This window comes from Neorhizobium huautlense (genome assembly GCF_030811685.1).
Taxonomy (GTDB): Bacteria; Pseudomonadota; Alphaproteobacteria; order Rhizobiales; family Rhizobiaceae; genus Neorhizobium; species Neorhizobium huautlense_A.
The window spans coordinates 1-227,697 of sequence record NZ_JAUSRF010000004.1 but is presented as its reverse complement, the minus strand read 5'-3'; the positions used below and the strand labels follow the sequence as shown (position 1 = coordinate 227,697).

The window sequence follows — 227,697 nt, the reverse complement described above, 5'->3', positions numbered from 1 at the left end:
ATCGGCGGCACAATCGTGCTCTTGAATGAAAACCCGCTGGATACGGCATGGTCGGATCGCCCGGTCGAGCCGATGGGCGCCGTCGCGGTTCAGCAGGAAGCCCATGCCGGCAAGCCGGCGGCGGAGAAAATTGCCGAAATCGCGGCCAGCCTGAAGGCGAAGGGCCTTGCCGCGGCCCTGATTGCCGATCCGTCTTCTGTCGCCTGGATTTTCAATATCCGTGGCGCCGACGTGCCGCACACGCCGCATCCGCTGTCGCGTGCGCTGATTTCCGCCGATGGCAAGACGGAACTGTTCATCGATGACCGCAAGCTCGGCACGGAAGCGCGCGCCCATCTGCAGCCGCTGGCCGCCATTCATGCGCCTGCGTCCCTGAGCGAACGCATCGGTGCTTATGCCAAGGATGGTGGCCGCGTTCTCGTCGATCCCGAGCTGACGGCGCTGGCGTTGATCATCGCCATCGAGGTTGCCGGCGGCACCGTGGTGGACGGCACCGATCCGGCCCGCCTGCCGCGTGCGATCAAGAACGAGGTCGAACTGAAGGGCTCGGCCGATGCGCATTTGCAGGATGGCGTCGCCATGGTCGAGTTCCTGTATTGGCTCGATCAGTCGAAACCCGGCTCGCTTACCGAAATTCAGGCGGTGAAGGCGCTGGAAGCAGCGCGTGCCCGTGTCGGTCAGTCGATGCAGAACCCGCTGCGCGATGTCTCCTTCGACAGCATTGCCGGTGCCGGAGAGCATGCGGCCATCATGCATTACCGCGTCACCAGCGAAAGCGACCGCGCGATCAAGGCCGGTGAACTGTTCCTGATCGATTCAGGCGCGCAGTATATCAACGGCACGACGGACATCACCCGCACGGTGGCGATCGGCGAAGTGCCGGAGGATCGCAAGCGTTTCTTCACGCTGGTGCTGAAGGGCATGATCGCCATCAGCACGGCGCGGTTCCCGAAAGGCACGCGCGGCTGCGATCTCGATCCTCTGGCCCGTATCGCCTTGTGGAAGGCCGGCGGCGATTTCGCCCATGGCACGGGACATGGCGTCGGTTCGTACCTGTCGGTGCATGAGGGCCCGCAGCGCATCTCGCGACTTGCCACGCAGGAGCTGCTGCCCGGCATGATCCTGTCCAACGAGCCGGGTTATTACCGCCCCGGCCATTACGGCATCCGTATCGAGAACCTGATCTTTGTGCGCGACGCGGAAGAGGTGGCCGGTGGCGACATGGCGATGCGCTCCTTCGAAACGCTGACATGGTGCCCGATCGACCTGCGTCTGGTCGTCGCCTCGCTGTTGACGGCGGAGGAGCTTGAATGGCTGAACGCCTACCACGCCACCGTGCGTGAAAAGCTGTCGCCTCTGATCACCGATCCGGCCATCAAGGCATGGCTGGATACCGCAACGGCACCGGTCGGCGCCTGATCAGGGGCCGATGCCGAAACCGTAACGGGCGGCCATAACGGCCGCCCAGCCGACGGCGAGAATGGTGAGGCCTGGAAAACGCAAGCCCACGACCAGCGCCACCACCATGGCGATCTTGATATCCCATCCACCATAGATGAAGGGCGGCGCCACCAGTGTCGTCAGGACGGCGGCCGGCACGGCATTGAGCGCCGATTCCACCCGAGGCGGAATGCGCTTCATGCTGCTCATCAGCACATAACCGCCGATGCGGGTGAAATAGGTGGCAATCGCTGCCACCACGATCAGCAGCGCGGTATTGGCATCGATGGAAAGGGCGCTCATCTGGTTTTCCATGTCACATGGCCTCCTTTTCCATCTCTGAAACGTCAGGTTCCTCATGCGCCTTTGGCGGCGGCAAGATCGTCGCGACAAGAATGCCGAGAACAGCACCGACGCTGATATGCCAGGGCGAACCGATGAAGTGGAAAGCGATGACCGAGCCGATGCCACCGGCCAGCATGACGGGGAAAAAGTTGTGGCGGCTGCGGAAGCCCATGGTCAGGCCGAGGAAATAGACCGGCAGCAACACGTCGATGCCATAGGCTTTCGGATCGCCGATCATGCGGCCGAAATAGGCGCCGACAATGGTGGTGAGCACCCATGAGACCCAGACGACCGCGCCCATCGCAAAATACCAGCGAAACGTCGCCGTCTTGCCGGCCTCTTCGCGTTTCACCGTTTCGGCAAATTGCGGGTCGACCAGCAGGAAAAAGGCGAGCCAGCGTTCGACATGCGGATAACGGCCGATGACGGTCGCCAAGGCTGCCGAATACAGAACATGGCGGAAGTTGACGGCGAGAATGGAGAGCACGATGATCCATGCCGCGACGTGATGGCCGAACAGCTCGATGCCCACCAGCTGGCTGGCGCCGCCGTAGACGAGCCCGCTCATCAATGCGGCTTCGGTGATGCTGAAACCGTTATCGACGGCGATGGCGCCGAACAGCACGCCGAAAGGTGCGGATGAAAGCGCCACCACGGCCCCTTTTTTGAGGCCGTTCGTCAATTGCTCATGTCTGTTCATGGATCATTCCCCGCGCCACGTGTCGGGCGTGTTTCTTGAAGGATAGCGTGTAGAAGCAGGTGCGCGCGCTGGCAATCGAATTGCGCTTATTCAAACGATCGATTTCAGTGATCTGTGGTCCGGTCGGGCAGGGCGGTTCCCCTTGCGTCATGCCGCCGGGGGAGGCTTGCTCAGTCTGCCAGAATCTCGTCGCTGGTGACGATGCCGACGCCGCGTGCCTTCATTTCCGAAATCGCATCCTTGACGCCCTGCGGATCGATGCCACGGCTGGCATCGGAAACGAACCGTACCTTGATATCCGGCAGCATGTCGCGCGCGTCGAGTGCGGAAAATTTCACGCAATAATCCGTCGCCAGTCCGCACACATCCAGTTCGTTGACCAATTGCGCCTTCAGGTAACCGGCAAGGCCGGTCAGTGCCGCATGGTCGTTGTCACGGAAAGCCGAATAGCTGTCGACACCTGCATTCTCGCCCTTCTGCTGGATGTAATCGACCTCATCCATCTCCAGATCGGGATGAAACTCCGCATCGGAAGTGCCCTGCACGCAGTGATCCGGCCAGAGAACCTGAGGCTGACCGGAAAGCTCGCCCATGTCGAAGGCTTTCGCGCCCAGATGCTGCGAGGCAAAGCTGCCATGATCGGCCGGATGCCAGTCCTGCGAGGCGACGATGACATCATAACCGCCTTCGCGGATCAGACGATTGGCCACCGGCACGACCGCATCCCCGTCCGGAACCGCCAGATTGCCGCCGGGGCAAAAACCGTTCTGGATATCGATCAGCAGCAGCGCCTTCATGGCATATCTCCCCATGCGAATCGGCCAGCTTGGATAAATGCTTGTGGTGTTCGAAGCGGCCTTCGGGCGAAGTCTAGCACAATCGGTATCAAGGGAAACCATATCGGATCAGCCGCTGGATTTGATCATTGGCAAGCCTATCCATTCTCTGCCGGGCGGCTGGAGTGAAATTTCTCTATCGTGAAAATGTGGAAGCGCGGCAGATGAATCTGCTCTTTGGCGTGTCAGGCGAAAAGCGTACCTCGCACGCACCTGCGGGCGCCCTTATAACCGGGGCAACTTCAGGAGTTTTAAATGTCCCTATCCGTTTCTTCCGCCGAACAGCGCACCGGCCTGCCGCCGCTGGGTGCGCCTGGCATCGGCGCTCTCCTCGTTCTCGTCGCCGGGACGCTGGCACTCGGGGCGTTTTACAGCCCGACCCAGGGCGCGCTTTTCCTCGTCGGCGGTGCGCTCGGTATTTCGCTTTATCACGCCGCCTTCGGTTTCACTTCCGCCTGGCGTGTCTTCATCGCCGAGGGCAGGGGGCGCGGCCTGCGCGTGCAGATGATCCTGCTGGCGCTTGCCGTCATCCTGTTTTTCCCGTTTCTCGCCAGCGGCACGCTGTTCGGCAATGAAGTGCGCGGCAACATTTCCCCGGCCGGCATCGGCGTCATCGCCGGCGCCTTCATGTTCGGCATCGGCATGCAGCTCGGCGGCGGCTGCGCGTCCGGCACACTGTTCACCGCCGGCGGCGGCAATGCCCGTATGCTGGTCACTCTGTTCTTCTTTATTGTCGGTTCGCTGATCGGCACCATGCATACCGGCTGGTGGGCATCGCTGCCGTCGCTGCCGCCGACGGCCCTGTTCCAGACCTTTGGTGCTGCGGGCGGTATCGCTTTGTCGCTTGCCATTTTTGGTGCCATTGCCGCAATCACGGTGATCGTCGAAAAGAAGCGCAATGGTGCACTGGAACAGGCGCCACCGTCGCCGCGTCATGGTTTTGCCCGTTATCTGCGTGGTCCCTGGCCGCTCGTGTTCGGTGCGATTGCACTCGTCATCCTTAATTTTGCGACGCTGGCGCTGGCCGGTCGTCCGTGGGGTGTCACCTCGGCCTTCGCGCTTTGGGGCGCCAAGGGTGCGCAACTGATCGGTGTCGACGTCGCTTCCTGGCCGCACTGGCAGCAGCCCGGCAATGCCAAGGCGCTGGCTGAGAGCGTGTTTGCCGATATCACCTCGGTCATGGATTTCGGCATTATCGCCGGCGCCATGCTGGCGGCTGCTCTGGCCGGAAAATTCGCGCCGAGCCTGGATATTCCGCTGCGCTCGATTTTTGCTGCCGTCGTCGGTGGTCTGCTGCTCGGTTACGGTGCGCGCATCGCATATGGCTGCAATATCGGCGCCTATTTTTCGGGCATTGCGTCCGGCAGCCTTCACGGTTACCTTTGGGCCGTGGCAGCCTTTGCGGGTAATGTCATCGGCGTACGTCTGCGCCCATGGTTCTTCATGGAGCGTATGAGCGTTCGGCGGATGGACGGTTGATGAGCCTGGGGAGCGGCTCGTTAATCATAATCTGCCGCTCCATCGCCGCATTTTGGCTAAATTTCCGTCTGGAATGGTGTGTATTAGCGGCGCCAAATACTGGTCGGGGATCGAAATCAGGGGCGGCATAAACATTTTGGTTACCATAATTCGGCATTCTCTTCGTCAACCGGTGATCGACGGTGCGGGGCATATAAGCCTTGCATCTGGTCCATCGCCTGATTTCGGTGGCGCGGCGTTCGGTAGCGCCCCCGGTTTGCGTAGAATGTTCGGGTAACCAGTATGGCGCTGACGATAGACAATTTCGAAAATCCTCATGAGCGCAATGCCGGCAAGGGAGCGCGCGCCAGGGCCAAAGCCGCCGGACGCAAGTCCAGGGCTGCTTTTTTGGGTACCGTCATTCTCGGCGCAACGCTGCTCGGTGGCGTCTGGTTCGGGGCGGCCGTCCTGTCCGTCGGCAAGATGGCCGGGGCGACCAGCATGACGCCGCAGCCGAAATTCCAGACCGTCCTGTCGATGCGTGTTGCACCGCCGGTTCCTGTCGAACAGAACCATCTGCTGACGGCGGAAGCCGATCCGCAGCACCTGATCAATGTTTCGAAGTTTTCCCGTATTCCGACCTCGGTTGATCCGAAGGCAGGCCGCCTCGAAGGTGCGGAAGCGTCTGTAATGGCGGCTCTGCGTCCCGCCGATGATGCCGTGCGCAGCGGTCTCGATCTTGCCTTGGGCAAGGCGGCCGCAAAGGCAAAGGCCGTCGAAGAGGAACGTCAGTTCGCCGCCCTGATGGCTGCCCGTCCGAATGCGGATGCGATCCGCAACGCGCTGATGCCGGCGATGGAAAATGTCGTGGCCGTCGCGCCGCGCGGCGAAATGCCGGATATTCTGCAGGATGTTGCACCGGCCACTGCGGTTGCCCAGTTGAAGGAAATCGAACCGGTCGAGGTCGACGGTTCCGTTGACATTGCTTCGGCTGAAGATGGCGCGCCGGCGCAGCAGACAGAAGTCGCTCTTGCAGACGTCTTGCCGAAGAATGGCCCAATGCCGTTCGGTCGCCCGCAAGCCGAAAAGGTTGTGGCGTCCGCCAAACCTGCCAAGCCGCAGGCCGAAGAAGACACGCCGCGCAGCGGTCTCGATGCCATCGCTCGCGTTTCGCCGCAAAAGCCGGCTCGAGGCGAAAAGCCGGATACGGCGCTCGCCTTCGCCAAGCCCGACAATCCGATGCGCCAGACGGCACCATCCGCGCCATCGCGTTCGGCCCCCAACTGGCCGGGTATCGGCACCAAGGTGGCGATCTACGATATCACCAATGCCACCGTGCACATGCCTGACGGCACCAAGCTGGAAGCCCATTCCGGCATCGGCAAGATGCGCGACAACCCGAAATACACCCATGTGAAGATGAAGGGCCCGACGCCGGCAGGCACCTACAAGCTGTCCATGCGTGAATCGCTCTTCCATGGCGTTGCGGCGATCCGCCTGACCTCGACCGATGGTAAACACCCGCTCAACCGCACCGGCCTTCTGGCGCACAGCTACCTGCTGCGTGTGCGTGGCGATAGCCACGGTTGCGTTGCCTTTGCCCAATACGACAAGTTTCTGGCGGCCTTCCGTCGTGGTGAAGTTACCCACATGGTCATCGTAGACGAATGGGACGGCAAGCGCCCCGGACGCGGCTCGTCCTCCGGCAAAACGCTGGTGGACCTGTTCAAACGCGGCAACGACGCCTGAACCCTGGTTTACATGATCCGTTGAAGACGACGCCGCCTCGCAAGGGCGGCGTTTTTGCGCGTTGCGGCAATCCGCCGGTTGGCAAAGGAAAAGCTCACACCTCCACCACAAAAGCCGGATCGAAATTCTCGAACGTGTCCTGCCCGGGATAACCGCGCGGATTGGCCAGCACCCGCGTCTTGTCGATCATGTAGTCGCTGTGGTGGTGAATATGGCCGTGAATCCACAGATCCGGTTTGCCGGCCTCTATCAAGCCGGTGAGGTTTGATGCATAGGCGGCGGCGATGAGCGTGCCGCGTTCTGCTGTCGGCAGCGAGCGCTCGCTTGGCGCATGATGTGTGACGATGACAAATGGGCCGATCCGTTCTTCCGCCAATGCGGCCTCGATGGCGTTACGGTCGTGGCGGTGTTTGTGAACGCTCTGGAAAGGCAGGAATTTTCGGAACGGCTTTTTTGAAAACTTGATTTTTTTATAGTCGTTCATGCGGCTTTGGGCTTCGATCATGGCGCTTTCCTGCCAGCCATTCAGATCAAAATCCGTCCAGAGACTGCCGCCGGCAAACCGCACGCCGTCGATCTCCACCACCTCGCCATCGAGATAATGCAGATTGTCGATACCGGCCGCCAATGCCTTGCCGGCCAGAATGCTGTCACCGAAGGCGGCGTCGTAAAATTCGTGATTTCCGGCCACGAACACGACCGGCATATGCGGAGCGATGTTTGCCGCGAGCCACTCAAGGCTCGGCACCACGCCCTTTGTCAGCACGTCGCCGGCCACCACGCAGATATCCGCATCCGGTATCGTCAACGGCAAGGGCAGGGGCTGAAATTCGAGATGCAGGTCGGACATTACCCAGAGACGCATGCCCGACCTCGCTGTTCACGTCAGGTTTTAACCCGCTCGACAAACCCGTCGAGCACGCGTTTCTCACCGGCACGGTCGAATTCGATGGTCAGCTTGTTGCCTTCCACGGCGGTGACATTGCCATTGCCGAACTTGATATGGAAAACCCGGTCGCCGACGAAATATTTCGAGGGCGTCGCGGAGACCGATTTCGCCACCAGTTCGCCATCGATCGTGCGGCCGCGCGGGCCCGATTCGCCGTAACCGATACGTTCCACCGCGTGGCCGGAGCGCGAACCCCAGTTGTCGCGGGTGGCGTCCGTCTTGTTGGCCTGCGCGCGTTTCCAGCCGGGTGTGGAATAGGAATTGGCAAAGGGTTCGGCCTTGTCGAAACGCGACTGGCCGTAACCGCCGCGTCCGCCATAACCGCCATAGCTCGAATCAGACGGTTCGGCGACATCCACATGCGCCGGCGGCAATTCGTCGAGGAAACGCGACGGCATTGTCGATTGCCACAGGCCATGGATACGCCGGTTGGAGACGAACCAAAGATGGCAGCGATGTTTGGCGCGCGTCAGGCCGACATAGGCGAGGCGGCGCTCTTCCTCCAGACCCGAGCGACCACCTTCGTCCAGCGCGCGCTGGTGCGGAAACAGGCCTTCTTCCCAGCCGGGCAAGAAGACGGTGTCGAATTCCAGTCCCTTGGCAGAGTGGAGCGTCATGATCGACACGGCATCGAGGTTTTCGTTGGTCTCGGCATCCATGACCAGCGAGACATGCTCGAGGAAACCGCGCATGCTTTCGAACTGCTCCATCGAACGGATCAGTTCCTTGAGGTTTTCCAGACGCCCCGGCGCTTCCGCCGATTTGTCGTTCTTCCACATATCGGTATAGCCGGATTCTTCGAGAATCTGCTCGGCGAGTTCCGTATGCGGGATGTTCTCCAGCCGCTCCTGCCAGTTCTTGAACATCTGGACGACGTCGAACAGCGCCTTGCGCGCCTTCGGCTTCAACTCGTCCGTCTCGATCATGTCGGAAGCCGCCGCCAGCATCGGGATGTCGCGGGCGCGGGCGTAATCGTGCAGGGCGCGCACTGTCGTGTCGCCGAGACCGCGTTTCGGCGTGTTGACGATCCGCTCGAAGGCCAGATCGTCGGCCGGCTGGCAGACGAGGCGGAAATAGGCCATCGCATCGCGCACTTCGAGACGTTCGTAGAAGCGAGGGCCGCCGATGACGCGGTAATTCAGGCCGAGCGTAACAAAACGGTCTTCGAACTCGCGCATCTGGAAGGAGGCGCGCACGAGGATTGCCATGTCGTTCAGCGCATGTTTTTTGCCATCGGTGCTGTCGCCGCGCTGCAAACGCTCGATTTCCTCGCCGACGGCACGGGCCTCTTCTTCCGAATCCCATGCCGCGTGCACCTGCACCTTCTGGTCATCGGGATCGCTGCGGTCGGTGAACAGTGTTTTGCCCAGCCGCCCCTCGTTATGGGCGATCAGATGACCAGCAGCGCCGAGAATGTGCTCGGTGGAGCGATAATTGCGCTCCAGCTTGATCACCTTGGCGCCGAGAAAATCCTTTTCGAAGCGGAGGATGTTGTCCACCTCGGCACCACGCCAGCCATAGATCGACTGGTCATCATCACCGACGCAGCAGACATTCTGCGGCACGCCCTTGGGGCGCTGTGCCAGCAGCCGCAGCCACATATATTGGGCGGTGTTGGTGTCCTGATACTCGTCCACGAGGATATAGCGGAACCGCTCGTGATATTCCTTGAGCAGGTCTGGCGCCTTGCGGAACAGCGCGATCGGATGCAGCAGAAGATCACCAAAATCGCAGGCGTTGAGCGTGCGCAGGCGCGCCTGATAGGCGGCATAAAGCTCGCGGCCCTTGCCGTTGGCGAAAGCGCGGGCGTCGCCTTCCGGGATGTCCGGCGGAAGCAGGCCCTTGTTCTTCCAGCCATCGATCATGCCGGCAAACTGTTTTGCCGGCCAGCGTTTGTCGTCCAGACCTTCCGCCTGGATCAGCTGCTTGATCAGCCGCACCACGTCGTCGGTGTCCAGAATGGTGAAATCGGAGCGCAGGCCCACCAGTTCGGCATGACGGCGCAGCAGTTTCACGCCGATCGAGTGGAATGTGCCGAGCCACGGCATGCCTTCGACAGCGCCGCCGACCAGAACGCCGATGCGTTCCTTCATCTCCCGTGCCGCCTTGTTGGTGAAGGTGACGGCGAGGATCTGGCTCGGCCATGCCTTGCCGGTCGCGAGAATATGAGCGATGCGGGTGGTCAGCACGCGGGTCTTGCCGGTGCCGGCACCGGCAAGAACGAGAACCGGACCATCCGTCGTTTCCACCGCCTCGCGTTGTTCCGGGTTGAGGCCGGACAGGTAGTCGATGGACGTGCGGTTCTGGTCACGCGCCGCCATGGCGCGGGCGGCAATACCGAGGCCGCCGGTCGCGGGGGCGCCCGCCTGTGCCGGCGCGGCAGCACCGCGGCTCTGGGGGCGGCGGGGTTCCGGCTCTTCGTCGAAGAACGGGATATCGTCGAAACTGTTACTCATGGGGCCAATGTAGTGATTCGGAACCGAAAGGCCAGAAAAGATGTTCTGGTTTCATTCCATTTGCACATGTCGCCTGTGGACTTTTTCGTCTGTCGTCACAGTAAAGGTGGAAACAGGCGGCGTGATGGCAGGCAATATGCACAGCAAATGATCGCGACTGACCAACGCTTCAGCATCTGACATATGCGTGAAATTCCCATTGGTTACAAATCGGTAAGGTACTCCGCCAAGCATTGCGCAAAAAGGCTGAAACGGAGATACTTCACCCAATCAAGTTGAATGCCGGAGAAATGCATGCGGATCGGAAACCAGCTCCTGACCTCGGTGGCAGTGTTGCTTGCGGGCCTCTGTTTATGGGTCTGGCTGTCGGCTGATGCCGGCCGCACGCTGGTTTCCATGGGTGTGCCCGAATCTGTCGTTGCGGCCATCAATTCGGATGTGACCAATCCGGTCGCCGCCAAGCCTGCTTCCGGTGGTGGTGCGGGTGCCGCGACACCGCAGGCCGGTGGTGGCCAGCAGGCCGTTCTCGTCGCCACCCGCCCGGTCGGTCACGGCATCGTCAACGACCAGCTGTCGGCCATCGGCAGCGGTGAGGCCATCCAGTCGGTCATCGTCATGCCGCAGGCATCGGGCACGATCAACGAGATCAACGTCAAATCCGGCGACATGGTCACGAAGGGGCAGGTGCTTGCCCAGCTCGATGACGATGAGCAGATCATCCTGCGCGATCAGGCAAAGGTCCTGCTGCGCAGCGCCACCGAAAAGGCCGAGAGCTATTCGGCCGTGAAAAGCTTCTCACGTCTCGATGTTCTCGATGCGCAGATTGCCAAGGAAACCGCCCAGCTGGCGCTGACCAATGCCGAACTGGCGCTGAAGCGCCGTTCGGTCGTTGCGCCGATCGATGGCATTGTCGGTATCGTCGCCGTCAATATCGGCGATAACGTCACCACATCCAGCAATGTCGTGCAGGTGGACAATCGCAACCAGCTGCTGGTGGATTTCTGGGCGCCGGAACGGTTTGCCGTGCAGGTCAAGGTCGGCATGCCTGTCGAGGCGACATCGGCCTCGCGCCCGGGCCGCGTCTTCGAAGGATCGGTCGAGGCCGTCGATAACCGCGTCGATCCGGCCAGCCGCACCATCCGTATTCGTGCCAAGGTCGAAAATGCGGAAGACCTTTTGCGCGCCGGCATGTCCTTTGGCGTCACCATGCGTTTCCCGGGTGAAACCTATGCCACGGTCGATCCGCTCGCCGTTCAGTGGGACAGCAAGGGTTCGTTCGTCTGGCAGATCGTCGACAAGAAATCGGTGAAAGCCCGCGTGCGTATCATCCAGCGTAATCCCGATGCCATTCTCGTCGCGGGTGACATCAAGGAAGGCGATGTCGTCGCCACCGAAGGCCTGCAGCGCGTGCGTGAAAATGGCACCGTCCGCATTGCCGGTGAAAAGCCGCCGGAGGTCGCCAGCCGATGAGCGTGAGTGACGAAACGGAAAACAGGTCCGGCCAGGACAAAAGCGCCGATGCCCAAAAAACCTTTACCGCATTGTTCGTGCGTCGCCCGGTTCTGGCCGCCGTCCTGAACACGCTGCTGGTCGTTGCCGGTCTTGCGGCACTCGTTGGTATCGAAGTGCGCGAACTGCCGGATGTGGACCAGCCGGTGATCAGCGTGCGCACCACCTATGACGGCGCTTCCGCCCAGACGATGGATCAGGAAGTCACCGACGTCATCGAAGGCGCGGTTGCCCGTGTCAGCGGCCTCAAATCCATTTCGTCGGTTTCCGATTTCGGCCAGAGCCGTGTCACGCTGGAATTCAGCGATACGGCCGACCTTGCCGTTGCCGCCAATGACGTGCGCGATGCACTCGGCCGCGTCACCAACCAGCTGCCGGAGGATGCCGACGAACCGCGCATCATCAAGGCCGACAGTGATAGCCAGCCGATCATGCGTCTTGCCGTCACCTCCACGACGCTGTCGATGGAAGACCTGACGCTCTTGGTCGAAAACGAGATTTCCGACCGGCTGGCCGCCGTCGATGGCGTTGCCGATGTCGAGCTTTACGGCGATCAGGAAAAAGTTTTTCGCGTTGATGTGGATCAGGAGGCGCTTGCCGGCCGTGGTCTGACGATTGCCGATCTTTCCAACGCGCTTTCCACCGCCGCCATGGACGTGCCGGCCGGTTCGCTCGAATCGTCTACGCAGGACATCATCGTCCGCGCCACCGCCAACCTCACCAAACCGGAGGATTTCGAAAACATCCTGATCGGCGAAAATGTGCGCCTGCGGGATGTCGCGACTGTCATGCTCGGCCCGGATGACGGCACCACGGCGCTGCGCTCCAACAGCGTGCCCGGTGTCGGTCTCGGCGTGCTGCGTCAGGCGCAGTCGAACACGCTCAGCATTTCCGAAGGCGTAAAGGCCGCCGTAGCTGCGCTGCAGCCCAACCTGCCGGAAGGCACGCGCATCGCCATTACCAGCGATGATGCCGTCTTCATTCAGGGCGCTCTGCACGAAGTGGAGATCGCGCTCGGCCTCTCCAGCCTTATCGTCGTCGTGGTCATCTACCTCTTCCTGCGTGACTGGAAGGCCACACTCATTCCTGCCCTGACCATTCCCGTGGCGCTGATCGGCACGCTGGTGGCGATCTGGATGGTTGGTTTCTCCATCAACATCCTGACGCTACTGGCCATCGTTCTGGCCACTGGTCTGGTGGTGGATGACGCGATCGTGGTTCTTGAAAACATCGTGCGACGACGTGCAGAAGGCATGGGGCCGCGCGCCGCTGCGGTGATTGGTACGCAGGAAGTCTTCTTCGCGGTTCTGGCGACGACGGCAACCCTCGCCGCCGTGTTCATTCCGCTCTCCTTCCTGCCGGGCCAGATGGGCGGCCTGTTCCGCGAGTTCGGTTTCGTGCTGGCCTTCGCGGTCGGTCTGTCATCAATCACCGCGCTGACCCTCTGCCCGATGATGGCTTCGCGCATGCTCACCAAGCCGATGCGCGAGGATCACGGCATGCTCGGCCGTTTCGGCGGTTTCCTCGGTGGGCTTTATAAGCGCAGCCTCAGCGCCTGCCTCAATGCGCCGCTTGCGGTGATCATTGTCGGCCTGCTGATTGCCGGTGTCGCCTACACGATGTTCGGACGGGTTCACAGCGAACTGACGCCGCAGGAAGATCGGGCCATGGTCATGCTGCGCGCGACCGCGCCCGAAGGCGTCAGCCTCGAATACACGCGCGACAAGCTGCAACTGATCGAGGAAAAGCTCCAGCCGCTTCGGGATTCCGGCGAGATCCAGAACATCTTTTCCATCTCGGGGCAGGGCGGCGCATCCAATAGCGGCTTCATGGTGCTGACGCTGGCGCCGTGGAGCGAACGTGACCGGACACAGGCGCAGATCGTCAAGGATATCAACGCCGCTGTTGCCACCGTGCCGGCGCTGCGCGGCAATGCCCTCCAGCAGAACAGTCTCAGAATTCGCGGGGCCGGCAACGGCCTGCAGATGGCGATGGTCGGCACCAATCACGAGCAGTTGACGGAAGCGTCGATCAAGCTCGTTGAGGCGCTGCGCCAGACCAATCTGTTCGATACGCCGCGTCTCAACGACGAGCCGAACCAGGCGCAAATCTTTGTCACCGTCAATCGCGAGCGTGCTTCCGATCTCGGCATCGATATCAAGGCGCTCGGCACGTCCATCCAGTCACTGCTCGAAGGTCGCTCCGTCGTCGATGTTTTCGTCGATGGCGAGGCGATCCCGGTGAAACTGAAATCGACCACACGGCCGATCGACGATCCGACCGATCTCGAAAACATCTTTCTGAAAACCAAGGACGGCCGCATGGTGCCGATGTCCACGGTTGCCACGCTGGAAGAACGCGCCGTGTCGCCATCGCTGCGCCGTGAACAGCAGCTGGCCGCCGTGTCCTTCTCCGCCGGTCTCAAGGATGGCGTGTCGCTCGGTCAGGCGGTGCAGGTGGCAACCCGGCTTGCCGAGCCGCTGCTGCCGGCGGGTTCGCGCATGATTCCGCTGGCGGAAGCCGCGACGCTTCAGGAAAATTCCTCCGGCATGGCGCTCACCTTCGGTTTTGCCATCGCCATCATTTTTCTGGTTCTGGCCGCGCAGTTCGAAAGCGTGCTGTCGTCGATCATCATCATGTCGACCGTGCCGCTGGGGCTGGCCTGCGCCGTTTTCGCGCTGGTGCTGACCGGATCGAGCCTCAACGTCTACAGCCAGATCGGCCTCGTGCTGCTGATCGGCGTGATGGCCAAGAATGGCATTCTCATCGTCGAATTCGCCAACCATCTGCGTGATGCCGGTGCATCCTGCCGCGAGGCGATCGAACAGGCTTGCAGCATTCGTCTGCGCCCGGTGATGATGACGATGATCGCGGCCGTTCTCGGTGGCGTGCCGCTGGTTCTGGCGCAAGGTGCCGGCGCCGAAGCCCGCATCGCGCTCGGCTGGGTCATCGTCGGCGGTCTCGGCATGGCAACGCTGGTGACGCTCTACATCACCCCGGTCGCCTATCTGCTGCTGGCCCGCTTCGGCAAGCCGCATGCGCAGGAAGCCCAGCGTCTGCATGACGAACTGGCGCTCGCCCATGGTCGCGCTGCCAATGCACCGAAGGAACGTCCGCTGCAGGCTGCCGAGTAAAGTGGTGGGCGACCAAGGCCGTCTGTACGGTCATGTTGATATTGCTTTTTTAGCAATTTAGGCCATCTTGGCGGTGCGGGGCGTGCGTAGAGGGTTAGAGAGTACGGTGACATCTGAGCGGGACGACGATACCAGACGGCTGGAAGCGCTTGCCCTCTACGAGATCATGGATACGCCGCCGGAGCCGGAATTCGACGATATCGTCCTTCTTGCCTCCGAGCTTTGCCAGACGCCGGTGGCGATGGTCAGCCTCCTGGAAACCGAGCGGCAATGGTTCAAGGCGCGTATCGGCTTTGATCTTCCCGAGACGCCAATCAGCCAGTCGGTCTGCGCCCATGCGCTGAAAAGCACCGGCCTGCTGATCATCCCGGATCTGACCGCAGACCCGCGCACATCAGAAAACCGGCTGGTTACCGAACCGCCGCATATCCGCTTTTATGCTGGTGCGCCGCTGATTGCGCCCGATGGCGTGACGATCGGCACGCTCTGCGTCATCGATAGCCAGGTCCGGCCGGAAGGGCTCAGCCTCACCCAGAAGAAGTCGCTGCTGGCGCTTGCCCGGCAGGTGGTCGTGCTTCTGGAAATGCGGCGCAATTCCAGCCGCAAGGATGATCTTTTCCGTCGTCAGAAACGCATCAGCTCGGAAGTGCGTGCGATTGCGGCCAGCAGCATCGCCGCGCAGGAAGCCGGTGGCATCGGCACGTTCGACATCGATGTCGCGACCGGTCGCATGAAGATTTCCGCCGAGGGCTGCCGCATCTTTCGGCTGCCGGTGCAGGACGAATATCCGGCCAACATCATCTACGATTTCATCTTGGCCGAAGATCGCCATCTGCCATCCGCCGACAAGACCCGCGCTGAAGGCACCGCACTGCTGGAGGCCGAATACCGTATCAGCACGCCAAGCGAAGGTGTGCGCTGGATTGCCCGTCGCGCCTCCTTCCATCATGACAGCGACGGTCGGCCGGTGCGCATGGTCGGCACCTTGCAGGACATAACCGAACAGCGGGCTGCACAGGCCCGCATGCAGGCGATGATCGAGCTAGGCGACGTGTTGCGCGACATGGAGGATGTTCAGCAGGCCGCTTTCGATGCCGCCGAGCTGATGGCGCGCGCGCTCGGTGCCAGCCGCGCAGGCTTCGGCATGGTCGATCCGGTGGCGGAAACCGTGCTGATGCACCGCGACTGGCGTGCGCCCGGTGTCGACACGCTGGAAGGCCTGCACCATTTTCGTGATTACGGTTCCTTCATCGAGGATTTACGGCGTGGCGAGACCGTGCTGATCGGCGATGTCACCACCGATCCACGCACCCGCGATCATTGCCAGACGCTGCTCGATATCGGCATCCGCGTGCTCGTCAATGTGCCGATCTTCGACAAGGGCCAGTTCAACCTCGTCGTTTTTGTGCATTACGACGAACCGCATGACTGGAAACAGCGCGAGATCGATTTTGTCCGCAGTGTCGGGGATCGGCTGCAGGCCGGCATCGGGCGACTGCTGGCCGAACAGGATCAGGACATTCTCAACCGCGAGCTCAGCCACCGGCTGAAAAACACGCTGTCGATCGTTCAGGCCATCGCCACCCAGACATTGCGGGCGGTGCCGGATCGCGGCCCGATCGAAAGTTTCGAGAAAAGATTGCAGGCGCTCAGTTCTGCTCATGACGTGCTGATCCACCGCAACTGGACCGGTGCCGCGATCAGCGATCTCGTCACCGATACGCTCGATCGCATCGGCATGCTGGAACGCGCGCAGATTTCCGGCCCGGCAATCTTCATCGGCCCCAAGGCAACGCAGTCGGTCATGCTGCTTCTGCACGAACTTGCCACCAATGCCGTCAAATATGGCGGCCTTTCGAATGGAAGCGGCAAGGTGCGTGTGAGTTGGGATGTCGCAGGATCGGTGGATCAGGTGCAACTGACCTTCACCTGGAAGGAAAGCGGCGGACCGCCCGTCACGGAACCGACGCAGCGCGGTTTCGGTTCAAGGCTCATTCGCATGGGGCTGCTTGGAACCGGAAACGTCGACATCCGTTATGAGGCGACCGGTATCGAGGTTGTCATGCGCGCGTCATTGTCGCATTTGCAGGAAGCAGGCTGAAAAATGGGGCAGTCACAGATGTTTGCCAGGCCTGCGGTCCTCGTTGTGGAGGACGAACCACTCCTGCGCATGATGGCGGTCGATCTGGTTGAAGACGCCGGTTTCGAGGCGATCGAGGCGGCCAATGCCGACGAGGCGATAAAAATCCTCGAATGTCGCAGTGATATTCGTGTCGTGTTCACGGATATCGACATGCCGGGCAGCATGGATGGTCTGCTTCTGGCCGCTGCCGTGCGGGACCGCTGGCCGCCGATCGAGATCATCCTCACATCCGGCCATGTGCATATCTCCGAGGTCGAAGTGCCGCTCGGCGGTGTGTTCTTTTCAAAACCCTACGACCATTCGGCCCTGACCCAAACGCTGCAATCCATGGCCACGATCGAGGGGCATTGAGGAGAAACAACCGGCCGCAATAGTCCGCGACCGGCCACCTCGATCATCCTGACTTACGGAATGCGGGCGATCACCTTGATCTCGAAATCGAAACCGGACAGCCAGTTGATGCCCACGGCCGTCCATGCCGGGTAGGGTGCTTCGCTGAACATCTCGGCCTTCACTTTAAGAACGGTGTCAAACTGTCCCTTCGGATCCGTGTGGAAGGTCGTCACATCGATGACGTCATCCAGTGTGGCACCTGCCGCTTTCAAGACCGCGATCAGGTTGTTGAAGGCGAGCCGTACCTGAGCTTCGAAATCCGGTTCCGGCGAGCCGTCCGTGCGGCTGCCCACCTGACCGGATACGAACAGAAGTTCACCGGAGCGCACCGCTGCCGAATAACCGTGTTCTTCATAAAGGGCATGCCGGCCCTCGGGAAAAATTGCCTGTCGTTTTGTCATTGAATTGACCTTTCGATCTTGTTTCAGAAAACGCCGAACTTAACCACCGCCGTGCTGCCGGCACTTCACGGGAGGTTGCTGTTTTGATATACGGCGCGTATCTATAACTAGTAAGATACGTCGCGTATGTCAAATTCAAATACGTATCGTATATGAAACTCGAGGTCGATGATGGCAAGAACGCGTGCCGAAACCATGGAAGAAAACAGGGCGAAACTGATCGCTGCGGGGCGGAAGGCGTTTGCCGAAAAGGGGTTTTCCGCCGCCTCGATGGATGACCTGACGGCCGATGCCGGGCTGACGCGCGGTGCGCTCTATTCCAATTTCGGTGACAAGCGCGGGCTGCTGGCGGCCGTCGTCAATCAGATCGACGGCGAAATGGCGGCGCGTGCGGAGGCGATCGGCGCGCAGTGCGAAGACCTGTGGGAGGGGCTGCAAAAACAGGCGGCCGCCTATATCGAGATGGCGCTCGATCCCGAAGTGCAGCGCATCGTGCTGCTTGATGGTCCGGCCGTGCTCGGCGATCCGTCGCTCTGGCCAAGCCAGAACAGCTGCCTTCAGGAAACCATGCAGGCCGTGCGAAAACTGAACGACATGGGCAGGCTCAAACCCTGCGATACCGAAGCCGCCGGCCGGCTGTTGTGTGGCGCGGCCCTTAATGCGGCGCTGTGGGTGGCGGCAAGCGACGATCCGAAATCGGTGCTGCCTAAAGCGGTCGAGGCATTTCGGCTGATGGCGGAAGGTTTGCTGGCAGAGCGCAAATAGCAGCGGGAAAGCGTCACCTTCACAACAGTACGACTGCCGATTTTTATGGAAAATCATCGATTTCTGGGCTATGTCTACGGCATGGCGTGTGCTGCGTGCGCTGCGGGTTCCCCCCGAAATCGACGGAGACTGATGAAACCTTCCAGCGAGGGAGCGAACACTCGTGTCTTCGACCATTTCCAAGGGCCGCATCCGGTCCACATTGCGCAACTTTCTCGACAATGAGGCCGCCGGCGGTCTTGTGCTCATGGCCATGGCGGCACTCGCCATCATCGTCGCCAATTCGCCTTTGTCGGAACCCTATTTTCACGCCCTGCATGTCTATATCGGGCCGCTGAGCCTTCAGCACTGGATCAATGACGCGCTGATGGCGGTGTTTTTTCTGGTGGTCGGTCTCGAAATCAAGCGCGAGATGCTGGATGGCCAGTTGTCGACATGGAGCAGGCGGATTCTGCCCGGTGCCGCCGCGGCCGGCGGCATGCTGTTTCCGGCGCTGTTTTACGTTGGTTTCAACTGGAATGATCCGGCAGCCCTGCGCGGCTGGGCGGTACCTACGGCCACCGATATCGCCTTTGCGCTCGGTGTCATCTCGCTTCTGGGCCGCCGCGTGCCAGCTTCGCTGAAGATCTTTCTGGCGGCGCTTGCCATTATCGATGATCTCGGCGCGGTCATCGTCATCGCGATATTCTATACGGCTAATCTCAATCTCCCGGCGCTGGCCGGTGCGGTATTGGTGCTGGCCGTTCTGTTTGCCTGCAACCGCATGAAGGTAAGGGCGCTCTGGCCCTATCTCGCACTCGGTGTCGTGCTCTGGGTGCTGGTCTTTGCATCCGGCGTGCATGCGACGCTGGCCGGCGTACTGCTGGCGCTGACCATTCCGCTGAAACTGACGCCCGGCACGCCGGAGGCCTCGCATGACGAATCGCCGCTGCACCGACTGGAACATCTGCTGCACAAGCCCGTCGCCTTCATCGTCGTTCCGGTTTTCGGCTTTGCCAATGCCGGCGTGTCGCTTTCCGGCGTCTCGATGGAACTGTTTTCCGAACCGTTGACCATGGGTGTTGCGGCTGGCCTTCTGGCCGGCAAGCTTGTCGGCGTGCTGGGCACGGTTGCCGTTCTGGTCAAGCTCGGTGTCGCGCATCTGCCGGCCAAGGCGACCTGGGGCCAGATGGCCGGCACTGCGTTTCTGTGCGGTATCGGTTTCACCATGTCGCTGTTCATCGGCCTTTTGGCATTCGATGATCCGACCGTTCAGGACCATGTGAAGATCGGTATCCTGATGGGGTCTGTCGTTGCCGGAGCACTGGGGGCGTTGCTGCTGGTGATTTTTGGCCGACGCTTGCCGGCGAACTGACAGTCTCAGCGCTTTTAACCATCAGTAAGGTTTTCCTTCGTGATCCCGGCCTTGTGCCGGGATCTTTCGTCGCTGCGTCTGCCGCGTCGCGCTCCCTCTCGCCCATCGTCGCCTCATAGGAGGCGCAGGACGGGTTCGGCCGCATGACCCGCAGCGATAGCGGGAAACATAAATCCGGGATCGCCAAGGCCGAACTTTGCCTGCTTCAAACTGGACAAAGCCGAACCGCTCCCATACCACAATGGGGAGGGCGATGTGGCTCGCATGAAACGGGATTTTGGATCATGGCAATCAAGGACGTTCGGCAGGGCAAGCGCAACGAGGAAGGCATCGCCGCCGTTCTCGACATCCTCAGACAAGCCTTTGCCGAACGTTTCCAGACCGGCCAGTCCTTTCGTGAACAGCATGCCCACACCACCACCTATCTGCCGGCGCAATTGCCGGATGGTGTTGTTTTTGCCGAAACCAGCGAGGACGTGAAACTGGTGGTGAAGACCTGCGCCGCCCACAAGGTTCCGGTCATCGCCTTCGGCACCGGTTCGTCGCTGGAAGGCCAGGTGAATGCCACGCATGGCGGCATTTCGCTCGATTTTACCCGCATGAACAAGGTTCTGCGCGTTTCACCCGAGGATCTCGATGTTACCGTTGAACCCGGCATTACCCGTGAAGAACTGAACGTTCACCTGCGCGATACCGGCCTGTTTTTCCCGATCGATCCCGGCGCAAACGCCTCGATCGGCGGCATGACGGCAACACGCGCTTCGGGCACCAATGCGGTGCGTTACGGCACGATGAAGGACAATGTTCTGGCGCTGACCGTCGTCACCGCAGATGGCGAAGAAATCCATGTCGGCACCCGCGCCAGAAAGTCGTCGGCCGGTTATGACCTGACCCGGCTTTACGTCGGCTCGGAAGGCACGCTCGGCATCATCACCTCGGTGACCTTGCGCCTGCAGGGCATTCCGGAAAAGATCGGTGGCGGCGTCTGCGCTTTCGAGACGGTCGAAGCCGCCTGCAATGCCGTCATCATGACCATCCAGATGGGTATTCCGGTTGCCCGCATCGAACTGCTCGATGCCATGCAGATCCGCGCCTGCAATGCCTATTCGGACCTGTCTTACCCGGAAAAGCCGACGCTGTTTCTCGAATTCCACGGCACGGAAGAAACCGTGGCGCTGCAATCGGCGCAATTCGCCGAAATCGCGACTGAATTCGGCGGCGATGAATTCGTCTGGACAGCGAATGCTGAAGAGCGCGCCAAGCTCTGGAAGGCCCGCCACAATGCCTATTGGGCCGGCCGCGCGCTCGACCCGACGCTTTCCGGTTTCTCCACCGATGTCTGCGTGCCGATCTCGCGTCTGGCGGAATGTGTGGCGGAAACCCAGGCCGATATTGCGGAGGCCGGACTGCTGGCGCCGATCGTCGGCCATGCCGGTGACGGCAATTTCCACGTTCTGGTGATGTTCGACGACAAGGACCCGGCATCGGTTGCCAAGGTGGAAGCCTTCACCCATCGTCTGGGCCAGCGTGCACTCGCCATGGATGGCACCTGCACCGGCGAACATGGTGTCGGCCAGGGCAAGGTCAGCCTGCTTGCCGAAGAAATCGGCCCGGCCCTCGGTTTGATGCAGACAGTCAAAAAGAGCCTCGACCCGGATAATATCTTCAATCCCGGAAAAATCTGGCATCCGGCGGACTGACGCAAAAGGCAGCAGATAGGGGAGACGACAGGCAGTGCTCGGACGGTTGATGCTCTTCCTCGGTGGGCTTGTGGTCGTGGCTTTGTTCACGGCTCTGTTCGCGCCGTTTTTCCTCGATTGGTCGAGCTTTCGCACCGAGTTCGAAAATCAGGCGAGCCGCATTCTCGGCAAGAAGGTCACCGTCCACGGCAATGTCGATGCCCGCATTCTGCCGTTTCCGTCTGTCACCATGCATGACGTGCGCATTGGCCGCGATACCGATGGTACGCCGCAGGTTCAGGCGGCCGAATTTTCCATGGACATGGAGCTTGCGCCTTTCATGTCCGGTGAGGCGCGCATTTTCGATATGCGCATCGTGCGCCCCAAGGCACGCATTCGCGTGCTGCCGGATGGTACGCTGGACTGGACGCGTGGCAGTAGCCCCGTCATTCCGGCCCGCAATGTCGTCCTGGAAGACGTGCACATCACCGATGCCGAGATCGAATTCATAGACGAACAGACCGGTCGCACCCGCCGCCTGACGGCTTTTAACGCCGATATGGCCGCGGCCTCGCTGGCCGGCCCGTGGCGCGCCGATGGCACTGCCAATCTCGACGGTTACGATGCGCGTTTCAATTTTTCGAGCGGCGAGCCGGATGCAGCAGCCGGCACGGTGCCGCTGCGCCTGCGTCTCTGGCCCGATCTCCAGCCGATCGAACTGCAGCTTGATGGCGCGCTGGCGGTCAAGGAAGGCCGCGCGGGTTATGACGGCGCCTTCAATCTCGTGACATTGGCCGAAGAGACCGAGGAGGAGCCGGTCAGTCTGCCACCGCCCGGTCCGCGCGTGCGTGGCCGTTTCGAACTCACCAATGACCGTATCCGCATTCCGGAATACCGGCTGGAACTGGGCGCTGCCGATAATCCCTATGTGACCACCGGCGAAGCGACGCTCGATACCGGTGAAAACCCGGAATTCCTGCTCACCGGCGACGGCCAGCAGATCGATGTCAACCGTTTGACGCAGGATGAGGCCGGCGGCAAGACTGCCCGCAATCCCGCCGTCTCGGCGCAACGGCGCCTGAATGCGCTGATCCGCATGGCGGCTGCCATTCCGATCCCGCAGGTGCCGGGCAAGGTGTCATTGAGCCTACCCGCTATCGTTCTCAACGACACGACCATGCGCGATATCCATCTCGACCTGCGACCGGCAGGCCAGGGCTGGGCGGTCGACAATGTTGTGGCCACACTTCCCGGTCGCACCCGTGTAGAGGCCAGGGGCAGCCTGCAGCTTGTCGGCAAGGCCGCCTTTTCCGGGGATATGCTGCTGGCTTCCAACCAGCCTTCGGGTCTCGCCGACTGGCTGTCCGGTAAGGTCGATCCCGCCATTCGTCGGCTGAGTTCGGCCGGTTTTTCCGCAAAGGTCGATCTCACCACCGAACGCCAGCGTTTCGAAGGTCTGGAACTGGCCATCGGCAACGCGACGCTCACCGGCAATCTCGAACGCCAGTCCATTCCCGACCAGACACCGAGCCTGACAGTCGATCTTGCCGGCAATGAGATCGATATCGACGCGATGCGGGCGCTCGGCTCGCTGTTGACGGGCGACGATGCCGGCCGCGACGTGCTCGATCACAAGCTGTCCGGCACTTTACGAGCCGATCGTTTCAACGCCTTTGGCGTGGCTGCCGAAAAAGTCGATACCAGTTTTGCTTTTGCCGATGGTGCGCTGTCGCTGGAAAAGCTGGCGGTCGGCAATATTGCCGGTGCCGAAATTGCCGCCAGCGGCCGGTTCGAAGGTTCGCTTCTCGCCTATACCGGCAACGGCACTGTTTCGCTGAAATCCTCCGATCCGGAACCGTTTCTTGCAATGTTGCGCGATCGTCTGCCACGCAATCCGGCGCTGACCCGTCTGGCGGCCAGCGCCGGCTGGTATGCGCAAACCGATCTCAAGGCCGATGTTACGGTCGGCGGCAATATCAACGGTATTGCCGCCAATCTCTCCGGCAGCAGCAATGGCAGCCGCGTCACCGGCGATATCCGCCTGCCCAATCTGCTCGACCTGACGGGCAGCGATACATTCGATGTGAAAGCTACGCTGGAAAATCCGAATGCCGCGACCCTCTTCGGTCAGGCCGGCCTTGATCCGTTGCCCTTCGATGTCGAGGGCGACGGTCGCCTGACCCTGAGCGTCGCCGGCAGCGGTGACAAGCCTGCCAATATCGATCTGGCCTACGCCGCCGGTGGTACGCATATGTCCGCAAAGGGTGCGGTCAATCTTGTCGATCCCGGTTTCGGCAACGGCCAACTGAAGTTTTCTTTCGAGAGCCCGGATCTGGAACAGTATCTGCTGATGACCGGTATCGGTCTGCCGCAATTCGGCGCCGGCCTGCCGGCAAAACTGTCGGCCGATCTGGCGCTTAACGCCGAGGCCATCACGGTTTCCGGTCTGGAAGGCACGCTCGCCGGCAATACATTGAATGGCGAAATCCGGCTTGATCGCAGCACGCCGTCGCTTGCCGCAAGCGGCAGGCTTGCCATCGACACGCTCGATCTCGCCTGGCTCGGGGAGGCCATCTATGGCCCGCTCACCGATGCCGAAACCGGCGCGCTGACGACCAAGGATTTTTCACTTCTCGTCTTCGGCGGCACCGATGCAGTGCTGGATGTGGCGGCCAAAACCCTGCGCACCGATTTTACCGCACCGGTCACTGAATTTTCGGGTCGCATCACCCATCGCGGCGGCAATCTCACCGTCGAAAATCTCGCCGGCACATGGAATGGCGGCAAGCTCGGTGGACGGTTGATGATGTCGAACGGGCAGGGCGTCGGCATTTTCCAGACCCGCCTGACGTTGGAAGGTGGCAATCTCGCGCCGCTTCTCTGGCAGGCAGAAAACGGTGCACCGGTCGCGACCGGCGGCATCGGCTTCGATCTGGTTGCCGAGGCCACGGCCAAGAGCGTTGCCGATCTTATGGGCTCGGCCAGCGGTTCCGGTCAGGTCCGTCTTTCGAATGTCACGGTCAATGGCCTCAACCCCGGCCTGCTGCCGCCGCTTCTTGCACAGGCGGATGGCATCAAGGGCGAGGTGACTGCTGCCAAGGTCCGGCCTCTCGTGGCGGGCCTTGTCCATGCCGGTCAGGCCCGCATCGGTGATGTCGCCATACCCTTCACCATGAGTGATGGCGAAGCCCGCGCCCAGAATATCGCCGCTGTCGATGGCGCGACAAAACTCAACGGCGCGCTGCGGCTGAATTTCGCCGAAAGCGCGTTGGCGGGCGAAATCGCTATCGGTTTCGATGCCGGTGAGGAGTCGCTGGCGGGTGGTGATGCTGCCTTGAAGCTCGTCTATTCCGGCGATCTTTCCGCGCCGCACGAAACCATCGACGTTGCCGACATGAGCAACTTCCTCTCCATGCGCGCCTTTGAGAAGGAACGCCGCCGCGTCGAAACCCTGCAGGCAAGCGTGCTTGAAAAACAGCGCCTGCGCCGCGAGGCGGCACTTTATTCCTTCCGCGAAAACGAACGCCGAATCGCCCGCGAAAAAGCCGAGGCTGAGGAAAAGGTACGACTGGAAGAGGAAGCCCGTCTTGCGGCCGAACAGGAGCAGCGGCGTCTGGACGAGGAAAAGGCTGCCGAGGAACGCCGCCGTCGTGAGGCGGCGGAGCCTCGCCTGATACTTCCGCCAGCCGATGGTGGCAGCGGCACACCGACGCTGGATTTCAACACTCAGGATTTCCAGAGCCTGCCGGGCGTACAGCAGTAATTTCGCGCCTTAAGGTCAGGCGGATATCAGGCCGTATCGCCCTTGAGGTGCCGCAGCACATGCACACGCAGTGCCGAAGACAGATTGCTCTCGGCGTCGCGGCCATCATCGATTTCGGCGATCAACCCGGCAACGCTTTTCTGGCGCGCGACCGCGATCGTCTTGAGTTCGCTCCAGAACTCGTCTTCCAGCGTAAAACTGGTGCGGTGCCCGTGCAGGGTCGCGGAATGTTTGCGGATCATGGCATCGTACTCGCACACGAGACTGATCGTATCGGCATGTTAGAGCGGTTCATTGTTAAATGGAACCAGTTCTGCCGGAGCAGGTTTTCGTCGGGGCAGTGGCGATTGGCGAAGTGCATACCCGAAGGTACGTGCGAGCCGATCGCCGCTGATCCCGGCGGAAAGATGCCCGGCCCAAGTGGTTCGCAAGCGAACCACCGGGGTTGGCTGAAACGGGCCGTCTGATCGCATGGCCGGCTTGGCCGTATGCTTTGGCTACGACGCGCGCCGGCCATGCGACCATCCAATCCCGTTTGAGCCAACAGAACTGATTCCATTTAGCAATGAACCGCTCTAAGCAGGTGAGGTAACGTAACGTCAGTGACGCCGAAATCAGGCGCCGTCTTCGGGCTTATCCAGTTTTTTCTGGTCGAGCGTGCGCTCGGCCTTGTCGTTCAGCGCCTTGGTCAGCGTCTTTTCGTTTTTCGTCCGGCCAAAAGTCAGGCGGTTCTGCTCCGCCTGACTTTCCTTTTCCGACCGGGCCTTGGTCTTGCGGAACTGACGCAGATTGACGATGTCGGCCATATGCGTGCTCCCCGGATCGGCCTGGTGGCCGATCAACTCAGTGCTTCTTGCGGAACGAGTCCAGCGAGACGACGGAACCTTCTTTTTTCGGCTCGTCGGATTTTTCTTCCGTATCGGCTTCCACAGCCGGCTTGGAAGCGGCGTCGACCGGATAGGCGGTGATTTCCGCGCCGGTTTCGTTTTCGTCCTCGTCGGCCATCGGAACCTCGAACTCGAGCTCGAAATTCACCGACGGGTCGTAGAAACCACGGATGGCGTTGAACGGGATGACGAGACGTTCAGGCGTGTCGGAGAAGGAAAGGCCGATCTCGAACTGGGTGTCGTTGACCTTGAGGTCCCAGAACTGGTGCTGGACGACGATGGTCATCTGCTCGGCATATTTCTGCTTGAGGTGCTGCGAAATGCGCACGCCCGGCGCGCCGGTCAGGAAGGTGATGAAGAAGTGGTGCTCACCGGGAAGCCGGCCGGTCGTGGCGACTTCGGACAGAACCTTGCGGATGACGCCACGCAGTGCGTCCTGCGCCAGAATATCGTAGCGGATATGATCCTGCCCCATCGGCCTGTCTTCCATTCGTTGTCGTCTTTTCTCAATCGGTTGCGTTCGCCCGTTATAGGGCAGGGCAGGGTTGGGGAAAAGCCCCCGCCCGTTTTCGATTCCGGGCATTCTACAAAATTTCAGGGGTCAGGAGAAGCAGGTCTTCGACGGGAAAGGTTTAGGTGGAGGTTTCTGTTGCCAGGTACCTCCGAACCCCGCCTTACGGGGCTAACCGTAAGGACTTAGAGCGGAATTCCCGCACCGCCATTAGGCAGCGAGAGCGTATTCCTTAGCGTTGTTGTCGTTTGCAACTACACTTGTGACCCGATAACGGCGGTATCATGCCGAGCAAAAGTACGATCTTTACGCCCTTGTCGATCCTATTTCGCCCCCATCAAAAGCCGGTCAAATCGACCGACCGGTTTTTGGTGGAGGCGCCGGGTACCGCCCCCGGGTCCAATAGGTTTATTACACCGACCATTTATCGCCATATCCGGACCGAAGTCCGGCACGGCTGATATAGGGGTTCGCGAGCCCGTTGAAAAGAGGTCTTGTCGTCTTGCCGTGATGATCGTGGAAAAGCTGCCGTGCATCCCTTAGAATGATTGGTATGGGGCAAGCGTGCTATTATGTAGGTGAAAACTTCAGGAATCGGCGGCTATACCCATGAAACAATATCTCGACCTTCTCCGGCATGTCATGGAAACCGGCAGCGACCGTGGTGATCGCACCGGCACAGGCACGCGTTCGGTGTTCGGGTATCAGATGCGTTTCGATCTGGCGGATGGCTTTCCGGTTTTGACAACTAAGAAACTGCACCTGAAGTCGATCATCCACGAACTGCTGTGGTTCCTGCAGGGCGATACCAATATCGCCTACCTGAAGGAAAACGGGGTGCGCATCTGGGACGAGTGGGCCGATGAGAACGGCAATCTCGGCCCGGTCTACGGTTATCAGTGGCGGTCCTGGCCAAAGCCGGATGGCGGCCATGTCGACCAGATCAGGAACCTGATCGAAGGCCTGAAGACAAACCCGAATTCCCGCCGCCACATCGTGTCCGCCTGGAACCCGGCGCTGGTGGACGAGATGGCGCTGCCGCCATGCCACTGCCTGTTCCAATTCTATGTGTCGGACGGAAAACTGTCCTGCCAGCTCTATCAGCGCTCCGGCGATATTTTTTTGGGGATCCCATTCAACATCGCTTCCTACGCGCTTTTGACGCTGATGGTGGCGCAGGTCGTCGGCCTGAAGCCGGGCGAGTTCATCCACACGCTGGGTGATGCCCATATCTATTCGAACCATTTCGAGCAGGCCGAATTGCAGATGACACGCAGTCCGAAGGCGCTGCCGACCATGCGCATCAATCCCGATGTGAAGGACATTTTTGGCTTCACATTCGAGGATTTTACGCTCGAGAATTACGAGGCCGACGCGCATATCAAGGCGCAGGTGGCGGTGTGACGAAACATCCGATTTCCATCGTCGTCGCTTTTGCCAAAAACGGCGTGATCGGCCGGGACGGCGACATGCCGTGGAAATTGTCGACCGACCTCAAGCGCTTCAAGGCACTGACCCTGGGCAATCCCGTTGTCGTTGGTCGCAAGACGCTCGAATCCTTTGGTGGAAAGCCGCTGCCCGGCAGGCCGCATGTCGTGGTCACCCGCAATGCCGATTTTATCGTCGAGGGTGCCGAGACGGCGACCTCTCTCACGGATGCATTGAAACGGGCAGACGAAATCGCGTCCGCGACCAGTGCCACGGAGGTCGCCGTCATCGGTGGTGGCGAGATCTACCGGCAGGCGATCGAGCTCGCCGACATTCTCCATGTCACCCATGTCGAGGCTGAAATCGCCGATGGCGACACGTTCTTTCCGGCTATCGATCCTGATGTGTTCGAAAAGGGCGAGGAGCTTTTTGTGCCCGCCGGCGAGAAGGACAATTACCCCACCCGTTTTGTGACCTATCGCCGCAGATAGGTTGTGCTTTGTAGGGTTTCGTTTTCGAAATCGTCTCAAAGCGTTGCGAAACCTGCCCTGAACACCGGGAAGTTATTGGACGCGCGTTGAAACCGCGTGTTGCGAACCCTATAACGGGCTAGATCGGGAAATGTGCGGGGGAATTCGCGCGCCACCGGCATTGGAAGATACCAACAAAGAGGTTTTGATGCCCTGGAGCAATCAGAATGGCGGCGGCCCCTGGGGGGGCGGCGGCGGAAATAACAACGGAAATAACCAAGGCGGTCCTTGGGGGCAGGGACCGAACAAACCGCGCGGTGGCGGCGGTGGAAACGGTGGCGGCAATGGCGGCCCGCCTGATCTCGAAGACCTGATCCGGCGCAGCCAGGACCGGCTGCGTGGCGTCATGCCCGGCGGTTTCAATGGTGGCGTATTTGCCATCCTGGCGCTGGTGATCGTCGCCTTCGTGGTGTTCCAGTCCTTCTACACGGTTCAGCCGAACGAACGTGCTGTCGAATTGCGCTTTGGCGTGCCGAAGCAGGAAGTATCCGGACAGGGTCTGCACTTCCATTTCTGGCCGATCGAGACGGTTGAAATCGTTCAGATCACCGAACAGCAGCAGACGATCGGCGCGCGCTCGACGACCAATTCGAATGCCGGCTGGATGCTGACCGGCGATACGAACATCGTCAACGTGCAGTTCTCCGTTCTCTACACCGTCACCGATCCGGTGGCCTATCTCTTCAAGCTGGAAACGCCGGGTGAGACGCTTTCGCAGGTCGCTGACAGCGCCATGCGTGAAGTCGTTGGCCGTCGTCCCGCGCAGGATATTTTCCGTGACGACCGTGCCGGTATTTCCGTGCAGGTCCTCAACATCATCCAGGATACGCTGAACCGCTACGGCGCGGGCATTACGATCAATGCCGTTCCGATCGAGGATGCATCACCGCCGCGTGAAGTCGCCGATGCCTTCGAAGAAGTGCAGCGTGCCGAGCAGGACGAGGACCGCCTGGTCGAGGAAGCCAACCGTTACGCCAACCAGAAGCTTGGTGGCGCACGCGGTCAGGCCGCGCAGGTTCGCGAAGAGGCCGCTGCCTATCGTGACCGTGTCGTCAACGAGGCGACGGGTGAAGCGCAGCGCTTCGTATCGATCTATGACCAGTACAAGAACGCGCCTGATGTAACCCGTCAGCGTATCTTCCTGGAAACCATGGAGGGTGTTCTGAAGAACTCCAACAAGGTGATCATCGAGAATGGCCAGGGCGTTGTGCCTTATCTGCCGCTCAATGAACTCACGAGACAGCCGGCTGGTGCCGCGGCTGCCGCGCAGCAGGGGGCAAACTGATGGTTTCGAACAAGTTGCCCGCTTTCCTGATCGCTTTCGGCGTTCTGCTTTTCATCCTCTATTCGTCGGTTTTCGTCGTCAACGAACGCGAACAGGCGATCGTGATCCGCTTCGGTGAGATCCAGTCCGTGAAGTCGGAGCCGGGTCTTTACTTCAAGCTGCCGTTCGCCATGGCGAATGCCGACCGTGTCGTTTACGTCGAAGACCGCGCCCTGCGTTTCGACCTCGACAATATCCGCGTTCAGGTTCGCGGCGGTGCCTTCTATGATGTCGACGCTTTTGTCGTCTATCGCATCGAGGACCCGCGCCTCTTCATGCAGATGGCATCCGGTGAACGCGCCAATGCAGAGCGCCTGCTGCGCACCCGTCTCGATGCCGGCCTGCGCCGCGTCTACGGTCTGCGCAGCTTCAATGCCGCGCTTTCCGACGAACGCGTTGCGATGATGACCGACGTGCATGACGATCTGAACACCGCAGCGACCACGCTCGGCATCAAAATCCAGGACGTTCGTATTCGCCGCACCGACCTGACGCAGGACGTCTCGCGTCAGACCTTCGAGCGCATGAAGGCGGAACGTCTGGCGGAAGCCGAACTGATCCGTGCCCGAGGTAACGAAGAAGGCCAGCGCCGTCGCGCCGTCGCCGACCGTCAGGTGATCGAGCTTGTCTCGGAAGCCGGTCGCGATTCGGAAATCATCCGAGGCGAGGGCGATGCCGAGCGTAACCGTATCTTCGGCGAGGCTTTCTCGCGCGATCAGGACTTCTTCGAGTTCTATCGTTCGATGCGCGCTTATGAGGCCTCGATGAGCGGCACCGGCACGACCATGGTCCTGTCGCCCGATTCGCAGTTCTTCCGGTTCTTCTCGAACCCGAACGGCAATGCCAATCAGGGCCAGGGACCGGTTCGCACGGCGCCTGCGGCACCAGCCGCCGGTGGCCAGACGACGGCTCCCGCCAACAACTGATGGCACGGAACTGACAATTGAAGGGGCGGCTTTCGGGCCGCCCCTTTCGTTTGGGTACACTGTTCATGGGGATGGAGCGCGCTATGTCACGAAAAGGTAATTTCCCCGGTCTTCATTCCGCCTTATGCTTCTGTTCCAGATAAGTCGGGTTCCTTAGCGAGGATATAGATGGCTCGTTCCTTTCGATCGTCGTTGAAACGATCCGCAGCGGCCGGCGCCGCATTCGTCATGCTTTCGGGCGCCGTTGCCACGCCGTCGGTTGCGTGGGCGCAGGCACAGGCCGCACAGGCAAATTCTCCGCTCGCTCCGCCACCAGGTGCCGGGCCGGCTTCCGTTGCCGATCTGGCGGAAGGCCTGCTGGATGCCGTCGTGAACATTTCGACCTCGCAGAGCGTCAAGAACGAAGGCGAGGGACCGCAGAAGCCGGTTGCGCCCGATGGTTCGCCCTTCCAGGAGTTTTTCAACGACTTCTTTGACGGCGAAGGCAAGGATCAGGGCAACCGCAAGGTCAATTCGCTCGGCTCCGGTTTTGTCATCGACCCGACCGGTTTCGTGGTCACGAATAACCACGTCATCGAAGGTGCCGACGATATCGAAGTGGTCTTTCCGAACGGCGATAAGCTGAAGGCAAAGCTGATCGGCACCGATACCAAGACCGATCTTTCGGTCCTGAAAGTCGAACCGAAGAAGCCGCTGAAAGCCGTGCGTTTCGGCGATTCGCGCAAAATGCGGATCGGCGACTGGGTGATGGCCATCGGCAACCCGTTCGGCCTTGGCGGCTCGGTGACGCTCGGCATCATTTCGGCGCGGGGCCGTAACATCAACGCCGGCCCTTACGACAACTTCATCCAGACGGATGCGTCCATCAACAAGGGCAATTCCGGTGGTCCGCTGTTCAACACCAAGGGTGAGGTCATCGGTATCAACACGGCGATCATCTCGCCGAGCGGCGGCTCGATCGGTATCGGTTTTGCCGTGCCGACGGAGCTTGCGGAAAACATCGTCAAGCAGCTGATCGAGTTCGGCGAAACCCGCCGCGGCTGGCTCGGCGTGCGCATCCAGCCGGTGACGGATGATGTTTCATCCAGCCTTGGGCTAACGAGCGCACAGGGTGCTCTGGTGTCCGGCGTCATCAAGGGCGGGCCGGTCGACAATGGCACGATCAAGGCCGGCGACGTCATCCTCACGTTCGATGGCAAACCGGTCAAGGAAATGCGCGATCTGCCGCTGGCGGTGGCGGAAAGCCCGGTCGGCAAGGCGGTTGATGTCGTCATCATGCGCGATGGCAAGGAACAGACGGTCAAGGTGACGCTCGGTCAGCTGGAAGACAGCGCAGAGCCAGAGGAAAACGCCGGCCAGCCGGTCCTGCCGGAAGGCGAGGGCGAGGATATGGAGCCGGACAGTGACACGGCCGAAAATCAGGCGCCGGATGTGAAGCCGCCTGAAGACACTGACGCCGTGGCTCCCAGCAGTCTTGGTCTGGCGCTTTCGTCTCTGGGCGAAGATCAGCGCAAGAGCTTTGGTATCGGTGCCGCCGTCAACGGTGTGGTGATCACAGCCGTGGAGCCCAACACCGCCGCAGCCGAAAAAGGCCTGAAGGCTGGTGAAGTGATCGTCGAAGTCGGTCAGGATCAGGTGAAGAGCCCGGAGGACGTGACCAAGCGCGTGCAGTCGCTCAAAAGCGAGGGACGCCGTTTTGCCCATATGATGGTGTCGGGCGCCAATGGCGAGCTGCGCATTGTCGCGGTGCCGCTGGATTAGTGATCGGGCGTTCGTTCGTTTGTTCGACGCGTTAGGCAAAATCAGATTTGCACAGAAACAAAGGCTTCTGGTCTTGGCTTCCGCCTTGATCTTGATGGCTGTACCAGACTCGGCCTTGTCTCAAAAACAAGATGGGGCTGAGTTTACTGTTCGGTTTGGTGTTCTGTTTGAAAATGAAGAGCCTCTGGCAGGCAGTGTAACCTGCCGCGCGGACGAGACCTGTCTGCTGTTTCAGCACGGCATGTTGCGGGTTGAAATTCTTGCTGGTGAAAAACCGCATCGCCGCACCGTTTTCAAGGAGTTGACCGTCAGTTGCTCCGGCGGTTGCTCGTTTGCGGGCGGGCGCTCAAAACGTTCGTTTTCATCGGAACGGCAATTTGAGTTTTTTAAGGGATCTGATTCCCTGCAGATTCCTCTGGTGATGAAGCAAAGGCAGAAACTCGGCGAGATATTGCTGACCTTCCCGTGAGTGCGCCGGCCCGTCCTGTCGCCATTCAGATGGCTTGCTTCGAGCGCCACAACTCGGCCGCGGCCGCATACACCACATGATCTTGCAGATGCGGATGTGTATCCGGCACGCGCGGATGCTTGAAATCCAGCCATGGCTGGCGTTGCATGCCGATGCGTTCCATGACCGCCGTCGAGCGGCGGTTTTCGGCAACCGCGAAGGAAACCACCGCCTTCATGCCGCGCTTTACCAGCGCTTCTTCCAGCAAGGCCAGCGATGCTTCCGTCACATAGCCGTTGCCCCAGTAGCGGGTGGCGAGCCGCCAGCCGATCTCCACCATGCCGTCGGGGAAGATTTCGGGGAGATTGGTGGGCGATAGGCCGCAAAATCCCATCGGTTCACCGGTTTCCTTCAACGCCATCGCATAAAAACCGATTCCGGTGTCGGTGATCATGCCGTTGAGCTTTTCGAGGACCGCATCGGCTTCCTCATAGGTGCGGCGGAACGGAAAAAACTCCATCACTTTCGGATCGGCATTGATCTCGCGAAACAGATCGCGATCGGAGGGCCGCCAGTTGCGGAGGATGAGGCGTTCGGTCTCCAGAATGATCACGTTCGCCTCCCAGGCTCCGGTTTCCTGCTCAGCCGACCGGCGCGAAATCGGTTTTGCGATAACCCTGGATATAAAGAAGGGCCGTCAGATCGCCGTGGTCGATGCGCATTTTTGCCTGCGCTGCCACCGTGGGCTTGGCATGGAGAGCGACACCGGAGCCGGCAACGCCAAGCATGCCGAGATCGTTGGCGCCATCGCCGACGGCCATTGCCTCGTCCGGCGAGATTTTCAGTTTTTCGGCAAGGTCGAGCAATGCGTCGATCTTGGCCTGTTTGCCAAGGATCGGTTCGGCCACTTCGCCGGTTAGTACGCCGTCCTTTTCGATCAGGATGTTGGCGCGGTTTTCATCAAACCCGAGCGTGGCGGCAATGCGGCTGGTGAAGACGGTGAAACCACCGGAAACGAGGGCGCTGTAAAACCCCTTGGCCTTCATCGTGGCGATCAGCTGCGGGCCGCCGGAGGTGAGTGTGATGCGCTTGGCGATGACGTCGTCAACGACGGTGATCGGCAGGCCTTTCAAAAGCGCCACGCGTTCACGAAGAGCCGGTTCGAATTCGATTTCGCCGTTCATGGCGCGGGCTGTGATGGTCGCCACCTTGTCCTTCAGGCCCACTTCAGCTGCCAGCTCGTCGATGCATTCCTGGCCGATCATCGTCGAATCCATATCGGCGAGCAGGAGTTTCTTGCGACGCGTTTCGGCCTGCTGGACGACGAGATCGATCGGCTTGTCGGCAATCACGGCCCTGATGGCGGCTTCTGTGGCCGTGAGGTCGGCACCGTCCCTAAGGGCGAGATCACAGGCAATTCCGTCCGCCAGCCAGTAAAGGCCGGCGGCATTCGCGGCTTCTGCGGCCTGTTCGCCCAGCCCTGCGGTCAGAACGGGATTTGACGGATGGGCAATGAGCGTGGCAACGAAAGCCATGATGAACGACCTTGTGGACGATTTCGATGCGATCCTGATAACCGGGCCGACTGCCAGCGGCAAGTCGGCACTGGCGATCGCGCTTGCCAAACGACATGGCGGCGTGGTGATTAATGCCGACAGCATGCAGGTCTATGACACGCTGCGGGTGCTGACGGCGCGTCCCTCGGAAGAGGACATGGAAGGCGTGCCGCACCTGCTTTACGGGCATGTGCCGGCAATCAAGGCCTATTCGACCGGTGAATGGCTACGCGACGTCGAGCGCCTGCTGGGCGATCTGAAGTGCCAAGGAAAACTGCCGGTTCTGATCGGCGGCACCGGGCTTTATTTCAAGGCGCTGACCGGTGGTCTCTCGGACATGCCGTCGATTCCGGATGATTTGCGCGAATCGCTGCGCCAGCGTTTGGGCATCGAAGGCCCGGAAGCGCTGCATGCGGAATTGTCGAGACTTGACCCTGAAATGGCTCTCCGGCTGCAGGTGAAGGATGGGCAGCGCATCTTGCGCGCGCTGGAAACGCATCTTCATACCGGTCGTTCGATATCGTCTTTTCAGGAAACACGCGGGCCAATGATCGTCGATCCGGCGCGGGCGAAAAAGATTGTCGTTCTGCCGGAGCGACCCATCCTGCATGACCGGATCAACCGGCGTTTCGAAATCATGCTGGCGACGGGCGCCATCGAAGAGGTCCAGGCGCTGATGGCAATGCAGCCGGCGTCGGATCTGCCGGTGATGAAGGCGATCGGCGTCAACGAAATTGCCGAGATGAATGCCGGGCGCATGAGCCGCGACACGGTCATCGAGTGCGGCTCTGCGCTGACCCGTCAATATGCCAAACGCCAGATGACGTGGTTCAGAAACCAGATGGATGAGAGTTGGGAGCGTTGGCCGGGCCCGCACGGTCCAGCCGATATGACGTAAGGCCCTGACTCTGCGTCAGTCCTTGTCGTAAAGGCTGCTGAGCGGCTTTTTCAGCAGGCTTTCCCGGAACGATCCGGTGCCTTCCGGGCGCCCGAAGGCGGGGCGGGCGGGTTCGTTGCGGTTGCTCGTCCCATAATCGGGTGCGGCGTCGCGACGGAATTCGGTGAAGCGGGGCTGTCTTGCCGGTTCTGCATCACGCGGTGCGCGCGGCAGCATGTCCGGTCGATAGGGTTCGAGACCTTCGGCGGAGTGCTGGTGACCGGACTGGTGAGGCGCCAGTGGAGGCACATCGTCGGTGCGCATTTCACTATTCCAGCGCGCCAGCTCGACGTCACTGGCGCCATCATCGGCGTCATCGATGTAGCTATCCGCCTGTGACGGGGAAAAGCCCTGGCTGCTGACGTTGCGCTGGAAATTGCTGATGTCGGGGCCGGCGACCGAGCGCATGCGCGACACGACGGAACGCAGGTCGACGGTGTCGGGCGTCTCGTCATCGGAATGCTGGGCGGTGCTGACGCCGTTGGCTTTCGGCAGGTGGCTCTGGTCGACGCGGGTGAAGCGCATGCGCATCGGCACGGTGATGGCCTCGCCGAATGCGATGGCTTCGCCATTGCCGATCGACGACAGAAAACTGGTGGTCGAAACCGAAGAGTTCGGAATGGCCGAACGGATGATTTCCTGGTCCTTGTCGTTGGCAAGGCGCATGGCAAAAACCGTCGAGCACTGTGAAAGAATGGTCTGGTCGAGTTCGCCCGGACGCTGGGTGATGACGCCGAGCGAAACACCGTATTTACGGCCTTCCTTGGCGATACGGGCGATGGCCTGACGGGTCGGCACGAAGCCGAGTTCACGATCGGCCGGCACGTAACGGTGCGCCTCTTCGCAGACGACCAGCATGTGGATGGCGCCGTTGCTCCACAGCGCCAGTTCGAACGACATGCGGCAGAGGATCGAGGCGACGGAATTGACCACTTCCGACGGAATGCCGGCGAGCTGGAAGGTCGAGATCGGCCTATCTTCGCCGGGAATGCGGAAGATATGCGCGATCGTCTCCATGATCGTGTCTTGGATCGTGTTGTTGGAGAACATGAAGTGGTAGCGCGGGTCGTTGATGGCCGACGTCACGCGCATTTTCAGCGAACGCAGAACGGGCTTTTCGCTGCGGCCTTCAAGGCGGCCGATGCGTTCATCGATCAGCGCCAGCAGGTCGGCCATGCGGTATGGTACCGGCGTGTCGGCGGTGACGGAACTCTTTTCCGTCGTGCGGCGCATCAGCGAGTTTTCGCTGCCTCGAAATGCGCGTTTCGCCTCAGGGATGAGGTCGCGCAGGATATCGAGTTCCTCGGCGACGGGCGTGCGCCCACGGAAGACGACTTCGGCAAATTCTTCGAGCCGCATCAACCAGAAGGGCAGGTCGAGCGTATCTGTGTCGATGACGACCGCCTTTTCAGGGAAGGCGGCGGCGAATTCGTTGTGCGGATCGAGGATCAGGACGCGCAGTTTCGGATCGGCTTCGATGGCCTTGTTGAGCAGCAGCGAAACGGCGGTCGATTTACCGACGCCGGTGGAGCCGACGACGGCAAAGTGCTTGGACAGCATCGACGGAATATGGATGGTCGCGTCAATCGACTCGTCCTGTGTCAGCTTGCCGATGACGCAGCTTTCGCTCTGGCCGGTATCGTAGATGCGCACGAGGTCGGCCGAACGAATGCGGTGCGCGATCGCGCCGAGATAGGGGTAACGCGAAATGCCGCGCGAAAACTCTTCTCGACCGTCAGGGCTGACGCGGACTTCGCCCAGCAACTCGACCTCGATACGGAATTCGTTGTCTGCGCCGTCGATCCACTCGTTCTTGTCGGTGGACATCGAATAGGAGATGGCGACGACTCGATTGGTGCCGACGCTGATCGAAATCAGGCGGCCGATCGACCAGAGTTCGGTCAGGCCGGTTTCGCCGTTTTCAGCAACTGCCGCGATGGTGGCATGGGCGCCATTGCAGGCCACGATGCGTCCAAGCAGTCGATTGCCTGGTCTGTCGCCGTCGCGCCTTTCCTGCTCGCCGGCTGTCATCGCTTTCTGGAAGTCACTGTTACGCACTACTTGGCCCCTATTCTCTGGGTCGGGCTGAAACGAACGAGCTAATACTTGTGGGGTTAGCCCCCTTAATCTTGGGGGAGATTATCGCAAGCGGCTTAATAAGGTGTTTCAATAAGTTGTCGCATGCGAGCCGTCTGTTTCATCTTGCCGGCCCGGCTTGCCGCCGTTTTTTCGGCGGTTGCGCGTTGACGGGTGATATATTTGCCGTTAACACTCGCCACATGAAAAATTCGATCGCTCTTATTGTGGTGGGAACGCGCATGGGCAGGATGGTGTAACCATCCGGCGTTAGCCACCCATGCGCGGAAAGACAGGCTCCTGAGGGGCCTTTTTTTATGCCTTGTTTCCGGCTCCACAATTCTCAATCTCACCGGACCGGAAGCAAAAAACTCCAGCAGCAATCCCGGCCATTGCAGATATAAAAGGCCAGACACCAGGAGGACAGGACATGACGGACACGGCGGATAACGGCAACCGAATGACAGGCGCCGAAATCGTGCTTCGCGCTTTGAAGGACAACGGCGTCGAGCATATTTTCGGTTATCCCGGCGGCGCCGTGCTTCCGATCTATGACGAGATCTTTCAGCAGGAAGACATCCAGCACATTCTCGTCCGTCATGAACAGGGCGCCGGCCATGCGGCCGAAGGTTATGCCCGCTCCACCGGCAAGGTCGGTGTCATGCTGGTCACGTCGGGTCCCGGCGCCACCAATGCGGTAACGCCGCTGCAGGACGCGCTGATGGACAGCATTCCGCTCGTCTGCCTGACTGGGCAGGTTCCAACCACACTGATCGGTTCGGATGCGTTTCAGGAAGCCGATACGGTCGGCATCACGCGTCCCTGCACCAAGCATAACTGGCTGGTGAAGAATGTAGACGAGCTGGCCGGCATCATTCACGAAGCCTTCCGCATCGCCCAGAGCGGCCGTCCGGGCCCGGTTGTCGTCGACATCCCGAAGGACATCCAGTTCGCCACCGGCACCTACGTGCCGCCGTCGGAAGCAACTGCTTCCAAGAGCTACAAGCCCAAGGTCAATGGCGATCTCAAAGCCATTCAGGCGGCCGTCGAACTGATGGCGACGGCCCGTCGGCCGGTTCTTTACACCGGTGGCGGCGTCATCAATGCCGGCCCGGAAGCCTCCAAGCTGTTGCGCGAACTGGTCGAGCTGACCGATTTCCCGATCACCTCGACGCTGATGGGCCTCGGGGCCTATCCGGCCTCGGGCAAGAACTGGCTCGGCATGCTGGGCATGCATGGTTCCTACGAAGCCAATCTCGCCATGCATGATTGTGACGTCATGGTCTGCATCGGCGCGCGTTTCGATGACCGTATTACCGGCCGCCTGAATGCGTTTTCGCCGAACTCGCGCAAGATTCATATCGATATCGATCCGTCGTCGATCAACAAGAACGTGCGCGTCGATATTCCGATCATCGGTGATGTCGGCCATGTTCTGGAAGACATGGTTCGTTTGTGGCGCGCCCTGCCGAAGAAGCCTGAAAAGGCTCAGTCCGCAGACTGGTGGGCTTCGATCGAAACATGGCGGGCCAAGAAGTCGTTCTCCTACAAGAATTCGAACGACGTCATCATGCCGCAATATGCTTTGGAACGCTTGGCCGAAGCCACCAAGGGACGCGACACATACATCACCACCGAGGTCGGTCAGCACCAGATGTGGGCAGCCCAGTTTTTCGGTTTCGAAGAGCCGAACCACTGGATGACATCGGGCGGTCTCGGCACGATGGGCTACGGCCTGCCGGCAGCACTCGGCGTGCAGGTGGCGCATCCTGAGGCTCTGGTCATCGATATTGCCGGCGATGCCTCGATCCAGATGTGCATTCAGGAAATGTCCTGCGCCATCCAGCATAACCTGCCGGTCAAGATCTTCATCCTGAACAACCAGTATATGGGCATGGTGCGCCAGTGGCAGCAGCTGCTGCATGGCAACCGCCTGTCGAATTCCTACACGGAAGCGATGCCTGACTTCGTCAAGCTGGCGGAAGCTTACGGCGCGGTCGGCATGTATTGCGACGATCCGAAGGAACTGGATGGCAAGATTGCCGAGATGATCGCGGTGAATGCGCCTGTCATCTTCGATTGCCGCGTGGCCAATCTCGCCAACTGCTTCCCGATGATCCCGTCGGGCAAGGCGCATAACGAGATGCTGTTGCCGGAAGATGCAACGGATGATGCGGTTGCGACTGCCATCGATGCCAAGGGCCGCCAGCTCGTTTGATGCGGGCTGGTATTCCAGAACAACATCCTAGGAAACGGACCCAGATCATGAACGCACATCAGCAACCGACCGGCTCGGCCTATTTCATCAGCCCCGAGACCGCCAAGGTCGAGAGCCACACGCTATCGGTTCTCGTCACCAACGAACCGGGCGTGCTTGCCCGCGTCATCGGCCTTTTTTCCGGCCGTGGCTACAATATCGAAAGTCTCACCGTTTCGGAGACGGAACACGAATCGCATCTGTCGCGCATTACCATCGTCACCAACGGCACGCCGGTGGTGCTGGAGCAGATCAAGGCACAGCTGGAACGCATCGTGCCGGTTCACCGGGTCGTTGATCTGACGGTGCGCGCCGGCCAGCTTGGCCAGGAACGTCCAATCGAGCGCGAAGTGGCGCTGATCAAGGTGGCTGGCGCCGGTGAAAGCCGTGCCGAAGCGCTGCGCCTTGCCGACGCCTTTCAGGCAAAGGTGGTGGATGCGACCGTCGGTCACTTCATCTTCGAGATCACCGGAAAATCGTCGAAGATCGACCAGTTCGTGGCGGTGGTCAAACCGCTCGGCCTGATCGAGGTTTGCCGCACCGGCATTGCGGCGATGAACCGCGGTGCGCAGGGCATGTAATCCTATTGGGGCGGTCCTTGGATCGCCCCGATTTCTTTTTGGCTACAGCATTTCCAGTGGTCGTGCCTTGGTCGGCGCTGGGAAGACGGCATTCAGCTTTTGCCATTCATCATCCAGCAGCCTCAATGCCAAGGCCCTGACATTTTCCTCGACATGCGCCTTGTTCGACGCTTTCGGGATGGCGATCACGCCAAAATGCTGGAGCACGAAGGCAAGCGCCACCTGCGCCGGCGTCGCCTGATGCGCTTTGGCGATCTCGATCAGGTCGGGATGATGGGCGAGGCGGCCCTGCTCGATCGGTGAATAGGCCATGATCGGAATGCCATTACCGACGCACCATGGCATGAGATCATATTCGATGCCGCGACGGCCGATATTGTAGAGAACCTGATTGACGGCGCAGCGATCGCCATGCGGCACGGAAAACAGTTCCTTCATGTCTTCCGTATCGAAATTGGAAACACCCCAATTGCCGATCTTGCCCTGTTTGACCAGCGTCTTGAAACCTTCCACCGTTTCCGCCAGCGGATGGCTGCCGCGCCAGTGCAGAAGGTATAGATCGATGCGGTCTGTCCGCATGCGCCTCAAACTGCGCTCGCAGGCGGCGATGATGCCGTCGCGGCTGGCATTCTGCGGATAGACTTTCGAGACGAGAAAAACCTCGTGCCGACGCCCCTTGATGGCCTCGCCGACCACCTCTTCCGCACCGCCTTCGCCATACATTTCGGCCGTGTCGATCAGCGTCATGCCGAGGTCCATGGCGTGGCGCAAGGCTTCGATTTCGGTTGCCCGGTGGCGGGCGTTTTCCCCCATATTCCATGTGCCGGCGCCAAGCGTCGGAACGGCAGTGCCATCGGGAAGGGAAACGGAGGGATTGAGGATATTTTGGGCGTCGGACATTGGGGCTTCCGCTGCTGTTTCGAGAGGTAGGCAATGGCTTTTCGGCGCGTTTCCCGGTCGGGAAAGGTCAGGCCGGTGCGTGCGTGACAGTTTTGCGCCTTCAGCATAACGCCGGGACGATACAGATCAAACCGCCTGAATTTCCTTTTCGCAATTTGCTTTCGGCTGGCAAAGGGCCAGATAGCCGATAAGGTCACGCCAATCGAATCGAGGAGCGCAAGTGATGAGCCAGCCGATACGGATCGGAAACGAATATCTGACGGTCGAGGTTTCGCCGCTTGGCGCCGAGATGCAAAGTCTGAAGACGAAGGATGGCCGCGATTGGCTCTGGAACGGTGATTCAGACTATTGGACCGGCCGCTCGCCTATCCTGTTTCCGATTGTCGGCAAGGCGCCGGATGATCATGTCGAGATCGATGGGCATGTCTACCCGATGGCGCAGCACGGCTTTGCCCGCCGCACCACGTTCGATCTGACCGCTTCGACGCCGCACATGTGCCGCTTCGAGCTTAAGGCATCGGATGTGACGCATGCGGTCTATCCTTTCGATTTCCTGCTGGCGCTTGAGCATTCGGTCGAGGGCGCCAAGCTGACCGTCGCCGCCGAGGTGGAAAATCGCGGTCAGGCCGACATGCCGTTCGGGCTCGGTTTTCATCCGGCTTTCCTCTGGCCGCTGCCGGGGGCTGAGGGCAAACCGCATCAGGTCGTGCTCGACAATGGCGGCGAACCGGCTCTGTTGCGGCTGGAAGGTGGCCTCATTCCAACGACATTAAAGGATTCTCCTTTCAAGGCTGGTCGACTGACGGTGCAGCATTCGATGTTCGAGGCGGATGCGATGATCTTTCCGCAAGGTGCGGGCAGTGGCCTGACCTATGGCGTCGAGGGTGGGCCGCTGCTGCATTTCACCTTCGAGAACCTGCCGAATCTCGCGCTGTGGCAGAAGGTCGGCGCGCCTTTCCTCTGCATCGAGCCATGGCATGGCATGGCCGCCAAGGCCGGCGCGGGACTGGAATTGTCGGCGCGTCCGTCCACCACCATTCTGGCGCCGGGCGGCAAGGCTCGGTTCGCATTCACCGTCGAATTGCCGGCCTGAGCCGGGCCAAGGATCAACGCCAAAGATCAACGGGCGAGGGACCACTGTCCCCGCCCATTTGATCCTCTTTCGTTCTTTTCTGTTGCTTTGCCCGTCCGAATCCTGCCAAGTCGCGGCCATGCAGTTTGCTCCGCAACAGGACGAGGCCCTCAAGGCCGTTTCCGACTGGCTGAAGGCCGGTCGCACGCCGGTTTTCCGGCTGTTCGGTTATGCCGGTACCGGCAAAACGACGCTTGCCAAACATTTTGCCGAGCATGTCGATGGCGATGTTCTGTTCGCGGCCTTTACCGGCAAAGCGGCGCAGGTTTTGCGTTCGCGCGGCGCCAGCAATGCCAAAACCATCCATTCGCTGATCTATCGCCCGCGCGGCGAAGAGGCGGTCGAGGACGAAGATACCGGCAAGACCTCGATCGCGCCGATGTTTTCGATCAACCGCCAGAGCCCGGTCGCAAAAGCGGCACTGATCGTCATCGACGAATGCTCGATGGTGGACGAGGCGCTTGGCCGCGACCTGATGAGTTTTGGCACGCCCATTCTCGTGCTCGGCGATCCCGGACAGTTGCCGCCGGTATCCGGTGGCGGTTTTTTCACCGAACAGGAACCGGATTACCTTCTGACCGATATCCATCGTCAGGCCCGCGACAACCCGATCATCCAGCTTGCCATGCAGATTCGCGAGGGCAAGGAAATCATGCATGGCGACTACGGGACCGCCAGGGTGATTTCCCGCAACGAGGTCAATCAGGAACTGGTGCTGGAAGCCGATCAGGTTCTGGTCGGCACCAACAAGACCCGAAAACGCTACAATCAGCGTCTGCGCCAGCTCAAAGGGTTTACCGCCGATTACCCGCAATCCGGTGATAAACTGGTCTGCCTGCGCAATGATCAGGTCAAGGGCCTGCTCAATGGCTCGCTGTGGCAGGTGATGAGTTCGTCCCGCGAAACGGTGAAGCCGGGTATCAACCTGATGATCCGCCCGGAAGACGACGACATGGATCGTGGCGCGGCCAAGATTAAGCTGCTCAAGCAGTCTTTCGAGACCGAGGAAGAAATTCCGTGGGCGACGCGCAAGCGTTATGACGAGTTCGATTACGGTTATGCGCTCACCGTGCACAAGGCGCAGGGTTCGCAATGGAACAATGTCGTTCTGTTCGACGAAAGCTGGGCTTTTCGCGATACCCGTGAGCGCTGGCTTTATACGGCCGTCACCCGCGCCGCCGAAACGCTGACCATCGTTCGATAAGAGATCAGTTCGGCAGCATGCCGGACAGGATCGCCTTTGCCGCCGCCTGATAACGATTGGCGGCATCGAGCTTGGTCATGATCGCATCCTCAAGTTTCTGCAGTTCTCCGCTGCAGATGCCGAGCGCCAGCGCCAGGCTGCCGCCCTTGTACCCTTCCGTCATCAGGCCGAGGCAGCGCTTTTCGATTTCCGAAAGGCGGGCCGGAGGTTCCGTTGTCGATGTGGTCGGCATGTTTTCCTCCTCACTCGTCATGATGGTTCTGATCTGGGTAATCTTGCGGGTGATCAGCGACAGTTCGGCGACCAGTTGGCGCCGGTGCGCGGCAAGGCAGTCCCGAAACAGTTCGTCGGCTTCAGTTTGCGACCGGCTTTGGGCAAGCCTGTCCATCAGGTCCTGAATGGCGGCGAGCGGCATGCCGATCTCGCGGCAGGTGTTGATGACCATCATGCGCATGACGCAGGCGGTGTCATAGACCCGCATCGTGCCGGTGCGTTCGGGCACGAGCAGGTTCTTTTCCTCGTAGAAATGCAGCGTGCGATGCGTGACGCCGAACAGATCGGCCATCTCGGCGATCGGCAGCGGGTGAGGCGGCAGCGAATCGATGCCCGTCAGGCGTGGCAGAAAACCGGCCGTATAGGCTGGCAGATGGCTCGGCGCCGATACGGTGCCGAAAAGATCGAAATTCTCCCGCATGATACTCCTTCGTCGTGCGAGACCAGCACCGGCATATGCAACGGTGCCATTCAATCCTCCCTGCTTCCCTCCGAATCACCGGGGGCGCAGCTTTTATGTGCAGATGGTGACATTTTCACCATCCATGGTGAATTCTCACTCTGCATCCATGATAAGTTGTATTTTACACAGGCTACGCTCCGGCTTCGATCTCGCCGGATGCTGGTTTTTTGCGAAAAACATTGAGTGTGACAGCGGATGGCTTAAAGCTCGCACCCATCAAATGCCTTCAAGACCACGCTTCGAGGACGCCTGCCGATGCCGACCACGCTTTCCGTCAACGTCAATGCCATCGCCATGCTGCGCAATCGCCGCGATCTGCCATGGCCAAGCCTCGAAAACCTTGGCCGTATCGCCTTGCAGGCGGGTGCAAGCGGATTGACGGTGCATCCGCGCCCGGACCAGCGGCATATCCGCTTTTCCGACCTGCCGGTGCTGCGGGCCTTGATCGATGACGAATTTCCGCAGGCCGAGTTCAATATCGAAGGGTATCCGAGCGAGGATTTTCTGGCCTTGTGCGAACGTACCGAGCCGGAACAGGTGACGCTGGTTCCCGATGATCCATCGCAGGCCACCTCCGACCACGGTTTCGATTTTCGCGCCGATCAGGAGATGTTGAAGCGGGTTGTTGGTCGGCTAAAGAGCAAGGGCATGCGCGTGTCGCTGTTCGCCGATGGTGATGGTGATGTTGAAGCGGTGCGGCTGGCGAAATCGACCGGTGCAGACCGGATCGAGCTTTACACCGGGCCCTACGGTGGCTGTTACGACGATCCGGCGCTTGGTGCCACCATTCTGGAGAAGCTCGGCCAGACGGCAGATGCGGCCTTTGCCGAAGGATTGGACGTCAATGCCGGTCATGACCTGACGGTCGCCAACCTTCCGGCACTGGTGAAGCGCATCCCGAAACTGGCTGAAGTGTCCATCGGTCATGGCCTGACGGCCGATGCGCTGGAATATGGAATGGCGGAAACCGTGCGTCGATTCCGCCGCGCCTGCGGGCAGACAATCTGACGCAGTTTTAAAATTGACGATTATCAGTAAATAGCCATATTGCGTCGCAGCATCCCTGTGTCGATGCGTTTCTCCGGAAGGAATGGTTGTGACTGAACATCGTGTAGTCGTCGTTGGCGGTGGCTTTGCAGGCCTGCAGCTCGTGCATTCCCTCAAGGGCGCCCCGGTCAAGATCACCCTTGTCGATCGACGTAACCATCACCTGTTCCAGCCGCTGCTTTATCAGGTCGCGACAACGGTACTGGCGACCTCCGAAATCGCCTGGCCGATCCGCCGGCTGTATCGCAATCGCCCGGACGTAACGACGTTGCTGGACGAGGTTCTCGGCGTCGATCGCGCGGCAAGAACGGTACAGTTGAAATCCGGCGAAGTGCTGGAATACGACACGCTGGTCCTCGCCACTGGTGCCCGCCATGCCTATTTCGGCCGTGACGACTGGGAAAGCATGGCGCCGGGCCTGAAGACGCTGGAAGATGCCACGACCCTGCGCCGTCGCATTCTTCTGGCCTTCGAGCGAGCCGAACTGACCAACCACTCCACCGAACTCGATGCGCAGCTGACCTTTGCCATTATCGGTGCCGGCCCGACCGGTGTTGAGATGGCCGGCATGATCGCCGAACTGGCGCATCAGGTCCTGCCGCCGGAATTCCGCAAGATCGATACCAAGCGTACCCGCGTGCTTCTGGTCGAAGCCGGTCCGCGCGTGCTGCCGGCCTTTTCGGAAGATCTTTCGGCCTATGCCAAGTCCGCACTGGAAAAACTCGGCGTTGAGGTTCTGACCGGCAAACCGGTGACCGCGATCACCGAGGATGGCGTGACGATCGGCGACACGTTTGTGCCGGCCCGCACCGTCATGTGGGCGGCAGGCGTGCAGGCCTCACCGGCCGCCAAATGGCTTGAGGTCGAAGCCGACCGGGCAGGGCGCGCCGTTGTCGGCCCTGATCTGGCGATCGCCGATGATCCCAACATCTTTGTGCTCGGCGATACCGCTCTCGTCATGCAGGACGGCAAGCCGGTTCCGGGCATTGCGCCGGCTGCCAAGCAGCAGGGTGCCTATGTGGCCAAGCTCCTGCATGCGCGGCTGACCGGCAAGCCTGTGCCGGGACCATTTCATTACAAACATCAGGGCAGCCTCGCCACGATCGGCCGCCGTGCTGCGGTCATCGATTTCGGCAGGTTCAAGCTCAAGGGCGGGCTTGCCTGGTGGATCTGGGGTCTCGCGCACATCTACTTCCTGATCGGCACACGCTCGCGTCTCGCCGTCGCCTGGAGCTGGATGTGGACGCACATGTCCGGCCTGCACAGCGCCCGGCTGATCACCCAGAAGGAAACGCTGAAGGACGAATCCTGAAGCTTTTCACGCCATCACGTGAGCGAAAAATCCACGGCCGCCTGCGCATGCACGGCGGCCGAATCTATTCCGGGGAGCGGCAGTTTTTCGGGATCGAGCAGAAGGCAGATTTCCGTGCAGCCGAGTATCACGCTGTCGGCACCGGCGGCCTTTGCCTTGTCGATCATCGCAAGCGCTGTTTCGCGCGAGCTGTCCTTGATGGTTCCGGCGCAAAGCTCGTTGAAGATGATGTCGTGGATCGCGGTGCGGTCGTCCGGTTCCGGCACCATGACGTCGATGCCGAGTGACGTCATGCGCTCCGCATAAAAGCCGTGCTCCATCGTGTAGCGGGTGGCGAGCAGAAGCGGCCGGCGCAGCCCGCCTTCGGCAAGCGCTTTGGCGGTTTCATCGATGATGTGAATGAGCGGAATATCGACGGCTGCGGCCACCTGCGGGGCGACGAGATGCATGGTATTGGTGCAGATCAGCACACATTCGGCGCCGCCTGCCTGAAGCCGCTTGGCGCTTGCGGCAAGGGCATCGGCCGCCAGGTCCCAGCGGCCGCTTTTCTGCATTTCGACGATGTCTGCAAAATTCACCGAATGCATCATCAGGTCGGCGGAGGCAAAACCGCCGATGCGGTCGCGGACCTTCTCATTGATCAGCCGGTAATAGACTTCCGTGCTTTCAAAGCTCATGCCGCCGATCAGGCCGATGGTGCGCATTCATGTCTCCGCGAAAAGTGAGGTCAGACCGAAACGGGTCTAATCCCACTTCCGCATTCTGACAATTTTGGCTTAACCGGCAAGTGCCGCGCGGTTTTCCTCAAAGAAGGCCTTTAGCGATTGCGGCTCGCGGCCTGTCAGCGTCTTGAAGTCGCCGGTGACGAGATCGAAATTGCCGGCCGCGACATTGGCATCGGCGGAAGCCAGCATGCGGACGACGAAATCCGGCAGGCCAGCGGCTGCCATGCCGGCAGCGAGCTGCTCGCCATTCACCTGCACGACCTCCAGCGGCTTGCCGGCGGCCTTGGAAACGGTTTCCGCGATCTGGTCGGCATTGAGCGAGACCGTGCCGGTGAGCGTAAAAGTCTGGTTGCCGGCCGGCGGGTTGGCCAAGGCTGCTGCGGCGGCGCGGGCGCAGTCGTCACGCGAGATATTGGCAACCTTGCCTTCGCCGGTCGCGGTGAACCATTTTCCACCTTCAAGATTGTGCGGCATGCTCATCAGATAGTTGTCGTTATACCAGGCATTGCGCAGGATCGTGTAGGGTAGGCCGCTTGCCTTGATGGCGTCCTCGGTGCCGAGATGATCCGGCGCGAAGCTGACCAGCGATTTGTCCGGGTTCGGCATGGAGGTGTAAAGCACATGGCCGACGCCCGCCTTCTGGGCGGCGTTGACGGCATTGGTGTGCTGCTGCAGACGGGCGCCGGGAACGGCCAGTTCATCCGTCGAAATGATCAGCAGGCGGTCGATGCCGGCAAAGGCGGTTTCAAGTCCTGCCGGCTCGGCAAAATCGGCCTTGCGCGTCTCGATGCCGAGATCGGCCAGATCGGCAAGCTTAGATATGTCGCGGCTGGCGGCGACGATATCGGATGCCGAAACCTTCGAGGTTTCCAGAAGATGCCGGATCACGGCGCGGCCGAGTTTGCCGTTGGCGCCGGTGACGAGAAGTTTTGCCATGGGGTATTTCCTTGTCCCTGATGTCTTCCTGTATGGAAGATATGTCGCTCTCAAAAAGAGACTAGGGATAGAATAGGAATTGACGGAAAACTGTAAAGAAGGCAGTTTTCCGGGAGATCGTTACCAAAAGGGAACCACCTCATGAACACCAATGTCCGCGTTCCGCAATTTGCCGGCAAGGAATGCGACATGTCCAACTGGGATGCCGGCAATTGCCCGGTGCGTGACGTCATCAACCAGATTTCCGGCAAATGGTCGACGCTGCTTTTGCAGGCGCTGGCAGAGCGGCCTTATCGTTTTGGCGAGCTTCGGCGTCTGGTGCCCGACATTTCCCAGCGCATGTTGACCCAGACTTTGCGGGAGTTGCAACGCGACGGTTATATCGATCGGGAGGTCTTTCCAACCAAGCCGCCAAGCGTGGAGTATCGGATGACGGAACTCGGTATGTCGCTGTTCCTGCCGCTTTCGCAGGTGCTGGACTGGGCAAACGCCAACCATGCAGCGGTCAAGGCCGCCCGGGTCCGGTTTGACGCCGAGGCATAAGCCTTCAGCGCAATACTGGTCTCGACGCTCTTTGCAATCTCGTTTGCTAAATTTCTTGCGTGCATCCTCTTGACGGCGCAATAAGTCGCAAGTACGAAGAACCGTACCGTACGGTACCTATTCCGTACGTCGTCTTTGTGAGGAGCAGATCGTGCCCGCTGACACCGCCGCATCGGCAAAGTTTACGCCGCGCCAGAGCGCCGTTCTGGCCGAGGCGCTGCGTCTTCTCGTCGAAGGTGGAGACAAAGCGCTGACCACTTCCGGTCTGGCGCGGGCTGCCAACTGTTCCAAGGAAAGCCTCTATAAATGGTTCGGCGATCGCGATGGCCTGCTGGCCGCGATGATCTCGTTCCAGCAGAGCAAGGTGCGCACCGCCGACCGTAGCGGCGAGCGCCTGAGCGTTGAGGCGCTGCGTGACCATCTCGAAATTTTTGCTCGCGATCTTTTGGAAGTTCTGGCCGGCGACGTGTCGTTGGCGCTGAACCGGCTGGCGATCGGCCAGTCGAGCCGCGATGGTTCCAAGCTCGGCAAGCTGCTTCTGGAGCATGGTCGCCGTGAGATCGACCGACGGGCGAGGGGGCTGATCGAGGCCGGCAAGCGCTCGGGTTTGCTGCGTTTCAACGATGCGGACGATGCCTATCACACTTTATACGGCCTGGTTGTTTCCGACCTGCATGTTCGCATGCTGCTGGGAGAGCTGGGGCTGAAGGACAATACCGCGCAGGCGCACAAGGCAGTTGATGCCTTCCTGATCCTGCACGGAACGAACAAGGATTCCGGGGAGGCGCCGCGCGCCTCTGCGGCTCGGTAATACCCGAAACAATGCCGGATCCACAACGGGCCGGTCATATCAATCGCATAGGGAAGGAATTTTAGGATGCGCGTTTATTACGATCGTGATGCCGACATCAACCTCATCAAGTCCAAGAAGGTCGCCATCATCGGCTACGGTTCGCAGGGCCGCGCACACGCGCTGAACCTGAAGGATTCCGGCGCCCAGAACATGGCGATCGCCCTCAAGGCCGGTTCCGCCACCGCCAAGAAGGCCGAAGCCGATGGCTTCAAGGTCATGACGGTTGCCGAAGCTGCCGCCTGGGCCGACCTGATGATGATGGCAACGCCTGACGAACTGCAGGCCGACATCTACCGCGACGAAATTGCCGCCAACATCCGTGACGGCGCCACCATCGCATTCGCCCACGGCCTCAACGTTCATTTCGGCCTGATCGAGCCGAAGGCATCGATCGACGTTGTCATGATCGCGCCGAAGGGCCCGGGCCACACGGTTCGCGGCGAATACCAGAAGGGCGGCGGCGTCCCCTGCCTCGTTGCTATCCACCAGAACGCTTCGGGCAATGCTCTTGAACTCGCTCTCTCCTACGCCTGCGGCGTTGGCGGCGGCCGTTCGGGCATCATCGAAACCACGTTCAAGGAAGAGTGCGAAACCGACCTTTTCGGTGAACAGGTCGTTCTTTGCGGCGGTCTGGTCGAGCTCATCCGCGCCGGCTTCGAAACGCTGGTCGAGGGCGGTTACGCTCCGGAAATGGCCTATTTCGAGTGCCTGCACGAAGTGAAGCTGATCGTTGACCTGATCTATGAAGGCGGCATCGCCAACATGAACTACTCGATCTCGAACACGGCCGAGTGGGGCGAATACGTCACCGGCCCGCGCATCATCACTGCCGAAACGAAGGCTGAAATGAAGCGCGTTCTGACCGACATCCAGACCGGCAAGTTCACCTCGGACTGGATGCAGGAATACCGCGCCGGCGGCGCTCGCTTCAAGGGTATCCGTCGCAACAACGACAGCCACCAGATCGAAGAAGTCGGCACCAAGCTGCGCGCCATGATGCCTTGGATCGGCAAGAACAAGCTGGTCGACAAGACTGTCAACTAAGCTTTCGCCGATTACGGTTGAATGAAAATGGGCCGCGCCGGAAAATTTCCTGCGCGGCCCATTCCGTTTTAGCCCTTCGGCGGAACAACGCCCTTGGTCAGCAGGAAGCAGCCGTAAAAGCGGGTTTCACCGGTGGCGATGACGCAATAGGCCTGTTTGGCCTTTTCGTAGAAGGCAAAGCGTTCGATGCCGTACATCGGTGCCGATTGACCTTCGGCCGCATCGATTTGCGCCTGCACCTCCTGCTGGATCTCTGGGATCGTCTCGGGATCGCCCATGATTTCCATGCGGCCGACGGATGGCTGTAGCGGGGTGTCGAGCGGGAGGACCGACAGGATGGCCTGCATGGCGCGCGCCGCCGAAACATTGTCGATCCTTAGCGCCTTGCCGAGCACGGTCTGGCGGGCAATCGAATCGGATGGAAAATTGGTGTCGGCGAGAACCAGAGTGTCGCCATGCCCCATCGACCTGAGGGCGTGCAGGACGTCGGCGTTGAGCGCAGGGTCCAGGTTTTTCAGCATGATCTTCCTCCTTGATCATAAGGAGGACCGTGGTGGCATACTTGGTGCCGATAGAGAAGAGAGTGGTCAGTCGCGCGGCGCGATAAAAAGCAGAAAAATCGCGAAACTTCGATAGGTCAGCATTGCTGACCTGTTGGAATTTCTATAAAGCTAACGGCAACAAAATTGAAATAAGAGGAAACATCCCATGCTAGATTGGGAACATATCTTCGCCACGCGCTCCAGCCGCATGAAGGCGTCGGAAATTCGCGAGCTTCTGAAACTGCTGGAGCAGCCCGACATCATCTCCTTTGCCGGCGGCATTCCCGACCCGGCGCTGTTTCCGGCTGACGAATTCAAGGCCGCTTATGGCGACATCTTTTCCGGCGCGCAGGTCAACTCGGCGCTGCAATACTCGGTCAGCGAAGGCTACAAGCCGCTGCGCGACTGGATCGTCGCCGACATGGCCAAGATCGGCATCGACTGTACCGCCGATAACGTCTTCATCACCTCCGGTTCGCAGCAGGCGCTCGATTATTTCGGCAAGCTGTTCCTGTCGCCGAACGATACGGCACTGGTGACATGGCCGACCTATCTCGGCGCGCTTTCGGCCTTCAATGCCTATGAACCGCATTACGACCAGCTGTCGCTGAACGGCAATCGCACGCCGGCCGCCTATCGCGAGACCGCTTCGAAAGCCGGCGGCGCGGTAAAATTCGCCTATCTCTCGGCCGACTTCTCCAACCCGACCGGTGAAACGATCGATCTTGCCGGCCGTGAAAAGCTGCTGGCGCTGGCCGATGAGCTGGATATCGCCATCCTCGAAGATGCCGCCTATCAGAACCTGCGTTTCGACGGCGAGGCGATCCCGCCGATCCTGGCGCTGGATATCGCCCGCAACGGCAGCATCGAAAATACCCGCACGATCTACAGCGGCAGCTTTTCCAAGACTTTGGCGCCGGGCCTGCGCGTCGGTTTCGTGGTGGCCGCCATGCCGGTCATCCGCAAGCTGGTTCTGATGAAACAGGCGGCCGACCTGCATTCCTCGACGATCAACCAGATCGCCGTCGAGCGCGTTGCCTCGCGCGGTTTTGCCGATCAGGTCGCCAAGATCAAGCGTGTCTATAGCGGTCGTCGTGATGCCATGCTGGCGGCGCTCGAAAAATACATGCCGAAAAACACCTCGTGGACAAAACCGGAAGGCGGCATGTTCGTGTGGGTGACGCTGCCGGAAGGCATGGACGGCGCCGAGCTCCTGGCGAAATCGCTGGCGACGGAAAAGGTCGCCTTCGTACCGGGCAAGGCGTTTTTTGCCGATGGCAGCAATGCCAACACGTTGCGCGTGTCGTTCTCCTGCGCCAACGACCAGATGATCGACGAGGGCATCAAGCGCCTCGGCCGTCTGGTTGCCAATGCCGCGGTCACCGATCACGAAAGTCTGCCGATCATCTGATCATCCATCACGATGAAGACCTCGAAAGGGCGGATCCACAGCGGTTTCGCCCTTTTTTATTGTCTGTTTGAATACCTGTGCATTCCTGTCATATGAGTGTCGCTGAATGTGTGTTTAAGCGCGTCAGCTCAAACAGGAACTCTCCCATGAAAAAGCTCCTTTCCTCTTTCACCGCGTTTGTTGCGCTCGGTCTTGCCGGCGTTGTCGATGCTGCCGATCTGGTCGTTTACACCAGCCAGCCGAATGCCGATGCGCAGGCCACCATCGATGGCTTCAAGGCCGCCAATCCGGGTGTGGACGTCGAGTGGGTTCGTGATGGAACGCCGCAGATCATGGCGAAGCTCAACGCCGAAATCGCTGCCGGCAATCCGGTTGCCGACGTACTGCTGATCGCCGACACGGTGACCTTCGAACGCATGAAGGCCGCCGGCCAGCTGCTCGCCTACAAGTCGCCGGAAGCCAAGAACTTTGACGCCTCGCTCTATGACGCTGATGGCTACTACTACTCCACCAAGCTGATCACCACCGGCATCATGTACAACACCCAGGCCGCCATGAAGCCGACAAGCTGGGCCGATCTTGCCAAGCCGGAAGCCAAGGGCCTCGTCACCATGCCGAGCCCGGTTGCCTCGGGTGCCGCTCTCATTCACGCGCAGACACTGGCTGGCGTCGACGGTCTCGGCTGGGATTATTACAAGGACCTCAAGGCCAATGGCGCGGTTGCCGCCGGCGGTAACGGGGGCGTTCTGAAGGCTGTTGCCTCGGGCGAAAAGGCTTACGGCGTCGTCGTCGATTACATGCCGATCCGCGAAAAGGCCAAGGGCGCTCCGGTCGAGTTCGTTTTCCCGAAGGAAGGCGTTTCTGCCGTCACCGAACCGGCTGCCATCCTGTCCTCGACCAAACATCAGGACAATGCCAAGAAGTTCATCGATTATCTCCTTTCCGAAAACGGCCAGAAGATTGCAGCCGGCCTCGGTTACATCCCGGCCCGCAACGGCATCGCGCTGCCCGCCGGTTATCCGGCTCGCGAAGAGATCAAGCTTCTGCCGCTGAACGCTGCCGATGCGCTCAAAAATTCGGAAAAGGACGTCAAAACCTTCTCCGATATCTTTGGCACCAAGGGCTGATATAAAGCCTGATGTTCCGATCTCAAAATCGAGGAAACAGCCAGCCCCGCTGGCTGTTTTCCTTTGTTATCGTGGTGATCTTTTTCCTGAGCGTATTGCCGCTCGGACGGCTCGCCATGACCGGCTTTTCATCGCTTTTCGATGGCGGTGCGCGCGCGCTTCTAACCGATCCTGCCGTCTGGCAGGCGGTCTATGACACGCTGACCACATCCTTCCTCGGCATGATCGCGGCCGTCATTCTCGGCGGCGGTTTCGCGCTGTTGCTGACACTGTTTAACGTGCGGGGCAAGACGGCACTCGGTTTCCTTTTCATGCTGCCGACGATGATCCCGCCACAGGTGACGGCGCTGTCGTGGATCGGCATGACCGGCCCGTCGAGCGCGCTTCTGAAGGCAATCGGTCTGGCGCCGCCTTTGGGGTCACCGCAACCGCTTTATTCCATCGGTGGCATTGCGCTTCTGTATGGCGTGCAGAATGCACCGCTAGTCTTTTTGTCACTGCGCGCCGGTCTTCTGGCCTTGCCACGTGATGGGGTCGAGGCCGCACGGCTGTCCGGCGCCTCGTCCTGGCAGGTGTTGAAGGATATCATTCTGCCGCTGTCATTGCCCGGTTTCGTGGCCGGTGCGGCGATTGCCTTCGTCTCCTGCGTCGGCAACTTTGGCATTCCCGCCATCCTCGGAATCCCTGCATCCATCTACACGTTGCCAACCCTCATCTATTCCAAATTCGCTGCCTTTGGACCAAACACCTTTGCTGATGTCTCGCTGCTTTCCGGCCTGATCGCCATCCTCTCGGTCATCGGTCTGACGGTCGAGGATCGGGTTTTGCGCGGTCGCGACTACCGCGTCATTGGCCTGTCGGGGCAGGTGGCAATGTTCCGTCTCGGCAACTGGCGTCTGCTCGGCGAACTGGTTCTGTGGCTGGCGATTTTCATCACGCTGGTCATGCCACTGACGGCACTGATCGCAAGCTCGCTCGCACCCGCCTATGGCGTGCCGCTGACACCGGCAACGGCAACGCTGGATGCCTATCGCGAGGTCCTGTTCAAACAGACGATTACGCGCACGGCCTTTTTCAACTCCGTGACGCTGTCGTTGACGACGGCAATCGGTCTCCTCGTGGTGACGGTGCTGACCGGCTATTATCTCGTGCGCTCGAAAAGCCGAGTTGCACCGGTTGTCTCGGCCTTGGCTGAAATTCCTTATGCGCTTCCCGGCATTGTTCTCGCCGTGGCGCTGATCCTCGTTTTTGCCGCGCCGATCCCGATCATCGGCATTTCCATCTACGGCACGATCTGGATCATTCTGGTCGCCTATTTCTCCAGCTTCTTCGCGGTCAGCCTGAAGCCGGTGGTGAGCGCGTTCCGCCAGCTCGATCCGTCACTGGAGGAGGCCGCCCGGCTTTCCGGCGCAGGCTTCGGGCGCCGCCTGATCGATATCGTCGTGCCACTGGTGGCGCCGGCAGCGGGTGCGTCGGTCATTCTCGTTTTCCTCATTGCCTGCAACGAGCTCACCGTTTCGGCCATCCTGTGGTCGGCCGGCACGCAGACGCTTGGCGTGGCGATCTACAATCTCGATGATAGCGGCAGTTTCAACCTCGCGGCAGCACTCTCCGTCCTCGTGGTCATCATGGTGATCGCGATGATGCTGGTGCTGGAACTGATGGCGAAGAGACTGCCGAAAGGTGTTGTACCGTGGCGAAGCTGATCCTCAACCGCCTGTCCAAGGCATTCGAAGCCGGTGGTCGTCCGGCCGTCAACGACGTGTCGCTGGAAGTGCGCGACGGCGGCTTTCTGGCGCTGCTGGGCCCATCCGGCTGCGGCAAGACCACGGTTCTGCGCATGATCGCCGGCTTCGAACAGCCGACCGATGGTTCCATCCTGCTGGGCGACCGCGTCCTTGCCGACGCTTCGGACATGGTGGCGCCGGAACATCGCAACATGGCGATGGTGTTTCAATCCTATGCGCTCTGGCCGCATATGAGCGTCGCCGATAATGTCGGTTATCCGCTGAAAGTGCGTGGCATTTCCGGCCAGAAGCGCGAACAGAAGATCAGGGAAGCGCTCAACGCCGTGCGCCTTGAGGCTTATGCCGACCGTCGCCCGGCCGATCTTTCCGGTGGTCAGCGGCAGCGCGTGGCGCTTGCCCGTTGCCTCGTCACCGAGCCGGATGTGGTGCTGCTCGACGAACCGCTCGCCAATCTCGACCGTCATCTGCGTCAGGAGATGGAAGAGACTTTTCGCGAGTTTCACGCGCGGTCAGGTGCGACGATGATCTATGTCACCCACGATCAGGCGGAAGCCATGGCGCTGGCGACGGATGTCGCGGTCATGTCGGAAGGCAGGCTTTTGCAGGTGGCGAGCCCGCAGGAAATCTATGCACGGCCGGAAGGCCGGCTGGTTGGCGGACTAGTGGGGCAGGGCGCCATTCTCAAATGGCCGGCGGCGTTGCTTGAGAACAGGCTGCTTGACTGGGACATGCTGCAGCAATCGCTTTCACATACGGACGGTCAGGATTGCGCCGATATTCTCGTGCGGCCACAGGATGTCGAGATCGCCGGTGAAGGCATGGCGGCGACGGTCACCTCGGTTCTGTTCGAAGGCGAGCGTTACGCCCTTAAACTGGCGTTGGGGGATGAGCAGAACCTGCGCGCCTTCAGTCGCCAGCCGGTGCAGGTGGGTGACCGGGTTTCGATCGTCATCCGCTCGGCCTGGAGGCTTTGAGAGGTAGCCAGCCACAATTCGGGTGGCTAAGGTGCCGGTCGCAATAGGGAAATGATGCATGTCTCTTCGCCTCGGCACCTTCAATATCGAAAACCTCATGACCCGTTTCGATTTTACAGGCTGGCGCAATCAGTTGCGTCAGGACCGTGTCCTGCGGCTGTTCGAAGTCGGCAGCAAACAGGAATATGAGCAGCTAGAACAGGCGCGCCTGATCGCCGAAACGGATGACACGCGGCAGATGTCGGCGCTCGCCATCGCCGATGCGGATGCCGACATTCTGTGCCTGCAGGAAGTCGACAACATGCCGGCGCTGGAAGCCTTCGAATACGGCTATCTCTACCGCATGGTCGGCAACGGTTATCGCCAAAAGTTTCTGGTCGAGGGCAATGACGGGCGCGGTATCGATGTCGCGGTCCTGATGCGGGAGGAAACCCGTTCCGGAGAGAAAATCGAGGTCGTCGATGTGCGCAGCCACGCCATGCTGACCTATCAGGATCTCGGTCTGTTCAACGACGAACTGGCTCTGACCAACAAGCCCACCGACAAGATTTTCAAACGCGATTGTCTTGAGTTGGAGCTGAAGATCGGCGGCAAACCGTTCTCGCTTTATGTCGTGCATTTCAAATCCATGGGCAATGCGCGCGACAACCGGGATGGCCGGCTTGGCACGATGGCCGTGCGCGCTGCCGAGGCAAAGGCCGTTCGGCACATCATCGAAAAGCAGTTCGGTGCCGATGGCGCGCATGCCGCAAACTTCGCGATCTGTGGCGACATGAACGATTATCAGGAGCGTGTGAAAGTGATCGGCACACGCCGCAGCGGTTACACATTCGAGCCGGTGCGCGAGGAGGTGAGCGCTCTCGACGTGTTCAGCCATGACGGATTTGCACAAAACGTCGTGACCCGTCGTGACGTGATGGACCGCTGGACGCTTTATCATGCCCGCGGACCGCAGGAGCAGCATCTCTGCCAGCTGGATTATATCTGGCTGTCACGGGCACTCGCTGAGGCCAATCCGTCCGCCGTTCCGGATATCATCCGCAATGGACAACCTTTCCGCACCGTGTTTCCGCCGGGGCAGGAGGTCGCGCGTTATCCGCGCATCGGCTGGGATCGGCCAAAGGCATCCGATCATTGCCCCGTCGTCGTGGAGTTTGAATTGTAATGACGGAAAATCTCCCCGGCATCTGGCCACCGCCTGCAAACCCGGTGCGCATCACCGGCGTCGATCTGCTCATGCAGGATGGTGCGCATCCGCTTTTTCAGGAAAACGCAGTGGCCATAGAGGAAAATTGGCAGGCAGAAGCGCATGCCAATCCGCACCTTTTCAATGGCCAGATGGTTTTGCAGCGGCAACTGGCCTTCGATAACGGCATCATTCGTGGTATGGCGCATGCCATCCCGTATTCGACGCTGCTCTGGTGGCGCAAACAGCCGACCCCTGAAGGTGCATTGCATCTGTTCGGGTTTGCCGTGCTGGTATCGTCCGACAATGCCATCGTTGCCATTCGCATGAGTGCGCATACCGCCAATCCGGGAATGGTCTATTGTGCCGCCGGTTCGCTTGATCTCAACGATATCGTTGACGGCCGTCTCGACCTCAGCGGCAATATGCGGCGCGAGGTGCGCGAGGAAACCGGACTGGATCTCGATGAGGCAGACGCCGATCCGCATTTTTATGCCAGCCATGCCGATAATCGCGTCGTGGTTTTCCGGTTTCACCGCTTTTCGATGACGGCGGCGGAGATGGTTGCGCGTATCGAAATCCATATGCCGCACGATGCCGAGCAGGAGATTGACGGCGCTGTCGTCATCCGCTCCGCCGACCGCGAGGCGCATCATTACAACCCGATGATGTTTCCCATCCTGGACATGTTTTTTACACGATCGGACAATTGAATAATCGGGGTTGCGCCGCGAATGACCGTGGGGCAGTTTGGCCGCATCGACATCGACAGAGAGGTTCGCTGTGGCTCGCCGCTATGCCATCTACGACGTATTCACCGACACGAAACTTGCGGGAAATCCGCTGGCTGTGATTTTTGATGGTGATAGTCTGTCCGATGAGGCGATGCAGGCGATTGCGAGTGAGATGAACCTCTCAGAAACCGTCTTCGTGCAGCTTGCCGACAATCCCGCACATGCGGCGCGCCTGCGCATTTTTACGCCGGGCAAGGAACTGCCTTTTGCAGGCCACCCGACAGTCGGCAGCGCCGTTGCGCTGACCGAGCTTGAGCGTGGACCGGATGCCGGTGACATCGATCTTGTCTGCATGATCGAGGAGAAGATCGGCCCGGTGCGCTGTGCCGTGCGGCTGCGCAAGGGTGCCGTGGGTTTCGCTGAGTTCGACCTGCCGCGCAAGCCGAGCCGGATCGAACTGCCACTGGATATCGAAGGTCTTGCCGATGCGTTGAGCGTCAAGGTCAGCGATCTCGCCTTCGAAAATCACGTTCCTTCCATATGGAGCGCGGGCGTGCCGTTTCTGATGCTGCCGCTGCGCAATATCGCCGCCGTTCAGGCCATGGAATTCGATGTGACGTTGTGGGAAAAGGCGGCCCCCTTCGTCGAGGGTGCATTGGCCTCCGCTTATGTCTATTGTCGCGGTGGCGTGCATCATCAGGCAAAGTTTCACGCCCGCATGTTTTCGCCCGATATGGGTATTGCCGAGGATCCGGCGACAGGCGGCGCCGTCGCGGCATTGGCGGGCGCCATCCGTCATTTCGATGCGCTGCCGGATGGGCATCACCCGGTTCTGGTCGAGCAGGGGGTAGAGATCGGACGGCCTTCCTACATCAATCTGCATATTGACGTGAAGGATGGAGAGATCGGTCGTGCCCGCATCGGCGGGCAGGCCGTGAAGGTGGCCGAGGGCAGTTTGTTGATCTGATTGACCTCTTTGGTGTCCGCGATTTTGCAATAAAACACAGCCTCACTTTTTCGTGTAAGTATTTGCTAAAACGTTAGAAAAATATCCGCGTGAGGCCGGAACAAAGCTGCGCGTCCACCGTTATGAGCCGTTCGATGGAGACGTGGGACGATGATGAAGGCAATCGCAGAAACGACAGAATTCAAACGTATTGAGGTGGCGGTTCAAGACACGGCCGGCACCGTTGATGTGCCTGCATCCTGTTGTCGCCTGATGTGCGACTGATACACGTTCCTTATCGGACAGAAGTTCCCCAGCAAGGAAATCGCCGACAGGCTTGTCGGCCCGAACCAGAGCCCGAAGCGAAAGCCGCCGGGCCGGTTCATTGCCTCGAATATGCGTATGCATGACTTTAGGAGTTGAAATGATCAGGAGCGAAAAGAGGCGAAGCGAGGAGCCTCTTGATTCGAGCGACCTGTTGCGATGCCAGCAGGTGTTCGAGGAGTTGAAGCGGGATCTGGGCGATGTCGATGATGCCGAAGAGGTCAATCGGCTGGCGGCGATCACCATGGAGCTCTATCGACAGGGTGTCCGCCAAAAGGACCAGTTGCGTACCATGGTGGCAGCCGCCCGAGGGCGCTGAGCGTTAGCGACACTGCTCTCTTTCTATCGATATTTCGGGCAGCCGGCGGAGTGATCCGCCGGCTGCTTGCGGTTAAGGCACAGCGCCCTATAACGGTTGGCGGGAAAAGAATGGTCCATGCGACCGGGAGGAGAATACATGCCGCTGCCAAGAATCTTTGAAGGACTGCGCCTGCCGGCGATTGCCGCGCCGATGTTTCTGGCTTCCGGCCCGGATCTCGTCGTTGAGGTTTGCCGCTCCGGTCTGGTCGGCACTTTCCCGGCATTGAACCAGCGCACGACGGATGGATTTGTCGAGTGGCTTGGTGAAATCAACGCGCGGCTTGCGGATGTTCCGGATGCGGCACCCTACGGCGTCAATCTGATCGTTCACCGGTCCAATCCGCGACTTGAAGCGGATCTCTACAAGATCGTCGAGCATAAGGTGCCGCTGATCATCACCTCGCTTGGCGCGGTTCCGGATGTGGTGAATGCGGTGCATTCCTATGGTGGCCTCGTATTCCACGACGTCATCAACCGCCGCCATGCCGAAAAGGCGGCGGAAGCGGGTGTCGATGGCATCATTGCCGTGACGGCCGGGGCCGGTGGTCATGCCGGCATGCTCAGCCCGTTTGCGCTGATCCCCGAAATCCGCTCGTTCTTCGATGGCACGATCATCCTCTCCGGCGCCATGAGCACCGGCGAGCAGATCGCGGCTGCACGGGTGATGGGTGCCGACATGGCCTATCTCGGCACGCGTTTTCTGGCGACGAAAGAGGCGACGATCAGCGAAGAGCAGAAGCGCATGACGGTGGATGCCAAGGCCGCCGACATTTTCTACACGCCGGCAATCTCGGGCGTCGCCGCCAATTTCCTGCGGCCAAGCCTTGTTGCTGCCGGGCTCGATCCCGACAATCTCGTCAGCCATGGCGCCATGGATCTCGGCAACGAGGCCAAAGCCTGGAAAACCGTCTGGTCGGCCGGCCAAGGCGTTGCCTCGCTGAAGGACGTGCCCGGTGCTGCGGAACTCTGCGAACGGCTGATTGCCGAATATGCGCAGGCGATGGCGCGGGCAGGATCCGATCCGTTTGCCGTCAGAGCGAAATCCGCCTGAGACCCATCAGCGGATCAGGATTGCTCTGAAATCGTTGACATTGGTGCCCGTCGGGCCGGTCACGAAGAGATCGTCGATGGCAGAAAATGCGCTGTGGCTGTCATTGCCATTGAGCATTTTCAACGCATCCAGATCCGCCGCCTTGAGGCGCTGGATGGTCGTGCCGTCACAAAAGGCGCCGGCATTGTCTTCCGAGCCATCGACACCATCGGTATCGGCGGCCAGCACGTCGATGTCGTAACCATCGATGCCGAGCGCCATGGAGAGCGCGAATTCGCCATTGCGCCCGCCGCGACCTTGCCTGTTGCGAAGCGTCACCGTCGTTTCTCCGCCCGAAAGCAGAACGACCGGTTTTGCAAAGGGACGGTTGCGGTCGGCGATTTCGCGAGCGATGGCGGCGTGGGCGAGGGCGACCTCGCGCGCTTCACCCTCCATGGAATCCGAGAGGATCGCCGCCTGAATGCCCTGTGCGTGTGCCACCGAAGCGGCGGCTTCAAGCGAGACGCCCGCTGAGGCGACGATGTGGTGGCTATGATTGGCAAAGACCGGATCGTCGGCGACCGGTGCATCCGCCCGGCGGGAATTCAGATGGTCGAGCGCTGCCTGCGGAAGATGCAGCCGATATTGGCGAATGACCTCAAGTGCGTCGTAGCGCGTCGATTCATCCGGGACGGTGGGGCCGGATGCAACATGGGCGGGGTTGTCGCCCGGAATGTCGGAAACGATCAGGCTGACGACACGGGCACGCGTCGCCGCAGCAAGCCGTCCGCCCTTGATGGTGGAGAGATGTTTGCGCACGACGTTCATGGCGGCGATTGGTGCGCCCGAGGCGAGCAGCACCTCGTTGACGGCGATTTCATCCTCCAGCGTCAGGCCCGGCGGCGGAGAGGGCAGGAGAGCAGACCCGCCACCACAGATGAGCGCGATCACGAGATCATCTGCGGTAAGATCGGCAATCGTTTCGAAAAGGCGTTTCGATGCGGCAAGGCCAGCGGCATCCGGCACCGGATGCGCGGCCTCGATCACCTCGATGTTTTCCGTGTCGCAGCCATAACCGTAGCGGGTCACTACGACGCCGGTCAGTGGTTCATGCCACAGCGTTTCCAGTGCCTGTGCCATCTGCGCCGCGCCCTTGCCGGCGCCGATCACCACGGTGCGACCTTTCGGCTTCTGCGGGAGATGTGTGCGAATGCCCTCGATCGGATCGGCAGCCCGAACCGCGGCATCAAAAAGCGAGGCAAGAAAGGCGCGTGGTTCCAGCATGGAGGTCTCCGTTAAGTCGTCTTGCAGAATCTCTGTCACGAGATCCGGCACAACGACAGGGGAGATATGCCCCTTTTCGTCAAATTTATCGTGTGATTGCAACATAGTGTTCAATGACCGATGTGCAGGCGGCGGCGATATCGACCGCATGACCCGATTGTTTCAAGGCATCGCCAAAGGCGGATATCGATGCCATCACGGTCTCGAACCTTGCCTGCTGGCCGGTATGCGTGAACCGGATGAGACGCTCGGCGCCCGGGCCGACGCCTGCGGCAAGCGGCTGACCGAACTGGGCGGTGGCTGCAAGCAGACTGTCGATAGATATACCGTCCGGCACTTCGGCGGTGGTCACGAGGTTGGAACCCGTTCCGGCATTCGCCCAGCATGTTGCGCCAAGGGCGACAAGACCGGCGCGGGTGGCCGATGCCGCACGTTGGTGGCGGGCAATCACCTCTTTAAGCCCTTCGGATTCGATCCGGTCGAGTGCCGCATCCAGTGCGTGCCATTCGAGGGGGACGGCAGTGCCGGCAGGCGCACCATAACCGCCGTCGATCCATGGCTTGAGATCGGCCAGGGACAGTGTGGAGTTTGTGAGCGCCCCGGGCTTGAGAATGAGGTCCCAGGCTGAGGGGCTGATGGAAAGCGCGGAAAGACCTGCCGGACCTGCCAGCGCCTTTTGCGGGCCGATAACCGCGATATCGATGCCAAGAGCATCGACGTCGAGTTCATGTCCGCCGACCGACGCGACGGCATCAATAACCGTCAACAGGTTACTGCTGCGGGCAAGCGCCACGATATCGGACAGGGGATTGCAGATGCCGCTGGCGGACTCGGCATGCACCAGCGAGAGCACTCGCGCATCCGGATGCGCCTTGATGGCGGCGGACACCGCTTCGACCTCTATCGCGCGCGCTGCTGTTGCGGTCACGTCGATAACCTCGCCACCGGCGCGGCGCATCCAGTCTCCGAACCAGCGGCCATAAGGGCTGGTGACGATATTGATGGCCTTCATGCCGGGCCGAATGATGGAGGTCGCGGCGGCTTCGAGCGCAACGATGGCCTCGGCCTGAACCATCGCGATATCGTTTCGCGTCTGCAGGATCGCCCCAAGGCGGTTCGCGATGGATGCATATCTCTCCGCCGGAAAGGCAGGGATGTCGAGAAGCGCTGTCCAACGGTCAGATGTCATGGCGGGGTTCACTTTTCTATACGGTATTTTTGGGGCGGCCGGCGAGCGTCAATCGTGGCACGGCCGAAACCAGGGCGTGGCCGGCCGCTGATTGCGGGCTGTCGATCATATCGGTCGTGCGACCATATTCGACGATGCGGCCCGTATCCATGATAGCGAGCCGATGCGAGACGGCGCGCAACACCGCCAGATCATGGGAGATGAACAGGTAGGATATGCCCTGTTCACGCTGCAGTTCGACCAGCAGTTTGAGGATTCGGTTGCGGACCTGCACATCCAGCGCCGATACGGCCTCGTCTAGCACGATCAGCGATGGGCGGGTGGAAATGGCCCGGGCGATTGCGACGCGCTGCCGCTGGCCGCCCGAAAGCTGGTGCACCGGGCGATGCGCGTCAGCGGCGGCAAGGCCGACCCGGTCGAGGAGCCGGGCAATTTCGCCGGGGCGGTCTTTCTTGGTTGCTATGCGATGAATGCGCAGCGGATCGTCCAGCACGCTGCCGACGGTCGCCGTCGGGTGGAAGGCGCCGTGAATGTCCTGAAACACCATCTGCATGCGCGCCCGGTTGCCGCGAAGTTTTGCGCCTTGCAGCGCCAGCCAGTTCTGGCCTTCGAAGTGGATCGTGCCCGCCTCCGGTTCGGCAAGGCGCAGGATCAGTCGTGCAAGGGTCGATTTTCCGCTGCCGGACGCACCGGCGATCCCGAGCGTTTCTCCGGCCGAAAGTGAAAACGAGACGCCATCGACCGCGGCCACATCGCGGTCACCGGAGGAATAATGTTTTCTCAGGTTTTCGACGGACAGAAGCGTCATGATGTGGCGACCTCGGCAATCAGGGGCGGCGAGGTCAGATCAAAATGGCCGGCGATCAGGTCTTGCGTGTCGCTGCTCCGGGGTTTGCTAAGGACGTCGGCCACGGGTCCGATCTCGACGAGATGGCCATGCTTGAAGACGGCGATGCGATCGGCAAGGTTGGAGGCGAGCGCGATGTCATGCGTGACGAAAAGCAGCGTCATGGCGTTTTTGCTGACGAGTTCGTCGAGCAATTTCACGATATCTGCCTGCACGACAGTGTCGAGAGCACTGGTCGCTTCGTCGGCAATCAGGATGGACGGACGGCTGGCAATGGCGGCGGCAATCGCAACCCTCTGCCGTTGGCCTCCCGAAAGCTGATGCGGATAGGCGCGCATGACGGCCGGGGCGTTGGCAATGCGCACCTGCTCAAGCAGGGCCTGCGCATGATCATAGGCGGCCTGCCAGGTGAGCCCGAGATGACGCTTCGCACCTTCCGCCACCTGTTCGCCGATGCGCAGCAGCGGGTTCAGGCTGGCCGAGGCATCCTGAAACACGAAGCCGATATCGCGGCCGAGCCGTGGCGCCTGATCGCTTGCCCAGTGCACCTGACCGTCACAGATCGCACCGCGTGGAAGAAGGCCAGCTAAGGCGCGCACAAAGGTGCTTTTGCCGGAACCGCTTTCTCCGACGATCGCCAGACGTTCGCCGGCCATGAGGTTCAGGCTTACATCGGAAAGGGCGGTTCGTCCGCCATAACGGACGGTCATGTTGGAGAGGTTACAGAGAGCGGCAGTCATGACCTCTCTCCCTCTCGCGGAGTGAGCGCCGCATGCGTGCCGGAAAGCGCCTTCGCCAGCCCTTCGCTGAGCAGGTAGACGCCGATGACGGTGGTGACCAGCGCGATGCCGGGAATGATGGAGAGCCAGGGCGAGGAGCGCAGCACATTGCGCCCTTCGGCGATCATGGAGCCCCATGTGACGGTGTTGGGATCGCCAAGGCCGAGAAAGGACAAGGCCGCTTCGGTGAGAATGGCGGCGGCGACGATGGTGGCTGAGACGGCGAGAACAGGTGGCACGGCCTGTGGCAGGATTTGCCGCACCGCGATTTCGGCCGGATGCATGCCGATCACTCTTGCCGCCGCGATGTAATCGCGTTCGCGAATGGAGCGGACCTGAGCGCGGGTGAGGCGCGCCGGATCGGCCCATGCGCCAAGCGCAATCGCAATCACCACGACCGGCAATGAGGCGCCCATGACGCTGACAAAAGCGAGCGCCAGCAGAAAACCGGGCACGATCTGAAACGCATCGACGACACGCATCAAAATCTCATCGACAAGGCCGCCAGCCAGACCGGCAATGAGGCCTACACAGAGGCCGAGCGTAATGGCAGCAAGTGCCGCTGCCGTGCCGACGAAAAGCGATGTGCGAGCGCCGTGCACGATGCCAGCCAGCACATCCCGGCCGAGCCTGTCGGTTCCAAGCGGCAGGTTCATGTCGCTGAAAGGGGCCAGCAATGCCTGTCCGGCGATGCGGAGAGGATCGCCCGGAGCGATCAAGGAAGCCGATGCCGAGATGATGATAAGGATTGCTAAAATAACAAATCCGGCAATGCCTTCCGGTGTTCTGATCAGTTTGTGAATCAACTTCAACTGGAGGCCTCCGAGGCGCCGATACGCGGATCGAGAGCCGCCTGTGCGAGGTCGACCAGAAGATTGACGATGATGACGAGTACTGCGCTGACCAGGATGATGCCCATCAGCAGCGGTGCATCACGCCCGGCGACGGCTTCATGCGCCAGGCGACCGAAACCCGGTATGGCAAAGATGCTCTCGATGACCACGCTGCCGCCCAGCATCGTGGCTGCCTGCAGGCCGAGCATGGTTATGAGAGGCAAAGCGGCGTGACGGGCGACATGGCGAAGCACGATGCGACTGCGGGCCAGACCCTTGGCGCGGGCAAAGAGCACGAAGTCCAGCGTCCACGCTTCCTCCATGCCGGCGCGCATCACGCGGAGAAACAATGCGGTGTAGATCAGCGCAAGCGAGCTGACCGGTAGGACCAGATGGCGGGCGATGTCGATAAAACGGTCCAGCCCGGTTTTGCCCGAGGCGATCGTTTCTATTCCCGAGGTCGGCAGCCAGCGCAATTGAACGGCCAAAACGAGGCTGAGCACAAGCCCCAGCCAGAAACCGGGGATGGAGTAAAGGATGAGAGAAATGCTCGAAAGCGCTCTATCCTTTACGCTTTCCGGTTTTGATCCGGCAACGATGCCAAGTGCCGATCCGATCGCGAAGGACAGTGCCGTGGCGCTGCCCATCAATGCCAGCGTGTTGGGAAGCCGCTCTGCGATAAGGGCGAGGACCGGGCGTTCGAAGGCGACCGACCACCCGAGATCGAGCCGCGCCAGTGCGGTGAGATATAACCACAGGCGGGCGGTCAGCGATTGATCGAGGCCGTAGGCCCGTCGCAGGCCATCCGCCACGGCGGCGTCTCCACCGCCGATAGACAGGAGGTAAGCATCCACCGCATCGCCCGGTGCCGTTTCGAGCAGCACGAATGTCAGGGTGATAACGATGAGCAGGACAGGGATGCTGGCAAGAAGGCGTCGGCGAACAAGGCGAAGGGATCTTTTCACGGAAACGCTGGCCTCCGTCTCCTGTCCGCCGCCATGACGCTCACGGCTGCAGCGCCGTGCTTGCCCAATTGGAAACCGCCCAGCGGGGATTGTCGGCGATATCGAGCACGCGTTCGCTGGCGACGGAGATAAAGCCCCATTCCGCGACATTGATCAGCGGCAGATCCGTCGCCACGATCTTCTGGAACTCGTTATAGAGTTTTGTCCGCTCGCTACTGTCGATGGTTTCCGATGCCTTGGAGATGATCGCGTCGAGCGCCGGATTGGAATAACCGCCCTGATTGGAAAACGGCACGCCTGCAGGAATGCCGGACTGCACCAGAATGGTGGTGGAGATTGCCGGATCGCCACGGAAGACGGGTGGCGCGACGGCCAGATCGAAATCGTGATCCGTATAGACGGCCTTCTGATGCGCGGCGGAATCCGCATTCACGATCTGCGCATCGATGCCGATGGCGGCCAGCGCCTGGCGCAGGTAATCGCCGAACTGGCGGGTCTCGTTGAAATAGGGGGCGGGGCGCAGTTTCAGTTCGAACCGAGTGCCGTCGCCGCTACGCTTGTAGCCCGCCTCATCAAGCAGGGCGTTGGCCCTTTCGACATCGAATGCGTAGCTCGGCACATCCGCATCATAAAATTCCGACGCGTTTTTCGGCACCGGTCCTGTGGAGGCGGAGGCATAACCGAGGAAGATCGTGTCGATGACAAATTGTTTGTCGATCGCGTGAGCGATGGCCTGTCGAACCTTCTGATCAGCCAGTTCCTTGCGCCGGTGATTTATGTCCACGACGAGCTGATAGGTGAGCGCTTCGTAACCGCGCGAAATCACCTTGAGGCCCGGCACTTTCGAAATGCGGTCGAGATCGGCAAGCGGCACGGCCGAGAAGGCGGCAAGCTGGATCTCTTCGGCCTCCAGTGCCGCGGCGGCGGCGGCACGATCCGGCAGCACGCGGAAAATGATCTCGTCGAGATGCGGCTGGTCCTTGCCCCAGTAGTTTTCGTTGCGGGCCAGACGGTAATATTCGCCCGGCTTGTGTTCGGCAAAGGTGAAGGGCCCCGTGCCGACCAGCTTCACATTGGCGGAGTTGGTGGCGATGTCCGTGCCTTCGTAGAGATGTTTTGGAAGGACGCTGCTGACGACGGGCAGGGCATTGCGGATCAACTGGATCGGCGTCGGTTTGGAAAAGCGGAAGATCGCGGTGAGATCGTCAGGCGTATCGACGGCCGTCAGGTTGGCGAACACGATGCGGCCGAGGTTTTGCAGCGGCTTCCACACATTCAACGCGCAATAGGCGACGTCCGCCGAGGTGAATGGCTTGCCGTCATGCCAAGTGACGCCTTCGCGCAGCTTGAACGTGATGCTCAAGCCGTCACTTGCAGATTCCCAACTCGTGGCAAGCCGAGGTTCCAGCCCGTCCTTGCCGTCGAACGAGGCCTCGGCCAGCGGCTCGATGACCTTGCTGGCGATGAAGAACACGCCATTGGACGCCACGATCGCCGGATTGAGGTTTTTCGGCTCGGAATCAGCCGCAACGACAAGCCGGCCGCCCTTTGGCAGGTTTTGGGCGGCAGCGAGTGTCGGCAAGGCGGTCGAGGCGAGCAACAGGCTCGAAATCTGCAACATCTGGCGACGGGAGACATGCAAGGCGGACATGGTGTTTTCCTGAACAGCGCGTGCGGTGACGATAGCGCAATATTCCATGACCGGTATCGTTTTTCGAAGCCAAGAAAATCTTTTGATGGGTCCGTTCAGGAGAATTTATTGTTCGCCATCCGCAGGCCGCCGCGTCCGGCGTAATGGTTTACCGGAATTTGGCTTTATGGACGATATTGGTACATGCGTAATTTCTAATTGAATATGAAGATGAACGCATCTGTTGGACGATCCTGAAACAGCCTTGCTCATGGCTGTGCTGAAATGATTGGCGGGGCTCACCAGCTCTCTCGAGTAGGGGGTCCGCGAGCCCCTGACCGGCATCATGCCGGCTGCAGTGAGATAGAGAGCATGGTTGCCGATTTCTCAATATCCGTCGGCGTTATCTCCCTGTTAACCTGCTGAGCGGATTAATAATTCGTTAACGCCTGTGCCGGACTGGCGCATGCTGTCCTCAATTGACCATCCAAACATCCAGGCATCACATTTCATCTGCCAGACCTCCACCGTTTCACCGGTGGCGTCGGGCTGTCGATCGGGCTTGAGGAGGGGATGGTCAGAGGAGGGCAGGCCGAGTATGCGCGCATTCATTCCGCGTTCCTGCCAATCCAGGAGCGTTTCAATAGTCATTCATGATTCCTTTTCGGAAACCGTGACTAGTCGATTTTTGCGGTATCGCAACCCTTGAGCCGGATCATATTTGAAAGTTACCGCGCCCAATCGGGGTCAGCGCGGTTCGGCGTTCAGCGACAGGTAGGTCGGATCGAAGCCGGCGACCGATTGCAGGCGTTGCCAGTCGAGAATGGTGATCGTGTCCTTGGTCCATGTGATGAGGTTTTCGCGCCGCAGCGCCTGAATGACACGGTTCATATGGACAAGCGAGATGCCAAGCACATCTGCCATTTCCGCCTGTGAGAGCGGGAAGTGAAATGCCCAGCCCTGCGTGTGCCCAACCACTTTCAGGCGCAGATAAAGCTCGCAAATCACATGAGCGAGGTGAGACGTGCGCGAACGCCGCCCCATCGATACGATCCACTCGCGGTGAATGCCGCCGTGGATGAGCGTATCCAGCCACAGGAGGCGTGTCAGGTGTGGCCAGTCCTCGGTGATCTTCTTGAGGTCCGGGTAATCGACAAAGGCGACGGTGCAGTTCGACAGGGCGACGATGCCATGGTCCATTGTCTTCAGCAAAAACGCGTGCAGATCGACGAATTCACCGGCGATGTGAATGGCGGTAATCTGGCGAGCACCCTCCGGGGTCACCTTGTAACGTGCCGCAAAGCCATCCAGCAGCATGGTGCTGGTGTTTGGGCGCGTGCCCTCGGTGACGATGTCTTCATTCGCTGAAAACCGCTTCTCCCTCCCGGCGATCGAACGCAGCACCTCCTTCTCGGCTTCCGAGAGGTTGTCCCGCTGTTCGAGGTTGAGAAGAAGTGGTTCGATCACGGCATTCTCCCTTGCAATTGACGGGGCTTAGAACGCGTTTGCCCGGCGAATAGTTGCAAAGATTTGTCGGGAACAAATAGCGGTGCCGATGATTGAGTGGCACGACACAGAGGTTTGCATACATGCCGCGATATTTCTTCGATATTCACAATGGCGATGGGCCGAGCCGTGACGAGCACGGAATGGAACTCGCATCGGATCGAAAGATCATGCAGGAAATGAGTCGAATCGCATTGGATATCGCACGCGATGAATTGCCGGGGCAGGAGCGTGGCGAGATTTCGATTTTCGTGCGCGACGATGGGGGCAGGGAAGTGTGCTCGACGCATCTCAGTTTTCGCACGGAATGGAAGCGACACGCGGAAGTCTGAGGGAAAAGACAAACGTTTTTTTCGTTCAGTTGACCAAGTCAACTTTGAAAACGTTTTCAATGTCTTGAGAAAGTTTGGTGGGTGATGTAGGGCTCGAACCTACGACCCGCTGATTAAGAGTCAGCTGCTCTACCAACTGAGCTAATCACCCGTCCAATCCGTCCCGGCGTTTGGTGTCACCGGCGGTGTGAGGGGGCTTCTAAAGGGCTTCATTCGGCTTGTCTAGCGGCAGAATGAATTTTCTTGAATCTTTTTTGACAGCCGCAGACCGCCACTGTGGAAAAGCCCGGATTTACGGGCTTGTGCGCTGTGGATTTCCAAAACGCTGCATCAGGAATGCGGTTTCCGTCTCCGGGCCGGACAGTCTGCTCGACTTGCCGTGCGTGGTTGTGGCCGGTTGCCAGGCGATTGAAGCAAAGAGGATGACGGTCGCGGCATAGGTGGCTGCGATGAGAAATTTGCGGCTGGAAAGCGATGATGTCGACATGGCCTTTCTCCTTTGTCGCCATAACTCGGCAGCGCGAGCGAATGTTCCGATAGGTCAGCCGCGTTGTTGCCTTTACATCGCCGGCTCGAGCCTCCATCAATCGCGGACGAATGAAGGAGGCTCCATCCATGGCAATCGAAAACGACCTGTCCCTCATCCTCGAACAGGAAAGGGTCCTGCAATTCGACCGGTTTGATCTCGGCAGCGCCTGGGAACTGGGCAGCAGGTTGCGCACGATGGCTGTCTCAGCCGGACATCCGGTGGCGATCGATATCCAGATGAACGGAATGCCGGCGTTTTACGCGGCGCTTCCGGGTTCCGTGCCGGATAATGCCCAGTGGATTCGGCGCAAGCGCAATGTCGCGATGCGGTTCGGACATCCGAGTTATGCCATTGGTCTCGGTCTCTCGCTTGAAAATCGCACGCTTGCCGACAAATACGGCGTCGATCCGGCAGATTACGCGGCCCATGGCGGCAGCTTTCCGATCGTCGTGCGGGGCGTGGGCGCCATCGGCACGGTGACCGTATCCGGCCTTCCGCAGCGAGAGGATCACAGAATAGTGGTCGAGGCGATTGCCGACATGTTGAATCTGGACAAGCAGGCGCTCGATCTCGACGCCGCTCCGGTTATTGTTTGAGGAGATCGTTATGACACTTGGAAAAGACGCCGCCGAAACCGTTCTGGCATTCTGGTTCGAGGAGCTTGGCGAACAGGGCTGGTTCCAGCCGCCGGAAGGTCTCGACGACGTTATCCGCGATCGTTTTCTAGCGCTGCATCTGGAAATGGCGCGGGGCGATCTCTCCGCATTTCATTCCACGCCGAGGCACCGGCTGGCGGCGATCATCGTTCTCGACCAGTTTCCCCGCAACATGTACCGTGCGACCCCGCTGGCATTTGCCACCGACTGGCTTGCCGTACGCGAGGCACGGCGTCTGGTCGAGGCTGGCCTCGATCGCGAGCTGGATGTGCATTCGCGCTGTTTTTCCTATCTCCCTTTCGAGCATTCGGAGAGCCTGGCCGATCAGGACCATTCGGTTCAGCTGTTTTCAGATCTTGGTGATGCCAATTATCTCGATTATGCGCAGAAACATCGCGACGTGATCGCCCGGTTTGGGCGCTTCCCGCATCGCAATGCCTTTGTCGGTCGAGAATCGACGGAAGCCGAGCTGGAATATCTGTCGCAGCCCGGCTCCGGTTTCTGATATCTGGCGCGAGAGCGGCAATCTCTTCTGCGTCATCCGCCCTCGAAACAACCCGAGGGCAGATGACGCAGGCAAGAGAGTGTGTCACCGCTCATAACCCACCTGCAAAACCGGCATAATCTGTCGCAAACAAAACATTAGGTGCGGACGATATACGAATCGGATTCAACGAAATCAGTATCTTGACTCCGAGTTCATCCCCGCATTTCGAGCCTGTGCGATACTTCGCGTGTTCCATCGTGGATACACCGGGAGGCGTCCCGGCGAGTTGGAGCCGGCGCTGGTGGTGGAGAAAAGACGTAAGTCTCCATCCTCAGGGTTCGCGGAAACTGGTTCTCCTCCGGCGACACGGGGGAGGTGTTGCGGGCGTTAAAACCTCGCAATGCCTCTGAAGCCCGAAAGAAGCGCGCCGGGCGTGCCTGTGCGGCACACATGATCGCCAGTCGGTGGCAACACCGGGATGGCTTTCGCAGAGGAACCGAAGTCGCGGGCATAAACCGTCGAACGGGGCACTGAGAGGTGTCAATTACTAACTAAATTACGAGGCAGCTTTCAGTGCCCCGACCACATGACCCGCAAAAAGGCGGGCGTTTTTTGAAAATCGAAGATCACCAAGGGAAGACTCTGCCCTCATGCGAGAGCAGAGCCATATTCGGCAATGGGCGTTTCACCGTCTTATCGCCCGTCCGACGGCGATGAGGATGCAGGCGCCGATGAAGCCGGCGATGAGATAGCCGATCCAGCCGCCCAGAACGATGCCGAAGACACCGAGGATGGCATTGGCGATAATCGCGCCGACAATGCCGAGGAGGATGTTCATGAGCACGCCCATATTGCTGCGCATGAACTTTTCTGCGAGCCAGCCGGCAATGCCGCCGATGATGATGGCTGCAATCCAGCCGATACCTGCCTGTTCCATGAACTTACCCCTGTTGAAATTCTTGCACAGCTAAACGCGATGACGGAAATGTTGTTCCGGCCGGTGATGATCAAGCCACCGAACAGGCCGGATATTGCAGTCGGTATATTTCGCCTTTCCTTTCCTTCGCCGTGATCTGTGCCTATCTTCCCGGCGATTCTCCGCGAATGGCGCGGGACCAACACTGAAGAGACGAGTATTCGCGTGTCCGAGATGAAGACAAAACGCGGCATGAACAGCCGCATTCTTGCCGCCACCCTGATCGCTCTCCAGCTTGCCGTTCTGCCCCTGTTGCCAGCCATGTCGTCGCCCGCCCTCGCGCAGGAGACGCCGGCCGCGGTCCAGCAGCCGGAAGAGCCATCCGCCGGGCAGCCTGCTTCTCCGGCTCCGCGACAATCCCAGTCTTCGGCTCCGCCTTCCAGCTCGACCAGTGCCCCTGATCCGAATGAAGGGCAGGTCACGGCCGATTCGATCAACGCGAAAATGCGCGCCAACCTGGCGACCATTCGCTCGCAGCTCGACATGTTTCGTCAGCGTGTGCAGCAGGATATCGACGATGATGGCAGTCTTGCCGAGTTGCGCGTTCGCGCCGAAGAGATCGCCGGCGAAATGCAGGCGACCTCGGGCAGGCTGCAGGAGCGTGAAAAGCAGATCGGTGACCGCCTGACGGCTTTGGGCGAGGCACCGAAGGAAGGCCAGCCGGCCGAGCCGCCGCTGGTGTCGCAGGAACGTAACCGCCTGCTGAACGAACGCGCCGAACTCAATGTTGTCGTCGAAAACGCCAGCAATCTTTCTGAAAGCGCCAACCAGCTCGGCAATACGATCACCACGCTGCGCCGCAATCTGTTTGCGCAGACGTTGTTTCGCCATACCGATATGTCGGCCGATCTTTTTATGGAGGCCGGGCAGGCGACTGTCACCGAAGTCTCGAATTTTGTTCGCACCATTTCCGGCTGGTCCGGTTTTGTCTGGAGCTACAAGAAATATCAGCTGATCGGGGCGCTCGTCCTGTCACTGGGGGCCGGTCTGCTGTTCCTTCTCGGAGGCTACCGTCTGTTCGGGCGCCTGATCCACCGCAAGGTGGTCGGCGATGAAGCGCCGACCTATCTGCGCCGCCTGTCGGTGGCTTTCTGGTCTACCGTCATCGAGACCATGTCGCTCGCGGCTTTTCTGCTCTCGTCCTATTTCTTCCTCGATGGTTTCAACGTGCTGCGGCCCGATGTGTCGTCGATGATTGCTTCCTTCTTCGGCTTCGTCTGGTTCGTCTATTTCGTCTGGCATCTCAGCACATCGGTGCTGGCGCCTGCCGATCCCAACTGGCGGCTGGTGCGGGTCACAGATCGCGGCGCACGTCTGCTGACGGCAGCGGTCATCGCCATGGCCGTCGTCAATGGCCTCGATTACATGCTGGGTGCCGTCAGTGAGGCGTTGAACTCGCCACTGGTGGTGACGATCGCCAAAAGCATTATCGCAGCTTTCGTCATCGGCCTGATCCTCATCGGCGTATCCTTCGTGAAGCCGATCATCGCCAAGGACGAAACCTCGGACAGCGCTGGTCAGGCCTGGCCGCGCGCTATCCGCATCCTGTTGCGTCTCGCCGGGCTGATGCTGATCCTTGCGGTGATCGCCGGTTATGTCGGGCTTGCCCGTTTCGGAGCAACGCAGATCGTGCTCACCGGCGCCGTCGTCGTGCTGATCTATATCGGTCTTCTCTCCGGCAAGGCGGTGTCAAAGCAGGGTGCATTCAAGAACACGGCGGCGGGTGGGAAACTCGCCGAACGTTTCCGGTTCGGGGATGTCGGGCTCGATCAGACGGGTCTGCTGGCCGGCCTGAGCATCTACGCCTTCGCGCTGGTCTTCGGCATTCCGTTGATCCTCATCACCTGGGGATTCCAGCTCACCGATATCGAATCCTGGATCTACCAGTTCTTTACCCGCATCACGATCGGCAATATCTCCATCTCGCTGGTCAGCATCTTTGGCGGCATTCTGTTGTTTGCGGCGGGTTATGTGGTGACAGGCTGGATCCAGAAATGGATCGACGGCAATGTCATGGCGCGCAGTCAGGTGGATACCGGCGTGCGCAACTCGGTACGGACCGGTATCGGTTATCTCGGTGTCGGCATGGCGGCGCTGGTGGGCGTTTCTGCGGCGGGCATCGACCTGTCGAGCTTCGCGCTGGTTGCCTCCGCTCTCTCCGTCGGTATCGGTTTCGGTCTGCAGAACATCGTGTCGAACTTCGTGTCGGGCCTGATCCTGCTGGTCGAGCGTCCGTTCAAGGTTGGCGATCACGTCATCACCGGTACGACGGAAGGTATCGTCAAGCGCATTTCTGTTCGCGCGACCGAGATCGAGACGTTCAGAAAACAATCGATCATCGTGCCGAATTCCGAGCTGATCAATGCGCCGGTCGGCAACTGGACCCACCGCAACCGCATTCAGCGCAACGAAATTCCGGTCTCGGCGAGCTATGATGCCGATCCGGACAAGGTGATCGAGATCCTGCTCGGCCTGATCAAGGAAGTTCCCGAAGTGCTGCGTAATCCCGAGCCGCATGTGGAGTTCCTCCGCTTCGGCGCGTCCTCGCTCGATTTCGAACTGCGCTACCATCTGGCCGACATGGATGCTGGCCTGCGTATCCGCAACAAGCTGCGTGCCGATATCCTGAAGGCTTTCCGGGAAGCAAACATCCACATACCTTTCCCGCAGCAGGAAATCGTTCTTCATCGCGGAAAACCGAGCTGGATCGCGGACAAGGACGAGGATCCACGCGGCGGGGCATGATGTCCGACCTGCGATCTTTCGCAGTATCGAAAGCAAGAATAGGGGCGAGATCCTTGTTCTTGCTTTCGTCATCAAGATGTCGTTCTCGATTAACGCTTCCGAAAAACGTCTTTGCTAATGTGTTTCATCAGGGGACAGTATCTCACTGATAGGGGCATTATGACTTTTCTCGGCATTTCCGGAATGCATTATTCCGGGCAGGATCTGGCTGGCGCGCGTATTCTTCTGGCTGAAGACTCGAATGTCTTCACGTCCATGATCAGCAAACGGCTGAAGGAACTTTTCGGAATCGAGGTGGAAATCTGCCGCAATTTCGAGGATCTGCAGCTTGCGTACGATCGTTCGACCGATCCGATCACGCTGGCTATTTCCAACATCAACCTGCCGGGTGCCGAAAACGGCGAGGCGCTGGATTACCTGATCGACCTTAGTGTTCCGGTCATCGTCTTCACCGGCACGTTCCACGAGGATACCCGCGAAAAGCTGCTGAAGCAGGATGTCGTCGACTATATCCTCAAGGACAATGTCTTTGCCGTGGAAATGCTGGCCGAATCGGTTTGCCGTTTCCTCACCAATCATCAGCATCACGTGCTGATCGTCGATGACAGCCCGACCGCACGCGCGCTTCTGTCCAGCCGCCTCAAGCGCTACAATTTCCGCGTCAGCACGGCCGAAAACGGCGCCAAGGCGCTCGATCTTCTGAAGAAGAATGCCGATATTGGCCTGATGGTCACTGACTATAACATGCCGGACATTGACGGTTTCGAGTTGACGCGCCGCATCCGTTCGGTTCGCGGCAGCCACGAATTGCGCATTATCGGCGTGTCGTCCTCGGATAACCGCCTGCTGTCGGCGCGTTTCCTGAAGGCCGGTGGCAATGATTTCATGCTTCGCCCGTTCATCGACGAAGAGTTTTATTGCCGCGTCAACCAGAACCTCGACACGTTGATCCAGATTCGCTCGATGCATGGTCGGGTCAAACAAAATGCCGGCGCCTGAAGGCAAGCCGCCATCTTTGGAATCAGAACGCCGCCCTCACAGGCGGCGTTTTGTGTTTCTGGTTGCGTGATCCTGTCAGGCTGCAATGCCCGACCGCACGGAGGTCATTGTCAGCTTGCGTTCGGCGCGCTCCTGCTGCGGTGAGCGGTTGTAGATCTCGCGATAACATTTCGAAAAATGTGAGGCGGAGACGAAGCCGCAGGCGACCGCCACTTCCACGACCGGCATGGATGACTGGACGAGCAGGTGACGGGCGCGATCGAGTCGGATTTCAAGATAATAGCGGGCAGGGGATCGGCCCATTTCCTGGCGAAAGAGTCGTTCGATCTGCCGCCGCGACAGGCCTGCACTGTCGGCGATTTCCACCAGTGACAGCGGTTCGGCCAGATTGGCCTCCATCACCTCGATGATCGACAGGACCTTTGAGTTCTGGATGCCGAGACGGGCGCGCAGGGGCAGACGCTGGCGGTCGTGTGGATTGCGGACGCGGTCGGTCAGTTGCTGCTCGCAGATCCGATTGACGAGATTTTCGCCGAAATCCTGACCAATCAGGTTCAACATCATGTCGAGCGACGCGGTGCCGCCGGCGCAGGTGTAGATATTGCCATCAACCTCATAGAGATCGGCATAAACTTCGGCCTGCGGAAAGGCTTCGGAAAAGCCCGGCAGGTTTTCCCAATGGATGGCGCAGCGCTTGCCATTGAGGAGCCCGGCCTGCGCCAGCAGGTGGGCGCCGGTGCAGAGACTGCCGACGGCGATGCCGCGATTGTAGGTTTCTCGCAGGAAGGCGCTGACCGTCTTGTTCTGGAATTCCTCGACGTAAACGCCCGAACAGACCAGCACCATATCCGGGCGGTGTTCGCCACCCAGTGCCTTGCGTTCGTCGGCGATGGACGAGTTTACTTCAATGGCGATACCGCAGGAGGAATAGACCTTTCCCCCGTCGGTGGAACAGAGCCGCCATGTATAGGCCGTGTAGCCCAGCATGCGGTTGGCGATGCGCAGCGTCTCAACCGCGGCCGCAAACGGCAGCATGGTGAAATTGGGTACGAGGAAGAAGGCAATCGATCGCTTTTTAGTCTGCAACTTGTTCATGCCGAGGACTCCGTGACGAATGTCAATTCCTCGCGTGAAACTATGCGGCCTTAATGTTCAAAAAGCGACATAAATTCCCGTATCCGCGGCGGTTCCGGCAAAGTCCGGAATTCTATGCGTTCTTTTTGCGACACCTTCGAGGGCGGGCCAGGAAAAATGCCGGGTACTCGCCTTCAGAGAGGGTATCCGGCATATGATGTTGATCCGCAGACATTTCCTGATCCGGATTATGATCGACCATCCGTGATCAATGATGGATATCGCGCTCTTTCTCAAACAGGATGTCGCTGGTGGGCCAGCCGATATCCTTGCGCAGTTCAGGCGAAAGGCCTTCGATCATTTCCGCGGTCTTGCGGCGGCGCCACGATGCCCTGACTTCCGCTATGCCGTCGGTGACGATGCCCCAGGCGGCAGAAAGCGATGAATGCGACTTGGGCGCGTGGTGCCCAGTGTGATGTGACGTGAACATGGCCATGATGGCCTCCTCCGTTCCTGTTTGGTCAGGATGTTCGCAAGCGTGATGCGAACGCTCCTTCGTGCTCTTGTCATCAATCAGTCGAATGGCGTTGCTGCCATTCATTTGATTATGTGAAGCAGATTTCGCGCTGGCGCTTTGTTCTGCCTCAAATTCGACCATTAAGATCAAACGATAGGCACATTATGCGCAGTCTTGACGTTCAATCAAACGAAATGATATGGTTGTTAAAATCAGAAAAATTGAAGGTGTTTCCATGTCGACGCCGTTCCGTTCCCCTCTGCCGCTTCTCGATAACGATGTTTTGAGAACCTTTGTGGCCATTGCCGAGACGGGCAATTTTTCGACGGCCGCCGAGGCCGTGCTGCGGACACCATCTGCGGTGTCCATGCAGATCAAGAAGCTGGAAGAGCAACTGAAGGCGACCCTGTTCCTGCGTGATGCCCGCTCGGTGACATTGACCCAGCATGGCGAAATGCTTCTTTCCTATGCGCGGCGCATGCTGGCATTGTCGAACGAGGCGGTGTCACGCTTCGTCATGCCGGAATTGTCGGGTGTGGTGCGGCTGGGTGCTCCCGACGATATCGCCGAACGCCTGTTGCCAAAACTTCTCAAGGATTTCGGCGAGAGCTTTCCGGGTATTATGGTTGATGTTACCGTCGATCAGAGCCTGCTCTTGCGCAAGCGGATGGACGAGCAGCGTCTCGACCTCGCCTTGATCAACTGTGCCACCAAGCCGTTTCCCACGGCTGGCGAAATCATTCACACGGAAAAGCTGGTCTGGGCCGGCGCCAAATGCGGAACGGCCTATCTGCGCGATCCGCTGCCGGTCTCCGTATGGGAAGATGGCTGCGTGTGGCGGCAGGATGCGCTGGCGCAATTGGACAAACACAAGCGGCCGTATCGTATTGCCTATGCCAGTGCCCACACGATGGCGCAGCGCGCTGCGGTGGTCTCCGATTTGGCGATCGCACCGTTCCCGCGCTCCTATATCACCGGCGATATGCAGATACTGGGGCCGAAAGAGGGGCTGCCGGAACTGATCAGCTTCGATATCCGTCTCTTGACCAATCCGCAGCTTTCGGTGCCCGCCAAGGCTGTTGCCGAGGGTATTCGTGAAGCTTTCGCAACCATCGACGCGGCCGCTGCCTGAGACGGCAGTCGCGATTACCAGATGCCTTTGGTGAGGCCGTTCCAGAGCCATGTCCAGATTGGCGGCGGAAAGCGCAGGACGGAGCGACCGGACTGTTTTCGGACAGCAATGCTTCCGGCCAGTACGTCCCTGACCGCGTTTATGGCCATATCGGTCGAGGCCGCGGTCATGAGCATCGGGTATGTGGCAATGAAATCGCCTTTGCCCGGCGTGATCCGCTTTTCGTAGAGCGTGCCGCCTGTATCCGTGCCGGCGTCCACCAGATGGATCGTTGCACCAAAATTTTCCGCGTCATTTTCGACCAGAGCCCAATATCCGCCCATCTGGCCGCGATAGGTCGGGTTGATTCCGGCATGGAAGTTGATGATCTGGCAGGGGCATGCAGCAAGCGTATCCTTCGACAGAAGGCGGCATGAGATCGTAAAAAACACCTTTGGCCGCAATTTTGCGATCAGCGCGTGGCATTCGCTGCCATTCAGGCTTTCGACGTGATGGATGGGGATCGACGGATCCACAGCCGCCGATTGCCCGTATGTTGCCAGAATATTTTTCGTGCGACGTGCGGCGACATTTTTGCCGAACCGCGAGGCGATCATCGTTGCGAGTTGACCCACTGCCGTCAACCATCCCAGGCGTTTTGCCCGGCGTTGCAGGACAGCCTTTTTGCTCTCCGGCTGTTCCTCGATGATGTGGAGATCCGGCCAGTGTGTCTTGAGCGCATTGATCATCACCTGCGGATTGGCGCCGCCCGCGGTCATGACTATCACGCTTGGGAAAGGAAGGGCCTGGCTCATGCACGAATACCTCGCTGGCAAGGCTTGCAGTGTGAGCTTTGGGCCGTGAAAAAAGCGTTAGATCGATGGCATGTGAAATAAATTGTACTGGCGCCTGAACCTTTCGTGAAGTGGGGCGTTACCCGGGCGCGATATGCAACCAATTGATATCTTTCGGAGCTTCCCACCATGAAAATCGGAACCGTGACCGTACTCGGCGCTACCCTTGTTGCCATGCTCGCCCTGAGCTCCTGCGGCAACACCATTCGCGGCATGGGCCGGGACACCGCCAATGCCGTGGACGCCACGCAGTCTGCCGGCCGCGATGTGGACCGCGCCGCTAGCCGCTGATTTTTCGCCCATAAAAATGGCGGCTCGGAGGGAATGCTCCGGGCCGCCTGTTCTTTTTAAAACCGATATCTTGCCGGTGCAATCAGACCGGTGATTTCGGGTAGGCGCGCTCAAGGCCACCCGATCTGGAAAGGCCGTTGCGGAATGCGCCATAGGCCGGATGCTGGCTCGAACGCGCTGCCTCGCTGAGGCGGATCTGCAGGCGTGCGGGTGCATGTCTGCCCACCCATTCTCCGCATTGCTCGAGCTTCATCGAGTTCAGGAAGCGTGCTTCGCTCGCCCGGTCGAGGTGAAGATGCAAGCCGTCCAGAATGATGTCGTCATTGGCGGGGCTTTCCATCAGCAGCACCAGCCAGGCCTGGTTTTCGGCGGAAAAAGATTGCAGTCCGTCTGCCACCGTCTCGCGGTTTCCGATCGGAGAAATATTGCCCATGTCATGCCCCTTAGCCGCCAAGCGGATGGCATTCGCCGCCATCCGGTGATTCCCTGCGGCTTTTTTGGCGGAGGCGCTTGACCATTTCAAGTCCGTCGGGGCTTGCGGACATGGTTTGGCGGCGGTTCTCCAGTACTCGTTTCGTCGGGTGCCTATTCTGCTGCCATGCGGGCGGACTTGTGGCTGGTCGGCGTCACCATGGCGGCGATGATGCCCTGGAGATCGACAGAGCCGACAGGCTTTCCGGCCTGATCGATGACGTGAGCCGTCGTTTGATTGGCGGATGTCATTTCCTTGGCCGCGTTCTCCAGTGTCATCGTGCCTGGAAGCGGCAGGCCTTCCGGTCCCAGTCCCGGCCCAAGTGCCCGCATGATCGTTTCGAGCCGAATGACGCGACCGCGATTGACCTCCTTGACGAAGGCGCTGATGTAATCGTCAGCAGGGTTGAGGACTATGTCCTGGCCGGTGCCCTGCTGGATCATCTGGCCATCGCGCAGGATGGCGATCTTGTCGCCGAGCCTCAGAGCTTCATCGAGATCGTGCGTGATGAAGACGACCGTCTTTTTCAGTTCCGCCTGTATTTCCAGAAGCACGCTCTGCATGTCGACGCGGATGAGCGGGTCGAGTGCCGAATAGGCCTCGTCCATCAGGAGAATGTCGGCATCATTGGTGAGCGCCCGGGCAAGGCCGACGCGCTGCTGCATGCCGCCGGACAGCTGGTTCGGATACCGGTCCTCGAAGCCGGAAAGCCCGACGCGATCGATCCAGCGCTGGGCTTTTTGTGTGCTTTCGGCGCGCGCAACACCCTGAATGTCGAGGCCGTACACGGTGTTTTCGAGAACGGTTCGGTGCGGTAGAAGCGCGAATTTCTGAAACACCATCGCCGTCTTGTGGCGCCGGAAATCGCGCAGCGCCGTCTCGTTCATCTGGCAGATGTCGGCGCCATCATAAATCAGTTCGCCGGATGTCGGTTCGATCAGCCGGTTGATATGGCGGATCAGGGTGGACTTGCCCGAGCCGGACAGGCCCATGACGACGGTAATGCTGCCGGCCGGCATGGAGATGTTGATGTCTTTCAGACCAAGCACATGGCCGTGTTTTTCGATCAGTTCGCTTTTCGACATGCCCTGATGGACGGCGTCGATATAGTCTCGGCCGTTTTGGCCAAAGATCTTGTAGAGGTTTTTGATTTCAATGCCGTGGCTAGCCATGGACGACCTCCGAATGTTTCTGCAGCCGTTTGCCAAAAGCCTGGCTGGCACGGTCGAAGATGATGGCGATCACCACCAGCGCAAAACCGTTCATGAAGCCGAACGTGAAGAATTGGTTGTTGATGGCCTGCAGGGTGTTTCGCCCCAGCCCGCCGACGCCCACCATGGAGGCGACGACCACCATGGCAAGCGACATCATGATCGTCTGGTTGATGCCGGCCATGATGGTCGGCAGGGCCAGCGGCATCTGCACGTTCCAAAGCTTTTGCCGGGACGAAGAACCGAAAGCATCAGCCGCCTCCAGCACTTCCTTGTCGACGAGGCGGATGCCGAGATTGGTGAGGCGGATCATCGGCGGTACGGCATAGATGACGACTGCGATCAAGCCCGGCACCTTGCCGATGCCGAATATGACCACAACCGGGATCAGGTAAACGAAGCTCGGCAGGGTCTGCATCACGTCGAGCACGGGATTGATCATGCCCTGTATCCGCTCGGAACGCGCCATCAGGATGCCGATCGGCAGGCCGATGACGATGGCGATCAGCGTGGAGACGGTGACGATGGCAAGCGTGACCATCGTATCCTCCCACAAGCCGACGACCCCGATCAGCAACATGCCGATAGCTGTCCCGACCGTGATGCCGATCCTGCGGCTGGCAAGATAGACGATCGCCAGCATGATGATCAGCACGATGAACCAGGGGGAACTGGAAAACAGCCGCTCGAGATAGTTCAGGAACCATTGCAGCGGCTGCACGACGGCGTCGATGACATAACCGTATTCACGCACGAGGCCCTTGAAGCCGTCATCGATGACTTTTCGCGCCATGCGGATCGAGCTGTCGCCGATGGACGGAAAGCGACAGAGGACATCGGGCATGAAGCTGCAATTCGCCATGTCTTCCCCCTTGTTTTTATAGGCAGGCCGGCCACGAGCATCTGTTGCCATTGGCCCGGCATCGGGGCGGCTGCCACCCCGATGACTATTTCTTGCGGATCGCGAGAGACGACCGGCTTAGAGTGCGGCCTTGACCTTTTCAGCGACATCAGGCGCGACCCACTTGGTCCAGATGTCCTCGTTTTCCTCGAGGAAATGTTTGGCGGCGTCCTCGTTTGTGCCCTGGTTTTCGTCCTGCCAGGCGAGGATGCTGTTGACCGTGGCATTGCCCCATTTGCGGGCTTTCACATAATCCATGGCGACTCCGGCCTTGTCGGCAAAGCTTTTGGTGGCGATGGTAAATGCCTGTGAGGTTGGATAGGAATTGACCTTTGGCGCCGGGCAATCCGGCACGGAGGTGCAGGCATCCCAGTCCGCCTTGTTGTGCGGCACGCCGAAGGACAGTTTGACCATTTCGTATTTGCCCATGATCGGCGTCGGTGCCCAATAATAACCGAGCCAGCCGGTCTTCTTTTCAAAGGCGTTGGCAATCGAGCCATCGAGACCGGCGGCCGAGCCGGTATCGACGAGATCGAACCCCTTGTCCTTGGCGCCGATGGCCCGGTAGAGGTTCGACGTTGAAACCTGACAATTCCAGCCCGACGGGCAATTGTAGACAGCGCCCTTGGAAGGATCTTCGGGGGCAGGGAAGAGTTCCGGATGTTTCAGCGCATCCTCAACCGTCTTTATGTCGGGGTGTGCGTCGGCCAGGAATTTGGGGATCCACCAGCCTTCGACGGCGCCGTCCGCCAGAATTTCGGCAGCTTCGATCAGGCGGCCTTCTTTCACGGCTGCATCCAGCGGTGTGCGCACGGCATTGATCCAGAATTCCGGCGCCATGTCCGGCTGTGCTTTTTCATTCATCGAGGTGAAGGTCGGCATCGTGTCGCCGGTGACGATTTCCACCGAACAGCCATAACCCTCTTCAAGAATGATCTTGTCGACCTGAGCGGCAACGCCGGCCGAGGCCCAGTTCATCTCCGCAATCGATATGCTGCCGCAATCGGCAGCCTGCGCGGAGCCTGACATGGCATATAGGCCGATACCGACGGCGGCGGATGCGAGAAGGGTTTTCATTGTCCAAGACCTCCCAGTCTCAATCGCAGTGTTCGCGTCTGGAGGTCGCCGGTCTACTGCCTTGGCCGGGCTCCGATCAGTTCTGGCGCGATGCCGACTTGAGAGCGTAAGCCGGTTTGCTGTTTTCGCATGCGCCCTTTTGGCGGTGTCTGACCGCAGATATTCGGCAATTCATGTATCAGCGCCATGACGCTACGTCTTTTATGACGAAAATCAACTGTTTCTGCTCAAAACGGTGCCAGGGCATGTACGAGCCAGTTGTCATGTTTGTGCATGGCTTGCGTCGGTTTTGGCAAAGAATTGTGCAATTTGCAGATCCGCTGGGCGCATTCATGAGGGACGGTGCTTTGAAAGCAGACTTGTACCAAATGTCATCATCCAGCTTTGACGCCGGCTGTTCTTTCCGCGCCATCGGTCGGCCGGTGTAACGCGAAATGGAGATTGGAAAGGCCAGGAATTTTTTATCGAAAAAGTTTGATTGGAAGCAGGCGAGAAGGTCTGGAGATAACGATCCGGTAAGAATGTGACTGTATCTATGCATTCGCGACATCGTCGCCAACAGGTCCGGATTGGGTTGTGCGTACCGGACCTTTTTCTCGATCGTTTTGCCGCGTCGCGTAAAACGATCGATCTGCCGCTGTTTTGGCATTCGTTCCCAATCAGGAAAAGTTGTTTTCGGCCAATGGTGATTGACAGCCGAACCCGGCAATAAGACCATGCAGGCCATTACAAGAATCAAACACTCGGCTGATGCCGAGCATGTAAGACCACCATCCTGCCGATCCTGTTGACGGCGCTGCATTCCGCAGCCGGGCAGGGGATGTCGGGAATGGTCGGACTGCCGGAGCAGAACCATGATCAACCCGGGTGGACGCCTCTTTAATCTACGAATCGTCCGCTCTTTCATGTGTTCATGCTCCGGCAGCGCAATTTTCTTACCTTCAGCGCCGGACTTCCCTCGATGACTGCGAAAAACGGTTCTGTTTTCGTGCTGGGTGGCGCGCGTTCGGGCAAATCCGGCTTTGCTGAAAGACTTGCTTTCGAGAGTGGGCTGGAGCGGCACTACGTTGCCACCGGCCGCGCTTATGATGACGAGATGCGTGAGCGTATCCGCGCACATCAGGTACAGCGCGGCGAGGGGTGGCAAACACATGAAGCGCCGCTCGAACTGGTCGGAACGCTTCGTGCGCTCGACGCTGCGGACCGCGTGATCCTTGTCGATTGCCTGACGCTCTGGGTCACCAATCTGATGATGGAAGCGGAAGAGACGATCGACGCCCAGTCGGCGTCGCTTGCCGCCCATATTGCCGGTGCCAAGGCTCGGGTGATCATCGTTTCCAACGAGGTCGGGTTGGGGATCGTGCCGGATAACAGGATGGCGCGGGCGTTTCGCGATCATGCGGGGCGGCTGCATCAACAGGTGGCAGCCGTGGCAGACGAGGTTCACTTCGTGGCTGCCGGCCTGTCGCTCAGGATGAAGGGCTGATTACCAGCCCAGCCAGATGCGCAGCGGATGTGTGGGATCCGCCAGCAGCTTGGTCGCCATGGCAAAGCAGGAGATGACCAGCAGCGGCTTGATGATCTTCGCGCCGATGCGCATGGCAAGGCTGGAGCCGATCTGCGCGCCGATGAACTGGCCGATACCCATGACGATGCCGACTTTCCACAGGATCGAGCCGGTTGCCAGAAACATCAGGAAACCGCCGACATTGGAGCCGAGATTGATCAGCTTGGTATGGGCGGTGGCCTTCAGCATGCCGAAACCGGCCAGCAGCACGAAACCCAGCATGTAGAACGAGCCGGCGCCCGGACCGAACACGCCGTCATAAAGCCCGATCAGCGGCACGAAAGTCGCGCCGAACAGGAAGGGCGTGATGCGACGGTGGCTGTCGACATCCGAAAGGTTGGGTTTGAGCGCGAAAAACAGGCCGATGGCGATCAGCAGGAACGGAATGGCCGTGCCGAGGATTTTGGTTGGCACGATGGAGGCGACCAATGCGCCAACCCCGCCGCCGATCAGTGCCATCAACGCCATCGGCAACTGCGTCTTTAATTGCACATGGCCACGCCGTGCATAGGAAATCGTCGCGGATGTCGCGCCGAACATGCCCTGCAGCTTGTTGGTTCCGAGCGCATCGAGCGGAGGAATGCCGGCGATCAGCATGGATGGGATGGTGATCAGTCCACCGCCACCCGCGATCGAATCGACAAAACCGGCGACGACCGCCACGAAAAACAGGACGATGAGGAGGTGCGCGGCGATTTCCAAGGTTTTGTCTTTGCGAAAATGAGGAGGGCGGGAGTATGTCGGACGGCGTTCTGGCACTGAAGTGGAGGCTGCGCAACGGTGCCGAGCAGCCGCACAGTACGGTGGATGATTTCGTCCGGTCACTGTGACGGGATTGCACATCCTTTTTCCGGCGTTATGGTGCCGCACCTTTCAAAACCGGAACTGTTTTCATGCACAAGGTCATTTTTGATACCGATCCCGGCGTCGACGACGCGATGGCGCTGCTGTTTCTGCATCGTCATCCCGAGATCGATCTGGTCGGCGTCACGACCACGATTGGCAATGCGCCGATCGATATCACCACCCGCAATGCGCTTTTCCTAGCCGAAGCGTGGGGCATCGAGGCGCCGATCGCGCAGGGTTCAGGTGAAAAATTCGATCCTAAGCGCAAGAACGGTCATTGGCCGACCTTCATCCACGGTGACAATGGCCTCGGCAATATCGAGATCCCGCAGACGATCAGCCGTAAGGCCGATCCGCGGTCCGCTCACCAGTTCATCATCGATACGGTTCGCGCCAATCCGGGCGAGATCACTTTGGTGGCTGTTGGTCGCATGACCAATCTGGCGCTGGTTCTTCAGGCCGATTCCGAAGTCGCCGCGCTGGTGAAGGAAGTGGTCGTCATGGGGGGCGCTTTCGATGTGCCCGGCAATGTGACGCCTGCGGCGGAGGCCAATATTTTTGGTGATCCGGAAGCCGCCGATCTTGTCTTCACCGCTCCCTGGCGCGTCACCGTCGTTGGTCTCGATGTGACCATGCAGACGGTGATGATGCGGACCTATCTTGCCGAAATGGCGAAGGCGGGCGGCAAGGATGTCCAGCTTCTGAACGACCTTTCGCAGTTCTATATCGACTTTTATAACCACCGCGTCGGCGACGGCATGGTCATCCATGACAGCTGCGCCTGTGTTTACGTGGTGCGGCCTGACCTGTTTGAGACCCGCAGCGGCGCCATTCGTGTTGTCTGCGGTGGCATTGCCGATGGCATGACGATCCAGAAGCCGGATGCCAAAACCTTCCCGCCGGGAGACTGGGATGGCCATCCGAGCCAGTTCGCCTGCACGGGCATCAATGCCGATGCGGTGCTTGGTCTCATCCGCGCGGTGCTTGTCGAAGGCAAGGCCGCCTGATAGACGACGCCTGATCTGAACGCTGCGATTGCTGTTTCGGCAACAGTCGCGGCGCAAATGTCTATTGTGGCACCGCTTGCCATTGGCATTCCAAAATGATTTCCCTATGTGGGGACCTGATTACAATATTCTCTAGAGGACTATGGGCGTGACCGCTACATTCGACAAAGTTGCCGACATCATTGCTGAAACCAGCGAAATCGATCGCGCGACGATTACGCCGGAAAGCCACACGATCGACGACCTTGGAATCGACAGCCTCGATTTCCTCGACATCGTTTTCGCGATCGACAAGGAATTCGGCATCAAGATCCCGCTGGAACAGTGGACCCAGGAAGTCAACGAAGGCAAGGTTTCGACCGAAGAGTACTTCGTCCTGAAGAACCTCTGCGCCAAGATCGACGAGCTGAGGGCAGCCAAGGGCTGATTTGCCCGGCTGTTAAGCCTTGATGCTGCTTGAATATTTCCAGATGATCGACCGTATCGAAACGGTCGATCTGAAAGCCAATACGCTGACGGCACGCGCGATCGTGCCGTCGAAGAGCCCTGTTTTTGAAGGGCATTTTCCGGGCATGCCGCTCGTGCCGGGCGTGCTTCTGATCGAAACCATGGCGCAGGCATCCGGCATGCTGGTTCTGGCAGCGACGGATTTTGCCGCCATGCCGTTCCTGATGTCCGTCGATGGCGCCAAGCTGCGCACGTTCGTCGAGCCGGACGCCGTGCTGGATATCGAGGCGTTTCTGGAGCACGAGGGATCGGGTTATGCCGTGACCAAGGCGAAGATCACCAGCAACGGCAAAAAAGTCTGCGATGCGCAACTGAAACTGCGCACCATGCCGTTCAGCGAAATTCCGCTCGCGCCGATCGTCCGCAAACGGGCCGAGGAAGTCGGCCTGATGGATGCGATTGCCGCGAACGCTTGAAACTTGCCGGTCAGCCGGTGAGGAAGAGGACATGATGAAGTCTGACAATGATGTCGTGATCACCGGTATCGGTATCGTAAGCTGCCTGGGCGTCGGCAAGGAGCCGCATGTCTCGGTGCTCTCGGGTACTGAGGCCATTGCGCCGCGCGTCGAAACCGAACGTTTTGCGCCTTACCCGGTGCATCCGCTGCCGGAAATCGATTGGTCGACCCAGATCAGCAAACGCGACCAGCGCCAGATGGAAAACTGGCAGCGGCTCGGCGTGTTTTCGGCTGGCCTCGCACTCGATGACGCGGGCCTCAAGGAAAACGCCGAACTCTGTGCCTCCATGGATATGATCGTGGCCGCCGGTGGCGGCGAACGCGACATCAAGGTCGACACACTCATCGTTGACGAAGGTTTGAAGCGCAACGACCGCGAAGCGCTGCTCAACGAAAAGCTGACCACCGAACTGCGCCCGACGCTGTTCCTGGCGCAGCTTTCCAACCTTCTCGCCGGCAATATTTCCATCGTTCACAAGGTCACAGGTTCCTCACGCACCTTCATGGGTGAAGAGGCAGCCGGCATTTCGGCGATCGAGACGGCGTTCCATCGCATCAAGTCGGGCCAGTCCACCCATACGCTGGCGGGCGGTGCCTTCGTTGCCGAACGCGCCGATATCCTGCTTCTCGTTGAAGGCATTCGTGCCCATGCGACGGGTGAATGGGCACCGCTGTGGTCGCGGTCGCCGGACAATGGCGGCGGCATGATGATGGGGTCGGTCGGTGCCTTTCTGGTGCTGGAATCCCGCGCGCATGCCACCGCTCGTGGCGCGCATATCTATGCTGTGATCGATGCAATCGAAGGCGATCGCGGCAACCGTGATGAAGGCAGGCTTGAAAAGCGGCTGACACGGATGGCCGGTCTTGCGGGCTCTGTCGAAGATACTGTCGTGTTCTCCGGCGCCAGCGGCGTCGTCGAACTTTCGGTACGCGAAAAAACTGTTCTGGAACAGACACTGCCGGGCGCCGCGATCCGCGGTTACGGCGGTCTTGCCGGTCACGGCATGGAGGCGCAGTTCCCGCTCGGTCTCGCACTCGCAGCGCTTTCGCTGGACGGTGCGACCAATGTTCCAGCGTTTGATGCAAAGAACGAACGGCCGATGGCCAAGCCCGCCAAGCGCGCGGTGGTCACTACGGTTGGTTATACGCGCGGCGAGGGTCTTGCTGCCCTGTCTGCGGACGCGTGAGGAGACAAGTGATGAGCGACAATCGCTTCAAGGATCATCTTGGCCGTCCGATCGTGGCGGTCACCGGCATGGGTGTCATCACGTCGCTTGGCCAAGGCCTTCAGGATAACTGGGCGGCGTTGACGGCCGGCACTTCGGGCATCCACAAGATCACCCGTTTCCCAACCGACGGCCTTTCGACCCGGATCTGCGGCACGGTCGATTTTATCGATATTCCGGCCCCGAATTCGGTCGAGCGTTCCTATGCATTCGCCCGCGAAACCACCATCGAGGCGCTGGCACAGGCCGGCCTTTCCGGTGATTTCGACGGTCCGTTGTTTCTCGCCGCACCGCCGATCGAACCGGAATGGGTCGATCGTTTCGCTCTTGCCGATCGCGCTCCGCCGGCACAGCGCGAAGCTGATGCCTATGATCGGTTCCTGACAGCAATGCGCGAACGTCCTGATCCTGCCTTTCTTGAGGCCGTGCAGTTCGGTTCGATCTCCGAGCGCCTCGCTGACCGTTTTGGCACGCGTGGCCTGCCGGTGACGCTCTCGACTGCCTGTGCATCGGGCGCGACCGCGATCCAGCTCGGCGTCGAAGCGATCCGTCAGGGCCGCACCGACAGGGCGCTGGTCGCTGCCACCGATGGTTCTGTCAGCGCAGAAGCGCTGATCCGCTTCTCGCTGCTCTCGGCGCTTTCGACCCAGAACGATCCGCCGGAAAAGGCTTCCAAGCCGTTCAGCAAGGATCGTGATGGCTTTGTCATTGCCGAAGGTGCTGCAACGCTGGTTCTGGAATCGCTGGAATCTGCCATCGCTCGCGGCGCCAAGGTGCTTGGCGTGGTGAAGGGCCTCGGCGAAAAGGCCGACAGCTTTCACCGCACCCGGTCTTCGCCGGATGGCGGCCCGGCGATTGCCACCATTCGCGCAGCCCTCGAGGATGCCGGCATGACCGGCACCGATATCGGCTACGTCAATGCGCACGGCACCTCGACGCCGGAAAACGACAAGATGGAATATGGTTCGATGCTTGCCGTGTTCGGCGATCGTTTGAAGGAAATTCCGCTGTCGTCGAACAAGTCGATGATCGGCCATACGCTGACGGCTGCCGGTGCGGTTGAAGCGGTGTTCTCGCTGCAGACCATGCTGACCGGCACGCTGCCTCCGACGATCAACTACAACAACCACGATCCGACGATCGAGCTGGATGTGGTGCCGAACGTCAAGCGCGACGCGCAGGTTTCCGCCGTCATCTCCAATTCCTTTGGTTTCGGCGGTCAGAACGCCAGCCTTGTCTTGACGGCTGAACCGGCTTAGAGACCTTCACCAACCCTTATGGAGCGCCGTTCCGCCTGATGGGCGAGCGGCGCTTCATGCTATTTCCGAGATGCATCGCGTTTTGTGAGCCAGAATTGGTTCCGGACACTTTGCCAAGACGAACGTTTACGCCTCCGGGCGAAGGATTTTTGTTATGCGCGCCCTGCAACTGATCGATGACCGCAAGCTTGAAGCCGTGGATATTCCGGAGCCGGAAGCGCCGGGTCCGGGTGAGGTGACGCTGCGCGTCAAGGCGGTTGCCCTCAACCATATCGATGTCTGGGGCTGGCGCGGCATGGCGTTTGCCAAGCGCAAGATGCCGCTGACGATCGGTGCTGAAGCATCGGGCGTGGTCGAGGCCATTGGTCCGGGTGTGTCGAATGTTCTGCCCGGCGATCTGGTTGCCATCTACGGTGCGCGCATTTGCGGACGCTGCAAAAACTGCGTCGAGGGTCGCGACAATCTCTGCGAACATGTCGGCGGCGTGCACGGTTTCCATCTCGACGGCTTTGCCCAGGAAAAGATGAACATTCCGGCCCGCCAGCTCGTCCCGGCGCCTCCGGGCATCGATGCCGTTGCTGCGGCCCTTGCTCCGGTGACCTTCGGCACCGTCGAGCACATGCTGTTCGACAATGCGAAACTTCAGTCGGGTGAAACCATTCTCATCCATGCCGGCGGCTCCGGCATCGGCTCGGCGGCGATCCAGCTTGCCAAGAAGATCGGCTGCACGGTCATCACCACCGTTGGTTCGGACGACAAGATCGAAGGCGCCAAGGCACTGGGGGCCGATCACGTCATCAACTACCGCAAGGACCGTTTCGAAGGCGTCGTGCGCAAGCTGACCAAAAAGAAGGGCGTCGATGTCGTGTTCGAACATGTCGGCAAGGACACGTTTGCCGCCTCGATGTTCTGCCTGAAGCGCGGTGGCCGTCTCGTCACCTGCGGCTCGACCTCCGGTGTTTCGACCGAAGTCAACCTGATGATGCTGTTCCAGCAGCAGCTGAAACTGCTCGGTTCGTTCGGTTGCCGCATGGAAAACATGGCGGACGCCATGCAGAAGATGGCACGCGGCATCGTGCATCCGGTCATCGACACGGAAGTGACCTTCGACACGATCGACAAGGCGCTTGAACGGATGGAAAGCCGTCAGGTGTTCGGCAAGATCATCCTGCGGATGGATTGATCCCGTGAAGATGGTGATTACCCGGATCGTGCTGGCGGTCATGCATTTTCGGCAATGGCTGGTGGCGCAGATAGCCTTCGGCTTTCTCAACCTGCTGAAGATATTTCCGGCCGATCCGGCCATCAACTTTGCCGACTGGCTGGTGCGCAAGATCGGCCCGCGCACCTTTCGTCACAAGCTGATGATGACCAACCTGCGCAATGCATACCCTGAAAAAGGCGATGCCGAACTGCAGGATATCGCGGTGAAAAGCTGGGGCCATATGGGCCGGCTCGCCGCCGAATACGTGTTTCTCGACCGGCTGTTCGATTTCGATCCCGATCGGGCGGAACCGGGTCGTATCGAAGTGTCGGGCATCCCGATCTTCGTGGACCTGCGTGATAATCCGCGTCCCTTTATCGTCTTCACGGCCCATACCGGCAACTTCGAGCTTCTGCCGGTGGCTGGCGCCGCCTATGGCCAGAAGGTGACGGTGCTGTTTCGGCCGCCGAACAACCCTTATATCGCCGACAAGGTGTTTTCCTTCCGTTCGGCGCGCATGGGTAAGCTGGTGCCCTCTCATGCCGGCTCTTCCTTTGCGCTTGCCCGACAGCTGGAAGCGGGCGGTGGTGTCGGCGTTCTGGTCGATCAGAAATTCGGCAAAGGCCTGCCGACATCGTTTTTCGGTCAACAGGTTCGAACAAATCCGCTCTTGGCAAAGCTGGTTCGCCAGTTCGATGCGGAAGTCTATCCGGCTCGTTGCATACGTCTGCCAGGCAACCGTTACCGGCTGGAGATCGAGCCGCCCATCGATGTGCCGCGTGACGAAAAAGGCAATGTCGATGTGCAGGCGACAGCGCAGATGCTCAACGACAAGGTCGAGAGCTGGGTCCGCGAATATCCGGAACAGTGGCTGTGGTACCATGACCGCTGGAACATCAAGAAAAAGATCGACAGATAAGTCTCCATCGGAGGCGGGATTTTCTCCTGCTCCGGTCATTTCATGAAGTCGTTTTGTCGTCCGAGGCCAAGGCAAACAAGCTGTCGCGCAGACGACATGCAGGTGTGATTGAAATTTAATCGTTTAATGCCTTGCCGACCTTGCCGCGCGTCGGTTTGAGTGCCAAAACACCTTGCGATTTGTAAATGGAGGCTTCGTCTTGGAACAGGCAGAAATCGGTCTAATCGGTCTTGGAGTCATGGGCTCCAACCTCGCGCTCAATATTGCTGAAAAAGGCAACCGCATCGCGGTCTTCAACCGATCACCAGAAGCAACCCGAAAATTTTTCGCCGAAGCCGGCGACCTGCAGAAAAACATCATTCCTTGCGAAACGCTTGAGGAATTTGTGGCTGCCATCCGTCCGCCGCGCCCGATTATCATCATGATCAAGGCCGGTGATCCGGTCGATCAGCAGATGGAGCTGCTCAAGCCTTATCTGGCTGACAACGACATCATGATCGATGCCGGCAACGCGAATTTCCGCGATACGATGCGTCGTTTCGAGAACCTCAAGGACAGCGGCCTGACCTTTATCGGCATGGGCGTTTCCGGCGGTGAAGAAGGCGCGCGCCACGGTCCGTCGATCATGGTCGGCGGCACGGAAGAGAGCTGGAAGCGCGTCGAAAAGGTGTTGACTTCGATTTCGGCAAAATTCCACAATGAGCCTTGCGTGGCGTGGCTCGGCGAAAATGGTGCCGGCCATTTCGTCAAGACGATCCATAACGGCATCGAATATGCCGACATGCAGATGATCGCCGAAATCTACGGTATCCTGCGCGATGGCCTCAAACTCTCGGCGCCGGAAATCGGTCAGGTCTTCGGCAAGTGGAACAGCGGCCGACTGAACTCCTACCTGATCGAGATTTCCGAAAAGGTACTGACGGCCACCGATCCGATTTCCGGCAAGCCTATGGTGGACGTGATCGTCGACCAGGCCGGCCAGAAGGGCACTGGTAAATGGTCGGTGATCGAAGCCCAGAACATGGGTGTCGCCGCTACCGCGATCGAAGCTGCCGTTGCCGGCCGTATCCTGTCGTCGCAGAAGGCAGAGCGCGAAGCTGCCGAAAAAATCCTCGGCCTGCCGCAGACCACCGCCATGCCAGCGACCGATGGTCTGAGCTTCCTTGAAGATCTCGAAAATGCGCTGCTCGCCGCCAAGGTTGCTGCATACGCACAGGGATTTGCCGTCATGGCCGCTGCGTCGAAGGAATACGGCTGGAGCCTGCCGATGCCGACCATCGCCAAGATCTGGCGCGAAGGTTGCATTATCCGCTCGCAGTTCCTCGACGAGATCACCTCGGCCTTCACCAAGGATCCTGACGTCGCCAACCTGATCGTGACGCCGGCCTTCGCCAAGCTCGTTAACGACACCGACGCCTCGCTGCGTCGCGTCGTCTCGACGGCAGTGATGTCCGGCCTGTCGGTTCCGGCTCTGTCGTCCGCTCTGGCCTATTTCGACGCCTATCGTCGTGGTCGTGGCACCGCCAACCTCATCCAGGCCCAGCGCGATTTCTTCGGCGCCCACGGTTTCGATCGTGTGGATGGCGTCGACAAGCACCACGGGCCTTGGGGCAGCGGTCTGGCAGACTTCGCCTGATAACGAGAATTCGGAGAGGCCCGTCTTTTGGCGGGCCTTTCTGCGTCTGCAGGTCGCGGGGACATGGGCGCGGCTGGCAGATACGGTTTTGACCATCCAGAATGATTTTAGGAGGATTTTATCATGGCCTGGAAACCGGCTGACAATCGCTACGACACAATGAAATATAACCGCTGCGGACAGTCCGGCCTGAAACTGCCGGCGATTTCGCTCGGCCTCTGGCACAATTTCGGCGATGACACGCCGCGCGAGCGCAAGGTAGCGATCTGCCGTCAGGCGTTTGATCTGGGCATCACGCATTTCGATCTTGCCAACAATTACGGCCCGCTGCCGGGCAGTGCCGAAACCGCCTTCGGCCAGATCCTGCGCGAGGACTTTGCCGGCTATCGCGATGAGCTGATCATCTCGTCCAAGGCCGGTTACAACATGTGGCCGGGCCCTTACGGCGAATGGGGCAGCCGCAAATACCTGATCTCTTCCTGCGACCAGAGCCTGAAGCGCATGGGGCTGGATTACGTCGATATCTTCTATTCGCACCGTTTCGACCCGGATACGCCGCTGGAAGAGACCTGTGGCGCGCTCGATCACATCGTCCGTTCGGGTAGGGCGCTTTACGTCGGCATCTCGTCCTACAATTCCAAGCGCACCCGTGAGGCAGCCGAGATCCTCAAGAGCCTCGGTACGCCGTTGCTCATCCATCAGCCAAGCTATTCGATGATCAATCGCTGGGTCGAGGAAGACAATCTTCTCGATACGCTCGATGATGTCGGTACCGGTTCGATCGTGTTCTCGCCGTTGGCACAGGGCATGCTGACGTCGAAATATCTCGGCGGCATTCCGGATGATAGCCGCGCCGCGCAGGGCAAATCTCTGCGTCCGGCCTTCCTCAACGAGAAGAACGTCGCCAACCTGCGGTCGCTCAATGCCATTGCCGAACGCCGTGGCCAGACGCTGGCGCAGATGGCGCTGGCATGGGTGCTGCGCGGCGGTCGGGTGACGACGGCACTGATCGGCGCCAGCCGGCCGGAGCAGGTGGTGGATTGCGTGAAGGCGCTCGAAAAGCCGGACTTTACCACTGAGGAACTGGCGGAAATCGACACCTATGCCCGCGAGGCCGATATCAATCTATGGGCAAAATCTGCGGAACTGAAAGCCTAATAAAACATGGCCGGCGCGTTCCAATGCGCCGGCCGATTTTCAATGTTTTGCATCAGCTTGTTGCGGCAAGCCATTATCGATGCTTACGAAAATGTAATCTTGAATTCATTTTCGGTTCATCAGTCGGCGCCTAGGGTCTCCTCATCAACAACGAGGAAACACCGTCATGAAAAAGCTTGCAGCCGTCCTGCTTTCCGCAACTTTCATTTTCAGCCCGGTCGCATTTTCGTCGGCCGCCAATGCCGCTCCGCCGAGCCATCATGATCGTTGGGACCATCGTGACGATCGCCGTGTCGTCACGAAGAAGACGATCATCAAGGAGCGTAAGGTCGTCAAGAAGCGCTGGAACCGTGGTCATCGTCTGAGCCGGGCAGAGCGTCGCCATATGGCGGAAGTGCGCGATTACCGCCGTTACCGCCTGAGCGCTCCGCCGCGTGGTTATCGCTGGGTTCGTGCCGACAATAACGAATTCCTGCTGATCGGCATCACCACGGGCCTGATCTCCTCGATCATCGCCGGCCGTTAATCAGCCTCCCAAAAGACGACCGGCAGGGATTGCCTTCTTTCCCTGCCGGTCTAACCGTCTCCACCATGCGCGAGGAGGCGGTATTTTTATGCGCTATCAGGCCTTGCCGGAGAGGCAGGCCTTCATCGATTGAGCGATGCCGCGCATCAGCTGGAAATACAGGTCCGGGCCTTCCTTCAATGTCGCGGCTTCCGGATCGAGCGTGCCGGCCTTGGCCGGTGTGCCTTCCAGAACGACGTTGACCAGTTTTGGCGTGAATTGCGGTTCGGCGAAGACGCAGGTCGCACCGAGTTCCGTCACCTTTTTGTGGATCTGGCTGATGCGATCGGCGCCCGGCATGGTTTCCGGGCTGACGGTGATCGAACCGGCGACAGTGACGTCATAACGCTTTTCGAAATACTGGTAGGCATCGTGGAAAACGATGAACGGCTTGTCCTTTACCGGCTCGACCGTTGCCTTGATCTCGGCGTCGAGTTCATCCAGCTGGCGCATCAGGCCGGCGGCATTGTCCTCGTATTGCTTGGCATGGTCCGGATCTGCTTCGGCGAGGCGCTTTGCGATCTCGCGGCCGAGGACCTTGGCATTGACGGGATCGAGCCAGACATGGGCGTCGAAACCGCCATGTTCGTGGTCGTGGCCATGCTCGGCATGGGATTCGCCCTTTTCATGATCGCCATGGGCATGATCCTTGTCGTCATGACCTTCGCCTTCATGGGCGTGATCATGCCCGTGATCGTGTCCATGACCGTCGCCATGGTCATGGGCTTCAAACGGACCACCTTCGCGGAAGGGCAGTTTCTGCAGGTCTGGAGAATCCGACAGCGCCACGACGGTCTTCGATCCCGCCAGCGCATCAAGGGGCTTGTCGAGGAAGGCTTCGAGGTTCGGTCCCATCCAGAAGATCAGGTCGGCATTCTGGATGGAGCGGGCGTTCGACGGTTTCATCGAATAGGTGTGGGGTGAGGCGGCGCCCTCGACGATCAGTTTTGGTTCGCCGACGCCCTTCATGATGGAGGCGACCAGCGAGTGGATCGGCTTGATCGAAACGACGACGTCAGGCGTCTTGGCGGAGGCAGTCCCGGCCATCAGCAGCGCGATGGAGGCTGCGAAGGTGGCGACGATGGGAGTGGCGACTGCTTTCATGCGGTTCTCCTTGCCCTTGTTACGGGCGGATTGGGCTGTCCATACGGGCGCGCGGCCATTGAAATAGCCACTCTACGTAATAACGTAATGTTATTACGTTCGTTGTGTTATGCTATAACGTGTGGCATATCTAGTGGCAACACAGGACAGGAATAATTTTATGCTGATGCAGACCGCGGTCTCTGAGCGCCAGAAAGGTGACGAACTGGTCACGCTGGTCGGGGCCGGAATACGCAGGAACAGTCGTTGGCTGGTGCGTGGTGTCGATCTTTCCATCCATCGCGGCGAGATCGTCACGCTGATCGGGCCGAACGGCGCCGGCAAGTCCACGACTGCCAAGATGGCGATCGGCGTGTTGCGTGCCGATGAAGGCAAGGTAAACCGCAAGCCTGGTCTGAAGATCGGATACGTGCCGCAAAAGCTTGCCATCGACTGGACGATGCCGCTCTCCGTGCGTCGGCTGATGCGGTTGACGGGCAAGCTGGATGATGGTGCCCTGATGGCGGCGCTGACCGACGTCGGCATTCCGCATCTGGTCGATGCCGAAGTGCGCCATCTTTCCGGCGGTGAATTTCAGCGCGCACTTTTGGCCCGCGCCATTGCCCGCAATCCCGACCTTCTGGTTCTCGACGAGCCTGTGCAGGGCGTCGATTTTGCCGGCGAGAGCGCGCTTTATGAGTTGATCCGCACCATTCGCAACAAGACCGGCTGCGGTATCCTGCTGATTTCCCATGACCTGCATATGGTGATGGCCGATACCGATACGGTGATCTGCCTCAACGGCCATGTCTGCTGCCGTGGCACGCCGGAAGCGGTGAGCCGCAGCGACGATTACCGCCGGCTGTTCGGCAATGTCGGTGCGGGCCTTGCGGTCTACAGCCATCATCACGACCATACGCACCTGCCGGATGGCCGCGTACAGCACAAGGATGGCTCGGTCACGGATCATTGCCACCCGGATGATGGTCACCATCACGATGGGCATGATCACAAACATGATCATTATGGACATCACGACCACTCGCATGCTCATGTAGAAGAGACCTCCAACAATCCCGTTCATGCCCATGACGGCAATCATACCAGTCATCAGGGCCACGTGGACGGTGAGATAGGAAAAAATTCCCATGCGCATGACGACCATGCTCATGCGGTCGGGGAGGGACATCGCCATGCTTGACGATTTCTTTTTCCGTGCGCTGCTGGCCGGTATCGGACTGGCGCTGACGACCGGACCGCTCGGCTGTTTTGTCGTCTGGCGGCGGATGGCTTATTTCGGCGATACGATTGCGCATTCCGCACTGCTCGGTGTGGCGCTGTCGCTGATGCTGGAGATCAATCTGCTTGTCAGCGTGTTTGCCGTGGCGGTGGCCGTTTCGCTGCTGCTTCTCCTCTTGCAAAAACGTCAGGCGCTTTCCGCCGATGCGCTGCTTGGTATTCTTTCGCACTCCACGCTAGCGATCGGTCTTGTGCTCGTCGCCTTCATGTCCTGGGTGCGCATCGATCTGATCGCTTTCCTGTTCGGCGATATTCTGGCGGTTACGCCGGCCGATATCGCGCTGATCTGGGGTGGAGGCCTTTTTGTTCTGGCCGCACTTGTCGTGCTGTGGCGGCCGCTGATCGCCTCGACCGTCAGTGCGGATATTGCCGAGGCCGAAGGTTTGAAGCCCGAGCGGGCACGATTGCTGTTCATGCTGCTGATGGCGCTCGTCATTGCCATTGCCATGAAGATCGTCGGCATCATGCTGATCACCGCACTGCTGATCATACCGGCCGCGACCGCGCGGCGGTTCTCGTCGGCGCCGGAAGGCATGGCGGTATTGTCATCCCTGATCGGTGTGATTGCCGTGGTGGGCGGCTTGTTCGGTTCGCTGACCTATGACACACCCTCCGGGCCGTCGATCGTGGTGGCAGCCCTTGTTCTTTTCATTCTCAGCCTTCTGCCTGGCAGGGCCAAAAACCTTGCTAGAGACGGCACGTCATCCGGAGGTCGCTCATGAACACGCCGACTTTGACCAAGAACCAGACGCTGGTGCTGGATGTCCTGAACCGTTCCGATGCGCCGCTCAGCGCCTATACCATTCTCGACAAGCTGCGGGATCACGGTTTTCGCGCGCCGCTGCAGGTTTACCGGGCGCTCGACAAGCTGATCGAGATGGGCATTGCGCACCGACTGGAAAGCCTCAATTCATTCGTGGCCTGTGCGCATGCCAATGAGAGTTGCTGCGGGCATGGCCATGGCCATGGCCATCACGGCACGGTGGCGTTTGCCATCTGCGAAAGCTGCGGGCAGGTGAACGAGTTCCATGACCATGCGATCGATGACCGGCTGGCGAGTTGGAGCAAGGATCGCAAGTTCAAGCCGTCGAAAACGACGATCGAAATCCGCGGGCTTTGCGAAGCCTGCATGCATTGATTGTCAGGCGGCGCGATCGGCCAGAATGGTGCGGTTGCGGCCGCGCCGTTTGGCCTGATAGAGCGCTTTGTCGGCTGCTTCCACCAGTTCACCGGCCGCACTGCCATCATGGCGCGGTGTGGCCGAAGCAAGGCCGATGCTGACCGTGACATAACCGTTTCCATCCGGGCGACCGTGTGAGAGGCCCAGCTGGCTCATGGCGCGATGGATGCGGCTGGCGGCGGTTTCCGCCTGTATGGTTTCCGTGTGGCGCAGCAGGACGGCAAACTCTTCTCCTCCAAGACGTGCCGGCAGATCATTGTCGCCACGCGTCTGCCCTTCGATGGCGCGCGCCACCTGCTGAAGGCAGGCATCGCCTGCGGGATGGCCGAATGTGTCGTTGTAGCGCTTGAAGAAATCCACATCGATGACGAGCAGCGACATGGTTTCGCCTGAGACCAGAGCTTCCGTCCATGCCGCCTGCAAAAACTGTTCGAAGCGGCGGCGATTGGCGATACCGGTCAGTGCGTCGGTGTAGGAATAGGCGTTGAGCTGTTCGTTGATGCGGCGGACTTCCTGCGCGTTCAGGCGCTCCCGCAACATCAGTAGATAGGCGTGGCGCAGATTGCCTTCCAGCCGGTAATTGGCCACCAGCGTGATGACACCCATGGCGGCCATGTAATAGACCGGCAGGTTGCGTTCGCTCCAGTTGAGATCCGGTGTTGCGTGAAGGAAAATTGCCGTGACGACGCAACAGCCGATTGTTGTCGCAAGGGCTGCGTTGAAGCCTATATGGAGCACGATATTGGCGCCGATGACGATCAAGCCAAAGCTGAAGGCGCTGTAATGCGCTTCGGTTGAGGTGGCGATATGCAGAAGGTAATTCGAGCCGACGGCAATCAGGATGGCGCAGCAGGCGAGAACGGAATCTCGGATCCATTGCGGCGGGGTGCGACGCAGCCAGAACAGCGCGGCAAGGCAGATCGGCGTGACGACGCCGAGCCTGACCAGCACGGACATGCCGAGGATTTCCGGCCGGGTGATGGCGTCGATGATCATGAAGCCGTTGAAGAACACGAGCGCGAACAGGCCGGCAACGATTGTCTGGCGGTTGCGATCGGCGGCGGTGTCCGTCTGGAACACGACCTCCACCACCGGATCGAAGCTGAGCGGCCGGTTCTTGCGGACGAGATGCCGGCCGACCAGATCAAGCAGGGCGTTGGTGTTCTGTTGCGGCTGTTCAGCTATATCGTTCATCGGTGTCCATGGCGGCCGCGCGAAGGCGCGGCGGGCGTCATTACATGCGTCGATGGTAATATACGATATGTGTGAAGCAAAGGCTTCATCTCAGCGTGAACAAGTCGTTAAACCGGCACTAAAGCGGGCGGAGTTCCGCCGCAAAACGCTGCCAGTTTTTCACATAATTGTCGGCGGAGACCGTCAGTTTTGCGATCGCCTCCGCATCGAGCGTGCGGATGGCGCGGGCAGGCGAGCCGACGATCAGCGAGCCGTCTGGAAATTCCTTACCTTCCGTCACCAGCGCATTGGCGCCGACCAGGCAGTTATTGCCGATTTTTGCGCCGTTGAGGATGGTGGCGCCCATGCCGATCAGGGAATTGTCGCCGATCGTGCAGCCGTGGATGATGGCGTGGTGGCCGATCGTGCAGCCGGTGCCGATTGTTGCCGGATAGCCCATGTCGGTATGGACCATGGCGCCTTCCTGAATGTTGGTGCGCGCGCCGACCGAAATCAGCTCGTTATCGCCGCGCAGCACCGCGCCGAACCAGATGCCGACCTCTTCGCCCAGTGAAACCTTGCCGATGACATGTGCATCCGGCGCCAGCCAATAACGGTCGGCGGCGGGCGTGTTCGGCTGAAAATCTCCCAGGGCGTAAAGCGGCATTCCGGTTCTCCACAAAAGGCGTGTCAGACGACAGTCAGTTCCAGGCGGCCAACGCCCTGCGCTTCGCAGACGACCTTGTCGCCCTTGACGACGGCTCCGACGCCGGCGGGCGTGCCGGTCATGATGACATCGCCTGCGGCCAGTTCGAACTGTTTCGACAGTTCGGCGATGATTTCCGGCAGTTTCCAGATCATCTGGTTCATGTCGCCGTTCTGCTTGCGGTCACCGTTGACCTCCAGCCAGATCGGACCTTCCTGCGGGTGGCCCACCTTGGCGACCGGAACCAGAGCCGAAACGGGTGCGGACTTTTCAAAAGCCTTGGCGACTTCCCAGGAACGGCCGGCCTTTTTCATCTGATCCTGCAGGTCGCGGCGGGTGAAATCCACGCCGACGCCGTAACCGTAGACGCATTCGAGCGCATCCTGTGCGTCGATATCGCTGCCGCCGGCTTTCAGGGCCATGACGAGCTCGACTTCGAAATGCACGTTGGAGGAGAGCGGCGGGTAGGGAAAAGTTTCGCCATTATAGGCGTTGTCGGCGTTTTTCTGGAAAAAGAACGGCGCTTCGCGCGATGGGTCATGACCCATTTCGATGGCGTGGTCGGCATAGTTGCGACCGACGCAATAGACCCGGCGAACCGGGAATTTTTCAGACGTGCCTTCGACTTCGAGGAGGACGGGGGCAGGCATGGGGATGACGGTTGCGGTCATTATGAAAAGTCCTCCTTGATAAAACAAATCAGCCCTGAAGAGGGCCAAGTCTTTGTTCCGCATATTCTCGGCCAAGCATAGCCCCTTTTGACGGTGGGTGGACGGAACTGGCCAAAGTTTTTTGTTTGCTGTATGAGCAGCGGCATATCCTCAAAGGACTTGCCATGTATGCTGACGCGCTGAAGCGCGGCGAAAAGATATTTGCCGTTGCACCGATGATCGACTGGACAGATACGCGCTGTCGCTTCCTGCACCGGCAGTTGTCGAAGCGTGCGCTGCTTTATACCGAGATGGTAGTGGCCGATGCGATCATCCATGGCAATCGCGATCGTTTGCTGGGCTATTCGCCCCAGGAACATCCCGTGGCGTTGCAGCTTGGCGGTTCCGATCCGGTCAAACTGGCGGAGGCGATCCGCATCGCTGCCGATTACGGTTATGACGAGATCAATCTCAATGTCGGCTGTCCGTCCGATCGCGTGCAGTCCGGCACGTTTGGCGCTTGCCTGATGCGCGATGCCGGGCAGGTGGCAAGGCTGGTCGAGGCTATGAAGGCGGTGGCCACAGTACCGGTGACGGTGAAATGCCGGATCGGCGTGGACGATCAGGAGCCGGAAACCGTGCTGCCGGATTTCCTCGCCCGCATGATCGGGGCAGGTGCGGATGCCATCTGGATCCATGCGCGAAAAGCCTGGCTGCAGGGGCTGTCGCCAAAGGAAAACCGCGATATCCCGCCGCTCGATTACGATCTCGTCTACCGCATGAAGCGCGAAAACCCGGATGTGTTTCTCGGCATCAATGGCGGGATTATTGACCTTGAGCAAGCGGCGGAACATCTGGCCGTTATGGATGGCGTCATGCTGGGGCGGGCCGCCTATCACAATACCGGCCTGCTGGCTGGCGTGGATTCACTTGTTGGGGGTTCGAGTCCCTCCGGGACCAACATCCCGGATGTCGACTGGCTGGCCCTGCGTGACACGATGATGGCCTATGCCGATGAGGTGATGGCTTCGGGTGCCCGGCTGAACCATGTGACGCGGCATATGGTCGGGCTGTTCCAGGGTTATGCCGGGGCGCGGCATTTCCGCCAGATCCTGTCGTCGGATGCGACCAAGCCGGGGGCGACGACGGATGTGATTGCGCAGGCCTTTGCCGCCGTCGATCTTGCGGCCGGACCGAAACGACAGGCTGTCGCCGCCGAATAACGGCTCAGCGTACCGGTTTAGCGAGCTGGTTTGACGCCGGGCAGGGACGTGATGCCGGGAAGCGGTGTCGGTTTTGGCGCCATTTCGACTGGCGGCGCACCGGGCGGATTGACCAGCGCCAGAATGAGCTGATGCACGGCACCGCCGGGTGACAGTTCCACTGCATCGAAATCCCGGCCGCGCTGGCGTTGCTCGTCGGACAGCACCTTCAACCTTGCCTGCAGCACCTCGCGCACTTTCACGCATTTCGGATCGTTTTCCGCCGTCAGGCCGAGGCTGAAGGCTTCAATCTTTTCGACCATCTCGACAATATGCTGGCCGTGCACACGTTCGTGTTTTTCAACGCCCTCGATAAAATTCGTCCAGCGGTTTTTTGTGTCTCCGCTCAGCGCGGCGGGGCCTTTCGGCATGGTGTAGATGATGGTGAGGCTGGGGCGCGCAACCGCCAGCGTGCAGGCACCATTTGGCTGCGGGCGATAATCTCGGGTCCAGAGCAGCTTGAAGGTCGTATGCGCAATCGCCTGTCCGACGCCTGCGGCCGGGCCGCGTTCGCCGATCGACTGGTAAAGCTCGATACCGCTCTTGCCGGCGATGGCATAGGTTTTCAGCTGCTCGGCCGGTTTCCAGTTTCGCGTGCCCTGAGCCGCGGCGAGGGCGGGAATGGCCATGAGGGCGGCAAGTGCAATGGCTGCGTGGCGGATCTTTGTCGTCATGTGACCTGTGTCGCTTGGCCCGGGCGTGGTGTCAACGGGCAGGGCGGTGTTGGTGATCCATAGGCAGAGTCGTTCCTTGGCGACCTTGAGGTTTTCAAAAAGCACCCGCGGCCATTTTGTGTTCTGGGCGGGTCATGTGGTCGGGGCACTGAAAGCTGCCTCGTAATTTAGTTTTTATGTGACACCTCTCAGTGCCCCGTTCGGCGGTTTTTGTCCGCGACTTCGGTTCCTCTGCGAAAGCCATCCCGGTGTTGCCACCGACTGGCGATCATGTGTGCCGCACAGGCACGCCCGGCGCGCTTCTTTCGGGCTTCAGAGGCATTGCGAGGTTTGACGCTCCCAACACCTCCCCCGTGTCGCCGGAGGAGAACCAGTTTCCGCGAACCCTGCTGATGGAGACTTACGTCTTTTCTCCAACACCAGCGCCGGCTCCAACTCGCCGGGACGCCTCCCGGTGTATCCACGATGGAACGGGAAAAGTATCGCATGGCCTGAAAAAGCGTGGATGAAATTTAAGACAAGATATTGATTTTGTTGGATCGAATAGGGTTGGCTCGGGGAGAAAGTGTTCTGTTTACGACATTTTTTGTCGTTTCTTGCAAGACACTGGGATGCCGCTGCTTTCTCTCCTCCGTCATTCTCGCCCCTGTGGCGAGAATCCGGCCACCGCGCGTCTGCGCGGTGAGAGAACTCTTCCTTCAAGGTGACCGTCGTGGAGTCTATCGCGCCGCAGACGCGATGCTGCTGGATTCCGGCACAAGGCCGGAATGACGGAGAAAAAGTAGGCCGAACCTAACAAGATAGCCGAAGGCAATCACCAATCCGCCCGCTGGCGACTGTTCAGTCTCTCACCACTGTCATCAACATGTCCCACATATCGGCGCCGGTTTCGAACACCGAGGCATTGGCGGCAAAGCCGGTTTCGGCCTGCATCACGTCCAGCATGTCTTGCGTGAGGTTGTTTTCGTAACCCGGTGTCGAGGCGTTGGCGATGTTGTGGGCCGCTGTCGAGAGACGGTTGGTCTCTGTCTGCATGCCGAAGACGGATGTGTTGAGAGCTGCCGTGATCGTCATTGCCATGGGTCTCGATTAAATGGACACGCCCCTTATGCCCCGCAGGGTTTCAAGGAAGAGTGAAGCTGCAGGGTTAAGAAGGAGCCGTGAGAGATTGGCTTCTGTGCCTTTTCGGGATGGTTTGGCATGGTCCGAAACGGGCAAGGCCCGCGCGGAGGCGGGCCCTGGTATTCGAAGGGAATTTCAGCCGGATCGATCAGGCCTTGGCGCTGCCGCGGCGATGGATGGCGCGGGCGGCGAAGAACCCGGCAACGAGGGCCAGCACGATCGACATGGTGGCGTTCTTGACGCCGTTATCCTTGGTGATGGCGCGCACCTGAACCGAACCCGGCTGCGGGGCCGACGGCGCGCTGCCGCCGCCGACCAGAAGGCTGCTGGCAAAAAACACGACGACGGCGACGGCCGCGCCACCGAGAAGGGCGCGCGGGTTCTTGAACAGGCTGGTGCTCACTTTGGAATTCCTCTTTGCATGCTTCCGATTGTCTTGACGCCGCACGACGTTCACACGCTGCGATGAGCGGGACACGGCGCTGGCCGCAGCGGCAAATAGTTTTTGTTCGGCGGAAGGCAATGAAAAGAGAGGAATGGCACGCCAAATAGGGGAAATTTCCCCTGATGGGTCAGGGGGGAGCGCCGTTGCGACGGGTTATTTCGAGCGGCCGGCTTTTTTGGGTTTGGCGGCGACCTGTTCGGCAGCATCCGTCTCGCTCTGTGCGAGGCGAAGGGCGCGCAGCTTTTCGGTTTTCTTCTCGCGGGCGGTCACTTCCGCATCGAGAATTTGGCGAACGACCGAATTGGTCTGCTCGGCTTTTTGCTGGGTGGAAAGTTTGGCCGGTTTCGAAACCGGGTCTTTTGTCGCGGTCATGATGACCTCCGCCTTTTAGCGTTTATCGGTCATTTGCGGCCGCAACTTTGCTGGCGCGCGGCAAAAAAGTGCCGCGCGTCCAACATCAATCAATCAGCGAGCGCCGCCGCGTGCAGCGGGAGCTTTTTTCTTCGGAGCCGGCAGCAGACCTTCGCGCTGGGCCTGCTTGCGGGCCAGCTTGCGGGAACGACGAATGGCTTCCGCCTTTTCGCGGGCGCGCTTTTCCGACGGCTTTTCGAAGGACTGACGAGCCTTCATTTCGCGGAAGACGCCTTCGCGCTGCAGCTTCTTCTTCAGCACGCGCAGTGCCTGTTCGACGTTGTTGTCCCTGACGAGTACTTGCAACAAATTCTCCTTCGTGTGGCGGGCTCAATGCCGCCGTTTCTGTGCGTCACCTTTAAAGAAATGCGACTGGATGGCAGGAGTGCCAATGGGCAAAGCCCGGAACGAAACCGTCCGAAACACGAAAGGCCGGGACGGGTCCCGACCTTTGTAGCGTCAAAACGCGCCGCTTGCCAGTTCCTCCGTGGTCAGGCGACGTCTTTGACGAATTCTTTTTTACGCAGCCTGCAGGTTGTCAGCCGAGCTCTTGCCCGAACGCTTGTCCTGAACGATCTCGTAGGAGACCTTCTGGCCATCGTTGAGACCACGCAGACCAGCGCGCTCGACAGCGGAAATGTGAACGAAAACGTCCTGGCCGCCGTTATCCGGCTGGATAAAGCCGTAACCCTTGGTGCTGTTGAACCATTTTACAGTGCCGGTATTCATAACGATCTTCCTCTCAATCGTTGTGGGTTACCGGTCGATTACGACCGGCGTTTAAATCGACGATGAAGGAGATCGGTAGAGCCGCGATAGGCTACGGACGAGTCACAAGCAAAGTTCGATGCGACTCAAGATAGAGATTTGGCGCGAACCGGCAAGCCCGTAAGGTAAATAAAATATACGTCCGGTTGAAATTACAGTTTTGCCGCAGTTTCGGGCTTTTTCGGGGCGGTTTGGCGACAACTGGTTCAATGTGATCACATTGGGTAGATTTTCCTGTGATTTGGCAGAAATGCAAAAGGCCCGCCGGGGAGCGGGCCTTTCCGTTGTCGTTTGCCTTGCCGCTTATTCGGCGGCTTCCGCGTAGTCTTCCAGTGGCGGGCAGGAGCAGATCAGGTTGCGGTCGCCATAAACATTGTCGACGCGGTTGACCGGCGACCAGTATTTGTCCACCCGGAATGCGCCCGGCGGGTAGCAGGCCTGTTCGCGGGAATAGGGACGATCCCATTCGCCGACGAGGTCTTCCACCGTGTGGGGCGCGTTCTTCAGCGGGTTGTTCACCTTGTCCATCCGGCCTTCCTCGATGGCGCGGGCTTCCTCGCGGATCGCCAGCATCGCATCGCAGAAACGGTCGAGTTCGGCCTTGGTTTCCGATTCGGTCGGCTCGACCATCAGCGTGCCGGCAACCGGAAAACTCATGGTCGGCGCGTGGAAACCGCAATCGATCAGGCGCTTGGCGATGTCATCCACCGAAACACCTGCCGAGACGTTGAGCGGGCGGGTGTCGAGGATGCATTCATGCGCCACGCGGCCGGCTTCCGACTTGTAGAGCACGTCGTAAGCACCCTTCAGACGTGCCGCGATATAGTTCGCGTTGAGGATCGCCACCTTGGTTGCCTGCGTCAGGCCTTCGCCGCCCATCATCAGGGTGTAAGACCAGGAGATCGGCAGGATCGACGGCGAACCGAACGGGGCTGCCGACACCGCACCTTCGCGGCCATCCCACTGCAGGTGACCGGGAAGATGGGCCGCCAGATGCGCCTTGACGCCGATCGGCCCCATGCCTGGACCGCCGCCGCCATGCGGGATGCAGAAGGTTTTATGCAGGTTGAGGTGGCTGACGTCGGAGCCGATGTCGCCGGGGCGGGCAAGGCCGACCATGGCGTTCATGTTGGCGCCGTCGAGATAGACCTGACCGCCGTGTTTGTGGGTGATCTCGCAGATTTCCTTGACCGTTTCCTCGAACACGCCGTGGGTGGACGGATAGGTGATCATGCAGCAGGACAAGTTTGCCGAATGCTGTTCCGCCTTGGCGCGAAAATCTTCGAGGTCTATATCGCCGTTGTCACGAACCTTCACGACCACGACCTTCATGCCGACCATCTGTGCGGAGGCCGGGTTGGTGCCGTGCGCGGAGGTTGGGATGAGGCAGACGTCGCGATGTGTGTCGCCATTGGCGATGTGGTAGTTGCGGATGGTCAGAAGGCCCGCATATTCGCCCTGCGCGCCGGAATTCGGCTGCATGGAGAAGGCGTCGTAACCGGTGATCTGGCAGAGTTTTGCCGACAGATCGTCGATCATTTCCTTGTAGCCCAGCGCCTGATCTTTTGGCACAAACGGATGGATATCCGAAAATTCCGGCCAGGTGATCGGCAGCATTTCAGCTGTTGCGTTGAGCTTCATCGTGCATGAACCGAGCGGGATCATCGACCGGTCGAGCGCGAGATCGCGGTCCGACAGGCGACGGATGTAGCGGGTCATCTCGCTTTCGGCGCGGTTCATGTGGAAAATCGGATGGGTCATGTAATCCGATTTGCGCAGAAGCTCCTTCGGCAGGCGGTAATCGACCTCGAAATCCGAGACCTTGAAATCGCCACCGAATGCGCGCCAGACGGCTTCGAGCGTGGCAGGACGGGTACGCTCGTCGAGCGACATGCCGATCTTCGTGTTCCCGATCTTGCGCAGGTTGACGCCTTCGGCGACGGCTGCGCGCAGGATGAGGGCCTGCATGTGACCGACATCGACGGTGATCGTGTCGAAGAATGCGGTCGGTTCGATCGTATAGCCGAGCTTTTCGAGGCCCTTGGCCATCAGCACGGCCTTCTTGTGGACCTGTTGGGCGATTGCCTTCAGACCGTCAGGACCATGGAAGACACCGTACATGGAGGCCATGACGGCGAGCAGGACCTGCGCGGTGCAGATGTTCGACGTCGCCTTTTCACGGCGGATATGCTGTTCGCGGGTCTGCAAGCTGAGGCGATAGGCGCGGTTGCCGCGGGCATCGACCGACACGCCGACGAGACGGCCGGGCATGGCGCGCTTGTGGGCATCCTTGACCGACATGTAGGCGGCGTGCGGGCCACCGTAACCGACCGGAACGCCAAAACGCTGGGTGGTACCGATGGCGATATCGGCGCCCATTTCGCCGGGCGACTTCAGAAGCGTCAGCGCCAGAAGATCGGCGGCAACCGCTGCGACCGCGCCGGTCTGGTGCAGACGGGCGATCAGGCCGGAGAAATCACGGACATGGCCCTCAGTGCCCGGATACTGGAAGATCGCGCCAAAAACGTCGACCGGGTCGAGATCGGTCATCGGATCGCCGATCACCACCGACCAGCCGAGCGGCTTTGCGCGGGTTTCGATGAGCGCGATGGTCTGCGGATGGCAGGCGGCATCGACGAAGAAGGCGGTTGCCTTTGACTTCGCCTGACGCTGGCAGAGCGCCATGGCTTCGGCGGCGGCAGTCGCTTCATCGAGCAGCGAGGCGTTGGCGACGTCGAGGCCGGTCAGGTCGCAGATCATCGTCTGGAAGTTCAGCAGCGCTTCGAGGCGACCTTGCGAAATTTCCGGCTGATAAGGCGTATAGGCCGTGTACCAGGCGGGGTTTTCCAGAATGTTGCGCTGGATGACGGGAGGCGTGACGGTGCCGTAATAACCCTGTCCGATCAGCGAGGTGAGGACCTGGTTCTTGTTGGCGGTCTCGCGCAGCTTGTCGAGTGCTTCGCGCTCGGTCAGGGCTGCACCCCAGGCGAGCGGCGTCTGCTGGCGGATGGAGGCCGGAACCGTTGCTTCGATCAGGCCGTCGAGCGACTTGTAGCCGATGACCTTGAGCATCGCAGCCATTTCGGACGGCGAGGGGCCGATATGGCGGCGATTGGCGAAATCGTACGGATCGTAATCCGTGAAGTGGAAATCGGTGCTGTCGTTCATCCGATCAGGTCCTTGTAGGCGGCTTCGTCCATCAGGCTGTCGATATCGGAGACGTTCTTGAGCTTGAGCTTGAAGAACCAGGCGGCGGCCTGCGGGTCGGAATTGACCAGCGACGGGTCATCGACGATCGCCTGATTGACTTCGACGACTTCGCCATCGAGCGGGGAATAGACGTCAGAGGCTGCCTTGACGCTTTCGACGGTGGCGGCATTGCCGTCCTTGGTCAGTTCGGCACCGACTTCAGGCAGTTCAACGAAAACGAGATCGCCGAGCTGGTCGGCAGCGTGCTGGGTGATGCCGACGGTGGCGACATCGCCCTCGAGTTTCAGCCATTCGTGTTCGGCGGTAAATTTCAGCATGGGGAGGTCCTCTCTGGAAGGGAATAAGTGGTTGTTGTTTTATTCGTGGAGCTACCCCCCTCTGCCGTGCCGGGCATCTCCCCCTCAAGGGGGGAGATCGGAAGGAGGCGAACACTCGCTTCACGTCCGAGATAGAGATAGGCGAAGGACGGCGCGGCACACCAATCTCCCCCCTTGAGGGGGAGATGTCGCGAAGCGACAGAGGTGGGTGTCGCGACGACCATCATGGCTTACCGTTTGTATGTCGGCGTGATGAACGGCAGGCTCGCCACCGTCATGGCCAAAAATTTGCCGCGCACTTCGGCATAAACCGTGGTGCCGGCAGCGGTGTGCGACACGGGCAGATAACCCATGGCGACCGGGCCTTCGACGGTCGGGCCAAAGGTGCCCGAGGTGACTTCGCCGAGTTCGGTCTTGCCTTCGGCATCGGCATAAAGCTTCGCGTGGCTGCGCACCGGTGCCTTGCCTTCTGGCTTCAGGCCCACACGGCGGCGGGTGGTGCCGTTGGCGAGTTCACCAAGAATGCGGTCTGCGCCCGGAAAACCGCCTTCGCGGTCGCCGCCGGCCTTGCGGGCCTTTTGCAGCGCCCATTCGAGCGAGGCTTCGATCGGCGAGGTGGTGGTGTCGATATCGTTTCCGTAGAGACACAGGCCGGCTTCGAGGCGCAGGCTGTCACGGGCGCCGAGGCCGATGGCTTCGCAATCCGGGTGTTCGAGGAGCGCATTGGCGACGTCGACGGCATGCGCTTCGGGCACGGAAATTTCAAAACCGTCCTCGCCGGAATAACCGGAGCGGGAGATGATGCAGGGAACGTCGTGCAGCGGCACTTCGACCACGTCCATGAACTTCATGGCGGAGACGCCGGCCCAAAGTTCGGCGAGAACCGCTTCGGCGCGGGGGCCTTGCAGGGCGATCAACGCACGATCTTCGAGAAGGGTGACGTCGCAGTCGGTCAGGTTCGCCTGCATGTGGGCAAGGTCCTGTTCCTTGCAGGCGGCGTTGACGACGACCAGCAGATGATCGCCGCGATTGGTGATCATCAGGTCATCGAGAATGCCGCCGTTTGCATCGGTGAAAAAGCCGTAACGCTGACGGCCTTCCTTGAGGCCGAGAATATCGACAGGCACCAGCTTTTCGAGCGCGAGTGCTGCATCGGCGTAAGTGCCGGACTTGGCCTTCACGATGACCTGCCCCATGTGGGAGACATCGAACAGGCCGGCAGCAGCGCGGGTGTGAAGGTGTTCCTTCATGACGCCGAGCGGATATTGCACCGGCATGTCGTAACCGGCGAACGGCACCATTTTCGCACCGAGCGAAATGTGCAGGGCGTGCAGCGGTGTGGTTTTCAGAACGGATTGATCGTCCAAAAAGACGCCTCCAGGTTTGGCTGCGCCTGAAAACAGGTCGCACGCCGGCTCAGATTAGGACGTGAAATTGCTCACGTCGGTTTCGAGCCCCCTCTGTCCTTTTCGCCTGAGATTGTTATCCCTTCGGCGAGCCCCCGGTTGAACGGTTGCTTCTCTCCAGAGTTCCTGCAGTCTTCCCGTGGTCCTTTTGCCTGAGAGTTTCCGGGGCGGTTGCTCCTTCGGCTCCGCACTGAAGCGGTTTCTCCCTACGGGTCGATCGGCATTATCGATGAAGCCATAGGCTTGGCAAGTGGCAAAGGTCGCAACTGGCGAATTATTTGTCGTTTCGCACGGTGGTCTTTCCGCGTCTTCGAGACTGCTGCGGGAACATTTGGCCGGTGGCGCGCATTGAGCCGGCATTGCCGCCCGACCGATTTCAGAAGGGAAATTCGCCATGCCACGTCCATTGACCGTTTCGGCCATCCTGACCGCAGCCATCGTCCTGCAGGCCCTTTTGCCGGTAACGGCGCAGGCCGCCGACATTGTGCGTTGGCAGGAACCGCCGCGTGAGCGGGTCGTCCGGCAGAAACCGGCACGGCATGTTGTGCGCACGACTTACGGTTATGAGTGTGAATATCTGCGGATCGATTACAGGGAAGGGCGCAGCGAGATCGTGCGCAATTGCCACCGGCAGGTGTTTTGAGGGGAAATCTAAGGTCTTTCGTCATCCTCGGGCTTGTCCCGAGGATCTGCTGAGCATGATGGTTGACGTGGTTAGATCCTCGGGACGAGCCCGAGGATGACGGCGAGGTAAAATGTCCTCCTACTCATCCAGCTCGCGATACGCTGCAGCGACATGTTGAAACGTGGTCTGCTGCTGTGGCGGTCGATCCGAGATCATGACGTCCACGGAAATATTAGCGGGGGGGATCAGGCCTGGCTCCTCGACTTCGCCGACATTCTGGGCGCGACGAAGATTGCGGTCGGCATCCTTCTGGATACGTTTCACCTGCTCCTTGGAACCGACGTGATGGATCACGCGCACATTTTCCAGCGCATAGGCGGCAAAATTGGCATTCACTGGTATGACAGTGGACATGACGCTTGAACTCCCTGTGGGTGAAAACGTATGCTCGACCTCTTGGTTCCAAATTAAGCCGTATCTTTGCATTTTAGCGAAACGCGGCTTTTCCAGTGTTTTATCAGGATTTTGGCGTGAATTCCATGGCTATCGTGGCTGTCGGCGGTGCCGTCGGTTCAGTCTTTCGTTACCTCGTCGGCATCTGGGCGGTGCGGCTGTTCGGGCCGGCATTTCCCTGGGGCACGCTGGCGATAAATGTTGTCGGCTCCTTCGCGATCGGTCTTTTTCTGGAAATGATCCTGCGCCGCTTTGGCGGATCGACGGAGTTGCGGTTGCTGCTGATGACCGGGCTGTGCGGTGGCTTTACCACCTTCTCGTCGTTCTCGCTGGATTTCGTCGGTCTCGTCGAACGCGGTGCCATGCCTCTCGGCATCGCTTATCTGATCGCCAGCGTGGTCTTGTCGATCGGAGCGACATTTCTCGGCCTGTTCATCGGCCGGATGGCGTTTTGAACGGAACTGCGGTCGATTTGCACTTCCGTTAGACCCGCCTGATGCTCTAAAGGCTGGCTCAAAGGCCGCTTTGGGCCACAATAATAATAGAAAGAGTTCCGATGGCAGGCATCGAGCATATCTCCGTCGAGGCGGACGAAGCGGGCATGCGCCTCGACCGCTGGTTCAAGATCCATTATCCGGGCCTCGGTTTCGGGCCGCTGCAAAAGCTGCTGCGCTCCGGTCAGGTGCGTGTCGATGGCGGTCGCGTGAAGACCGATACGCGCGTGCAGCCGGGGCAGGTGGTGCGTGTGCCGCCGATGGAGACGGATGCCAAGAAAGGCCCGATCGCCGGCAAGGATCTGAAACACGGCAGCGATTACGAACTTCTGCAGCGCATGGTGCTGCATGAGGATGACAAGGTGATCGTGCTGAACAAGCCCGCCGGCCTTGCCGTGCAGGGCGGTTCGGGCGTGACGCGCCATATCGACCAGATGCTTGAGGCCTGGACCAACCAGAAGGGCGAAAAGCCGCGTCTGGTACACCGCCTCGACCGCGATACATCCGGCGTGCTGGTGATTGCCCGCACGCGTGGTGCGGCCCAGAAGCTGACCGCGGCGTTTCGCGAGCGCGACACCAAGAAGACCTATTGGTCGCTGGTGAAGGGCGTGCCGCGCAAGCGCTCCGACAAGCTTTCGACGTGGCTGGTGAAAGAACAGACGCCGGATGGCGACCGCATGCGCATCGCCAAGCATGGCGAGGCGGACGCCGATCACGCCGTTTCCTATTACCGTGTGCTGGAAACTGCGGCGCAGTCGCTCTCGTGGCTGGAAATGGAGCCGTATACGGGCCGTACCCACCAGTTGCGTGTGCATGCGCTTTATATCGGTCACCCGATCATCGGCGATCCAAAATATCAGGACGACGATATCAACTGGCCATTCCCGGGCGGTATCCAGAAGAAGCTGCACCTGCATGCCCGCCATATCGACATTCCGCATCCCAATGGCGGTCGCCTGCGGGTGACGGCGCCTCTGCCGCCACATATGGTGCAGAGCTGGAATCTGCTCGGCTTCGATATGGAAAACGGCGCGCGGGACGACGAGGAATAACGGATGGTTGAGTTCATCGCTGGCATCGGCATCCCGTTGTTCTTTGTCGGCATGATCGGCTTCATCGTCATTATGGCCATGCGCAGCCAGAAGAAGGCGGTTCGGCTGACCGAGGATTTCGTCGCGGTCACGCGCGAAAATACGGCTGCTGTGAAAGAAAATACGGAGCTTTTGCGAAAGCTTCTCAGCGACAAGACCGAAGGCAGATGATGAAACTCGTTCTTTTCGATTGCGACGGCACGCTGGTCGACAGCGCCGGCCTGATCCACGAAACCATGCGCCGTACCTTTGTTGCCTTCGACAAGCCCGAACCGACTTTCGAAGCGACCAAGGCGATCATCGGCCTGACGCTCGACATCGCCATTGCCCGCATGCAAGGCAAACAGCATGCCGACGACGAAGCCGTGGCGATGATGGCGCATTACAAATCGCTGTTTACGGTGGTGCGCGCCGACCTGGACTATAAGGAGCCGTTATTCGACGGCATCCGCGAACTGATCGACACCATTGGCCCGCGCGATGATCTTTTGCTCGGCGCGGTGACCGGGAAGTCGCGTCGCGGGCTGGACATGGTGATGTCGACTCACGGCTTTGACCAATATTTCGTCGTTGGCCGCACTGCCGACGATTGCCCGTCGAAACCGCATCCGGCCATGGTGACCGAATGCTGTGACGTGATGGGCGTGAAACCTGCCGATACTCTTGTCATCGGCGATGCCATTTACGATATGCAGATGGCCAAGGCAGCGGGTGCCACCGCCATCGGCGTTGCCTGGGGTTATGCCTCCGTTGCCGAGCTGAACGAGGCCGGCGCCGACCATATCGTTCACCATCCAAGCGAATTGCTGCCGTTGATCGGCTGAGGTTTTTATGCGCGACATTCTTTCCGACACGAATATCAGCCTGACCCATGAGGATCCGACGCGCCGCGCGCAGATCCAGATGCTGAAACCGTTGCCAAAGCGCTTTTACAAGGACGTGACGGTGGCCGTGTCTGAAGACGGCCATGCCATCCATCTCGACGGTCGCGCGGTGAAAACGCCGGCGAAAAACCAGTTGGTGGCACCGACGGCAGCGCTTGCGGCGCTACTGCGTGACGAATGGGATGCGCAGACGGAGGTCGTCAACCCGGCGACCATGCCGATCACGCGCCTCGTCAATACCGCAATCGACGGCATTGCCTCCGATCCGCAGGCTGTCGTGGAAGACATGCTGCGCTTTTCGGCAAGTGATGCTTTGTGTTACCGCGCCGACGAGCCGGAAGGTCTTGTCGAGCGCCAGCGTGCGCAGTGGGACCCTGTGCTGGATTGGGCAGCCGATGATCTTGGTGCGCGTTTCATCCTGATCGAGGGCATCATGCCGCAGGAGCAGCCACGCGAGGCGATTGCCGCGTTCGGAGCACGGCTGCGAAACCACGAAAACCCGGTGGCGCTGGCGGCGCTGCACACGATCACCTCGCTCACCGGTTCCGCCATTCTGGCGCTGGCCTTTGCCGAAGGTCGCATTTCCATGGACGAGGCCTGGGCGCTTGCCCATCTCGACGAGGACTGGACGATCGAACACTGGGGCACGGACGAGGAAGCCGAAGCGCGCCGCGCCAACCGATTTGTGGACATGATGGCGGCGTCTCAGAGTTTTCTGGCGTTGAAATCCTGAACAGGATCGTTTGCAGTTTAACCGAATTCTAACCGTGAAAGCGGATCATCCCGGACACGTCGTCATCCGGGCTTTGTATCCATGTTCCGCTCCGCCTGCCGCCTTCTGATTGTTGCTTCCGCCGCGCTTGCGCTGATGTCCTTCAGCATGAAGACGGCCGATACGACGCGTGCCGGTGGGCCGGTTTACGACGTGCGCGGCTCGTTCGTGGCCGCCAAGCCGGATATTCCCGCAGCATTGGTCGCCGGCACAGACCGCCGCATCGACGCGGCCATTCGCGCGACGGTCCGCAGCATGTCCCTGCCGCGCGCCATTCTAACCGTGCGTATTACCCGCGCCGGTGGCCTGCCGATCCTGTTCGGGCGACGCCATGAAGCCAAGGTGACGGTGGACGCGACCTCGGTCACGACGGGCGAGAGGATTGCCAGCGCGACATTCACCGTATCAACGACCGTGTTCGGCAAGGACAGGGGTGGTGACGAGGCGCTGGCGGCGAAGATTGCCGACCGGGTGGCGGCCGAGTTCAAGCTCGATGGCGGACGGCAGTCGACGATCGCCTCGGCACTGGCCGGGCGGTGATGGCCGACAGCGAACGGTGGATTCGGAAAAACGATTGATTTCCTGACATATTGAGTGAAGTTTGATCCATGCCAATATTGGCATGGCGCCTGAGCGGCGCGATTCTTTCAGGGAGAAGGATCAGATGCAGTTTTTCGACAGATTGGGTGCATATCGCCCGCAGGCGTTGGCAGTGCTGCGCATCATGGCGGCGCTGCTTTTCATCGAACACGGTACGATGAAGCTGTTCGGTTTTCCGGCGGCGATGGGGGATGGCGCGCTGCCGCCGCTGATGCTGATTGCGGCACTTCTCGAAATCATTGGCGGTGCGTTGCTGGTGATTGGTCTGTTGACCCGGCCTGTAGCCTTCATCCTCGCAGGCCAGATGGCAGTCGCCTATTTCATGGCGCATGCATCCAAAGGCTTCTGGCCGGCGCTGAACGGTGGCGAACCGGCCATCCTGTTCTGCTTCATCTTCCTGTATCTGGTCTGCGCGGGCCCGGGCGCCTGGGCCGTGGACAAACGCTGAACGGCATCGTGGCCGTGGCGGCCGGCTTTTCCGTTGCCGGCCGCTTCTGCTACAGCTGAAACGCGATCATGCTTTTCCGGCATTGTCGCCCGGCTATAATCGCCGGGCGGGTGTTGGATATTTCGTCAGCGCCGCAATTTTCGAGGCGGTGACCATGACGCAGAGCAGGCGTGACAACGAGGAGAGGCAGCCGGTCAAACGGCTTGGTGCAACGCCGCTCGACGCGCCCGGTCGTGATCATCTGCGGCGCCTGCCCACCGAGATGCATGCGGAGATTGCCTCCCATATGGTGACCGACAATGCCCGGGAAACCGCGCGCAACATCAGCGCCTTCAGGAGGGTTTCCCGCCAGCTGGACGGAAGTGCCGACAAGTCGGTCACGGTCCGCGATGCGGAAGATCGGATAAAACAGCTCAGGTCCTTTGCAAACGACCTGCACGCCGCGGTCGTGAAGCAGCATTTGCCGGACACCGAATGGCTGACCTACGGAGTACCGCGCGACGAAGCGCCGGTTCCCGCAATGAATTATATCAAGGCCATCGGCCCGATCCTGAAACTGAGGTCAGCCGATGAGAACGCCCGGCTTGCCGACAAGATACTGGCAATTCCCGACAGTGAGGTGCGCGGCGAGGCCATCGGTGCGATGGTGCCGCATTTCCGCGACATCACCAAGCGTGATCGTTCGCGCCTGATCGATGACGTTATCAAGACCCTTGGTGATCGGGGGGATCCAGTTCAACACAGTGATTCCGATATCTTTGCTGCGCGCAGCAATCCGCCGAATACGGCGGCGCACTATCAAGCCGCAGATGTTTTCGTCGAAGCCAAGCTTGACGGTCATCTGACCCAAAAGCATCTCGCCGATCAGCACAAACTGACGATGAGCCGGCCGGGCATCGGCGAGCTTCTCGCTGACCGTGAAAAAGTGTTGCTGTCCTCCATTGCAGGAAAGCTGCAACGCTTCGGCCCCGATGTGACGGCTGCCGCCGCGTTGCAAAGCGGATATCCCACCCGTATTGCCGTCACAGGCGCGATGCTGACCAGGCATTTTCACGACATGGACCCGGCCATCCGGGCGGGGCTGATCACCAGCGCTATCAGGACGGTCAGGAAGGCTGCGGCACCGTTTCAAGGCGATGGCGCTGTCGCTGCCGTAGCCGTCATCACCGCGGCGCGTGCGCAAGGCTATCTGTCCGATTCCCAGGTGCGGCGGCTGGAACGTTTTGGCGCGTTGCGGCCCGAGCTCGCCGAGGTTCTGAGGGTGGCGGCTGACGATCACGAAAGGCATTCCGTGAAACAGGCGTCGCGGGCGGAAATCGCAAAACTTCGTGCGACACTCGATGGCGTTAGGGCCGATGTGGCCCTGCCAGAGCCGGACAGGCATCCCGCCGAACACCAGCGGATGGCCTCGTTGGGCAAAATCGCCGAATCCGTTGGCAAGTCAGCGACCGGTTTGCGACAGGACGTCGCCGATATGCAGCGGGACAGGTCAGGTCGCACACGTGATGGACGGTGAAGCCGGCACGATATGCCGGCTTCGGAGATTGGTGATCAGCCGAGGCGTTCTGCATGCCAGCGCAGGTGATCGTCCATGAAGGTCGAGATGAAATAGTAGGAATGGTCGTAACGCTCGTGCATGCGCAGTGTCAGACCAATATCGGTGCCCTTGATGGCTTCCTCGAACAGTTTTGGGCGCAGGCCGGTTTCGAGGAAACTGTCGGCAGTGCCCTGGTCTATGAGGAATTCGGGGAAACGGGCGCCGTCCTTGACGAGTGCGCAGGCATCATACTGACGCCATGTGGCTTGATCGGGCCCGAGATATTTTTCGAGCGCCGGGGCTGACCAGTCTGCCGTCGAGGGTTCGACGATCGGCGCGAAAGCGGAGCAGCTCTTGAAACGGTCGGGGTTTTTCAGGGCGATCGTCATGGCGCCGTGGCCGCCCATGGAGTGGCCGAAAATGCCCTGGCGGGTCATGTCCATGCGAAAATGCTGGCTGGCGAAATTGGGCAGTTCCTCGGTGATGTAGGTATACATCTGGTAGTGTTCGGCCCAGGGCTTTTCGGTGGCGTCGAGATAAAAGCCGGCACCCTTGCCCATCTGCCAGTTGGTGACCTCGTCGGCCACATCACTGCCGCGCGGGCTAGTATCCGGGCAAACGATGATCAGGCCGAGTTCGGCGGCGAGACGGCGATATTCGCCCTTTTCCATGACGTTTGCGTGGGTGCAGGTGAGGCCGGAGAGATACCAGAGAACCGGGCGCGGCTCGGTGATTGCCTGCGGCGGCACGAAGACGGCGAAGGTCATTTCGCATTTCAGTGCTTCCGAATCGTGGGCGAACACGCCCTGCATGCCACCAAAGGCAGTGTTCTGGGAGAGGACCTTCATCGTCGGGTTCCTTAATCTTGAGGTGTCAGCTTGCCAGAGAAACGACGGCGTTGACTGCAGCGGCTACCAGTAAGGTGTTGAAAAAGAAAGACACGACCGAGTGCAGGAGGTTGATTTTGCGCATATCGGTGGCGGTGATTTCGACATCCGATGTCTGCGCGGTCATGCCGATGATGTAGGAGAAATACAGGAAATCATAAGCCGAGGGACGGTCAGTGCCGGGAAAATCCAGCCCTCCGACCGGCTTTTCGTCGCGCATGTCGCCGGGCCGCCAGTAAAGATGTGCATAGTGCATGGCGAACATGGTGTGGATCGAAAGCCAGCCGAGAATGACGGCGGCGAAACCGATGGTGACATCGAGGATGCCCGATGGTAGTTTGTCGTTCAGCGCCTCGAACAGGGTGACGAGGGCGACGATCGCGGCAATCAGCGTGACGGCGAGGATGATCGGCGCAGGTTCGTCGGTATTCTGGCCGCTGGCCTCGAAACGATCGGCATCGAGATGCGGAATGCGTTCAGCCATCAGGCCGAGATAGATGACGAAAAACGTGATGGCAGACAGCGCTGCCGCCAGATCGGGAACGAGCCAGATCAGCGCGGGCAGGGAGAAGATCGCGGCGATGGCGGCGAGGAAGAATGGGCCATGGCGCTGGCGTCGCCATTGCCACCATGGGGCTTTGTCCGCAGTATTCGACATTCACCCCGTCTCCGATGAATTTCCTCAAGCGCCAGATTTGGCGCGGCGGCAGAACCTGTCCAGCGTTTCCAGAAATTTCGAGCGATCACGCGGAGAGAAGGCGGCGTTGTAACCCTTGCTCTCGCCGGTCTCGCGCAGATGTTGGCCGAGATCGCGCATGGCGCTGGCCATGCCGATATTGCCTTCGTCGAACACGCGGCCGGTGGGGCCGGTGACGAGAGAACCGTTGGCGACGCAGCGAACGGCGAGCGGCACATCGGCGGTGATGACGATGTCGTTTTTGCCCGCATGCTCGGCGATCCAATCGTCGGCAGCATCGAAACTGGCCGAGACGATGACGTTTTTCACCATGGGATCGCGCGAGGGGCGCAGGCCCGAATTGGCGACAAAGGTGACTTCGAGATTATGGCGTTCGGCCACTTTCAGGATTTCCGGTTTTACCGGGCAGGCATCGGCGTCGACATAGATTTGCGGCATGGGCTCATTCGTTGAAATAGCGATGGTAGTCTCTGGCGGCATGCAGCAGGCGAACCAATTCGATGCCCGTGCCGTCCGCCAACGGCTCATAGATGATCAGATAACGACGAAACGGAAACATTCGTATTGCCGGGTATTTGGGGAAACGCCGAATACCTATCGCGGGGTTTTCGGACAATGTTCGATAGCGCTTTTCCAGCTCCAGAACAAAACGATCCGCTTCTGTTTCGCTGTCTCGCGCGATAAAGGTCCAGATGTCGAAAATGTCCTGACGAAACTGCGGGCGACGGATAATGACGCCCATGACTGGCTATCTCCGGCTGCGAAAATCGAGCAACAGGTCCGTTGCCGATTCCATCGGCGCCGGATCGCCGCTGGCTAGCCCGCGTTCTATTTCTGATTCCAGTTCCGCAATCAAACTATCAGCCTGAACCTCCCGTTTTTCGAGCAGCTTCAGGCCAGCCGAAACAACGTCTTCGACGCCGTCGAATCGCCCTGTTTTCACGAGACGTTCGACAATGTCCTGCTGGTGCTGCGTCAGTATGATTGCGGCGGATTGAGCCATGGTCGTTTCCGATGCTGATGGCGCCAGTTTATCAGGCCGGAGGCGACGAAGCCAGAAGGCTTCGTCAGGTCGGCGCGGTTGCCTGCCGCACCATGTCCACATGCGGAATGCCATCCTCGACATATTCTTCCGAAGTTCGCTCGAAGCCGAGCGAGCCGTAGAATTTCTGCAGATGTGCCTGCGCCGAAATTTCGATCGCTTCCCCGGGATAGGCCTTTTCGCATTCGATGACCGCTTCGCGCATCAGGGCTTCGCCCAAACGCTTGCCACGATGATCGGGCGAGACCGCAACGCGGCCGATCCGCGGCAGGACATCCGGCGACGGGCGCCAGAGGCGGGCACATGCCAGCAGGTCCGTGCCCTCGAAAAGGCGCAGGTGCAGACAGTCGAGGTCGTTGCCGTCGAGTTCGGGATAGGCGCATTCCTGCTCGACGACAAACACGTCCACGCGCATTTTCAGCATGGCGTAAAGATCGACGGCGGAGAAATCTTCCAGTCTCCGCACGTCTGTCGTGTAGGTTGGGGGCGTGTAGGTTGGTGAGGTGGTCAATAGACCACCACGCCGCGGATGCTCTCGCCTGAATGCATCAGCTCGAAACCCTTGTTGATGTCCTCGAGCGGCATCGTGTGGGTGATCATCGGATCGATCTGGATCTTGCCTTCCATGTACCAGTCGACGATCTTCGGCACATCGGTGCGGCCGCGTGCGCCGCCGAAGGCCGTGCCCATCCAGTTGCGGCCCGTCACCAGCTGGAACGGACGGGTGGAGATTTCCTGGCCCGCGCCGGCAACGCCGATGATCACGGACTTGCCCCAGCCGCGATGCGAACTTTCCAGCGCCTGGCGCATGACCTTGGTATTGCCGGTGCAATCGAACGTATAGTCGGCGCCGCCGATCAGGTCGCCGTTGCGCTTCGTCATGTTGACGAGGTAGGGCACGATATCGTCGCCGACTTCCTTCGGATTGACAAAATGCGTCATGCCGAACTTTTCGCCCCAGGCCTTGCGGTCGTTGTTGATGTCGACGCCGATGATCATGTCAGCGCCGGCAAGGCGCAGGCCCTGCAGCACGTTGAGACCGATACCGCCGAGGCCGAAGACGATCGCCGTCGAGCCGATCTCGACCTTGGCCGTGTTGATGACCGCACCGATGCCGGTGGTGACGCCGCAGCCGATGTAACAAACCTTGTCGAAGGGCGCGTCAGGATTGATCTTTGCGAGCGCGATTTCCGGCAGAACGGTGAAATTTGCGAAGGTCGAGCAACCCATGTAATGGTGGATCTTGTCCTTGCCGATGGAAAAGCGCGACGTCCCGTCCGGCATCACGCCCTGTCCCTGCGTCGAGCGGATGGAGGTGCAGAGGTTCGTCTTTCGTGAGGTGCAGGAATAACACTCGCGGCATTCCGGCGTGTAGAGCGGGATGACGTGATCCCCCTTTTTCAAGGACGTGACGCCGGGGCCGACATCGACGACGACGCCCGCACCCTCATGGCCGAGAATGGCCGGAAACAGGCCTTCCGGATCGGCGCCGGACAGCGTGAAATCGTCGGTGTGGCAGATACCGGTCGCCTTGACCTCGATCAGCACTTCGCCGGCCTTGGGGCCTTCCAGCTGAACCGTCATCACTTCCAGCGGCTTGCCGGCCTGAACGGCGACTGCGGCGCGTACGTCCATTCTGTTTCTCCTAGCTATCTGTCAGAATCTGTTCGGACATTCGCACAGGAACACCATCCGGCTCAAGCCGGATAGAGGCATGACAAGTCGCAATTCAGTGATTGTATCAAAGGCCGATCAACGGCACCTGCGGCGCTGCGGTGTTGGGAACGACGCCGCTGCGACGCGGATCGTCGAGCACTTCGACCATGATCTTGTACGGCGTGAAGCCCATGCGCTTGTAGAAGGGCAGAGCGGCCGGGGAGTCCAGATGACAGGTATGGACCCAGAATCGGTCGATCGGGCGTGCCCATGCCTTTTCGATCGCATGGGTCATCAGGAAACGGCCGGCACCCTTGCCGACGGAATCCTCGACCAGACCGAAATAGGCGAGTTCGCACTCGTTATCGTGACGGAAGTCCAGTTCCAGCAGGCCGATCCGCCGACCGGCATCCTTGAGGATATAGATGGCAACGCGCGGGTCATTGAGGATGGATGCGAGTTTTTCGTCGCTCATCGTCAAACGGGCCGACCACAGCCACTGTGCCCCGATATTGCGGAACAGTTCGCGGTACTCGTTGAGATCCGGCTGGTGCCAATGGCGCAGTGTCAGCGCATCGTCGGTCGAGTTCAACGGCAACTGGGGGCGCTCGCGCATTTCCAGGCAGGTGACAACGGTGGCGATCGTGCCGGGCGGCATGTCGGAATAACCGAGTGGAAGTACGGGATTATCTGTTTTCATGGTACCCAGTTAAAAGGCTCAGAATTGAAGTGCGTCAATTCCAGACATTAATGGAATAGAATTTGGCAAGCGTTAATGACAGCATAGGAATGAATAGTAACGGCAGCGTAAAGACCCGAGCCGGCCATCAGTCTTTCTCCGGGCTGCATCTGTTCCAGTTCGTCACGCATCACATTTTTTCGAAAACCGATCAGGCTTATCAGCGTGATGATCGCCAAGCCGGAGACAAGGGCCGTAGGCGGAACGCCGATTTCATAACAGACAAGAAGGATGACCAGCGTCAAGCCAAAACTGGCAAGCACCTGCATGCGCCTGTCCGGAAATACTTGCCGAACCACCTGGCCACCGTCGAAACGTGACATCGGCAGAAGGTTGAGCAGGTTGAAGGCACCGAGAATCAGCAGCAGGACCGCCGATGGCAGATGCACGGCGGCCGGCAGGATGCGCGTGTCGAGAGCGGACAGGTTGTGAACGAGAACGAGGATAGGCACGATAAAGGCCGACATGCCGGCGCCCATCAAGGCGCAGGTGGCGATTTCAAACCGGCTGCGATAAGGGCGTCCGCCAATGGCAATGCCGCCGAGCATCGGCACAAAGATCAGCATCACCCGTTCGTGCCCGAAGGCCCGATAGGCAGCAATATGCCCGAGTTCATGCAGGATGATGACCAGAGTGAGCATGATCGATATCGCCAGCCCCTTTTCGGTGAGGCCGAAGAAGGGCCACAGCATCAGCGTGGACAGGGCTGCGAGGCCGATCTGCGTCAGCGGATGCGTGAACAGGCTGCGGTCATGCCGTTTGCCGGTGTCCAGCCAGCCTTCCAGCGCCGCCATTTCGCGCCGCATGGCGAAAAAACGAAACAGATAAAAGGCGAGGCCGCGGTAATGGTCTGTCTGACTGATGGTGATTACGGCGCCGCCATCTGCGGGTTCGATCCGTCTTTCATCGCGAAAACTGTGCCAGAACGAGTTGGCGAGCGTGCTGTCGGCGATGATTTTCGAACTGCTGGCATAGACCGCGCCGTCGGTTGCCATTTCCGTTACGTCATAGAGACGGCGAACCGGCTGGCCGCGGCGATCCGGATAACGCATGCTCATTTCGACCTGGCCGTCTTCGAGACCGGATGACCGGCCGTAACGCACGGCGGTGATGTCCGGGCTCCAGTCGGTGAGATCGCCTTGAGGGCGGATCGCCTGTCGTAGCCTTTCGGGATCGTGCGCCAAGATGCGGCGAAGCGTGATGGTGCGATGACCGAGCGGGGCCGCCATCATCAGCCACAAGAGGCCGATATTGATCGACACAAGCAGGATGATGGAAACGGTCGTCGTCAAGGCAGGCCTTTCCAGCCGCGCGCCGCGGGTTCAATTCGGGTTTGATGCACTATGGCACAGGTTTGTTCCGCTCCGGTTGAGGCGAAAGATTGCATTTGATGGATCGCAAATTTAGCAATCCGTTCATGCGGCCTGATGTGATTTTTCGGGCAATGTCTCATCCTGAACCTGCAGCCATGCCGAACGGTCATTCTTCGGATTCGTCGGGCGTAGGTGCAGCGAAGCGATGAGCGTATTCCAGCCAGTGTGATGAAGGCGTGGTTCGGCGATCGCATCGATTGCCTGCAGAACGTCGCGTTCGATGGTTGAAAGGACAAGGCGTCCGCTTTCGCAAGCGCTGCGCAGCACGCGCCAGAGGTAATGCAGATCATTGAGATCAATGCCCGGATTGCGGCTCGGCCGGCTGAGCGCGTAGGCATTGCTACTGTTGGGGGCAAGGCCGTAGCGCATCTGATCCAGTGCGAATGCAGAAAGGTGCTCCGGTGCCGATGTGGCCATGTCGAGCGCGTGAAGAATGATTTCCAGTTCCAGCGGGCTCAGCACCACGTTATCGACGGAAAGCGTTTCGATCAGCCAGTCGGCATTGGTGGCGTCCAGCCAACCACGCGGATGCTGTCGGTTGACGGCATAGGCGGCGATGCTTTCGATCACGTAGCAATCCCATTGCGGGCAGGACGAGGCGCAGGCGCGGTGAATGGCCAGCAGCAGGTGCGCGTCGTCCTCTGTGCGAATACCGTCGGAAAACGCATGTTTGCGCAGCATCAAGAGGTCGTCGACATCAAGCCGGCGTTTCCCGGCGATGACACATGCCGGGAAAGAAAAGCGATCATCGCCCATCATTGTCTCCGTTTCATCATGAAACTGAAATGGAGCATAATCGCCAGAGGTTGAGGTCGCGACAACGAGACCGGTTAACGAAAGATCATCGTCATGTTTCAGGCCGTTGTCGACTGTGCCACCCTGACACGTTCACGCCAGATGATGAACAAGCCGGAAGCAACGATGATGGCGATGCCGAGCCATTTCGAGGCGGTCGGGAAATCACCGAAAAGCGCATAACCCAGCACCGTGGCGGAGATGATCTCGAAATACTGGAAGGGCGCCAGGAGAGACAGCGACGCAAGCCGGAACGCCTGCACGACGACGAGATGGATATAGCCCGAAATGGCACCCAGCATGACGAGAAGAAAAAGGCCAAGCGTCGAACCTGGCAGGCTGATCTCGAAATCCGGGATGGCGAGGCCGCTGCCGATACCCAGCGTTGCCGCGCAAAACAGGGTGCCGCCGAGCCCGGCCATGGTCTGCATGACGAGCGGGCTGTCGCCATCGCCAAGCGCGCGGTTCATGAACAGGTAAAGCGTATAAAGGAAGGCGCAGACGACTGGCAAAAGCGCGGTCCAGCCAAATATCGCATAGCTGGGCTGGATGACGATCATGGCGCCGCCGAAGCCGACGATGATGGCTGCCCATCGACGCCAGCCGACGCGTTCGCCGAGAAAGATTGCCGACATCATCGTCAGCATGAACGGTTCGACGAAATAGATGGCGAAAACATCGGCGAGCGGCATGTATTTGACCGCGGTGAAGAACATCAGGCTGGCCGCACCGTGGATGGCGCCACGCAGGAGGTTCATCCAGGGGCGTTTGGCAACGATCAGTCCGCGCGTGACGATTAGCATCAGCGGCAGCAGCGCCACAAGCTGGAAAAAGAAGCGATAGAAAGTGACCTGACCGGGCGACATCGTTTCGAAGGTCGCCATGTATTTGGCGATTGCGTCCATGATGGGCAGCACAAGCATGCAGCTCGCCATCAGGGCCATGCCCTTCATGGGGTTTTCGGCGGTGAGGGCTGTCATGTGTTTACCTTCGCGTGGCCTGCGCCTCTGTGGAGCACGGGCGATCGCGGCATGCAAGCCACGAAAGGCGTGATCAGGCGGAGGTGATGCCGGCTTTTTCGCAGGCGAACCGTATGGCGGCGGAGATGGCTGCGAATTTTTCGGCCTGCCAGTCGTGATAATCCTGAACGAGGACAGGCGAAATCCAGCACTCACCGCGATTGGTTGCGCCCTGCCAGCCGATCAGTCCCTGTGCCTTCGCGCGGGAAAACAGCCTTACGGCATGGGTAGTGGAGACTACGTAATGTCGTGCGATTTCAGTCGCGGAGACATTGCCGATCCAGATCGGCTCCGAGCCGAGATCGCCCCGCGGTACGCGCGCGATCAGATCATGGATGACGCTGCTGCCGGAGTCGGACTTGGTGAAGCCGGCAATGGTTTCCGGCGGATTGCGCCATTTGGAATTGTGCAGAAGCGTGCGCGCAAAATGCGGCTGGGCAAGATGCAGCAGGCGCGGATGGGCAGCAAGCAACGCCGCTCGCTTGCCGCCATCCATGCAATCGAGACCGCGCGAATGGGTGTCGAAATAGAAGCGGATCAGTTGCTCCGTATCCGTCGTGGCGCGGAAGGCGCGGCTGCGACGGTCGCCCTCATCGAGCGGTTCGACAAAATTGTAGTGCCGCATCTCAACCAGGAAAGCGAGAACGGTGTTCTTGCTGGCGGCGGGCGTGTTTTCGAAGAAGCGCAGCAGATTGGTGGCGGTAACGCCGGGGTTGGCGGGATCGAGCGTATGTTCAAGATGCAGTGCCATGGCTGCGTGGCTGAGCATGAAACGCTGGATATCGGCGACATAACGAACCCGCTTCGGCAGAAGGCGGTGTGCCTCGAGCAATTCCGTCGCGGTCAGATGTTGGCCGTCGCGAAAATGCGCAAGCGCAACAAGCTGATCGGCTTCATAGGCACGAGGCGCCTGATTTGAGTACTCATTCTGGGCAGGCACTGCGCAAATGGCTTGCATGACAATCCCGGGCAATCGTTGGCCTTCGCCGTTTCGAAATTGCTGCCGGCAAAGTTGCAGTTCTTTGGACATTACCAACAGCATTCGCCGAAAGCATCACGGCAATATCGTGAATGGTCCAAGCCAAGGATAACGCATTAAAAAGGCCCGTCAAACCAAATGGCGCGCGCGGTTGTCAATTCGCCATGATCCAATGGATCTGAAAGGGGAGGCAAACGCTGGCGCTGCCGCGCGCCGTGTCCCACGAGCCATCGAAGCGTGGGACAGTGTGATTTTCTAAGCTGTTGCCGGAAAAGAAAAAACCCGGCCGAAGCCGGGTTTATTTGGTGCGGTCGAGAAGACTCGAACTTCCACGGGTTGCCCCACAGCGACCTCAACGCTGCGCGTCTACCAATTCCGCCACGACCGCATCGTGGTAGGTGCCGACTTGCGCCGGCGAGGGAGCATTTAGCAAAAGGATTTTGCAGACACAAGGGGACCGTGACAGATTTTTGAAGATAAAATCCGCCTGTGAATTCCTATATAGAGATGATAGGCAAAAACTCCCGGCTTTGCAGGGGTTCTGGCCGCCAAGGCCTCGAAAAATATGGATAAAAAATATGTCGCTGCGCACAGATCTCGATGTTTCGATGTTTCCACAGGCAGGTTTTCCACCGATCCGCTGGCGAATCTCGGACTGTCCCATCGGCTACGAGGACGCTGTCGCCGAAATGGAACGCGAAGTGGCGGCGATTGCGGAGGGTAAAGCGGACGAACTCGTCTGGCTTCTGGAGCACCCGCCGCTTTATACGGCCGGCACCAGCGCCAATGCGGCCGACCTGATCGAGCCCAATCGCTTTCCGGTGTTTTCCACAGGCCGGGGCGGTGAATACACCTATCACGGACCAGGGCAGCGGGTGGCCTATGTGATGCTCGATCTCAAACGCCGCCGGCCGGATGTGCGCGCCTATGTGGCGGCGCTGGAAGAAGTGATTATTCGCACGCTGGACAGCATGAATGTGCGTGGCGAGCGCCGTGAGGACCGAGTCGGGGTGTGGGTGAAGAGGCCGGAGAAGCCGCTGCTGTTCGATGGCAGCATGGCGGAGGACAAAATCGCCGCCTTCGGTATCCGCCTGCGCCGCTGGGTGAGTTTTCACGGGCTGGCGCTGAATGTGGAGCCGGATCTTTCCCATTTCGAAGGGATCGTGCCCTGCGGTATCAGCGGTTATGGCGTCACCAGTCTGGTCGATCTCGGCCTGCCGGTGATGATGGCGGATGTGGATATTCGACTGCGCGAGGCTTTCGAGAGTGTTTTCGGCGCGACGATGTCGGAAACGCTGCTGCAGGCGGAGGCGTCGTGAGCGGGCAAGAGTTTCTGGTTCGCCTGAGAGGTGCGCGCCCGGAGCGGATGACAACCGATGTAGTGGCTGCTCATGTGGCGTGGCTGAAGGCGCTGCATTCGGACGGAACGCTTTTGCTCTGCGGCCCTTGCGAAGACGGTACGGCCGTTATCGTGTTGCGATGTCGGGACCGTGAACATGCAGAGGCGATTGCCGGGGCCGATCCCTTTGCGGCGGCACGTGCCTATGGCGACCGGGAGATTGTCACCATTAGCGTTGCGACGCCCGACAACAATTTTCTCCTCGGGTGATTGTCCGGCCCAGGTCATGGGCCGGAGTATTGGCATGCACCGATCAGAGCGTCTGTGCCGCGTTGATTGACGACACGAAGCGTTTCGTGCGCTCGTGGGTGGGGTTACGAAAAACCTGTTCGGCATTGCCGGTTTCCACCACCTGACCGGCTTCCAGAAACACGACGAGATTGGCGACCTGTGATGCGAGGCGCAGATCATGCGTTGCCATCACCATGGTCGTGCCTTCCTTCGCCAGAGTGCCCAGCACATCCACCACTTCGGCCGACAGTTCCGGGTCGAGCGCGGACGTAGGTTCATCGCAGAGCAGTATTTTTGGTGAGGGGGCAAGCGCACGGGCGATGGCGACGCGCTGTTGCTGGCCGCCGGAAAGGTTGGCGGGCCATGCATCGGCCTTGTGCGCCATACCGACCTTGGTCAACAGTTCCATGGCGCGCGCCTTTGCCTTTTCACGCGACCATTTCTGCACGACGAGCAGACCTTCCATGACGTTTTCGATCGCCGTGCGGTGCGGAAAAAGCTGAAAGTTCTGGAACACCATACCGGTCTGGCTGCGCAGCTTTTGCACCGACGACCATGCGGCCTTCTTGCCGGGCGCGAAGGTTGCGGCTTCATCGCCGATGCGCACCGTGCCGGCCGTCGGCTGTTCCAAGAGGTTGATGCAGCGGAGCAGGGTGCTCTTGCCGCCGCCGGACGGGCCCACGAGGGCGGTGACGCTGCCTTCCGGGAAGGTCAGCGAGATATCCTTGAGGATGACGGTGTCGCCGAATTTCTTCTCGATATGGGAAAGCTCGATCATCGGTTGGCCTCCAGCATGCCGCCGTAACGGGCGAATCGCACTTCCAGCCGCGATTGCAGGTGAGAAAGCACGGAACTCAGTGCCAGATAGATAAGGGCGGCCTGGATATAGAGAATCAGCGGCTCATAGGTGGTGGCGACGATTCTTTGGGCCGACTGGAACAGTTCCGGCACGGTGATGGCGGCGGCAAGCGATGTGTCCTTCACCAGCGAAATAAACGTGTTCGACAGCGGCGGCACAGAGACGCGACCGGCCTGCGGCAGGATGGTGCGGCGCATCGCCTGTGACCAGTTCATGCCTGTCGAGTATGCTGCTTCCCACTGACCTTTCGGCACCGACGAGATTGCGGCGCGGATGATTTCCGACGTGTAGGCACCGACGTTCAGCGTGAAGCCGATCAGGGCGGCCGGAAAGGCATCGAGCAGGATGCCGATACTGGGCAGGCCGTAAAAGATCACGAACAGCTGTACGAGCAGCGGCGTTCCGCGAATGATCCAGACATAGAAACGCGCGATGGCAGCTATCGGCATGGGGCCGAAAAGGCGAGCGACAGCGGTCAGCAGGCCCAATGCGAGCCCGAAAGTAAATGACAGGAGTGTCAGCGGGATAGTGAATTTGATGCCGGCCCAGAGCAGGGTGGGTAGCGAATCCATCATCAATTGAAGCCAGTGCGGCACGGCGGAACCTCAAAAAATACGACGCCCGACGAAAATCGCCGGGCGTGTTTGAAAACCGATAATGACGTAATTTCCGTCAGCGGAACAGATCGCTTATTTGGAAACGTCCGCGCCGAAATATTTGTCGGAAATGGTCTTGTAGGTGCCGTCGGCCTTGATGTCGGCGATCGCCTTGTTGATGGCGGCAACCAGATCATCATCGCCCTTGCGCACGATGATGCCGGAATAATCCGCATCGGCCTTTTCCGCGACGATTTTTACCGGTGCGTCAGGCTGCTTCTTCTTGAAATCGAGGAAAGACAGGCTGTCGTTGACGGTGGCATCGGCGCGGCGGGTCAGAACCAGCTGGATCGACTGGTCGAAGCCATCCGTGCCGACCAGTTCGGCACCGGCGGCTTCGGCGAGCTTGCCAAAGTTGCTGGTCAGCGATTGGGCCGACTTCTTGCCTTTCAGATCTTCGAACGACTTGATGTCGTCGTTGTTGTCACGAACGATCAGGACCGCCTTGGAAGCGATATAAGGCTCGGAGAAAGCATATTTCTGCTTGCGGGCCTCGGTGATGCCGACCTGGTTGATGACGGCGTCGTAACGCTTGACGTCGAGACCTGCGATCAGGCCGTCCCATTTGCCTTCGACGAACTCGGCCTTGACGCCGAGTTTTTGGGCGACGGCTTCACCGATTTCGACATCGAAACCGACCAGCTTGTTGGCGGCATCGTGGAAGGTGAAGGGGGCATAGGTGCCTTCGGTGCCGATCTTGATCACGCCGGCGGCCTTGATCTGATCGAGGTTTTCACCGGCGAGCGAGGGCGTGATGGCGACAGCCTGCAGCACGGCGGCAGCGGCGATGGTTTTCAGCCAGTTCATTTTGCATTTCCTTATCATCAGCCGGTCGGTCTGGCCGGTATTCGTTGGATGATGTGTTATCTAGGAAAGCCTTGGGTTTTGCAGGAGAGGAAAAAGCCAAAAAATCGGGCAGTTGAGAATATTTTGCTCATTTACTCGGCTTGTGAAGATTCGCTCATCGAGGGATACATTTGCGTCCTCGATGAGCGAAGGTAATCGGCTCAGACCGAACGCGTCAGGCCGCCATCGACCTTCAGATTCTGGCCGGTGATATAGCCCGCATCTTCCGAGGCGAGGAAGGCGACGGTGGCGGCGATCTCGTCACTGGTGCCATACCGTTTCATCGGAACGCTGTCGCGACGCTCTTCCGTCGCCGGCAGGCTGTCGATCCAGCCGGGCAGCACGTTGTTCATGCGGATATTGTCGGCCGCATAGGTATCGGCATAAATTTTCGTGTAGGAGGCGAGCCCGGCGCGGAAAACCGCCGAGGTCGGGAACATCGCCGCCGGTTCAAAAGCCCAGGCGGTGGAGATGTTGACGATGGCGCCGGATTTCTGGGCCTGCATGATCGGGGTCACAAGGCGGACAGGACGGATGACGTTCATCAGGTAGACGTCGAGGCCGGTATGCCATTGTTCGTCGGTGATTTCGGTGATCTGTGCGCGCGGACCGTGGCCTGCGCTGTTGACCAGGACGTCGATCCGTCCCCACTTGTCCGTCACCGTGTCCACGAGACGTTTCAGGACATCATTCGACTGGTTGGAGCCGGTGATGCCGATGCCGCCGAGTTCGGCTGCCAGTGCCTCGCCCTTGCCGGAGGAGGAGAGGATGGCGACCTTGAAACCATCGGCGGCCAGACGTTTCGCGCTTGCCGCCCCCATGCCGCTGCCGCCGGCGGTGATGATCGCGACCTTTTCCGTTGCCATGCTTTTCTCCTCGTCATGGGATTTCATTTCAGGAGGAACGTAGCACCGGCTTTGGAGACAGGCGAGCGAGTTGGGCTGTCAGCAGTTGCAGAAAAATTGATGGTTGGAACGAAAAAAGGCCGCCCTTGCGGACGGCCTTTGGTTCGTGGCGTCTGCCTGCCGACTTACGGCTTGGCAGCGACGACGGTCTTGCCGGCTTCGGTTTCTTCCGTCTCGTCAGCGATCATGCCCTTGCCGTGGGCCTTGCGCCAATCGCCGAGGAACAGCAGGATCGGTGCAGCGATGAAGACCGAGGACAGAGCCGCAACCGCGATGCCGAACACCATCGGGATGGCGAAGCTGGAGACGGCGCTGCCGCCCCAGATGGCCATCGGCAACAGCGAAAGGAAGGCTGTTGCGGACGTGTAGAGGCTTCGGGCCAGCGTTTCGTTGATCGACTTGTCGATCAGTTCACGCAACGGCATCTTCTTGTAGAGGCGCATGTTTTCACGCATGCGGTCATAAACCACGACCTTGTCGTTGACCGAATAACCGACCAGCGTCAGCACGGCGGCGATGGCCGTCAGGTTGAAGTCCAGCCCGGTGATCGCGAAGAAGCCGACCGTCTTGGTGACGTCGAGGATCAGCGTGATCATGGCGCCGACCGCGAACGGCCATTCGAAACGCGCCCAGATATAGATCGTCATGGCGATGGCGGCGAGCGCCAGCGACAGGAAGCCGGCGATTGCAAGTTCGCCCGATACTTTCGGACCGACAACCTCGGTACGCTCGACCTTTGCAGTCGGGTCGATCTTCACGACTTCGGCCTTCAGCGCCTCAACGGCGTTGGTCTGTGCCTGTTCGCCACCTTCCTGACGCTCGACGCGCACGAGGATGTGGTTGTTGCTGCCGAATTCCTGCAGCGCGACCTCGCCGAAACCAAGACTGTTCAGGCCGGAACGGAAAGCTGCAAGGTCGGTTTCGTTCTGTGTGACGACTTCCATCTGGATACCGCCCTGGAAGTCGACGCCGTAATTGAGGCCCGGCTTGAAGAACAGAGCGATGGAGGCGATCGACAGGATGACCGAGATGCCGATGCCGATGAAACGTCCCTTCATGAAGGCGATATTGGTGCCATCCGGAACGAGATTGATCGGCAGAAGCGGCTTGATGTTGATTACCTTCAGCTTCTTGCGGGCGGTGATGGCGATCATCAGCACGCGCACGACGGAAACTGCGGTGAACATCGAGATCATGATGCCGAGGCCCATGGTGACGGCAAAACCGCGAACCGGGCCGGAGCCGAACCAGAAGAGCAGAACGGTGGCGATCAGCGCCGTGACGTTACTGTCGACAATGGTGGAATAGGCGCGGGCAAAACCGGCGTCGATGGCAGCAAAGGCGCTCTTGCCCTTGCGGGTTTCTTCCTTGATGCGTTCGTTGATGAGAACGTTGGCGTCAACCGCGAGGCCGATGCCCAGCACGATACCGGCGATGCCCGGCAGCGTCAGCGTAGAACCGATCAGCGTCAGGCCCGCGAAGGTGAGGATGACGTTGATGGCGAGCGCGAAGTTGGCAAGAATGCCCCAGCTTCCGTAAAGGAAGAAGATGAAGGCGACGACGGCCGCGAAGCCGATGAGACCCGTGAAGATACCCATTTCAATGGCGTCCGAACCGAGGTCGGCACCGACGGTACGTTCTTCAATGACGGTCAGCTTGGCCGGCAGCGAACCGGCGCGCAAAAGGGCGCCGAGCGTATTGGCTTCCTGTACGGAAAAATTGCCGGAAATCTGGCCCGAACCGCCGGTGATCGGCGTCTGGATGACCGGTGCGCTCAGGACCTTGTTATCGAGAACGATGGCGAACGGACGGCCGACATTCTGCTGGGTAATCTGGGCAAACCGGGTCGCACCCGAGCTATCGAAACGGAAGGTGACGATGGGACGCTGCGACTGCTGTTCGAAGGCGGCGCGGGCGTCGGTCAGGTGGTCACCCGACAGTTCGACACGGTCGAGAACCGGGTATTGCTGGCCCTGTTCGTCGGCAATCATGGTGACGCCGGGTTCACCCTGGTTGCCGAGAAGGTGAAAACTCATCTTGGCGGTGGAGCCGAGCAACTGGCGCAGGCGCGACGGATCCTGTTCGCCCGGAAGCTGGACGAGAACACGATCGGAACCGACGCGCTGGATCGTCGGTTCGGCAACACCGACCTGGTCGACACGCTGGCGGATGATTTCCAGGCTCTGCTCGACGGCGTTGGTGATGTACTGGTTGATTCCGGCATCGGTGTAGTTGAGCGTGATCGTGTTGTCGCGCGGGGTGGCGACGTTGAGATCGCTCTGGCCGATGGCAGTTGCCAGGCTGACCGGGTTGGAGAGCGTGCGCAGCTCGGTAACGGCGGCGTCGCGTGTTGCCGGGTCGCGCAGCGTGACGGTGATATTGTCGCCGTTGCGGCGGATTGCCGAAGTTTCGATGCGCTTGTCGCGCAGGACGCGGCGGCTATCCTGCATGAGGCTTTGCAGGCGCTCGTTGATCAGGTCGGCGCGATCGACTTCAAGCACGAGGTGCGAGCCACCGCGCAGGTCGAGGCCGAGGGAAACCTGCGTGTGCGGCAGCCAAGAAGGCAGGCGCGACAGCATGGAAGGTGACAGGATGTTCGGCAGCGCTACCAGCGTGCCGACCAGAATGATGGCGATATAGGTCGCCACCAGCCAGCGGGAATTTCTCATATATTTGGTCCTGTTACGCGCAGGGCACCGCTTGTGCCGTCAGGAAGCGCTTGTTTTCAGTTCGTGAGCGATAAGGGCGTCACGAAAGACGAGGCGGGCCGCGCGCGGAGGCGAGGGCCGTGAACTGCGAAAGCTGCTGTTGGCGAGGGGCAATGGCGCCGAGCCACGCATCGAGCGGATGGTTGAGAGCGACAGATGACGGTAGAATACCGTCAGCCATGCCCTGCCATGTGGATTGCTGTTTTTCCGAAACCGCCGTCACGACCGCGAGGCGCGGCTGTTCGCGATTGGCGATCTGCAATGTGTTATCGCCGCCTTCGCTGTCGAACAGCTGGCGATATTGCTGCAGCATGGAATTGGCGGAATGGAAACCGGCGCCGGAAAACGCGGCGATCAGCAGAAAGGCGACAAGCGTGGGCCAGCGCGTCAGGATGGCAAGACCATCCGCGCGAAAGGACCGTGCAGCCTTTCTCGTCTTGTGCATTCAAGCTCCGCTAGCGCTTTGAGGCATCCAGTTGCGGCGACTGTTTAACTTTTGGGTAGGAAAGGGTCAATCGCCAATCAATCCCGCACTGCAACGGTTGCGGCATAATCCCGTGATCTTATGCGGTTCTGACATTCTTCAGGGCGGCGAATGCCTGCTCGGAAAACATCGAAAGCGGTTGCGGCAGGTCGGAAAGATCGAACCATCCCTTTTCGGACAGTTTGTCCGGCTCGGTCAGTTGCGGCTCACCGGAAAATTCGCGGGCAACATAGATCATCGAGATCCAGTGCTGTCGATCTGCCTCGACAAGGGCTTCGATCGTGCAGAGAAAATCGACGGCCCCTATTTTCAGGCCCGTCTCTTCTTCAGCCTCGCGGCGGGCGGCTTCAGAGGAATGCTCCATCTGATCGACTTTGCCGCCGACGATATTCCAGTGGCCAGCTTCCGGCGCCTTGACGCGCCGGTAGAGCAGGACCTTGCCGTCGGCGCGCTGAATGATCAGGCCGCAGCCGACTCCTGGAAAATCGATGCCGGGGAATGCCATTGCGTGAAGACCGATCAGGCCTTGGCGGCAATCAGCATGAAGGCCGGGATGTCGTCGCCGAAACCGACCGGGGTCGGGCCGTCATCGTGGTCACGGTGATGACGCTGGCGACGCTGCTGCTCGCGACCGTTATCGTCATTTGCCGGGTACGGACGCGCATTGCGAGACCCGTTCTGCTGTCTGCGGGTATCCTGCTTTGGCTCGGCGTTCACGACTTCGGTCCTTGTGGTTTCGGCAACGGATTCTTGCGGCTGGCGCGTATTCTCGACGGTCTTGGTGTCATCCGAATGACTGGAAGACGTATTGCCCGAAGACCGGCGGCCGCCACGTTCACGGCCCTTGTCCTTGTCGCGACCACGATCGCGGTCACGGCCTTTGCGACCCTTGTCGCCGCTCTCGTAACTCTCCATCGGTGCGCCGAGTTCCGAAAGGTCACCGGAAAGCCATTCGATCTTTTCGTTGATCAGCTTTTCGATGGCATCGAGATATTTTGCATCCGACTTGGTTACGACCGTGAATGCCTTGCCCGAACGACCGGCGCGGCCGGTGCGACCGATGCGGTGAACATAGTCTTCCGCGTGGATCGGCACGTCGAAATTGAAGACGTGGCTGACGTCGGGAATATCCAGGCCGCGCGCTGCAACGTCGGAGGCGACGAGCAGGGTCAGCTTGTTGTCCTTGAAGTTGGCGAGCATCGTGGTGCGCGAACGCTGGTCCATGTCGCCATGCAGGGCGCCCACGGAAAAACCGTGGCGGTCGAGCGAACGGAACAGGTCGGCGACATCCTTCTTGCGGTTGCAGAAGATGATGGCGTTCTTCAGGTCGTCCTGCGCCTTGATGAGATCGCGCAGCACCGCGCGCTTCTCGTAATCCTTGTTGTGCGAGGCGACGATGCGCTGCGTCACGGTTTTTGCGGTCGAGGAGGGCTTTGCCACTTCGACGCGTTCCGGGTTCTGCAGGAAGCGATCGGCCAGCTTCTGGATTTCCGGCGGCATGGTGGCCGAGAAGAACAGCGTCTGGCGGGTGAACGGGATCATCTTGGCGATGCGTTCGATATCCGGGATGAAACCCATGTCGAGCATGCGGTCGGCTTCGTCGATAACGAAAACCTCGACGCCGGTCATCAGCAGCTTGCCGCGCTCGCAGTGGTCGAGCAGGCGGCCGGGCGTGCAGATCAGAACGTCGGCGCCACGCTCCAGCTTGCGGTCCTGTTCCTCGAAAGAAACGCCGCCGATCAGCAGAGCCACGTTGAGCTTGTGATTCTTGCCGTATTTCTCGAAATTCTCGGCGACCTGTGCCGCGAGTTCGCGGGTAGGCTCGAGGATCAGGGTGCGCGGCATGCGCGCGCGGGCGCGGCCCTTTTCGAGCAGCGTCAGCATAGGCAATACGAAGGATGCAGTCTTACCGGTACCTGTCTGCGCGATGCCAAGGATATCGCGGCGCTGCAGGGCAGGCGGAATGGCACCCGCCTGAATAGGCGTGGGCGTGGTGTAGCCCGCGTCGGTGACTGCGGAAAGGACTTTCTGGCTCAGGCCAAGATCAGCAAATGTCGTCAAAGGGAGGTTGTTTCCCGTTCCGGTTCGGTGCGAACACGTGTGAGTCGGGTCTTAGTCCTGCCCGACGATGCGGGCCACATAAAATCAAAAAGACGTCAAGTCAAGAAATGCGACCATCTGACGGCAATGTTAGTGAATAAAACGGTGACTTGTTTCCTCAAGGACGCAGCAAAGCCTTTGCTCGGTTGGCAATCGTCAAGGTCGCAATCAGTTCATATATGTGGTGAGCTTCAGTCCGGCATTGAGAAAATGGATGGGATTGACCGCCTCGCCATTGCGGCGGACTTCGTAATGCACGTGCGGGCCTGTGGCACGGCCGGTCGCACCGGCGCGGCCGATCGTATCGCCGACGGAAATGGTCTGGCCCTCGCGCACGAGGATACGGGACATGTGACCGTAACGGGTGGTGATGCCCTGGCCGTGATCGATTTCGACGAGATTGCCGTAACCGGAGGCCCAGCCGGCGGTGATGACCTTGCCGGCGCCGGTGGCTTTTACCGCGAGGCCGGTTTCCGCCTGGAAGTCGATGCCGCCATGGAAGGCGAGACGGCCGAGAAACGGGTCGGGGCGGTTTCCGAATCGGCTGGTGATGCCCTGACCGGGCGCCGGATTGCCATAGGGCAGGGCAAGTGCTGTTTCTCTGACGCTTTCAAGGCGGGTAAGCGCCGTGTCCAGTTCATCGAGAGACGCGTTGAACCTGTCGAATTTCATGGGTTCGATAAAAGGGCCGCCGACGCCGCCCTTCACCTCGCCGGTCCGCAATGGTGGCGTTTCCAGCGGCTGTGCCTCCGAGCGTTTGTCCGATACTTCCACACCGGTGCGGCGCATGATCTGTGCCATCGAATCGGCCTTTCTGGCCGCATCGGTGGTCAGGCCTTCGATCGTCTTGAGCTGTTCGCTTTCGATACCTTTGAGCGACAGGGTTACCTTGGAAAAGATGCGGTCAGCGCGATCGGCCATGTTCTCACCGCTTGGCGCATAGGCAAGCGCCGTGCGGGCAGGGGGGATCGAAGAGGTTGTCAGGCCTGCCTGACGGTCGATGGCCTCTGCCGCTGTTTCCTTGCCTTGCGATGATACGGGTTCTGCCGAAATGCCGGCGCCCTCGGCGCGTTCGAGAAGAGATCCGAGCTTGCCGTTGCGGGAAAAAAGCGCTGTCTGCTGGCGCAGCAGTTTTTCCACCTTCTGTTCCACGAGCTGCTGATCGAGCAACTGCCGCGAGGTGACGCGGTCGAGCTGGGCGCGCAGGGAGGAGATGCGATCTTCGTAATCGTGCTGGATACGGGCCTGCCGCGCCATGGTCGCGCCGATGAGATCATCGCGTAGCACGAGATAGGCGGTGGCACCGAGGTAACCGAGAGCGAAGAGGCCGATCGTGCCCGCGACAAGGCCGGTCATCCAGGGCCGGATGGTCATGTGGCGGACCCTGTCACCGGAGGCGAGAATCAGCACGTGCTGGGTCGCACGCTTGCCAAATACTCTGTTTTCACCTGCTTCAGCCAAGGTTCGCCTCCCGGATTGCGACTCGTTTATCTGGTCGCTCGGCATGGCGGGATTACACGATGTTAGGGTTAATGAATGCTTTACGGCGTGTGCGGCGTATTCATCCGAAACTATTGGCAGGTAAAGCGAAGTGTTTGTCGGGATTTTTCTATTAGGATTGGCTTGTGGAGGTGAGCGATCGATAGAAAGACGGCGTCAAACCCGCCTCGGCGCGCGCCACATCGTTGAAGGGCGGCTTCAATGAGCCACGGAAATTGGCGCGTACCAGATCCTTGAAGGTTGCGGCAGGGTCCTTGCGTTCGCGGGCACAAAGGAAACGGAACCATTTAGCGCCGATCGCCACATGACCCTTTTCGTCGTTGTAGATGACATCGAGCACGGCGGCGGTTTCATGGTCGCCGGTTTCGCGCATCTTTGCCTGCAGGGAAGGCGTCACATCGAGGCCGCGAGCCTCGAGAATGAGCGGCACGACGGCAAGGCGGGCGGTGAGATCGTTGCGGGTGGAATGGGCCGCCTGCCAGAGCCCGTCATGGGCAGGCATGTCGCCGTAATCCGCGCCGAGGTCGTTCAGCCGTGCCCGCACCATGCGAAAATGCTTGGCTTCCTCGAAGGCCACCTGCATCCAGCCATCGAAGAAGGAATGCGGTACCGGTTCGCTGGCAAAGCGCGCGACGATATCGAGCGCCAGATCGACGGCGTTGAGTTCGATATGGGCGATGGAATGCAGGAGCGCGATGCGGCCGTTGAGTGTGTGCAGCGATCGCTTTTCGACGGCGCGCGGCGGCACAAGCTCCGGCTTTTCGGGGCGGCCCGGGCGTAATGGCAGGGGCGGATCGAGCGGCGAGCGCAGGGAGAGGCGGCGCTCGAACCAGCGCGTGGCGGTTTCCTGCGCAAGAAGCGTCTTGAGATCGAGATCGGCAGAGAGGATTGCCCGTGTTGCCCCGCCGCGCAGCGATCCGGGATCGAGGGACACCTGCTCGGCTTCTTTCCCGCTGGTCATTCTCTGTCTCTCCCCTGAAACCTGAGTTACGCAGCGGCAAGCGCGCGGGCGGCGGCGAGAACTTCCGCTGCGTGACCCTTGACCTTCACCTTTGGCCAGACCTGACGGATCACGCCATCCGGACCGATCAGGAAGGTCGAACGTTCGATGCCCATATAGGTGCGGCCATACATGCTTTTCTCCTTCCACACGCCATAAGCGTTGGCGACAGTCTGGTCGGTGTCCGCCGCGAGGATGAGGGAGAGCGAATGTTTTGCGATAAACTTTTCGTGCTTGGCAACCGTATCCGGCGACACACCGACGACGACGGCTCCGGCTTTTTCGAATTCACCGGCAAGGCCTGTGAAATCAACGGCTTCCGTCGTGCAGCCGGAGGTGTCGTCTTTCGGATAGAAATACAGCACGACGATTTTGCCGTTCAGATCTGCGAGAGAAACCGTAGCGCCGCCATCGCGGGGAAGGGCAAAAGCGGGGGCAGGCTGACCGATTGTAAGTTCAGACATGATTTTCCTTTCTTTCGCCCCATCATGGGGTGATTGTTGCCGCATTCGATATATATTGGCCGCGGCCGCGTCCAGCAGGGGTATGGGCGCATTTTCGATTCGTTCCGGAGCATTATGGCGGAGATACGCGGAGAAAAGGTGCGGTTCACGCGCAAGGACATGGTTGCCTTGCATGAATTGCCCTCGGCCCAGGTGGATGATCCCATCATCGTGCATTGCCCGCGGCCCGAGCGCCGGCGAGCGCGCCGTGTCACGCGTTATTGCGCGGCCTTTTTTCTCTTCCTGACGGTTGCCTTCGGACTTGTGCTGGCGGCCATCGAGACGGGCACGATCGACGGCGCGCTGGAAGCGCAGGCGCAGTCGGCGCTGAACGGAGCCATCGGACCGCGTTATCAGGCGACCGTCGGCTCGACCGCCATCCGGATAGACCACACATGGCGAATCGCTCTCGAAGCGCGAGATGTCGATCTGGTAGAGGTCGCGACGGGAAAACACCTGACCAGGCTCGGCGCGATGCGCATGGCGGTCGATCCGCTGGCGCTGCTGTCCGGCACGCTGACTGTTCGCCATATGGAGGCGGAAAACATTAGCTTGGACACCGCCGTACTGCCGGCAGGCGATCCGCTCGATCCTGCCAACATGCGTGTCGATGACCTGCCGCCGGCTTTGGAGCAGGTGTTTCAGCGTCTCGATGAGGCGCGCGGCCTGATTGAGCGCACCGGCACGGGCTCCATGACGATTTCCGGTTTCGAAGTCCGCTTTCCGCCGGCGCGGGATGGCAAGATTTCCGTGCTCAAGGTGGAGACACTGCAACTGACGCGTACGCCCGACGGGCTGGTGCGGGTGGAAGGCGCGCTTGAGCTCGACGGGCGCGTGGCGCAGCTGGATATCAAGGCGACCGCCGTCAACAATGTCACGACCAATCTGCAGGGACGTGTGAACGGTGTGGAAGTGACGCCCTTCCTGCTGCAGCATGCGCCGGATGGCAGCCCGCGCGAAGGGCTGGAAGGTTCGCTCGATCTCGATATTTCCGCGACCCGCCAGACGGAGACGACGACACAGGAGATCAGGGCAAAACTGCTCGGCCGTCCCGGCATGTTCTATTTTGACGGCGTCGGGCAGGCGCTTTCGGGTGCCGAGATCAATATCGCCTATAATTTTGCACGCCAATCGATCGAGATCCTGCCATCCGAGGCCCGGCTTGGACCGACCGTGCTGCCAATCAGCGGTGCCGTGGTCGACCTCGACCGTCTCAACGCCGATGACAAGCGGCCGGGCGTGGGGCTGGATCTTCTGGTGAGCGGTGCACGCACCCAATCGGAAAATTCCGGTGAGGATCGGGTCGTCTTCGATCTCAAGGCAGGCGGCCGTTATCTGTCCGGCGAGCGCAAGTTGCAGATCGACAGCCTGCTTGTCAGCAGCCCGATGGGCCAGATGGCCGGATCGCTGGAACTGACATTGCATGGTCAGGTATCGCCGGAAATCAGTTTTGGCGCACAGCTGCCTGAGATGAAGGTGGCGGCGGTCAAGCAGCTGTGGCCGTTCTGGATGGCGCGCAAACCGCGTGACTGGGTGATGGCCAACATGTTCGGCGGTGACATCACCAACGGTTCCATTGCCGTCTTCATCCCCGCCGGTCGCATGAAGGGGCCGGGCATACCGCTCAATCTCGATGAGCGTGAGCTACAGATCAGCTTCGACATTGCCGGAAATCGCCTTGTGCTTCCAGGCGACATTCCGCCTCTGATGGATCTGAGCGGCCATTTCGACCTCAAGGGCGAAAAGCTCGGCGTCAAGGTTGCAAAGGCCAGCGCGACATTTCCCTCGGGGCGGGTCGTCAATGTCGAGGGCGGCACGTTCGGCATCGGCGACACCTATATGAAGCCGCTGATGGCCGATCTCGATATCAAGGTTGCGGGCAAGGCCGACGCGATTGCCGAGCTGGCAAGTGCAAAACCGGTCAACGGCTTGCGAGGGACGGGGCTCGAGGCCGATGATTTTTCCGGCAAGGCGACGGCCAATGTGCAGGCACGCTTCGGGCTGATTTCCGACCAGAACCCGCCGAAGCCGGATTTCAAGGCGCGGGTGGCGCTGAGCGATGTCGATCTGGCCAAGCCGATGGAAGGCCACAAGATCACCGGCGTCGATGGCAAGCTCGATATCGATCCGCAGGCAGCGAGGCTGGAGGCCAAGGGCAGGATCGATACCGTTCCGGCCGAGATCATGCTGGTCGAGCCGATCGACAAGGGCTCCTCCGTCAAGCGCGAACGCGTGATCACCGCATCGCTGAACAATGACCAACGCGACAGACTGGTGCCGGGCCTGTCCGACATTATCGATGGCACCGTTGCCGTCGAATTGTCGCTGGTCGATGACAAGCATCAGGCCGTCAAACTGGATCTCGGCAAGGCGGCATTGTCCATTCCCTATGTGGGGTGGACGAAAGGCAGCGGCATTCCGGCCAAGGCAAGTTTCGAGCTGTCCAAAACGGACAGCCGGACCAGTATCGAAAAATTCACGCTGGATGGCGATGGGTTTGGCGCGCGCGGTGAGATCAGTCTTGTCGGAAGCCAGCTTTCCGCTGCCAGTTTTTCCAGCATGAACCTGTCGCCCGCCGACAGTTTTGCCGTGGCCCTGAAACAGAGCAAGGGCGTCTATGACATCAGTGTCACCGGCGCTACGGCCGATCTGCGCCCTGTCATCAGCCGCATGCGCAGCTCAACCGATGGCGGGGGGGCGGGCAAGCCTTCGGAGGGTGGTGCGACCGTGCGGTTGAAACTCGATCGGCTTATCGGGTTCAATGACGAGGCGATCCGCAATGCGTCGCTGCTTTTGACGATCCGCGAAGGTGATGTGAAGCGGCTGGACCTTTCCGGCGTGACCAATAACGGTCAGGCGGTCGTGGGCGAGACCCGCAGCGGCAACGGCCGTGACATCATCTCGCTGACCAGTGGCGATGCCGGTTCGCTGGCGCGGTTTGCCGACCTTTACACGCATATGCGCGGCGGGCTTTTGAACCTGCAATTCGAAACGGAGACCGGCAGCGACTGGAACGGGTCTGTCGATATCCGCAATTTCAATGTGGTCAACGAACAGCGTCTGCAGTCGATGGTCAATTCGCCCTCGGGCGATGGTGGTCGCAGCCTGAACTCGGCCGTGAGAGGCAATGTCGATATCAGTTCGTCGAAATTCCAGCGCGGTTTTGCCCGCATGGCCTATCGCAACGGCACGATGGCTCTGGATAACGGCTTGGTGCGTGGCGAGCAGATCGGTGCGACTTTCCAGGGCGTCGTCAAGGATCGTCGCGGCAATATGGACATGACCGGCACCTTCATGCCGGCCTATGGCCTCAACCGCCTCTTTGGCGAGTTGCCGTTGTTCGGTGTCATTCTGGGCAATGGCCGCGACCGCGGCCTGCTCGGCATCACCTTCAAGCTGAGCGGCAAGTTTTCGAAGCCGGACCTTACGGTAAACCCGCTGTCGATCATCGCGCCCGGTGTGTTCAGGCAGATTTTCGAATTCCAGTAAGCGGATATGGAAAAGGCCGCACGCGGCGGCCTTCTCGTCGTCGGTTTTCGTTGCGCGGCTTACGCCGGGCGAACGAGAATGTGTTTCTTCTTGCCGAGCGAAAGCTTGATCACGCCATCACCGGTCACTTCACCCGAGCCGATGACCGTGCGTTCGTCTGAAATCGCCACGTCGTTGATGCGCACGGCACCGCCCTGAATATGGCGGCGAGCCTCGCCGTTCGATGCGGCAAGGCCGGCCTTGACGATGAGAGCAAGCAGACCGATGCCGGCTTCGAGTTCGCTCTTGGCGACATCAATCGACGGCAGGTTGTCGGCCAGCGCGCCTTCCTCAAAGGTCTTGCGGGCGGTTTCGGCAGCTTGCTCGGCGTTCTCGCGGCCATGCAGCATGGCCGTGATTTCCGTCGCGAGGATTTTCTTGACCTCGTTGATCTCCGAACCGGCCAAGGCGGACAGGCGGGCGATCTCGTCCATCGGCAGCGTCGTGTAGAGCTTGAGGAAGCGCGAAACGTCGGCATCCTCGGTATTGCGCCAGTACTGCCAGAAGTCATAGGCCGACAGCATGTCCGGGTTGAGCCAGACAGCGCCGTTGAGCGACTTGCCCATCTTGGCGCCCGATGCGGTGGTCAGCAGCGGCGAGGTCAGCGCGTAGAGCTGCGGCGTCCCCATGCGGTGGCCGAGATCAATGCCGTTGATGATATTGCCCCATTGGTCGGAGCCGCCCATCTGCAGGCGGCAGCCGTAACGCTTGTTCAGTTCCACGAAATCGTAGGCCTGCAGGATCATGTAGTTGAATTCGAGGAAGGACAGCGACTGCTCGCGATCCAAGCGCGTCTTGACGCTGTCGAAGGACAGCATGCGGTTGACCGAGAAATGGCGGCCGACATCGCGCAGGAATTCGAGGTAGTTGATCTCGCGCAGCCAGTCGCCGTTGTTGATCATCAGCGCGTCTTTTTTACCTTCCCCGTAGGTCAGGTAGTTCGAGAAGACGCGCTTGATGGAGGCGATATTGCTTTCGATCGTGTCGATCGTCATCAGCTGGCGGGCATCGTCCTTGAAGGACGGATCACCGACCATGCCGGTGCCCCCACCCATCAGCGAGATCGGCTGATGGCCGGTCTGCTGCATCCAGTGCAGCATCATGATCTGGATGAGACCGCCGGCATGCAGGGAAGGTGCCGTCGGATCGAAGCCGATATAGGCGGTCACGGTTTCCTTGGCGAACAGTTCGTCGAGACCTGCCTCGTCGGAGATCTGGTGAATGAAGCCGCGCTCATCGAGCGTGCGGAGGAAATCGGACTTGAACCTGGACATCTCTCTACTCTGTATGGATGTGATTTTATGTGCGAGACGGCACCTAGCACCGTTTTCTGGGATAATCACTTCAAAAGTGATTCTGGATGGCATCAATGACTGAGATGAAAACGGCAATCGGGCTGATGAGCGGCACGTCCATGGACGGGATCGATGTGGCATTGCTGCGCACCGACGGTGAAAGCCGGGTTGAGCGCGGCCCAAGTTATTACGTGCCTTTCGATCCGCAATTGCGTGACCGCTGGAAGCGTGCGCTGGCGGTGGCCAAGGCGATCACTGAACGGACGCAGCGACCGGATGATCTCGGCGCGAGCGAAAAGATTCTGACGCTCTGCCATGCGGCGGCGGTCAAATCGTTTCTGGCGCGAAACGATCTTTCGCCGGCGGATATTGATCTGGTCGGCTTTCACGGCCAGACGGTGCTGCACCGGCCGGACGAGGCGCTGACGGTGCAGATAGGTGACGGACCACTGCTGGCACAGGAAATCGGCATCGATGTCGTTTACGACATGCGCGCGAATGACATGACTTTTGGCGGGCAGGGGGCGCCGCTTATTCCCGTCTATCATGCCGCGCTTTCCGCCAATCTGCCCAGGGACTGCAAGGCGCCAGTGGTGTTCGTGAACATCGGCGGTATTTCCAACCTGACCTTTGTCGGCACCGATGGCACGCTTTCGGCCTTCGACAGCGGGCCCGGCAACATGCTGATCGACCAATGGGTGGAGGCGCATGGCGGCGGGGCTTACGACAAGGGCGGACGAATCGCTGCCTCCGGCGCGGTGGTTCCCGCTCTGGCCGAGCGGTATCTGCAAAGCCCATTCTTTTCCGGAAATCTTCGTCGGTCCCTCGATCGCGGCGATTTTCTTCCGCCCAAGGCTGGTGAGGCGTCGCTTGCCGATGGCGCGCGCACGCTGGCGCATGTGACGGCGGCGGCGATTCTCAAATCCGCGACACATCTGCCCGAGCCGCCGAAAAGCTATGTGGTTTGTGGCGGAGGTCGCCTGAATGACGTGATCATGCGCGAGTTGACGGAACTCGCCGCAAGGCAAGGGGCGACGGTGATCGCAGCAGAGGTGGCTGGTTTCGATGGAGGCGCGATGGAGGCGGAAGCCTGGGCCTATCTGGCAGTGCGTTCGCTATATGGCCTGCCCTTGACCTTCCCGGGCACGACGGGTGTTGAAAGACCGGTCAGCGGTGGTGTTCTGGCTCCCGCCAAATTGTGATCGGCTTTAATATTTTGTTCTCAATCGGGCTCTAGGTTGCCGGCCAGCACGATCCGTGCAGTCCCATCCTTTCCGCCTGATTGATACTCCATGTCAGCTGCCGCAATATTTCTGGTGGTCAATTTTTTCATCGGCCTGTGTTTCAGCGCCGTGTTCGCTGTCGTGTCGATTTATAGCCGCTGGCGTTCGGTTGCCCTGCTGTTTTCCGCCGGCCTGTTCATCGCTTCACTGACAATGTTGTCGGAACTTGGCGTTGCCTATGCCGAAAATCCGACACCTTGGGCCATGGCGGCCTACGGCACCGTTTTGGCGGGGCTGGTTCTGCTGCATTGGGGCGTTTCGGTTCTGTATGACAGGCCGTTTCCCAAATGGTTTGCCATAGGGGTATTTTTGGCCGGCATGGCTGCCTATCTTGTCGTGCTCGACCTGCCGCGTTCGTGGTGGGGGTATGGCTTTGTCTACCAGGGACCTTACGCGCTGGTGACGCTGTCAGCGGCGGGCAACGTATTCATGTCAAAGCGCCGGACGGCGATGGACAGAGCACTTGCCACCGTGCTGGTGGTCAGCGGCGGGCATTTTCTCGTAAAGGCGACGCTGGCGGCAGTCATGGGACCGGGTTCGACGGCCAGCGCCTATGTATCCACCAATTATGCGGTCGTTTCGCAGAGCATTACCGCCGTGCTGATCGTGGCGGTCGGCCTGATGCTGCTGGCTGTCCTGACGCTCGATATCATGGCCGTGGAACGTGGCCGTGCGGAGCATGACAGCCTGTCGGGCCTTGCCAATCGCCGCGGTTTCGAGGTGGCGGTGAAGCGGGAGATCAATCGACCGGGTGAGCGCCACCATGCGGTCATTCTGTGCGATCTCGATCATTTCAAATCGATCAATGACACCTATGGGCATCATGTCGGCGACATGGTGATCAGCGCTTTCGGGACCATGATCGCGGCACAGGTTGCCGATGACGCTATCATCGGGCGCATTGGTGGCGAGGAGTTTGCAGTTTTCTTGCCGGAGACCTCGCCAGCCATGGCGGTCGTTGTCGCGGAAACGTTGAGGATCGGGGCCCGGACGATGATCGTATCCGGCCTACCCGGTGGTTCTGTCGTCACGGCCAGTTTTGGCGTGGCAGCCCTGCCGACGAAAGGCAATCTGGAAACCGCGCTACGTGCAGCCGATGTGGCATTGTATTCCGCCAAGCGTGGCGGTCGAGACTGTGTCCACCGGGCGCGTGAACTGGCGGCCTGACCCCAGGTTGTGCAGATTTCCTGCATCCCGGCGGAGCAGATATTCCAAACGAAAACGGCCGCCCGAAAGGCGGCCGTGTGATTCTCGTTTGTCTGTTCGTCTCAGCGGATGCGCTTGGCAGCCGGTTCCGGCACCAGTTCGCCGTTGAGGCGACGGTCGAGGTAATCCTCGCATTCGCCCATCAGCGTTTCCACCTGGCCGTTGAAGAAGTGGTTGGCGCCTTCGACGGTCTTGTGGGTGATGAGGATGCCCTTCTGGGTCTTCAGCTTTTCGACGAGGCCGTTGACGTCCTTTTCAGGCGCAACCTTGTCCGCATCGCCATTGATGATCAGGCCGGACGACGGGCAGGGCGCCAGGAAGGAGAAGTCATAGGTGTTCGGCTGCGGCGCGATCGACATGAAACCTTCGATCTCTGGACGGCGCATCAGCAGCTGCATGCCGATCCAGGCGCCGAAGGAATAACCGGCGACCCAACAGCTTTTCGAATCGGGATGCAGGCTCTGCACCCAGTCGAGCGCCGAGGCGGCATCCGACAGTTCGCCTGCACCATGGTCGAATTCGCCCTGGCTGCGGCCGATCGAGCGGAAATTGAACCGGAGTGTCGTGAAACCGCGCTTCTGGAACATGTAGAAGAGCTGGTAGACGATCTGGTTGTTCATCGTGCCGCCGAACTGCGGGTGCGGGTGCAGGATGATGGCGATCGGCGCGCTCTTTTCCTTGGATGGTTGGTAGCGGCCTTCCAGGCGGCCGGCAGGGCCGTTGAAAATGACTTCGGGCATCTGTACTCCGGTCAGTGTCGCAGGTTCCTGACTGTTAGGCTGTGCTTTGACTTGACGAAGCCGCTCAGCTTTTCTAGAAACAGTTTAGAACCATTCGAAATTGGGGCGACCAGCAAGGTTTGCCCCGGTTGGGTGTCTCATACGGCAAGGCCGGCGAAAATTTCAAGGAAAATGCGCCGTACACTGCCTATCTAGAAACTGAACCGCATCGGACAATGGCCGGCCATGGCGCTTGAACGCACATATCTCGACTGGAACGCGACCGCACCTTTGTGTGACGAGGCGCGTCTTGCCATGCTGGATGCGCTGTCGCTGCCGGGAAATGCATCTTCCGTGCATGGTGAGGGCCGGGCGGCGCGGGCGGCCTTGGAAAAGGCGCGACGTTCGGTTGCCGCTCTGGTCGGTACTGAGCCGGCGCATGTCATCTTTACCAGTGGCGCGACCGAGGCTTCCAACCATGTTCTGGTGCCGGAATTTCGCATGGGGCGTTCGCCGCTGAAAATCGGCGCGCTTTATGTGTCGGCGATCGAACATCCGGCGATCCGTGAAGGCGGTCGTTTCGCATCCGAAAATGTGCATGAAATTCCGGTGACGGGTGAGGGCGTGGTCGATCTGGCAGCGCTTGCGGCGATGCTTTCCGCGCATGACCGTGAAAACGGTCTGCCGATGGTGGCCGTCATGCTGGTGAACAACGAGACGGGTATCGTGCAGCCTGTGGCCGAGGCGGCCAGACTTGCGCATGCGGCTGGTGGCCTGATGGTGGTTGATGCCGTGCAGGCAGCCGGGCGTCTGCCGCTCGATATCAACGCGCTGGATGCCGATTTCCTGATCATTTCGTCGCACAAGATCGGTGGCCCGAAAGGTGTTGGCGCACTCGTTACGCGTGGCGAAGTGCTGATGCCGAAGCCGCTGATCCGTGGCGGAGGCCAGGAAAAAGGGCATCGTTCCGGTACCGAAAACTTTTTTGCGATCGTCGGTTTCGGCGCTGCCGCCGACGTGGCGCTTCGTGAGCTGGATGCACGGTGTGCCCATATCGCGGCCCTGCGCAGCCGACTGGAAGAGGGTATGCGGGCAGCAGCGTCTGACGTGATCATCCATGGTGCAGATGTTAAGCGCGTGGCCAATACGAGCTTCTTCACCCTGCCGGAGTTGAAATCCGAAACCGGTCAGATCGGCTTTGATCTCGAAGGTATCGCGCTGTCGGCGGGGTCGGCCTGCTCGTCCGGCCGTGTCGGCGAAAGTCATGTGCTGACCGCCATGGGACATGATCCGAAACTGGGCGGCCTGCGTATATCGCTTGGGGCCTCAACGACGGAGGCCGATATCGACCGAGCGATTGCCGCTTTTGCCAAAGTGGCTGGCCGCCGCCTTTCGGGGCAGGCTGCATAAACGCCAGTTTAGAATGATTTGCGGAAACGCAAATTTTGACCTTGCCAAAAGGTGGGAAATTCCCCTTCTGGCGCTTACATGATGGCGGAACCCCGCCAAGAGGATGACAAGCTGCCGGACCCTTTATTCCGGCCAGATTTGGAGAATGTGATGCCTGCCGTTCAGGAAACAATCGATCAGGTCCGTGGGATCGATATCGACCAGTACAAATACGGTTTTGAGACGATCATCGAAGTCGACAAGGCGCCCAAGGGCCTGTCCGAAGACATCATCCGTTTCATCTCTGCCAAGAAGCAGGAGCCGGACTGGATGCTGGAATGGCGTCTCGACGCCTATCGCCGCTGGCTGACTATGGAAGAGCCGAGCTGGGCGCGCGTCGATTACCCGAAGATCGACTTCAACGACTATTATTATTATGCCGCTCCGAAAAACGTTACGGGACCGGTTTCTCTGGACGAAGTCGATCCGGAACTGCTGCGGACCTACGAAAAGCTTGGCATTCCGCTGCGTGAGCAAGAAATTCTGGCCGGCGTCCAAAAATCGAAGGTTGCCGTCGATGCCGTGTTCGACTCGGTGTCTGTCGTCACAACCTTCAAGAAGGAACTGCAGAAGGCCGGCGTGATCTTCATGTCGATCTCGGAAGCAATCCGCGAACATCCCGAGCTGATCAAGAAATATCTCGGTTCGGTCGTTCCGACCTCCGACAATTTTTATGCGACGCTGAATGCCGCCGTCTTCACCGATGGTTCCTTCGTGTTCGTGCCGAAGGGCGTTCGTTGCCCGATGGAACTGTCCACCTATTTCCGTATCAACGAGAAGAACACCGGCCAGTTCGAACGCACGCTGATCATCTGCGAAGAAGGCGCCTACGTTTCCTATCTCGAAGGCTGCACCGCACCGCAGCGCGACGAAAACCAGCTGCATGCGGCGGTCGTCGAGCTCGTCGCTCTGGACGATGCCGAAATCAAGTATTCGACCGTTCAGAACTGGTTCCCGGGCGACAAGGAAGGCAAGGGCGGCATCTACAATTTTGTCACCAAGCGTGGCGATTGCCGTGGCGACCGTTCCAAGATCTCCTGGACGCAGGTCGAAACCGGTTCGGCGATCACCTGGAAATACCCGTCCTGCATCCTGCGCGGTGATGAAAGCCGTGGCGAATTCTATTCGATCGCCGTTTCCAACGGTCACCAGCAGATCGATAGCGGCACCAAGATGATCCATCTCGGCAAGAACACGTCGAGCCGCATCGTGTCCAAGGGTATCGCCGCCGGCGTTTCGCAGAACACCTATCGCGGCCAGGTTTCGGCTCACCGCAAGGCGAGCAATGCCCGCAACTTCACGCAGTGCGACAGCCTGCTGATCGGCGATCGTTGCGGCGCGCATACCGTGCCCTACATCGAGGCGAAGAACTCTTCGGCTCAGTTCGAGCACGAAGCGACCACCTCGAAGATTTCCGAAGACCAGCTGTTCTACTGCCTGCAGCGCGGCATCCCGACCGAAGAGGCGATCGCGTTGATCGTCAACGGCTTCGTCAAGGAAGTCATTCAGGAACTGCCGATGGAATTTGCCGTCGAAGCGCAGAAGCTGATCGGCATCTCGCTTGAGGGTTCGGTTGGATAAGGACATTTAACGCCGTCATCCTCGGGCTTGTCCCGAGGATCTGCTGCCGCAGGATATAGGATGAGTGGCTTCGTCTACATGATGTCCGATAAGCCGCGCGGTGTGATCTACACCGGTGTGACGAGTGATCTTCATGGACGGATCTGGGAACATCGTAATGTGGTGCAGAAGGGCTACACAGAAAAATACAGGGCCAAGAACCTCGTCTGGTTCGAAACCCATCCCAATATCGTTCTGGCGATACAGCGGGAGAAATCGTTGAAGCGTTATCTGCGTGAGTGGAAGATCAACCTCATAGAGGAAATCAATCCAACCTGGATGGACCTGTTTGAGCGCATCGACGAGATCGAAAATACCTATCGGCCACGTGAGAATACGCGGCAATGGAACGACTACAATTGACGGCTTAGATCCTCGGGACAAGCCCGAGGATGACGAACGCAAAACTTGAGATAGGCCCTTGCGGGCACACAGGCGGCCCTTGAACCGCCCTATGAACAGGACAAAGAGAATGCTTGAGATCAAGAACCTGCACGCCCGTATCGCCGAAGACGGCACCGAAATCATCCGTGGCCTGAACCTCACCGTGAAGGCCGGCGAAGTGGCCGCTATCATGGGCCCGAACGGTTCCGGCAAGTCGACGCTGTCCTACATCCTGTCGGGCCGCGAGGACTATGAAGTCACCGAGGGCGACATCCTTTACAACGGCGAGAGCATTCTGGAACTCGACCCGGCTGAGCGCGCCTCCAAGGGCATTTTCCTTGCCTTCCAGTACCCGGTCGAAATTCCGGGCGTTGCCACCATGCAGTTCCTGAAGGTGGCGATGAACGAGCAGCGCAAGGCGCGCGGCGAAGAAGAACTGACGACCCCGGAATTCATCCGTCGCGTCAAGGAATCGGCCGGCGAGCTGAAGATCAACATGGACATGCTGAAGCGTCCGCTGAACGTCGGTTTCTCCGGCGGTGAAAAGAAGCGCGCCGAAATCCTGCAGATGGCGCTCTTGGAGCCAAAACTGTGCGTGCTCGACGAGACCGATTCCGGCCTCGATATCGATGCGCTGAAGATCGTTGCCGATGGCGTCAACGCGCTGAAGTCGCCGGATCGCGCCACCATCGTCATCACCCACTACCAGCGCCTGCTCGACTATATCGTGCCGGACAGCGTTCACGTTCTCTACAAGGGCCAGATCATCCGTTCGGGCGACAAGGAACTGGCGCTGGAACTGGAAGCCAACGGTTACGCCGACATCATCGGCGCGGCAGCCTGATCGGCGGGAGGTGAAAAGACTATGGATACCCAGACCCAACCCCGCCTGAGTGCTGCGGAAAGCGCGCTGATCGACGCCTATAACGCGTCCTTCGGCGACCTGCCGGGCAATGGCGCCGTTGCCAGCGCCCGCGATCGCCTGCTCGACGACCTGAAGACCAAGGGCCTGCCGACGCGTCGCATCGAGGCATGGCACTATACCGACCTGAAGACGCTTTTGCGCGCTGTGCCGAGCGAGGCCAGCACGGCTGTCATCGATGCGAAGACGCCGTTCGTGGACGGTTCGCCGGTTCTGGCTGCCCTTCAGGGCAAGGTCGATGCCAAGGCTGCTGTCGAAGGCGTTCTTGTCAGCGCTTTCGCCGATATGCTGCGAGAAGGAACGGCTGCTCCGGGCCTTTCCGTCATCGACGGTGACGATGCCATCGGCCGTATCAACGGCAGTTTTGTTGCCGACGGTTATGTGCTGGAAGTGCCGGCCGACACCGAACTGGAAACGCCGATCGAAATCCAGGCCATCCATGGCGGTGGTCAAGTGCATACGCGCTTTCCGGTCAGCTTTGGCGCAAACAGCACGGCAACCGTGATCGAGCGCCACGCCGCGACCGGTGATGGCTCGGCCTTCGTTTCCACTGTCAGCGACATTTCTGTCGGTGATGGTGCGGACGTCACTTGGGTGATCGTGCAGCAGCAGGGCGCTGAGGACACGCATCTCGGCCAGATCCGCATTCGTGTGGGTGCCGATGCCAAGCTGAAACTGTTCGTCATCAATGCCGGCGGCAAGCTGGTGCGTCAGGAACTGCGTATCGATGTGTCGGGCGAAAATGCCGAACTGACGCTGCGCGGCGTAAACCTGCTGGGCGGTGACACGCATACCGACGTGACGCTGGTTCTGGCGCACAACGTGCCGAACACGAGCTCGACGGAAGTCTTCCGTAACGTGGTGTTCGATCGTGCGCGTGGCGTGTTCCAGGGCATGATCAAGGTGGCGCTCGACGCTCAGAAGACCGATGCCAAAATGTCGTGCAACACGCTGCTGCTGTCGGACGATGCCGATTTTTCGGCCAAGCCGGAACTCGAAATCTTTGCCGATGACGTGGTCTGCGGCCATGGTGCGACGGTTGCCGATATCGACGACAACCACCTCTATTACCTGAAGGCACGCGGCATTCCGGAAAACAAGGCGCGGGCCATGCTGGTCAACGCTTTCGTCGCCGAGATCGTCGAGGAACTGGAAAACGAGCAACTGGTGGAAGCACTGGAAGACATCATTTCCGTCTGGCTGGAAAAGCACGCCTGATATTGAAGGGCGGAGGGGCAGAACTCCTCCGCTCGTTATGCTCGTCCTCGGGTTTGACCCGAGGGATGTCCCGAGCATCTGCGACCGTTGAGCCGGTTGCAACCTGATTGGATCCTCGGGTCAAGCCCGAGGATGACGGAGGGAAACGATCAAGTTTGCCTTCAAGCAAAGAGCTTCTGCCGGCATTTCGCTTAAAGCGGGATCAGAAAGGCTTATCGATGGACCACACCACACACGCCGCTTACGACGTCGAAGCCATCAGGCGGGATTTTCCGATCCTGTCGACCATGGTGCATGGCAAGCCGCTCGTTTACCTCGATAACGGCGCTTCGGCGCAAAAGCCGCAATCGGTGATCGATGCGATCAGCCACGCCTATTCGAACGAATATGCCAATGTGCATCGCGGCCTGCATTATCTTTCGAATGCCGCCACCGATGCCTATGAGGCGGCGCGTGAAAAGGTGCGGAAATTCCTGAATGCCGGCTCGGTGGATGAGATCATCTTCACCAAAAATTCGACCGAGGCGATCAACACCGTCGCTTACGGTTATGGCATGCCAAAGATCGGCGAGGGCGACGAGATCGTTATCTCGATCATGGAGCATCACTCCAACATCGTGCCGTGGCATTTCATCCGCGAACGGCAGGGCGCAAAACTGGTCTGGGTGCCGGTGGATGACGAAGGCGCTTTTCACATCGAAGCGTTCGAAAAGTCGCTGACAGAGAAGACCAAACTGATCGCCATCACCCACATGTCGAATGCGCTCGGCACCGTGGTTCCGGTCAAGGAAATTTGCCGCATCGCCCGCGAGCGTGGCATTCCGGTTCTGGTCGATGGTTCGCAAAGCGCGGTGCATATGCCGATCGACGTACGCGATATCGATTGCGACTGGTTCGTGATGACCGGCCATAAGCTTTACGGGCCTTCGGGCATCGGCGTGCTGTACGGCAAGACCGAGCGACTGAAGGAGATGCGGCCGTTCATGGGCGGTGGCGAAATGATCGTCGATGTCGATCAGGATTTTGTCACCTACAATGATCCGCCGCATCGTTTCGAAGCCGGAACGCCGCCGATTGTGCAGGCGATCGGGCTTGGCCATGCGCTGGATTACATGGAGAAGATCGGCCGCGAGGCGATTTCCCGCCACGAGGCGGATCTGACCGCCTATGCGACCGAACGGTTGCAGGCGATCAATTCGCTTCGCATTATCGGCAATGCGCCGGGCAAGGGGGCTATCTTCTCGTTCGAACTGGCCGGCATTCATGCCCATGACGTGTCGATGGTGATCGATCGCCGTGGCGTGGCGGTGCGGGCCGGTACACATTGTGCGATGCCGCTGTTGAAACGCTTTGGCGTCACCTCCACATGTCGCGCATCTTTCGGCATGTATAATACCCGTGCCGAAGTGGATGCGCTGGCCGATGCGCTCGACTATGCGCGCAATTTCTTTGCCTGAGGATTTTAGGGGTCATGGACCAAGACATACCAAAATGGGATGCCCGTGAAGGCATCATCGATTCCGCCATTCCGGCCGACGAATTGGAGCGCCTGTCCGATGACATCATCGCGGCGCTGAAAACCGTTTACGACCCGGAAATCCCGGCCGACATTTTCGAACTCGGTTTGATCTACAAGATCGATATCGAGGACGACCGCATGGTGAAGATCGCCATGACGCTGACGGCCCCCGGTTGCCCGGTTGCTGGCGAAATGCCGGGCTGGGTGGAAAATGCCGTGGGGGCCGTCGAAGGCGTGTCGGGCGTTGAGGTCGAGATGACCTTTGATCCGCCATGGACGCCGGAGCGCATGTCGGAAGAGGCGCAGGTGGCGGTCGGCTGGTATTGATCGGCTTGATCGGTTATCATTTTTCCGCGTCCCCCGGAGGCTCAGCATCATGCCGCAGCTTGAGAAGGTAAGCATCGATATTCCTCGCGAAGTGAGCGAGGCGATCAACGAGGCGGTCGCTTCCGGGGAGTTTGCAACGGCTGGTGATGTCGTCACGAAAGCCATGGCGACGTTGCGGTCATCACGTCTGATCCATGGTTATACCGTAGACGAACTGGACGCTCTGATTGCCGAGGCCGAGGAGAGTGGCGATCTCATCGATGCCGGCGAAGCGATGCGGCAGATAGACGAGGAATTCGAGAAAGAGTTTGGACGCAAGCTCTGATGCGGTTTCGTCTCAGACCTCGGGCGCGCAGGGATATATCAGAGATACTCGCGTATCTGGCGGCACGTAATCCAACTGCCGCTCGAGCATGGCGAGAGGCGATATTTCGCATTTTCGATCTCCTCGACACGAACCCACAAATGGGAACTGCGCATGATGATGTGCGTCGAGGGCTTCGAATGTTTCCAACGGGAAGATATATCGTGCTTTATCGGCTGGATGACGAAAGCATTGTCGTTCTGAGAGTGATTCATGCCGCTCGCGATTGGCGCATCGTGCCGAAGTAACCGAATCTATTGATTGGGCATTTATCAAGAACTACATATGACGCCAGAACCACCGGGCCTTGAACCCGGATGCGCAAGGAGAATGAGCCGATGGGCTTTGCAGTGATGACCATGACAGAGGCGGCAGCGGCACGTGTGAACGCGATCGTTGGGAATTCCGGGCCGGATGCCAAGGGTATTCGCGTCGGGATCAAGAAGGGCGGCTGTGCCGGTATGGAATATACCGTCGATCTCGTGACCGAGCCGCACGCCAAGGACGATCTGGTCGAGTTCTCCGGCGCAAAAGTGTGGATCGAACCGTCCGCGGTTCTCTATCTGCTCGGCACCCAGATGGATTTCGAGCAGACGCAGATGCGCTCCGGATTCACCTTCGTCAATCCGAACCAGACGTCTGCCTGCGGCTGCGGCGAATCGGTTGAATTGAAGCCGGCTGATCTGGCTGCGTTGGCCAAGAGCCGAGAAGGTCAGACGTCTGCGGTCTGAAAAGACGCAACCGAAACGATTTCAAAAGGGCCTTCGCGGCCCTTTTTCTATTCGTGGCGAAGGGCCTCGATCGGGTTCAGCTGAGCAGCGCGTCGCGCCGGGAAATAACCAAACACCATGCCGATGGCGGCGGAAAAGGCGAAGGCGAGCGCGATGATCGTCGGGCTCGGCACGAAGGGCACGCTCATATAGGTCACCACGCCATAGGCCAGCGCCACGCCCGTCAGGATGCCGGTAGCGCCGCCGAAGACCGAGAGCATGACCGCCTCCACCAGAAACTGGGTCAGAACCTGTCGCTCGACAGCACCGATGGCGAGCCGAATGCCGATTTCCCGGGTTCGTTCCGTCACCGAAACAAGCATGATGTTCATGATCCCAATCCCGCCGACCAGAAGGCTGACGGCGGCGACCGCGCCGAGGAGGCCAGTCAGGATCACGGTCGTGCCGGTCATGGCCGAGGCGATCTGTGTCATGTCGTTGACCGAGAAATCGTCGTCGCGGCCGATGGCTATGCGGCGTCGTTCGCGCAGCAGGTTCTGCACGTCGGTCTGCACTTTTGAGGTCGAGACACCATCCTGTGCGGACAGGGTGATGGAACTGATCGTGGTAGTGCCGCCGATGCGCCGTTGATGCAGTTTGAGCGGCATGATGACGGTGTCGTCCTGATCATCGCCCATGCCCGACTGGCCCTTGGTGGCTAGCACGCCGACGACGGGGCAGGCGACATTGCTGACGCGGATGGTCTGGCCCACCGGGTTGGCGGACCCGAACAGTTCCTTGCGCAGGGTTTCACCGATGATGCAGGCGGCCTGGCTGCTGCGATCTTCTGTCGGCTCGAAATTGCGGCCGAGCGCCATGTCTCAATCCTGGGCGATCAGGTAATCGTTGGTGGTGCCGATGACGCTGGTCGAATGGTTCGCACCGCCGGCGATCACGGTCGCCGTGCCACGGTTGACGGGTGCGACGGCCCGCAGGCCGCTGATCTGGCTGCGCATGGCCTCCACATCCGCGTCGACAAATCGTTTCGCTTCCGAACTGGCGCGTCCCGGACCCCATTGGCCGGGGCGTACGAACAGCGTGTTGGTGCCAAGCCGTGACAGTTCCTGCTGCACCTGGGCCGTCGTGCCGTTGCCGATCGTGACCATGGCAATGACGGCGGCAACGCCGATGACGACTCCGAGCACGGTGAGGAAGGAGCGCAAGAGATTGCGGCTGATGGCGCGCCAGGCGAGCTTTGTCGTTTCAAAGAACATGGGCCGCTTCCTTTTCCTGCATCTCGTCAGAGACGAGGTGGCCATCGGTGAAGCGCAGCAGGCGTTTTGCGTGAGCGGCGATATCTTCCTCGTGGGTGACCATGATGACGGTGATGCCGTGGTCCCGATTGAGGCCGGTGATCAAATCCATGATCTCGATGCTGGTGCGGGTGTCGAGATTGCCTGTCGGTTCGTCGGCGAGCAGCACGGCGGGGCTGGTGACGATGGCGCGGGCAATCGCCACGCGCTGCTGCTGGCCGCCGGAGAGCTCCTGCGTCGTGTGGCCCTCGCGACCTTTCAGGCCAACCTGCTCCAGCGCGTGCATGGCAAGCTCGCGGCGTCGTCTGGTATCCATGCCGCGATAGACGAGGGGCAGTTCGACGTTTTCCACGGCCGAGGTTCGCGCAAGCAGATTGAAACCTTGAAAGACGAAGCCCAGCATATGGCGGCGCAGCAGCGTCAGTTGCTCGCGGCCGAAACCGGATGTGGATACGCCTTGAAAAACATAGTCACCGGAGGAGGGCGTATCGAGGCAGCCGAGAATGTTCATCGCCGTCGATTTGCCCGAGCCGGACGGGCCCATGATGGCCACGAATTCGCCGGTTCTGATCGACAGGTCGATATGGTCGAGCGCACGGATTGTCGCTTCGCCGCGTCCGTAGAATTTCGAGACCTTTCTGAATTCGATGAGCGGAGCCTCTGTCATGCGCGGTCAGCCATTGCGGGCGTTGGCGTCGGTGATGACGCGATCGCCTTCCTTCAGTTCACCGGACTTGATCGCCGTAAAACGGCCATCGGTTGCGCCGGTCATGACACGGGCCCGCACCGGTGCGCCGTCTCGCAACACCCAGACGACACGTGAGCCATCCGCTTGAGCGGACGCATTGGCCTGAGCGCCACCCCGTGGTCGGCGAGGAGGCGAGAACAGGCGGGTCAGAGGATTGCCGCCGCGCGCACTCTGTTGCATCGGCGGCGAATAACGCAGGGCGGCGTTCGGAACGAGCAGCGTGTCCTTGAGCGATTCGACGGTGATGTCGGATGTCGCCGTCATGCCCGGACGCAGCAGCAGATCTGCATTGTCGACCGTCAGGATCGCCTTGTAGGTCACGACATTGTTCACGGTTTCGGAGGCGAAACGAACGCTTTCGATCCTGGCCGGAAATTTCTGGTTGGGATAGGCATCGACGGAGAAGCTGGCATCCAGCCCTTCGCGAACCTGACCGACATCCGCCTCATCAACGGACACCTGCAGCTCCATGCGCTTCAGATCGCCGGCAATGGTGAATAGGACGGGTGCATTCAGCGAAGAGGCGACGGTGGCGCCCGGATCGACATCGCGGGTGAGCACGACCCCATCGATGGGCGAGACGACCTTCAGTTTCGACAGATTGACCTCGGCGAGACGCAGGCTCGCTTCCGCCGACAGAACCGAGGCCTCATTGACCGATTTCGTGGCTTCCGCCGATTCGTAGGCATAACGCGCCGAATCAAGATCCTGCTGGCTGGAGATGCGGCTGTTGACGAGGTTGGTGAGACGATCGAGCGATACTTTTGCCGAAGAGAGTTCGGCATCGGCCTTCAGCACATTGGCTTTTGCCGAAGCAAGCTGGGCACGCGCACTCTGCACGTCGGCTTCCTGCTTGTTGGTATCCAGCTCCAGCAGCACGTCGCCGGCCTTCACCGCGCTGTTATAGGTGACGTTGACCTTGCGCACAGTGCCGGACAGTTCACTCGAGACATCGACCTGATCCGTCGGCTGGACCGAGCCGGTCGCCGTGACGATGACGTTGAGGTCGCCGTTTTTCAGCGTTTCGGTCGTATAGTCGTAACGCGGGCCGCTGCCGGAAAAATAGCTGTATGCACCATATCCGCCGCCCAGCACCAGCAACAGCGCCAATGGCCAGACCAGTCGGCGCGAACGCTTTTTCGTGCCGCCAGCCTGTGCGAGGATCGCGGCAAGGTCAGGTGTGGTGCTGGTCTTTGCGGCCGGGTCCGGCTTGTTGGATATGTTCAACGCTGGTCTCCTTCAGGGCGCTCATCCGCGGCGGCTTGATTCGGTTGACGCGCGGCTAAGCCCTCATCGGCTTTGGCATTACATAGGTATGAGGCGAAACCTAGTGAATTATAGGTAAGATTCGGGAGCTGTATCGGCCTCGTGCCATGCCCATGGACATGCCATGCATCCTTCCGGCGGTTTCTGCGTTGTCACCGCGCAAACGCAAAGGAGATCGTCATGATCAATGCACGCGACATCAAGGAACATGCCGAAGTGATCGGCGCAGACGGTGCTCATGTGGGCACGGTCGACCGGGTCGAAGGCAGCCGAATCAAATTGACGAAAAAAGACAGCGGTGAGGGCGGTCATGAAGGGCACCATCATTTCATCTCGCTGGGCCTCGTCGCCGAAATCGAGGGCGGAATCGTGCGCCTTTCGGCCAATGGTGATGCTGCCGTGATGTTCGAAGAAGAAGAAAACGGCAAATCCGTTCATTAAAGTACGGGAAAGATGAAATTTTTGCAGAAAACCCGGGTTGACCACGCGGGTTCGTCTGCATATGTTCCGCCCACTTTCGGGGCACGGAACGACATGCCCTTGGGAGAGCGTAGCTCAGCCGGTAGAGCAACTGACTTTTAATCAGTAGGTCCAGGGTTCGAACCCCTGCGCTCTCACCACCTTACCGGTAAAACTTTGTGCGCTGGAAATCGGCGGACCCGCTGTTTTCCTATTAGTTTGCATATTTCTCGATGTCGATTTGTGGCCCTCACTTAGCTTGTGAAGGTTTTACATACGGTTGCTTTTTCATTTGATTTTCCGCTATCTATGGTTGATGTTTGGCTACTTGGTCGTAACGGTCGAGTAACAGGATACAGCGGAGAAAGATGAAATGAGTGAACGTGTTGATAGGGGACTTGGTCCACGGCAACCGATGACACAAGGGCCAAAACCAAATAGCGGGCCTGTGGGTCCACGCCAGCCTTCTTCGCCAAAGCCGCCGCCGACGCAAAAAAAATGACCGGCGTGATGGCTGGAAATAGTGAGCAGCGGAACCTAGTCAGGCTCAACGTCTTAAGAAACGCGCTCTATCACACATCTCGTCGGTTAACATTTGACCGCTGGAATAGATGGATGAGTTTTCTTGTCATCGCATTCGGTGCAAGTGCAGCTGCCGATATCGCCGCGGTGTTGGAGTGGTCGAACTGGGCCAAATATGCCGGCATGACTGCAGCGTTAATAGGGGCGTTGCAGCTGGTGTTTGATTTTTCGGGGAAAGCGCGTGATCATCAGTCATTGCAGCGGGACTACTATTACCTGCTTGCCGAAATCGAGGAATATCCAAATGCCGATGATGAACGACTAGCTGTTTGGCAAGCGAAGATGACTCGAATAGCGGGTGATGAACCTCCTACTTTACGTGCACTTGACGCAAAGGCCTACAACGACGCTCTGTCCGGTTTGGGGACCTTTGAGCTGGAAAAGCGTATTGTTATTCCGTGGCATCATCGATTGTTGGGGCAAGTCTGGGCTTTCGAAGGATATGATTACAAGTTAGTCTGCGAAGTGCAGCCCAAGCGGCGTCCATTCTCATCGAGTTCCAGCTGACATTCGTCAACACGCGCCATCCTGCCGCATTCACGCTTCATCTCCAGTCGCCTAAGCCTTCGTCCGTCCGGGGCCGTAGCTCAGCTGGGAGAGCGCCGCAATCGCACTGCGGAGGTCGGCGGTTCGATCCCGCTCGGCTCCACCAAACACCCTCGGCATCTCCATTCGCGATAACTGCGCCGCAAAAGGTGATTGGCAAGCGGATGCCGTCGGGGCTAGGAGAACGCTGTCTTCCGTTCTGGAGCCGTTTGCGTGTCGATTGCCGAAATTTCCCTGCTGAGCGCCTTGTTTGCCGGCGCCCTGTCTTTCCTCTCTCCCTGCGTGCTGCCGCTGGTGCCGCCCTATCTCTGTTATATGGCTGGCGTTTCCGTGGAGCAGTTCCGTGGCGGCAAGGCGGATGGGCCGGTGGTCGTCAGCGCGGAGACCAAGCGGGCTATTCTCTTGTCGGCCTTCTTTTTCACGCTGGGTTTTGCCACCGTTTTCGTGGCGCTGGGTGCCGGTGCATCGTCGATCGGCGTGATGTTGCGCCAACATCTGGATATCCTGTCCAAGATCGGCGGCGTGATCATCATCATCATGGGCCTGAATTTCTTGGGCCTGTTCCGGATCGGCATGCTGGCGCGCGAGGCGCGTTTTCAGGGCGGCGGCAAGCCGGCAACGCTGTCGGGCGCCTATGTGATGGGCCTTGCCTTCGCATTCGGCTGGACGCCGTGTATTGGGCCGATCCTCGGCACCATTCTCGGTGTCGCCGCCTCGCGTGACACGGTGGGCGAGGGCGTTGCGCTGCTGTCCGTCTATTCGCTCGGCCTTGCCGTTCCGTTCTGGATCGCGGCCGGCTTTTCAGGCGCCTTCATGCGGTTCCTCAGCCGTTTCCGGCGTCATCTGGGCCGTGTGGAAAAGGTGATGGGCGGCCTGCTGGTGGTAACGGGCATCGCCTTCCTGTTCGGTTTCATTTCCGACATGGCGATCTGGTTCCAGCAGACCTTTCCGATCCTCAGCCAGATCGGCTGAGGTTGCTCTGAGGTTTTTGGCCCTCAGGCGCTTTTGCGCATCCACGAGGGCTTGAACGTGTTCAACAGGTCGCGAACGCCGCGGCCCGGCTCCACGCCTTCGCGCATCAGCAGGTTTCTGAGCGGGCTGATGCCGGTCAGGAGATGCAGGCCACCGGCACGCGCCAGCTGCATCGGCAAAAAGTCCGAGAGAAGCGAGCGGTTGAGCAGATCCACGCCAAAGGTGCGGGTCATGATATCCGGGCGGCGGCGGCGTTCGAAACGGTCGCCGGTATCGGCGGCGATGTCGCGGCCATCGGCATTGCCGACAAGATCGACCAGCGCCATCACATCCCGCAGCGAAAGATTGAGGCCCTGGGCGCCGATCGGCGGGAAAGCGTGGGCGGCTTCGCCGACCAGCGCGATGCGGCCCTTGCCGAACCGTTTTGCCATCAGGCTGGAAAGCGGCCAGCTCTGCGCACCGGCTTCCACCGTCACCTTGCCGAGAATGGACTGCATGCGGCGCTCGACTTCCAGCGACAACTGATCGAGCGGCAGGGAGAGCAGGCGTTCGGCTGTATCCGGCGTCACCACCCAGACGAGGCTGGAACGGCGGCCGGGAAGCGGCACCTGAGTGAACGGGCCGGTTTCGGTGTGGAATTCGGTCGAGACATTGCCGTGCGGCAGGTCGTGCGAAAAATTCAGGACGACGGCCGACTGCGGATAGGCCCATTTTTTGACGTCGATGCCAGCGCCATTGCGCAGGATGGAATTGCGGCCATCGGCGCCGACGGCCAGCGCTGCTACCAGTGTTTCGCCACTGCCGAGCGTCAGCGTCACGTGTTCTGCGGACGGTTCGGCCTTTTCGACCGTGCTGTCGAAGCGCTGGATATTGGTTTCGGCGGCGACTGCTTTTTCCAGAACCTCGGACAAAGCCTTGTTGGGGATGTTATAACCGAAAGCGGCAAGGCCGAGTTCGGCGGCGCGGAACTGTGCCGGCGGCGCCCGCAGCAGCCGGTCGGTGCCATCGATGATCTGCATGACCTGAAGGCCGGCGGAGGAGGGGTCGATCAACTGCCAGAGGCCAAGCCGGTCCATGAAACGGATCGACTGGTCCATCAGTGCCGTGGTGCGCTCGTCATTGCCGGCTTTCACCGGGCCGATCAGCGCCACCTTGCGGCCGCTGCGGGCGAGCGCCAGTGCTGCCACACTTCCGGCCAGTCCGTGTCCGACGACGGCTATCTCGACATCATGCATGGCAGAACTCCTTGATTGCTTAAGGTCATTTATGCCTTTCGGGCGTACTTATCCATAAGCGATTTTACCGGTTTTAACCGTTGCGACAGGCGGAAGGTTGCATTGGCGGGCGATTGGCCGCATACCGCCATGCTTGAATTAGACATGGGGAATACGTTTTGATCCGGCGCGTCTTCAACTATCGCAAGGTTCCCTATGCGGAAATCCGCGCTTTTTCCGTTCATATGCTGACCGCCTCCGGTTCGTTTTTTGCGTTTCTCGGTGTCGTTGCAGCCTCGGAGTCGCGCTTCGTCGACATGTGGTGGTGGCTGGGTCTTGCCCTTTTCATCGATGGCATCGATGGGCCGATCGCTCGGAAAGTGCGGGTGCGCGAAGTGCTTCCGAACTGGTCGGGCGACATGCTCGACAACATTATCGATTATGTCACCTATGTGCTGCTGCCGGCATTCGCGCTCTACAAGAGCGGCATGATCGGCGAGCCGTGGTCCTTTGTGGCGGCCGGAATGATTGTCGTGTCGAGTGCCATCTATTATGCCGACATGGGCATGAAGACCGACGAATATTTCTTCTCCGGTTTTCCGGTCGTCTGGAACATGCTGATCTTCACGCTGTTCGTCATCCAGCCGAGTGCTGTGACAGCAATGATCATCGTCGCGGTGTCGGTGTTCCTGACATTCCTGCCGATCAATTTCCTGCATCCGGTGCGCGTCAAGCGGCTTAGGCCGCTCAATCTCGCCGTCTTTTTCGTCTGGTGCGGCTTGAGCGGTTATGCGCTGCTGCTGCATTTCGACAGCCCCGCATGGCTGGTCTGGGGCGTGGTGATCACCGGACTTTACCTCTATGTGATCGGCGGCGTGCTGCAAATGTTCCCCAAACTCGGTGCACCCAAATAAGATCTGTGACCCTATCCTGTTTGCAGTTGTGCATGGCTTAAAAAAGAGCTTGAATGTTTTTTAGGCGTTGATACGGAGACGTCTTTGCAGATGTCATCATCCGGGCATAAGGCTTCTTCAGAAAGCCGCCCGTGATGGACGAGGGGATTTGAGTGGTTTCATCGCAGGATCAGGGAGAGCCTTCGCTTCTTTCGGTTCGAGGGCTGACCAAGCTTTTCGGCACGTTCGCCGCATGTGACGGGATCGATCTCGACATCGCTCCCGGTGAAATCCACGCGCTGCTGGGCGAAAACGGCGCCGGCAAATCCACGCTCGTCAAGATGCTTTTCGGCGTGTTGCAGCCGAGTTCGGGGCAAATCCTATGGCAGGGAAAACCGGTTTCCATCTCTTCACCCGGCCAGGCAAGAGATCTCGGCATCGGCATGGTTTTCCAGCATTTTTCGCTGTTCGAAGCCCTGACTGTCGGGGAAAATATCGCGCTGTCACTCGATCCGAAAATTTCGCTTTCGAAGATATCCGAAGAGGCCGCTTCGCTGTCGAAGGCCTACGGCCTGCCGCTCGATCCCAAAATGCATGTGGCCGATCTTTCGGTTGGCGAGCGCCAGCGTATAGAGATCGTGCGCGCACTTCTGCAGAATCCCAAGCTTATCATTCTGGACGAGCCGACCTCGGTGCTGACGCCGCAGGAAGCCGATCGTCTGTTCGAGACCCTGTTCAAGCTCAAGGCCGAGGGCCGTTCGGTTCTTTATATCAGCCATCGGCTGGATGAAGTGCAGCGCATCTGCGACCGCGCCACCGTCCTGCGCCACGGCAAGGTGACCGGCGTCTGCGATCCGCGCCAGGAAACGCCGGCTTCTTTGGCCCGCATGATGGTGGGCAGCGACGTGGCGGCGGTGCATCGCGAAGATCTCGGCACGCCGGGTGAGGTGCTGCTTGACGTCAAATCGATGTCGTTTGCGCCGCGCACACCGTTTGCGGTGTCGCTGAAGAATGTGTCGATGAGCGTGCGGGCCGGCGAAGTGCTGGCAATCGCAGGCGTGGCCGGCAACGGTCAGGGCGAGCTTTTCGACGTGCTGTCGGGTGAATATCCGGTGGCCGATCACGATGCGATCAAGATCCGTGGCACATCGGTTGGGCGCACGCGCATCAATGGCCGCCGATTGCTGGGCGCAGGTTTCGTGCCGGAGGAACGGCATGGGCATGCAGCGGTGTCGCAGATGTCTTTGTCCGACAATCTGCTGTTGGCGCGCGCGCATTCCGATCGCAAGGCGTTTTTGGCCGGCGGGCTTGGCAAGGTGATCCGCCATGGCGCGGTGAAGGCTGCGACCGCGCGCATCTGTCAGGTGATGGATGTGCGAAAGAGCGGGGAGGATCCGACGGCCGGTTCGCTTTCGGGCGGCAACCTGCAAAAGTTCATCGTCGGTCGCGAACTGGATCGGCAGCCGTCGGTGCTGGTCGTCAACCAGCCGACCTGGGGTGTCGATGCCGGTGCTGCCAGCCGGATTCGTCAGGCGCTGATCGATCTCGCCAAATCCGGCTCGGCCGTGGTGGTGATCAGCCAGGATCTCGATGAAATATTTGAAGTGGCGACCTCCATCGCGGTCATTTCCGAAGGCAGGTTGTCGGATGCCTATCCGGCCGGCACGCTCTCGCTGGAACGCATCGGCCTTCTGATGGGTGGCATTCACGATTCGACCCAACATGCTTCTCATGCCGGGGAGGCTGCCGATGCGCATTGAACTGGAACGGCGCGCGCGTGCCTCCACTGCCTTTGCCGCCATCTCGCCGCTGCTGGCGCTGGTGCTGACGCTGTTTTTCGGCGGGCTGATGTTCTGGCTGATGGGCAAGGACCCGGTCGCCACGCTCTACACCTTCTTTATAGAACCACTGTTCGATGTCTGGTCGCTGCATGAACTGGTGATCAAGGCGGCGCCGCTGATCCTGATCGCTGTCGGGCTTGCCATCTGTTTTCGCTCCAATAACTGGAATATCGGCGCCGAGGGCCAGTTCACCATGGGCGCGATCACCGGATCGATCCTGCCGGTTCTGATGCCGGAATGGCATTCGGCGGCGCTTCTGCCGGCCATGCTGATCATGGGCATGCTGGGCGGGGCGCTTTATGCGGGCATTCCGGCACTGTTGAAGACACGGTTCAACACCAACGAAATCCTCACCAGCTTGATGCTGGTTTATATCGCCCAGCTGTTTCTCGACTGGCTGGTGCGCGGTCCGTGGCGCGATCCGCAGGGCTATAATTTTCCAAAGACCATCAGCTTTGCGCCGGAAGCGATCCTGCCGGAACTGCTGGACTCCGGTCGTGCCCATTGGGCCGCGGTGTTTGCCATCGTGGCCGCCATCGCGCTTTGGTTCATGATGCGCTTCATGCTCAAGGGTTTTGAGGTTTCGGTTCTGGGTCAAGCCGAACGGGCAGGGCGGTTTGCCGGCTTTTCCTCGAAAAAGATGGTGTGGTTTGCGCTGATGCTTTCGGGCGCGCTGGCCGGGCTTGCCGGCATTTCCGAAGTATCGGGGTCTATCGGCCACCTGCAGCCGTCGATTTCGCCAGGTTACGGTTTTACCGCCATCATCGTCGCCTTCCTTGGTCGTCTCAACCCGATTGGCATTATCGCCTCCGGTCTGGTTCTGGCGCTGACCTATCTCGGCGGCGAGGCAGCGCAGCTCTCCATCGGTATTTCCGACAAGATTTCGCGCGTGTTTCAGGGGCTGTTGCTGTTCTTTGTGCTGTCATGCGACACGCTGATCCTCTACCGCATCCGGCTGGTGTTTTCCGGCAGCAAGACTGAGGCGGGAGCTTAAAAATGTTCGAAGCGATCCTGCTGACCGTCATGACTGCCGCAACGCCGCTGGTGATCGCCGCCATGGGCGAACTGGTTGCGGAGCGATCCGGTGTGCTGAACCTTGGCGTCGAGGGCATGATGATCATGGGCGCCGTCTGCGCCTTTGCCACTGCCCACATGACCGGATCCCCCTATCTCGGCATTCTCGCCGGCATTGGTGGTGGCGCGCTGTTTTCACTGCTGTTCGGTTTCCTGACCCTCACACTCGTCACCAATCAGGTGGCGACCGGTCTGGCACTGACTATTTTGGGCCTTGGTGTCTCGGGTCAGCTGGGTGAAAGCTTTGTCGGCCTTGCCGGCACAAAGCTCCAGCCGATCGTGGTTCCGGTGCTTTCGGATATACCGTTCATCGGGCGTGTTCTGTTCGCGCAGGATCTGATCTTCTACCTCTCGATCGCGCTGATCATCGGCGTCAACTGGTTCCTGTTCAGAAGCCGTACGGGCCTCAAGATGCGCGCCGTCGGCGACAATCACGGCTCCGCCCACGCGCTCGGCATCAATGTGGTGCGCACGCGCTATCTGGCCGTGCTGTTCGGCGGTGCCTGTGCGGGCTTGGCCGGAGCGCAGCTGTCGCTGGTCTATACGCCGCAATGGGTGGAGAACATGTCGGCTGGCCGCGGCTGGATCGCCTTGGCGCTGGTAGTTTTCGCCTCGTGGCGTCCGTGGCGCATCCTTGCGGGCGGCTATCTTTTCGGCGCCGTAACAATCGGCCAGCTGCATGCCCAGGCTTTCGGCGTGGGCATTCCGTCGCAATTCCTTTCGGCACTTCCTTATGCCGCCACTATTGTCGTTCTCGTGATCATTTCGCATAATCGCCGCACGACACTCATCAACACGCCGGCCTCGCTCGGAAAACCTTTTGTTCCGGACCGATGACAGCGCGCAAAAACAAACAACAAACACTTCAAGCCAACAGGGGTTGAAAATGAAGAAGCTGATCATCGCACTCGCTGCGTCCGCTGCCGTTCTCGGTGGCATGTCCGGCGCCGCACAGGCGCAGGAAAAGACCAAAGTATGTTTCATCTATGTCGGTCCGAAGACCGATGGCGGCTGGACGCAGGCGCACGACATCGGTCGCATGGCGCTGGAAAAGGCGCTTGGTGACAAGATCGAGACCGCTTTCCTCGAAAACGTGCCGGAAGGCCCGGACGCCGAGCGCGCCATCGAGCGCATGGCCCGTTCCAACTGCGCGATGATCTATACGACCTCGTTCGGCTTCATGGACGCGACGATGAAGGTTGCCGCCAAGTTTCCGAAGGTGAAGTTCGAACACGCAACCGGCTTCAAGGCGTCTGAAAACGTCGCGACCTACAATGCGCGCTTCTATGAAGGCCGTTACATTCAGGGCCAGATCGCCGCAAGAATGTCGAAGAAGGGCCTTGCCGGTTACATCGCATCCTTCCCGATCCCGGAAGTGGTGATGGGCATCAACGCCTTCGAACTCGGCGCAAAGTCGGTCAACCCGGATTTCAAGATCAAGGTCGTCTGGGCCAATACCTGGGCTGATCCGGGCAAGGAAGCCGATGCCGCCAAGGCGCTGGTCGATCAGGGCGTCGACATCCTGACCCAGCACACCGACACGACAGCACCGATCCAGGTTGCTGCCGAGCGTGGCATCATGGCCTTCGGTCAGGCCTCGGACATGATCGCGGCCGGCCCGAAGACGCAGCTGACGGCCATCGTCGACACCTGGGGCCCTTACTACATCAAGCGCACCAAGGCGGCGCTCGAGGGCACGTGGAAGTCGGAACAGATCTGGGACGGCCTCAAGGACGGCATTCTCACCATGGCGCCCTACACCAACATGCCGGACGACGTGAAGGCGATGGCCGAAGAGACCGAAGCGAAGATCAAGTCGGGCGAACTGCATCCGTTCACCGGCCCGATCAACCGCCAAGACGGTTCGGAATGGCTGAAGGCCGGTGAAAAGGCTGATGACAAGACGCTGCTCGGCATGAACTTCTATGTCGAAGGCGTGGACGACCAACTGCCGAAGTGAGGCGGGTTGTCGGTTTGTGCCGATGACGTCGTGACGTTTGCATAGGGCATCCGGAAACGGGTGCCCTTTTTGTATCAGCAGGTTACAAGCCGTTCATAGCGTTTCAATCATCCTGCCGCTAAATGTCTGGCGATCGATTCCAAGGAGTTTGAAGATGAGCCGCACATGTCTGGCCGTGATCCTCGCCGCAGGCGACAGCACCCGCATGAAATCGTCGATGTCGAAAGTGCTGCATCCGGTCGCCGGCAGGCCGATGATCGCGCATGTGATGCAGGCCGTCGTCGGCGCCGGCATGGGCGATGCCGCGCTGGTGCTTGGCCGTGATGCGGAAAAGGTGGAAAAGGCGGCTCAGATCGGCGGCATCAACACATCAAGCTTTTTGCAGACTGAACGGCTTGGCACAGGTCATGCAGTGCTGGCGGCGCGCGAAGCGATCGCAAAGGGTTATGATGATGTCGTCGTGGCTTATGGCGATGTACCGCTGATCACGCCGGCACCGTTTGCTGCCGCTCGCGAAAAGCTGGCAGAAGGCGCCGATATCGTCGTCATCGGTTTCCATACCGACAAACCGACCGGTTACGGCCGCCTTCTGGTGGAAAATGGCGAATTGATCGCCATCCGGGAGGAAAAGGATGCGACCGAGCAAGAGCGCAAGGTCACGTGGTGCAATAGCGGCCTGATGGCGATCAATGGTGCCAAGGCGCTAGAATTGCTCGGCAAGATCGAAAACAAAAACGCCAAGGGCGAATATTACCTCACCGACCTTGTCGAGATCGCCCGTGCGACCGGTGGCAAGGTGGTGGCCGTCGATGCGCCGGAAAGTGAGCTGACGGGCTGCAACAATCGCGCCGAACTCGCCTATATCGAAAAGCTCTGGCAGGAGCGCCGCCGCCACGAGATCATGGTGTCGGGTGTGACGATGATTGCGCCGGAAACAGTCTTCCTGTCCTTTGATACGCAGATCGGTCAGGATGCGCTGATCGAGCCGAATGTCGTCTTCGGACCCGGCGTCACCGTCGAGGGTGGTGCCGTCATCCATGCATTCTCGCATCTGGAAGGCGCTCATGTTTCTGCCGGTGCGACTGTTGGGCCTTACGCGCGCCTGCGTCCGGGTGCCAATCTCGGAGCCGGTTCCAAGGTGGGCAATTTCTGCGAGGTGAAAAAGGCGGAGATCGGCGAGGGCGCCAAGGTCAATCACCTGACCTATATCGGCGACGCATTTATCGGTGCCCATACCAATATCGGGGCCGGCACGATCACCTGCAATTATGATGGCGTGAACAAGCACGAAACCCGGATTGGCGCAGACGCGTTTATCGGTTCGAACTCGTCGCTGGTGGCACCAGTGACCATCGGCGACGGCGCTTATGTCGCCTCCGGCAGCGTCATCACCGACGATGTACCTGCCGAAGCGCTGGCGTTTGGTCGCGCCCGTCAGGAAGTGAAACCTGATCGGGCAAAGCTGATCCGCGAGCGGGCACTGGCACTCAAGAAGGCGCGCAGCGGCAAATAAACAGAACCGTCACGATGCGACGTTAAAAGGGAGCCCGGCATGCCGGGCTCCCTGTGTTTTCAGGGTGTTTAAACTCGCTCTTTACGTGTTTCTAAATGTTAACAGTGGAGCGTTACGGTCCGACATTGAAAGTGACCATCTGCCCAATTGCGTAAGTCACTGGATCAGTTAGGTATTCGCTCGGATCTAACCAAATCAGGAAAAGCGTACATGTGTGGAATTGTCGGGATCGTCGGAAAAGGCCCGGTGGCAGAGCGTCTGGTCGATGCGCTGCGCAGGCTCGAATACCGCGGCTACGATTCGGCCGGTGTCGCCACCATCTATGACGGCGTGATGGATCGACGCCGCGCCGAGGGAAAACTGTTCAACCTCGAAAAGGCGCTCGACGGCGAACCACTGCCGGGCAATATCGGCATCGCACACACACGCTGGGCCACCCACGGTGTGCCGAACGTGCCGAATGCGCATCCGCATTTCGTGGACGGCGTTGCCGTCGTTCATAACGGCATCATCGAAAATTTTTCCGAACTGAAAGACGAACTGGTTGCCGAAGGCGCCGTGTTCGAAAGCCAGACGGATACCGAGGTCGTCGCCCATCTTCTCGCCAAATACACGCGCGAAGGTCTCAACCACCGCGACGCCATGCTGAAAATGCTGAACCGCGTGCATGGCGCGTATGCGCTGGTCGTGATGTTCAAGGATGCACCGGATACCATTCTCTCGGCCCGTTTTGGACCGCCGCTCGCCATCGGTCATGGTCGCGGCGAGATGTTTTTGGGTTCCGACGCGATCGCGCTGTCGCCGTTCACCAACGAGATTACTTACCTGGTCGATGGCGATTTTGCCGTCATCACCCATGACAAGCTCGAGGTGACCGATTACGCGGGCAAGCCCGTAAAACGTCAGAGCCAGATTTCTCAGGCGGCCGCTTACGTGGTCGACAAGGGCAACCACCGACACTTCATGGAAAAGGAAATCTACGAGCAGCCGGAAATCATTTCGCATGCGCTCGGCCATTATGTCGATTTTGCCGCCAACACACTGAAACCGCAGGCCGGCGCGATCGATTTTTCCAAACTGTCCGGTCTTGCCATTTCCGCCTGCGGCACGGCCTATCTCGCGGGTCTCGTCGGCAAATACTGGTTCGAGCGTTATGCCCGCCTGCCGGTCGAGATCGATGTGGCATCCGAATTCCGCTACCGCGAACTGCCGCTCTCGCCGACGCAAGCCGCTCTGTTCATCTCGCAGTCCGGCGAGACGGCCGATACGCTGGCTTCGCTGCGTTACGCCAAGGATCAGGGTCTGAAGATTGGCGCCATCGTCAACGTGCAGGAATCGACCATCGCGCGCGAATCCGATGCGGTCTTCCCGATCCTTGCCGGCCCGGAAATCGGCGTTGCCTCCACCAAGGCATTCACCTGCCAGCTGGCGGTTCTGGCCTCGCTTGCCATCGGTGCGGCGCGTGCGCGTGGCACGATCGATGCTGCGGCTGAGAAGGAAATGATCGGTCACCTGATCGAGATGCCGCGCATCATGAGCCGCGTGCTGAATGCCGTGCAGCCGCAGATCGAGGCGCTGTCGCGTGAACTGTCGCGCTTCAAGGACGTGCTGTATCTCGGCCGCGGCACCAGCTATCCGCTGGCGCTGGAAGGCGCGCTGAAGCTGAAGGAAATTTCCTATATCCATGCCGAAGGTTATGCCGCCGGCGAGCTGAAGCATGGCCCGATCGCGTTGATCGACGAGCATATGCCGGTCATCGTGATTGCCCCTTACGACCGCTTCTTCGACAAGACCGTGTCGAACATGCAGGAAGTGGCGGCGCGCGGCGGCAAGATCATCTTCATCACCGACGAAAAGGGTGCTGCCGCCACCAAGCTGCCGACCATGGCTACCATCGTCCTGCCGGAAGTCGATGAAGTGATTTCGCCGATGATCTACGCCCTGCCGATCCAGCTGCTGGCCTATCACACCGCCGTCTTCATGGGCACGGATGTGGACCAGCCGCGCAACCTGGCGAAATCGGTCACCGTCGAGTGATTTTTCGCGCCGAGCAACCGGGTGACGTCGCGGCCATTGCTGCCGTCACCGCGGCGGCTTTTGCCGACATGCCGTATAGTGATGGCAGCGAGCCTGCCATCATCGATAGTTTGCGAAACGCCAAAGCGCTGTCGGTCTCGTTGGTTGCGGATAATGATGGCGTGGTCGCCGGCCATATCGCCTTTTCACCTGTGACGTTTTCAAGCGGCGAGGCTGACTGGTATGCGCTCGGACCTGTTTCGGTCCTGCCGGAGCATCAGGGGCAGGGTGTTGGCGCGCAGCTGATTCGCGATGGCCTCGAAGCGATCAAAACTCTCGATGCTGCCGGCTGCGTCCTGCTTGGTGAGCCGGCTTATTATCGCCGTTTTGGTTTCCTTGATCACACAGGTCTGACAAGTCCGGGCTTGCCTCCGGAATATTTGATGGCCTTGCCCTTGCGGGGGCAGGTGCCATCCGGCATTCTCGCATTTCATTCCGCTTTTGGCATCGACTCAGCATAAATTCAGGCTTTTATGACCGATCCCCTCGAAAAACTCTCGCTGGCCGGTCGGCTCCGGAATAATTTTCTTACCGGCCTGATCATCTGTGCGCCTCTTGCCATCACCATCTGGCTGACCTTCACCTTCATCGACTGGGCAGACAGCTGGGTGACGCCCTACATCCCGCAGCGCTACAATCCGCAATATTATTTCGACGTCACCATTCCCGGCACCGGCCTGCTGATCGCGGTGATCCTGATCACCATGATCGGTTTTCTCGGCAAGAACCTGATCGGCCGCTCGATCGTCAATTTCGGCGAGTCGGTTCTGCATCGCATGCCACTGGTGCGCACGCTCTACAAAAGCCTCAAGCAGATTTTCGAGACCGTGCTGAAGGAACAGTCGACCTCGTTCAAGAAATGCGGGCTGATCGAGTTTCCGAGCCCCGGCACATGGGCGCTGGTGTTTATCTCCGGCGATGTGCAGGGCGAGATTGCTGCAAGGCTGAACAGCGATGGAGAGGAAATGGTCGGCGTATTCCTGCCGCCGACACCGGTTCCGACCGCCGGCTTCCTGATGTTCGTTCCGAAGAGCAAGATCGTCATGCTTGATATGACGCCGGAAGAGGGCGCGCGCCTGCTGATATCAGGCGGCCTGATCGCACCCGACTGGGCGCCGAAAACGCCCGAAATGCCGGTTCTTTCCGCCCCTATCCCGCCCGCAAAAACCTGATCGCCTCGTCGCGACGGTGCAGATACAGCAGCACGCGGATCGCTTCACCGCGTTCGCTGGTGAGGTCCGGATCTTTTTCCAGAAGATAGCTCGCGTCCTTGCGGGCGATTTCCAGAAGATCAGCATGGGCTTCTAGGCTGGCGAGCTTGAAACCCGGCGTGCCGGACTGACGTGTGCCCAAAAGCTCACCTTCGCCGCGCAGTTTCAGATCTTCCTCGGCAATCAGAAAACCGTCCTCGCTGTCGCGCAGGATCGATAGCCTTGCGTGACCGGTCTCACTGAGCGGACCCTTGTAGAGAAGGATGCAGGTGGAGGCATCGGCGCCACGGCCGACGCGGCCGCGCAGCTGGTGCAACTGGGCAAGGCCAAAGCGTTCGGCATGTTCGATGACCATGATCGTCGCATCCGGGACGTCGACGCCGACCTCGACCACGGTGGTGGCGACCAGAAGACGGATTTCGCCACTCTTGAATGCCGCCATCACGGCATCCTTCTCGGCGCCCGACATGCGACCATGCACGAGGCCGACATTTTTGGCGCCGAGTTCGCGGGCGAGCACGGCATGGCGCTCTTCCGCCGACATCAGTTCCACCACGTCGGACTCTTCGACGAGCGGGCAGATCCAATATGCTTTCTTGCCGTCCACAACAGCACTTCTCAGCCGCCCGACAATATCGCCGATGCGTTCGGTCGGCACCGTCACGGTCTGGATCGGTTTGCGGCCGGCCGGTTTTTCCGTGAGTTTCGATACGTCCATGTCACCGAAGGCAGCCAGAACCAGCGTGCGCGGGATCGGCGTTGCGGTCATCACCAGCATATGCGGCGAGATGCCCTTCGACGTCAGCCGCAGGCGCTGGTGAACGCCGAAACGATGCTGCTCATCGACCACGGCCAGGGCCAGATTGTGGTAGCTGATCGTATCCTGGAACAGCGCATGCGTGCCTATGATGATCTGCGCCTCGCCGGATGCGATACGCTCGCTGATCGCCTCACGCTCCTTGCCCTTGGTGCGGCCGGTCAGGATATCGACGGTGATGCCTGCGGCATTCGCCAGCTTCGCGATCGTCGCATAATGCTGTCGTGCCAGAATTTCGGTCGGCGCCATCAGCACCGCCTGTCCGCCGCTTTCGACGGCCGCCGCCATGGAGAGAAGCGCCACAAGCGTCTTGCCGGCTCCGACATCGCCCTGAAGGAGCCGCAGCATGCGGTCTTCACCGGCCATGTCCTTCAATATGTCCTCGACGGCGCTTTTCTGGCTGGCCGTGAGCGAAAAGGGCAGGGCTGCGATGATTTTGGCCGCGATATCGCCTTTGACGCGGATGGGGACACCCGGCACCTTGCGGATTTTCTGACGTACCAGCGCCAGCGATACCTGACCGGCCAGAAATTCGTCATAAGCCAGACGCCGCCGGGCCGGTGCCTGCGGCTCGAGGTCTGTCGCATCACGCGGGTCGTGTAGATCTCGAAACGCATCCGAAACGGATGGAAAAGACTGACGTTGCGCGAGGCTGAGATCGATCCATTCGGCAAATTCGGGCAGGCGGGCTACGCCACCTTCGATCGCCTTGCGCAGCGTTTTTGGTGAGAGACCGGCGGTAAGCGGATAGACAGACTCGACCAGCGGCAGGTTTTCCGCCTCCGAGGCCTTCACGATGAAATCCGGATGGATCATCGAGGCGCGGCCATTGAACCAGTCCACCTTGCCGCTGACCATCACTTGCTCATCGATCGGCAGTGTCTTTTCCAGCCAGTTGCCCTTGGCGCGGAAAAAGGTCAGGGCAAGTTCACCGGTGTCATCGTGCAGATAGACCCGGTAAGGCTGGTTGGTGCGCGCCGGTGGCGGCACATGCCGGTCGACCCGGCCCTCGATGGTGACGATCGAGCCTTGCGGCGCCAGCGCGATGCCCGGGCGGTTGCGGCGGTCGATCAGCGAAAACGGCGCATGGAACAGCAGGTCGACGACACGGCAGTCGTCGGCATCCTCGCGACCGGTGACCTTGGCGATCATGTCGGCAAGTTTTGGTCCGACGCCGGTCAGCGTGGAAACAGGTGAAAACAGCGGATCGAGTATGGCGGGACGCATAAGGCGTTAAATGCGATGGAAAATGCGGTCTTGGCAAGGCTGACACGAGCGGAATTTCATCCTATACCACGCCGGCAACACGAAGGTTTCCCATATGACTGGACTGACGCGCACCAGCGCTGATCTCGACCCGCGCCGCCGGCGTATCCTCTATCGCTGCTGGCACCGCGGCATTCGCGAGATGGATCTCGTCTTCGGACAGTTCGCCGAGGAGCAGATTTCCACGCTTTCCGATGCCGAACTCGATGAATTCGAAATCATTATGGCGGAAGAAGATGCCGACCTGAACAGCTGGATTACTGGGGCCGTTGCGGTTCCGGAACGATATCGCACACCGCTGTTCGACCGTCTTGCATCCTACCGTCCGGATTTCGATCTGGTGACGCGGGAAAGCCTCAATGCGAAGGGTGACGGGTTTCGATGATTTCCGGTTTTGATCCCAAAAAGATTTCCGCAAGCTCCACACCCCTGATCATCGGCAATGTGCCGGCCGGCATCGAGCCGCTGGTTCTGGCCGAAATGGCGCGTGCAGGGCAGTCTGTCGCCTATGTGATCTCGGATGGCCAGCGCATGGCCGACCTCGAACAGATGCTGGGTTTTATCGCACCGGAGATACCGGTGCTGACGCTGCCGGCCTGGGACTGTCTGCCTTATGACCGCGTGTCGCCGAGCGCGGACACCTCTGCGCGGCGTCTGGCGGCGTTGTCCGGTCTGATCGCGCATGCGAAAAAGCCGCATCCGGCCATCGTGCTCGTTACCGTCAATGCGATGATGCAGAAGATCGCGCCGGCGGATGTGATCGAAAGCCTCGCCTTTTCCGCCAAACCCGGCAACCAGATCCGCATGGACGACATTGCCGCGCGGCTGGAGCGCAACGGTTTTGATCGCGTATCGACCGTGCGTGAAGTCGGTGAGTTTGCGGTGCGCGGCGGCATTCTCGATGTATTCGTTCCGGGTACGGAAGAACCGGTGCGCCTCGACTTCTTTGGCGATACGCTGGAGACGATCCGCTCATTTGACCCGGCCAGCCAGCGCACGACGGGGCAGGCGCGTTCGCTCGACCTCAATCCGATGAGCGAAGTGACGCTGACGCCCGATACGATCAGCCGTTTCCGCAAGAATTATCTGTCGCTGTTCGGCGCCGCCAATCGTGACGATGCGCTCTATCAGGCCGTCTCCGAAGGTCGCCGTTATGCCGGCATGGAGCATTGGCTGCCGCTGTTTTACGAACGGCTGGAAACCGCCTTCGATTATTTGCAGGGTTTTCGCATCGTCACCGATCATACGGCGCGCGAGGCGGCTGTCGAACGCTCCAAGCTGGTGATCGATTATTTTGAAGCCCGCCGTGACAGTGGTGTTCAGGGCAAGGGTAAAGGCTCCGCCGTTCAATCGACGCCGTACAAGCCCGTGTCGCCGGGCCAGCTCTATCTCGACGGCAAAAATTTTGCGGCCGGTCTCGATGAGGCCGGTGCCATTCGCTTGACGCCGTTCAATGAAATGGATGCGGAAGGCCGCAAGGTCATCGCACTCGATGCCCATGCCGGACCGCGCTGGGCCAAAAGCCAGGCGGAGACGCAATCGGAGAAGCAGGAACGCGGCGACGACAGCGAGAGCAGTCGCGTCAATGTCTTTGATCTGGTCGTCAAGCACATCGCCGACAAACGCGCCGAGGGCGACAAGGTGCTCGTCACCGGCTGGTCGGCCGGTTCGCTGGACCGTCTGTTGCAGGTGCTGGACGAGCGCGGCCTGAAGCGTATCCGCCTGATCGAAAAGCTCGATGATCTGAAGAAACTGGAAAAGGGTGAGGCGGCGGCTGCCGTGATGAGCCTTGAGGCCGGTTTCGAGACGGGTGATCTGATCGTCATCGGTGAGCAGGACATTTTGGGCGACCGTATGGTGCGCCGAGGCAAGCGCCGCAAGCGTGGGGCGGATTTCCTCACCGAAGTGGCGGGCCTCGACGAAGGTTCGCTGGTCGTGCATGCCGAACACGGTATCGGCAAGTTCGTCGGCCTCGTCACCATCGAGGCGGCCGGTGCGCCGCGTGCGTGCCTGGAACTGCATTATGCCGACGCGGCAAAGCTTTTCCTGCCGGTCGAAAATATCGACATCCTGTCGCGCTACGGCTCGGATGCGGCGGAAGCCAATCTCGACAAGCTGGGCGGTGGTGCATGGCAGGCCCGCAAGGCCAAGCTGAAAAAACGCCTGCTCGATATGGCAGATGCCCTGATCCGCATTGCCGCGACCCGCATCACCCGCCGTGCGCCGGTTCTGGCGACGCCGGAAGGGCTGTACGACGAGTTTGCCGCGCGTTTCCCTTATGACGAGACCGAGGATCAGGAAACCGCGATTGAATCCGTGCGCGAGGATCTCGCCGCCGGGCGGCCGATGGATCGCCTCGTCTGCGGCGACGTCGGTTTCGGCAAGACGGAAGTGGCGCTGCGTGCAGCATTCTTCGCGGCCATGAATGGTGCGCAGGTGGCGGTCGTCGTGCCGACAACGCTGCTGGCCCGCCAGCATTTCAAGACCTTTTCCGACCGTTTTCGCGGATTGCCGATCAAGCTCGCTCAGGCGTCGCGCCTCGTCACGGCCAAGGAACTGGCGCAGACCAAGAAGGATGTCGCCGAAGGCAAGGTCGATATCGTCGTCGGCACGCATGCGCTGCTCGGCGCCGGCATCCAGTTCGCCAATCTGGCATTGCTCATAATCGATGAGGAGCAGCATTTCGGCGTAAAGCACAAGGAGCGTCTGAAGGAGCTGAAAAGCGACGTGCATGTGCTGACGCTGTCGGCAACGCCGATCCCGCGCACGCTTCAACTGGCCATGACCGGCGTACGCGAACTGTCGCTGATCACCACGCCGCCGGTGGACCGCATGGCCGTGCGCACCTTCATTTCGCCGTTCGATCCGCTGGTCATCCGCGAAACTTTGATGCGTGAGCATTATCGCGGGGGCCAGAGCTTTTATGTCTGCCCGCGACTGGCCGATCTGCCGGAAATCGAGGCGTTTCTGCGCTCCGACGTGCCGGAACTCAAGGTAGCGGTCGCGCATGGCCAGATGGCGGCGGGCGATCTCGAAGACATCATGAATGCGTTCTATGACGGCAAATATGATGTGCTTCTCTCCACCACCATCGTCGAATCCGGCCTCGACGTGCCGACCGCCAACACGCTGATCGTGCACCGCGCCGACATGTTCGGTCTTGCCCAGCTTTACCAGTTGCGCGGCCGTGTTGGTCGCTCGAAAGTGAGGGCCTTTGCGCTGTTCACGCTGCCGGTCAACAAGCAGCTGACCACGATGGCCGAACGTCGCCTCAAGGTCTTGCAGTCGCTCGATACGCTCGGCGCCGGTTTCCAGCTGGCAAGCCACGATCTGGATATCCGCGGCGCCGGAAACCTGCTCGGCGAGGAACAGTCGGGTCATATCAAGGAAGTCGGTTTCGAGCTTTACCAGCAGATGCTGGAGGAGGCGGTCGCCGAGGTGAAGGGTGACGACGAGATCACCGATACCGGCTGGTCGCCGCAGATTTCCGTCGGCATCACCGTGATGATCCCGGACAATTATGTGCCGGACCTGCATCTGCGCATGGGCCTCTACCGCCGCCTTGGCGAACTAACCGAGCTTGCGGAAATCGATGGTTTCGGCGCCGAAATGGTGGACCGCTTTGGTCCGATGCCGAAGGAAGTGCAGAACCTGTTGAAGGTGGTCTACATCAAGTCGCTGTGCCGCAAGGCCAATGTCGAAAAGGTGGATGCCGGGCCGAAGGGTATCGTTCTGCAGTTCCGTGACAAGCAGTTCCCGAACCCGGCCAACCTCGTCGGCTTCATCGCCAAGCAGGGTACGATGGCCAAGATCAGGCCGGACCACAGCGTGTTCCTGACCCGCGATCTGCCTACGCCGGAAAAGCGGCTGGTGGCAGCGGCGCAGGTCATGGGCCAGATGGCGGAACTGGCGAAGACATAAAAAATCCCCGGGTTTTGCGACCCGGGGATTTTTCGTTTCGGCTGCGTTTACTTATCTCTGTTCGCTTGGCTCTTCCGGCGAGACCATGGCCGCCGCCTGTGCATCCGTGCCGATCGATGGCGGCAGTGGTGTGCCGCGCACGCGTTCGCGCATCAGCGTCATCAGGCCCGATCCCACGATCAGTAGAATGCCGATCATCATAGGCAGGTCGATCGTATCCCCGAAAACGAGATAACCGAAGAGCACCGCCCAGAGCATCTGGCTGTATTGCGTCGGGCCGATCAGGGTAGCGGGCGCATAAGCTGCCGCATACATCAAAAGGATGGCAGCGATCGCGGCAAAACCGCCGTAACCGGCAAGCCAGACCCATTGCATCATGGTCGGCACCTGGAAGCCGGGAATGGCCAACGCACCGCAGACGACGAGCGTGCCGAGAACGCCGGCGCCATAAAGCGAGATGTTCTTTTCGGACGGGCCCATGGCGCGAAAGATGACGATCGAGATCGCACCACTCAGGCCGCCGAACACGGCGCCGAGATGGCCGATCGAAAGCTCGCGAAAGCCCGGGCGCAGAACGATCATGACGCCGACGAAACCAATGATGACGGCACCCCAGCGACGGAAACCGACCTTTTCCTTGAGAAAGAGCACCGACATGATGGTGACGAAGGACGGCAGCAGAAAGATCAGCGCAAAGGCTTCCGCCATCGACAGATGGGTGAAGGCGGTGACGCTGCCGATCGTGCCGCCGGCCTGGGCGGCGAAACGCAGGATCCAGAGCGGCCGGTTGGTGGTGGCAAAAATATCGGTCCAGCGGTCGCCAGGCTTCATGATGAAGGGCAGGGCCATGGCACCGAAAATCGCCCCCAGGAACGACGCCTGATAGGGGCTGAGCGTGCCTTCCAGCAGTTTGACGCTGGCATCGCTGAAGGCAAAGGCGGCAAAGGAGGCGAAGGCGATCAGGACGCCCTTGAGAGCATGGTCTGCGGAGACGGTGGCCATGGTGTTAGTTCATGCCCTTGCGCGCTTCGGCCTTGGCCGCGGCGATTTCGCGGAATGCGTTGGCAAGCACATCCGGGGTCTGGGCGCCGCTCACCGCATATTGCTGGTCGATAATGAAGAAGGGCACACCGTTGACGCCCATGTCCTTGGCGGCGGCAATTTCGGCCTGAACCGTATCCTTGTCGGCATCGGACTTCAGCAGGTTTTCGATGACCTTGGCATCGAGGCCGGACTGTTCGGCAATATCGAGAAGGACGGCGTGATCGCCGACATTTCGGCCGTCTTCGAAATTGGCCTTGAAGAGTGCAGTCGCCACCTTGTCCTGAATTTCGCGGCCTTCCATCATCGCCCAGTGCATCAGGCGATGCGCATCGAGCGTGTTCGGGCCGATCTTGATGGCGGCGAAATCGAAATTAATGCCGACTTCCTTGCCGAATGCCGTCAGCCGTTCATGGGCCTGTTTGACCGCGTCTTCGCCACCGAGCTTTTCCGCCAGATATTTGTGATGGTCGACGCCTTCGGCCGGGATATCCGGATTGAGCTGGTAGGGACGCCAGTTGACGTCGATGCCGACCTCGTCCTGCACTTCGGCAATGGCAAGCTCAAGGCGGGCCTTGCCGAGATAACACCAGGGGCAGACGACATCCGAGACGAGGTCGATAGTGAGCCGTTCCATCAGGAACTCCTTATGTCAGAACAGCCGCTTGGGAGGTGCGGCAGGATTTCATTATTGTACGCGGGCATCCCACCAGGTCGAGAACTGGTGGCCATAAAGCGGCAAGGTCTGCGGTCGGTCGATGCGTTTCCAGCGCGCCACCCATTTTTGCGGCACATGATAGAGTGGCACGACGTAATGGCCCGAGAGAAGCAGTCGGTCGAAGGCCCTTACGGAGGCCTGAAAATCTTGCCCGTCGCGGGCAAGTCGCATGGCATCCATGATACGGTCCAGATCGGCGTCGGCAGTGCCGGCGAAATTGAAGCTGCCTTGCGCCTTGGAAGCAGCGGATCCCCAACGACCGACCTGCTCGATGCCCGGCGACAGCGACGACGGATAGGATTTGACGATCATATCGTAATCGAAGGTACCCGAACGGCTCTGATATTGCGAATCATCGACCGTGCGGATGGTCATCGAGACACCGATCAGCCGCAGACTGCGCTGATAGGCGATTGCCAGCTTTTCCTGATCCTGCGTCTGGGTCATCACTTCGAAGGCGAGCTGGCGGCCTTTTTTGTCGACCATGCGGCGATTGCGGATGGTGTAACCGGCCTCGGCCAACAGATCGACGGCCTTTTTCAGCACCTTTCGGTCACCGCCTGTGCCATCCGTTTTCGGGAGGCGATAGGTGCCGTTCAGGATTTCGGGTTCGATGCGGTCTTTCGCCTTGCCAAGCAAGGCCAGTTCCCGCTCATCAGCCGGGTTTCCGAGTGCCGAAAGCGGTGAATTCTGCCAGAAGCTTTCGGTGCGGGTATAGGCGCCATCAAACAGGTTCTTGTTGGCCCATTCGAAATCGAAGGCCAAAGACAGGGCAGCGCGAACCCGCACATCGGCAAACAATGGCCGACGGACGTTGAAGACGAAACCGAGCATGCCGGTCGGCAATCGCGGCTGAAAGGCATCCTTGACGATGCTGCCATTGCTGACGGCCGGGAAATTGTAGGCACGGGTCCAGTGCGTCGGGCTGCCATCAGGGTAGAGGTCGATCGCACCCTTCTTGAAGGCTTCGAACAGGGTATTGTCCTGCAGGAAATATTCGACGGCAATCTGGTCGTAATTGTCGAAACCGACCTTGGACGGGATGCCCTTGCCCCAATAATCGGGATTGCGCTCATAAATGATGCGCTCACCCGGCGAGACCGATTTGATGCGGTAAGGGCCGGAGCCGATCGGCGGTTTCAGCGTCGATTGTTCGAACGTCTCCACATCGATTGCATGCTTGGGCAGGATCGGCGTGGAGGTGGCGAGAATGAGCGGTGTTTCCCGCGTCGCCTTGTCATTGAAGGTGAAGCGAACACCGTATTCGCCAACCTTCTCCATCTTCTCCACCGAGTTCAGGCGCTGCGAGAAGGGAATACGGCCTTTGTCGCGCAGCACTTCGAAGGAAAAGATCACGTCGTCCTGGGTGACCGGCTGGCCGTCAGACCATTTGGCTTTCGGGTTGAGGTTGAATTGTACGAAGGTGCGGTCGTCATCCCATTCGACGCTTTCGGCAAGGAAACCATAAAGCGTGAACGGTTCATCGGCGGATCGCGTCATCAGTGATTCGTAGATGAGGTTGCCGAATTCCGGATCCCAGATGCCGCGGGCAGTGGTGCGTATGCTTTTCAGGTTGAATGCATTGAGGCTGTCGAACGTGCCGACGACACCATAAGTGATGCGTCCGCCCTTTTTCACGTTTGGATTGACGTAGGGGAAATGTGTATAATCGCCACTCAGCGCTGGCTGGCCATGCATGGCAATACCGTGAAGCGGCTCCGCGCTTGCTGCACCGGCTGCCAAGAAGACAAGAAGTAAGGCTGACGGTCTGCGCATGGGGGCGGCTTTCATTCGAAGATTATGCTGTATGATTCTGCGCAAAATAGACCAAGGATGCGGCGAAAACCAAATCAAACCCCGCGGAAATAAAGGTTGATACGAAGAAAATTCTCGTGGGCACTGGATATCGCCGAAACCGCGATGTAACAGATTGCTCAACCGGGGGAGCCATTCAAATGCCTCATTTGACCGACAGGTGAACGCAGGAAGGCAACCCGATATCGAGCGGCATCGTCGCTCTCGGACGGATTTCAGGAGACGGATTTCGTTATGACGCTTAACGCACACAAGATTACGCGAGCCCTTTCGGCTCTGGCTCTGACGGTCGGCACGGCTGCAGTTCCTTTCGCCGCTTCCGCTCAGCAGGCAGCACCGGCCGGCCCGGCTCCGGGTCAGTGGTACAAGACCTGCGCCAAGCAGGGCGAAAACGACCTCTGCGTCGTCCAGAACGTCCAGCTGGCCCAGAACGGCCAGCTCATCACCGCCGTCGGCCTGATGACGCTTCAGGGCAAGGAAACCCGCAAGATCATGCAGGTTTCTGTTCCGACCGCACGTCTGCTGCCCCCGGGCATCACCATGCAGATCGATGGCGGCAAGGGGCAGAAGATGGATTACACCGTCTGCCTGCCGGACAAGTGCATCGCCGAAGCGCCGCTGACGGACGCAAACCTCGCTGCCCTCAAGAAGGGTACCGAAGTCGTGTTCACCTCGGTCAACTTCCGCCGCGCACCGAACCCGATCAAGATCACACTCGCAGGCTTCACCGGTGTTTATGACGGCCCGGCGATCTCGGAATCGCAGGTTGCCGAAAGCCAGCGTTCGCTGCAGGAAGGCATGCAGAAGAAGGCTGAAGAAACCCGCAAGAAGCTCGAGGACGCGCAGAACGCGGCCAAGCAGGGTCAGTAATTTTCGGGCATCGCATGATGCCGGACCTGCCAAGATCAAGGGGCGTCCTCGCGGGCGCCTCTTTTTTTGTCGCTGAAGATAGTGGCAACCCGGCGTAACAAGAGGCCGATCCACAGGTTCGGATGAAGTAAAGATCAGGGTATATTTACCCTGATCCAATCCAGCGCCCTACACTTCGAAAAATTTAATGATCTGTTAGCGATGTCGGCCCTCTGGTGCCCGATGACCGCAGTGGAACGCGAGAAAATCCGTTTGACGTACCGGGAAAACATAGTAGCGTGACAGCACACATCGTGATTATAGTCTTAATCGCAACCTTAAGCTGCCTTGCCTTAGTTTATCACACCGTTGCGCGAAGAATTTCCAAATCTTTACTGATCTTACATTAAGTTTCCCTGAAACAACAGGGCGACGCTAACCTTATTTACGCTATATAAGTATTTTACGAGTGAATGTGGGCTTTCGAAGTTGCTCAATAAGTAACATATCGGTACAACACGGCCCAATTAGAAAAAGGGTTCTGCAATTGCGTACTCGTTGGGATGAAGTAGAAGAAATGGAGAGCGGATCGAGCCGCTTTCTGGGGTTTAGCGCGGTCACCTGGGGCATGGCCGTGCCTGTTGCGTTCATTGCTGGCGCAGCGGTCATGAGCTTTTTCAATCAGCCACGCCTGGAACCGGCGTCATTGGCGATCCCGGCTCCGACCACAAGCGAAACTGCCAAGACAGCCACCGAAAGCCGGACTGCATCGCAGAATGGCCGATGGGAAGAGGAAGCACGGCTGGCTGCTGCCAAGGCTGCGGAACTGCAGATGCAGGTCGAGGCGCTGCGCGATCAGGTGAGCGATGAAACCCGCCGGCGCGCGCAGGCGGAACAGACCGCCTCTCAGACAGCGACCGCGCTTGAAAGATTGCAGCAGGCCGAGACCGCTACGCAAAACCGTCCCGCAACGGCGGTCGCCGTTTCCAATCCGGCGCAGCAGACGCAGGATGCGCTTTCCTACGCAGCGTCGTCGCCAACTGCATCGGCTCCTGCCTTCGCAACGCAGGCATCCACTCCATCGGTGACGGATCGCGCTCAGCCGGCCGGTAGTGGCAACGATGACTCCATCGCGCTGCAGCGGATTATCGAGGATACGGCAAGCCGAAGCGCTGCTTTGTCTGACCGGCGGGACGAAATGGAAGCCGACGCGACGTCGAGCGCCTCGAACATGCGTTCCGCCACTGAGTCGCGCCGCGTTTCGGATGTTGAATCGGCGCTCGAAAAGGCCACCGGTCTCGACGGGCTTTCGACGTCGCAGCGGACCGGCCTCAAGGACGAACTCGTTGCCGGCGCCTGCGTGACCGTCAGCCTTGAAAAAGTATTCGGCAATCCAGTGCCGGTTGTACCGCTACGAAATCTGGTTCGTGATCTCGATAGCGATTGCTGATCCACCAAATCAATTAGGGGGCATGTTTGAAGCGTTTAGCACTTAATTTGTTTGCATTGGCATTGGTTGGCAGTGTCCTGCCTGGTGTCGTCCGGGCACAGGAAGCCGATCGAAACATCATGGCGTCGATGGAAGGGGGCAGTCAGACCATGATTGCCCGCGATATCGCCGAACTGGGCAACAAGTGCGGTCTTCCGCTCCAAGTCGTCGATTCTCACGGATCGCTGGAGAACTTCTTCGGCGTTCGAAACCGCCACAATACCCAATTCGGCATCGTTGACAGCGACATCCTGAACTACCTGTCCGCATACCGTGGTTCCAATGAGGACGTGAAGCAGGCCATTCAGGGCATGCGCATCATGTTGCCGTTGTATGACGCGGAAGTGCATATCGTTGCCCGCGCCGGCATAAACAGCCTGCAGGACCTACGCGGCAAGCGCCTGGGTGTCGGCCAGAAGGACGGCACCGCCTATCTGACATCGCAGCTCATCCTCGACATTCTGCGCATTCAGGTCACCGAACGTGTGACGGGATCGGCCGATGAAATGATCGAACTGCTGCGTCAGGGCGAGATTGACGCATTGCTCAAGGTCGGCAATGCACCGATGCCGATGTTCACCGATGGTCGTGTCGACAATTCGTTCCACCTGGTGCCGATCACGGATGAAGTGCTGCATGCCAGCTACAAGCCGGTAACGCTGCCGGCCGGCACCTACTCGTTCCAGCGCGAGCCGGTCAAGACGATTGCCAGCAAAACCCTGCTGATGACCTATGAATACGGCTCGGAGAAGAACGCCTATTACCGGAATTCCTGCAAGGCGGTTGCCGATTTCACCAACCTGATCGTCGGTAACCTCGATGAACTGCGTCGTGTCGGCCATCATCCGAAATGGAAGACCCTTAACCTGACGGAGATCCCGAAAGGCTGGGAAGTTGGGCAGTGTGTTCGCAAGGGGCTTGAGCCGACCTATGAGGTCAGCTGCACCCAGACCGAAAGCGCCGATAACCAGCAGTATCTCGATCTTCTGCGCGATCGCCTGCGTAAATAGGAGCATTTTCACCATTGAAATGACAGGGCCGGCGAACCTTTCGGGGATCGCCGGCCTTTCTGGATGAGCGAGGCTGATGACCATTGAGCTTTTTGCATGCACTCGATGGCACGGTCTTGTTTTTTTGAGGCGGAGAGGGCGGCTTCGCGATCAGAGACAATTGCAGCACCAGAGGTGGCCAACCGCCGCCGAGGCAGTTTTCAAACACGGGGCCGTTATCGGCGATTCATATGGGATGTGGAGGAGAATTTCATGAAGATAGGAACTTGTAGCCTGATTGCTCTGGCCCTCGTTGCCGGCATTGCCGCGCCTCGTGTGGCTTTTTCAGCAGACCCTGAGCGCAATATCATGGCGTCCGGCGGCGGCGGCACACAGCTCGCGATTGCTCGCGATATTGCCGAACTCGGAAACAAGTGCGGGATGCCTGTGAATGTCGTGGGCTCGAAAGGTTCTCTCGAGAACTTTTTTGGCGTGCGCAACCGTCACAATACCCAGTTCGGTATCGTTGATGGCGACATCCTCACCTATCTGAACAGCTATCAGGGCCAGAACAATGACGTGCGGCAGGCCATTCAGGGCATGCGCATCATGTTCCCGCTTTATGATGCCGAAGTTCATGTCGTGGCGAGAGAGGGCATCAACAGCCTACAGGATCTGCGTGGCAAGCGCGTTGGCGTTGGCGAACCGGACGGTTCCGCCTATCTGACCTCGCAGTTGATCTTCGACATCCTGCGCATTCAGGTGTCCGAACGTGTGCGCGGATCGGGCAACGACATGGTCGAACTGCTGCGTCAGGGCGAGATCGATGCGATGGTTCGCGTCGGTGGCGCGCCGCTGTCGCTCCTGAACGATGGCAGGATTGATGACAGCTTCCATCTCGTACCGATCACTGATGAGGTTCTGCGCGCAAGCTACAAGGGCGCAACGCTTGCGGCCGGCACCTACGGTTTCCAGAAAAGCGCGGTTCAGACGGTCAGCGTCAAGACGCTGCTGATGACCTACGAATATGGAACCGGCAAGAACGCCTATTACGACAAGGCCTGCAAGACCGTGGCGGATTTCACCAGCCTGATCGTCGACAATATCGACGAGTTGCGCCGTAGCGGCCACCAGAAATGGAAGGACGTCAACCTGACCGAAGTCCCGAAAGGATGGGAAATCGGCATGTGCGTGCGCAAGGGTCTGGACACGAGCTACAAGGTTTCCTGCTCGCAGGCCGCCAACAACGCTGAAAACCAGCAATATCTCAACCTGCTGCAGGAGCGTTTGAAACAGCGGTAAAGCGACAGACGTCAATCATGACAGGAGAGGCCGGCTTGCCGGAGCGCCAGTTGGCCCTTCCGTCAAAGATACATCTCTTTCCCGACCGCTTTTTGACGGAAGGGTCGGAAGATACCGTTCAAGTGACCGCGAAACGACCCATCGACAACACAACAACAAAACATACCAACTCAAATTACATCAGGAAAGACTATGAAATTCGCGGTACTGAACGTCGTCGCCTTGTCTCTCATCGGCGCGGTAGCGCCTCAAAGCGCTTCAGCGCAAGAACCTGATCGGCAGATCATGGCGGCCGGTGTCGGCTCCACACAGGGCCTGATTGCCCAGGACATTGCAAAGCTCGGCGACAGGTGCGGCCTGCCATTGAGCGTGGTTTCCTCCAAAGGGGCATTGGAAAGTTTCTTCGGGGTCCGCAATCGCCGCAACACGCAGTTCGGCGTCGTGGACAGCGATCTTCTCAACTATCTGAGCGCCTACAAGAGCGAAAGCAGTGACGTTCGCGACGCGGTACAGGGCATGCGCGTCATGCTTCCGCTCTATGACGCCGAGGTCCATGTGCTGGCGCCAGACAACATCAGAACGCTTCAGGATTTGCGCGGCAAGCGCATCGGCGTCGGCGAGAAGGACAGCACAGCCTATCTGACCTCGCAGTTGATGTTCGACATTCTGCGCATCCCGGTCGCCGAACGCGTCACCGGCACGACCGACGAAATGATCGAACTGCTGCGTCAGGGTGAAATCGATGCCCTGGTTCGCGTGGCCGGTGCGCCGTTGGCGGCCCTGACGGATCCCCGGATCGACGACACCTACCATCTGGTCCCGATTACCGACGAATTGCTGCGCGCCAGCTACAAGCAGGTCACCATCCCGGCCAACATGTATCCGTATCAGCGGACGGCAGTTCAGACCGTTGCGGTCAAGACACTGCTGATGACCTATGAATACGGGACGAACAAGAACGCCTATTACAACACGGCCTGCAAGGCCGTTGCCGACTTCACCAATCTGGTCGTCGACAACATCGATGAACTGCGCCGCACCGGCCATCCCAAGTGGAAGGACATCGACCTGACGGAAGTTCCGAAGGGCTGGGAAGTGGGCATGTGCGTGCGCAAGGGGCTCGATCCGACCTACAAGGTCTCCTGCACCAACACCTCCGATAACGTCGGCAACAACGAGTACCTGAACCTGCTGGAACAGCACATGAAACGTTGACGTTTTCAGCCGCTGGCAGACGTGACAAGGGCGCCATTGCGGCGCCCTTTTTCATGACATTACGATCTCTCGGCTCAGTGTGCCAGTATCGACTTCGGCCTCAGTTCTCCTGACGGCGCGCGGTCGAATATCCGCATGACATTGTCACTGCGGAGCGGCTGCTCGCTATCGTCATGCACGAGGTTCTGTTCCGAGACGTAGGCCACATATTCCTGTTCGTCGTTCTCTGCGAGCAGGTGATAAAAGGGCTGGTCCCTGTCGGGGCGGATATCTGCCGGTATCGCGTTCCACCATTCTTCGGAGTTGGCGAATTCGGCATCCACATCGAACACGACGCCCCGGAACGGGAAAACCTTGTGGCGAACGACTTCGCCGATGGTGAATTTTGCGTTGCGTTGTTTCATGGCGCGAACTTCCTTTCGCAACATTATGTGGTCACTCCGTTCCCACGCTACAAGGGCAATGCCCGAGCAGGTAAAAGGCTCCCGAAAATGTGGAAATTCTTTGGCCTTTACTTCGTTTTCCCCTTGTTCGGCATTGTTGCCAGCACGACGCCGCCCACAACAAGCAGAATTCCGACCGCGTGATAGGCCGCAAAACTCTCGCCGAGGAAGACGATGGCCATGACGATCGAGACCGGCGGCATGAGATACAGCGTCACGCCGGCCTGGGCCGGGCCAAAAACGCGAACGGTCTGCTGGAAGCAATAGAAGGCGGCAAGCGATGCGAACGCCACCATGCCGGCAATCTTGGCCCAATCCATCGGTTCGTCCGGCATCGGGCCGCCGGTGACGATTTCATAGACCGTCGCGGGCAAAAGCACGAGCGCGCCGGACAGTGCGATCACACCGAACAGCGATAGCGGCTGCAGCTTCTGCAATGCGGGCTGGCGCAGAAGGATCGAATAGATGGCAAAGGAGATGGCCGCGATCAGGATGCCGAAATCGCCGATGTTGAAATCGAGATGCAGCAGCGCGGAGACATCACCGCGCAACACGATGACGATGACGCCGGCAAAGGCGATCGCCATGCCGGCCAGTTCGCGCGCGCCAATGCTGCGGCCGGCAAACATCCATTGGAAGAGGATGATGAACAAGGAGGAGGTCGTGTAGATCAGCGTGCCGTTGGCAGCCGTGGTGTAGTTCAGCGACCAGTAGACCACGCCGCCGCAAATGCCCATGCCGAGCCCGCCCAGCACCAGCCAGAGCCAGAAGTGCCGGCTGACGAAGAACCAGGCGGCGCGGCGATCAGCAAGGATGAAGGGCAGGGTGACCAGCGTCGATCCGGTCCAACGCAGGAAGGCGGTCGTGTAAGGCGCGACATCGCCAATGATGCCACGGCCGAAAATGATGTTGGTGGAAAAGAAAAAAGGAACGAGAGCAAAAATGACCCAGTCGAGCGGGCGGGCTTGAACGGGTTTGGATTGATCGGGCATGGCGCACCGGAAAATGAATTGATGGAAGTGTTCTGTACGGGGAAACGAAAAACGGCGGGATGAACATCCCGCCGTTTCCAGATGCGGCCGCAACCGCACGACTGATTGGATCCGGCGGATCAGGCCGAATAATACATGTCGAACTCGACCGGATGAGGCGTCATTTCATAACGCATCACTTCGACCATCTTCAGTTCGATATAGGCGTCGATCTGGTCGTCATCGAAGACGCCGCCGGCGGTGAGGAACTTGCGGTCGCGATCGAGGTTTTCGAGCGCTTCGCGCAGCGACGCGCAGACGGTCGGGATCTTCTTCAGTTCCTTCGGCGGCAGATCGTAGAGATCCTTGTCCATGGCCTTGCCCGGATGGATCTTGTTCTTGATGCCGTCGAGGCCGGCCATCAGCATGGCGGCGAAGGCGAGATAGGGGTTCGCCAGCGGATCCGGGAAGCGGACTTCGACGCGCTTCGACTTCGGACCGGTGCCGAACGGAATGCGGCAGGAGGCCGAACGGTTGCGTGCGGAATAGGCCAGCAGAACCGGTGCTTCGTAACCCGGGACCAGACGCTTGTAGGAGTTGGTCGTCGGGTTGGTGAAGGCGTTGATGGCCTTGGCGTGCTTGATGATGCCGCCGATGTAATGCAGGCAGCTTTCCGACAGGCCGGCATATTCGTCGCCGGCAAAAGTCGGCTTGCCGTCCTTCCAGATCGACTGGTGCACGTGCATGCCAGAACCGTTATCGCCAAAAATCGGCTTCGGCATGAAGGTTGCCGTCTTGCCATAGGCATTGGCGACCTGATGGACGACATACTTGTAGATCTGGATCTTGTCGGCGTTGCGCACCAGCGTGTCGAATTTCACGCCGAGCTCGTGCTGGGCGGCGGCGACTTCGTGGTGGTGCTTTTCGACAACGACGCCCATTTCGGTCAGGACGGTCAGCATTTCGGAGCGCATGTCCTGCAGGCTGTCGATCGGCGGAACCGGGAAATAACCACCCTTGACGCGCGGACGGTGGCCGAGGTTGCCAGTCTCGTAGTCGGTGTCGTCGTTGGACGGCAGTTCCGAAGAATCGAGCTTGAAGCCCGTGTTGTACGGATCGGCCTTGTACTTGACGTCGTCGAACACGAAGAATTCAGGTTCCGGGCCGACGAACACGGTGTCGCCCACGCCGGAAGCCTTGAGGTAGGCTTCGGCCTTCTTGGCTGTGCCGCGCGGATCGCGGTTATAGGCTTCGCCGGAGACCGGATCGAGAATGTCGCAGATGACGACCATGGTCGACTGCGCGAAGAACGGGTCCATGTGGACGGTGGCCGGATCGGGCATCAGCACCATGTCCGACTCGTTGATGGCCTTCCAGCCGCCGATCGAGGAACCGTCGAACATGACGCCATCGGCGAACATGTCTTCGTCTACGGCGACAACGTCCATGGTGACGTGCTGCAGCTTGCCCTTGGGATCGGTAAAGCGCAGGTCCACGAACTTGACGTCGTTTTCCTTGATCTGTTTCATGATGTCGCTTGCGGTCGTCATGGGATCTTTCCTTGGATGTGAGAATGATGAGGTGCCGGTCCTTGGATGGACCGGGCGTTATTAGATCGCGTCGATGCCGGTTTCACCGGTGCGGATACGGACCACTTCTTCCACGTTCGAAACGAATATCTTGCCGTCGCCAATGCGTCCAGTCTGGGCCGCATTACGGATGGCATCGATGACCGCCTCGACATTCTCGTCTGCGAGTACGACCTCGACCTTCACCTTTGGCAGAAAATCCACCACGTATTCCGCACCGCGATAAAGCTCGGTATGGCCCTTCTGTCGGCCAAAACCCTTCGCTTCCGTCACGGTGATGCCTTGCAGGCCGACTTCCTGAAGGGCTTCCTTCACTTCGTCGAGCTTGAAGGGCTTAATGATCGCTTCGATCTTCTTCATGAAAAAATATCTCTCCGCTTCTCCCTGGAGCAGGCACTCCCCGCTTTGCCTTGATAATGCAGGTATCATGCCAATCCAAGGCCCATGATGTGTTAAATATCCTAGCCTTAGGCGAGGGCGAGAGCCAAGGGCATAATTAGTGGTCACTCGGGGATTGCGTGCGGCTGCGACAAATTGTGCATTAGCAGATGCCAGATATCGCCACGTGCTGAAATAGCGACAATGGAATTCATAAAGCGTCTTTATATTGTGCATTTGATTGTTTTTTAATCGCATTAATCGGCAAAATTTTGATTGTCTTCGGTACACAAGTCGAGTGAGATCATTCCATGATCGATCTCAGTACGCTTATCTTCACACCAAAGGAAATGAACGCTGTCGACGCTGCCTCGGCGGCATCGGGCATTCCGTCCTTCGATCTGATGGAACGGGCAGGGCAAGCCGTGGCGGCTGCGGCGCTGCGGCGCTATCCTCAGGCGCAGCGCTTTGTGGTGCTCTGCGGACCCGGAAATAATGGCGGTGACGGATATGTTGCGGCGCGTGCTCTCAGCGAGACCGGCGCAGTCGTTGCGGTTTTCGAGATGACAGATGCAACCGCCTTGAAGGGGGATGCGAGACGGGCAGCCCTAGCCTGTCCGCTACAAGCGAGCCCATTGAACGCCTACAATCCCGAAGCGGATGACGTGATCATCGATGCGCTTTTCGGCGCAGGCCTGTCGCGCCTTCTGTCGGACGATATTCAGCAGCTTGCGCCCATGATCAATGACACCGGCCTTCCCGTCATCGCGGTCGATCTACCGTCCGGCATATGCGGTCTTCGCGGCAAGGTGTTGGGTAACGCACTGCAAGCCACCCATACTATAACCTTCATGGCGTTGAAGCCCGGCCATCTGCTCATGCCGGGGCGCACGTTTTGTGGGGAAATCGAGGTTTTTGATATCGGCATTCCGCATCGGATTCTTACTGCGCATGTCGGAAATATCCGGAAAAATCATCCGTCACTCTGGGCGTCATATCTACCGTCATTGGTGGGTGAAACGCACAAATACAAACGTGGCCATCTGGCGGTGTTTTCCGGCGGCGCATCGCATACCGGTGCGGCACGTCTGGCGGCGACTGCCGGGTTGAAATGTGGCGCCGGACTGGTGACCGTGGCCGCCAGCCAAGAGGCTGTCGCGGTGAATGCCGGAGCCCTGACGGCGGTGATGGTGCGGCAGGTGGAGAACCGGGATGATCTCATGGAGTGGCTCGGCACGGCAAAGATATCGGCCTGCGTGCTCGGCCCCGGCTTCGGCGTCGGGGAACGGGCGCGTGATTTTATCTTCGCCCTGACCGAAAAACCACTGGTTCTGGATGCCGACGGAATAACCTCGTTCACGGACGAGCCGAACCGCCTGTTTGACGCCTTTGCGGGAGGCGAAACCCGGTTGGTGCTGACGCCGCATGAGGGCGAGTTTGCACGACTGTTTCCCGATATCGCTGCCGACGAAAATCTCGGCAAGGCGGAAAAGGCGAGGGCGGCGGCCAAGCGATCCCATGCGGTCATCGTCTACAAGGGCGCGGACAGCGTCATCGCTTCCCCGGATGGTCGCGCCCATATCAACGCCAATGCGCCGCCGTGGCTTGCCACCGCCGGATCCGGCGACGTTCTCGCCGGCATGATCGGCGCCCTGTTGGCGCAGGGCGTCCCGGCATTCGAGGCGGCGGCAGCCGGCGTCTATCTGCATGGAGAGGCTGCCGTGAAAGCCGGACAAGGCATGACCGCTGAAGATCTGGCTGAGCATGCCAAGCTCAGCCTGATCTGACGGGCAAAGCTATTTCAGCAGTTCCGCCATGGCCATCGCGCCTTGAGGTGCATTGACCTTGCCTTCGTGGATAAAGAAGGCAAACACGTCACGTGGCACCTTCTTCACCTTGCGAGCATCATCCACCAGCGGCAGGTCGGCGGGCACATCGCCGGCAGCCCACGCCTTCAAACGACCTGCCCAGGCGTTCATGTCGGCTTCGGCATAACAGGTCGGGATCTCGTCCGATCCCTTCTGCAGGCGCGCATAAACGATATCGGCGGTGACATCCGCAATCATCGGATAATCGAAATGGTCGGCGCAGACTGGGGCGATATTGTATTTTTCCAGAAGCGCCACGAATTCCGGCACCTTGAAGCTGTCGTGGCGCACTTCGACGACATGGCGCAGCGGCAGGCCTTCGAGCGTATTCGGGAGCAGTTTCAAAAAAGCCTCGAAATCCTCCGGCTCGAATTTCTTGGTCGGCGCGAACTGCCAGAGCAGCGGGCCAAGATGGTCGCCAAGCTCGACTAGGCCCTGATTGAGGAATTTATCAATCGATTCAGCGGCCTCGCCAAGAATCTTGCGGTTTGTCGTGAAGCGGCTGGCCTTCAGCGAAAAGATAAAGCCGTCCGGCACTTCCGAGGCCCATTTGGCAAAGGTTTCCGGTTTCTGCGAACCGTAATAGGTGCCGTTGACCTCGATCACCGAGAGCTTGCCGGACGCATATTCAAGCTGGCGTTTCTTCGCCAGCTTTTCCGGATAAAACGTGCCTTCCCAGGCGTCAAAAGTCCAACCGCCGATACCGGTGCGGATCGTACCCGACTTGCTCATCCATGCCTCCCGTTGAGATCAGCCCGCGATATCGTGGTGACGGCGGACTACTCCGCCGCCTCAACCTTCTTGGCCGGTCGACGCTCCAGCAATTCCTTCAGGAACTGACCGGTATAGGACCGCTTTTCCTTGACGACCTGTTCGGGCGTGCCCTGCGCAACGATCTCGCCGCCGCCGGTGCCACCTTCCGGGCCGATATCGATGATCCAGTCAGCCGTCTTGATGACCTCAAGATTGTGCTCGATGACAACAACCGAATTGCCCTGATTGACCAGTTCCTGCAGCATTTCCAGAAGCTTTGCGACGTCATGGAAATGCAGCCCGGTGGTCGGTTCGTCGAGAATGTAGAGCGTGCGGCCGGTGGAGCGTTTCGACAGCTCCTTGGCTAGCTTGACGCGTTGCGCCTCGCCACCCGAAAGCGTGTTCGCCTGCTGGCCGACCTTGATGTAACCGAGGCCGACATCGAACAGCGCCTGCAGCTTGTCACGCACAGCCGGCACTGCGGCGAAGAATTCGACACCTTCCTCAACCGTCATGTCCAGCACATCGGCGATCGACTTGCCCTTGAAATGGACATCAAGCGTTTCGCGATTGTAGCGTTTGCCGTGGCAGACGTCACAGGTGACGTAGACGTCGGGCAGAAAGTGCATCTCGATCTTGATGACACCATCGCCCTGGCAGGCCTCGCAGCGGCCGCCCTTGACGTTGAACGAGAAGCGGCCCGGCGCATAACCACGCGCCTTGGCCTCGGGAAGGCCCGCAAACCAGTCACGGATCGGTGTGAAGGCGCCGGTATAGGTGGCCGGATTGGAGCGCGGTGTGCGGCCGATCGGCGACTGGTCGATGTCGATGACCTTGTCGATATGCTCGAAACCGTCGATGCGGTCGTGTTCTGCCGGGATTTCGCGTGCGCCCATGACGCGGCGGGCAGCCGACTTGTAGAGCGTCTCGATCAGGAAGGTCGATTTTCCGCCGCCCGATACACCGGTCACGGCGGTAAAGACGCCCAGCGGCACCGAAGCGGTCACGTTCTTGAGGTTATTGCCGCGTGCGCCGACAACCTTAATTTCCTTGCCCTTCTTGGGCTTGCGGCGTTCCGTCGGCACGGCGACACCGAGTTCGCCCGACAGATATTTGCCGGTCATCGATTTCGGGTTGGCCATGACCTGTTGCGGCGTGCCTTCGGCAATCACCTCGCCGCCATGGATGCCGGCGGCCGGGCCGATATCGACGACGTAATCGGCCGTCAGAATCGCATCCTCGTCATGTTCGACGACGATGACGGTGTTTCCGATATCGCGCAGGTGTTTCAGCGTATCGAGCAGGCGGGCATTGTCGCGCTGGTGCAGGCCGATCGACGGCTCGTCGAGCACGTAAAGCACGCCGGTGAGGCCGGAGCCGATCTGCGACGCGAGCCGGATACGCTGGCTCTCACCGCCAGACAGCGTGCCGGAATTGCGCGACAGGCTCAAATAATCGAGGCCGACGTCGTTCAGGAACTGCAGGCGCTCGCGGATTTCCTTGAGGATGCGGACGGCAATCTCGTTCTGCTTGGCATTCAGATGTTCCGGCAGGGCGGAAAACCAGTCGCGCGCCACCTTGATCGACATTTCGGTGGTCTGGCCGATATGCAGCTTGTTGATCTTGACCGCCAGCGCTTCCGGCTTGAGGCGATAGCCGGCGCAGGCCGGGCAGGGCGCTGCCGACATGTAGCGCTCGATTTCCTCGCGCGCCCAAGCGCTGTCGGTTTCCTTCCAGCGGCGCTCGAGGTTCGGCACGATGCCTTCAAACGTCTTGGTCGTCTTGTAGGATCGCGCGCCGTCGACGTAGTTGAACTCGATCTTTTCTTCGGTACCCTTCAGGATCGCGTTCTGGGCATCCTTGGAAAGCTTTTCCCAGCGGTCGGACAGCTTGAAACCAAAGACCTTTCCGAGACCTTCGAGCGTCTGATTGTAATAAGGCGACGAGGATTTTGCCCAAGGGGCAAGGGCGCCATCCTTCAAGGTGCGGCCGGGTTCTGGCACGATCAGGTTTTCGTCCACCTTCTGCTGCGAGCCGAGACCATCACAGGTCGGGCAGGCGCCAAAGGGGTTGTTGAAGGAGAACAGGCGCGGCTCGATTTCCGGGATGGTAAAACCGGAAACGGGACACGCGAATTTTTCCGAAAACAGCACCCGCTCATGGGTTTCGTTGAGCGACTTGTTGGCGGAGCCACCGGCGGCGGTTTCATTGGCGGGTAGCGGCCTGTCGGCAAATTCTGCGACGGCCAGGCCATCGGCCAGTTTCAGCGATGTCTCAAGGCTGTCTGCCAGACGGGCGGAAATGTCGGCGCGCACGACGAGGCGGTCCACCACCACGTCGATGTCGTGCTTGTATTTCTTGTCGAGCGGCGGAACGTCGGCAATCTCGTAGAACTGACCATCGACCTTCACACGCTGAAAGCCCTTTTTCATCAGTTCGGCGAGTTCCTTCTTGTACTCGCCCTTACGACCACGGATCATCGGCGCCAGGATATAAAGACGCGTGCCTTCCTCGAAATCGAGAATGCGGTCGACCATCTGGCTGACCGTCTGGCTTTCGATCGGCAGGCCCGTGGCCGGCGAATAGGGCACGCCGACACGCGCGAACAGCAGACGCATGTAGTCGTAGATTTCGGTGACCGTGCCGACCGTCGAGCGCGGGTTGCGCGAGGTCGTCTTCTGCTCGATCGAGATGGCCGGCGACAGGCCTTCGATCTGGTCGACATCCGGCTTCTGCATCATTTCGAGGAACTGACGGGCATAGGCCGACAGGCTCTCGACATAACGGCGCTGGCCTTCCGCATAGATCGTGTCGAAGGCAAGCGAGGATTTGCCCGATCCGGAGAGGCCGGTCATCACGATCAGCGAATTACGGGGCAGATCGAGATCGATGCCCTTCAAATTGTGCTCACGCGCACCACGTATGGATATAGTCTTGAGTTCGCTCATCGTCACGCCTTAGGGGAGGCCCATCTGGGAGGATTTGAAGGCCCTTATGTAGTGATGGATATCCGTCTGTCGAGACGAAACTGGCGCAAACACTTGGCTGTTCCGACTCCGTTGACAGGAGTATAGGAATAAAATAGAACAAATAAAGAACAAAATTCAACTCATGCGAACTGAGAATTTTCGTCTCCGATTGGACGTCGGAATTGTTGGTGCCGGAAACTGTGGATGTGGGAAAAGGGGAGGTCGCGCGCCGCCCGGCCTATGGTCTATGGTACAGCATCGGTTTTTCGCCGCGGTGGCGGCAGAGTAAGGTGAAAAGATATGGCAGGTAGCGTCAACAAGGTCATTCTGATCGGCAATGTGGGAGCAGACCCTGAAATCCGTCGGACCCAGGACGGTCGTCCGATTGGCAACCTGCGTATCGCAACGTCGGAAACCTGGCGTGATCGCAATTCCGGCGAGCGCAAGGAAAAGACCGAATGGCACACGGTCGTCGTTTTTAACGAAGGCCTGTGCAAGGTTATCGAGCAGTACGTCAAAAAGGGCGCCAAGCTTTATATCGAAGGCGCGCTGCAGACCCGCAAATGGCAGGACCAGCAGGGTCAGGACCGTTATTCGACCGAAGTCGTGCTGCAGGGTTTCAATTCGACCCTGACCATGCTCGACGGTCGTGGCGAAGGCGGTGGCGACCGTGGTGGTTACAGCGGCGGCGGTGGCCGTGGCAACTCTGCCGGCGGCAACGATTATGGTGGTGGCGGCGACTTCGGTGGCGGTTACGGCGGCGGCGGAGACGATTACGGTCGTCCGTCCGGCGGCGGCAATCGTGGTGGTGGGCAGTCTTCCGGCGGCGGCGGCGGTTTCTCCCGCGACCTGGACGACGATATCCCGTTCTGATGATGAGGCGCCGCGAGGCGCCTTTTTCATGCCCAAGGCCCTTTTCATGCCAAAGGCATTGTGATGAGGATTTTTGAATGCGTGAAAACCAAAGCCCGGTTTCCCCGATGGATAAAGGCGCGAAACAGCCGGCCACATGGCGGATCGTGCTGGCTTTTATCCTCGATTTTTTCACGATCTTCTGGATCGCAGGCCTTGGTGTGGCCTTCGTTTTCGGTGGCACAACCGAAAACGGTTTTAGCCTGAACGGGCTTCCGGCGCTTTTGTGTTTTGTCCTGATGATCGCCTATTTCGTCGTGTTCAACCGCTATCTCGGCGGCACGATCTGGAAGCGCATTCTCAGAGCCAAACGGACAGATCGCTGACTTGCCTGACGCAACGTCATGACGTCGCGTCAAATGAATATCCGTTCGCTTAAAGATCGAAGGCTGACCGAATGCCGTCAACGGCGAACTGCACCGAAAGTGCGGCAAGAATGACGCCGAGCAGGCGGGTCAGCAGAGCCCGGCCGGTAACGCCGAGAAAACGGTCGAGGGCAGGGGCGATCATCAGCGCCGCGAACACGGCCAGCATGGCGACGGCGATCACGCCGATCAGGATGGCGCGATCAAGCGGCGCGCTGAAACTGCCGGCCAGAAGCACGGTGGCCGAAATCGCGCCGGGGCCGGAAATCAGAGGCAGCGCCAGCGGAAAGATCGCAATGTTGCGGATGTGATCGACCGTCACCGCTGTCTCGGATGTCTTTTCCTTGCGGTCGTTGCGGCGCTCAAAGATCATTTCGAAGGCGATCCAGAACAACAGGATGCCGCCGGCGATGCGGAACGCCCCCATGGAGATGCCGAGGAAACCCAGCAATTGCGCGCCGACCAATGCGAACCCTGCAAGGATGCCGAACGCGGTCACCGTGCCGAGCATGGCGACGTGGCGGCGCTGGGCGGCATCCATGCCGACGGTGAGGCCGACGAACAGCGGCGCAAGGCCCGGAGGGTCGAGCGTGACCAGCAAGGTCGTCAATGCGTTCAGGATCGTGTCGATTGTCACCATTTCAGCAATGTTCCCGCATGCTTGCCGTTAAACTGAAAGCTTGTTAGGACAGGTTCAGCGTGGAGAAAACCCCATTTGCGGGCAATCTCCACAAACCGCGATGGCCCATGCCGTCGATAAGCCGTAAAAGCCTGTTCACAACAGGTTCCAAAATTGGCGTTGGAGGCGGCCTTCCGCTATAAAAACGTCAACTGATTCTGAACAGGATCCTAATCGATTTGACTGATCAAAGCACACCCGGCGGCGGAAAGCTGCCACCCGGCATCGAACCCATTTCGATCATGGAGGAAATGCAGCGGTCCTACCTCGATTACGCGATGAGCGTTATCGTCAGCCGCGCTCTTCCTGACGTCCGCGACGGCATGAAACCGGTGCATCGCCGTATTCTCTACGGCATGTCCGAGCTCGGCATCGACTGGAACAAGAAATACGTCAAATGCGCCCGTGTGACCGGTGACGTGATGGGTAAATACCATCCGCACGGCAACACCGCGATCTATGATGCGCTGGCGCGCATGGCACAGGACTGGTCGCTGCGTCTGCCGCTGATCGATGGTCAGGGCAATTTTGGTTCGATCGACGGCGACCCGCCGGCGGCCGAGCGTTATACAGAATGTCGCCTCCAGAAGGCTGCTCATTCGCTGCTCGACGACCTCGACAAGGAAACCGTCGATTTCCGCGACAATTACGACGGCACGCTTTCGGAACCGGTTGTCATCCCGGCAAAGTTTCCGAACCTGCTGGTCAATGGCGCAGGCGGCATCGCCGTCGGCATGGCCACGAACATTCCGCCGCACAATCTGAGCGAGGTCATCAACGGCTGCATCGCGCTGATCGATAACCCGGCGATCGATCTGCCCGAGATGATGGAAATCATCCCCGGACCGGATTTCCCGACCGGCGCCATGATTCTGGGCAAGAACGGCATCCGTTCGGCTTACGAAACCGGCCGTGGCTCCGTCATGATGCGTGGCGTCGCCACCATCGAGCCGATGCGCGGTGATCGCGAGCAGATCATCATCACCGAAGTTCCCTATCAGGTGAACAAGGCGACGATGATTGAAAAGATGGCCGAACTGGTCAAGGACAAGCGCATCGAGGGCATTTCCGACCTGCGCGACGAGTCCGACCGCCAGGGATATCGCGTCGTCATCGAGTTGAAGCGCGATGCCAATGCAGACGTCATCCTGAACCAGCTGTATCGCTACACACCGCTGCAAACCTCCTTCGGCTGCAACATGGTGGCGTTGAACGGCGGCAAGCCGGAACAGCTGGCGCTGATGGACATGCTCCGCGCCTTCGTTTCCTTCCGCGAGGAAGTGGTTAGCCGCCGCACAAAATATCTTCTGCGCAAGGCGCGTGAACGCGCCCACGTCTTGGTCGGCCTGGCGATTTCGGTTGCCAATATCGATGAAGTCATCGCGCTGATCCGCAAGGCACCCGATCCGGCGACCGCCCGCGAACAGTTGATGACCCGCCGCTGGCCGGCGCATGATGTCGAGCCGCTGATCCGCCTGATCGACGACCCGCGTCACAAGATCAACGAGGACGGCACCTACAACCTCTCGGAAGAGCAGGCCCGTGCGATCCTCGAACTGCGTCTGGCCCGCCTGACCGCACTCGGCCGCGATGAAATCGCCGACGAGTTGAACAAGATCGGCGCCGAGATCAGCGATTATCTCGACATCCTGTCGTCGCGCATCCGCATCCAGCAGATCGTCAAGGACGAGATGGCAGCGGTACGCGACGAATTCGGCACGCCGCGCCGCACCCAGATCATGGATGCCGGCCTCGACATGGACGATGAAGACCTCATCGCCCGCGAAGACATGGTCGTCACCGTTTCGCACCTTGGCTATATCAAGCGCGTGCCGCTGACCACCTATCGCGCCCAGCGCCGCGGTGGCAAAGGCCGCTCCGGTATGGCAACGCGTGACGAGGATTTCGTATCGCGCCTGTTCGTGGTCAACACGCATACGCCGGTCCTGTTCTTCTCCTCGCGCGGCATTGTCTACAAGGAAAAGGTCTATCGCCTGCCGATCGGCACGCCGCAGTCGCGCGGCAAGGCTTTGATCAACATGCTGCCGCTGGAAGCCGGCGAACGTATCACCACGATCATGCCGCTGCCGGAAGACGAAGGCACGTGGGAAAACCTCGACGTGATGTTCGCAACGACGCGCGGTACGGTTCGCCGTAACAAGCTCAGCGACTTCGTTCAGGTCAACCGCAACGGCAAGATCGCCATGAAGCTCGAGGAAGAGGGTGATGAAATCCTCTCCGTCGAGACCTGCACGGCGCCGAACCAGGACCTCGCCATTCCCGGCGATGACGTGCTGCTGACGACCGCGCTCGGTCAGGCGATCCGCTTCCCGGTCGATGAGGTCCGCGTGTTTGCCGGCCGTAACTCGATCGGCGTGCGCGGCATCAATATGGCCGATGGCGACCGCATCATCTCGATGACCATCGTTGGTCATGTCGATGCCGAGCCGTGGGAGCGTGCCGCTTACCTGAAGCGTTCTGCTGCAGAGCGCCGCGCTGCCGGCGTCGATGAAGAGGATATCGCTCTGGTCGGCGAGGAAGTGGTGGAAGAAGGACAGCTGTCCGACGAACGCTACGAATACCTCAAGGAGCACGAGCAGTTCGTTCTGACCGTCTCCGAAAAGGGTTTTGGCAAGCGTTCTTCCTCCTACGACTTCCGTACCTCGGGTCGTGGCGGCAAGGGCATTCGCGCCACGGATACGTCGAAGACATCGGAAATCGGCGAACAGGTCGCCGTTTTCCCGGTCGACGACAAGGACCAGATCATGCTTGTCACCGATGGTGGCGTCCTGATCCGCGTGCCCGTCGATGGCATCCGCATCGCCAGCCGCGCCACCAAGGGCGTTACAATCTTCTCCACCGGCAAGGGCGAGAAGGTCGTGTCGGTCGAGCGCATCAGCGAGCCGGAAGGTGAAGAGGAAGAGGGCGACGTGCCGGGTGAAATCACCACCGACGCCGGTGCCATCACCGAAACGCCGGAAGGTGAAGCCCCTGAGGGCGACGCACCGAGCGAAGAATAAGCAGCAAAGGCCGGGAGAAATCCCGGCCTTTTTCGTTCAGTGCAAGTTGCAACGGGTTGCTTCCGTCATCCTAGGCCTTGTGCCGAGGATCTAACCACATCAATGATATCAAGCCGTTGTAGATCCTCGGGACAGGCCCGAGGATGACGGCGGCGAGGCTGACCTTCGCCACCGGCACCACGCATTTTCCGCCCGCCTTGCCATCCGTGAAAGATCGCCAGGGGCAAAGATCGAATGGCGGGAAAGATCTAAGAGGCGAGGGTGCTCGTTCATATTCCAGACAGCAAAAAAGCCGGGTGAAAATCTTCACCCGGCTTTTTTGTTCAGAATTGAAAAACCTCAGAAGGCCCTGTGGCGGCGGGCAAAATCCTCAAGATCGGCGCGCTCCTTGCGGAGTTCTGCAATCGAAGACACGACTGTGGCGACAAACATGGTGCTGATCAGCCCGGCAAGAACTGTCATGGTCAAGAACATCTCATACCTTTCCGGGCTTAAAAGCCTCAGTAGTAGGAGACGCCCTGGTAAGTTCCGGTCATCTCCGTGTAATTGGTCGAAGCCGTATCGGACTTATCGTTGTAAAGAGTGACAGTTGCAGTCATCATGACTGCGATCATTGCGGTCCATACGATGCTGATCATGGTGATCTTGTCAGGCATGGCCGAATTTCTCTTCGCAAACATCTCCGCAATTCCTTCTAATCTCCCAACGTAAGATGAGCACGCTGGTTCCGCATTGTTGAGGAAGTTTTAACACTCCCCCTCTGAAGCCTCCCTGAAGAGGCCGTTCATCTGGCGTTCAGGATTCAAATCCCTTTGGCCTCGTCGATGTCCACGGTGAGGACGAGTTCGGCCAGAAGCGAGAGGCCGATGGCGGCGGTGACAAGAACAACCAGCATGTTTTTACTCCTGCTGCAGGACGTTCGGGACCGTTCCCTTCCGTCTCTGCAGGATCGATAAAAACATGGACGCCCTGAAACCCCCTTGAACGGTGCGTTCATTTGGCGTTCAGGCGGTGGCCGCCTTGCGATTGGCGGCTGTCCGTGACAAAAGGCGGTGACTTTATAATGGTTTTGGCACCCAAAACGCTGAAGGCACGATGACCACTGCATTTTACCCGGGATCCTTCGATCCGATGACCAATGGGCACCTCGATGTGCTTTTGCAGGCGATGAAAGTCGCCGGCACGGTCATCGTCGGCATCGGCGTGCATCCGGGCAAGGTGCCGATGTTCAGCTTCGAGGAGAGGGCGGAGCTGATCCGCCGCTCGTTGAACCAGGCGATGCCGGAAACGGCGGACGGTGTTTCTGTCGTCAGTTTCGATGGTCTCGTCATCAACGCGGCGCGCGATCATGGCGCAAGCCTCTTGATCCGGGGGTTGCGCGATGGCACTGACCTCGATTACGAAATGCAGATGGCCGGCATGAATGCGCAGATGGCGCCTGACGTGCAGACGGTTTTCCTGCCGGCCGGCATTGCATCGCGGCCCATAACCGCCACATTGGTTCGACAGATCGCTTCCATGGGCGGCGATGTCGGGGCTTTTGTGCCGGCGGCCGTTCTCGAAGCCCTGAATACCAAGCTGAAACGCTGATCGTTTATCAAACGGAGCCCAGGATGAAACTTCTTCACCTTGCCCTTGCCGGCGCCATGATGGCCGCTTCCTTCGCTGCCCCGGCAATGGCCGCCGATGCCAACACCATGACCATCCAGCTGAAGGATGGCCCGGTCGTCGTCCAGCTCATGCCGGAACTGGCACCGAAACACGTCAAGCAGATCAAGGAGCTGGCGTCTAAGGGCGAATACGACAACGTCGTCTTCCACCGCGTGATCGACGGCTTCATGGCCCAGACCGGTGACGTCGAGTTCGGCAAGCAGGGCGGCAAGAGCTTTGCGCCGTCGCGTGCCGGCATGGGCGGCTCTGCACTGCCGGATATCCCGGCCGAGTTTTCGCGCACGCCGTTCGAGCGTGGCGTGGTCGGCATGGCACGCTCGCAGAGCCCGAATTCCGCAAACTCGCAATTCTTCATCATGTTCACCAAATATCCGAGCCTCGACGGTCAGTACACGGTCGTCGGCAAGGTCGTGTCCGGCATGGAAAATGTCGACAAGATCAAGAAGGGAACCGGCGGCAATGGCGAAGTGACCGATCCGGACCGCATGCTGAAGGTCACGGTCGGCCAGTAAGCCGCCTTCCAGAGACATAATACCGGGTGAAAACCCCAACCAAGGAGAAAAGACATGGCCGAGATCAAGGATCCGGAAAACACCATCATCATGGAAACCACCAAGGGCAAGGTCGTCATCCAGCTCCTGCCGGACCTGGCACCCGAGCACGTGGCACGCATCAAGGAACTGGCGCGCGAAAAGGCCTATGACGGCGTTGTTTTCCACCGCGTCATTGCCGACTTCATGGCACAGACCGGCGACGTCAAGTTCGGCAAGAAGGGCGGCGACAGTTTTAACCCGTCGCGCGCCGGCATGGGCGGCTCCGACAAGCCGGACCTGAAGGCTGAATTCTCGGCTGTTCCGCACGTTCGCGGCACCTGCTCGATGGCCCGTTCGCAGAACCCGAACTCCGCCAACTCGCAGTTCTTCATCTGCTTCACCGACGCTCCGTGGCTGAACAAGCAGTATTCCGTCTGGGGTCAGGTCATCGAAGGCATGGACTTCATCGACCAGATCAAGAAGGGCGAGCCCGTCCAGGATCCGGATTCGATCGTATCCGTGCGCGTTGCAGCCGACGCTGCTGCCTGATTTTTTCAGGACGATAAAACTATCAGAAACGCCCCGGCGACGGATCGGGGCGTTTCGCTTTTTCTGAAAGGCCCGGACGGTGCGCGTAGACCTGTTCGATTTCGATCTCCCCGACGACAATATCGCATTGCGGCCGGCAAACCCGCGTGACAGCGCGCGGCTGCTCGTCGTCAGGCCGGGTAACGACCCCGAACTTGCCGATCATGTCGTGCGCGATCTCGTGGATTTCCTGAAACCCGGCGATGCGCTGGTGTTCAACGACACAAAGGTCATTCCGGCGCAGCTGGAAGGCATTCGCCACCGCGAGGGTGCCGGCGGCCAGCAAGTGTCGGCGACGCTGCACATGCGCACAGAACCGGATGTCTGGAAGGCCTTTGCCAAGCCCGGAAAACGCATCAAGGTGGGCGACCGCATCGAATTCGGACGATCCGACGCCAATACCTGCCTTCTCGGTTCGCTGATGGCGACGGTCGAGGAGAAGGGTGAGGGCGGTGAAGTCACGCTGCGTTTCGACCTCTCCGGCCCGGCGCTAGACGAGGCGATCATGGGCTCCGGCCATATTCCGCTGCCGCCCTATATCGCAGCGAAGCGTCCGGAGGACGAGCAGGACCGCAAGGACTATCAGACCATTTATGCCCGTGAAGAGGGCGCCGTTGCAGCGCCCACCGCCGGCCTCCACTTTACTCCGGACCTTTTTGCGGGGCTGGATGCGGCGGGTGTCGAACGACACTTCGTGACTCTGCATGTCGGCGCGGGAACGTTCCTGCCGGTCAAGGCCGATGATACCGACGACCACAAGATGCATCTGGAAATCGGCCATGTGAGCGCTCAAACCGCTGAGGCCCTGAATGCCGTGAAGGCGAGGGGCGGGCGCATCGTCTGCGTCGGCACGACCTCGTTGCGCCTGATCGAGAGTGCGGCCTCCGAGGACGGCCTCATCCATGCCTGGAGCGACGCCACGGGCATCTTCATCACGCCCGGTTACCGTTTTAGGGCGGTCGATCTGCTGATGACCAATTTCCACCTGCCGAAATCGACGCTGATGATGCTGGTCTCCGCCTTTGCCGGGCTTGAAACCATGCAGCGCGCCTACGCCCACGCGATCGAAACCGGCTACCGTTTCTATTCCTATGGCGATTCCAGCCTTCTTCACCGGATGCCCCGATGACCGAAAACTTTCAGTTCACCCTCAAGGCCACCAGCGGCGGCGCCCGTCTCGGCGAAGTGTCCATGCCGCGCGGCACGATCCGCACCCCGGCCTTTATGCCGGTCGGCACGGTCGGCACGGTCAAGGCGATGTATCTCGATCAGGTGAAGGATACCGGCGCGGATATCATCCTCGGCAATACCTATCACCTGATGCTGCGGCCGGGCGCGGAGCGCGTCGCGCGCCTCGGTGGCCTGCACAAGCTGATCCGGTGGGATGGCCCGATTCTCACCGATTCGGGAGGGTTTCAGGTCATGTCGCTGTCGGGCCTTCGCAAGCTGGATGAGCAGGGCGTGACCTTCAAGAGCCATGTCGACGGTTCGTTGCACCACATGTCACCGGAACGCTCGATCGAGATCCAGGGCCTGTTGGGCTCCGATATCCAGATGCAGCTCGACGAATGCGTGGCGCTGCCCGCGGAGCCTCGGGAAATCGAGCGGGCGATGGAAATGTCGTTACGCTGGGCCGAACGCTGCCGTGTCGCCTTTGGTGAACAGGCTGGCAAGGCAATGTTCGGCATCGTGCAAGGCGGCGACATTCCGGCTCTGCGTATCCGCTCCGCCGAAGGCCTGAAACAGCTCGACCTCAAGGGTTATGCCGTGGGTGGCCTTGCCGTCGGTGAGCCGCAGGACGTGATGCTTTCGATGCTCGAAACCACGCTGCCTGTTCTGCCGACCGAAAAGCCGCGTTACCTGATGGGCGTCGGCACGCCGGACGATATTCTGAAATCCGTGGCGCGCGGCATCGACATGTTCGACTGCGTCATGCCAACCCGTTCCGGCCGTCATGGTCTGGCCTTCACGCGCCGTGGCCGCGTCAACATCCGCAATGCCCGTCATGCCGAGGATATGCGTCCGCTGGACGAGGAATCCAGCTGCCCGGCCGCCCGCGATTATTCGCGCGCCTATCTGCATCACCTCGTCCGTTCGGATGAGGCGCTGGGCGGCATGCTGCTTTCGTGGAACAATCTTCACTATTACCAGGACCTGATGAAGGGCATCCGCCAGTCGATTGCCGAAGGCCGTTTCGAGGACTTTTATGCGGAAACGCAGGAAGCCTGGGCCAAGGGCGATATCGACAAGCTCTGAGGATTTTTGCGCGTGACAGGCGAGGATGACGAACAGGAACGGCAGACCGGTGTGACGCCGCGCATGCTGGCCTGGTCGAAAAACTCCACCATCTACCGGCTGTCACGCCGGATGATGTCGGAGCGTGAATTGTCCGACGCCATCAAGCGCAAGGCGAAGCAGAAGTTCGAGGATATTTCCGACGAGGACCTGCATGTTCTGGCGAATTCGGCGCTCGAATTCGGCCGCACGCTGGGCGCGCTGGATGATCAGAATTATGCCGAAACCAAAGTCCGCTCCGGCGTGCGGAACGGTCGCTCGAAGCGGATGATCCAGCGCAAGCTGCAGGAAAAGGGCGTGGCGCCCGAAACGGCCTCCATCGCGCTCGAGGATGCCGATGATGTTCAGGCGGCACTCGCCTATGCGCGCAAACGCGGGTTCGGGCCTTATCGGCGCGGCGAGGCCGACGATAAGCGAATGACCAAGGAGCTTTCGTCGATTGCGAGGCAGGGTTTCAGTCTGGATCTCTGCCGCCGCGTTGTCGCGCTCGATAACGACGAGGCTGAAGAACTAATAACGGGTTCCACGTTCTAAATCCCGGTGCTCGCGGTGTTCTTCAGCATCCGCACGCCGTTGACCTTGTAACTGCCGTCATCCGTCAACCGCATCTCGTAGATCGCCGTCCAGTCCTTGCCGCCGGGGCCAGTGATCATCACTTCCTGCAGCACCAGTTCGCCACCGCCCACAAGCTTGGACCGACCGAAGGCATAGTTGCCGGCGTGAAAGATGGCGTCGTAGTTCTTCTGCACCATTTCAAAGAATCGTTTTTCATCCGGGAAAAGCCCGCGAATTCCGGGTGAGGCGAAGGAATAGGCCTTGCCGGCATCCTGCGCCTTCATCGCGGCGATCTGCTCGCTGATGATCGCCTGTGCATCAGCGACGGGATCCTCGGCGAAGGCCGGGTTGAGGGATGAAAGGAGGGTATACATTGCGACGATCAGGAATCGGATCTGCATCGGCTTTCTCCAGAGCGATTGGATAAGGCTAGCGCTATTTCAGCAAAGGTGAAGATGCCGGATTGACGTTTTCAATCGCAATTCCGTCATCATCCGTCGTTTGTGTATGGCAGCCCTGCCCAACACTGTCTTGTCGCGTTCATCTTGCGGTGCGAAGAGGGTCGCAAAATGCTGATTCCCGGAATGATGACATGGCCACCCTTGCGCCTCCCGCGCTGATCTTCTTCTGCAATTCCATTCTGTTCGTTTCGCTGTTCACCCGCCTGCCATCCATTCAGGCCGGGCTTGGTGTCGACAAGACCGTGCTGGGGCTTTCGCTGCTGGGGGCGCCGATCGGAACACTGGTGGCACTGACCGTCGCCGGCCGCATCACCGAATGGCTCACGCCGCGCATCACCGCGCCGCTGATGCTCACCATCTGCGCCATCATCATGCCGCTGATCACCATCGCGCCGATTGCGCCCTTCTTCCTGCTGTTCATCCTGTACGGGTTTTTCCGCACCATCATGGATGTTGCCGCCAACATGATCGCCACCGGCACGGAAAAGCGCACCGGCGTGAAAGTGCTGTCGCGCAGCCATGGTTTCTGGTCGATCGGCCTGCTGCTCGGTTCGCTTGCCTCCGGCTTCGTGGCAGCGAGGGAGGTTTCACCTTTCATTCATCAGGCAACCGCATCCGCATTAGTGATGATCGCCTGTCTGGTGATCCTGCGCATCACGCCAAAGGATATTTCCGCACCCGAAATAATACCTGCTGCGAAACGTTCTACGATCTTCGTCCTGCCCGATCGCACCATCCTTTTGATCTGCGTCATGGTCTTCGGCATCTGCATCACCGAAGGCGCGATCTATGACTGGGGCATCTTTTTCCTGCAGGAACGCGCCGGTGCGAACGCTGCCACGGCCGGCATCATCTATGCCTGTTTTACGCTCGGCATGGGCCTGACACGGATGTGCGGCGATTCGTTACGGCAGCATTACGGCACCATGACACTGGTGCGGGGCTCGGCTCTGATGGTGATCTTGGGCCTGATCGGCATGCTGGTCACGCCTGGCCTCATCCTCACCGGCGTCGCGTTTTTCGTGATCGGCTGCGGTATCGCGCTCGGTTATCCTCTGGCGGTGGCGACCACGATCGAACGCGGCAAGGGCAAGCCCGCCGACAACCTTGCGGCACTCTCGCTAACGCTGATGCTGTCGACAATAGGCGTGCCGCCGGTGCTTGGTTTCGTCGCCGAAACATTTGGCCTTCTGGCAAGTTTTGCGGTGCTTCTGCCGTTCGCGGCGCTGAGTTTCTTCATGGCGCCGGTATCGCAGGGAGCACGGCCGGGCTTCAGGCCCGGCTGGCGTCGGCTAACGCGATAACAAACGGGTAGCACCCGCCGATCGGGCAGCCGGGACGGGGCGTCCGACATGGTACCCTTGCGCGAAATCGATATTCATGTCGCGCAGGCACTGCAGCTGCTCTTCGTTCTCCACGCCCTCGACCAGAATATTGGGGCCGCGATGGCGCACGAGATCGACGATATCGCCCAGCATGATGCGCCCGCGTTCGGTATCGATGTCATGCAGGAAGGAGCGGTCGATCTTGACGGTGTCGAAGTCGATCAGGCGCAGCCATGACAGGCCGGCAAAACCGGTTCCGAAATCATCGAGCCAGATGCGGATGCCGAGCATTTTCAGATCGCTGATGCAGCGCAGCACGTCGGAATGGATTTCCATGTCCAGCCCCTCGGTGATTTCGAAGGCCAGACGATTTCCGGAAATGCCGGTTTCGCCGAGAATGGCGGCGATGCTTGCGGCAAAACCCGGTGTGCGCAACTGGATGGGGGAGACGTTAACGCTGACGACATCGGCCTGGTTGGTGGCCAGCATCTCGCGGCAGACGGTGCGAACGGCCCATTTGCCCAGTTCCAGAATGATGCCGGTTCGTTCCGCGATCGGAATGAACAGGGTAGGCGAGATATTGTCGCCATCCAGCGTCTTCAGGCGCATCAGCGCTTCGCTGGCATCCTGACGGCCGGTCTTCAAATCCACCAGCGGCTGGTAGACCATCGACACCAGCCCCTGCGTGATGGCCAGTTTCAGCAATGCTGCAATATTCTCGCTTTCATCGCTCGTATGCGGATCGTTCGGATCGAACACGCGGGCGCAATTGCGGCCATGCGCCTTGGCGCTGTAAAGCGCCCGGTCGGCTTCGTGGATGATCTTTTCCAGCTTGGTGCCAATATGATCACGCGTGAAGGCCGCGCCGACGCTGACCGTGACGATGGCGGTGCCATCGCGGCGCTCCACATGCGGTACGCCAAGGCTCTCGACCGTGCCGCGTATCTTTTCAGCGAGCGTCGCGACATCGGCGCGGCTGCTGACACGGGCAAGCACGATGAATTCCTCGCCGCCATAACGGCCGATCGAACCGCCGTGCGGCTCGACCGCTTCGCGAATGGTGTTGGCGACGGTGATCAGGCAATGGTCACCCTGAATATGGCCGTAACCGTCATTGTATTTCTTGAAGAAATCGACATCGACCAGCATGGCGGCAAAACCGCGCCCTTCGCCCTGCCATTCGTTCCAATAGGTGCGCAGGCGCTGATCGACGGCGCGACGATTGTCGAGCCCGGTCAGATAATCGGTGTTCGACATGCGCAGCAGGGCGGCGCCACGCTCGTTGGCTTCCGTCTGGCGCAGCTTGGCTTCGTGAGCATTGAGGAAAACGTGGTAGCGCTCCACGTTCAGCTTCCAGTTCACATAGGAGGTGAACACGAAGCAGGAGAGATAGAATGTGGTGAAGCCGAAAGCATAGGCGCTGTCTGTCGGAAAGAAGAACAGAAGCGACGCCAGGAAGGACAGAAGAATCGCGCCCGACGAGACGATCGACAGCAGGAATGGAAAATTGAAGAACAGGTTGGCGCCCATCATGAAGATGGCACCGAAAATCATGTAATAGGACAGGCTTTCCGCATGTGTCGTATGCAGCGCCGGCACCAGCCAGGCGGCATAGGCGACCACCAGTGCGGTCGCGCTCGTGCGGTCCAGCCAGCGGGCATGGACTTTGGAGGCGACCAGAATTTCCAGAACCGCAAGCGACAGCACGGAAACGAGCAGACGCATCACGGCGGTCTGCATGGCCACATCCGGGATCATCAGGAAGTCGGTAACCGAATAACCGAGATAGGACAGGACGGCGATCCACAGGCCCTTACGGGTGGCGGTCGCCCGCGCCTTTTCATCGGCCTCGCGATACAGCGCGCGAAGCTCCCATGACGTCGGTCGCTCCACCGACTTCTGGAGATCTGTTTCTATGGCGTCGGCGAATGTGTGCTTCATGCACTGTCCTATCAGCTCGGCCCGTTTCGGGACTTTCGAATTCCCTAACAGAACCATCGGCAAGCCGGCAGAGAGGTTCCACCATCAAGCTTGCATCCCGTAAATTTACGGGGAAGGCACTTAACTTTTCTTGAATCTTCAATGGTCAACCCGACCGATGTGTCATGCATGGAATTTGATAGTTAATCATTAATGCAAGTCTATGGTGCGTTTTTAGATGTATCGTGTTTGATTGGGGTCGTTAATAATTCATTCACGTTAGCAGTGGGGTATGTCACGTGAACCAGATCAAATTGCAATTCGACGGCCACAGTCTCATCACGCCGAAACAGATTGCCGATGAATTTTCGGTCGAAAAGGCGGATAATTTCGAAAGCCAACTCGCCGCGGGGAAGGGCGAAGTGGCGCTTCTGCTGGAGCTTGCTCGCCAGCAGTTCGAAAGAAACGACAATCCGACCGCCATCATCGACAAGATCACGCTTTCGTTGCACGACCTGCGTGGCCGGCTGCACCAGAGTGTCTGGCTGGAACTGGTTCCCTTGATCCAGAACCATCCCGTCGCCGCTTATTTCCTCGAAGACCCGCTGACACGCTGGTCCTGGGACAAGCCGCGCGGTTATTCCGGCGATGCCAGCCTGCTCGACCTGATCTATCGCCATGAATGCGTTTCGGACATGATCGCTGCAGCCTCGGAACGCGGCAAGGCGCTGTTCGAATATACCAGCACCGCACCGTCCTCGCAGGCCAACTGGGACCGCCGCGATATCCTCGCGCGCTTCGTCGATGAAGTGGCTGCGGAGAAGGGCCCGGAAACCGAAGTGCTCAGCATCGCCGCCGGGCATCTGCGCGAGGTGGAATGCTCGCAAGCTGCCAGGAACGGCGGTTTGAAGCGCTACGTGGCGCTTGATCAGGATCCGGTCAGCATCGGCACGATCACACGCGATTACGCAAAAATGGGCGTGGAAGCGGTCGACGGCTCGGTTCGCCAGATCCTGGCAAAGCGTATCGAACCGGGACAGTTCGATCTCGTTTACGCATCCGGTCTTTACGATTATCTGGTCGACAAGGTGGCCATCAAGCTCACCCAGCGTGCTCTCGACATGCTGAAGCCGGGCGGCACCTTCCTGTTTGCCAACTATTCCTACCCGATCGTGGTCGACGGTTATATCGAGACCTTCATGAACTGGCAGCTGCTGCTGCGCTCGGAAGCCGACATGTGGAACATCATCAATGCCTGCAAGGATGATGGCCACGAGTACGAGACCAGCGTGTTCTTCGGCAAGAACCGCAATATCGTCTACGGCGTCATGAAGCGCAAAGACTGATCCGTTTGGCGGGTAGGGGAACCTGCCCGTCACGCCTCCAGCCGCCGCACGTCCTGCTCACGTTGCGGCGGTCAGTCTGGCTTGCGTCAGATCGATATCGCGCAAGAAAATAGGCGCTGGAAATCAAGGGCGTGTTTCAGCGCCTGGCGAACACCTTTTACGCGGCGGCATCACGCATGAGGGCAGTGCGCCCCCGCTTTCGGCCGATATATGCTCAACAGAAATGGGCGCCGATCGGCACCCATCTCATAAAACCGGAAGCTGTATCCCGAATCTCGAGACTGGCTTCTCTATGGTTCAACCGGCCGTCAGAACCTCATACCGACTGGCTGAGTGCATCCACCGCGAGAATGGCGTCAGCGACTTCCTGCGCGGTGAAATCGGAACGCAGATTGCGCAGCGTATCGGTCTCGCTATTGGCCAGTTCACCGACCTTGATCAGGTCTTCGCGGCTGACACCTTCCAGATGCAGTTCCTTCAGCGTGGTCGGCATGTCGATCATGCGGTAGAACTCGATATAGTCGGCAATCTCGTCATCCGGACGCTGTTCCAGAACCATATGGGCGAGGGTGCCGTAGGCTACCTTTTCACCATGCGTCAGGTTATGGATTTCACCGTGAAGAGCGGTAAAGCCGTTATGGATGGCATGCGCGCCGGCAAGCCCCCCATTCTCGAAACCGAGACCGGAAAGCAGCGTGGAGGCTTCCACGACGGCTTCGACCGCCGGCGTGACCAGTTTCTGTTGCACGGCCTTGTAGGCGCTGAAACCATAGGTCAGCAGCGTCTTTTCGCAGGCTTCCGCGATCGCCATTCCGGCAATGGAAGACGCGCCGCCGACCATGGTTTTTGCGTTGGAGCGCTGGACCGCGAGCGCTTCCACATAGGTGGCAAGACCATCGGCGATGCCGGATGCGAACAGGCGCGCGGGCGCCTGCGCGCAGATCCAGGTATCGACCAGAACGAGATCCGGGTTCTTCGAATAGAAGCGATATTCCTCGAACACGCCGTCATCGGAGTAGATGACAGAAAGAGCGCTGCATGGCGCGTCGGTGGACGCGATGGTCGGCACGATGACAACCGGCTGCTTCAACTCGTCGGCGACGGCCTTGACGGTATCGAGCGTCTTGCCGCCACCCAGACCGACAACGACCCTGGAGCCGACCTTGCGCGCCGCATCGGCAAGCCGCCTGATTTCGTTGACCGACGCTTCGCCACCAAATCCTTCGCGGGTATATTGGGTCTTGCCGGCAATGGCGGCCTCGACCTGTTTGCCGATCAGGCCCCAGACGATGTCATCGGACACGAGGAAGGCATTATCACCAAACTCCGCCAGATAGGTCCCGAGTTCCGCAATCACACCGCTGCCCTGAACATAACGGCCGGGGGACGCAAAAATACGTTTCGTCATCTGTCTCTTCCAATCCTGCTTATCGATAAAACAACGAGAGGAATATCGACCGACGACGGTGTCAGCTCAATGACATAGCGCAAAGTTGACGACTATCCGAGGCGGTGATGGGGCAGTTGGCGATCCATCGCCCGATGATCCCGAACTTGCGGAGATGTAATGTGAATCGGAAAATTTGTTTGTCTCGCATACCGATATGCGAAACATTGGCGGAAGAGGTGGGATTCGAACCCACGGTACGGTCTCCCGCACGCCGGTTTTCAAGACCGGTTCCTTAAACCACTCGGACACTCTTCCCCTGAACGAACCAGCAAAGCCTCGCTGGCGCGCGGGAACGCGGTCCCGTTCATTCGTTGGAGGCTTGGCTTTACAGTGTCGCAAGGCGGATCGTCAACTGCACCTTGCCGCCGGTCAGCTTGTTGTTGCGGCGTTTTATCCTATTTCTACCGAATGATCGTCATTGGGAGAACATCATGGGCATATTCGACGGACTGCTGGGGCATGGTTCCGCCGTTGATCCGGCCGATTTGAGCAAACGTCTCAATGGCGTTCTGATCGATGGCGAAGCGCCGGAGCTCGCCTTTAAAGTCATTCGCGACTTTTTCGTCTTTACACAGTTTCGTGTCATTCTCGTCGACATCCAGGGGATGACCGGCAGCAAGGTCGATTACATGTCGATCCCCTACCGCGCCATCACACGGTTTTCCGTCGAGACGGCAGGTACGTTCGACCTCGATTCGGAGCTGAAAATCTGGGTATCCGGCAGCAGCGAACCCATCGCGAAAACGCTCAAAAAGGGTGCCGACGTTCGTGGTATCCAGCGCGCCTTGGCCACTGGCGTGCTGCGCTGATTGTTTCCGGTTCAAAAAAGCCGCCGGCAGGAAATTCTGCCGGCGGCTTTTGCGTCTCTCTCAAAACTGCTGCGAGGTTTAGTTCGCCGGGGCCGGCGTAGCGGGCGCAGGTGTTGCAGGAGCCGGCGTTGCGGGATCTGGGGTCGCCGGTGCCGGTGCGGCCGGGGCGGGCGCTGCCGGTGGGGTCGCTTCGCTCGAGGCAGGCGGCGTGGCCGGTGCGGTGGTGGGCGCGTTCGAAGCCGGCATAAAGAGCCAGACTGCAAGCGCGATGATGACGACGACGACCAGGCCTACGACGACATTTTTGTTCATGGGGCAGTTCCTCCTAAACCGTTTTATGTCCCTACTCTTCAGCAAGTAGTTCAGCGGAAGAATTTGTCCATGTCCTTCCAGAAAATGCTGGCCGGCAAGGGCAGAATGAATGCGCACCATTTGTGTCGAGCTGAAACACCTGTGTCGGTCCGGCTCAAAAGAGCTGCGGGCACTGCCGCTAACCAATGCTTAACCATGTTATTCGGTATTTTATCTAGTCCACAGAATTCATTCGCAATTTTGCCATCTTGCAGGCAAAAACGATGGGCGATCAACAGGCGGCAACGCGCGCGGCGCGCGGAACTGCATGGGGACTGTCTCCAAACGGGATTGGGGACGGCCCGGAAGCGGCGGGACTTAAAAAATTGAATTCAGAATATAACAGGCTTGTTCTGGGCGCGAGATGGCTCGGTTTGGTCATGGTGTGTGCCAGTGTTGCTTCTTGTGCAACCTCTAAGCCGGAGCCGAAGAAGCAACGCAGCAAGGAATACTTTTCCGAGAAGGAATATGGCGTCAAGGCAAGCCCGCGCGTGGTTGCCGATGGCAAGGCCGTGCCCAAGGGTGGCGGCCGTTTCATGGTCGGCAAGCCTTACGAAGTGAAGGGCAAGACCTACGTTCCCAAGGAAGACCCGAACTACAACAAGAACGGCCTTGCTTCGTGGTACGGTTCTGCCTTCCATGGCCGGCTGACCGCCAATGGCGAAGTTTACGATTCCAGCCATCTTTCGGCCGCGCATCCGACTTTCCCGCTGCCGAGCTATGCCCGCGTCACCAATCTCGATACCGGTTCGTCGGTCATCGTGCGCGTCAACGATCGCGGCCCGTATCATCCCGGCCGCATTATCGACGTCTCCAGCCAGGCCGCCGACATGCTCGACATGAAGCGCAGCGGCACGGGCAATGTGAATGTGCAATATGTCGGCCGTGCCCGCATGGATGGCCACGACATGCCGTTCCTGATGGCCTCCTATGTGCGCAAGGGCGATCGTATTCCGGGTATCCGTCCGGAAGGCCAGATCGCAACCGGCGTCATGGTCGCGTCCAACGAGCGTCTGGGTGATCAGTTGCAGAGCTACGGTTCGGCCTTGCCGACACCAAGCCCGATGGCGCTGGCCGGACGCACGCCGAGCGGCCCGTCTTCGAAGACTTCTGCGGCGCTGGCTGCAGTCCAGCAGCAGGCAGCACCGTCCACGCAAGGCATGTCATATCAATCGGCACAGGGGTTTGCCGAACTGCCGTTCGTCGGTCCGGTGCCGGCCGCACGTTCGGGTGCGATGACGGCTTATGCCGCACCGACCTATGCTGCACAGACCTATGCCACTCCGCAGCAGTCGTATGGCGAACACACGCTTGAGGCTCAGGCACGGTCTTTCGACGCAGTTGCGTTGCCAAGGCCGCCGCGTCGCTAAATCGATCTGAAGGGCAGCGGCCGGACAGGGCAGGGTGGTGCATTTCTGCCGCCCTGTCGCATCAAACCTCTGTCGAAAACGTATAGTTGATGGCTGCCGCAGATTGCTCCGGCCTCGCCCCCTTGTTAGCAATCTGCCTTATCATCTGATCATGCATTTTCGGGGAACGAGCATGCTTTCGCGTCTCGCCATGTTGGCGCTCCTGACCTTTTCCACGATGGCAACGGCCGCTCAGGCCGCAGCCCCCGGTGAAGCTGCGCCGATCTTCGCGACCAAGGCCCGGCAGATCTATATGGTCGAGGCAAAGTCAGGCACCGTCCTTCTTGCAGATAATGAAAATCAGGCCTTTCCGCCCGCGTCGCTTGCCAAGCTGATGACCATGAACCTGGTTTTCGATGCGTTGAAAAAGGGCGAGATCACGCCGGACACGACCTATCGCGTTTCTGAAAATTCCTGGCGCAAGGGCGGCGCGCCATCGGGCACGGCGACGATGTTTGCGGCACTCAATTCGGAAATCCGTGTCGAAGATCTCATCAAGGGCGTGGTAATCCAGAATGCCAACGATGCCAGCATGATCCTGGCCGAGGGTATGGCGGGTTCGGATGCGCTGTTTGCCGCCCGATTGACGGATCGTGCCAAGGATCTCGGCATGAGCCGCAGCCTTTTCGGCAATTCGACCGGCATGCCGGATGCCGAAAGCCGCACGACGGCGCGCGACATGGTGGAACTCGCCCGGCATATCCAGACGACCTACCCTGACTATTACGGCCTTTATGCCCAGCCGGATTTCACCTGGAACAAGATCTTTCAGCGCAACAAGAACCCGTTGCTCGGCCTGAATATCGGCGTCGATGGCTTGGGGGCCGGTTTTGCCGAAGGCTCCGGTTTCGCCATCGTCGCCTCGATCGAGCGCAACGGCACACGCCTGTTTCTGGCGATGGGCGGGCTTGCCAGCGACAAGGAACGCACAGAGGAAGCAAAACGCGTGCTCGAATGGGGACTGACCTCGTTCGAAAACAAGGTCGTTTTCAGCCAGGGCGAGGCTGTCGGTCAGGCGAGCGTTTATGGCGGCGATCAGGGCCGCGTCGATCTGGTGGCCAAGGGGCCGATCGAACTTTACGTGCCGACCAACAATCCGGAAAGGCTTACCGCCCGTATCGTCTATCGGTGGCCGCTGAGGGCACCGGTGGCCGAAGGCCAGGATGTCGGCACGCTGAAAATCTATTCCGGCGAAAGGCTGTTGCGTGACGTTCCGCTCTACACGGCTGCCGCTGTCGGGACCGGTTCGCTGGTCTCGCAGGCAACCGATGCGTTGATGGAGATGATGTTCTTCTGGCTCTGAGCGTGTTTTACGCCTGTTGATTGCCGCCGTTACGGTTCCACGCGGTCGAGACTTGGGGTAAGACGGCGCGAAGCACCATGTGGTGCAGGGTGAGACGAGGCTCCATCGAGCCGCAACAAAGCGATGGCAGAGTGGCAGGATCAGCCGGAATTTTCATCAGTTTCGAAGGCGGCGAGGGGAGTGGTAAGTCCACCCAGATTCGCCGGCTTGCCGATCACCTGCGCCATCGTGGCCTCGAAGTGGTGGTGACGCGTGAACCCGGTGGTTCCACGGGCGCGGAAGCGGTTCGCCATGTCATCCTCTCCGGTGCCGCCGAAGATTTTGGCGTGCGCATGGAAGCCATTCTGTTTGCCGCCGCCCGCAACGACCATGTCGAGGAAGTGATCCGCCCGGCGCTGAAACGTGGCGCTGCCGTTCTCTGCGATCGTTTCATCGATTCGTCGCGCGTCTATCAGGGTGTCACCGGCAATCTCGAACCCGCCTTCATGGCCGCACTTGAACAGGCGGCGGTCGATGGCGTCTTGCCGGATCTGACCATTCTCCTCGATCTTCCGGCAGAAATCGGCCTGGCGCGTGCCGGACGCCGACGCGGGGCTATCGATTCGACGGCCGAGCCGGATCGTTTCGAACGCGAACAGCAGGAAACCCACGAAAAACGTCGCGAGGCCTATCTGGAAATCGCCGAGAGCGAGCCTGCGCGTTGTCGCGTCATCGATGCCGACCGACCGGAAGAGGATATTGCTGTCGATATCGCCGCCATCGCGGACGAGATGCTGGCAGCGCATGCGCCCGTAGCGGAACCTGTGTCATGAGCGGCGAAGGTGTTGGTGTTCTCGATGGCGCGATCGCACCCCAGCGCAATACGAACCTGTTCGGCCATGCCGATGCGGAGGATTTTCTGGCGCGCGGTTACCGTTCAGGCAAGGGCCATCATGCCATTCTGATCGAAGGGCCGGAGGGCATCGGCAAGGCGACACTCGCATTCCGTTTTGCCAATCATGTGCTGAGCCATCCCGAACCGTCTGAGGCGCCCGAGCGTCTGGCCGTGCCCGACCCCAATTCGATGGTCAGCCGCCAGATCATTGCCGGCGCCTCGCATAATCTTCTCCACCTGACACGACCGGTGGATGAAAAGAGCGGCAAGGTGAAATCGGCGATCACCGTCGATGAAGTCCGCCGTGCCGGCCATTTCTTTTCGCAGACATCCGGTTCCGGCAACTGGCGTATCGTCATCATCGATCCCGCCGATGATCTGAACCGCAACGCCGCCAACGCAATCCTGAAAATCCTCGAGGAGCCGCCTAAACGCGCGCTTTTCCTCGTCCTGTCGCATGCGCCGGGAAAACTGCTGCCGACCATCCGCTCACGCTGCCTGCCTTTGCGCCTGCAGCCGCTGTCTGACGACAATCTCGGCCGGGCGCTTGCTGCACTCGGCACGCCGCTGGATGGCGGTCGCACCGCGCAGGAAATTCCGGCACTGGCCAAGGGCAGCGTGGCGCAGGCGCTGAAACTGATGAATTACGGCGGCCACGAGATCATCCAGTCCTTCGAGGATGTGCTGAAGGCGCAAGGGGCAGGGGCGAGAAAAGCCATGCACCGCCTCGCCGATGTCCTGTCTGGCAAGGATAATGACGTTCTGTTCGGTTTCTTCATCGATCACCTGACGGAAAGCCTCGTAGACCGCGCGCGCAGCGCCGCACTCGCCGGCGATCTTGCCGGCGCCGACCGCGCGGCAAAACTGTCGAGCGAAATAGGCGAGCGTATCGGCGTCAGTCAGGCTTATAATCTCGACCGCAAGCAGACGATTATTTCCATCCTCGAAGAGGTGCGCGGCTGACCGACAGGCGGGCGTCGTCAAAGTAGCTGTTTCGCATTGCGGAAACTTGCTTTAAGAGCGGCAGTCAAATCTGATCATTTGCAGAGTGCCGCCGCCATGTCCGACAAGACGCCGTATTACATCACCACCGCCATTTCCTATCCGAACGGCAAGCCGCATATCGGCCATGCCTATGAACTGATCGCCACCGATGCGATGGCGCGCTTCCAGCGCCTCGATGGCCGCGAGGTGTTCTTCCTCACCGGTACGGACGAACACGGCCAGAAGATGCAGCAGACGGCCCGCAAGGAAGGCATTTCGCCGGAAGAACTGGCCGAGCGCAATTCGAATGAATTCCGCCAGATGGGCAAGCTGCTCAACGCCTCGAACGACGATTTCATCCGCACCACCGAGCCGCGCCACCACGAGGCGAGCCAGGCGATCTGGAAGCTGATGGCCGATGCCGGCGATATCTACAAGGACAGCTATGCCGGCTGGTATTCGGTGCGCGACGAAGCCTATTACGGTGAAGACGAAACCGAAGTGCGCGCCGATGGCGTGCGTTACGGGCCGCAGGGCACGCCGGTCGAATGGGTGGAAGAGTCGAGCTATTTCTTCAAGCTGTCGGAATATCAGGATCGCCTGCTGAAACTCTATGAGGAACAGCCGGATTTCATCGGCCCCGCCGAGCGTCGCAACGAGATCATCTCCTTCGTGAAGTCGGGCCTGCGTGACCTGTCGATCTCGCGCACGACCTTCGATTGGGGTGTGAAGGTTCCGAACGATCCCGAGCACGTCATGTATGTCTGGGTCGACGCCCTGACCAACTATCTGACAGCCACCGGCCTCTTGACCGACAAGAATGCCCCGCGCGCAAAATTCTGGCCAGCCGATGCGCATATCATCGGCAAGGACATCATCCGTTTCCACACGGTCTACTGGCCGGCCTTCCTGATGTCTGCTGGCCTGCCGCTGCCCAAGCGCGTGTTCGCGCACGGTTTCGTACTGGCCAAGGGCGGCGAGAAGATGTCGAAATCGCTCGGCAATGTGCTCGATCCGTTCGAACTGATCGAACACTTTGGCCTCGACCAGATCCGCTATTACCTGATGCGCGAAATCTCCTTCGGCCAGGATGGTTACTGCAGCGAGGAAGGTATCGGTATCCGTATCAATGCCGATCTCGCCAACGGCATCGGCAACCTTGCCAGCCGCTCGCTGTCGATGATCGTCAAGAACTGCGACGGCCAGATCCCGCAGCCGGGTGAACTGACCGAGGAAGACAAGGCGATGCTTGCCGCCGCCGACGCTCTTTTGGCCGTCTGCCGCGAGGAAATCGGCAAGCAGGCGATCCACAAGGCCGTGGCGGCGATCATCGCCGTGGTGTCGGAAACCGACCGCTATTTTGCCTCTCAGGAGCCCTGGGCGCTGAAAAAGACCGATCTCGAACGCATGGGCACCGTGCTTTACGTAACGGCGGAAGTCGTGCGCCAGATCGCCATCCTGTTGCAGCCCTATATGCCGCAATCGGCGACAAAGCTGCTCGATCTGGTGGCCGCACCGGCCGAGAGCCGCGATTTTGCCGCGCTGGGCGAGGCGGGCCGTCTGGTGCCGGGCACGGTGCTGGAAGCGCCGACCCCGGTCTTCCCGCGTTATGTCGCCCCGGTTGCCGGCGCATAAGGCGACGAGCATGCTGATCGATACCCATTGCCATCTGGATTTTGCCGAATTCGAGGCTGAGCGCGACGATATCATCGCCCGCGCGCACGCCGCCAGCGTCAAGCAGATGATCACGATTTCCACTCGCGTCCATAAGCTTGGGGACCTGCTGGCGATCACGGAAAAATATCCGTCCGTTTTCTGCTCCGTCGGCACGCATCCCAACAATGCCGGCGAGGAACTGGATATCCAGACGGAAGATTTGGTGCGTCTTGCCAATTCCCACGAAAAGATCGTGGCGATCGGTGAAGCGGGTCTCGATTATTTTTACGATACCCAGACGCCGGCCGACCAGAAAACCGGGCTTCAGCGCCATATCGCAGCGGCTCGCGAAACCGGCCTGCCGCTGGTCATTCATAGCCGCAGCGCTGATGAGGACATGGCCGAGATACTGAGGGAAGAAAGCGGGAAGGGGGCCTTCCCTTTCATCCTGCATTGCTTCTCTTCCGGCGCAGAGCTTGCCCGCGTTGGCGTCGAACTCGGCGGTTACGTGTCCTTTTCCGGCATTCTGACCTTTCCGAAGTCGGAGGATATCCGCGAGATTGCCAAAACCGTGCCACTCGACCGTCTGCTGGTCGAGACGGACGCACCGTTTCTGGCGCCAAAACGCTGGCGCGGCAAACGTAACGAGCCGTCCTACGTGATCAATACGGCCGAGGTCCTGGCCGAAGTGCACGGCCTGAGCTACGCCGAAATGGCTGATATCACGACGGAAAATGCATTCCGCTGCTTCTCCAAGATGCCGAGGCTCTGATTGTGACGGTTTACCGGCGTCGTTTCACCATTCTCGGCTGTTCGTCATCGCCCGGCGTGCCGCGCCTGAATGGTGACTGGGGTGCCTGCAACCCGGACAACCCAAAAAACCGCCGCACACGCGCAAGCATGTTGATTGAACAGATCGGCCCGGATGGCGGCAAGACGACCGTCGTCATCGACACCGGCCCGGATTTTCGCGCCCAGATGCTGGCGGCTGGAGTGACGAACCTCGACGCCGTACTCTTCACCCATGCGCATGCCGATCATCTGCACGGTTTTGACGACCTGCGCGGCTATTTCATCGTGCGGCATCATCGTGTGCCGATCCATGTCGATGCCGAAACGCTGGCGCGCATTCGCGAAGGTTTTGGATATTGCCTGGAAACCCCGCCGGGCAGCAATTATCCACCGATTGCCGTCGCCCGATTGATCGAGCAGCCATATAGCGAGATCATCATCGACGGCGCCGGCGGGCCAATCGGCTTCATGCCGCATAGGCAGGTGCATGGCGATATCCATTCACTGGGTTTTCGCATCGGCGACGTGGGCTATTGCAGCGATGTCAGCGATTTCCCCGAGGAAAGCGTCGAAAAACTTGCCGGCCTCGATGTGCTGATCATCGATGCCTTGCAATACAAGCCGCATCCAAGCCATCTGTCACTCGAGCAGGCCCTGGAATGGATCGAGCGCCTGGCACCACAGCGCGCCATTCTCACGCATATGCATACGCCGCTGGATTACGACGCAGTGATGAGTGCAACGCCGGACAATGTCGTGCCGGCCTATGACGGAATGAGTTTCGAGATCGAACTGCACATCGCAGATAAGTCGTGAGTTTTTGCATCAGCATTCTGATCCAAGCATATGGTGATAATTGCACATCAAAAAGTTCCATAAGATAGATTATCGAATTTTTATTTGTAAGGGCTATTTAGTAATGCGACAGTTGGGCCAGTTAGAGATGCGACAGTCTCGCCTCTTTGCGCACTGGTCAAAGCCAACGTTGGGAGCAAGGATGACGACCTTCAACCTGGTCGAGACCATGAGCGGTCGGAGTCGTCATGTCCTTTTTGATCACCATGTCGCAGAAAGAATTGCATCGCCTCGAATTTATCCAGAAGATCCGTGACGAACGCCTGACCGTCGTCCAGGCAGCCGAACAGCTCGACCTCAGTCGCAGCCAGGTCCATCGGCTGCTGCAGGCCTATGACCGGGATGGTCCGGCTGGCCTTGTTTCGAAGAAACGATCGCGGCCGAGCAATCGGCGTCACAGCGAAGAATTTCGCAATTCGGCGCTGGATCTGATCCGTGAACGCTATCTGGATTTCGGCCCGACGCTGGCGCGTGAGAAGCTGATCGAACTGCACCATCTTTCGGTCGCCAAGGAGACGCTTCGGCAATGGATGACCGAGGCCGGCATCTGGATCTCGCGCCGCGAGCGCAAGAAACGGGTCTTTCAGCCGCGTGGCCGGCGCGATTGTTTTGGTGAACTGGTGCAGGTCGATGGCTCGCATCACTGGTGGTTCGAGAACCGCGGCCCCAAATGCGTCCTGCTCGTCTTTATCGATGACGCCACTGGCAAGCTGCTGCATCTGCGCTTTGCCCGATCAGAGAACACGTTCGACTATCTGCATGCGACGAAGGCCTATCTTCAGCAATGGGGCAAGCCGCTGGCCTTCTATAGCGACAAGCACGGCGTTTTCCGCGCGCTCAATGCGTCGAAGACGGACAGAACAAGCGGCCTGACGCAGTTCGGCCGAGCGCTGTATGAACTGAACATCGACATCATTTGTGCCAACACCCCGCAGGCCAAGGGCCGAGTGGAACGTGCCAACCAGACGCTTCAGGATCGGCTGGTGAAGGAGATGCGGCTGCGTGGCATCGATACAATCGAAGCTGCCAATTCCTATGCACCTGAGTTCATTGCGGATTTCAATGCGCGTTTCGGCAAGCCACCGCGCAATCCGAAGGACATGCACAGGCCGTTGGCCGATCACGAGAACCTCGATGGCGCCATGTGCCACAAGGAGGTCCGCACGCTGTCGCAATCCCTGACGCTGCGCTACGACAAGGTGCTGTTCATCCTCGATCCGACCGA

217 protein-coding genes, 5 tRNA genes, 1 other RNA gene, 1 pseudogene and 2 riboswitches (1 of these 226 only partly in view) are annotated in these 227,697 nt (G+C 59.7%); of the genes and pseudogenes, 124 read left to right on the top strand and 100 right to left on the bottom strand.

All coding sequences use genetic code 11. The annotated features are described in order from the left end of the window. A protein-coding gene (locus J2T09_RS07720) for an aminopeptidase P family protein (protein WP_306832909.1) crosses the window boundary here: on the top strand, positions 1–1,419 show its 3' portion. It extends 417 nt beyond the left edge of the window; 1,419 of the gene's 1,836 nt are visible here — the last part of the coding sequence; the start codon falls outside the window, past its left edge; the stop codon is at positions 1,417–1,419. On the opposite strand, the gene J2T09_RS07715 is transcribed toward J2T09_RS07720, so the two are convergent. From J2T09_RS07715 to pncA, 3 genes are all read right to left on the bottom strand, one after another. Beyond that, positions 1,420–1,743 (bottom strand): AzlD family protein, encoded by a 324-nt coding sequence (locus J2T09_RS07715; protein ID WP_306832907.1) that lies wholly within the window; start codon positions 1,741–1,743, stop codon positions 1,420–1,422. It lies immediately after the preceding gene. A 13-nt stretch (positions 1,744–1,756) separates the two neighbouring features. Continuing rightward, the gene (locus tag J2T09_RS07710; RefSeq protein WP_306832905.1) at positions 1,757–2,485 is read right to left on the bottom strand and encodes an AzlC family ABC transporter permease; all 729 of its coding nucleotides are present in this window, start codon (positions 2,483–2,485) and stop codon (positions 1,757–1,759) included. Positions 2,486–2,655: 170 nt separating this feature from the next. Next, the gene (pncA, locus tag J2T09_RS07705; RefSeq protein WP_306832903.1) at positions 2,656–3,282 is read right to left on the bottom strand and encodes a bifunctional nicotinamidase/pyrazinamidase; all 627 of its coding nucleotides are present in this window, start codon (positions 3,280–3,282) and stop codon (positions 2,656–2,658) included. A 294-nt stretch (positions 3,283–3,576) separates the two neighbouring features. Between pncA and J2T09_RS07700 the strand changes: the two genes are divergently transcribed. After that, positions 3,577–4,800: a YeeE/YedE family protein gene (locus J2T09_RS07700; RefSeq protein ID WP_306832900.1), complete on the top strand. Its 1,224-nt coding sequence runs from the start codon at positions 3,577–3,579 to the stop codon at positions 4,798–4,800. Between the two features lie 282 nt (positions 4,801–5,082). Further along, positions 5,083–6,528: a tlde1 domain-containing protein gene (locus J2T09_RS07695; RefSeq protein WP_306832898.1), complete on the top strand. Its 1,446-nt coding sequence runs from the start codon at positions 5,083–5,085 to the stop codon at positions 6,526–6,528. Positions 6,529–6,622: 94 nt separating this feature from the next. Here the strand turns inward: J2T09_RS07695 and J2T09_RS07690 are convergent, their stop codons facing one another. Beyond that, positions 6,623–7,393: a metallophosphoesterase gene (locus J2T09_RS07690; RefSeq protein WP_306832896.1), complete on the bottom strand. Its 771-nt coding sequence runs from the start codon at positions 7,391–7,393 to the stop codon at positions 6,623–6,625. Between the two features lie 20 nt (positions 7,394–7,413). Continuing rightward, the gene (locus J2T09_RS07685) at positions 7,414–9,933 is read right to left on the bottom strand and encodes an ATP-dependent helicase (protein ID WP_306832893.1); all 2,520 of its coding nucleotides are present in this window, start codon (positions 9,931–9,933) and stop codon (positions 7,414–7,416) included. Positions 9,934–10,227: 294 nt separating this feature from the next. On the opposite strand from J2T09_RS07685, the gene J2T09_RS07680 reads away from it, so the two are divergent. The 4 genes from J2T09_RS07680 (at position 10,228) to J2T09_RS07665 (ending at position 17,070) form a co-directional block, all read left to right on the top strand. After that, complete coding sequence (locus J2T09_RS07680; protein ID WP_306832891.1) at positions 10,228–11,403, top strand: efflux RND transporter periplasmic adaptor subunit; 1,176 nt, start codon at positions 10,228–10,230, stop codon at positions 11,401–11,403. Beyond that, positions 11,400–14,576, top strand: a complete 3,177-nt coding sequence (locus J2T09_RS07675; RefSeq protein WP_306832889.1) for an efflux RND transporter permease subunit — start codon at positions 11,400–11,402, stop codon at positions 14,574–14,576. Before J2T09_RS07680 ends, J2T09_RS07675 begins: the two co-directional genes overlap by 4 nt. 106 nt (positions 14,577–14,682) lie before the next feature. Further along, positions 14,683–16,677: a GAF domain-containing protein gene (locus J2T09_RS07670; protein WP_306832887.1), complete on the top strand. Its 1,995-nt coding sequence runs from the start codon at positions 14,683–14,685 to the stop codon at positions 16,675–16,677. A gap of 18 nt (positions 16,678–16,695) precedes the next feature. Continuing rightward, positions 16,696–17,070 carry a response regulator gene (locus tag J2T09_RS07665; RefSeq protein WP_306832884.1) on the top strand — a complete coding sequence of 125 codons (375 nt, stop codon included), beginning with the start codon at positions 16,696–16,698 and terminating at the stop codon, positions 17,068–17,070. Positions 17,071–17,123: 53 nt separating this feature from the next. Here J2T09_RS07665 and J2T09_RS07660 read toward each other — a convergent pair whose 3' ends face one another. Then, complete coding sequence (locus J2T09_RS07660; RefSeq protein ID WP_306832881.1) at positions 17,124–17,513, bottom strand: RidA family protein; 390 nt, start codon at positions 17,511–17,513, stop codon at positions 17,124–17,126. A 171-nt stretch (positions 17,514–17,684) separates the two neighbouring features. On the opposite strand from J2T09_RS07660, the gene J2T09_RS07655 reads away from it, so the two are divergent. The 4 genes from J2T09_RS07655 to J2T09_RS07640 all read left to right on the top strand — a co-directional run bounded on the left by J2T09_RS07655 (position 17,685) and on the right by J2T09_RS07640 (position 25,074). After that, a complete protein-coding gene (locus tag J2T09_RS07655) occupies positions 17,685–18,278 on the top strand; it encodes a TetR/AcrR family transcriptional regulator (protein ID WP_306832879.1) in 594 nt (197 codons plus the stop codon). 163 nt (positions 18,279–18,441) lie between these two features. Next, positions 18,442–19,632 carry a Na+/H+ antiporter NhaA gene (gene nhaA, locus J2T09_RS07650; RefSeq protein WP_306832877.1) on the top strand — a complete coding sequence of 397 codons (1,191 nt, stop codon included), beginning with the start codon at positions 18,442–18,444 and terminating at the stop codon, positions 19,630–19,632. 284 nt (positions 19,633–19,916) lie between these two features. Continuing rightward, positions 19,917–21,332 (top strand): FAD-binding oxidoreductase, encoded by a 1,416-nt coding sequence (locus J2T09_RS07645; RefSeq protein WP_306832876.1) that lies wholly within the window; start codon positions 19,917–19,919, stop codon positions 21,330–21,332. Between the two features lie 34 nt (positions 21,333–21,366). Beyond that, the gene (locus J2T09_RS07640; protein WP_373458395.1) at positions 21,367–25,074 is read left to right on the top strand and encodes an AsmA family protein; all 3,708 of its coding nucleotides are present in this window, start codon (positions 21,367–21,369) and stop codon (positions 25,072–25,074) included. A gap of 26 nt (positions 25,075–25,100) precedes the next feature. Here J2T09_RS07640 and J2T09_RS07635 read toward each other — a convergent pair whose 3' ends face one another. The 4 genes from J2T09_RS07635 to ssrA all read right to left on the bottom strand — a co-directional run bounded on the left by J2T09_RS07635 (position 25,101) and on the right by ssrA (position 26,964). Then, positions 25,101–25,316: a ribbon-helix-helix domain-containing protein gene (locus J2T09_RS07635; protein ID WP_306832872.1), complete on the bottom strand. Its 216-nt coding sequence runs from the start codon at positions 25,314–25,316 to the stop codon at positions 25,101–25,103. A 372-nt stretch (positions 25,317–25,688) separates the two neighbouring features. After that, positions 25,689–25,880, bottom strand: coding sequence for a DUF4169 family protein (locus J2T09_RS07630; RefSeq protein WP_306832871.1), 192 nt, complete (start codon positions 25,878–25,880; stop codon positions 25,689–25,691). Positions 25,881–25,917: 37 nt separating this feature from the next. Next, positions 25,918–26,436, bottom strand: coding sequence for an SspB family protein (locus J2T09_RS07625; RefSeq protein ID WP_306833224.1), 519 nt, complete (start codon positions 26,434–26,436; stop codon positions 25,918–25,920). Between the two features lie 160 nt (positions 26,437–26,596). Beyond that, positions 26,597–26,964, bottom strand: a transfer-messenger RNA (tmRNA) gene (gene ssrA, locus J2T09_RS07620). Positions 26,965–27,081: 117 nt separating this feature from the next. Here ssrA and J2T09_RS07615 point away from each other — a divergent pair. The 6 genes from J2T09_RS07615 (at position 27,082) to J2T09_RS07590 (ending at position 32,910) form a co-directional block, all read left to right on the top strand. Next, positions 27,082–27,876, top strand: a complete 795-nt coding sequence (locus tag J2T09_RS07615) for a thymidylate synthase (protein WP_306832869.1) — start codon at positions 27,082–27,084, stop codon at positions 27,874–27,876. Then, the gene (locus tag J2T09_RS07610; RefSeq protein WP_306832866.1) at positions 27,873–28,391 is read left to right on the top strand and encodes a dihydrofolate reductase; all 519 of its coding nucleotides are present in this window, start codon (positions 27,873–27,875) and stop codon (positions 28,389–28,391) included. Before J2T09_RS07615 ends, J2T09_RS07610 begins: the two co-directional genes overlap by 4 nt. Before the next feature lie 187 nt (positions 28,392–28,578). Next, on the top strand, positions 28,579–29,715 hold the full coding sequence (hflK, locus tag J2T09_RS07605) for an FtsH protease activity modulator HflK (RefSeq protein ID WP_306832863.1): 1,137 nt from the start codon (positions 28,579–28,581) through the stop codon (positions 29,713–29,715). Further along, positions 29,715–30,680, top strand: a complete 966-nt coding sequence (hflC, locus tag J2T09_RS07600; RefSeq protein ID WP_306832860.1) for a protease modulator HflC — start codon at positions 29,715–29,717, stop codon at positions 30,678–30,680. The genes hflK and hflC overlap by 1 nt, the downstream gene beginning before the upstream one ends. Before the next feature lie 168 nt (positions 30,681–30,848). Continuing rightward, complete coding sequence (locus tag J2T09_RS07595) at positions 30,849–32,441, top strand: Do family serine endopeptidase (protein WP_306832858.1); 1,593 nt, start codon at positions 30,849–30,851, stop codon at positions 32,439–32,441. A gap of 73 nt (positions 32,442–32,514) precedes the next feature. Next, positions 32,515–32,910 (top strand): hypothetical protein, encoded by a 396-nt coding sequence (locus J2T09_RS07590; protein WP_306832855.1) that lies wholly within the window; start codon positions 32,515–32,517, stop codon positions 32,908–32,910. A gap of 25 nt (positions 32,911–32,935) precedes the next feature. Here the strand turns inward: J2T09_RS07590 and J2T09_RS07585 are convergent, their stop codons facing one another. Together J2T09_RS07585 and serB are read right to left on the bottom strand one after the other, a co-directional pair. After that, positions 32,936–33,502: a GNAT family N-acetyltransferase gene (locus J2T09_RS07585; RefSeq protein WP_306832853.1), complete on the bottom strand. Its 567-nt coding sequence runs from the start codon at positions 33,500–33,502 to the stop codon at positions 32,936–32,938. Between the two features lie 28 nt (positions 33,503–33,530). Further along, the gene (serB, locus tag J2T09_RS07580; protein WP_306832851.1) at positions 33,531–34,424 is read right to left on the bottom strand and encodes a phosphoserine phosphatase SerB; all 894 of its coding nucleotides are present in this window, start codon (positions 34,422–34,424) and stop codon (positions 33,531–33,533) included. On the opposite strand from serB, the gene miaA reads away from it, so the two are divergent. After that, on the top strand, positions 34,423–35,343 hold the full coding sequence (gene miaA, locus J2T09_RS07575) for a tRNA (adenosine(37)-N6)-dimethylallyltransferase MiaA (protein WP_306833222.1): 921 nt from the start codon (positions 34,423–34,425) through the stop codon (positions 35,341–35,343). The genes serB and miaA overlap by 2 nt on opposite strands. Before the next feature lie 15 nt (positions 35,344–35,358). Here the strand turns inward: miaA and J2T09_RS07570 are convergent, their stop codons facing one another. Beyond that, positions 35,359–37,440, bottom strand: coding sequence for an ATP-binding protein (locus J2T09_RS07570; RefSeq protein ID WP_373458394.1), 2,082 nt, complete (start codon positions 37,438–37,440; stop codon positions 35,359–35,361). 448 nt (positions 37,441–37,888) lie between these two features. Between J2T09_RS07570 and J2T09_RS07565 the strand changes: the two genes are divergently transcribed. Next, a complete protein-coding gene (locus J2T09_RS07565) occupies positions 37,889–39,676 on the top strand; it encodes an acetolactate synthase 3 large subunit (RefSeq protein ID WP_306832849.1) in 1,788 nt (595 codons plus the stop codon). Between the two features lie 47 nt (positions 39,677–39,723). Further along, positions 39,724–40,296, top strand: a complete 573-nt coding sequence (ilvN, locus tag J2T09_RS07560; protein ID WP_306832847.1) for an acetolactate synthase small subunit — start codon at positions 39,724–39,726, stop codon at positions 40,294–40,296. 42 nt (positions 40,297–40,338) lie between these two features. Here the strand turns inward: ilvN and J2T09_RS07555 are convergent, their stop codons facing one another. Continuing rightward, complete coding sequence (locus tag J2T09_RS07555; RefSeq protein WP_306832845.1) at positions 40,339–41,196, bottom strand: aldo/keto reductase; 858 nt, start codon at positions 41,194–41,196, stop codon at positions 40,339–40,341. Between the two features lie 223 nt (positions 41,197–41,419). Between J2T09_RS07555 and J2T09_RS07550 the strand changes: the two genes are divergently transcribed. Together J2T09_RS07550 and J2T09_RS07545 are read left to right on the top strand one after the other, a co-directional pair. Continuing rightward, positions 41,420–42,289, top strand: coding sequence for an aldose 1-epimerase family protein (locus tag J2T09_RS07550; protein WP_306832844.1), 870 nt, complete (start codon positions 41,420–41,422; stop codon positions 42,287–42,289). Between the two features lie 118 nt (positions 42,290–42,407). Next, on the top strand, positions 42,408–43,532 hold the full coding sequence (locus tag J2T09_RS07545; protein WP_306832842.1) for an ATP-dependent DNA helicase: 1,125 nt from the start codon (positions 42,408–42,410) through the stop codon (positions 43,530–43,532). A gap of 4 nt (positions 43,533–43,536) precedes the next feature. Here J2T09_RS07545 and J2T09_RS07540 read toward each other — a convergent pair whose 3' ends face one another. Beyond that, positions 43,537–44,226 carry a MerR family transcriptional regulator gene (locus J2T09_RS07540; RefSeq protein ID WP_306832840.1) on the bottom strand — a complete coding sequence of 230 codons (690 nt, stop codon included), beginning with the start codon at positions 44,224–44,226 and terminating at the stop codon, positions 43,537–43,539. A 297-nt stretch (positions 44,227–44,523) separates the two neighbouring features. Between J2T09_RS07540 and J2T09_RS07535 the strand changes: the two genes are divergently transcribed. Further along, positions 44,524–45,276: a pyridoxine 5'-phosphate synthase gene (locus tag J2T09_RS07535; protein WP_306832838.1), complete on the top strand. Its 753-nt coding sequence runs from the start codon at positions 44,524–44,526 to the stop codon at positions 45,274–45,276. 88 nt (positions 45,277–45,364) lie between these two features. After that, on the top strand, positions 45,365–46,627 hold the full coding sequence (locus J2T09_RS07530; protein ID WP_306832835.1) for an NAD(P)/FAD-dependent oxidoreductase: 1,263 nt from the start codon (positions 45,365–45,367) through the stop codon (positions 46,625–46,627). A gap of 14 nt (positions 46,628–46,641) precedes the next feature. Here the strand turns inward: J2T09_RS07530 and J2T09_RS07525 are convergent, their stop codons facing one another. After that, positions 46,642–47,331, bottom strand: a complete 690-nt coding sequence (locus J2T09_RS07525; RefSeq protein ID WP_306832833.1) for an aspartate/glutamate racemase family protein — start codon at positions 47,329–47,331, stop codon at positions 46,642–46,644. A 72-nt stretch (positions 47,332–47,403) separates the two neighbouring features. Next, a complete protein-coding gene (locus J2T09_RS07520; protein WP_306832831.1) occupies positions 47,404–48,288 on the bottom strand; it encodes an SDR family oxidoreductase in 885 nt (294 codons plus the stop codon). A 141-nt stretch (positions 48,289–48,429) separates the two neighbouring features. Here J2T09_RS07520 and J2T09_RS07515 point away from each other — a divergent pair, with 141 nt between their 5' ends. From J2T09_RS07515 to ilvC, 3 genes are all read left to right on the top strand, one after another. Continuing rightward, positions 48,430–48,831, top strand: a complete 402-nt coding sequence (locus J2T09_RS07515; protein WP_306832829.1) for a winged helix-turn-helix transcriptional regulator — start codon at positions 48,430–48,432, stop codon at positions 48,829–48,831. A 151-nt stretch (positions 48,832–48,982) separates the two neighbouring features. Continuing rightward, on the top strand, positions 48,983–49,642 hold the full coding sequence (locus J2T09_RS07510; protein ID WP_306832827.1) for a TetR/AcrR family transcriptional regulator: 660 nt from the start codon (positions 48,983–48,985) through the stop codon (positions 49,640–49,642). A gap of 66 nt (positions 49,643–49,708) precedes the next feature. Next, positions 49,709–50,728 carry a ketol-acid reductoisomerase gene (ilvC, locus tag J2T09_RS07505; protein WP_112730398.1) on the top strand — a complete coding sequence of 340 codons (1,020 nt, stop codon included), beginning with the start codon at positions 49,709–49,711 and terminating at the stop codon, positions 50,726–50,728. Positions 50,729–50,796: 68 nt separating this feature from the next. Here ilvC and J2T09_RS07500 read toward each other — a convergent pair whose 3' ends face one another. After that, complete coding sequence (locus tag J2T09_RS07500; RefSeq protein ID WP_306832824.1) at positions 50,797–51,249, bottom strand: RbsD/FucU family protein; 453 nt, start codon at positions 51,247–51,249, stop codon at positions 50,797–50,799. Between the two features lie 187 nt (positions 51,250–51,436). On the opposite strand from J2T09_RS07500, the gene J2T09_RS07495 reads away from it, so the two are divergent. The 9 genes from J2T09_RS07495 (at position 51,437) to J2T09_RS07455 (ending at position 61,131) form a co-directional block, all read left to right on the top strand. Continuing rightward, positions 51,437–52,681: an aminotransferase-like domain-containing protein gene (locus J2T09_RS07495; RefSeq protein WP_306832822.1), complete on the top strand. Its 1,245-nt coding sequence runs from the start codon at positions 51,437–51,439 to the stop codon at positions 52,679–52,681. A 146-nt stretch (positions 52,682–52,827) separates the two neighbouring features. Further along, positions 52,828–53,808 carry an ABC transporter substrate-binding protein gene (locus J2T09_RS07490; RefSeq protein ID WP_306832820.1) on the top strand — a complete coding sequence of 327 codons (981 nt, stop codon included), beginning with the start codon at positions 52,828–52,830 and terminating at the stop codon, positions 53,806–53,808. A gap of 11 nt (positions 53,809–53,819) precedes the next feature. Continuing rightward, positions 53,820–55,514 carry an ABC transporter permease gene (locus J2T09_RS07485; protein WP_306832818.1) on the top strand — a complete coding sequence of 565 codons (1,695 nt, stop codon included), beginning with the start codon at positions 53,820–53,822 and terminating at the stop codon, positions 55,512–55,514. Beyond that, complete coding sequence (locus J2T09_RS07480; RefSeq protein ID WP_306832816.1) at positions 55,502–56,530, top strand: ABC transporter ATP-binding protein; 1,029 nt, start codon at positions 55,502–55,504, stop codon at positions 56,528–56,530. The genes J2T09_RS07485 and J2T09_RS07480 overlap by 13 nt, the downstream gene beginning before the upstream one ends. A gap of 58 nt (positions 56,531–56,588) precedes the next feature. Beyond that, complete coding sequence (locus tag J2T09_RS07475; RefSeq protein ID WP_306832813.1) at positions 56,589–57,695, top strand: endonuclease/exonuclease/phosphatase family protein; 1,107 nt, start codon at positions 56,589–56,591, stop codon at positions 57,693–57,695. Next, positions 57,695–58,429 (top strand): NUDIX hydrolase, encoded by a 735-nt coding sequence (locus J2T09_RS07470; protein ID WP_306832811.1) that lies wholly within the window; start codon positions 57,695–57,697, stop codon positions 58,427–58,429. Before J2T09_RS07475 ends, J2T09_RS07470 begins: the two co-directional genes overlap by 1 nt. 70 nt (positions 58,430–58,499) lie before the next feature. Next, the gene (locus J2T09_RS07465) at positions 58,500–59,417 is read left to right on the top strand and encodes a PhzF family phenazine biosynthesis protein (protein ID WP_306832808.1); all 918 of its coding nucleotides are present in this window, start codon (positions 58,500–58,502) and stop codon (positions 59,415–59,417) included. A gap of 403 nt (positions 59,418–59,820) precedes the next feature. Next, the gene (locus J2T09_RS07460; protein WP_153354737.1) at positions 59,821–60,039 is read left to right on the top strand and encodes a hypothetical protein; all 219 of its coding nucleotides are present in this window, start codon (positions 59,821–59,823) and stop codon (positions 60,037–60,039) included. A gap of 138 nt (positions 60,040–60,177) precedes the next feature. Beyond that, a complete protein-coding gene (locus J2T09_RS07455) occupies positions 60,178–61,131 on the top strand; it encodes an NAD(P)H-dependent flavin oxidoreductase (RefSeq protein ID WP_306832806.1) in 954 nt (317 codons plus the stop codon). A gap of 6 nt (positions 61,132–61,137) precedes the next feature. Here the strand turns inward: J2T09_RS07455 and J2T09_RS07450 are convergent, their stop codons facing one another. The 9 genes from J2T09_RS07450 to J2T09_RS07410 all read right to left on the bottom strand — a co-directional run bounded on the left by J2T09_RS07450 (position 61,138) and on the right by J2T09_RS07410 (position 70,104). Further along, a complete protein-coding gene (locus J2T09_RS07450; RefSeq protein WP_306832803.1) occupies positions 61,138–62,394 on the bottom strand; it encodes a glycerate kinase type-2 family protein in 1,257 nt (418 codons plus the stop codon). 85 nt (positions 62,395–62,479) lie between these two features. Next, on the bottom strand, positions 62,480–63,583 hold the full coding sequence (locus tag J2T09_RS07445; protein ID WP_306832801.1) for a pyridoxal-phosphate-dependent aminotransferase family protein: 1,104 nt from the start codon (positions 63,581–63,583) through the stop codon (positions 62,480–62,482). Positions 63,584–63,599: 16 nt separating this feature from the next. After that, on the bottom strand, positions 63,600–64,391 hold the full coding sequence (locus J2T09_RS07440) for an ATP-binding cassette domain-containing protein (RefSeq protein WP_306832800.1): 792 nt from the start codon (positions 64,389–64,391) through the stop codon (positions 63,600–63,602). After that, the gene (locus tag J2T09_RS07435; protein WP_306832798.1) at positions 64,388–65,170 is read right to left on the bottom strand and encodes an ABC transporter ATP-binding protein; all 783 of its coding nucleotides are present in this window, start codon (positions 65,168–65,170) and stop codon (positions 64,388–64,390) included. Before J2T09_RS07435 ends, J2T09_RS07440 begins: the two co-directional genes overlap by 4 nt. Next, on the bottom strand, positions 65,167–66,021 hold the full coding sequence (locus J2T09_RS07430; protein ID WP_306832796.1) for an ABC transporter permease: 855 nt from the start codon (positions 66,019–66,021) through the stop codon (positions 65,167–65,169). Before J2T09_RS07430 ends, J2T09_RS07435 begins: the two co-directional genes overlap by 4 nt. Beyond that, positions 66,018–67,007, bottom strand: a complete 990-nt coding sequence (locus J2T09_RS07425) for an ABC transporter permease (protein ID WP_306832793.1) — start codon at positions 67,005–67,007, stop codon at positions 66,018–66,020. Before J2T09_RS07425 ends, J2T09_RS07430 begins: the two co-directional genes overlap by 4 nt. A gap of 40 nt (positions 67,008–67,047) precedes the next feature. Beyond that, positions 67,048–68,658 carry an ABC transporter substrate-binding protein gene (locus J2T09_RS07420; RefSeq protein WP_306832791.1) on the bottom strand — a complete coding sequence of 537 codons (1,611 nt, stop codon included), beginning with the start codon at positions 68,656–68,658 and terminating at the stop codon, positions 67,048–67,050. A gap of 393 nt (positions 68,659–69,051) precedes the next feature. After that, on the bottom strand, positions 69,052–69,288 hold the full coding sequence (locus tag J2T09_RS07415) for a CrpP-related protein (protein ID WP_306832789.1): 237 nt from the start codon (positions 69,286–69,288) through the stop codon (positions 69,052–69,054). Between the two features lie 96 nt (positions 69,289–69,384). Continuing rightward, entirely contained in the window at positions 69,385–70,104 is a 720-nt protein-coding gene (locus J2T09_RS07410) for a Crp/Fnr family transcriptional regulator (RefSeq protein WP_306832787.1), read from the bottom strand. Positions 70,105–70,226: 122 nt separating this feature from the next. Here J2T09_RS07410 and J2T09_RS07405 point away from each other — a divergent pair, with 122 nt between their 5' ends. Then, positions 70,227–70,475, top strand: coding sequence for a DUF6894 family protein (locus J2T09_RS07405; protein WP_306832785.1), 249 nt, complete (start codon positions 70,227–70,229; stop codon positions 70,473–70,475). A gap of 75 nt (positions 70,476–70,550) precedes the next feature. Here the strand turns inward: J2T09_RS07405 and J2T09_RS07400 are convergent. Both J2T09_RS07400 and J2T09_RS07395 read right to left on the bottom strand, forming a co-directional pair. Further along, a tRNA-Lys gene (locus J2T09_RS07400) sits at positions 70,551–70,626 on the bottom strand. A gap of 141 nt (positions 70,627–70,767) precedes the next feature. Further along, positions 70,768–70,962: a hypothetical protein gene (locus J2T09_RS07395; protein WP_306832783.1), complete on the bottom strand. Its 195-nt coding sequence runs from the start codon at positions 70,960–70,962 to the stop codon at positions 70,768–70,770. Between the two features lie 128 nt (positions 70,963–71,090). On the opposite strand from J2T09_RS07395, the gene J2T09_RS07390 reads away from it, so the two are divergent. Further along, complete coding sequence (locus tag J2T09_RS07390) at positions 71,091–71,600, top strand: heme-degrading domain-containing protein (RefSeq protein ID WP_306832781.1); 510 nt, start codon at positions 71,091–71,093, stop codon at positions 71,598–71,600. A 10-nt stretch (positions 71,601–71,610) separates the two neighbouring features. Further along, positions 71,611–72,165: a DUF924 family protein gene (locus J2T09_RS07385; RefSeq protein ID WP_306832779.1), complete on the top strand. Its 555-nt coding sequence runs from the start codon at positions 71,611–71,613 to the stop codon at positions 72,163–72,165. A 667-nt stretch (positions 72,166–72,832) separates the two neighbouring features. Here J2T09_RS07385 and J2T09_RS07380 read toward each other — a convergent pair. After that, positions 72,833–73,084 carry a GlsB/YeaQ/YmgE family stress response membrane protein gene (locus J2T09_RS07380; protein WP_306832777.1) on the bottom strand — a complete coding sequence of 84 codons (252 nt, stop codon included), beginning with the start codon at positions 73,082–73,084 and terminating at the stop codon, positions 72,833–72,835. Positions 73,085–73,297: 213 nt separating this feature from the next. Here J2T09_RS07380 and J2T09_RS07375 point away from each other — a divergent pair, with 213 nt between their 5' ends. Both J2T09_RS07375 and J2T09_RS07370 read left to right on the top strand, forming a co-directional pair. Continuing rightward, positions 73,298–75,868, top strand: coding sequence for a mechanosensitive ion channel domain-containing protein (locus tag J2T09_RS07375; RefSeq protein WP_306833219.1), 2,571 nt, complete (start codon positions 73,298–73,300; stop codon positions 75,866–75,868). A 159-nt stretch (positions 75,869–76,027) separates the two neighbouring features. Continuing rightward, the gene (locus J2T09_RS07370; protein WP_306832775.1) at positions 76,028–76,867 is read left to right on the top strand and encodes a response regulator; all 840 of its coding nucleotides are present in this window, start codon (positions 76,028–76,030) and stop codon (positions 76,865–76,867) included. 75 nt (positions 76,868–76,942) lie between these two features. Here the strand turns inward: J2T09_RS07370 and J2T09_RS07365 are convergent, their stop codons facing one another. Both J2T09_RS07365 and J2T09_RS07360 read right to left on the bottom strand, forming a co-directional pair. Further along, positions 76,943–77,962, bottom strand: coding sequence for a GlxA family transcriptional regulator (locus J2T09_RS07365; protein WP_306832773.1), 1,020 nt, complete (start codon positions 77,960–77,962; stop codon positions 76,943–76,945). Positions 77,963–78,209: 247 nt separating this feature from the next. Further along, positions 78,210–78,599, bottom strand: a complete 390-nt coding sequence (locus J2T09_RS07360; protein WP_306832771.1) for a hypothetical protein — start codon at positions 78,597–78,599, stop codon at positions 78,210–78,212. A 94-nt stretch (positions 78,600–78,693) separates the two neighbouring features. Between J2T09_RS07360 and J2T09_RS07355 the strand changes: the two genes are divergently transcribed. Continuing rightward, positions 78,694–79,590 carry a LysR family transcriptional regulator gene (locus tag J2T09_RS07355; RefSeq protein ID WP_306832769.1) on the top strand — a complete coding sequence of 299 codons (897 nt, stop codon included), beginning with the start codon at positions 78,694–78,696 and terminating at the stop codon, positions 79,588–79,590. A gap of 14 nt (positions 79,591–79,604) precedes the next feature. On the opposite strand, the gene J2T09_RS07350 is transcribed toward J2T09_RS07355, so the two are convergent. Next, positions 79,605–80,384 (bottom strand): formyl transferase, encoded by a 780-nt coding sequence (locus J2T09_RS07350; RefSeq protein WP_306832767.1) that lies wholly within the window; start codon positions 80,382–80,384, stop codon positions 79,605–79,607. Positions 80,385–80,597: 213 nt separating this feature from the next. Between J2T09_RS07350 and J2T09_RS07345 the strand changes: the two genes are divergently transcribed. After that, complete coding sequence (locus J2T09_RS07345; RefSeq protein WP_373458400.1) at positions 80,598–80,714, top strand: entericidin; 117 nt, start codon at positions 80,598–80,600, stop codon at positions 80,712–80,714. Positions 80,715–80,796: 82 nt separating this feature from the next. On the opposite strand, the gene J2T09_RS07340 is transcribed toward J2T09_RS07345, so the two are convergent. The 5 genes from J2T09_RS07340 to J2T09_RS07320 all read right to left on the bottom strand — a co-directional run bounded on the left by J2T09_RS07340 (position 80,797) and on the right by J2T09_RS07320 (position 85,282). Next, positions 80,797–81,147 (bottom strand): hypothetical protein, encoded by a 351-nt coding sequence (locus J2T09_RS07340; RefSeq protein WP_306832763.1) that lies wholly within the window; start codon positions 81,145–81,147, stop codon positions 80,797–80,799. Between the two features lie 152 nt (positions 81,148–81,299). Next, positions 81,300–82,358, bottom strand: a complete 1,059-nt coding sequence (locus J2T09_RS07335) for a quaternary amine ABC transporter ATP-binding protein (RefSeq protein WP_306832760.1) — start codon at positions 82,356–82,358, stop codon at positions 81,300–81,302. Further along, complete coding sequence (locus J2T09_RS07330; RefSeq protein WP_306832759.1) at positions 82,351–83,259, bottom strand: ABC transporter permease; 909 nt, start codon at positions 83,257–83,259, stop codon at positions 82,351–82,353. Before J2T09_RS07330 ends, J2T09_RS07335 begins: the two co-directional genes overlap by 8 nt. 117 nt (positions 83,260–83,376) lie before the next feature. Continuing rightward, positions 83,377–84,375 (bottom strand): ABC transporter substrate-binding protein, encoded by a 999-nt coding sequence (locus J2T09_RS07325; RefSeq protein WP_306832757.1) that lies wholly within the window; start codon positions 84,373–84,375, stop codon positions 83,377–83,379. Positions 84,376–84,553: 178 nt separating this feature from the next. After that, positions 84,554–85,282 carry a hypothetical protein gene (locus tag J2T09_RS07320; protein ID WP_306832755.1) on the bottom strand — a complete coding sequence of 243 codons (729 nt, stop codon included), beginning with the start codon at positions 85,280–85,282 and terminating at the stop codon, positions 84,554–84,556. 54 nt (positions 85,283–85,336) lie between these two features. On the opposite strand from J2T09_RS07320, the gene cobU reads away from it, so the two are divergent. Continuing rightward, complete coding sequence (cobU, locus tag J2T09_RS07315) at positions 85,337–85,861, top strand: bifunctional adenosylcobinamide kinase/adenosylcobinamide-phosphate guanylyltransferase (protein WP_306832753.1); 525 nt, start codon at positions 85,337–85,339, stop codon at positions 85,859–85,861. On the opposite strand, the gene J2T09_RS07310 is transcribed toward cobU, so the two are convergent. Beyond that, positions 85,862–86,644: a TSUP family transporter gene (locus J2T09_RS07310; protein ID WP_306832751.1), complete on the bottom strand. Its 783-nt coding sequence runs from the start codon at positions 86,642–86,644 to the stop codon at positions 85,862–85,864. It abuts the gene before it with no gap. 191 nt (positions 86,645–86,835) lie between these two features. Between J2T09_RS07310 and J2T09_RS07305 the strand changes: the two genes are divergently transcribed. The 10 genes from J2T09_RS07305 (at position 86,836) to J2T09_RS07260 (ending at position 96,687) form a co-directional block, all read left to right on the top strand. Continuing rightward, positions 86,836–87,795: a nucleoside hydrolase gene (locus J2T09_RS07305; RefSeq protein WP_306832750.1), complete on the top strand. Its 960-nt coding sequence runs from the start codon at positions 86,836–86,838 to the stop codon at positions 87,793–87,795. 142 nt (positions 87,796–87,937) lie between these two features. Continuing rightward, a complete protein-coding gene (locus J2T09_RS07300) occupies positions 87,938–88,222 on the top strand; it encodes an acyl carrier protein (protein ID WP_112730324.1) in 285 nt (94 codons plus the stop codon). Positions 88,223–88,244: 22 nt separating this feature from the next. Further along, positions 88,245–88,718, top strand: coding sequence for a 3-hydroxyacyl-ACP dehydratase FabZ family protein (locus tag J2T09_RS07295; protein WP_306833217.1), 474 nt, complete (start codon positions 88,245–88,247; stop codon positions 88,716–88,718). Positions 88,719–88,749: 31 nt separating this feature from the next. Next, on the top strand, positions 88,750–89,946 hold the full coding sequence (locus J2T09_RS07290) for a beta-ketoacyl-ACP synthase (RefSeq protein WP_306832747.1): 1,197 nt from the start codon (positions 88,750–88,752) through the stop codon (positions 89,944–89,946). A gap of 11 nt (positions 89,947–89,957) precedes the next feature. After that, positions 89,958–91,244, top strand: coding sequence for a beta-ketoacyl-ACP synthase (locus tag J2T09_RS07285; protein ID WP_306832745.1), 1,287 nt, complete (start codon positions 89,958–89,960; stop codon positions 91,242–91,244). 154 nt (positions 91,245–91,398) lie between these two features. Further along, positions 91,399–92,427, top strand: a complete 1,029-nt coding sequence (locus J2T09_RS07280) for a zinc-binding dehydrogenase (protein ID WP_132272279.1) — start codon at positions 91,399–91,401, stop codon at positions 92,425–92,427. Between the two features lie 4 nt (positions 92,428–92,431). Beyond that, positions 92,432–93,367, top strand: a complete 936-nt coding sequence (locus tag J2T09_RS07275; protein WP_306832742.1) for a lipid A biosynthesis lauroyl acyltransferase — start codon at positions 92,432–92,434, stop codon at positions 93,365–93,367. A gap of 199 nt (positions 93,368–93,566) precedes the next feature. Further along, complete coding sequence (gndA, locus tag J2T09_RS07270; RefSeq protein WP_306832740.1) at positions 93,567–95,003, top strand: NADP-dependent phosphogluconate dehydrogenase; 1,437 nt, start codon at positions 93,567–93,569, stop codon at positions 95,001–95,003. A gap of 123 nt (positions 95,004–95,126) precedes the next feature. Beyond that, positions 95,127–96,161: an L-glyceraldehyde 3-phosphate reductase gene (gene mgrA, locus J2T09_RS07265; protein ID WP_306832738.1), complete on the top strand. Its 1,035-nt coding sequence runs from the start codon at positions 95,127–95,129 to the stop codon at positions 96,159–96,161. A gap of 166 nt (positions 96,162–96,327) precedes the next feature. Continuing rightward, positions 96,328–96,687, top strand: coding sequence for an RcnB family protein (locus J2T09_RS07260; RefSeq protein ID WP_306832736.1), 360 nt, complete (start codon positions 96,328–96,330; stop codon positions 96,685–96,687). 96 nt (positions 96,688–96,783) lie between these two features. Here the strand turns inward: J2T09_RS07260 and znuA are convergent, their stop codons facing one another. Continuing rightward, complete coding sequence (gene znuA / locus J2T09_RS07255; protein ID WP_306832734.1) at positions 96,784–97,830, bottom strand: zinc ABC transporter substrate-binding protein ZnuA; 1,047 nt, start codon at positions 97,828–97,830, stop codon at positions 96,784–96,786. A gap of 160 nt (positions 97,831–97,990) precedes the next feature. Between znuA and J2T09_RS07250 the strand changes: the two genes are divergently transcribed. The 3 genes from J2T09_RS07250 to J2T09_RS07240 are packed head-to-tail and all read left to right on the top strand — an operon-like array spanning position 97,991 to position 100,246. Next, a complete protein-coding gene (locus J2T09_RS07250; protein ID WP_306832732.1) occupies positions 97,991–99,010 on the top strand; it encodes an ATP-binding cassette domain-containing protein in 1,020 nt (339 codons plus the stop codon). Next, complete coding sequence (gene znuB, locus J2T09_RS07245) at positions 99,003–99,830, top strand: zinc ABC transporter permease subunit ZnuB (protein ID WP_306832730.1); 828 nt, start codon at positions 99,003–99,005, stop codon at positions 99,828–99,830. Before J2T09_RS07250 ends, znuB begins: the two co-directional genes overlap by 8 nt. After that, on the top strand, positions 99,827–100,246 hold the full coding sequence (locus tag J2T09_RS07240; protein WP_306832729.1) for a Fur family transcriptional regulator: 420 nt from the start codon (positions 99,827–99,829) through the stop codon (positions 100,244–100,246). Before znuB ends, J2T09_RS07240 begins: the two co-directional genes overlap by 4 nt. Before the next feature lie 3 nt (positions 100,247–100,249). Here J2T09_RS07240 and J2T09_RS07235 read toward each other — a convergent pair whose 3' ends face one another. From J2T09_RS07235 to J2T09_RS07225, 3 genes are all read right to left on the bottom strand, one after another. Beyond that, a complete protein-coding gene (locus tag J2T09_RS07235; RefSeq protein WP_306832727.1) occupies positions 100,250–101,482 on the bottom strand; it encodes a GGDEF domain-containing protein in 1,233 nt (410 codons plus the stop codon). A gap of 118 nt (positions 101,483–101,600) precedes the next feature. Beyond that, on the bottom strand, positions 101,601–102,128 hold the full coding sequence (locus tag J2T09_RS07230; protein WP_306832723.1) for a gamma carbonic anhydrase family protein: 528 nt from the start codon (positions 102,126–102,128) through the stop codon (positions 101,601–101,603). 23 nt (positions 102,129–102,151) lie between these two features. Continuing rightward, positions 102,152–102,838, bottom strand: a complete 687-nt coding sequence (locus tag J2T09_RS07225) for a fumarylacetoacetate hydrolase family protein (RefSeq protein WP_306832721.1) — start codon at positions 102,836–102,838, stop codon at positions 102,152–102,154. Between the two features lie 164 nt (positions 102,839–103,002). Between J2T09_RS07225 and dusA the strand changes: the two genes are divergently transcribed. After that, positions 103,003–104,040, top strand: coding sequence for a tRNA dihydrouridine(20/20a) synthase DusA (dusA, locus tag J2T09_RS07220; protein ID WP_306832719.1), 1,038 nt, complete (start codon positions 103,003–103,005; stop codon positions 104,038–104,040). Between the two features lie 17 nt (positions 104,041–104,057). Here the strand turns inward: dusA and J2T09_RS07215 are convergent, their stop codons facing one another. The 9 genes from J2T09_RS07215 to gcvT all read right to left on the bottom strand — a co-directional run bounded on the left by J2T09_RS07215 (position 104,058) and on the right by gcvT (position 112,393). Continuing rightward, complete coding sequence (locus J2T09_RS07215) at positions 104,058–104,708, bottom strand: DUF922 domain-containing Zn-dependent protease (protein WP_306833215.1); 651 nt, start codon at positions 104,706–104,708, stop codon at positions 104,058–104,060. An 885-nt stretch (positions 104,709–105,593) separates the two neighbouring features. Beyond that, complete coding sequence (locus tag J2T09_RS07210; RefSeq protein ID WP_306832717.1) at positions 105,594–105,833, bottom strand: flagellar basal body protein; 240 nt, start codon at positions 105,831–105,833, stop codon at positions 105,594–105,596. Positions 105,834–106,023: 190 nt separating this feature from the next. Next, on the bottom strand, positions 106,024–106,278 hold the full coding sequence (locus tag J2T09_RS07205; protein ID WP_306832715.1) for a hypothetical protein: 255 nt from the start codon (positions 106,276–106,278) through the stop codon (positions 106,024–106,026). A 195-nt stretch (positions 106,279–106,473) separates the two neighbouring features. Beyond that, positions 106,474–106,692 carry a hypothetical protein gene (locus J2T09_RS07200; RefSeq protein ID WP_306832712.1) on the bottom strand — a complete coding sequence of 73 codons (219 nt, stop codon included), beginning with the start codon at positions 106,690–106,692 and terminating at the stop codon, positions 106,474–106,476. A gap of 93 nt (positions 106,693–106,785) precedes the next feature. Further along, positions 106,786–107,037: a 30S ribosomal protein S21 gene (rpsU, locus tag J2T09_RS07195; RefSeq protein ID WP_306832710.1), complete on the bottom strand. Its 252-nt coding sequence runs from the start codon at positions 107,035–107,037 to the stop codon at positions 106,786–106,788. A 213-nt stretch (positions 107,038–107,250) separates the two neighbouring features. Beyond that, the gene (locus tag J2T09_RS07190) at positions 107,251–107,460 is read right to left on the bottom strand and encodes a cold-shock protein (RefSeq protein ID WP_306832708.1); all 210 of its coding nucleotides are present in this window, start codon (positions 107,458–107,460) and stop codon (positions 107,251–107,253) included. A gap of 342 nt (positions 107,461–107,802) precedes the next feature. Further along, positions 107,803–110,667: an aminomethyl-transferring glycine dehydrogenase gene (gene gcvP / locus J2T09_RS07185; protein ID WP_306832706.1), complete on the bottom strand. Its 2,865-nt coding sequence runs from the start codon at positions 110,665–110,667 to the stop codon at positions 107,803–107,805. Next, positions 110,664–111,026 (bottom strand): glycine cleavage system protein GcvH, encoded by a 363-nt coding sequence (gene gcvH / locus J2T09_RS07180; protein WP_153354829.1) that lies wholly within the window; start codon positions 111,024–111,026, stop codon positions 110,664–110,666. Before gcvH ends, gcvP begins: the two co-directional genes overlap by 4 nt. A 230-nt stretch (positions 111,027–111,256) precedes the next feature. Further along, the gene (gene gcvT, locus J2T09_RS07175; protein WP_306832703.1) at positions 111,257–112,393 is read right to left on the bottom strand and encodes a glycine cleavage system aminomethyltransferase GcvT; all 1,137 of its coding nucleotides are present in this window, start codon (positions 112,391–112,393) and stop codon (positions 111,257–111,259) included. Between the two features lie 83 nt (positions 112,394–112,476). Then, a riboswitch (glycine riboswitch) is annotated at positions 112,477–112,563 on the bottom strand. Then, positions 112,564–112,650: riboswitch (glycine riboswitch) on the bottom strand. 176 nt (positions 112,651–112,826) lie between these two features. Between gcvT and J2T09_RS07170 the strand changes: the two genes are divergently transcribed. Then, a complete protein-coding gene (locus J2T09_RS07170; RefSeq protein WP_306832701.1) occupies positions 112,827–113,075 on the top strand; it encodes a hypothetical protein in 249 nt (82 codons plus the stop codon). Between the two features lie 120 nt (positions 113,076–113,195). Here J2T09_RS07170 and J2T09_RS07165 read toward each other — a convergent pair whose 3' ends face one another. After that, positions 113,196–113,471: a hypothetical protein gene (locus J2T09_RS07165; RefSeq protein ID WP_306832699.1), complete on the bottom strand. Its 276-nt coding sequence runs from the start codon at positions 113,469–113,471 to the stop codon at positions 113,196–113,198. Between the two features lie 125 nt (positions 113,472–113,596). Between J2T09_RS07165 and crcB the strand changes: the two genes are divergently transcribed. The 8 genes from crcB to J2T09_RS07125 all read left to right on the top strand — a co-directional run bounded on the left by crcB (position 113,597) and on the right by J2T09_RS07125 (position 119,315). Further along, complete coding sequence (crcB, locus tag J2T09_RS07160) at positions 113,597–113,965, top strand: fluoride efflux transporter CrcB (protein ID WP_306833213.1); 369 nt, start codon at positions 113,597–113,599, stop codon at positions 113,963–113,965. A 101-nt stretch (positions 113,966–114,066) separates the two neighbouring features. Then, positions 114,067–115,056 (top strand): RluA family pseudouridine synthase, encoded by a 990-nt coding sequence (locus J2T09_RS07155; protein WP_306832697.1) that lies wholly within the window; start codon positions 114,067–114,069, stop codon positions 115,054–115,056. Between the two features lie 3 nt (positions 115,057–115,059). Then, the gene (locus J2T09_RS07150) at positions 115,060–115,266 is read left to right on the top strand and encodes a hypothetical protein (RefSeq protein WP_306832695.1); all 207 of its coding nucleotides are present in this window, start codon (positions 115,060–115,062) and stop codon (positions 115,264–115,266) included. After that, entirely contained in the window at positions 115,266–115,919 is a 654-nt protein-coding gene (locus J2T09_RS07145; protein WP_306832693.1) for an HAD-IA family hydrolase, read from the top strand. The genes J2T09_RS07150 and J2T09_RS07145 overlap by 1 nt, the downstream gene beginning before the upstream one ends. A gap of 7 nt (positions 115,920–115,926) precedes the next feature. Then, positions 115,927–116,712, top strand: a complete 786-nt coding sequence (locus J2T09_RS07140) for an ATP12 family chaperone protein (RefSeq protein ID WP_306832691.1) — start codon at positions 115,927–115,929, stop codon at positions 116,710–116,712. Between the two features lie 81 nt (positions 116,713–116,793). Then, a complete protein-coding gene (locus tag J2T09_RS07135) occupies positions 116,794–117,291 on the top strand; it encodes a hypothetical protein (RefSeq protein WP_306832688.1) in 498 nt (165 codons plus the stop codon). Between the two features lie 124 nt (positions 117,292–117,415). Continuing rightward, entirely contained in the window at positions 117,416–117,799 is a 384-nt protein-coding gene (locus J2T09_RS07130; RefSeq protein ID WP_306832686.1) for a DoxX family protein, read from the top strand. Positions 117,800–117,881: 82 nt separating this feature from the next. Continuing rightward, a complete protein-coding gene (locus tag J2T09_RS07125) occupies positions 117,882–119,315 on the top strand; it encodes a hypothetical protein (protein ID WP_306832684.1) in 1,434 nt (477 codons plus the stop codon). A gap of 35 nt (positions 119,316–119,350) precedes the next feature. Here J2T09_RS07125 and fghA read toward each other — a convergent pair whose 3' ends face one another. From fghA to J2T09_RS07060, 13 genes are all read right to left on the bottom strand, one after another. Further along, positions 119,351–120,184, bottom strand: coding sequence for an S-formylglutathione hydrolase (gene fghA, locus J2T09_RS07120; RefSeq protein WP_306832680.1), 834 nt, complete (start codon positions 120,182–120,184; stop codon positions 119,351–119,353). Between the two features lie 25 nt (positions 120,185–120,209). Then, positions 120,210–120,881 carry a DUF1345 domain-containing protein gene (locus J2T09_RS07115; RefSeq protein WP_306832678.1) on the bottom strand — a complete coding sequence of 224 codons (672 nt, stop codon included), beginning with the start codon at positions 120,879–120,881 and terminating at the stop codon, positions 120,210–120,212. A 24-nt stretch (positions 120,882–120,905) separates the two neighbouring features. Next, positions 120,906–121,358 (bottom strand): YaiI/YqxD family protein, encoded by a 453-nt coding sequence (locus tag J2T09_RS07110; protein WP_306832676.1) that lies wholly within the window; start codon positions 121,356–121,358, stop codon positions 120,906–120,908. A 4-nt stretch (positions 121,359–121,362) separates the two neighbouring features. Next, positions 121,363–121,662, bottom strand: a complete 300-nt coding sequence (locus tag J2T09_RS07105; protein ID WP_306832674.1) for a type II toxin-antitoxin system RelE/ParE family toxin — start codon at positions 121,660–121,662, stop codon at positions 121,363–121,365. Between the two features lie 6 nt (positions 121,663–121,668). After that, complete coding sequence (locus J2T09_RS07100; protein ID WP_306832672.1) at positions 121,669–121,923, bottom strand: ribbon-helix-helix domain-containing protein; 255 nt, start codon at positions 121,921–121,923, stop codon at positions 121,669–121,671. A gap of 64 nt (positions 121,924–121,987) precedes the next feature. Then, a complete protein-coding gene (locus J2T09_RS07095) occupies positions 121,988–122,473 on the bottom strand; it encodes a GNAT family N-acetyltransferase (RefSeq protein ID WP_306832670.1) in 486 nt (161 codons plus the stop codon). After that, positions 122,470–123,597: an S-(hydroxymethyl)glutathione dehydrogenase/class III alcohol dehydrogenase gene (locus J2T09_RS07090; RefSeq protein WP_306832668.1), complete on the bottom strand. Its 1,128-nt coding sequence runs from the start codon at positions 123,595–123,597 to the stop codon at positions 122,470–122,472. Before J2T09_RS07090 ends, J2T09_RS07095 begins: the two co-directional genes overlap by 4 nt. 106 nt (positions 123,598–123,703) lie before the next feature. Continuing rightward, a complete protein-coding gene (locus J2T09_RS07085) occupies positions 123,704–124,318 on the bottom strand; it encodes a GNAT family N-acetyltransferase (RefSeq protein ID WP_306832666.1) in 615 nt (204 codons plus the stop codon). Between the two features lie 47 nt (positions 124,319–124,365). After that, entirely contained in the window at positions 124,366–125,649 is a 1,284-nt protein-coding gene (locus J2T09_RS07080) for a hypothetical protein (RefSeq protein ID WP_306832664.1), read from the bottom strand. 123 nt (positions 125,650–125,772) lie between these two features. Next, positions 125,773–126,486, bottom strand: a complete 714-nt coding sequence (locus tag J2T09_RS07075) for a hypothetical protein (RefSeq protein WP_306832662.1) — start codon at positions 126,484–126,486, stop codon at positions 125,773–125,775. Between the two features lie 98 nt (positions 126,487–126,584). Next, positions 126,585–127,505 (bottom strand): DMT family transporter, encoded by a 921-nt coding sequence (locus J2T09_RS07070; protein ID WP_306832660.1) that lies wholly within the window; start codon positions 127,503–127,505, stop codon positions 126,585–126,587. A gap of 73 nt (positions 127,506–127,578) precedes the next feature. Beyond that, positions 127,579–128,502, bottom strand: coding sequence for a hypothetical protein (locus J2T09_RS07065; protein WP_306832658.1), 924 nt, complete (start codon positions 128,500–128,502; stop codon positions 127,579–127,581). A 324-nt stretch (positions 128,503–128,826) separates the two neighbouring features. Continuing rightward, positions 128,827–128,911, bottom strand: a tRNA-Leu gene (locus J2T09_RS07060). Between the two features lie 190 nt (positions 128,912–129,101). On the opposite strand from J2T09_RS07060, the gene lipB reads away from it, so the two are divergent. Next, on the top strand, positions 129,102–129,842 hold the full coding sequence (gene lipB / locus J2T09_RS07055; RefSeq protein ID WP_306832656.1) for a lipoyl(octanoyl) transferase LipB: 741 nt from the start codon (positions 129,102–129,104) through the stop codon (positions 129,840–129,842). A 47-nt stretch (positions 129,843–129,889) separates the two neighbouring features. After that, positions 129,890–130,132, top strand: coding sequence for a YciI family protein (locus tag J2T09_RS07050; RefSeq protein ID WP_306832654.1), 243 nt, complete (start codon positions 129,890–129,892; stop codon positions 130,130–130,132). A gap of 43 nt (positions 130,133–130,175) precedes the next feature. Here the strand turns inward: J2T09_RS07050 and J2T09_RS07045 are convergent, their stop codons facing one another. The 11 genes from J2T09_RS07045 to bcp all read right to left on the bottom strand — a co-directional run bounded on the left by J2T09_RS07045 (position 130,176) and on the right by bcp (position 141,675). After that, positions 130,176–130,931, bottom strand: coding sequence for an amino acid ABC transporter ATP-binding protein (locus J2T09_RS07045; protein ID WP_306832653.1), 756 nt, complete (start codon positions 130,929–130,931; stop codon positions 130,176–130,178). Beyond that, entirely contained in the window at positions 130,928–131,608 is a 681-nt protein-coding gene (locus J2T09_RS07040; protein WP_306832650.1) for an amino acid ABC transporter permease, read from the bottom strand. Before J2T09_RS07040 ends, J2T09_RS07045 begins: the two co-directional genes overlap by 4 nt. Before the next feature lie 93 nt (positions 131,609–131,701). Next, complete coding sequence (locus tag J2T09_RS07035) at positions 131,702–132,475, bottom strand: amino acid ABC transporter substrate-binding protein (RefSeq protein ID WP_306832648.1); 774 nt, start codon at positions 132,473–132,475, stop codon at positions 131,702–131,704. 200 nt (positions 132,476–132,675) lie between these two features. Beyond that, the gene (locus tag J2T09_RS07030; protein WP_306832646.1) at positions 132,676–133,380 is read right to left on the bottom strand and encodes an SDR family oxidoreductase; all 705 of its coding nucleotides are present in this window, start codon (positions 133,378–133,380) and stop codon (positions 132,676–132,678) included. A gap of 164 nt (positions 133,381–133,544) precedes the next feature. Next, positions 133,545–136,088 (bottom strand): protein translocase subunit SecD, encoded by a 2,544-nt coding sequence (gene secD, locus J2T09_RS07025; protein ID WP_306832645.1) that lies wholly within the window; start codon positions 136,086–136,088, stop codon positions 133,545–133,547. 79 nt (positions 136,089–136,167) lie between these two features. After that, positions 136,168–136,572, bottom strand: coding sequence for a hypothetical protein (locus J2T09_RS07020; protein WP_306832644.1), 405 nt, complete (start codon positions 136,570–136,572; stop codon positions 136,168–136,170). Positions 136,573–136,690: 118 nt separating this feature from the next. Further along, entirely contained in the window at positions 136,691–137,116 is a 426-nt protein-coding gene (locus J2T09_RS07015; protein ID WP_306832642.1) for an NUDIX domain-containing protein, read from the bottom strand. 14 nt (positions 137,117–137,130) lie between these two features. Then, positions 137,131–138,672, bottom strand: a complete 1,542-nt coding sequence (locus J2T09_RS07010) for a DEAD/DEAH box helicase (protein WP_306832639.1) — start codon at positions 138,670–138,672, stop codon at positions 137,131–137,133. A gap of 207 nt (positions 138,673–138,879) precedes the next feature. Continuing rightward, a complete protein-coding gene (locus tag J2T09_RS07005) occupies positions 138,880–140,172 on the bottom strand; it encodes a M23 family metallopeptidase (protein WP_306832637.1) in 1,293 nt (430 codons plus the stop codon). Between the two features lie 151 nt (positions 140,173–140,323). Next, a complete protein-coding gene (locus J2T09_RS07000; protein WP_306832635.1) occupies positions 140,324–141,172 on the bottom strand; it encodes a ferritin-like domain-containing protein in 849 nt (282 codons plus the stop codon). Positions 141,173–141,198: 26 nt separating this feature from the next. Further along, the gene (bcp, locus tag J2T09_RS06995; RefSeq protein WP_306832633.1) at positions 141,199–141,675 is read right to left on the bottom strand and encodes a thioredoxin-dependent thiol peroxidase; all 477 of its coding nucleotides are present in this window, start codon (positions 141,673–141,675) and stop codon (positions 141,199–141,201) included. A 114-nt stretch (positions 141,676–141,789) separates the two neighbouring features. Between bcp and J2T09_RS06990 the strand changes: the two genes are divergently transcribed. Further along, positions 141,790–145,203 (top strand): YhdP family protein, encoded by a 3,414-nt coding sequence (locus J2T09_RS06990; RefSeq protein WP_306832631.1) that lies wholly within the window; start codon positions 141,790–141,792, stop codon positions 145,201–145,203. 59 nt (positions 145,204–145,262) lie between these two features. Here J2T09_RS06990 and tyrS read toward each other — a convergent pair whose 3' ends face one another. Beyond that, entirely contained in the window at positions 145,263–146,516 is a 1,254-nt protein-coding gene (gene tyrS, locus J2T09_RS06985; RefSeq protein WP_306832629.1) for a tyrosine--tRNA ligase, read from the bottom strand. Positions 146,517–146,611: 95 nt separating this feature from the next. On the opposite strand from tyrS, the gene J2T09_RS06980 reads away from it, so the two are divergent. Continuing rightward, positions 146,612–147,739, top strand: coding sequence for an anhydro-N-acetylmuramic acid kinase (locus tag J2T09_RS06980; RefSeq protein ID WP_306832628.1), 1,128 nt, complete (start codon positions 146,612–146,614; stop codon positions 147,737–147,739). 90 nt (positions 147,740–147,829) lie between these two features. Further along, complete coding sequence (locus J2T09_RS06975) at positions 147,830–148,987, top strand: GGDEF domain-containing protein (RefSeq protein WP_306832626.1); 1,158 nt, start codon at positions 147,830–147,832, stop codon at positions 148,985–148,987. Between the two features lie 101 nt (positions 148,988–149,088). On the opposite strand, the gene J2T09_RS06970 is transcribed toward J2T09_RS06975, so the two are convergent. Then, on the bottom strand, positions 149,089–149,766 hold the full coding sequence (locus J2T09_RS06970; protein WP_306832624.1) for an alpha/beta hydrolase: 678 nt from the start codon (positions 149,764–149,766) through the stop codon (positions 149,089–149,091). Positions 149,767–149,991: 225 nt separating this feature from the next. Here J2T09_RS06970 and J2T09_RS06965 point away from each other — a divergent pair, with 225 nt between their 5' ends. The 10 genes from J2T09_RS06965 (at position 149,992) to sufA (ending at position 158,279) form a co-directional block, all read left to right on the top strand. Next, a complete protein-coding gene (locus J2T09_RS06965) occupies positions 149,992–151,155 on the top strand; it encodes a cysteine desulfurase family protein (protein WP_306832623.1) in 1,164 nt (387 codons plus the stop codon). 150 nt (positions 151,156–151,305) lie between these two features. Next, entirely contained in the window at positions 151,306–152,775 is a 1,470-nt protein-coding gene (gene sufB / locus J2T09_RS06960; RefSeq protein WP_306832621.1) for a Fe-S cluster assembly protein SufB, read from the top strand. A 60-nt stretch (positions 152,776–152,835) separates the two neighbouring features. Beyond that, the gene (locus J2T09_RS06955; protein WP_306832619.1) at positions 152,836–153,177 is read left to right on the top strand and encodes a GIY-YIG nuclease family protein; all 342 of its coding nucleotides are present in this window, start codon (positions 152,836–152,838) and stop codon (positions 153,175–153,177) included. Between the two features lie 109 nt (positions 153,178–153,286). After that, the gene (sufC, locus tag J2T09_RS06950) at positions 153,287–154,042 is read left to right on the top strand and encodes a Fe-S cluster assembly ATPase SufC (RefSeq protein ID WP_306832617.1); all 756 of its coding nucleotides are present in this window, start codon (positions 153,287–153,289) and stop codon (positions 154,040–154,042) included. Positions 154,043–154,063: 21 nt separating this feature from the next. After that, positions 154,064–155,338 carry a Fe-S cluster assembly protein SufD gene (gene sufD / locus J2T09_RS06945; RefSeq protein ID WP_306832615.1) on the top strand — a complete coding sequence of 425 codons (1,275 nt, stop codon included), beginning with the start codon at positions 154,064–154,066 and terminating at the stop codon, positions 155,336–155,338. 218 nt (positions 155,339–155,556) lie between these two features. Continuing rightward, positions 155,557–156,795: a cysteine desulfurase gene (locus tag J2T09_RS06940; RefSeq protein WP_306832613.1), complete on the top strand. Its 1,239-nt coding sequence runs from the start codon at positions 155,557–155,559 to the stop codon at positions 156,793–156,795. 14 nt (positions 156,796–156,809) lie between these two features. Next, entirely contained in the window at positions 156,810–157,184 is a 375-nt protein-coding gene (locus J2T09_RS06935) for an SUF system Fe-S cluster assembly protein (protein WP_112729364.1), read from the top strand. Positions 157,185–157,233: 49 nt separating this feature from the next. After that, the gene (locus J2T09_RS06930) at positions 157,234–157,509 is read left to right on the top strand and encodes a ribbon-helix-helix domain-containing protein (RefSeq protein WP_306832608.1); all 276 of its coding nucleotides are present in this window, start codon (positions 157,234–157,236) and stop codon (positions 157,507–157,509) included. Further along, a complete protein-coding gene (locus J2T09_RS27570; protein WP_373458393.1) occupies positions 157,509–157,796 on the top strand; it encodes a type II toxin-antitoxin system RelE/ParE family toxin in 288 nt (95 codons plus the stop codon). The genes J2T09_RS06930 and J2T09_RS27570 overlap by 1 nt, the downstream gene beginning before the upstream one ends. 90 nt (positions 157,797–157,886) lie before the next feature. Further along, positions 157,887–158,279, top strand: coding sequence for a Fe-S cluster assembly scaffold SufA (gene sufA / locus J2T09_RS06925; RefSeq protein ID WP_306832605.1), 393 nt, complete (start codon positions 157,887–157,889; stop codon positions 158,277–158,279). A 47-nt stretch (positions 158,280–158,326) separates the two neighbouring features. Here the strand turns inward: sufA and J2T09_RS06920 are convergent. The 3 genes and pseudogenes from J2T09_RS06920 to J2T09_RS06910 form a co-directional block, all read right to left on the bottom strand. After that, positions 158,327–159,532, bottom strand: a pseudogene (locus J2T09_RS06920) (ABC transporter permease). Continuing rightward, on the bottom strand, positions 159,522–160,238 hold the full coding sequence (locus tag J2T09_RS06915) for an ABC transporter ATP-binding protein (RefSeq protein ID WP_306832604.1): 717 nt from the start codon (positions 160,236–160,238) through the stop codon (positions 159,522–159,524). The pseudogene J2T09_RS06920 and the gene J2T09_RS06915 overlap by 11 nt, the downstream one beginning before the upstream one ends. A gap of 6 nt (positions 160,239–160,244) precedes the next feature. Continuing rightward, complete coding sequence (locus J2T09_RS06910) at positions 160,245–161,540, bottom strand: efflux RND transporter periplasmic adaptor subunit (RefSeq protein ID WP_373458399.1); 1,296 nt, start codon at positions 161,538–161,540, stop codon at positions 160,245–160,247. Positions 161,541–161,765: 225 nt separating this feature from the next. Here J2T09_RS06910 and J2T09_RS06905 point away from each other — a divergent pair, with 225 nt between their 5' ends. The 5 genes from J2T09_RS06905 to J2T09_RS06885 all read left to right on the top strand — a co-directional run bounded on the left by J2T09_RS06905 (position 161,766) and on the right by J2T09_RS06885 (position 164,144). Then, on the top strand, positions 161,766–162,026 hold the full coding sequence (locus J2T09_RS06905) for a DUF2171 domain-containing protein (protein ID WP_306832600.1): 261 nt from the start codon (positions 161,766–161,768) through the stop codon (positions 162,024–162,026). Between the two features lie 103 nt (positions 162,027–162,129). Continuing rightward, positions 162,130–162,205, top strand: a tRNA-Lys gene (locus tag J2T09_RS06900). Between the two features lie 454 nt (positions 162,206–162,659). Then, a complete protein-coding gene (locus J2T09_RS06895) occupies positions 162,660–163,133 on the top strand; it encodes a hypothetical protein (protein ID WP_306832598.1) in 474 nt (157 codons plus the stop codon). Between the two features lie 69 nt (positions 163,134–163,202). Beyond that, positions 163,203–163,278 (top strand) — tRNA-Ala (locus J2T09_RS06890). Between the two features lie 107 nt (positions 163,279–163,385). Beyond that, on the top strand, positions 163,386–164,144 hold the full coding sequence (locus J2T09_RS06885; protein ID WP_306832597.1) for a cytochrome c biogenesis CcdA family protein: 759 nt from the start codon (positions 163,386–163,388) through the stop codon (positions 164,142–164,144). 23 nt (positions 164,145–164,167) lie between these two features. Here the strand turns inward: J2T09_RS06885 and J2T09_RS06880 are convergent, their stop codons facing one another. Continuing rightward, positions 164,168–165,379, bottom strand: a complete 1,212-nt coding sequence (locus tag J2T09_RS06880) for a UbiH/UbiF family hydroxylase (protein ID WP_306832595.1) — start codon at positions 165,377–165,379, stop codon at positions 164,168–164,170. A gap of 158 nt (positions 165,380–165,537) precedes the next feature. On the opposite strand from J2T09_RS06880, the gene pcsA reads away from it, so the two are divergent. From pcsA to J2T09_RS06835, 9 genes are all read left to right on the top strand, one after another. After that, positions 165,538–166,272, top strand: a complete 735-nt coding sequence (gene pcsA, locus J2T09_RS06875) for a phosphatidylcholine synthase (RefSeq protein WP_373458392.1) — start codon at positions 165,538–165,540, stop codon at positions 166,270–166,272. A gap of 152 nt (positions 166,273–166,424) precedes the next feature. Continuing rightward, a complete protein-coding gene (locus tag J2T09_RS06870; protein WP_306832594.1) occupies positions 166,425–168,011 on the top strand; it encodes an ABC transporter ATP-binding protein in 1,587 nt (528 codons plus the stop codon). Further along, a complete protein-coding gene (locus J2T09_RS06865; protein ID WP_306832591.1) occupies positions 168,001–169,086 on the top strand; it encodes an ABC transporter permease in 1,086 nt (361 codons plus the stop codon). The genes J2T09_RS06870 and J2T09_RS06865 overlap by 11 nt, the downstream gene beginning before the upstream one ends. Positions 169,087–169,088: 2 nt before the next feature. Continuing rightward, the gene (locus tag J2T09_RS06860) at positions 169,089–170,003 is read left to right on the top strand and encodes an ABC transporter permease (RefSeq protein WP_306832589.1); all 915 of its coding nucleotides are present in this window, start codon (positions 169,089–169,091) and stop codon (positions 170,001–170,003) included. 49 nt (positions 170,004–170,052) lie between these two features. Continuing rightward, on the top strand, positions 170,053–171,126 hold the full coding sequence (locus J2T09_RS06855; RefSeq protein ID WP_306832587.1) for a BMP family ABC transporter substrate-binding protein: 1,074 nt from the start codon (positions 170,053–170,055) through the stop codon (positions 171,124–171,126). Between the two features lie 154 nt (positions 171,127–171,280). Then, the gene (gene glmU / locus J2T09_RS06850) at positions 171,281–172,639 is read left to right on the top strand and encodes a bifunctional UDP-N-acetylglucosamine diphosphorylase/glucosamine-1-phosphate N-acetyltransferase GlmU (RefSeq protein ID WP_306832585.1); all 1,359 of its coding nucleotides are present in this window, start codon (positions 171,281–171,283) and stop codon (positions 172,637–172,639) included. A gap of 210 nt (positions 172,640–172,849) precedes the next feature. Next, on the top strand, positions 172,850–174,676 hold the full coding sequence (gene glmS, locus J2T09_RS06845) for a glutamine--fructose-6-phosphate transaminase (isomerizing) (RefSeq protein WP_306832583.1): 1,827 nt from the start codon (positions 172,850–172,852) through the stop codon (positions 174,674–174,676). Beyond that, complete coding sequence (locus J2T09_RS06840) at positions 174,673–175,176, top strand: GNAT family N-acetyltransferase (RefSeq protein ID WP_306832581.1); 504 nt, start codon at positions 174,673–174,675, stop codon at positions 175,174–175,176. The genes glmS and J2T09_RS06840 overlap by 4 nt, the downstream gene beginning before the upstream one ends. A gap of 12 nt (positions 175,177–175,188) precedes the next feature. After that, positions 175,189–175,887, top strand: coding sequence for a DUF502 domain-containing protein (locus tag J2T09_RS06835; protein ID WP_306832579.1), 699 nt, complete (start codon positions 175,189–175,191; stop codon positions 175,885–175,887). Here the strand turns inward: J2T09_RS06835 and recG are convergent. Next, positions 175,865–177,970 carry an ATP-dependent DNA helicase RecG gene (gene recG, locus J2T09_RS06830; protein ID WP_306832577.1) on the bottom strand — a complete coding sequence of 702 codons (2,106 nt, stop codon included), beginning with the start codon at positions 177,968–177,970 and terminating at the stop codon, positions 175,865–175,867. The two genes, J2T09_RS06835 and recG, sit on opposite strands and share 23 nt — an antisense overlap. A 94-nt stretch (positions 177,971–178,064) precedes the next feature. Here recG and J2T09_RS06825 point away from each other — a divergent pair, with 94 nt between their 5' ends. Further along, entirely contained in the window at positions 178,065–178,394 is a 330-nt protein-coding gene (locus tag J2T09_RS06825) for a succinate dehydrogenase assembly factor 2 (RefSeq protein WP_306832574.1), read from the top strand. Then, positions 178,391–181,930 carry a transcription-repair coupling factor gene (gene mfd, locus J2T09_RS06820; RefSeq protein ID WP_306832573.1) on the top strand — a complete coding sequence of 1,180 codons (3,540 nt, stop codon included), beginning with the start codon at positions 178,391–178,393 and terminating at the stop codon, positions 181,928–181,930. The genes J2T09_RS06825 and mfd overlap by 4 nt, the downstream gene beginning before the upstream one ends. A 51-nt stretch (positions 181,931–181,981) precedes the next feature. Here mfd and J2T09_RS06815 read toward each other — a convergent pair whose 3' ends face one another. Genes J2T09_RS06815 through J2T09_RS06805 form a run of 3 tightly spaced genes read right to left on the bottom strand, consistent with a single transcriptional unit; the run spans position 181,982 to position 185,465 of the window. Continuing rightward, a complete protein-coding gene (locus J2T09_RS06815) occupies positions 181,982–182,932 on the bottom strand; it encodes a DMT family transporter (RefSeq protein ID WP_306832571.1) in 951 nt (316 codons plus the stop codon). A 4-nt stretch (positions 182,933–182,936) separates the two neighbouring features. Then, entirely contained in the window at positions 182,937–183,608 is a 672-nt protein-coding gene (locus J2T09_RS06810) for a DsbA family oxidoreductase (RefSeq protein ID WP_306832569.1), read from the bottom strand. A gap of 51 nt (positions 183,609–183,659) precedes the next feature. Continuing rightward, positions 183,660–185,465, bottom strand: coding sequence for an extracellular solute-binding protein (locus J2T09_RS06805; protein WP_306832567.1), 1,806 nt, complete (start codon positions 185,463–185,465; stop codon positions 183,660–183,662). Between the two features lie 273 nt (positions 185,466–185,738). Between J2T09_RS06805 and J2T09_RS06800 the strand changes: the two genes are divergently transcribed. The 5 genes from J2T09_RS06800 (at position 185,739) to J2T09_RS06780 (ending at position 191,348) form a co-directional block, all read left to right on the top strand. Then, on the top strand, positions 185,739–186,374 hold the full coding sequence (locus tag J2T09_RS06800) for an invasion associated locus B family protein (RefSeq protein ID WP_306832565.1): 636 nt from the start codon (positions 185,739–185,741) through the stop codon (positions 186,372–186,374). 646 nt (positions 186,375–187,020) lie between these two features. After that, positions 187,021–187,803 carry a hypothetical protein gene (locus tag J2T09_RS06795; RefSeq protein WP_306832563.1) on the top strand — a complete coding sequence of 261 codons (783 nt, stop codon included), beginning with the start codon at positions 187,021–187,023 and terminating at the stop codon, positions 187,801–187,803. Positions 187,804–187,829: 26 nt separating this feature from the next. Beyond that, positions 187,830–188,852: a TAXI family TRAP transporter solute-binding subunit gene (locus tag J2T09_RS06790; RefSeq protein WP_306832561.1), complete on the top strand. Its 1,023-nt coding sequence runs from the start codon at positions 187,830–187,832 to the stop codon at positions 188,850–188,852. A gap of 252 nt (positions 188,853–189,104) precedes the next feature. Next, a complete protein-coding gene (locus J2T09_RS06785; protein ID WP_306832559.1) occupies positions 189,105–190,133 on the top strand; it encodes a TAXI family TRAP transporter solute-binding subunit in 1,029 nt (342 codons plus the stop codon). Positions 190,134–190,325: 192 nt separating this feature from the next. Next, positions 190,326–191,348, top strand: coding sequence for a TAXI family TRAP transporter solute-binding subunit (locus J2T09_RS06780; RefSeq protein WP_306832557.1), 1,023 nt, complete (start codon positions 190,326–190,328; stop codon positions 191,346–191,348). Between the two features lie 74 nt (positions 191,349–191,422). Here the strand turns inward: J2T09_RS06780 and hspQ are convergent, their stop codons facing one another. From hspQ to J2T09_RS06760, 4 genes are all read right to left on the bottom strand, one after another. Continuing rightward, on the bottom strand, positions 191,423–191,752 hold the full coding sequence (hspQ, locus tag J2T09_RS06775; RefSeq protein ID WP_306832556.1) for a heat shock protein HspQ: 330 nt from the start codon (positions 191,750–191,752) through the stop codon (positions 191,423–191,425). 107 nt (positions 191,753–191,859) lie between these two features. Further along, complete coding sequence (locus tag J2T09_RS06770; protein ID WP_306832553.1) at positions 191,860–192,783, bottom strand: DMT family transporter; 924 nt, start codon at positions 192,781–192,783, stop codon at positions 191,860–191,862. Positions 192,784–192,902: 119 nt separating this feature from the next. Next, positions 192,903–194,312: a type I glutamate--ammonia ligase gene (glnA, locus tag J2T09_RS06765; RefSeq protein WP_306832551.1), complete on the bottom strand. Its 1,410-nt coding sequence runs from the start codon at positions 194,310–194,312 to the stop codon at positions 192,903–192,905. Positions 194,313–194,372: 60 nt separating this feature from the next. Then, positions 194,373–194,711, bottom strand: coding sequence for a P-II family nitrogen regulator (locus J2T09_RS06760; protein ID WP_006727717.1), 339 nt, complete (start codon positions 194,709–194,711; stop codon positions 194,373–194,375). Positions 194,712–195,040: 329 nt separating this feature from the next. On the opposite strand from J2T09_RS06760, the gene J2T09_RS06755 reads away from it, so the two are divergent. Further along, positions 195,041–196,516 carry an NAD(P)H-hydrate dehydratase gene (locus J2T09_RS06755; RefSeq protein ID WP_306832529.1) on the top strand — a complete coding sequence of 492 codons (1,476 nt, stop codon included), beginning with the start codon at positions 195,041–195,043 and terminating at the stop codon, positions 196,514–196,516. Between the two features lie 9 nt (positions 196,517–196,525). Here the strand turns inward: J2T09_RS06755 and J2T09_RS06750 are convergent, their stop codons facing one another. Then, positions 196,526–197,329 (bottom strand): DUF72 domain-containing protein, encoded by an 804-nt coding sequence (locus tag J2T09_RS06750; protein WP_306832528.1) that lies wholly within the window; start codon positions 197,327–197,329, stop codon positions 196,526–196,528. A 47-nt stretch (positions 197,330–197,376) separates the two neighbouring features. After that, the gene (gene uvrA / locus J2T09_RS06745; protein WP_306832526.1) at positions 197,377–200,298 is read right to left on the bottom strand and encodes an excinuclease ABC subunit UvrA; all 2,922 of its coding nucleotides are present in this window, start codon (positions 200,296–200,298) and stop codon (positions 197,377–197,379) included. 321 nt (positions 200,299–200,619) lie between these two features. On the opposite strand from uvrA, the gene J2T09_RS06740 reads away from it, so the two are divergent. Next, complete coding sequence (locus J2T09_RS06740; protein ID WP_306832524.1) at positions 200,620–201,192, top strand: single-stranded DNA-binding protein; 573 nt, start codon at positions 200,620–200,622, stop codon at positions 201,190–201,192. Positions 201,193–201,269: 77 nt separating this feature from the next. After that, on the top strand, positions 201,270–201,557 hold the full coding sequence (locus J2T09_RS06735; protein WP_306832522.1) for an RDD family protein: 288 nt from the start codon (positions 201,270–201,272) through the stop codon (positions 201,555–201,557). Positions 201,558–201,606: 49 nt separating this feature from the next. Here J2T09_RS06735 and J2T09_RS06730 read toward each other — a convergent pair whose 3' ends face one another. Next, positions 201,607–202,236, bottom strand: coding sequence for a MarC family protein (locus J2T09_RS06730; protein WP_306832520.1), 630 nt, complete (start codon positions 202,234–202,236; stop codon positions 201,607–201,609). Between the two features lie 218 nt (positions 202,237–202,454). Between J2T09_RS06730 and gyrA the strand changes: the two genes are divergently transcribed. Then, positions 202,455–205,295, top strand: a complete 2,841-nt coding sequence (gyrA, locus tag J2T09_RS06725) for a DNA gyrase subunit A (protein WP_306832518.1) — start codon at positions 202,455–202,457, stop codon at positions 205,293–205,295. Positions 205,296–205,634: 339 nt separating this feature from the next. Here gyrA and J2T09_RS06720 read toward each other — a convergent pair whose 3' ends face one another. Further along, on the bottom strand, positions 205,635–205,763 hold the full coding sequence (locus J2T09_RS06720; protein WP_306833237.1) for a hypothetical protein: 129 nt from the start codon (positions 205,761–205,763) through the stop codon (positions 205,635–205,637). Between the two features lie 32 nt (positions 205,764–205,795). Further along, positions 205,796–205,951, bottom strand: coding sequence for a hypothetical protein (locus J2T09_RS06715; protein ID WP_306832516.1), 156 nt, complete (start codon positions 205,949–205,951; stop codon positions 205,796–205,798). Between the two features lie 439 nt (positions 205,952–206,390). Here J2T09_RS06715 and coaD point away from each other — a divergent pair, with 439 nt between their 5' ends. The 6 genes from coaD to J2T09_RS06685 all read left to right on the top strand — a co-directional run bounded on the left by coaD (position 206,391) and on the right by J2T09_RS06685 (position 210,916). Continuing rightward, entirely contained in the window at positions 206,391–206,885 is a 495-nt protein-coding gene (coaD, locus tag J2T09_RS06710; protein WP_306832514.1) for a pantetheine-phosphate adenylyltransferase, read from the top strand. Between the two features lie 23 nt (positions 206,886–206,908). Then, on the top strand, positions 206,909–207,478 hold the full coding sequence (locus J2T09_RS06705; protein WP_306832513.1) for a peptidylprolyl isomerase: 570 nt from the start codon (positions 206,909–206,911) through the stop codon (positions 207,476–207,478). Between the two features lie 54 nt (positions 207,479–207,532). Beyond that, a complete protein-coding gene (locus J2T09_RS06700) occupies positions 207,533–208,048 on the top strand; it encodes a peptidylprolyl isomerase (RefSeq protein ID WP_306832511.1) in 516 nt (171 codons plus the stop codon). Between the two features lie 79 nt (positions 208,049–208,127). Continuing rightward, on the top strand, positions 208,128–209,216 hold the full coding sequence (gene queA / locus J2T09_RS06695; protein ID WP_306832509.1) for a tRNA preQ1(34) S-adenosylmethionine ribosyltransferase-isomerase QueA: 1,089 nt from the start codon (positions 208,128–208,130) through the stop codon (positions 209,214–209,216). Then, positions 209,213–210,343 (top strand): tRNA guanosine(34) transglycosylase Tgt, encoded by a 1,131-nt coding sequence (gene tgt, locus J2T09_RS06690; protein WP_112729667.1) that lies wholly within the window; start codon positions 209,213–209,215, stop codon positions 210,341–210,343. The genes queA and tgt overlap by 4 nt, the downstream gene beginning before the upstream one ends. A gap of 63 nt (positions 210,344–210,406) precedes the next feature. Next, on the top strand, positions 210,407–210,916 hold the full coding sequence (locus J2T09_RS06685) for a regulatory protein RecX (RefSeq protein WP_306833209.1): 510 nt from the start codon (positions 210,407–210,409) through the stop codon (positions 210,914–210,916). Here J2T09_RS06685 and J2T09_RS06680 read toward each other — a convergent pair. Then, a complete protein-coding gene (locus J2T09_RS06680; protein ID WP_306832504.1) occupies positions 210,913–211,338 on the bottom strand; it encodes a DUF4864 domain-containing protein in 426 nt (141 codons plus the stop codon). The two genes, J2T09_RS06685 and J2T09_RS06680, sit on opposite strands and share 4 nt — an antisense overlap. A gap of 191 nt (positions 211,339–211,529) precedes the next feature. Here J2T09_RS06680 and J2T09_RS06675 point away from each other — a divergent pair, with 191 nt between their 5' ends. After that, entirely contained in the window at positions 211,530–212,702 is a 1,173-nt protein-coding gene (locus J2T09_RS06675; protein WP_306832502.1) for an MFS transporter, read from the top strand. Here J2T09_RS06675 and J2T09_RS06670 read toward each other — a convergent pair. Then, on the bottom strand, positions 212,691–214,664 hold the full coding sequence (locus J2T09_RS06670; RefSeq protein ID WP_306832499.1) for a putative bifunctional diguanylate cyclase/phosphodiesterase: 1,974 nt from the start codon (positions 214,662–214,664) through the stop codon (positions 212,691–212,693). The genes J2T09_RS06675 and J2T09_RS06670 overlap by 12 nt on opposite strands. A 278-nt stretch (positions 214,665–214,942) precedes the next feature. On the opposite strand from J2T09_RS06670, the gene J2T09_RS06665 reads away from it, so the two are divergent. Continuing rightward, a complete protein-coding gene (locus tag J2T09_RS06665; RefSeq protein WP_306832496.1) occupies positions 214,943–215,989 on the top strand; it encodes a class I SAM-dependent methyltransferase in 1,047 nt (348 codons plus the stop codon). Between the two features lie 316 nt (positions 215,990–216,305). Here J2T09_RS06665 and J2T09_RS06660 read toward each other — a convergent pair whose 3' ends face one another. Next, on the bottom strand, positions 216,306–217,397 hold the full coding sequence (locus J2T09_RS06660; RefSeq protein WP_306832494.1) for a glycerol dehydrogenase: 1,092 nt from the start codon (positions 217,395–217,397) through the stop codon (positions 216,306–216,308). Between the two features lie 207 nt (positions 217,398–217,604). Further along, positions 217,605–217,694: transfer RNA gene (locus tag J2T09_RS06655), tRNA-Ser, on the bottom strand. Positions 217,695–217,870: 176 nt separating this feature from the next. On the opposite strand from J2T09_RS06655, the gene J2T09_RS06650 reads away from it, so the two are divergent. The 9 genes from J2T09_RS06650 to J2T09_RS06610 all read left to right on the top strand — a co-directional run. After that, the gene (locus tag J2T09_RS06650) at positions 217,871–218,248 is read left to right on the top strand and encodes a PH domain-containing protein (RefSeq protein WP_306832491.1); all 378 of its coding nucleotides are present in this window, start codon (positions 217,871–217,873) and stop codon (positions 218,246–218,248) included. 731 nt (positions 218,249–218,979) lie between these two features. Continuing rightward, positions 218,980–219,969: a septal ring lytic transglycosylase RlpA family protein gene (locus J2T09_RS06645; protein WP_306832489.1), complete on the top strand. Its 990-nt coding sequence runs from the start codon at positions 218,980–218,982 to the stop codon at positions 219,967–219,969. A 172-nt stretch (positions 219,970–220,141) separates the two neighbouring features. After that, a complete protein-coding gene (locus tag J2T09_RS06640; RefSeq protein WP_306832487.1) occupies positions 220,142–221,311 on the top strand; it encodes a D-alanyl-D-alanine carboxypeptidase family protein in 1,170 nt (389 codons plus the stop codon). A 77-nt stretch (positions 221,312–221,388) separates the two neighbouring features. Then, a complete protein-coding gene (gene tmk / locus J2T09_RS06635) occupies positions 221,389–222,123 on the top strand; it encodes a dTMP kinase (protein ID WP_306832485.1) in 735 nt (244 codons plus the stop codon). Further along, positions 222,120–223,148, top strand: a complete 1,029-nt coding sequence (locus tag J2T09_RS06630) for a DNA polymerase III subunit delta' (RefSeq protein ID WP_306832483.1) — start codon at positions 222,120–222,122, stop codon at positions 223,146–223,148. The genes tmk and J2T09_RS06630 overlap by 4 nt, the downstream gene beginning before the upstream one ends. A 96-nt stretch (positions 223,149–223,244) precedes the next feature. Next, positions 223,245–224,804, top strand: a complete 1,560-nt coding sequence (gene metG, locus J2T09_RS06625; RefSeq protein ID WP_306832481.1) for a methionine--tRNA ligase — start codon at positions 223,245–223,247, stop codon at positions 224,802–224,804. Between the two features lie 10 nt (positions 224,805–224,814). Further along, positions 224,815–225,597, top strand: a complete 783-nt coding sequence (locus J2T09_RS06620; protein WP_306832478.1) for a TatD family hydrolase — start codon at positions 224,815–224,817, stop codon at positions 225,595–225,597. Positions 225,598–225,599: 2 nt separating this feature from the next. After that, positions 225,600–226,433 carry an MBL fold metallo-hydrolase gene (locus J2T09_RS06615; RefSeq protein ID WP_306832476.1) on the top strand — a complete coding sequence of 278 codons (834 nt, stop codon included), beginning with the start codon at positions 225,600–225,602 and terminating at the stop codon, positions 226,431–226,433. Between the two features lie 227 nt (positions 226,434–226,660). Next, a partial coding sequence (locus tag J2T09_RS06610) for an ISNCY family transposase (protein ID WP_306832474.1) occupies positions 226,661–227,697 on the top strand: 1,037 nt, incomplete at its 3' end.

What these genes read in the sequence shown, in the direction of transcription:
- glnA (WP_306832551.1), bottom strand. Translation starts at nt 194,312, where the DNA reads ATGACGACCGCAAGCGACATCATGAAACAGATCAAGGAAAACGACGTC.
- J2T09_RS07335 (WP_306832760.1), bottom strand. Translation starts at nt 82,358, where the DNA reads ATGGCTAGCCACGGCATTGAAATCAAAAACCTCTACAAGATCTTTGGC.
- J2T09_RS07155 (WP_306832697.1), top strand. Translation starts at nt 114,067, where the DNA reads ATGGCAGGCATCGAGCATATCTCCGTCGAGGCGGACGAAGCGGGCATG.
- J2T09_RS07675 (WP_306832889.1), top strand. Translation starts at nt 11,400, where the DNA reads ATGAGCGTGAGTGACGAAACGGAAAACAGGTCCGGCCAGGACAAAAGC.
- J2T09_RS06975 (WP_306832626.1), top strand. Translation starts at nt 147,830, where the DNA reads ATGTCAGCTGCCGCAATATTTCTGGTGGTCAATTTTTTCATCGGCCTG.
- J2T09_RS07405 (WP_306832785.1), top strand. Translation starts at nt 70,227, where the DNA reads ATGCCGCGATATTTCTTCGATATTCACAATGGCGATGGGCCGAGCCGT.
- glmU (WP_306832585.1), top strand. Translation starts at nt 171,281, where the DNA reads ATGAGCCGCACATGTCTGGCCGTGATCCTCGCCGCAGGCGACAGCACC.
- J2T09_RS07550 (WP_306832844.1), top strand. Translation starts at nt 41,420, where the DNA reads ATGAGCCAGCCGATACGGATCGGAAACGAATATCTGACGGTCGAGGTT.
- J2T09_RS06990 (WP_306832631.1), top strand. Translation starts at nt 141,790, where the DNA reads ATGGCGGAGATACGCGGAGAAAAGGTGCGGTTCACGCGCAAGGACATG.
- J2T09_RS06935 (WP_112729364.1), top strand. Translation starts at nt 156,810, where the DNA reads ATGGACCAAGACATACCAAAATGGGATGCCCGTGAAGGCATCATCGAT.
- J2T09_RS07495 (WP_306832822.1), top strand. Translation starts at nt 51,437, where the DNA reads ATGCTAGATTGGGAACATATCTTCGCCACGCGCTCCAGCCGCATGAAG.
- znuA (WP_306832734.1), bottom strand. Translation starts at nt 97,830, where the DNA reads ATGAAAGCAGTCGCCACTCCCATCGTCGCCACCTTCGCAGCCTCCATC.
- J2T09_RS07615 (WP_306832869.1), top strand. Translation starts at nt 27,082, where the DNA reads ATGAAACAATATCTCGACCTTCTCCGGCATGTCATGGAAACCGGCAGC.
- J2T09_RS07065 (WP_306832658.1), bottom strand. Translation starts at nt 128,502, where the DNA reads ATGCAAGCCATTTGCGCAGTGCCTGCCCAGAATGAGTACTCAAATCAG.
- J2T09_RS06645 (WP_306832489.1), top strand. Translation starts at nt 218,980, where the DNA reads ATGGTGTGTGCCAGTGTTGCTTCTTGTGCAACCTCTAAGCCGGAGCCG.
- J2T09_RS06750 (WP_306832528.1), bottom strand. Translation starts at nt 197,329, where the DNA reads ATGAGCAAGTCGGGTACGATCCGCACCGGTATCGGCGGTTGGACTTTT.
- J2T09_RS07680 (WP_306832891.1), top strand. Translation starts at nt 10,228, where the DNA reads ATGCGGATCGGAAACCAGCTCCTGACCTCGGTGGCAGTGTTGCTTGCG.
- J2T09_RS07210 (WP_306832717.1), bottom strand. Translation starts at nt 105,833, where the DNA reads ATGGCAATGACGATCACGGCAGCTCTCAACACATCCGTCTTCGGCATG.
- fghA (WP_306832680.1), bottom strand. Translation starts at nt 120,184, where the DNA reads ATGAAGGTCCTCTCCCAGAACACTGCCTTTGGTGGCATGCAGGGCGTG.
- J2T09_RS06740 (WP_306832524.1), top strand. Translation starts at nt 200,620, where the DNA reads ATGGCAGGTAGCGTCAACAAGGTCATTCTGATCGGCAATGTGGGAGCA.
- J2T09_RS07450 (WP_306832803.1), bottom strand. Translation starts at nt 62,394, where the DNA reads ATGCTGGAACCACGCGCCTTTCTTGCCTCGCTTTTTGATGCCGCGGTT.
- J2T09_RS07390 (WP_306832781.1), top strand. Translation starts at nt 71,091, where the DNA reads ATGGCAATCGAAAACGACCTGTCCCTCATCCTCGAACAGGAAAGGGTC.
- J2T09_RS07290 (WP_306832747.1), top strand. Translation starts at nt 88,750, where the DNA reads ATGATGAAGTCTGACAATGATGTCGTGATCACCGGTATCGGTATCGTA.
- J2T09_RS06630 (WP_306832483.1), top strand. Translation starts at nt 222,120, where the DNA reads ATGAGCGGCGAAGGTGTTGGTGTTCTCGATGGCGCGATCGCACCCCAG.
- J2T09_RS07140 (WP_306832691.1), top strand. Translation starts at nt 115,927, where the DNA reads ATGCGCGACATTCTTTCCGACACGAATATCAGCCTGACCCATGAGGAT.
- J2T09_RS07455 (WP_306832806.1), top strand. Translation starts at nt 60,178, where the DNA reads ATGCCGCTGCCAAGAATCTTTGAAGGACTGCGCCTGCCGGCGATTGCC.
- J2T09_RS07475 (WP_306832813.1), top strand. Translation starts at nt 56,589, where the DNA reads ATGTCTCTTCGCCTCGGCACCTTCAATATCGAAAACCTCATGACCCGT.
- J2T09_RS07325 (WP_306832757.1), bottom strand. Translation starts at nt 84,375, where the DNA reads ATGAAAACCCTTCTCGCATCCGCCGCCGTCGGTATCGGCCTATATGCC.
- J2T09_RS07415 (WP_306832789.1), bottom strand. Translation starts at nt 69,288, where the DNA reads ATGACTATTGAAACGCTCCTGGATTGGCAGGAACGCGGAATGAATGCG.
- J2T09_RS06770 (WP_306832553.1), bottom strand. Translation starts at nt 192,783, where the DNA reads ATGCCCGATCAATCCAAACCCGTTCAAGCCCGCCCGCTCGACTGGGTC.
- J2T09_RS07685 (WP_306832893.1), bottom strand. Translation starts at nt 9,933, where the DNA reads ATGAGTAACAGTTTCGACGATATCCCGTTCTTCGACGAAGAGCCGGAA.
- J2T09_RS06860 (WP_306832589.1), top strand. Translation starts at nt 169,089, where the DNA reads ATGTTCGAAGCGATCCTGCTGACCGTCATGACTGCCGCAACGCCGCTG.
- J2T09_RS07490 (WP_306832820.1), top strand. Translation starts at nt 52,828, where the DNA reads ATGAAAAAGCTCCTTTCCTCTTTCACCGCGTTTGTTGCGCTCGGTCTT.
- recG (WP_306832577.1), bottom strand. Translation starts at nt 177,970, where the DNA reads ATGCGTCCCGCCATACTCGATCCGCTGTTTTCACCTGTTTCCACGCTG.
- J2T09_RS06825 (WP_306832574.1), top strand. Translation starts at nt 178,065, where the DNA reads ATGACTGGACTGACGCGCACCAGCGCTGATCTCGACCCGCGCCGCCGG.
- J2T09_RS06795 (WP_306832563.1), top strand. Translation starts at nt 187,021, where the DNA reads ATGAGCTTTTTCAATCAGCCACGCCTGGAACCGGCGTCATTGGCGATC.
- J2T09_RS07660 (WP_306832881.1), bottom strand. Translation starts at nt 17,513, where the DNA reads ATGACAAAACGACAGGCAATTTTTCCCGAGGGCCGGCATGCCCTTTAT.
- J2T09_RS06760 (WP_006727717.1), bottom strand. Translation starts at nt 194,711, where the DNA reads ATGAAGAAGATCGAAGCGATCATTAAGCCCTTCAAGCTCGACGAAGTG.
- J2T09_RS06735 (WP_306832522.1), top strand. Translation starts at nt 201,270, where the DNA reads ATGCGTGAAAACCAAAGCCCGGTTTCCCCGATGGATAAAGGCGCGAAA.
- J2T09_RS06855 (WP_306832587.1), top strand. Translation starts at nt 170,053, where the DNA reads ATGAAGAAGCTGATCATCGCACTCGCTGCGTCCGCTGCCGTTCTCGGT.
- J2T09_RS06880 (WP_306832595.1), bottom strand. Translation starts at nt 165,379, where the DNA reads ATGCATGATGTCGAGATAGCCGTCGTCGGACACGGACTGGCCGGAAGT.
- J2T09_RS07345 (WP_373458400.1), top strand. Translation starts at nt 80,598, where the DNA reads ATGCTCGCCCTGAGCTCCTGCGGCAACACCATTCGCGGCATGGGCCGG.
- J2T09_RS07045 (WP_306832653.1), bottom strand. Translation starts at nt 130,931, where the DNA reads ATGATCGAGCTTTCCCATATCGAGAAGAAATTCGGCGACACCGTCATC.
- J2T09_RS07715 (WP_306832907.1), bottom strand. Translation starts at nt 1,743, where the DNA reads ATGAGCGCCCTTTCCATCGATGCCAATACCGCGCTGCTGATCGTGGTG.
- J2T09_RS07555 (WP_306832845.1), bottom strand. Translation starts at nt 41,196, where the DNA reads ATGTCCGACGCCCAAAATATCCTCAATCCCTCCGTTTCCCTTCCCGAT.
- J2T09_RS07525 (WP_306832833.1), bottom strand. Translation starts at nt 47,331, where the DNA reads ATGCGCACCATCGGCCTGATCGGCGGCATGAGCTTTGAAAGCACGGAA.
- J2T09_RS06620 (WP_306832478.1), top strand. Translation starts at nt 224,815, where the DNA reads ATGCTGATCGATACCCATTGCCATCTGGATTTTGCCGAATTCGAGGCT.
- gcvH (WP_153354829.1), bottom strand. Translation starts at nt 111,026, where the DNA reads ATGCTGAAATTTACCGCCGAACACGAATGGCTGAAACTCGAGGGCGAT.
- J2T09_RS07070 (WP_306832660.1), bottom strand. Translation starts at nt 127,505, where the DNA reads ATGACAGCCCTCACCGCCGAAAACCCCATGAAGGGCATGGCCCTGATG.
- J2T09_RS07545 (WP_306832842.1), top strand. Translation starts at nt 42,408, where the DNA reads ATGCAGTTTGCTCCGCAACAGGACGAGGCCCTCAAGGCCGTTTCCGAC.
- J2T09_RS07515 (WP_306832829.1), top strand. Translation starts at nt 48,430, where the DNA reads ATGAACACCAATGTCCGCGTTCCGCAATTTGCCGGCAAGGAATGCGAC.
- sufD (WP_306832615.1), top strand. Translation starts at nt 154,064, where the DNA reads ATGGATACCCAGACCCAACCCCGCCTGAGTGCTGCGGAAAGCGCGCTG.
- J2T09_RS07460 (WP_153354737.1), top strand. Translation starts at nt 59,821, where the DNA reads ATGATCAGGAGCGAAAAGAGGCGAAGCGAGGAGCCTCTTGATTCGAGC.
- J2T09_RS07665 (WP_306832884.1), top strand. Translation starts at nt 16,696, where the DNA reads ATGTTTGCCAGGCCTGCGGTCCTCGTTGTGGAGGACGAACCACTCCTG.
- J2T09_RS07085 (WP_306832666.1), bottom strand. Translation starts at nt 124,318, where the DNA reads ATGAAAACAGATAATCCCGTACTTCCACTCGGTTATTCCGACATGCCG.
- J2T09_RS07340 (WP_306832763.1), bottom strand. Translation starts at nt 81,147, where the DNA reads ATGGGCAATATTTCTCCGATCGGAAACCGCGAGACGGTGGCAGACGGA.
- dusA (WP_306832719.1), top strand. Translation starts at nt 103,003, where the DNA reads ATGTATGCTGACGCGCTGAAGCGCGGCGAAAAGATATTTGCCGTTGCA.
- J2T09_RS07370 (WP_306832775.1), top strand. Translation starts at nt 76,028, where the DNA reads ATGACTTTTCTCGGCATTTCCGGAATGCATTATTCCGGGCAGGATCTG.
- glmS (WP_306832583.1), top strand. Translation starts at nt 172,850, where the DNA reads ATGTGTGGAATTGTCGGGATCGTCGGAAAAGGCCCGGTGGCAGAGCGT.
- J2T09_RS07225 (WP_306832721.1), bottom strand. Translation starts at nt 102,838, where the DNA reads ATGACCGCAACCGTCATCCCCATGCCTGCCCCCGTCCTCCTCGAAGTC.
- J2T09_RS07170 (WP_306832701.1), top strand. Translation starts at nt 112,827, where the DNA reads ATGCCACGTCCATTGACCGTTTCGGCCATCCTGACCGCAGCCATCGTC.
- J2T09_RS06835 (WP_306832579.1), top strand. Translation starts at nt 175,189, where the DNA reads ATGACCGATCCCCTCGAAAAACTCTCGCTGGCCGGTCGGCTCCGGAAT.
- J2T09_RS07150 (WP_306832695.1), top strand. Translation starts at nt 115,060, where the DNA reads ATGGTTGAGTTCATCGCTGGCATCGGCATCCCGTTGTTCTTTGTCGGC.
- J2T09_RS06895 (WP_306832598.1), top strand. Translation starts at nt 162,660, where the DNA reads ATGAGTTTTCTTGTCATCGCATTCGGTGCAAGTGCAGCTGCCGATATC.
- J2T09_RS07445 (WP_306832801.1), bottom strand. Translation starts at nt 63,583, where the DNA reads ATGACATCTGACCGTTGGACAGCGCTTCTCGACATCCCTGCCTTTCCG.
- J2T09_RS06715 (WP_306832516.1), bottom strand. Translation starts at nt 205,951, where the DNA reads ATGCCTGACAAGATCACCATGATCAGCATCGTATGGACCGCAATGATC.
- J2T09_RS07285 (WP_306832745.1), top strand. Translation starts at nt 89,958, where the DNA reads ATGAGCGACAATCGCTTCAAGGATCATCTTGGCCGTCCGATCGTGGCG.
- mfd (WP_306832573.1), top strand. Translation starts at nt 178,391, where the DNA reads ATGATTTCCGGTTTTGATCCCAAAAAGATTTCCGCAAGCTCCACACCC.
- J2T09_RS07320 (WP_306832755.1), bottom strand. Translation starts at nt 85,282, where the DNA reads ATGAAAGAGCGGACGATTCGTAGATTAAAGAGGCGTCCACCCGGGTTG.
- J2T09_RS06640 (WP_306832487.1), top strand. Translation starts at nt 220,142, where the DNA reads ATGCTTTCGCGTCTCGCCATGTTGGCGCTCCTGACCTTTTCCACGATG.
- J2T09_RS06755 (WP_306832529.1), top strand. Translation starts at nt 195,041, where the DNA reads ATGATCGATCTCAGTACGCTTATCTTCACACCAAAGGAAATGAACGCT.
- J2T09_RS07115 (WP_306832678.1), bottom strand. Translation starts at nt 120,881, where the DNA reads ATGTCGAATACTGCGGACAAAGCCCCATGGTGGCAATGGCGACGCCAG.
- tgt (WP_112729667.1), top strand. Translation starts at nt 209,213, where the DNA reads ATGACCGAAAACTTTCAGTTCACCCTCAAGGCCACCAGCGGCGGCGCC.
- J2T09_RS07300 (WP_112730324.1), top strand. Translation starts at nt 87,938, where the DNA reads ATGGGCGTGACCGCTACATTCGACAAAGTTGCCGACATCATTGCTGAA.
- J2T09_RS07380 (WP_306832777.1), bottom strand. Translation starts at nt 73,084, where the DNA reads ATGGAACAGGCAGGTATCGGCTGGATTGCAGCCATCATCATCGGCGGC.
- J2T09_RS07485 (WP_306832818.1), top strand. Translation starts at nt 53,820, where the DNA reads ATGTTCCGATCTCAAAATCGAGGAAACAGCCAGCCCCGCTGGCTGTTT.
- J2T09_RS07235 (WP_306832727.1), bottom strand. Translation starts at nt 101,482, where the DNA reads ATGAACGATATAGCTGAACAGCCGCAACAGAACACCAACGCCCTGCTT.
- J2T09_RS07260 (WP_306832736.1), top strand. Translation starts at nt 96,328, where the DNA reads ATGAAAAAGCTTGCAGCCGTCCTGCTTTCCGCAACTTTCATTTTCAGC.
- J2T09_RS07520 (WP_306832831.1), bottom strand. Translation starts at nt 48,288, where the DNA reads ATGGCAAAACTTCTCGTCACCGGCGCCAACGGCAAACTCGGCCGCGCC.
- J2T09_RS06700 (WP_306832511.1), top strand. Translation starts at nt 207,533, where the DNA reads ATGGCCGAGATCAAGGATCCGGAAAACACCATCATCATGGAAACCACC.
- J2T09_RS06670 (WP_306832499.1), bottom strand. Translation starts at nt 214,664, where the DNA reads ATGAAGCACACATTCGCCGACGCCATAGAAACAGATCTCCAGAAGTCG.
- J2T09_RS07595 (WP_306832858.1), top strand. Translation starts at nt 30,849, where the DNA reads ATGGCTCGTTCCTTTCGATCGTCGTTGAAACGATCCGCAGCGGCCGGC.
- J2T09_RS07355 (WP_306832769.1), top strand. Translation starts at nt 78,694, where the DNA reads ATGTCGACGCCGTTCCGTTCCCCTCTGCCGCTTCTCGATAACGATGTT.
- J2T09_RS06680 (WP_306832504.1), bottom strand. Translation starts at nt 211,338, where the DNA reads ATGCAGATCCGATTCCTGATCGTCGCAATGTATACCCTCCTTTCATCC.
- mgrA (WP_306832738.1), top strand. Translation starts at nt 95,127, where the DNA reads ATGGCCTGGAAACCGGCTGACAATCGCTACGACACAATGAAATATAAC.
- J2T09_RS07540 (WP_306832840.1), bottom strand. Translation starts at nt 44,226, where the DNA reads ATGCGGGAGAATTTCGATCTTTTCGGCACCGTATCGGCGCCGAGCCAT.
- J2T09_RS07365 (WP_306832773.1), bottom strand. Translation starts at nt 77,962, where the DNA reads ATGAACAAGTTGCAGACTAAAAAGCGATCGATTGCCTTCTTCCTCGTA.
- J2T09_RS07655 (WP_306832879.1), top strand. Translation starts at nt 17,685, where the DNA reads ATGGCAAGAACGCGTGCCGAAACCATGGAAGAAAACAGGGCGAAACTG.
- J2T09_RS06650 (WP_306832491.1), top strand. Translation starts at nt 217,871, where the DNA reads ATGGGCATATTCGACGGACTGCTGGGGCATGGTTCCGCCGTTGATCCG.
- bcp (WP_306832633.1), bottom strand. Translation starts at nt 141,675, where the DNA reads ATGTCTGAACTTACAATCGGTCAGCCTGCCCCCGCTTTTGCCCTTCCC.
- J2T09_RS07130 (WP_306832686.1), top strand. Translation starts at nt 117,416, where the DNA reads ATGCAGTTTTTCGACAGATTGGGTGCATATCGCCCGCAGGCGTTGGCA.
- J2T09_RS07690 (WP_306832896.1), bottom strand. Translation starts at nt 7,393, where the DNA reads ATGCGTCTCTGGGTAATGTCCGACCTGCATCTCGAATTTCAGCCCCTG.
- J2T09_RS06940 (WP_306832613.1), top strand. Translation starts at nt 155,557, where the DNA reads ATGGACCACACCACACACGCCGCTTACGACGTCGAAGCCATCAGGCGG.
- J2T09_RS07630 (WP_306832871.1), bottom strand. Translation starts at nt 25,880, where the DNA reads ATGGCCGACATCGTCAATCTGCGTCAGTTCCGCAAGACCAAGGCCCGG.
- secD (WP_306832645.1), bottom strand. Translation starts at nt 136,088, where the DNA reads ATGAGAAATTCCCGCTGGCTGGTGGCGACCTATATCGCCATCATTCTG.
- J2T09_RS07565 (WP_306832849.1), top strand. Translation starts at nt 37,889, where the DNA reads ATGACGGACACGGCGGATAACGGCAACCGAATGACAGGCGCCGAAATC.
- cobU (WP_306832753.1), top strand. Translation starts at nt 85,337, where the DNA reads ATGACTGCGAAAAACGGTTCTGTTTTCGTGCTGGGTGGCGCGCGTTCG.
- J2T09_RS07305 (WP_306832750.1), top strand. Translation starts at nt 86,836, where the DNA reads ATGCACAAGGTCATTTTTGATACCGATCCCGGCGTCGACGACGCGATG.
- coaD (WP_306832514.1), top strand. Translation starts at nt 206,391, where the DNA reads ATGACCACTGCATTTTACCCGGGATCCTTCGATCCGATGACCAATGGG.
- J2T09_RS06730 (WP_306832520.1), bottom strand. Translation starts at nt 202,236, where the DNA reads ATGGTGACAATCGACACGATCCTGAACGCATTGACGACCTTGCTGGTC.
- J2T09_RS06930 (WP_306832608.1), top strand. Translation starts at nt 157,234, where the DNA reads ATGCCGCAGCTTGAGAAGGTAAGCATCGATATTCCTCGCGAAGTGAGC.
- J2T09_RS06675 (WP_306832502.1), top strand. Translation starts at nt 211,530, where the DNA reads ATGGCCACCCTTGCGCCTCCCGCGCTGATCTTCTTCTGCAATTCCATT.
- J2T09_RS07360 (WP_306832771.1), bottom strand. Translation starts at nt 78,599, where the DNA reads ATGGTCGAATTTGAGGCAGAACAAAGCGCCAGCGCGAAATCTGCTTCA.
- lipB (WP_306832656.1), top strand. Translation starts at nt 129,102, where the DNA reads ATGTCGCTGCGCACAGATCTCGATGTTTCGATGTTTCCACAGGCAGGT.
- J2T09_RS07280 (WP_132272279.1), top strand. Translation starts at nt 91,399, where the DNA reads ATGCGCGCCCTGCAACTGATCGATGACCGCAAGCTTGAAGCCGTGGAT.
- J2T09_RS06965 (WP_306832623.1), top strand. Translation starts at nt 149,992, where the DNA reads ATGGCGCTTGAACGCACATATCTCGACTGGAACGCGACCGCACCTTTG.
- J2T09_RS07350 (WP_306832767.1), bottom strand. Translation starts at nt 80,384, where the DNA reads ATGAGCCAGGCCCTTCCTTTCCCAAGCGTGATAGTCATGACCGCGGGC.
- J2T09_RS07330 (WP_306832759.1), bottom strand. Translation starts at nt 83,259, where the DNA reads ATGGCGAATTGCAGCTTCATGCCCGATGTCCTCTGTCGCTTTCCGTCC.
- J2T09_RS07385 (WP_306832779.1), top strand. Translation starts at nt 71,611, where the DNA reads ATGACACTTGGAAAAGACGCCGCCGAAACCGTTCTGGCATTCTGGTTC.
- J2T09_RS07500 (WP_306832824.1), bottom strand. Translation starts at nt 51,249, where the DNA reads ATGCTGAAAAACCTGGACCCTGCGCTCAACGCCGACGTCCTGCACGCC.
- J2T09_RS07700 (WP_306832900.1), top strand. Translation starts at nt 3,577, where the DNA reads ATGTCCCTATCCGTTTCTTCCGCCGAACAGCGCACCGGCCTGCCGCCG.
- J2T09_RS07020 (WP_306832644.1), bottom strand. Translation starts at nt 136,572, where the DNA reads ATGCACAAGACGAGAAAGGCTGCACGGTCCTTTCGCGCGGATGGTCTT.
- sufC (WP_306832617.1), top strand. Translation starts at nt 153,287, where the DNA reads ATGCTTGAGATCAAGAACCTGCACGCCCGTATCGCCGAAGACGGCACC.
- J2T09_RS06955 (WP_306832619.1), top strand. Translation starts at nt 152,836, where the DNA reads ATGAGTGGCTTCGTCTACATGATGTCCGATAAGCCGCGCGGTGTGATC.
- J2T09_RS07240 (WP_306832729.1), top strand. Translation starts at nt 99,827, where the DNA reads ATGAACACGCCGACTTTGACCAAGAACCAGACGCTGGTGCTGGATGTC.
- hspQ (WP_306832556.1), bottom strand. Translation starts at nt 191,752, where the DNA reads ATGAAACAACGCAACGCAAAATTCACCATCGGCGAAGTCGTTCGCCAC.
- J2T09_RS06685 (WP_306833209.1), top strand. Translation starts at nt 210,407, where the DNA reads ATGCTGGCCTGGTCGAAAAACTCCACCATCTACCGGCTGTCACGCCGG.
- ilvC (WP_112730398.1), top strand. Translation starts at nt 49,709, where the DNA reads ATGCGCGTTTATTACGATCGTGATGCCGACATCAACCTCATCAAGTCC.
- J2T09_RS07375 (WP_306833219.1), top strand. Translation starts at nt 73,298, where the DNA reads ATGAAGACAAAACGCGGCATGAACAGCCGCATTCTTGCCGCCACCCTG.
- J2T09_RS27570 (WP_373458393.1), top strand. Translation starts at nt 157,509, where the DNA reads ATGCGGTTTCGTCTCAGACCTCGGGCGCGCAGGGATATATCAGAGATA.
- J2T09_RS07000 (WP_306832635.1), bottom strand. Translation starts at nt 141,172, where the DNA reads ATGACCAGCGGGAAAGAAGCCGAGCAGGTGTCCCTCGATCCCGGATCG.
- J2T09_RS07015 (WP_306832642.1), bottom strand. Translation starts at nt 137,116, where the DNA reads ATGGCATTCCCCGGCATCGATTTTCCAGGAGTCGGCTGCGGCCTGATC.
- J2T09_RS07145 (WP_306832693.1), top strand. Translation starts at nt 115,266, where the DNA reads ATGAAACTCGTTCTTTTCGATTGCGACGGCACGCTGGTCGACAGCGCC.
- J2T09_RS07645 (WP_306832876.1), top strand. Translation starts at nt 19,917, where the DNA reads ATGGCAATCAAGGACGTTCGGCAGGGCAAGCGCAACGAGGAAGGCATC.
- J2T09_RS07695 (WP_306832898.1), top strand. Translation starts at nt 5,083, where the DNA reads ATGGCGCTGACGATAGACAATTTCGAAAATCCTCATGAGCGCAATGCC.
- J2T09_RS06865 (WP_306832591.1), top strand. Translation starts at nt 168,001, where the DNA reads ATGCGCATTGAACTGGAACGGCGCGCGCGTGCCTCCACTGCCTTTGCC.
- J2T09_RS06980 (WP_306832628.1), top strand. Translation starts at nt 146,612, where the DNA reads ATGACTGAGATGAAAACGGCAATCGGGCTGATGAGCGGCACGTCCATG.
- J2T09_RS06805 (WP_306832567.1), bottom strand. Translation starts at nt 185,465, where the DNA reads ATGCGCAGACCGTCAGCCTTACTTCTTGTCTTCTTGGCAGCCGGTGCA.
- J2T09_RS07050 (WP_306832654.1), top strand. Translation starts at nt 129,890, where the DNA reads ATGACAACCGATGTAGTGGCTGCTCATGTGGCGTGGCTGAAGGCGCTG.
- hflK (WP_306832863.1), top strand. Translation starts at nt 28,579, where the DNA reads ATGCCCTGGAGCAATCAGAATGGCGGCGGCCCCTGGGGGGGCGGCGGC.
- J2T09_RS07035 (WP_306832648.1), bottom strand. Translation starts at nt 132,475, where the DNA reads ATGAACTGGCTGAAAACCATCGCCGCTGCCGCCGTGCTGCAGGCTGTC.
- miaA (WP_306833222.1), top strand. Translation starts at nt 34,423, where the DNA reads ATGATGAACGACCTTGTGGACGATTTCGATGCGATCCTGATAACCGGG.
- J2T09_RS07710 (WP_306832905.1), bottom strand. Translation starts at nt 2,485, where the DNA reads ATGAACAGACATGAGCAATTGACGAACGGCCTCAAAAAAGGGGCCGTG.
- J2T09_RS07535 (WP_306832838.1), top strand. Translation starts at nt 44,524, where the DNA reads ATGCCGACCACGCTTTCCGTCAACGTCAATGCCATCGCCATGCTGCGC.
- J2T09_RS07200 (WP_306832712.1), bottom strand. Translation starts at nt 106,692, where the DNA reads ATGACCGCGACAAAAGACCCGGTTTCGAAACCGGCCAAACTTTCCACC.
- serB (WP_306832851.1), bottom strand. Translation starts at nt 34,424, where the DNA reads ATGGCTTTCGTTGCCACGCTCATTGCCCATCCGTCAAATCCCGTTCTG.
- J2T09_RS06705 (WP_306832513.1), top strand. Translation starts at nt 206,909, where the DNA reads ATGAAACTTCTTCACCTTGCCCTTGCCGGCGCCATGATGGCCGCTTCC.
- hflC (WP_306832860.1), top strand. Translation starts at nt 29,715, where the DNA reads ATGGTTTCGAACAAGTTGCCCGCTTTCCTGATCGCTTTCGGCGTTCTG.
- J2T09_RS07105 (WP_306832674.1), bottom strand. Translation starts at nt 121,662, where the DNA reads ATGGGCGTCATTATCCGTCGCCCGCAGTTTCGTCAGGACATTTTCGAC.
- J2T09_RS07250 (WP_306832732.1), top strand. Translation starts at nt 97,991, where the DNA reads ATGCTGATGCAGACCGCGGTCTCTGAGCGCCAGAAAGGTGACGAACTG.
- gcvP (WP_306832706.1), bottom strand. Translation starts at nt 110,667, where the DNA reads ATGAACGACAGCACCGATTTCCACTTCACGGATTACGATCCGTACGAT.
- J2T09_RS07420 (WP_306832791.1), bottom strand. Translation starts at nt 68,658, where the DNA reads ATGTCCGCCTTGCATGTCTCCCGTCGCCAGATGTTGCAGATTTCGAGC.
- J2T09_RS06915 (WP_306832604.1), bottom strand. Translation starts at nt 160,238, where the DNA reads ATGACAGAGGCTCCGCTCATCGAATTCAGAAAGGTCTCGAAATTCTAC.
- crcB (WP_306833213.1), top strand. Translation starts at nt 113,597, where the DNA reads ATGGCTATCGTGGCTGTCGGCGGTGCCGTCGGTTCAGTCTTTCGTTAC.
- J2T09_RS07635 (WP_306832872.1), bottom strand. Translation starts at nt 25,316, where the DNA reads ATGATCCGCAAACATTCCGCGACCCTGCACGGGCACCGCACCAGTTTT.
- ilvN (WP_306832847.1), top strand. Translation starts at nt 39,724, where the DNA reads ATGAACGCACATCAGCAACCGACCGGCTCGGCCTATTTCATCAGCCCC.
- uvrA (WP_306832526.1), bottom strand. Translation starts at nt 200,298, where the DNA reads ATGAGCGAACTCAAGACTATATCCATACGTGGTGCGCGTGAGCACAAT.
- J2T09_RS07190 (WP_306832708.1), bottom strand. Translation starts at nt 107,460, where the DNA reads ATGAATACCGGCACTGTAAAATGGTTCAACAGCACCAAGGGTTACGGC.
- tmk (WP_306832485.1), top strand. Translation starts at nt 221,389, where the DNA reads ATGTGGTGCAGGGTGAGACGAGGCTCCATCGAGCCGCAACAAAGCGAT.
- pncA (WP_306832903.1), bottom strand. Translation starts at nt 3,282, where the DNA reads ATGAAGGCGCTGCTGCTGATCGATATCCAGAACGGTTTTTGCCCCGGC.
- J2T09_RS07110 (WP_306832676.1), bottom strand. Translation starts at nt 121,358, where the DNA reads ATGCCGCAAATCTATGTCGACGCCGATGCCTGCCCGGTAAAACCGGAA.
- J2T09_RS07295 (WP_306833217.1), top strand. Translation starts at nt 88,245, where the DNA reads ATGCTGCTTGAATATTTCCAGATGATCGACCGTATCGAAACGGTCGAT.
- J2T09_RS07090 (WP_306832668.1), bottom strand. Translation starts at nt 123,597, where the DNA reads ATGGACGTACGCGCCGCAGTCGCCGTTCAGGCCGGCAAGCCGCTGGAA.
- J2T09_RS07625 (WP_306833224.1), bottom strand. Translation starts at nt 26,436, where the DNA reads ATGGGGCAGGATCATATCCGCTACGATATTCTGGCGCAGGACGCACTG.
- J2T09_RS06780 (WP_306832557.1), top strand. Translation starts at nt 190,326, where the DNA reads ATGAAATTCGCGGTACTGAACGTCGTCGCCTTGTCTCTCATCGGCGCG.
- J2T09_RS07215 (WP_306833215.1), bottom strand. Translation starts at nt 104,708, where the DNA reads ATGGCCATTCCCGCCCTCGCCGCGGCTCAGGGCACGCGAAACTGGAAA.
- J2T09_RS07470 (WP_306832811.1), top strand. Translation starts at nt 57,695, where the DNA reads ATGACGGAAAATCTCCCCGGCATCTGGCCACCGCCTGCAAACCCGGTG.
- J2T09_RS06785 (WP_306832559.1), top strand. Translation starts at nt 189,105, where the DNA reads ATGAAGATAGGAACTTGTAGCCTGATTGCTCTGGCCCTCGTTGCCGGC.
- J2T09_RS06905 (WP_306832600.1), top strand. Translation starts at nt 161,766, where the DNA reads ATGATCAATGCACGCGACATCAAGGAACATGCCGAAGTGATCGGCGCA.
- sufA (WP_306832605.1), top strand. Translation starts at nt 157,887, where the DNA reads ATGGGCTTTGCAGTGATGACCATGACAGAGGCGGCAGCGGCACGTGTG.
- sufB (WP_306832621.1), top strand. Translation starts at nt 151,306, where the DNA reads ATGCCTGCCGTTCAGGAAACAATCGATCAGGTCCGTGGGATCGATATC.
- J2T09_RS07395 (WP_306832783.1), bottom strand. Translation starts at nt 70,962, where the DNA reads ATGTCGACATCATCGCTTTCCAGCCGCAAATTTCTCATCGCAGCCACC.
- J2T09_RS07135 (WP_306832688.1), top strand. Translation starts at nt 116,794, where the DNA reads ATGTTCCGCTCCGCCTGCCGCCTTCTGATTGTTGCTTCCGCCGCGCTT.
- tyrS (WP_306832629.1), bottom strand. Translation starts at nt 146,516, where the DNA reads ATGTCCAGGTTCAAGTCCGATTTCCTCCGCACGCTCGATGAGCGCGGC.
- J2T09_RS07075 (WP_306832662.1), bottom strand. Translation starts at nt 126,486, where the DNA reads ATGGGCGATGATCGCTTTTCTTTCCCGGCATGTGTCATCGCCGGGAAA.
- J2T09_RS06800 (WP_306832565.1), top strand. Translation starts at nt 185,739, where the DNA reads ATGACGCTTAACGCACACAAGATTACGCGAGCCCTTTCGGCTCTGGCT.
- J2T09_RS06815 (WP_306832571.1), bottom strand. Translation starts at nt 182,932, where the DNA reads ATGGCCACCGTCTCCGCAGACCATGCTCTCAAGGGCGTCCTGATCGCC.
- J2T09_RS07440 (WP_306832800.1), bottom strand. Translation starts at nt 64,391, where the DNA reads ATGACGCTTCTGTCCGTCGAAAACCTGAGAAAACATTATTCCTCCGGT.
- znuB (WP_306832730.1), top strand. Translation starts at nt 99,003, where the DNA reads ATGCTTGACGATTTCTTTTTCCGTGCGCTGCTGGCCGGTATCGGACTG.
- J2T09_RS07435 (WP_306832798.1), bottom strand. Translation starts at nt 65,170, where the DNA reads ATGACTGCCGCTCTCTGTAACCTCTCCAACATGACCGTCCGTTATGGC.
- J2T09_RS06970 (WP_306832624.1), bottom strand. Translation starts at nt 149,766, where the DNA reads ATGCCCGAAGTCATTTTCAACGGCCCTGCCGGCCGCCTGGAAGGCCGC.
- J2T09_RS07230 (WP_306832723.1), bottom strand. Translation starts at nt 102,128, where the DNA reads ATGCCGCTTTACGCCCTGGGAGATTTTCAGCCGAACACGCCCGCCGCC.
- J2T09_RS07030 (WP_306832646.1), bottom strand. Translation starts at nt 133,380, where the DNA reads ATGGCAACGGAAAAGGTCGCGATCATCACCGCCGGCGGCAGCGGCATG.
- J2T09_RS06810 (WP_306832569.1), bottom strand. Translation starts at nt 183,608, where the DNA reads ATGGAACGGCTCACTATCGACCTCGTCTCGGATGTCGTCTGCCCCTGG.
- J2T09_RS07100 (WP_306832672.1), bottom strand. Translation starts at nt 121,923, where the DNA reads ATGGCTCAATCCGCCGCAATCATACTGACGCAGCACCAGCAGGACATT.
- J2T09_RS06660 (WP_306832494.1), bottom strand. Translation starts at nt 217,397, where the DNA reads ATGACGAAACGTATTTTTGCGTCCCCCGGCCGTTATGTTCAGGGCAGC.
- J2T09_RS07165 (WP_306832699.1), bottom strand. Translation starts at nt 113,471, where the DNA reads ATGTCCACTGTCATACCAGTGAATGCCAATTTTGCCGCCTATGCGCTG.
- metG (WP_306832481.1), top strand. Translation starts at nt 223,245, where the DNA reads ATGTCCGACAAGACGCCGTATTACATCACCACCGCCATTTCCTATCCG.